This window comes from Embleya hyalina, from assembly GCF_003967355.1.
Lineage (GTDB): Bacteria > Actinomycetota > Actinomycetes > Streptomycetales > Streptomycetaceae > Embleya > Embleya hyalina.
In genome coordinates this window covers 1249-163044 of sequence record NZ_BIFH01000038.1, presented here as the reverse complement: position 1 = coordinate 163044, position 161796 = coordinate 1249, and the positions used below count along the sequence as shown (strand labels likewise).

Here is a 161796-nt window from a genome sequence, read left to right as displayed (position 1 = left end):
CCTCCCCCACGGCCCCGGGAACCGCCTCCGTCTGAGCGGATCGCGCCCGTGGCGCGGGATCACGCCGGATCGACCCGATCCCGCGCCGGGTATGTCCCGGAAGATCACCGGCCGCGCGCCGGCGGATATCCTCTGACCCGGTTCGGCCGAGAAACGCCGGACACGTCACAGGGGACACGTACAGGGGGAGCAGGCATGACGCAGCCGCGCAACGGGGACGGCCTCTCGGGGCAATCCCTCGACGAGGGCGGGGCGCGCACCGCGCGGTGGGCGTTCATCCGCACCGAGAGCGGCAGCGCGACGGTTCTCCTGGCCGCCACGCTGGTCGCGCTGGCCTGGGCGAACATCGGCGCCGACTCCTACGAGTCGTTGTGGCACACGCACCTGTCGATCCGGCTCGGCGACTCCGGTGTCGCGCTCGACCTGCGCGAGTGGGTCAACAGCGGCCTGATGACGCTGTTCTTCTTCGTGGTCGGCCTCGAGGCCCGGCGCGAGTTCGACCTGGGCGAGCTGCGCGAACGGCGCCGGCTGACCCTGCCGTTGCTGGCCGGACTCAGCGGCATGGCCGTACCGGTGCTGATCTACCTGGCGATCAACGCGGGCGACTCCTCCGTGCACGGCTGGGGCGCGGCGATGTCCACCGACACCGCCTTCGCGCTGGGCATGCTCGCCCTGCTCGGCAGCCGGTTCCCGCGCCGGCTGCACACGTTCATCCTGACCGTGGCCGTGGTCGACGACTTCGTCGCCCTCGTGGTGATCGCCGTCGCCTACAGCGACCACATCGACGTATCCGCGCTGCTGATCGCGCTGGCCCTGCTCGGGGTGGTCCTGCTGCTGCGCGGTGCGCGGATCCGACGTGGTGCCCCGTACGGGGTGCTGGGCGTGATCACCTGGGTGGCGGTGCTGAAGTCCGGCGTGGACCCGGTCGTGGTCGGTCTGGTGCTCGGTCTGCTGACCATCGCCCACCCGGCGTCGCGGGCCGAACTGGAACGGGCCACCGGCCTGTTCCGCTCCTTCCGCGAGCAGCCGACCCCGGAGCTGGAACGCACCGCCCGACGCGGCATGGCGGCGGCCCTGTCGCCCAACGAGCGGCTGCAACGGATGTACCACCCGTGGACGAGCTACGTGATCGTGCCGCTGTTCGCGCTCGCCAACGCCGGGATCACGCTCGACGGCGGGCTGCTCTCGCGGGCCTTCACCTCGCCGGTCACGCTCGGCATCCTGTTCGCGTACGTGCTCGGCAAGCCGATCGGCATCATCGGCGCCAGTGTGCTGACCACCAGGCTCAGCGGGGGCCGGCTGCGTCCGCCGGTCGGCTGGGGCGCGGTGGTCGGCGGCGGCGCGATCGCGGGTGTGGGCTTCACCGTGTCGCTGCTGATCGCGACCCTCGCCTTCGAGGGCGAGCGGTTGGACGAGGCCAAGGTCGGCGTGCTCAGCGCCGTGGTGTGCTCGTTCGTGGTCACCTGGTTGGTGTCCGTGGTGATCTCGGCGCTGCCGCGCCCCGCCCGGTCGCGGGCGCTGCTCGGCACCGGGCAGAGCCTGGTCGACCTGGCGGTGCCGGTGGATCCGGATCGCGACCACATCCGGGGCCCGATCGACGCGCCGGTGACGCTGGTCGAGTACGGCGACTTCGAATGCCCGTTCTGCGGTCGGGCCGAGCCGGTCGTGCGTGAACTGCTGGCCGACTTCGGCGACGTGCGCTACGTCTGGCGCCACCTGCCGCTGCCCGACGTACACCCCCGGGCCCGACTGGCCGCGATCGCCGCCGAGGCCGCCGCGGACCAGGGCGCGTTCTGGGAGATGATGGACCACCTCCTCGAACACCAGGACGCGCTCAAGCCGAGCGACCTGATCGAACACGCGCGCACCCTGGGCCTGGACGTCGACGAGTTCCGCCTCGCGCTGCGCACCCGGCTGGGCGCCGATCGGGTCGCCGAGGACGAGGAGTCGGCGGACCTGAGCGGGGTGACCGGTACACCGACCTTCTTCGTCAACGGCCGCCGCCACCACGGTCCCTACGACATCGCCGGTCTCACCGCGGCCGTACACGCGGCCAAGGAACGCGCGCTGATGGACCGCTGAGCGGGCGCGCGCGGACCCACCCGCCTCGGTGGGCGCACGCGCGCACCCACCGCCTCGGGTCGGCGGACGCCGCGCTCACCCGGCCGATTCCGGGAAGTCGTCGCGGGCCCGGACCACGTCCCGGGTCAGCCGTTCGAAGGCGCGGGCGGCGGCACTGCGGTAGGCGCTCTCCCGGCGGAGCAGCACGACGGTACGCACGGGCAGCGGCGGATCGACGGCCACGGGGCGCAGATGCGGATGGTCGCGGGCGATCGCGTCCGGCAACACGGTGGCCAGCGGGGTGCGTCGGACGATCTCGGTCAGCGCCTGGATCGAGTTCGCCTGGACCGCGATCCGGGGCCGTACGCCGTGCCGGGCGAAGTACTCGTCGATGTGTCCGCGGGTGGCGAAGTCGTCGCTGAGCAGTGCCAGATGCTCCGCGTCCAGGTCGCGCACCGGCAGCGGCGGGGCGTCCGGAGCGGGAGTCGATCGGGTCGCGCCGACCACCAGGCTGAGCCGTTCGGTGCCGAGCGCGGTCCCGACCAGGCCCGGCAGGTGCGTGCCGCGAAACGCGATGCCCAGGTCGAACTCGTCCGCGGCCAGGCCGGATTCGATCCGGTCCTGGGTGGTCTCCACGACGTCGAGGGCGATCCCGGGATGGCGGGCGTACAACTCCTCGGTCAGCGGCCCGACCAGGTACGTGGTGAACGTCGGCGTGACCGCGAGCCGCAGGCCGCCGCGGGTCAGGTCGACCACGTCGTGCACGGCGCGTTCGGCGGCGGCCAGGTCCTGGAGGGCCCGGCGGGCGTAGTGCAGGTAGCTCTCGCCGACGTCGGTGGGCCGCACCGTGCGTCCGCTGCGGTCGAGCAGGCGCACCCCGAGGATGCGTTCGAGCTGCTTGATCTGCTGGGACAGGGTCGGCTGCGAGACGCGCAGTTCCTCCGCCGCACGGGTGAAGTTGCCGTGCTCGGCGACGGCGAGCAGGTAGCGGAGGTGCCGTAGTTCCGGGGCCATGCGGACGACTATAGGTGACGACTATGGCTTCGATGGGTACTGCGTCTTGGACACTATAGGCACAGGTCATGCATGGTGGATCCAGTCGGGCAGGAGCGCCTTCGGCTTCACCGTCGCCCGCGCCTCCTCGCCTCCTCGTCTCCTCGCCTTCGCCTTCGCCTTCACCTTTCGCCTTTCGCCTTTCGCCTCGCCTTCGTAAGGGAGCAGTGCCGTGCATCACCTCACCGCCGGTGTCACCCGGTTCCAGCGCGATGTGTTCCCGGCCAAGGCGCCGCTGTTCGACCGTCTGGCCCACGCCCATCGACCCGCGACGCTCTTCATCGGCTGCTCCGACGCCCGCGTGGTCCCGGAGCTGATCACCCAGAGCGAGCCGGGCGAGCTGTTCGTGATCCGTACGGCCGGCAATCTGGTGCCGGCCCACACACCGGGTGCGGGCGGCGGTGACGGGGTGGCCGCGAGCATCGAGTACGCGGTCGCCGTCCTCGCGGTCACGGACGTGATCGTCTGCGGGCACTCGGCCTGCGGGGCGATGACCGCCCTCGCCGAGGGCCACGACCTGGCCGGCACACCGCAGGTCGCCGACTGGTTGCGGCACGCGAACCCCGACCGGGCCCGCCGGACCGCGGACGGCTCCGACCGGGTGGGCGCCCTGGTCCGGAGCAACGTCGCCGACCAGCTCGCCAACCTGGCCACGCACCCGAGCGTGGCCCGCGCACTGGCCCGGCACGCACTGACCCTGCACGGCTGGGTCTACGACATCGGCTCCGGCGCGGTCACCGCGCTGGACGCCGCCACGGGCCGGCCGATCGCCCTGCCGGCCTGACCCTCCCCTCCCTCGCACCCTCTCGTAAGGAGTCCCCCATGCCGCACGCCCTGTTCGACCCCACCGCCCGGCGGCAGCTCGCCGCCACCGCCGTCGAGGCCAAGATCCGCAAGGACCTGACCTGGGAGCAGATCGCCGAACCCACCGGCCTGTCCGTCGCGTTCGTCACCGCCGCCGTCCTCGGTCAGCACCCGCTGCCCGCCGACGCCGCGCACGCGGTCGCCGAACTCCTGGACCTGGGACCGGACGCCGCGGCGCTGCTCCAGGCCATCCCCACCCGAGGCCCGGACACCCCGGGCCTGCCGACCGACCCGACCATCTACCGCTTCCACGAAATGCTGATGGTCTACGGCACCACCCTCAAGGCGCTGATCCACGAGCAGTTCGGCGACGGCATCATCAGCGCGATCAACTTCCGCCTGGACGTGCGAAAGGTCGCCGACCCGGAGGGCGGCGAGCGCGCGGTGATCACGTTGGACGGCAAGTACCTGCCGACCAAGCCGTTCTGAACTTCGGCCTTCCCGCCTCCTTCCACCCACCCGCACCCGAACGGCCAAGGAATCCCATGGACTTCGCCCAACGCACCATCGATCTCGCCCTCCGCAACGTCGAGGAGGGCGGCCGGCCCTTCGCGACGGTGATCGTCCGCGACGGCGAGATCGTCGCCGAGAGCGCGAACAAGGTGGCCCAGACCGCCGATCCGACCGCGCACGCCGAGATCCTGGCGATCCGCGAGGCGTGCCGGAAGCTGGGTACCGAGCATCTGACCGGCGCGACCATCTACGTCCTCGCCCACCCGTGCCCGATGTGCCTGGGCTCGCTCTACTACTGCTCCCCCGACGAGGTCGTCTTCCTGACCACCCGCGACGACTACGCGCCGCACTACGTCGACGACCGCAGGTACTTCGAACTCGACACCTTCTACGCGGAATTCGCCAAGCCGTGGGAGGAGCGCCGGCTTCCGATGCGGTACGAGCCGCGCACCGCCGCCACCGACGTCTACCGCGAGTGGCAGCGCCGCAACGGCGGCGAACGCCGGGTCACGGGCGCCCCCACCGCCTGATCCACGCACCGCCGCCATTGGCCGATTCCGGTCTACAGCACGGCGGTTCGCAGGTGCATGCTGTGCTGCGCGCCACATCGTCCGCACGTCGAGTACGAACCTCGGAACGGTTCCGTCGATGGAAGGGAGTGGTCGTGCGCATCGCCACAAGAAGGGTGACCGGTGCCGGCCTCGTGGCCCTCGCACTGTTGCTCGGCATGTCGCTCGCGCCCGGTACGGCCTCGGCGCGCGGCGGCTACGACCGCTGTACGTCCGGCTATTCGTGCTACTTCTCGGACACCGAGGGAGGCGGTGACCTGTGGTACGCCCCCGGTCCCGGATGTTGGAACCTGGGCACCTGGAATCCCCCGTTCAACGACCGCATCAGCTCGGTGTGGAACCGGGGCGGTGGGGTGGTGCACATGTACAACTGGGTCGGTCATTGGCTCTGGATCGACGATGTGCAGGTCGGTCAGCAGTGGAACGTGTATGGCGGTGACCGCCGCAACGATGTGATCGACATGGTCTGCATCGGCAGCACGCCCTGACCGTCGTGGCTCGTCGGTGACCCGTCGGTGCCCGGTCGGTGCCCGATCGCCGGCCCTCGACGATTCCCGACGCCCGATCGCCGCAGCCGTACCCCCGACGGCCCACCGGTTCGCCCGGCGGGCCGTCACGCATCCGCGCGCGAGGCGGCACGCCCTGTCGCCCGTCCCGCCGAAGTCTCCAACTTCCGTACCCGCCTTGACGATTACGCTTCGAGGTTTCTAGGGTGCGGTGAGTAGTGACCCTCCGGAAAGGTTGGTTCGTGATGGCCGCTCGGTCCGTCGTTCGCGCTCGACGGTGCGTGTCATGACGGTGGGGCCCGACACGCTGGCGGCGCTGCTCAAGCGCAAGGACGTGCTCCCGGCCGGATGGGAGTCGGTGTTCGGCATGGTGGCGCGCGAGGATTTCGTGCCCGCCCGGATCTGGCCGGACGACACCGAAGCGCTCCTCGATCGCGACCGGGATCCGGAGGCGTGGCGCCGCGCGGTCTATTCGGACCGGGCGTTGGTGACCCAGTGGGACGACGGCCGGCACTCCGGAACCGAGGCGGGCCGGCTGGCCACCTCGTCGGCGTCCACGCCCTCGACCCTTGCGGAGATGTTGTACGACCTCGACGCGGCCCCGGGGATGCGGGTGCTGGAGGTCGGCACCGGGACCGGGTACAGCGCCGGCCTGCTGGCCGCGCGCGGCTGCCGGGTCACCTCGATCGAGGTCGACCCGCACCTGGCCCGGCGGGCCCGGGAGAATCTGGCGGCGGCCGGGTTCGGCGATCTGGTCGAGGTGATCACCGGCGACGGCACGCTGGGCCATCGGGCGGGTGGGCCGTACGACCGGATCCAGGTCACCGCCGGGGTGCGGCGGGTGCCGGCGGCGTGGATCGAACAGGCCGCGCCCGGCGCGGTGATCGTGCTGCCGTGGGGTACCGACTACGGCAGCGGCGACTGCGCGCTGCGCCTGGTGGTGGGCGCCGATCGGCGTGGTGCGAGCGGGCCGTTCACGCTCGCCACGGCGTTCATGAAGCTGCGTGCCCAGCGGCCGGATTGGCGGCGCTACGGCGGCGCGGCGCTGCCCGACGACTGGACCGCCTACGCCCGGGCGACGACCACGACGTTGGGCTACGACGACGTGGTGGGCGGCCCGTTCGACCCGGTGGGCTTCGTGCTCGGCCTGTGCGTACCCGACTGCCTGGCCCGGCCGGTGCTGCACGGCATATTCGGCGCGACGTTGTGGCTCTACGGCGCCGACACCGGCCGGGGCCACTCGATCGCCGCGGCCGACTTCGGCGCCGACGCGCCCACCATCCGGCAGTCCGGCCCGCGTCGGTTGTGGCACGAGGTCGAGGCGAGTTGGCACTGGTGGAACGCCCGGGGCCGGCCGACCATCCACGACTTCGGCCTCACCGTCACGGTCACCGGCGACGGCGTCGTCGACCAGCAACCGTGGTACGGCGCCACCACGTTTCCGCTCGTCCCGCCGGCACACGACTGGCCCGCGCGGGGACGCGGTTGACGCCCGGGGGTCAGGCCGGGGTCGGGGCCGCGGCGGCGGGGAAGCCGACGTCGGCGAGCCAGGTCAGCGTGCTCTCCGCGATTTCCGGCCATCCGCTGTCGATGACCAGCGAGTGGCCCCGGTCCTCGAAGCAGCGATAGTCCGTGGTGGCCCGGGAGTCGCGATAACGCTTGAGGGTCGCACGGGTCAGCACGTCCGGGACGGTGTGGTCCTGCTTTGCGGACAGCAGCAGGAGCGGTCCGCGCGACTGGTTGCGGGTGGCGACCTCGGCGGCGGAGTTGCGGGTGAGGTTGCCCAGGGCCAGTTGGAAGAGCGGACGGGCCGGGCCGGGGATCGTCCAGGCCGCGAACAGGTCCTCCGACTCCTTGCGGGACACGGTGTTGGCGAAGCCGTAGCGGAAGCGGGCCTGATTCAGCGACACCGCGCGTTTGGCGTTGGCGGGGTTGCGCAGGAACGCGAACGTCGACTTGGCCTGGGCCGGTCCGATCGCCTTGACGCCCTTGATCTGGCCGGGACAGATCGCCACGGCCGCGGCGGCCAGGCCCTCGCCGAGCAGCTGCTGGGCGATGAAGCCGCCGACGGAGTGGCCGATCAGCACCGGCGGTGTATCGAGGTCGCGGATCACGTCCGCGTGCGCCGCGGCGATCTCGGCGAGGCCGACGCCGGCCTGGCTCTGCGGGTCCCGGCGGGTCGCCAGTACGGTGCCCGGCACCCCTGGCCACTCGGGCGCGAGCGGCTCGTAGCCGGCCTCCCGGAATCGTTCGATCCACTTGCGCCAGCTGGTCGAATGCAGCCACAAACCATGAATGAACACCACGGGAGTACGTTTCACGGCCCTACCTCGCCTCGCTCGCCAAACCCCCCGTCGCGCAGTTCGAACAAGATCCTTTCCCGCCACTGTGACACCGCCCCCGGCACGCCGCCGGCGGGGTGGCGGAGCCCATTCCGGGGGTCCGAGCGCGACGCGACCGAGGCGGTGCAGCGGGCGTGTGGTTGTGTCCCGGGGTGGGGGTGTCGACGGAGGCAGATTTCGGAATGTGCGTCATGTAAGGTTTCTACAGATGTGTAGAAGCTTGGTTTCGGCGGGCTCGGTGCGAGCGAGGCCGCTTGGTCGCCTGCGATTCAGGGGGTGGAACTGTGCTGAATGATCATCGAGAGCGACGCATGGGAGTCGAGTGGGTGACGGCTCCTCCGGACGAGGAGATCCACCGGGTCTACGAGCCGGTGGAGATCCGCAACCGGGACGGCAGTTGGGCCCTGGGACGAATCAACGCGCGCTGGTACGGCGACCGCGGCGAGGACTGGTGCCGGCTGCGCATCGTGGGCAGCGACCGACCGGCGCGGTGGGTCCCGTTCGACCCGGACGTCTTCGTCGAACTGCAGATCGACGGAACCTGAAAAGCCGCGCCCACCTGCCCGCAGGGCGGGTGGGCGCGGGGTCGTGGCGGGCACCGGGTTGCGGCGGGCGCGGGTATTGGCGTGCGCAGGGCCGAGCGGGCACGGAGTCGCGGCGGGCGCGGGGCTGTGGCGGGCACGGAGTCGTGGCGGGCGCAGGTATTGGCGTGCGCGGGGCCGGGCGGGCACGGAGTCGCGGCAAGCACAGGGCCGAGGCGGGCGCGGAATCGCGGCGGGCGCAGGTATTGGCGTGCGCAGGGCCGAGCGGGCACGGAGTCGCGGCAAGCACAGGGCCGAGGCGGGCGCGGAATCGCGGCGAGCGCGGGTATTGGCGTGCGCAGGGCCGAGCGGGCACGGAGTCGCGGCGGGCACGGGGCGGTAACGGGCACGGAGTCGCGGCGAGCGCGGGTATTGGCGTGCGCAGGGCCGAGCGGGCACGGAGTCGCGGCGGGCACGGGGCCGTGGCCGTGGCCGTGGCCGCCACAGGGTTGCAGCGAGCGCAGGGCCAAGGCGAGCGCAGGGCTGGAACGAGCGCCGGGCCGGGGCGAGCGGAGGAGCGTAGCCGACTTTGGGTTGTGGCGAGCGCGCGGGGCCTCCGACCGGCGCCGCGTTGCCCGGCACTCCCCTCCTCTGGCTCGGGGCACAGCGCCGACCGCTCGGCCCGGGCGCGGGGCCGTGGGGTGTGGCGCCGCCTGTCGGTAGGCGCCAGGGGCCCGAGCATGGCGGCGCCCGGCGCGTCCCTTCCGGCTCGGGACGCACCGGCGCCGGGCCGCGCGGGGCCGAGACACACTGCTGCCGACCGGCGCGGGCCGACGTACGGCCGGACCGGCGGGTGCCCGTCGGGGGTGTGGGGTTGTGCGTCGTTGTTGGGCTCGTAGGCTCGGGCGTTCGACGCAGTATGAGGAGGTCGTCGTGTCCGATGAGACGTGGGGCTTTCCCGCCGTGGGGCGGCGGGTGTTGGTCAGTGGGGCCGCGCGGGGGCTGGGTCGGGCCGTCGCCCGGGCGTTCGCCGCGCACGGGGACCGGGTCGTGGTGCACTACGGGTCGCGGCGGGACGAGGCCGAGGAGACGCTGGGCGGCCTGGCCGGCCGGGGCCACGTACTGATCGGCGCGGACCTCGCCGAGCCGGACGCGGTCGAGCGGCTGGTGACCGAGGCGGAGGAGGCCCTCGGCGGCATCGACGTGCTGGTCAACAACGCCGCCGTCAACACCCCGCATCCGCCGGCCACGACCGACTACGCCGAGTGGGTGACCGCCTGGCAGCGCCACGTCGCGGTGAACCTCGTCGGCGCCGCCGGGCTGAGCCACCTCGTCGCCCGGGGCATGATCGCGCGCGGCACCGGCGGCCGCATCGTCAACGTCGGCTCGCGCGGCGCCTTCCGGGGCGAGCCGGACCACCCCGCCTACGGCGCCACGAAGGCCGGACTGCACGCGCTGGGTCAATCCCTGGCGGTGGCGCTCGCCCCGCACCGGATCGCGGTCGCCTCGGTCGCTCCGGGCTTCATCGACACCGACCGCGTGGCCCACCGCCTCTCCGGCGCGGAGGGTGCCGCGATCCGCGCCCAGAGCCCGTTCGGCCGGGTCGCCGATCCGGCCGAAATCGCCGCCGCCGTCCTGTGGTTGACCTCTCCGGAGGCCGAATGGGCGTCCGGCACGATCCTCGACCTCAACGGCGCCTCCCACCTGCGCACCTGAACCGACTCCGGATCGGGGCACGGAGCCCAGGGCCGGAGCCCAGGGGCCCGGAGCCCGGGCTCGGGGTCCGAGCCCGCCCCCGCCGATCGAGCATCCGTCATGCGCACCCTGGTGCAGCCGGTCACGAACGGCGCGGGCAGTCCCATCGCCCCCGGGTGGGGCCGACGGGACTGCCCGGCGGTGCGGTCAGCGGCCCTGGAGGGCCTTGACGTTGTTGCCGAAGGTCCAGTTGCGCGAGCCGTCCCAGTTCAGCGACCAGGTCATCAGACCCTTGAGTGCGCCGCCGTACTTGTTCCACGCCTGGGAGACCAGACCGGTCGACATGTAGCCGCCGCCGGCGCCCGGTTGCGCGGGCAGGCCGGGGACCTGCTTGTCGTAGGGAACCTTGATCGTGGTGCCCTGGACGACCAGGCCACGGTTCAGGCAGTCGGTCTGCGCGGTGAAGCCGGCGACGGTGCCGGCGGAGTAGGAGTCGCCGCTGCAGCCGTACATGTTGCCGTTGTAGTACTGCATGTTCAGCCACCACAGCCGGCCGTTGTCCGCGTACTTCTTCACGATCGGCAGGTAGGCGCCCCAGATCGAACCGTAGACCACGCTGCCACCGGTGACGTAGGCCGTCTCGGGGGCCATGGTCAACCCGAACTGCGGTGGCATCTGGGCCAGTACGCCGTCGATGATGTGGATCAGGTTGGCCTGCGAGGTGGACAGGGTGTTGATGTTGCCGCCGCCGACCAGTCCGGTCTCGATGTCGATGTCGATGCCGTCGAATTGGTACTTCTTCAGGATCGGCACCACGGTCGCGATGAACCGGTCCGCCACGGCACGGGAGTTGAGGTCGATGCCGGCGGCGGCGCCGCCGATGGACATCAGGATGGTGGCGCCGGCCGCCTTGGCCTGGCACATCTCGGCCGGGGTGGCCACCTTCACGGTCGCGTCCATCCCGTCCTCCCACAGGACGGTGCCGTCGCCGAGGATGACCGGGAACGCCGCGTTGAGCACGTTGTATCCGTGCGCGGCGATGCGCGCGTCGGTGATCGGGATCCAGCCGAGCGGCGGGTGTACGCCGTTGACCGCGCCGTCCCAGTTCTCCCAGTAGCCCTGGATCACCTTGCCGAAGGGCTTCGGTTTGCGCGGACAGAGCTCGTCGCCCGGGTCGGCGGCGGCGCTCGCCCGGTGCGGATGGCCGCTGCCCTGGATGCCGTCCGGGGCGGACGCGGCGACGGAGCCGCCCATCGCGAAGGCAACCGCCAGGGCGATCCCAAGCAGGCGTGAGGTCCTGCGTTTCATGCTCGATATCCTTCCGGCCGTTCGAGCGCGGCCGGGCACGGAAGGAACGTCCTGCGTGGCACGCCTACCTCCCGGGCGGGGACGGGCCCGGAAACTCACGTGGTGCAACACCAAAACGCTAAAGTGGTCCAGACCTCTAGGTCAACAGACCCAAACCACAGTCAAACTCCGTCAAACAAAACGCACCCCCAAGGCACCGCAACGCAACGCGGGACGCGGAGCGGAGCGGGACGCGGAGCCCGGGGCGGAGCGGGGAGCGGGGCGGAGCGGGGAGCGGGGCGGAGCGCGAAGCGAACGCCGAACGCCGGACTGAACGCGCAGCAGACGCGAAACGCGGAGCCGAACGCGAACGCGGGGCGAGGCGAAGGGCCGGGCGTAGAGCTCGAGGCCTGGCGCGGCGCCAAGGCGCGGAGTGAGGCGCAGGATGGCGTTGGACGTTGGGCGTAGGACGCGGGCAAGGCGCCCAACTCAGCGCGACACACGGCGTGAGACCACGCGAGGCTCCAGTCGGCACGAGACACAGTGCACCGCACGACGTAAGGCGACACGGAGCGGCGCACAACCCGAGCCCGCGCGAGACGCGAAGCGACGCGCAACCCGAACAGACCCGCGACGCGAAGCGGAGCCCAACCCCAACCGACCCACCACGCGAAGCGGAGCCCAACGCGAGGCGAGGCACAACCCGAGCCCGCGCGAGACGCGAGGCCGCGCGCAACCCGAACCAACCCACCACGCAAGGCGACGCACGACCCGAGGCGGCGCGGGACGCAAGGCCGCGCACAGGCCGAACCGGTCCATAGCGCGGAGCGAGGCACAACCCCAACCGACCCACCACGCGAGGCCACGCACGACCCGAACCAGCGCGGGATGCGAGGCCACGCACAAAGCCGAACCGACCCACCACGCGAAGCGACACACAACCCGAACCAGCGCGGGACGCGAAGCGGCGCGCAAGCCGAACCGGTCCATCGCGCGAAGCGACGCACAACCCCAACCGACCCACCACACGAGGCAACGCACGACCCGAGGCGATGCAGGACGCGAAGCGGCGCGCAAACCGAACCCGTCCATCGCGCGAAGCAACGCACAACCCCAACCAACCCACCACACGAAGCGACGCACAACCCGAACCCGCGCGGGACGCGAAGCAACGCGCAAGCCGAACCGGTCCATTACGCGAAGCGACGCACAACCCGAACCCGCGCGGGACGCAAGGCCACACGCAGGCCGAACCCGTCCACTACGCGAGGCGAGGCACCCCCAACCGACCCACCACACGAGGCAACACACGACCCGAACCAGCGCGGGACGCGAGGCCACGCACAAAGCCGAACCGACCCACCACGCGAAGCGACACACGACCCGAACCAGCGCGGGACGCGAAGCGGCGCGCAAGCCGAACCGGTCCATCGCGCGGAGCGAGGCACAACCCCAACCGACCCACCACACGAGGCGACGCACGACCCGAACCCGCGCGGGACGCAAGGCCACACGCAGGCCGAACCCGTCCACTACGCGAAGCGAGGCACAACCCCAACCGACCCACCACACGAGGCGACGCACGACCCGAGGCGGCGGCGGGACGCAAGGCCGCGCGCAGGCCGAACCGGTCCGTTACGCGAAGCGACGCACAACCCGAACCCGCGCGGGACGCGAGCGACGCGCAAGCCGAACCCGTCCATCGCGCGAAGCAACGCACGGCCTCAACCGACCCACCACGCGAGGCGACGCACGACCCGAACCGGCGCGGGACGCGGGGGCAGGGGCCGGGCTGTCGTGCGGAGCGAGGTGGGAGCGAATCGGGTCGGTCAGGGGTTAGTGGGGTGGGGTTGGGGGGTGGTAGATGGCGTTCAGCCAGATGTGGAGCAGGGTGTTTACCGCTTCGGGTTCGGCCAGGGATGGTTGATCGGCGGCGAACGTGGCCAGTAGGACTCGCTCGTTCATCGAGGTGAGTGCGATGGCCAGGTCTCGGGCCGGTGGGCCTTCGGGGGCGGCGCCTCGGGTGCGTTCGGCGGTGATCGCCGCGGTGGCTCGGCGGATCCAGTTCTCCATGACGCGGGCCCACAGCTCCTGTACCTCGCGGTTGGTGCCGTGGGCTCGGGCGGCGGCCAGGGTGACCGCGCGGTGCGCCCGGAAGGTCGCGAAGAAGGCGTCGATCGTCGATCGCCAGTGTGCCGTCGGATCCGCCGGCAGCTCTTCGAGCCTGCCCTCCGAGCCGGCGTCGGCCTCGGCGACCACCCGGTCGATCAGGCTGAGCAGGACCGCCTCCTTGGAGGCGAAGTAGAAGTAGAAGGTGGGTCGCGAGATGCCCGCCCCTCGGGCCAGGTCGTCGATGGAGATCTCGTCCAGGGCGCGCCCGCCCAGCAGTCGCTCTGCGGTGGCCAGGATGGCCCGCTCCCGATCGTCGCCCGAGGGACGCGAGTCGCGCCGGCCCCGACGCGGGCGGATGCTGTCCTTGGCGGGGGTCTCGGTCACCCCCGAACCCTATCGCCCGTCAAACGTCTCGACACTGTGTTGACCAGCTCGACGCCACGTCGATACCGTGTCTACGCTACCGCCCGGTAGCCGTGCGCCGCACCGGCGTTCGCTCGGGTATCGCATCCGTCGCCCGCTGTCGGGCGCCCCTCGCGGAATGGGGAACGGCATGGCCAGGGAACACGTCGACGTACTGATCGTCGGGGCGGGCCTGTCCGGCATCGGCGCCGCCTGCCACCTGCGCCGACACTCTCCGGGCAAGTCCGTACTGATCCTGGAGGGCCGCGACGCGATCGGCGGCACGTGGGACATCTTCCGCTACCCCGGGATCCGTTCCGACTCGGACATGCACACCCTCGGCTACTCCTTCCGGCCGTGGACCGCGAACGAGGCGATCGTCGAAGGCGCGGCGATCCGCGACTACATCCGCGACACGGCGCGCGAACACGGCGTGGATCGGCTGGTGCGCTTCGGCCATCGGGTGCTCGGCGCGGAGTGGTCGGGCGGCGAGGCCCGGTGGACGGTACGCGCCCGGCGACCGATCGCGTCCCCGCCGCAGGCACCCGCGGCGACGCCGATACCGACACCGATACCGACGCCGTCGCCCGACCGGGCCGACGGCACCGCATCCGATCCGGGCGACGAGACGGGCGCCACCGAAGTCGTCGAGTTGACCTGCTCGTTCCTGTTCGTGTGCACCGGCTACTACCGCTACGACCAGGGCTACACCCCCGATTTCCCCGGCATCGAGAACTTCGCCGGACCCGTCGTACACCCGCAGGCGTGGCCCGAGGATCTGGACTACACCGACAAGCGGGTGGTGGTCATCGGCAGCGGCGCCACCGCCGTCACCCTCGTCCCCTCGATGGCCGCCACCGCCGCGCACGTGACCATGCTCCAGCGCTCGCCCGCCTACGTGATGGCGCTGCCCGCGCGCGACGCGGTGGGCCGGCGGCTGCGTCGGGTATTGCCGGACCGTGCCGCGCTGCCGCTGATCCGGGCCAAGAACATCGGCCTCGCCATGCTCGCCTTCCGCCTCTCGCGCAGTACGCCGGGGCTGATGAAGTCCGTGCTGCGCAGGGGCGCCATCCGGCAACTGCCCGAAGGCTACGACGTGGACACCCACTTCGCGCCGCGCTACGACCCGTGGGACCAGCGCATGTGCTTCGTGCCCGACGGCGACCTGTTCGCCGCGCTGCGGGGCGACCGGGCCTCGATCGTCACCGACACCATCGCCGGCTTCACCGCGACGGGACTGCGTCTGGACTCGGGCGCCGAGTTGCCCGCCGACATCGTGGTCACCGCGACCGGCCTGAACCTGCTGGCCATCGGCGGCATGACACTGACCGTCGACGGGACGCCGATCGAACTGTCCGAGACAGTCGCCTACAAGGGCATGATGCTCTCCGGCGTGCCCAACTTCGCCGTGACCCTCGGCTACACCCACGCCACGTGGACGCTCAAGTGCGGCCTGGTCAGCCGCTACGTCTGCCGACTGCTCAACCACATGGACGCGCACGGCCATCAGGTGTGCACGCCACAGGCTCCGGCCGCCGACACGCCGCTCGAACCACTGTTCGACCTGAAGTCCGGCTACGTGCTGCGCGGCACCGCGATGTTTCCCAAGCAGGGCCCGACCGCGCCGTGGCGGCTGTACCAGAACTACCCCCGCGACGTGCTGCTGCTCGGGCACGGTTCGCTCCGGGACCGGGGGATGCGCTTCGGCCGCGCCACCGCCCGGCCGCGCCCGGCCGATACCACCGCACGCTGAACGACCCCCGAACGGCGGGGAGTTGCGGGGCGGGTACGGGAGAACCGGCCCCGGAAGCGGGTCGTCCGCTCAGCCGCGCGGCGCGGCGCGGCCCGCCCGCCGGAGGATCCAGGGGACGGTCAGATGGTGGATCGGCGCGATCGCGCCCCACACCACGCGGCCGAGACGCCGCTCGTGGCGCACCCGGGTGATCCACACGACACCGTCGTCCCGGACCAGCAGCGTGTTGTGCGCCGTGACCAGGCGCGAACTCGCCGTCACCGTGCACGAGTCCGCGTCGGACGTCGCGATCGACCAGCCCAGCACGTGCGTGGGCGACGGTCGCGGACCCAGTCGCAACCCCAGCACGAGCGTCCACCCGATCAGCAACAGGCCGCGGAACACGGCCGGCGACCCCTCGAACGCCGCCCGGGCCCACTGCTCGGGGGTACGTGCGCGAGCCGTCGCCGTCCCGAGCTCGAACGCCGAGGCGTATTCGGCACCCGGCAACTCCGCGCCCGACAACTCCGCCCCCGGCGCCGCCACGTCCGGCACCACGATCCGCCGCACCCGCGCGCCACCCACGAAACACCCTCCCGGCACCGACCCACCGATCCGTTCGATCCTAGGGCGTATCCGACCCGGCCCCGGCGCGGCCCGCCGATCATTCGCCCTCGGCACATCCTCTTCTCCCGGCGGGTGCTCGCTTATCGTGGGTTTCATGGACAGTTTGTCGGAGCCCATCGCCGAGCACGTCGATCCGCTGCGCGCGCTCACGTTGGAGACGCTGCGTCGGCGCACCAGCATGAAGTGGCACACCTACCCGGAGGATGTACTTCCGCTGTGGGTGGCCGAGTTGGACGTCCCGCTGGCCGAGCCGATCATCCAGGCCGTGACCGACGCCGTCCGGCTCGGTGACACGGGGTATGCCGCCGGTAGCGAATACGCCACCGCCCTGGCCGATTTCGCGGCCGAACGTTGGGGGTGGCACTCGTTGGCGGTCGAGCGTACGGCGATCGTGCCGGACGTGATGCAGGGCGTGGTCGAGATGCTCAAGCTGGTCACCGGGCCGGGCGATCGGGTCGTGGTCAACTCGCCGGTGTATCCGCCGTTCTACATGTTCCTGAAGCACATGGATCGACAGGTCGTGGAGGCCCCGCTCGGCGCGGACCACCGGATCGATCTCGACGTGCTGGCCGACACCTTCCGTACCGCGACGGCCGCCGGCGGGCGGGTCGCCCTCCTGCTGTGCAGCCCGCACAACCCGACCGGGACGGTGCACACCGAGGCGGAACTGGCCGCCGTGGCCGGGCTGGCCGCCGAGTACGGGGTGCGCGTCGTGGCGGACGAGATCCACGCGCCGCTGGCGCCGCCGGACCGGTTCGTGCCCTACCTGAGCGTCCCGGGCACCGCCGACGGCCTGTCCCTGATGTCCGCGTCCAAGGGTTGGAACCTGGCCGGGCTCAAGGCGGCGCTCGCCATCGCCGGCCCGGACGCCGCCGAGGAACTGGCCGCGCTGCCCGAGGAGGTGAGCCACGGTCCCAGCCACGTCGGCGTGATCGCGCACACCGCCGCGCTGCGCGACGGTGTCGGCTGGCTGGACGCCCTCCTGGCCGGACTCGCGGCGAACCGGCGGCTCCTGGCCGACCTGCTCGCCGAACACCTGCCGGCCGTGCGCTACACCCCTGCCGAAAGCACCTACCTGGCCTGGCTCGACTGCCGCGACCTCGGCCTCGGCGACCACCCGGCGGCGTACTTCCTCGACCGGGCCAAGGTCGCGCTGACCTGCGGCGCCGACTTCGGCACCGGCGGCGCGGGCCACGCCCGGCTCAACCTGGGCACCCACCCGGACATCGTCACCGACGCGATCCGCCGGATGGCCGCCGCGCTCTGACCGGCACACCCGCCGTCGGGACGGCCGATCCGCAGGGACCCGGCTGGCTGGCGGGTGCTCAGTCCGCCCGGTTCGGGCCGGCCAGGTACTCCAGCGCGTGCAGCAGGTACGCGGCGGAGGGGTCGGTTCGGTCGGTGCGCAGCGCCCACAGCGCGACCTCGGTCGGGAACTGTACGTCGGCGAACGCGATCACCACGCCGCTGCCGTCCAGGAACAGCCGACTGCGGGCGCTGCCCAGGTCGATCCACGTCTCGGCGACCGCGAGGGCGGCGGCCTCGTCCGCGCAGGGCAGGTAGGCGAAGCGGCCGTCCACCAGGCCGGGCGGCAGGATCCGGGCGGCTCGGCGCACCCGGGCGAGGTGGGTCTCGAAGGCGTCCGTATGCTCCCGCGCGGTCCAGGGCAGCCGCGAACGCCACAGCAGGCAGGTGCACCACGCGGTCACCAACGCCGCGTCCGGATCGACGGCGGAGACCGCGTCGGGCCGGCCGGCGGCGTCGGGGTGCGGCCCGGTACGCATCAGGTGTCCGGCCGCGACCCGCTCCACCACGGCGTCGGGCTGTTCCTCGCTCAACGATCCGATCCCGTTCTCGATGCCCGCGCCGAAGTCGCCGGCGCCCGTCATGTCACGCTGCACGGAACGGTAGTCCACCGGGTCGCCGGACCGCCCACGCCCCGCCGGGCCGGGCCGGGCCGGGCCGCGCGGGTGTCGATCCGGGCCCGGCCCGCCCGGGCCCGGAACATTCGTCGCGCGCGCCCTCCGGTTCGGCGAGGTTCCGGCGACGATCGGCGCGATCGTCGCCGGCGGGTTCCCGCCGAGGAGCGCCCGGGATTCGGGGCCGGTCCGTCCCGCCTCAGGCCGGTGCGCCCACCACTCGGTCGCCGGCCGGCCGGCCGTACCGGTGTTGTCGGGCGCGGTCGAAGTCGAGGGACGTACAGCGCGGTTCGTCCGGGTGGGGCCGGTCCCCGAGCGGGACACGCCAGAGGATCTCGACCATGATCCCGTCCGGGTCGTGACCGTGGACGGAAAGGCGCGTGCCCTGGTCGACGCTGCGGCCGAGGGCGTCGGCCGTGAGCAACCGGCCGCGTGCGCCGTGGAGTTGGGCGATCGTGTCGACCTCGAAGGCGACGTGGTACAGCCCCGGCCGGCGTCGGCCGACGACCGCTCCGGGGCCGGTGTCGGCGATCAGGCCCAGGTCGTGGCGGGTACTCGACTCCGGCGCGGAGCGGAGCAGGGTCATGGCCGGCCAGTGCGCGGCGGCGGGCAGGCGGCCGATCACCTCCAGGCCCACGACGTCACGGTAGAACCGGGTGGAGAGATCGAGGTCGCGGACGGACAGGACCATGTGGTTGGTCCGACGGATCGTCACCGTGCCTCCCTGGGTGACTTGTTCGAGGCGAGCCGCGCGCAACGAGGGATGCGACGCGGGTCGTTCGACGTGGACCGCGCGACGGGGGACGCGCGTTCGGCGCAGGGGATGTGCGTTCGACACAGGGGAGTCGAGCGAACTCCGCCCACAGCGTAGAGTAGTCGCAGCGTGACCGACGGGTCACGTGTCGGATTCGAAAGCCGGCAAACATCACTGATGCAACAACTGTCACATCGGCATCCCAACCGGACTTCGGGGCAGGGTGTTTGGCGGGATTCAATCTGCCGGCACCGCCTTCCGCTCTCCTAGGGTGACTCTCTGGATGGGCAGTACAACCATCTCCCCCGCCCATTCGTCGCCCGATCGGCGTCGACCTGCGCCGGGAGAACGCTCCACAAGAGCCCGCGGGCCTTCGGAACCCGGACGGGCCACCTCACCCGGGGTGCGTCCGGGCAGTGCCGACAGTTTCCACACAGGAAAGGTTCGGTCCCTTGCAGCAGGTGAACATGGACGATCACACCGTGTCGTTCGGCGCCGCCCTGCGCCATCATCGTCGACAACAGGGCCTGTCCCTGCGGCAGTTGGCCGGCCTCGTGGCCTACAGTCCGGGCTGGCTGAGCAAGATAGAGAACGGCATGTCGACGCCGACCATGCAGTTGGCCCGATTGTGCGACCGGGAACTTGCCGCCGAGGGTGTACTGGCCGCACTGGCCGGCTCCGCCGCCGACGACCTCCCGCCCCGCCTGCGTCCGGCCCAACTCCCGCCCTCGACCACCGGATTCATCGGCCGTGAACGCGAACTCCGCAATCTCGACGCGCTCCTGGCACACAGTACGGAGACCGGCCTGCCGCTCACGGTCGCCATCGACGGACCCGCCGGCGTGGGCAAGAGCGCGCTGATGATCCGCTGGGCCGGACAGGTCTCCGGGTCGTTTCCCGGCGGTGTGCTCTACCGCGACCTGCGCGGCTCCTCCCCCGATGCCGAACCGGTGCGTCCGACCGAGGCGTTGGCCGACTTCCTGATCGCGCTTCGGGTGTGTCCGCCCGCCGTCCCGGCCGACCTGGAACAGCGTGCCGCGATGTTCCGCAGCCTGCTGGCCGGCCTGCGCATGCTGGTGATCCTGGACAACGCGGCGGACTCCCGGCAGGTCGCGCCCCTGCTGCCGGGAACCGCCGGTTGTGCCGCCGTGGTGACCAGTCGCCGCCGACTGACCGGGATCGCGGTGCGCGCCGGCGCGTCCAAGATCCCGCTCGGACCGATGTCGCCGGCCGAGTCGGTGGCACTGCTGTGCGCGGTGGTCGGCCCCGATCGGGTGCTCGCCGAGGCGGACGCGGCCGGGAAGTTGGCTCGACACTGTGCCCATCTGCCGCTGGCGCTGCGGATCGCCGCCGAGCGCCTGGCCGCCCGACCGCACCGCTCGCTCGCCCTGCTCGCCGAGGAACTCGACGACGAGAAGAGCCGGTTGGATCTGCTGGCCGACGCCGACGACCCGCACCTCGCGCTGCGCTCCGCGTTCTTCGGGTCCTATCGCGACCTCGACCCGGAGGCCGCGCGGGCCTTTCGCCTGCTCGGCCTGCATCCGGACGGGCGCCTGGAGGCGGCCGTCGCCGCGGGGCTGATCGGCCGCCCGCTCGGACACACCCGCCGACTGCTGGAAAGCCTGGTCAGCGTGCACCTGTTGGAGGAGACCGGCCCCGACCGCTACCGCCTCGCCACCCTGCTGCGCGCGTACGCGGCCGAACGCGCCGGCGACGAGGAGGCCCGCGTCGGCGCCGACGACCCGGGGCCGACCGCTCGCTGACGTACCCGACGGCGCCGGGCCGACCCCGCTCACCCGGCGCCCTCGGTCAACAACGCCACCAGGCGCGGCACGGTGGCGTGCCGGTAGAACTGCCGCACCGTGATCCGGGGCAGACCGGCGGCCCGCAACTCGGCGAGCAGCCGTGTCGCCGACAGCGAGTTGCCGCCGACCTCGAAGAAGCCCTCGTCCGGCCTCGCGTCGGCCCCCAACACCCGCCGCCAGATCTCCCACACCGTCGCGGCCGTCGCGGACTCGGCGGCCGTACCGGGCCCGGCGGCCGTGTCGGCCGCCATCGGGCCCGGGCCGGTCGAGGCCGGTCCCGCGACGTCGTCCGGCGCGGACAGTGCGGCAAGCCGGTCGGTATCGACCTTCCCGTTCACCGTCAGCGGCAGCGCCGGCACCACGACGGCCCGGCCCGGCACCATGTATTCCGGCAACACCGCCCGCGCCGCGCGCAGCACCTGCGCCGGGTCGCCGCCGTCGACCAGCACGAGATACGCGTCGATCCGGGCTTCCGCTCCGTCGCCGGCGCTCGCCCCGCGGACCACCGCCGCCGCCTCGATCACACTCGTGTGCTCCAGCAACACCGCCTCGATCTCACCCAGTTCGATGCGGTAGCCGCGCACCTTCACCTGGCTGTCCAGGCGGCCCAGATGATCGATACGGCCGTCCGCGCGCAGCCGCCCCCGGTCGCCGCTGCGGTAGACCCGCTGCCCGGTGAGCGGATCCACCACGAATCGTTCGGCCGTCTGCTCCGGGCGGTCCAGGTAGCCGATGGCCACGCCGGCGCCGCCGACCCACAACTCGCCCGCCACCCCGGGCGGTAGCACCCGTCCCCTCGGGTCGCGCACCGACACCCACCAGCCCGGCAGCGGCGCGCCGACGGACCGCGCCTCGCCGGCCGCCCGGGTCGGGGTCAGCGGCTGGGCGGTGACGTGCACGGTCGTCTCGGTGATGCCGTACATGTTCACCAACCGGCACTCCGAGTACGAGTGCCGCTCGAACCAGGGGCGCACCATCGGCGGATGCAGCGGCTCGCCGCCGAAGACCACCAGGCGCAGCGCCAGATCCTCGGCCCGTCGGCGGTCCACCTCGACGAGTTGGGCGAAGGCGGACGGCGTCTGGTTGAGCACGGTCACGCGCCGCTCGACCAGCAGATCGTAGAAGTCCTCGACCGAGCGGGCCGTCCAGTAGGACACCACCACGAGGTGGCCGCCGCCGAGCAGGCAGCCCCAGATCTCCCAGACCGAGAAGTCGAAGGCGGTGGAGTGGAACAGGGTCCAGACGTCGTCGACTCCCGGGGCGAGCAGGTCGCGGGTCGCGTCGAGCAGCGCGAGGACGTTGCCGTGCGGCACCTCGACGCCCTTCGGGCGGCCGGTGGAGCCGGAGGTGTAGATCACGTAGGCCGGATGCTCTTCGCCGACGGCGGGTGCGGTGAACTCGGGCTGATCCGTGCCGCGTTGGCGGATCGTCGCCGGGTCGAGGACGGTGACGGTCGGGTCGGTCGGATCGGTCGGGAAGTTCTTCGGGTCGCCGATCACCAGGCGCAGGCCGGCGTCCGTCGCGGTGTGCCGCAGTCGCGCGTGTGGATGGCGTACGTCCAGCGGCACATAGGTGCAACCGGCGATGAGTACGGCCAGGAGGACCACCACGATCTCGGCGTCCGGCTCCAGGAACACGCCTATCCGGTCGCCGGGTTCGGCGCCCGCCGCTTGGAGGCCGCGAGCCGTCAGGTCGGCGCGGGCGGCCAACTCCCGGTACGTGTACGTGCCGTCGTCGTCCGAGAGGGCGATCGCGTCGGGTCGGGCGGCGGCCGTCGCTGCGAAGCGGGCGTGGATCGTGTTCGCCCGGTCGGAGGCCGGGTCGAGTCGCCGTTCCACGCCGCCCAGCCGCAGCGTGTCCCGGGCCTCGGCGGTGCTCAGCCAGGTGATCGTGGCCAGCGGCGCGGTGTCGGCGGCGGCGTGCAACTCGCGGACGACGCGCGCCACATGCCGGCAGATGCGCTCGGCGACCGAGGCGTCGACCAGTCCCGCGTCGTGGCGGCAGGTCAGCGTCGGGGTGCCGGCCGGGTCCTCCGCGGCGTAGAGCGTGAGCGGCGCGATCGGGGCCAGGGACGGGCGGTAGTCGGCCCACCCGTCCGCGCCGTCGGCGGCGGTGATCAGTACCGTCCGCGGCACCGGGCCCGGTTCCGTCGGCGCGACCGCGATCGGCCCGGCGCCGGGGCAACTCGCGGCGATCAGGTGCAGGTAGCGGCCGACCGTGTCGTCCTCGTCCACCCGCACGTCGTGTACATGCGGCCCCAGTCGGCGGCATCGCCCGTACGGCGTCGCGGCGGCCACGGTCTCGGCGGCGACGTCCAGAACGGCGAAGCGCTGCCACGGCTCGCCCGCGTGCCGGGCCGACACGAGCGCCACCGCCGCCGGGAGCAGCCGCTCGTACAGGCCGGGCAGCGCGGGCAGGGGCACCGACGCCCACCCGATCCGCCCGACCTCGCCGGGCTCCCCGAGCGCCCAGTCCGGCGCGGCCTCGGGACGGTTCGCCCGGAACTCCGGCAGTTCGGCGACGAGCGTCGGCACGGAGGGTGCGGTCACCGGGTCGGCCGGGATCGGGCCGCCGAACAACACATCGGCCAGTCGGTGCAGCCCGAGCGGCGACACCGCCGCCCGCTCCGCGACCAGGACCAGGTCGGCAACGCCGTCGGCGTACACCAGGACCAACACCCGCAGCGGCCCCGCGGCCGGATGCACCGGCCGCTCCGCCTCGCGCTCCCGCCGCCGCCTGGCGACGGGATGATCCGAGTCCACGGCCACCACCTGCCGCCACACGACCCCGACCCCCGCCCCGGGCCAGGCCTCGGCGACCCGCCACAGCCCAAGGCGCACGGTCTCGTCGTCCACCCCCACCGGCAACCGCCGCACGAGGCTGTGACAACCCCGCCCAAGCTGCAACTCCCGCACGGAACGCCCCCGGCCGCACCCCGCCGAGACCGAACCACCAGCCTCGCCGGCCACATCCGACGCACCGATCCCGCCGGGACCGGAACCCACGTCGACAACGGCGGGCGCGGTCGTCACGCCCACGGCGGTCGAACCGACAACCGCGCCGAAGTCGGCCGACACAGCGGCACCATCCGGGGCCATCGAACCGAAAGCCACACCCACGGCCCCCGCCCCGGAAACCGCGCCCGCCACCATCGACCCGGCACCCACAACCACAACAGCCGAACCCGAAGCCGCGTCCACAGCGGGCACCACATCACCAGGCCCTGACACAGGAACCGCGCCCGCCACCATCGACCCGGCAGCCGCAACCACGACAGCCGAACCCGAGGCCGCGTCCACAGCGGGCACCACATCACCAGGCCCTGACACAGGAACCGCGTCTGCCACCATCGACCCGGCAGCCGCAACCACGACAGCCGAACCGGAGACCGCGTCGACAGCGGGCACCACAGCGGCGACATCCACAGCCACCACACCGAAACCCGCATCATCAGGCCCAGCCACGGAAACCGCATCCGCCACCGTCGACCCGACGGCCGCAACCACAGCAGCCGAACCGGGGGCAACAGCGGAGACCGCCGCCGCAGCGGTCCGCCCGGGGCCGAGCCCCGCCGTGTCCGACGCGGTCGGCTCGGGGGGCGCGCCCGCCCCCGCCGGCCCAACTGCCGCATCCACCACGGTAGATATCACCGCGCCGCCCCTCGAACCGGCCCCCACACCCACCGACTCGGCCCCCGCACCCACCGGCACGGAACCCACACGGCCCGCACCCTCCCGACCAGGAACCACACCCACCGACTCGGCCCCGGCATCCACCGGCACACCCGCCACCGTCCCCACACCCGCAAAAGCAGGCCCCGCACCCACCCGACCAGGAACCACACCCACCGACTCGGCCCCAGCACCCACCGGCACGGAACCCACACAGCCCGCACCCTCCCGACCAGGAACCGCACCCACCGACTCGGCCCCGGCATCCACCGGCACACCCGCCACCGTCCCCGCACCCGCGAAAGCGGGCCCCGCACCCGCCCGACCAGGAACCGCACCCACCGGCACGGAACCCACACAGCCCGCACCCACCGACTCGGCCCCGGCATCCACCGGCACGCCCGCCACCGTCCCCACACCCGCGAAAGCAGGCCCCGCACCCACCGACTCGGCCCCAGCACCCACCGGCACGGAACCCACACAGCCCGCACCTTCCCGAACAGGAACCACACCCACCGACTCGGCCCCGGCATCCACCGGCACACCCGCCACCGTCCCCACACCCGCGAAAGCGGGCCCCGCACCCACCGGCACGCCCCCTACCGTCCCCGCACCCGCGAAAGCGGGCCCCGCATCGGCGGGAGCCGGGAGCGTGCCCGTTGGGGCCGGGCCCGCCACCGCCATTCTCGGCTTGGGGCGCGTGCCGTCGGTGCCGCCCGTGCGGCCGGGCGCGTTCGTGTTCGTGTTCTCGCTCTTGCGCATCCGGGCACCGTTCTTCATCGGACCGTGAACCCCCCGTCGACCGCGAGCAGGCTTCCCGTGACCTGGCGGGCCTCGTCGCCGGCCAGCCATAGGGCCGCGCCGGCCACGTCCGCCGGTTCGACGAGGGCGTTGGTGGGCTGGGCCTGGACGAAGGCCGCCTCGTGTTCGTCGGCGGGGACGTCCAGCGAGCGGGCGATCTCGCCGAGCATGCGGCCCTCCAGGAGCGGGTCGTCGCGTACCGACCCCGGGCACAGCGCGTTGACCCGCACCCCGTAGGGCGCGTAGTCGAGCGCCGCCGCGCGGGTGAGGCCGATCAGACCGTGCTTGGCCGCGACGTAGGCGGCGAAGTTGCGGTAGCCGACCATGCCGGCGGTCGAGGAGACGTTCACGATGCTGCCGCCGCGCTGTTCGACCATCACCGGCGCCACCGCCTTCATCAGCCGCCACGCGCCGCTCAGGTCGACGTCCAGCATCAACTGCCACTCGTCCTCGCGGATCTCGTGGATCGGTTTGCCCGAAGGCGCCGCGATGCCCGCGTTGTTGAGCAGCACGTCGATCCCGCCGAACCGGTCCAGGGCCAGGTCGATCGCCCGGTCCACCGTCGCCGCGTCGGTGATGTCCGCCACGGAGGTGACCACCTCGACGCCGAGGTCGGCGCATTGCCGCGCCGTTTCCGCCAGTTGGGCCGGGGAGGCCAGCGGATACGGGACGCCGGGGTGGTCCGAGGCGACGTCGAGCAGCAACAGGTCGGCGCCCGCTTCGGCGTAGCGCACCGCGCAGGCCCGGCCCAGTCCCCGACCCGCCCCGGTGATCACGGCGGTCCGGTCCGCGAGTCGCGGGGCGCCGTCGTCGTGCGCGCGGCCCCGCATCTGCGCCGCGCTCATCGGCTCGGACCCACGGGTTGGCCCACCGTGCCCGCGATCAACCGCAGCAGGGCGTCCGCGTGTTCCGTCGGATACATGTGTCCACCCGGGAGTTCGGCGGTGAGCAGCGGCGCGGTGGTGACCGCCTGCCACTGGCCGACCTCCCGCGCCGAGACCATGTCGTCCGCACTGCCGCGCACGGTGAGGATGGGTGCGGGCAGCGGCCGATCGACGCTCGGCCGGTAGCGCTCGTGCATCTCGGCGTCCGCGCGCAGCACGGGCAACAGCAGTTCGCGGAACTCCGGATCGTCCAGGGCGGCCGGTCGATATCCGACGAACTCCGCGATCCCATCCAGGAATTGCTCGTCGGACAGGCCGGTGACCTGCCGTCGGCGCGATTGGTGCGGGCCGTGCGAGCCGCTGACCACCAGGACCGCGACGCGGATGTCGGCGGTGTCGATCAGGCGATGCGCCAACTCGTAGCCCAGGAAGGCGCCCATGCTGTGTCCGAAGACGGCGATCTCGGTACGACCCCGCAGCGCGGCCAGCACGCGCGGGGCGAGTTCGTCGATCGCGGCCCCGATGTCCCGGTGCGGCTCGTCGTCGATCAGCTCCTCCCGGCCCGGCAGTTGCACCGGAACGATGCTCAGGCCGTGTCCCTCACGCCCCCACCAGGTACGGAAGATCGAGGCACCGACCCCGGCGAAGGGCAGGCACACCAGCGGCAGGGGTTTCATCTCGGCTCCGTTTCGCATTCGCGTGTTCTCCGTTCCCACCCGCACGGCGGGCGTCCTGCTCCCGGTCTCGGACCTCGCGCTCCCGAATCCGGACGGTTCACCCGCGTCTGCGGGCGGCGGCCAGGTCGGCCAGGCCCTCGCGCAGGGCCGGTTCGGACCCGGGCGGCGGCGGGCGGCGGCTCGCGTAGACGGTGTTCAGATACGCGGCGCCCAGGTCCGGACAGATCACGCCGATCTCGCGCAGTTCCGGGTCGCCTCGGGCGGCGACCACCGCGCCCAGGAGCGCGGCGCCGGAGGAGCCGCCCAGGGTCAGGCCGGTGGCCGCACGCACGACCCGGCAGGCCGGAGCGGCGTATTCGTCGTGGACCCGCACGCACATGTCCCAATCGCCCGGGCGCAGGAACGAGGAGCGACGTCCCGACCCGAAGCCGGGGATCTTGGCCGGACGCGCGCCGCGTTCGCCGCCGGTGGCCGCCGAACCGACCGCGTCCACCCCGACGATCGTGGTGTTCGGGTGGGCACGGCGGAAGTAGGCGGACAGGCCCGCCAGGGTGCCGCCGGTGGAGATCGCCGCGACCACCGCGTCCGGGCCGACGGCACCGACGCCCCGGGCGAGTTCGGGCCCGGTCCAGCGCTCGTGCACGCTCGGGTTGGCGGGGCTGCCGTACTGGTCGGTCCAGCGCATGCGTCGATCGGCGGCGAGGATCCGGCGCACCATGCGCAGCCGTTCGGCGACCGGGTTGCCGTCGGCCGTCGGCTCGACCAGGACCACGTCGGCGCCCGCGTCCGCCATCAGCGTGATGCTCCGGCGCGGGGTGTCGCGGTCCACCACGAGGGTGCACCGATAGCCCCGGGCGCGGCAGATGCCGGCGAGCGCGACGCCCAGGTTTCCCGAGGTGGACTCGACGATCGATCCGCCCGGTACCAGGCCGCCGTCGCGTTCCAGGTGCTCGATCAGGGCGTGCGCGGTACGGGCCTTGATCGATCCGTACGCGTTGGCTCCTTCGAGCTTGAGCCACAGTCGGCGGTCGACGCCGCACACGGGCAGTATCAGCGGCACGAGCGGGGTGCCGCCGATCCCGGGTTCGCCCGCGCCGGCCCTCGGCAGGGTGAACTCCGCGTCCAGGCCCGGTGGTCCGGTCGATCCGCGATTCATCCGCTCCGCTCCCCCGCCCGTCCCCGGTAGAAGCCGAACCGGAGTTCGGCGGTGTGTCGACCCGTGTGGTCGCGCAACCACAGGTCGGCCGGTCCCGGCAACATCTCCGAGACCACGATCGGACCGTGGGCCCGGTCGAAGTGGCGCGAGAACAGGTCGGCCAGCACCGGTACCTCGAAGTCCACGAAGATCGGCTTGGGTTCGCCGGCGAAGCGCACATAGACCTGGTCGGGGAACCCGTACCGGTCGCGCAACCGGCGCATCCGGGTGCGGTTGCCCGGGTGCAGACCGCTCCAGGATCGTGGCGCCGGCGCGGGAATCCGCCAGGTCTCCCGGTGTACGACGGTGCGGCCGACGGTCAGCCGGGGCAGGTGCGGGACGTCGTCGAGGGCACGGAACATGTCCTCGGCACCGATCAGTCGGGCGCCGGTGAACGGCGTGAAGATCGACTCGACCTCGTCACCCCAGGACGGCAGCGGCGGTCTGGTCAGCAGTACTCGACCCAACGTCGGGCATTCCAAGACGAGTTCACCGCCGTCGAGGCGCACGCGCAGATCGGCCGCGCGCCCGACCCGTCCCGGCGGGCGGGGGCTGGTACCCAGGAACTCCACCTCGGGCAACACCTCGGCGCGGGCCAGCGTCTTGCGCCCGTGTGCCAGGACGGGATCGCAGATCCGCGCGTCGGTCAGCCCCTCGATCAGGCCGCCGATCTCGGCCTCGAACCCGGCCTGGTCCGGATGCAGCGCCGGCCACAGGCCCTGCAGCAACTGATCGTGCAGGCCGTGTACTTCGCCGACCACGACGGTGAAGGCGTCGGCGTCGATCGCCGCCTCGTCCGGCGCGGCGACGAACAGGTCGGCGCCCGCCACGCACCACGTGTCGAAGTCCACCTCGGCCGCGGCCCGTTTCGCCCAGTCCATGCCGAGCCGCACCCGGGGCCGGTCCGCGTCGGCCCGCAGCCGGTCGGTGAGCGCGGAGGGCCCGTCCAGCCGGGCCCGATCGTCGATCTTGCGCAGCCGCTCACCGAGCCCGGCCACCTCGGCGGCGACCAACACCCGGTCCAGCGGCACGCTTCGCCCGCCGAACGTGTCGGCGAACCATTCGGTGATCTCGGCGACCAGCCGTCGCCGCCGGGCCAGCGACAGTTCGAACAGCAGGTCCAGGAGCACCGGCGCCTCGTCGGTGAGGTACCGGTGCAGCGGGCGGCCGAGGTCGAACCGCGGCCAGGGGAAGCTCCCGTCCTCGACCAGGATCGACCGGTCGGCGTAGTGCCGGCCCGCGTCCTTGTCCGGCGCGGCTCCGGTCACCTCGGTGAACGCGCGTCCGACGGCCGACAGTGCCTCGCGGCGCGCCGCCAGGGAGGGAGCCTCGTGGAACCGCCGTCGGCGCAGCTCCAATTCGTCCAGTACGCCCCGCCACCGCCGCCCCGTCGGGCCGGACAGGCGCGCGGCGAACTCGGTCAGCGGGCGCAGCGGATCGATCAGACCGACCGGGACGGTCGGCCCGAACCGCACCAGGCCGCGCCGGTCCAGCGCACGCAGCAGATCGAGTGTGTCGTCCAGGTCCAGGCCCTCGGCGGCGGCCAGTTCGGCGGCGGTGGTCCGCCCGTCGCAGCGCGCGAGCAACGCCCGTTCGGCCGGCGTCCCGGGCGGCTCGACGCGTTCGTCCAGGGTGATCGGCCGGCGGTCGTAGCGGACCGCGAACCGTCGCCCGTCCCGCTCGACCAGGTTCGGTGGCACGCGCGGCGCCACCTCGGCGAGCACGTCGGGATCGGCGCTCATCGCGTCGGCGATCGCCTGCGCGGCCCAGTGCGTCCACGCGGTCGCCAGGCGGACCGGGGCCGGCTCCCCGAGGTCGAGCCGGAACGGATCGTCGGGGTGCACCCGGGCCCAGGCGACCGGGCCGAAGAAGCTGGTGCTCTCGTTCTTGGCGCACATCCGCTGGAGGTACATCGCGGCCAGCAGCACCCGTCGCCGGTCGGCCGAGCGCAGCCGGCTCGGGTCCGGGTCGGTCCGCAACCAGTGGTGCAGGCGTTCGTAGGCACCCCGGCTGGAGAGCAGGACGGCCTCCAGGAAGCGCGGGTCCGCGCAGGTGCGCAGCAGGCGGCGCACACACTCGGCGATCGGGTCCGCGTCGGCCGGCCCGTCCGCGACGGCGGCCGCCGCGACCTCCCGGCCCGGATCCCCGTCGACCGGGTCGAGGACGCGCAGGTCCTCCAGCAACTCGTAGGGGAACCCGGTGGATTTGACCAGTGCCCACCCGGCCGAACGCCAGGGCCCCTCGGCGGCCCGCGCCAAGGCGCGCGCCGATTCCGGAGCCGACGCCGACCCGCCCGCCGACTCACCCGCCGTGTCGCCCGCCGACCCCTGTACCGGCTCCGCTCGCGACCTCCGCGCCCCCGGGATGTCCGCCTCGTCGCCCATCCCTAGTCGTCCTCGTACAGGAAGGTCTTCCAAACGGTCATCATGTACGCCAGCGCGCGTTTCTCGATCGTGGTCAGCTCCGGATGCCAGACGTCGAAGAGCAGTACCGCCCGGCCCGACTCGGCCTCGTTCCACACCTCGTGCTCGAACGAGTCGTCGAAGACGATCGCGCGGCCCTCGCTCCAGGTCCGGGTCTCGTCGGCGACCCGCATCCGCCCGCCGTCCGGCACGACCAGGCCCAGGTGACAGCGCACCCGGGCGTTGATGAAGCCGCAGTGCGGGGCGACATGGGTGCGCGAACCCATGATGGAGAAGTAGCACATGCCCGAATCGGCCACCCCGTCCGGCTCGGACAACACCTTCATGGTGCGCGGACAGCGGGCGATGTGCTCCGGGTAGGCGCGGCCGAGCAGGTGGAAGTAGTACGCGTTCCAGTCGCCCGCCTCGGCCAGGTTGCCGGAGTTGGGGTGCCGGACTGCGTCGGCGGGCACCAGCCCGCCGACCGCCTCGAACTCCTCGCGGATCGCGCCGTATCCGGCCTCCAGGTCGGCGATCCAGGGGAAGTGCCTGCGGTCCCACCACGGTTGCGCGGTGAGGCCGGGAAGCAGGACTTCCGGGCGCTGCACCGCGTCCTCGTCGGCGGGCTCGCGCCACGAACTGACCTCCAGACCGTCCAGGATCCGGGTCAACCGGGACCGGTCCACGTGCTGTTCGTCGATCCACCGGTCCAGGAACGGTCGACTGTCGTTGACCCACGCGGGCATGCCCGTGCTCCTTCCTTCCGTGCCCACCAGGGGCGTTCGGTGTGCTCAGGGCCGGCGCGACGGACGTTTGGGCCGGGGCGCGGCGGGGTCGGCCGCCCCCGGGTCGACGCCGGCGTCGCCCGTGCGCGGCAGCCTGGTCGGGACGTCGAACCGGGCGCCGACCGCGATCAGGTCGGCCACGGTCGAACGCGGCAGCGGGATCCCGGTCGCGCGGGCCTGTCGGCTGCGATGTTCCGGGGCGCCGGGGACGGTCGCGTGTGCCCCGCCCGCCTCGGCGTCCGCGATCAGCGCGGCGGTGTCCGCGATCATCGCCCGATACGGCTCCAGGCCGCCGAACGCCTCGGGGTCGATCGCGATCAGACAGACGCCGGCGATCTCGCCCCGTCCGGTGGAGTCGGGTGGGCGCTGCGAGCCGGCCAGGGTCGGCGTACCGTCGCCGATCGCGGCCAGGCCGCCGAGCAGGGCCGCGCCCAGGGCCAGGCCGAAGCCCTTGTGCGCGGCCACCGGACTGCCCAGCGGCAGCAGCGCGCCGCCCGCCAGGTAGTCGGCCGGGTCCCGGCTGGGACGCCGTCCCGCGTCCACCACACACCCCTCGGGCAGCGCCTCGCCGCGCGCCGCGGCGGCGGTGATCTTGCCCTCCGCGAGCAGCGCCATCGACACGTCCACCACCACCGGGTGGTCGGTGCCGGGCACGCCGAGCGCCCAGGGGTTGGCCGCGAGGAAGCGCCCGGAGCCGCCGGGGGGCGCCATCACGCCGACGCCGGGACCGGCCGCTCCCACGGTGAGCATCCCGACCAGACCGGCGTTCGCGAGCAGTTCGCAGTAGTGGCCGAGCCGGCCGATGTGGCCGCAGTGTCGGATGGCCACCACCCCGACGCCGTGTTCGATGGCCAGGGAGGCCACCAACTCGCAGGCCATTCGGGCCGAGTAGTGCCCGAACCCGCGGCGCGCGTCGAGCAGTACGCTCGCTCGGCGTCGGCGCAGCACGTGCGGCCGGGCGCCGGGCATCAGGTCGCCGCGCTCCGCCTCGGCGACGTATTGCGGCAGTCGCAACACGCCGTGCGAGTCGTGTCCGGCCAGGTTCGCGCCGACGAGGTGTTCCGCGACCTCGCCGGCCACCTGCCCGCCGGCGCCCATGCGGCGGCAGACCGAGTCGACGAACAGGGTCAATTCGGCGGGCGGTACCCGGATCGCGTCCGCGTCGCTCGACAGGGGCCCCAGCGGCGGCGGAGGCGCGGTCGACGGTGCGGGGCCGGCCGCCCTCGGGTCAGTCCACATCGGACGTCCACATGCGCATCACGAACTCCATCGCCCGGCGCTCGACTTCGGTCAGATCGGGGTGCCAGGTGTCCACGAGCAGCACCGCCCGGGGGTGGTCCGAGTCGTTGGCCACCTCGTGCTCGAACGAGTCGTCGAAGACCGAACACCGGCCCTCCCGCCAGGCCCGGGACTCGGTGCCCACCCGCATGCGACAGCCGGGCGGCACGGTCAGACCGAGATGGCAGCGGATCCGGGTGTTCACGAAGCCGCAGTGCGGCTTGACCCGGGTGCGCGGCGCGAGCACCGAGAAGTAGCAGATCCCGGCGTCGGCCACTCCCGGCACCGCCGCCAACGCCTCGGCCGTGGCCGGGCATTGCGCCAGGTGTTCCGGGAAGGTGGTACCCATGGTGTGGAAGTGGTACGCGTTCCAGCCGCCGGTCGCGGCGAGTTCGCGCTCCTCGGGGTGTCGGTCGATCCCCTCGCTCGCGTACTGCTTCTCGAACTCGTCGCGGATGAGCGGGTATCGGCTCTCCAGCGCGTCGATCCACGGATACCGGTCGGGGTCGTGCCAGGGCGTGGCGGCCAGTCCGGGCACCAGGATCGCGGGGGATTGCAGGTGCCCGGCCCGGGATCGCACCGGGTCGTCGGGATCGAGACCTCGGTGGATCCGTTCCAGGTCGCCCGGGTCGATGCCCTGTTCGGCGGCCCAGCCGGTCAGGGCTCGGGCGCTGTCCTGCGGCGTGGGCTCACGCATCGTGTTCGTCGCCTTCCGCTCAGCTCGCCGAAGGGCGCGCTGCGGACTGCCGCGCCTCGGCCTCGGCCCGCCGGGCGAGCCGATCACGCAGGCTCTTGGGACGCATGTCGGTCCACACCCGTTCGATGTGGGCGAGGCAGTCCTCCCGGGACCCCTCGACGTCGACGCCGTCCACCCGCACGATCCGCCAACCGACCGGCACATCGCGGCCGGCCGCCCAGATCGAGTACTGCTCCTCGTCGTTGATCACGACCGACCAACGGGTGTCCTCAACCGTCATGGTTGTTCTCCGCTCATTGCGTCTCGTTGCGTTTCCGATGGGGTGGCGGCCGCTCGCACCGGTCGCGAAGGGGCGTCTCCGGGGGCGAGGATCGCCCGTGCCAACACGTCGGTCACGTCCACGACCGGGACGCGGCTCGCCCGGGGCGGGGCGATCACCGACAGTTCGGTACAGGCCAGCACGACGCAGTCCGGATCACCCGTCCGGCGCGACGGCAGGCCCTCGATCCAGCGGGCGAATTCCCCGCGCAGCGCCTCGACCGGGTCGCCGCGCTTGACCCGCTCGATGAAGTCGTCGGTCCGCGCCTGCCGTTCCGCGTCCGGATAGCGCGCGATCGTGTCGGGCGCCAGGTGCGGCTCGTACAGGCGCAGTTCCGCCGTGGCCTCGGTGGCCAGCAGCAGCGGCCGGCGCAGCCGGCGGCGGCGCAGCGCGACACCGGTCTCGGCGAGCAGGTCGAAGACCGGTACGCCGACCGCGTCGCACAGTTCGGTCCGGTAGGCGTGGGTGGTCGCCGAGGGGATGGCGATCACGTCCGCTCCGGCGCGCTCCAGCTGCTCCACGGTGTTCAGCAGTTGCGGCAGCGGGCTCTCGCCGCGCCCGAGCAGGTGCTCGATCCGGCTGGGCATCGGTTCGGCGACCAGCACCGCCGCGGGGTAGTCGGCGTCGTCGCTCGCGCCGGACAGGCGCAGCAGACGTTCGTAGAAGTACACGGACGCGAGCGGGCCGACGCCGCCGACGATGCCGATGCGTTTCGTCACGGCCGAGCCTCCTCGTGGAACGACGCGGATCCGGCGGCGCCGTCGGGGCGCAGCGCGGTGTCCACGCCGTTGCGCAGCAGTCGGGCGAACTCGGGCACGTGCGGCGGGTTGGCCAGGTCGTGGTGGGTGCCGGGCACCGGCACCACGTGCAGCGAGGCGTGCGTGCGGCGTCCCCAACTCGCGGGCACGACAGCCGGGTTGGTCAGCGTCGGGTGCCGCTCGCTCGCCGTGAACAGGTGTAGCGGGGCGTGCACCCGGGTGGTCGAGCGATGACCGTCGGCGGCGCGCCCGTTCGCGGTGAACACGTCGATCATCCGGCGCAGCGTGCCGGTGTCGGCGTATCGGGACAGCCGGTCCCGCGCGGTGAGGTGTCCGGTCAGCAGGGTGAGCAGCGCGTCGTCGTCGGCCCGGCTCAGGCCGGAGCGGGTCAGGCCCTGGGTGATGCCGAATCGGGCGAGTTCGCCGGTGTTCGCGTACCACTCCTCGACCTCGTCCTCGCCGAACGCGCGGGCGTCGATCACCCCGACGAAGGCGACCTCCTCGCCGGCGGCCTCCAGGAGCGCGGCCATCTCCACCACGACGTTGCCGCCGAACGACCAACCGGCGAGCAGGTAGGGGCCGTCGGGGGCGACCTTGCGGACCTCCTCGACGTAGCGCCGGGCCATCGCGCCCAGGTCGGTCAGCGGGGCGGTGTCGCTGCTGTAGCCGATCGCCTCGATCCCGTACACCGGCCGCCAGTTCCCGAGTTCGCGGACCAGGTGCACGTAGCAGCACACGTCGCCGGACTGCGGGTGGACCAGGAACAGCGGCGGTCCGGGCAGGTGTTCGTCGCCGAGCGGGACGACCAGGTCCGGTCCGTCGGGGGAGGGGTCGGCCCGGGCGGTCGCGGCGGCGGCCAGCCGCTCCACGGTGGGGTTGCGGAAGAGGGTGTGCAGCGGCAGGTCCAGGCCGGTCCGGCGGCGGATCGTCTCGACCAGTTCCACCGCCTTGAGCGAATGGCCGCCGAGTTCGAAGAAGTCCTGGTGCACGCCGATCGGGGCCCGGCCGAGCACCTCCTCCCAGACGCCCAGGAGCCGCATCTCGACCCGGTTGCGCGGCGTCACCACCGGCTCGCCGGAATCCGGTTCGGGCGCCGGTGGGCGGGCGGCCAGGGCCCGGCGGTCGAGCTTGCCGTGCGCGGTGGTGGGCAGCGCGTCGAGCGCGACGTAGTGGCCGGGGCGCAGGTGCTCGGGCAGTACGTCGGCGAGCGCCCGGCGCAGCGCGCGCGGGTCGGGCGGGCCGGTGACGCCGACCACGTAGGCCACCAGTTCGGCGCCGTCCGGCCCCCGGTGCGCCACCACGGCCGCCGCGCGTACCTCCGGCCGGGCCAGCAGCGCGGCCTCCACCTCGCCGGGTTCCACCCGCACACCGCGCACCTTGACCTGGTCGTCGCGGCGGCCGTGGAAGATCAGTCGGCCGTGGAAGTCGACCCGGGCCAGGTCGCCGGTGCGGTACCACCGGCCGCCGGGCGGTCCGTACGGGTCCGGCAGGAAACGCTCGGCGGTGGCCGCGGGCGCGCCGGGGTAGCCGATCGAGACGCCGGGGCCGCCCAGGTACAGTTCGCCGATCGCGCCGGTGGGCAGCGGTCGACCGGCGGCGTCCAGGACCAGTGCCCGGGTTCCGGGCAGCGGCGCGCCGATCGGGATCGACTCGGCGTCGAGGTCGGCGTCGGTGATGCGCCGGAACGTGGACGTCATGGTGCATTCGGTGGGCCCGTACTGGTTGACCACGACGATCCCGGTGCCCAGTCGGCGCACCCGGCGCAACACCTGCGCGTTCGGCTCCTCGCCGCTGAGCAGGATCAGCCGGAGCCGGCTCGCGGCGGGCGCCGCGTCGGCGTCGGCGTCACCCGGGCCGTCGGCCACCGCGGTCAACACCCCCAGCAGCGACGGCACCACGGACAGCAGCGCGGTCACCCCGCGCCGGTCGATCGTGGCCAGGATCGCCCTCGGGTCGCGGGCGTGTTCGTCGGCCGAAAGCACCAGGCGGGCGCCGGCGGCGAGGGTGCCGAAGATGTCCCGGATCGCCGCGTCGAAGGAGACGGCGGCCACCTGGAGCACGGTGTCCTCGGCGCCGATGCCGAACTCGGCGGCGAGCAGGCGCAGATAGCGGGTCGCCGCCGCGTGGGTGGTGGGCACCGCCTTGGGCAGGCCGGTGGATCCGGAGGTGAAGGTCACGTAGGCGAGGTCCGCCGGGCCGGCTGGGGAATCCGGAGGGTTGTCGGCCTCGATGGTCGACGCGGACACCACCGCCGACCCGGCGAACCGGTCCGTCGTGTCGCCGGTCGGTGACGCGTCGTCGGTCAGCACCAGGGACGCGCCCGCGCTGGTGAGCAACAGGCGGTTGCGCCGGGCGGGTTGGCCCGGATCGAGCGGTACGGCGGCGGCTCCGGTGCGGAACACCGCGAGCAGGCCCACGACCAGCTCGATCGACCGGGGCAGCAGCACGCCGACGAACACGCCCGGCCGGGCCCCGGCCGCCCGCAGTCGCCGGGCCAGGTCGTTCGCGCGCCGGTCCAACCGGGCATAGGTGAGCACCTGTTCGCCGAACTCCAGGGCCGGGGCCGTCGGCCGCTCGGCCGCCCGGGCGGCGATCAGGGTGTGCAGGCACCCGTCCTCGGCCTCGCTCGGCCCGTCGATCGGCGACAGGCGTCGTGCGGCGGCCGGGTCGAGCAGTTCGGGTCCCGCCACCGGGCGGTGCGGGTGGGCGAGGGCCGCGGTGAGCACCCGCCGGAACGTGTCCGCGATGCCGTGGGCGGTGGTGGGGTGGTAGAGCGCCGTGGCGTAGGCCAGTGATCCGGTCAGCGTGCCGTCCCGACGCTCCGTGAGGGTCAGGCCAAGGTCGAACTTGGCGCTGTGGTGCGGGATCCGTACGGATTCGGTCCGCACCCCGGGCAGGTCGAGCGCACCGGCCTCGTCCCGGTCGAGCGCGAACATGATCCGGAACAGCGGGTGTCGGTTCAATTCGCGCTCCGGCCGCAGCTCCTCCACCAACCGCTCGAACGGCAGGTCCTGATGGGCGGTCGCGTCCAGGACGGTGGTCCGCACCTCCCGCACCAGGTCCGCGAAGACGCGCTCCTCCTCGGCGTGCGTCCGCAGTACGAGGGTGTTGACGAAGGGGCCGATCACATCCGCCAGTTCGGGATACTGACGGCCGCGACCGGCGGTCGGGGTCCCGAGCACGACGTCCGCACTCCCGGAGAGCCGGGCGGCGGTGACCGCGAACGCGGCGCACAGGACGACGAACGGCGTGGCCCCCAGCTCGCGCGCCACCTCGGCGGTACGCCGCGCCACCGTCTCGGGCAGTTCGAAGTCGACCGAGGCGCCTTCCTCGTCGAACATCGCCGGTCGGCGCCGGTCGGCGGGGATCTCGGTGGCGCTCGCTCCGGCCAACTTCGCGCGCCAGTAGTGCAGATCCGCCGCGCCTCGGGTGGTGTCGGCCCGCTCCCACGCGGCGAAGTCGGCGTACTGCACCGGCGGTCGAACGGGCTCGGGCGTCGCCGCCGCCGACCCGGACCCGGCGAGCGCGCGATACCCGGCGCCGACCTCCGCCCAGAACAGCGGCAACGACCAACCGTCGACGACCGCGTGGTGCACGACCACCACCAACAGGTGGTCCTCGGCGGCGATCCGGATCGGCGTGGCCCGGAACAGCGGGCCGCGCGCCAGGTCGAACGGCTCGGCGCAGCGCCGCCGCGCCTCGGCGAACGCCGCCGATTCCGCCTCACCCGGATCCGGCGCGCCCGGCTCGTACACCTCGTCCCACGGCGGCCGGACCGGGTCGCTCACCTGGACGGGGCCGTCGGGGCCGGACACGAACCGCCCGCGCAGCACGTCGTGCCGGGCCAGGACCCCCTCGACGGCCCGACGCAGCAGGGCCGGGTCCACCCGGCCGCGCAGTCGCAGGACGGACGCCACGTTGTAGTCGGCCCGATCCGGGCGCAGCCGGTCCAGGAACCACAGTCGCCGCTGGAGGAACGACAGCGGCGCCGGACCCGGTTCGGCGCGCCGCGGGATGCGCTCGACGGGCCGCTCCGGGTCGAGCGCGGCGGCGAACCCGCGCACCGTGGGCCGGTCGAACACGAGCCGCACGGGCGCCTCCACCGCCAGTTCCTCGCGCAGCGCGGCGACCAGCCGGGCCGCGCGCAGCGAGTGGCCGCCCAGGGCGAAGAAGTCGTCGTGCGCGCCGACCCGTTCCACGTCCAGGACGCGCGCCCACACCTCGGCGATGCGCCGCTCCCGCTCGCCGACGGGCGCGACATGGGCGGCGTTCGTCCGGGGCGAGGGCGGGTCCGGCAGCGCGCGGCGGTCGAGCTTCCCGTTCGGTGTCAGCGGCAGCGCGTCGAGTTCGACGATCAGCGGCGGCACCAGGTATTCCGGCAGGCTCCCCCGCAGCCACTCCCGGGCGAGCACGCCGGGGTCCCGGTCGTCGTGGCCGGCGCGGCGCACCAGGTAGCCGACGAGCACCCGGTCCAGCCCCTCGCCGTGCACCCGCACCGCGGCCCGGGCGATGTCGGGGTGGGCCAGCAGGCGGGCCTCGATCTCGCCGGGCTCGATGCGATGGCCCCGGATCTTGATCTGCTGGTCGGCTCGGCCGAGGAAGTCCAGCCGGCCGTCCGGGCGGTAGCGGACCAGGTCGCCGGTGCGGTACATCCGCGCCCCGGCGCGGCCGGCGCCCGCCGCGAACGGGTCGGGCAGCAGGCGTTCGGCGGTCCGGCCGGGGTCGGCGGCGTAGCCGCGCGCCAGGCCGAGCCCGCCGATGTACAGCTCGCCGACCACGCCGATGGGCACGGCGGCGAGGCGGTTGTCGAGGACGTACAGCGAGGTGTTCAGGAGCGGGCGGCCGAGCGGCGGGGCGGCGGGGTCGGGGGTATCCGGCCCGGGCGGGGCGGGGGTGTGCTCCACGAGGTGTGCGGCGGACCAGATGGTGGTTTCGGTCGGGCCGTACACGTTCCACAGGCGCGCCACCCGCGCACGGATGCGCTCGGCGAGCGGTCCCGGCAGTGCCTCGCCGCCGCACAGCGCCCGGATCTCGCCGCCCGGCCAGCCCGCGTCCAGCAGCATCGCCCAGCCGGCGGGGGTGGCCTGGACCACGGTGGCGCCGGCGTCGGTCAGCGCGGCGCCGAGCCGGCCGCCGTCCGCGAGCGCCGCCTGCGGGAGCACCTGGACCCGGGCGCCGGCCGCGAGCGGGACGAGCAGTTCCAGCACCGCGATGTCGAACGAGACGGTGGTCAGCGCGCCCACCACGGACGACCCGTCCAGGGCCAGACGTTCGATCATGTCCCGGGCGAGGTTGGCCACGCCCCCGTGGGTGACCATGACGCCTTTGGGCCGGCCGGTGGAACCGGAGGTGTGGATCAGGTAGGCCACCTGGTCCGGGTCGGGTGCGGCGGCGGGCGGTCGCGGGCCCGGCGCGTGGTCGGCGACGGTGTCGAGGTCGAGCACCGGCACACCGAGGTCGGCCCAGGGCATGGTCCGCGCGGTCGCGGCGTGGGTGAGTACCAGCCGGGTCTCGCTGTCCGCGAGGAGGGCGCCGATTCGGGCCGTGGCGTGGCTCGGGTCGATCGGCAGGTAGCCTCCGCCCGCGCGCAGCACTCCGAGCAGCGCGATCACCAGGTCCACGGAGCGGTCCAGACAGACCGCGACCACGCCCTCGGCCGGCAGGCCCAGGGCAGCGAGCCGGGCGGCCAGGCGGTCGGCTCGCTCGATCAGCTCGGCGTAGGTCACCGTGCGCTCGCCGCAGCCGAGCGCGATCGCCTCGGGGGTGCGTACGGCCTGCGCGGCGATCAGTTCGGGCAGCGTGGCGCCGTTCGGCGCGCGGAACTCGCCGCGTCCCCAGTCGTGTACGAGGGTGGCCGCTTCGGCCGGGTCGGCGAGCGGAAGCCGGTCGGGAGGCAGGTCCGGGTAGGCGGTGGCCGCGTGCAGGAGGCGGACGTATCCGGCGGCCAGGCGATGGATGGTCGCGGACTCGAAGAGGTCGGGGTCGAAGACGATCGATCCGGTGATCGGCGCTTCGGGGCCGGCTTCGGTCAGGGTGAGCGCGAGGTCGAACTTCGAGGTGGTGACGGGCAGCGGTACGGGACGAAGGCGCGGTTCGGACCGTGTCCCCGCCCCCGGCGCCGGCTCGTGCCGGTGTGCGAACAACACCTGGAACAGCGGGTTTCGACTCAGGTCGCGACGGGGGTGGAGGTGTTCGACCAGGTGCGCGAACGGCAGGCCCTGATGGGCGTACGCGCCGAGCGCGCTCTCGCGCACCCGGCCGATCAGGTCGACGAAGCTCGGCGAGTCGGCCAGTTCGGTACGCAGCACCACGGTGTTCACGAACGTACCGAGCATGGTTTCGAGTTCGGGGCGGTCCCGCCCGGCGACCGGGGTGCCGACCGCGATGTCGGTCTGCCCGCCGAGCAGGGCGAGTTGCGCCTTGAAACCGGCGAGCAGGGTCATGAACGGCGTCGCGCCGTACCGTACGGACAACGCGCGCACGCGGGCCGCGGTCGCGGCGGGCAGGGTGAAGCGCACCTCCGCGCCGGCGCGCTCACTCGCGGCGGGTCGGGGATGGTCGGTGGGCAGCGTGAGTTCGGGCAGTCCGGTCAGCCGGTCGGCCCAGTAGCGCAGGTCGGCGGCCTCGGTCTCGGCGGCGTGGGCGCGCTGCCAGGCGGCGAAGTCGGCGTATTGCCGGGCCGGCGGGTCCGCGGGCAGCGGCCGGCGGGCGCGGGCGGCGGCGTACCCGCTGGCGAGTTCGTCCCAGGTCCGGGCCATGGCCGTTCCGTCGGTGGCGATGTGGTGCACCGTCAGCAGCACCAGCGCGGAGCCGTCGACGCAGCGCACCGCCGCCGCACGCAGCGGGATTTCGCCGGCCAGGTCGAACGGGCGGTCGGCGAGGTCGGCGACCCTTCGGGCGAGGCGGCGCAGGGCGTCGGGGTCGGCCGGATCGCCGAGTTCGGTGCCGTCGACCGTCTCGATCGTCACCGGGCCCTCGGGACGGAGCACGGGCCGGGGCAGGCCGTCGACCTCGGTGAACACGGTCCGCAACACCTCGTGCCGGGCGACCAGCGCGGTGAGCGCCCGACCGAACGCGTCGGGGTCGAATTCGTCCCGGAACCACATGCATTGCGGCACGTTGTACTCCGGGGCCCGGCCCAGGATGCGATCGACCAACCAGACCCGTTCCTGCTCGAACGAGGCCACGATCGGGGCGTCGGCCGGGCGCCGGGGCAACGATCCCGCGTGCGCGTCCGGGGAGTCGGGACCCGGGTCGGCCAGCCGCGCCCGGGCCTCCCGCAGTCGTTCCGCCAGGCGCGGGTCACCCGCGCCGGTGCGCTCAGTCATCGCAGTCCCCGGCGCACGTGTCGTCGTCGGTCGCTTCGTCGAGCAGTTCGGCCTCGACGGCGGCGGCGAGCCCGGCGATCGTCGGATGCTCGAAGAGCAGCATCAGTGGCAGTTCCACGTCCAGGGCGCGGCGCAGTCGGGAGACGATCCGGGTGGCCAGGAGCGAATGTCCGCCCAGGGCGAAGAAGTCGGCGTCGGCGTCGTCGGCGGCCAGGAACTGCGCCCAGACCTGGGCGACCAGGACTTCCGCGTCGGTCTCGGGGGCGCGGATCGGGCCGGGCATCGGGGCCGGTTCGGCGTCTCGTTCCGGTGCGGGCAGTCTTCCGCGGTCCACCTTGCCGTTCGGACTCAGCGGCAGTGCGTCGAGCAGGGTCAGCCGGGTGGGCACCAGATACGGCGGCAGCCGCTCGCCCAGGTAGGCGCGCACGTGTTCGGGTTCGAGGCGGGTGCCGGCGGCGGCGACGAGGTGGGCGAGCAGACGGTGGTCGCCGGGGGTGGGCTCCCATTTGGTGACCACGGCGTCGGCGATGTCCGGGTGCGCCACCAACATGGCCTCGATCTCGCCGAGTTCGACCCGGATGCCGCGAATCTTCACCTGGTGGTCGACCCGGCCCAGGAAGAGCAGTTCGCCGTCCGGGCGACGGATCGCGCGGTCACCGGTCCGGTACAGCCGCTCCCCCGGGACGTCCGGATCGGGCACGAACGCCTCGGCGGTGCGCGACGGATCGTTCCAGTAGCCGCGTGCCAACCCGGGTCCACCGACGTGCAGTTCACCCTCGACGCCGACCGGGACCGGCCGCAGGTCGGCGTCCAGGACGTGCACCCGGTAGTTGTCCAGGGGCAGGCCGATCGGGACCGTGTCCGCCTCCGCGTCCTCGGGGCCGCAGACGTGGTGGGTGGCGTCGATGGACGCCTCGGTCGGCCCCCACTGGTTGTGCAACCGGGCGCCCCGCGCGTCCAGATGCGCGCGGAAGCGGGCCACCAGGTCCGGGCGCAGCGCCTCGCCGCTGGAGACCACCACCCGCAACCGGTCGAGTCCCGTGGGCCCGACGGCGTCGAGTTCGTCGAGGAACAGGCCGAGCATGCTGGGCACGAACTGGAGCACGGCGACCTCGTGTTCGACGGCCGCGCGCAGGATCGCCCGCGGGTCGCGGTGCAGGCCGGGTTCGAGCATCACGACGGTGCCGCCGACCAGCCACGGCCAGAACAGCTCCACCGCGGAGTCGTCGAAGCTGAGCACGGTCTTGTGCAACACCCGGTCACCCACGGCCAGACCGTGTCGGCGATGCATCCACCACATACGATTGACCCAGCCCCGGTGCGGGTTCGCCACACCCTTGGGCCGACCGGTCGAGCCCGAGGTGTAGTGGATCGAGACCAGGTCGTCGGGGTCGACCGGGACGTCGGGCGGGGTGTCCGACCGGGCGTCGGTTGGTGCGCCCGAGTCGACCGTGATGGTGCGGATCCCGGCGTCGGCCGGCGACGCGTCGCCCGCCGAGGCGTCGACGACGCAGATGTCCGTGCCCGCCTCGTCGAGGAGTTGTCGGACCCGGGCCGGGGGCAGGTCGGGGTCGAGCGGGAGGTAGGCGCCGCCGGCCTTGAGGATCCCGAGCAGCGCGACGGCCAGGTCCGGGCCCCGGTCCAGGCGCAGGCCGACCGGGAGGCCGGAGCGGACCCCGTGTGCCACGAGTCGGTGCGCGAAGCGGTTCGCGCGGCGGTCGAGTTCGGCGTAGTCGAGGGTCTCCCGTCCGGCGATCACGGCCGCGGTGTGCGGGGTGCGGCGGGCTTGCCGGGCGAACAGTTCGTGCAGGCCGTGGTCGAGGTCGTGGTCGACGGCGGTGTCGTTCCATCGGGCGTACGGCTCGGCGCCGGCCCCGGAGTCGTCCGCGGCCCCATGCCGGGCATCGCCGGTCGTGGGGGACGCGAGGGCCTCGGTCCGGTCGGGCGCGGACCCGAGGGCGTCGGGCGCCCCGAGGCGGGCTTCGTGGCCGAGTCCGCCCACCGGTGCGTCCGGTCGCTCGACCAGCGCCGCGAGGAGCTGGACATAGTCTCGGGCCAGCCGTTCGATCGTGGCGGGGGCGAACAGGTCGGTGGCGTAGTAGACGCTGCCCAGATACGTGTCCCCTCGCTCGGCGACGGCGATCTCCAGGTCGAGTTTGGCGGCGCGGAACGGCACCGGGTGCGGCGCGACCGCGGGTTCCCCCCAGTCGGCGGGGGCGGGGTTGACGTCCGCCATCGAGAACATCAGTTGGAACAGCGGGTTGCGGCCGAGGTCGCGCTCCGGCCGCAGTTCGTCGACGAGTTGCTCGAACGGCAGGTCCTGGTGCGAGTAGGCGGCGGCCGCGTGCGCGCGGGTGCGGGCGAGAAGGTCCGCGAAGCCCAGTGCGGGATCGAGATCGACGCGCAGGACCAGGGTGTTGACGAACAGGCCGATCAGTCCGTCGAGTTCGGGACGCCCGCGACCGGCGACGGGGGTGCCGACGGCGATGTCGCGGGCCCCGGTGCGCCGTGCGACGAGCACCTGGAAGGCGGTGAGCAGGGTGATGAAAGGCGTGCTCTCGTGTGTCCGACTCAGGTCGAGGAGTCGGCGGCGCAGGTCGGCGGGGATCTCGAAGTCGAACTGCTCGCCCCGACCGGACATGACCGGCGGGCGCGGGTGATCGCCCGGCAGTTCCACCGAGGTCGGTCCGGCCAGGTGGGTGCGCCAATAGTCGGCCTGTGCCCGCCGGACCCGGTCCGCCGCCGGACCGCTCTCCCAGGCCGCGTAGTCGGCGTAGCGCAGCGCGGGCGGATCCGGTGCGTACCGTGCGCCCAGTCGGTATCGCTCGGCCAATTCGCGGCACAACACCTCGCTGGACCAGCCGTCGGTGGCGATGTGGTGTACGACCAGGAGGAGGATGTGGTCGTCGTCGGCCAATCGAACCAGCAGTGTGCGCACCGGAGGTGCGGCGGCGAGATCGAACGGGCGGCCGAGGTCGTCGGCGATCGCCGCGTCGGCGGCGCGCGCCGCCTCGTCGATCGGCAACGCGCGCAGGTCGAGCTCGCGCGGCACGATCGGTACGGCCGGTTCGACGAGTTGACGTGCCTCGTCGTCGCGGAGCACATAGCGGGTACGGAGGATGTCGTGTCGGGCGATCAGCCCGGTGAGCGCGTTACGCACCCGATCCGGGTCCAACGGGCCGGTCAGACGCAGCGCGACGGGGAGGTTGTAGTCCGCTCGGTTCGGCCGCAGTTGGTCGAGGAACCACAATCGACGCTGGGCGAAGGACAGCGGCACGAGGTCGTCGGGCGTGGTGGTGCGCGGGATGGTGTGCTCGTCGGGGTCCCGGCCGCGGTCGTGATCGGACGCGGTGAGTCGAAGCCGCGCCTCGGTGGGCATGCCGGCCAGGAACGCGGCGGGCGTCGGGTGGCGGAAGACGTTCTTGACCGGCACCTCGATCGTGTGGTCCGCGCGCAGCCGGCCGACGAGGCGGATCGCCGCCAGCGAGTTCCCGCCGAGTTCGAAGAAGCCGTCGTCGAGGCGTACTTCGGGCAGATCGAGGATGCGGGCGTACAGCGCGCACAGTGCCCGTTCCTCGGCGGTGCGCGGCGGCCGGGAGGGGCCGGCGAGGTCGAGGGCGGGCAGCGCCGCCTCGTCGACGGTACCGGCCGGGGTACGCGGGAGCGCGGGCAGCGGGATCAGGGCGGTCGGCACCAGGTGCGCGGGCAGTCGTTCGGCCAGGAACGCGGGGAGTCGGTCGACGGGATCCGGGTGGCCGGGGGCCGGCACCGGGTAGCCCACCAGGATCTCGCCGAGGTGTTCGTCGTCGCGGAGCACCACCACGGCCTCGGCCACGTCCGGGTGTTCGGTGAGCGCCGCCTCGATCTCGGCCGGTTCGATCCGCCGTCCGCCCAGGCGCAGTTGCCGGTCGCGGCGGCCGACGTGGTTCGCGGCGCCGTCGGCTCGGCGGTGGAACAGGTCGCCGGTGCGGTACATCCGCGATCCGGGTGGGCCGTACGGGTCGGGCACGAAGCGCTCGGCGGTGAGCGCGGGTCGGCCCAGGTAGCCGGACGCGATCCCGGGCTCGGCCAGGCACAGTTCGCCGATCATGCCGATGCCGACGAGGGTGCCGGTCTCGTCCACGAGCCGGGCGCGGGCGCCGCCGGCCGTCGGTGGGGCCTGGGCATCCGGTTCACTCACGGCGTCCACGGCGACACCACCCACCAGCCGGGCCCACGGCGCGCGGGGCCCGGGCTCGTGGCCGGGTCCGGAGGAGCGCAGGATCGGCTCGCCCGGGTGGTCCGGGGCGGTGAGCAGGTCGCGGTGGCTCGTGCACACGCCGACGAGGGCGCCGGCGGGGTCGCTCGTATAGGTGACGCGGGCGATGCGGTCGGGGTCGCTCTCGACGGGCGCCGACGCGATGGGTGCCGCCGCCCCGGCGCGGATCGTGTCGGCCACCCGCAGGACGCGCGTCGCGGGGCCGACCAGGCCGCGGACCCGCTCCGCCCGCTCGGGGTGGTCGACCAGTACGGTGCCGGCACCGCTGTCGGCGAGGATCGTGGCCAGACGCCGGTCGGGCAGGGCCGGGTCGAGCGGTACATAGGTCCCGCCGGCCTCGATCACGCCGACGGTCGCGGTGACCGCGTCGACGCCGGGTTCCAGGAGCAGGGCGACGGGTGCGTCGACGTCGGTCAGCCCGTCCGCGAGCGCTCGGGCGCGCCGGGCCAGTTCCCGGTAGGTGAGCACGTTTTCGCCTTCGCCGACGGCCGGTGCCTCGGGGTGTGCGGCGACTCGGGCGTGGAAGGCGGCGTTCAGGGTGTCGTGTTCCGGGTGGGCGGCCGGCTCGATCGGGCGCAGGGTCGCGAGTTCGGCGTCGTCGAGGATGGTGAGCGCGCCGAGCGGGCGGTGCGGGTGGGCGACGGCCTCGCGCAGGAGGCGGACCAGTCGGTCGGCCATGCGCCGGACGGTGTCCCGGTCGAACAGGTCGGTGGCGTACTCCACGGTGGCGTCGATCCGGCCCGGGCGGCCCGTCTCGGTGCGGTGCGGGAAGAGGTGGAACGCGAGGTCGAACCTGGCGGATCGGGTGTTGGCCAGTGTCCACGGGTCGGCCAGTCCGGGCAGTCCGGTGATCGCGTCGGGGGTGTTCAGCAGGCCGAGCGAGATCTGGAAGATCGGGTGTCGGGACAGGCTGCGGACCGGGTTCAGTCTTTCCACGAGCAGGTCGAACGGGACGTCCTGGTTGGCGTAGGCGGGCAGCCAGGAGCGGTCCACCCTGGCGAGGAGTTCGGCGAAGGTGGGGTCGCCGGAGGTGTCCGTGCGCAGCACCACGGTGTTGACGAAGAACCCGATCAGGTCGTCGAGGACGGCGTCGGCGCGGCCCGCGATGGGGCTGCCCACCACGATGTCCTCGCCCGCGCCGAGTCGGGTGAGCAGGCCGGCCAGGCCGGCGTGCAGCGCGACGAACAGCGTGGTGTGCGCGGATCGGGCCAGGGCGTCCAGGGCCGTGCACAGGTCGGCGGGCAGTTCGAAGGCGTGTACGTCGCCCGCGTGGCCGGCCACGATCGGGCGCGGACGATCGGTGGGCAGCGTCAGTGCGGCGGGTGCATCGGCCAACCGCCGTGTCCAGTAGACCAATTGCCTGCCCAGCGGGCTGTTCGGGTCGTTCTCGTCGCCCAGTTGTTCGCGCTGCCACGCGGCGTAGTCGCGGTATTGCAGCGGCAGCGGCGCGACGTCGGGTCGGGTGCCGCGCATTCGGGCGGCGTAGGCCCGGCCGAGGTCGCCGGTGAGTGTGGTGAGCGACCAGCCGTCGGCGCTGATGTGGTGGACCACCACGAGCAGCAGGCTCTCGTGCGGGGTTCGGATCAGCTCGGCCCGGATCGGGAGCCGGGTGGTCAGGTCGAACGGGACCCGGGCGGCGCGGGTGATCTCCGCGTCCAGCGCGTCGGCCGCACACTCGGTGACGGGGATCCGTACCCCGAACTCGTCGATGTCCAGGATGTGTTGGCGCGGCATGTCGTCGTGCACGGGGAAGACCGTGCGCAGACTCTCGTGGCGTTCGATCACATCGCGCAGCGCGGCCCGCAGGGCTTCGAGGTCGGGCTCGGTGTGCAGGCGGAACAGCAGCGGGATGTGGTAGCCCGGGTCGGCGCCGCCCTCCAGGCGATTGACCAGCCACAATCGCCGCTGGGCGAAGGACGGCGGGATGACGTCGGGGCGTGGTCGGGGGGTCGGTGGCGGGCGTTCGTCGGTCCGGGCCCGGGCCGCCGCGTCCAGGCGGAGCGCGAGTGCGGCCGGGGTCGGCGCCTCGAACACGTCGACCACCCGCAGCAGTCCGGCTCCGGCGGCGGCGATCCGGGCGACCGCGCGAGTGGCGAGCAGCGAGTGGCCGCCGAGTTCGATGAAGTTGTCGTCGATGCCGACCCGGTCGAGGCCGAGCAGATCGGCGAACACCTCGCACAGCAGCTCCTCGACGGCCGAACGCGGCGCGCGGCCGTCGACGGCGTGCGTCGGTGCGGGCAGCGCGGCCGAGTCCACCTTCCCGTTGGGCGTCAGCGGCAGCGCGTCCAGAACCACGCAGTCGGTCGGCACCATGTAGGCGGGCAGCGTGCCGGCCAACTCGGCCAATACCCACCGACCCCAACCCATGTCGTCGGCCCGGGGGTTCGCGTCGCCGATCGGGGTGTCCCGGCGCGGGACGAGGTAGGCGACGATCGTCTTGTCGCCGTGTGCGTCCGGCACGGCCAGCACGGCGGCGCCCGCGACGTCGGGGCGCAGGACGAGGCGGCTCTCGATCTCGCCGAGTTCGACGCGGAAGCCGCGTACCTTGACCTGGCGGTCTCGGCGGCCGACGAATTCGAGCAGGCCGTCCGGCCGCCGGCGCACGATGTCGCCGGTGCGGTACATCCGCGCGCCGCCGCCGGCGAACGGGTCGGGGACGAATCGGTCGGCGGTGCTCCCGGGGCGGCCCCGGTAGCCCCGTGCGACACCCCGCCCGCCCAGGCACAGCTCGCCGTCGGCGCCGGTCTCGACCGGGTCCAGCCGCTCGTCCAGGACGTAGGTGCGCACCCCCGCCATCGCCGAGCCGATCGGCACGGGGGCGCCCACCGGCTCGGTCGGCACGTGGAACGCGGCGAAGATGGTGCCCTCGGTGGGCCCGTAGACGTTGACCACGGTGCCGGCGCCGCCCGCCCGCAACGCGCGCGAGACGGCGAGCGGGGAGGCCGCCTCGCCGCCCATCCATACCTGGCCGATGCCCGCGAAGACCGCCGGATCCTGCTCGACCATCACGTTGAACAGGGAGGTCGTGACGAACGCGCAGGTGACGCCCTCCTCCTTGATCAGGCGCGCGACCACGCCCGCGTCCACCTCGCCGGGCGGGGCCACCACCACCCGGCCGCCGCGCAGCAGCGGCATCCAGATCTCGAACACCGACGCGTCGAACGCCAGCGGCGAATACTGGAGCACCCGCCGATCCAGGCCGTCCGACCAGCACGGATCGGCGGCGAAGGCGACCAGGTCGCGGTGCTCGACCTCGACGCCCTTGGGCACGCCGGTGGAGCCGGAGGTGTGGATCACGTACGCGAGCCGACGCGGCGAACGAGGACGCGGGGGCGTCCCCGCCACGGGTCCGGGCGGCGCGACGGGTCCGCTCGCCACGAGCCCCGGCGACGCCACCGCGTCCGCGAAGCACACCACGTCGACCCATTCGGCGCAGAACTCGCGTACCCGAGCCGCCCGTTCGGCCGTGTCCACCAGAACCAGGCCGATGCCGCACTCGTCCAGGATCAACCGCGACCGGGCCGCGGGCGACCGGATGTCCAGCGGTACATAGGGGCGTCCCGCCTTGACCGCGCCGACCATCGCGACGACGACGTCGACGCCCCGGTCCATGAACACGCCGACCGGCGCCTCGTCGGCGAGTTCCGGCCCGCACACCTCGCAGTCGTCGACCAGATGGGTGTCCGCGCCGCGAGCCTCCAGGAACCGGCGTACCGCCTCCGAGGATTCGTCGAGTTCGCGGTAGTCGACCGCCCGCTCCGCGCAGGTGATCGCGGTCGCGTCCGGGTGTTCGGCGACGCGCGCCGCGAACACCCCCACCAGGTCGTCCGGTTCCCGCGACGCGTGATCGTCCGGTTCCCGCGAGGCGTGCGACAACGCAGTTCTCCCATCGCCGATCCGGGCCCGGGACGGGGTGCCCGGGGCCGACTTGCGAATGCGTGTGTGCTCGGTGGATTCAGGGGGTTGGATGGGTTCCGGGGGCTGGTCACCCGTCCGGCCCGCACCGGCGATGACGCATGCGGACCACCATCGACCGGCGGCCGGGAGGGCGAAAGTGTTGCCCTGTTGCCCGTTCCAGGAAACACCTCCCCACGTGCGACGGCACGCCGAATCACGGCTCTCACGAGGGCTTTCGACCTGCCACGGGCCCGCTCGACGCGCCTCCCGGGACGGCGCTGTTTCCTCGTTTGGGCAACAGGGCAACACTTTCGTCCCCCTGGGGCCTCGCCGATGGTGGACGCCATGCCCGTGCGACGGCACGTGCGGCGTCATGGGGGATCGTTCTGCGGCCCACGCGCGGGATTTCGGCCGTCGGCGGCCTGGTGGCACGTCGGGACCGACCTGGAGGGCCGATGACCAATTCCGTCGACGAAGAACCGACCTCGGCCGGCGCGGACATCAGATTTCACGACGCGGGCGGCGACGCCGCGCCGGCGATCTTCCAGGAACTCCTGAGTACGCGCAGGCGCCGCCTCGCGACGGACCTGGCCGCCGGCCGCACGGCGACCCGATACTTCCCGGTGCTCTCCGTCCTGGCGCCCGTGATGACCCAGGCCGAGGGTGAGATCACCTACCCCGGCGACCCGATGTGCCTGTACGCCGCGCTCAGCCTGGCCATGCACCGCGCCGTCGCCGACGCGGGGCAGCTCCGATGCGCCGAACATTACAACGACCTGGCGCCCGAGTGGACCCGTTTCCCCGACCACGCCTACCGGATGACGGCCGGCCACGACGGCTACCGCGACTACGGCACCGATCCGAACACCGACCAGACCGTCTTCGACCCCCGGATCTGGGACGAGACGGCCCGCGTGCGCTGGATCCGGCTGCTCCGCCGGGTGCGGCCCCGGGTCGTGTTGATCAGCGCGGTCTCCCCGGCGCACCGATACGCCCTGGAGATCGCCGGCCTGGTCCGCACCGAGGTCCCGGACGCCTTCGTGGTGCTCGGTGGACGCCACGCGGACGAGACGGTGATCCGGGTGCCGCATCAGGAGCGCCTGGTACTCGCCCCCAGCAGTCCGCCGACCGTGATCGCCGACGGGCGCGCGCCCCGGGTGTTCGACGCGGTGATCACCGGTGAGGCGTACCACTCGCTCGACCTGCTGATGCGTGCCCTGGCGCTGGCCACCGACCTGGACCGGCGCTGGGTCGACCGCGATCGGGTGTTGCCCTGCCTCCAGGGGCTGCTCGACAAAGAGGGTCCGTCGGTGGGCAGTTCGATGATCGTGCTGCTGTCCGCGGCCGGGTTCGACGTGCTGCCGCAGGACGGATCCACGCTCGATCTGGGCTCGTTGCCCTCTCCGTACGAGGCGTTCGCGATCCGCTCGCGCTTCCCGATCTTCACCCACGCCGACGGCGGCGTGCGACGCACGGCACACGTGATGGTCTCCAACGCCTGTCCCTACCACTGCAATTTCTGCTCGGAGTCGTCCGCGCTCGGCATCGGTCTCAAGCGGTTCCGGGAGGATCCGATCGGCCGGGCGCTGGAACGGGTCTGCGAATACGTCGGTTACGGCGCGGAGGCACTGTTCTTCGACGACTCGGTGTTCTGGAGCGGACGTTCGCACGACATCGCCGAGTTCTGCGGGCGGTTGCGCGACTTGCGTCGGAGCGAACCGGCGGCGCTACCCGGGCGCTTCGCCCGGCTGCTGCCGGAGCCGGAGGATCCGGCCCGGCTGCGGGACCTCGAATGGGGTGCCCAACTCACCGTGGACACCCTGATCGCGCTGCGGGATCGGCACGCGGCGGGCGAGATCCTGAACCGGATGCGTGAGGCCGGCTGCTCGTACGTGTACGTCGGCATCGAGAGCATGTCGACGCAGGTGATGGACCACATCCACAAGAATCTGCGGCGCGGTGCCGACCGGCCCTGGGCGCATCGGGTGCGCGAGGCGGTTTCGCTGGTCAAGCGGCACGGGATGCGGGTGGGCACCTCGGTGTTGTTCGGCCTCGACGGCGAGACGCGCGGCAGCATCGACGAGACGATCGAGGCGGTGGGCGGCCTGATCGACGCGCGCCTGATCGACCTGGCCAGCCCGAACATCCTCACCTACCACCCCGCCACGCCGATCACCCGTGTACACGGCATGCACGATCGGCTCGACTACCACTCGCCCCGGGTGGACAACCGGCGGCCCTACACCTACTTCGAGGAGGCGTTCCCGGGCGTGGTCTCGGTGGTGCTGGCCGAGGACGACATCTGGCACATCCACCGCGAGACGGAACGCCGCTGGGGGGCGGTACGCAACGACTCGTCGCCGCTGCCGGGGGAGGGGGACGGGATCGCGCCGGAGAAGGGCGACGGCGAGGCGGAGGATGCGGAGTCGGATGGCGGTGGGCCCGGCGGCGCGCGGGTCGTGGCCGGTTTCGTGCCGGGCGTGGCCGCCGCCGAGGAGTCCGGCCGATGAGCGCGGACACCACGCCGGCGGCCGACTTCGAGCCCTCGGACCCCGCCGGACACGAACCCGCCCGCCGGCACCCGGTCTTCGACGCGCTCGACCCGGACGCGCTGGCCCGTCGCGACGGCGAGAAGTGGGCCTACGCGCCCGAGGACACGCTGTCCGCGTGGATCGGCGACATGGACTTCCCGATCGCGCCCGGGATCCGCGCCGCGCTGATCCGGCGGATCGACGGCGACCTGGGCTACCCGGTGTGGTTCGACGGGACCGAAGGAGCGCCGCTGGGCGAGGTGTTCGCGGCCCGGATGAAGCGCCGGTTCGGCTTCGCCGCCGAGCCGACCCACCTGCGCCTGTTCACCGACGTCAACCAGGCGATGTCGGCGATCCTGCACCTGGCCACCCGCCCCGGCGACGCGGTCGTCCTGCACACGCCCGCCTGCCCGCCGTTCGTCGACGACCTGCGCCGGATCGACCGACCGCCGCTGACCGTGCCGATCGAGGAGGGCGCACACGGCTGGACGCTCGACCCGGACCGGGTGGCCGCGACGCTCGACCGGGCGGACCGCTGCCGGGTGTTGTTCCTGGTCAACCCGCACAACCCCACGGGCCGGGTACTGCGCCGGGACGAACTCGAAGGACTGGCCGAACTCGCGCTGCGGCACGATCTGTTGGTGATCTCCGACGAGGTGCACGCGGACCTGACCCACCCGCCGCACGTACACATCCCGTTCGCGTCCCTCGGGCCGGAGATCGCCGCGCGCACGGTCACCGTGACCTCGGGGAGCAAGGCGTTCAACCTGGCGGGCATCCGCTGCGCCGCCGCGCACATCGGCCCGCCGGAACTGCGGGACGCGGTGGACGCGCGGCGGGGGCTGCTCTTCGGCCAGGTCGGCGTGCTGGCCGTGGCCGCCTTGGCCGCGGCCTGGGCGGATGGCGACGCGTGGCTGGACGAGGTCCGCGGCCTCCTCGACCGCAACCGCCGCCGCCTCGCCGCGGGACTGCCCGAGGGCATCCGCCACCACTCCCCCGAGGCGGGCTTCCTGGCCTGGCTCGACTGCCGCCCGCTGGGCCTGGGCGACGACCCATATGTCTTCTTCCGCGACCACGCCAAGGTGCTGCTCTTCTCCGGCCCCTCCTTCGGCCCGGAAGGAAATGGGTTCGCCCGCCTGAACTTCGCCACCTCGGCGGGAGTACTGGACACGATCCTGAACCGCATGCACACGGCGCTACGCACCCGCGGCCATGTGTGAGGCGTGAGGAGCGGGACGCGCGAGCGGGGACATCCGTGTGTGCACCCCGGCATGATCCGCAAGTATCATTGCGCAAATCATCTTGCGCAATATTTCTTGCGGATATGGGCTCGAATCCACCGACCATCCGACTTCGGGAGACCGCCATGTCGGCCACCGACGAATCGGCGGCGGCGACCGCCGTCGCCGGGCCGCCCGCGCATCGTGATCGCAATGTGTTGCGCTGGCTGGTCGCGTATACGGCCTCCGTGGTCGGTGACAGCGGGTTCTTCCTCGCTCTCGGATGGGCCGCCAACCAGCACGGTGGGCCCGCGCGCGTCGGGTTGATCATGGCGATCGCGGCGATCCCCCGCGCGGTGCTGATGCTCGGCGGCGGCGTGGTCGCCGACCTGTTCGGCCCGCGTCGTGTGGTGATCGGCAGCGATACCGTGCGCTGCCTGGTCGTGCTCGGCGCCGCGGCGGCCCTGGCGCTGTCCTCCCCCGGGCTGTGGCTGCTGATCGCCGTCGCGCTGGTGTTCAGCGTCGTCGACGCGTTGTTCATGCCGGCCGTGGGCGCGCTCCCGCCGCTGCTGGCCGCACCCGGGGAACTGGTCCGGGTCCAGGGCATGCGCGCGCTGTGCATTCGGCTCGGCCAGACCGCCGGGCCGCCCCTGGCCGGCGTGGCACTGGCCCTCGGCGGCCCGGCCGCCGCATTCACCGTCGCGGGCGGGCTGTTCGCGCTCTCCCTCGTGCTGCTGCTCGCGGTACGGATACCCGGCGCCGGATCGACCGCCGCGGCGGCGACCCCCGCGGGCCGCCCTTCGCGGGCCGCCGCGTGGCGCGAACTCGTCGACGGCCTGCGCTACATCCGCCGCCGCCCGCTGATCCGTCGGCTGGTACTGGCGAGCGCGCTGATCGAACTCGGCGCCGGCGGACCGCTGAACGTCGGCATGGTCGTACTGGCCGACGCGCGCGGCTGGGGCGCCTCGGGCGCCGGCTGGCTCGCGGGCGCGTTCGGTGTCGGTGCGGGCGCGAGCGCACTGCTCCTCACCGTGACCGGCCGGCTGCCCCGAGCCGGCGCGGTCCTGATCGCCGCCCTGGCCGCCGGCTCCGCGGGCCTGGCCGGCCTCGGCTCGACCACCGTGCTGCCGATCGCCGTCGCCGTCGCGGCCTGCGCCGGCCTGCTGTTCGGCCTCAACGGCGGCCTGGCCTACGCACTCGTGCAGACCGCCACCGAACCCGCCTACCAGGGCCGGGTCGCCTCCGTCCTCGGCCTGACCGCCTTCGGCCTCGGCCCGATCGCCTTCCCGCTGTTCGGCACCACCGTCGCCGCCACCGGCCCGGGCCCCGCCTACGCGATCTTCGCCGGGATCAGTGCCCTCGGCGCCGCCGTCGGGCTGACCTCCCCGAGCATTCGCCGCGCCGAACTCCCGCGCTGAGCACCGGCGAACCGCTCGCACCGGTCGGCAAAACCGACTCCGGCGCCGCGTCCGGCGCATCCACTGTTGACCTTTTGGTCCAGACCACTTACCGTCCTAGAGGCGTTTTGGTCCAGACCAATTTCGCCGGCGACTGCTTCTCGGCCGCGACCGACGTCCCCGTCGCGCGGTCACTCCGGTGAGACGCGCGCGTGCACGGTTCCGCACAGCCCTGTTCCACGCACACAGGGAGAGAGCCATGTCCCCACACCCACGCAGATTCCGCGGCACACTCCGCGGCAGATTCCGCACCGGCCTGCGCAGCCGCGCGGCCGTCCTGATCGCCATCCTGGCCCTGCCCCTGGCCGTACTCACCGGTCTGAACGCCGGCGCCGCGCAGGCGGCCGGCAAACTCACCGCGACGTTCTCCGTCCAGGACAACGGCTCGTGGTGGAAGGGCACTTACGTCGTACACAACGGCGGCACCGCCGCCGTCACCGGCTGGCAACTGGAGTTCGACCTGCCGCCCGGGGTCACCGTCAACGGCAACTACTACGGCGACGCCACCGTCACCGGCAGCCACGTCTCGGTCAAGAACGCCTACTACAACGGCACCATCGCCGCCGGCGGCAGCACCGACCCGTTCAGCTACTGGTTCGTCGGCAACGGCCCCGCGGGCACGCCCACCCACTGCACCGTCAACGGCGACAAGTGCGACGGCACCCCCGACGTCCCGCCCTCCGCACCGGGCACACCGCACGCCACCACCGTCACCGCGCACTCCATCTCGCTCGGCTGGAGCGCGGCGACCGGCGGCGACTACGCGGTGACCGGCTACGAGGTGACCTCCGGCGGCACAACCGTCGCCACCACCACGGCCACCTCGGCCACGTTGACCGGCCTGACCCCCGCCACCGCGTACACCTACGCGGTCCGGGCCAAGGACAAACGCGGCAACCTCGGCCCGGCGAGCGCGCCGGTGACGGTGACCACCGTCGACCCGGCGAGCGACCCGACCCCGCCGACCGCGCCGGGCACGCTGCGCAGTACCGGAAAGACCTCCGCCACCGTCGCCCTGGCCTGGAACGCGTCGACGGACAACGTCGGCGTGGCCGCGTACGACGTCTATCGCAACGGCACCCTGGCCACCACCGTCGCCGGCACCGCCACCGCGGCCACCGTCGACGGCCTGTCCCCCGCCACCGCGTACACCTTCACGGTCAAGGCGCGAGACGCGGCGGACAACTCCTCGCCCGCCTCCAACGCGGTGGACGTGACCACCGACGACATCGCCGGCGCCGGCAAGAACCTGCGCGTCGGCTACTTCGTCCAGTGGGGCATCTACGGCCGCCAGTACTTCGTGAAGAACCTGGACACCTCCGGCTCGGCCGCCAAGCTGGACGTGATCAACTACGCCTTCGAGAACATCGATCCGGTCAACCTGACCTGCATGGCCGGCGTCACCAAGGGCACCACCGCCAACCCGCAGGATCCCGACCAGGGCACCGGCGCGGGCGACGCGGACGCCGACTACGCCAGGCCGATGTCGGCCTCGCAGTCGGTGAACGGGGTGGCCGACGACGGATGGGCCAAGCTGCGCGGCAACTTCAACCAGATCAAGCTGCTCAAGGCCAAGTACCCGCACCTGAAGGTGGTGGTCTCGCTCGGCGGCTGGACCTACTCGAAGTTCTTCTCCGACGCGGCGGCCACCGAGGCGTCCCGGCAGAAGTTCGTCAAGTCCTGCGTGGACACCTGGATCAAGGGTGACCTGCCGGTCTACAACGGCGCCGGCGGCCCGGGCACCGGCGCGGGCGTGTTCGACGGCATCGACGTCGACTGGGAGTGGCCCGGCTCGCCCGACGGGCACGCCGGCAACCACTACAACCCCAACGACAAGCAGAACCTGACCCTGCTGCTCGCCGAGTTCCGCAAGCAACTCGACGCCACCGGCGGCCAGCGCAAGCTGCTCACCGCGTTCACCCCGGCCGACCCGGTCAAGGTGAACCAGGGCTGGGACCTGTCGAAGATCTTCGACTCCCTGGACGTGGCCAACATCCAGGGCTACGACTTCCACGGCGCGGGCAGCGACAACTCGTGGGAGCCCAACCGCGCCGGCCACCAGGCCAACCTGTACACCGACACCCAGGACCCGTACCCGACCCACTTCAGCATCGACGACGCGGTGAAGATCTACACCGACGCCGGAGTCAATCCGCGCAAGTTGACCATCGGCTTCCCCTTCTACGGACGGGGCTGGCAGGCGGTGGCCGACGGCGGGGCGCACGGCGAGTGGCAGTCCGCGAACGGCGCCGCACCGGGCCAGTTCGCCGAGGAGGCCGGCACCCGCGGCTACCAGAACCTGCTGAGCAGCGTGCCGAATCTGACCGTCTATCACGACACGCAATCCGTCTCGACCTACGGCTACACCGGAGCCGGCGGACAGTGGTGGACCTTCGACGACGCCTGGTCGATCGGCCAGAAGACGGCCTACCTGAAATCGAAACACCTACTCGGCGCGATGATCTGGGAGATGTCCGGTGACACCCCCAACGGAGCGCTGATGACCGCGCTCGACAACGGCCTCAAGTAGCGAGTAGCGCCACAGGGAGCCGACTTCGGCACCACGCACCGACCGTACCGCCGTCCGGGACCACCGGGCGGCGGTACGGCCGCCTCCCGGGCCGCTTCTCAACGCTCCTGGACGCGGCCCAGGCCGCCGATCATGGTCAGGCCCGCGTAGGCGGATTCGTCCGTCACCGGGGTGTCGGGACGCCAGTGCGGCAGCAGCACCACGCCCGGCTCGACCGGTTCGGTGCCCGCGAAGAAGCCCTCTATGGTGGCCCGACTGCGGAAGCGGCCACTGCCGAGAGTGGACAGGAACAGGTGTTCCAACTCGCGCCCCTCCGGCGTGGAATCGCAGAAGTGGGTGATGAACAGGTAGCTGCCCGGGACCAGGGCCTCGCGGTAGGTGCGTACGAGCCCCGCGGGATCGTCCGCGTCCGCGAGGTGGTGCAGCACCGCGACCATGAGCAGCCCCAACGGCCGCTTCAGATCCAGGAGTTCGGTGATCTCCGGCCGGGTGAGCACGTCCCGGGCGTCCCGCACGTCGGCGTTCACCACCCGGGTGCGATCGTTTTCGGCCAACAACGCGCGGCCGTGCGCGAGTACGATCGGATCGTTGTCCACGTAGACGACCCGGGCGTGCGGATTCTCCTGCTGCGCCACCTCGTGGGTATTGCGCGCGGTGGGTAATCCCGACCCGAGATCGAGAAACTGATCGATGCCCTCCCGGGCCATGTAGCGCACACCGCGCTCCAGGATCGCCCGATTCACCCGAGCGCCCGTGCGGGCGTTGGGCATCACGGCCATCGCCTTTTCGGCGATCACCCGGTCGATCGCGAAATGATCCTTACCGCCCAGGATCGCGTCGTAGACCCGCGCGACACTGGGCACCCCCATGTCGACTCCGCCCGGCCCCCACTCCGACGAAGTCTCCACCTCCGTCTCGTCGTTCGACGGAACCCACCACTCCTCGGACACAGTTGCCCCCGACCGACTCGTCCGCGGCTCCCCGGCGGTCCCTGCCGTCCACACCGGTGACGTCCGTGGATCCCCGCCCATGTCCCGGAGGCTATCCGCCAACCGCCCGGATATTCCGTCACATCGCAACTCCGTTCCGCGACTGTTACCCCGCCGACCCGGCCGCGGCCGCCTCGTCGGCCAGTTGCGTTCGCGTCGGAGCCGGGTGCGGCAGGGGGTGGGCGGCCTGGGGGCGCAGCCCGTCGAAGATCAGCGCGAGGTAGCGACGCCACAACTCCGGTGCGGTGGCGGCCACCGGAGCGGCCGCCTGGCAGGCCGCGCCGAGCAGCAGTACCACGTCCTGCCCGGTGACGTCGGCGCGGATGCTCCCCGCGTCCCGCGCCCGCGCGGTCAGGGTCTCGGCCACCTCGGCGAGCCGGACCGAGGCGGCGCGCACGGCCGGATCGTTGCGGGTGTCGCCCGTCGCGGCCTGACAGAACGAACGATCACTCGCCTGCTGCTCGACCCCGACGGTCATGAACTCCGACAGCGCCGCCGCCGGATCCGGCGCGGTGGACAACTCCGCGCCCAGGTCCGCCAGTCGGTCGAGTCGGTCGCAGAAGATCGCGACCACCAGGTGCTGTTTGGTGGCGAAGTGTCGGAAGACCGTGCCCTTTCCGATCCCGGCGCGGGCCGCGATCCGGGCGATCGACGCGTCCATCCCCTCTTCCGCGAAGGTGGCCGATGCCGCGTCCAGGAGCGCGCGACGGTTGTGCGCCGCGTCCGCCCGCAGCCGGGCCGGGGCGTCGCCGACGACGCGCGGGTCGTGCGGACGCCGCCCCTCGACTCCCGGTCGGGATCCGTCGCCCGCCGCCGTGCTCGCCATTCGTCGCCCACTCTCCCGAGGTTCGCGCCAGTCTAGCCGAACCGGACCGCATGGTCAGGTTACGTGTTACCGTCATAACCTGACCGCGCGGTCCGCTTCTCTGGCGAGGCCGCGTTCGGCGACCTCCGGGAGGCATGGATGTCCACGCAGGCGACGATGCGGGCGATAGTCGCGCACGGGTACGGCCCGCCCACCGGGTTGACCCTGGCCGAGGTGCCGATCCCCGAGCCGGGACCGGGTCGGATCCGGGTCCGGATCGCGGCGACCGCGCTGAACCCGGCCGATCTGAACACGCTCGGCGGCGCGTTCGGCGATCTGGTCCCGCTCGCCTTCCCGCACGTACCGGGCAGCGACTTCGCGGGCACGGTCACCGACGTCGGGGCGGGGGTGACCCGATTCGCGCCGGGCGACGAGGTGTTCGGGGTCGCCCTGCCGCGCGCCGCGGTCGGCATGGCCGCGATGTTGGCCGACCCGCCGTCGCTGACCACCGGAACGGCCGCCGAATACGCGGTGTTCGAGGCGGACAGTCCGGCCCTGGCACCCCGCCCCGCCGGGCTGTCCGCCGAACGCGCGGCGGCCCTGCCGATCGTCGGCCTCACCGCCCTCGCGGTGCTGCGCGCGGGACGGTTCCGCGCCGGCGACCGGGTCCTGGTGATCGGCGCGACCGGCGGCGTCGGCAGCGCGGTGCTGCCACTGCTCGCCGAGGCGGGCGTACACGTGATCGCCACCGCCGGCGCCGTCGACGCGGGGTGGGTCCGGGGCCTGGGCGCCGGCGAGGTCGTCGACCACCACGCGGTGGACACCGTCGCCGACGTCGCCCGCCGATACCCCGCCAGCCTGCACGGGGTGGTCAACCTGGCCCTTCCCGGCGACGCGTTGACCGGCCACCCGGCGCTGATCCGCCCGGGCGGCCGACTGCTCAACATCGCCTTCCCGGCCCCCGACCCCGCCGACTTCGCGGATCGGGACATCACCGTCGAGACCGTCTACGGCGCGGCGCGCCCGGGCGATCTGGACGCACTGGCCGCCCACGCCCTGGCCGGCACCCTGCCCGATCCGATCGGCGCCCGATACACCCTGGCCGACGGGGTACGCGCATACGTCGCCCTCCGCGAGGAGCACACCCGGGGCAAGATCGTCGTCACGATCGACGACTGAGCCCGAGCCGGGCGGCGGGGCCGCCGGGCCGTCGTCGGACTACCGGTGCGGCCCGGGCCGGATCCGGACCCGGAATCCGAAGGCGACACAACCCGCGGTCCCCGCCATCAGCGCGCACAACAGCCATTCCCGACTGCACGCCGCGAGTACCGCGATCAGCACCGCGATCGCCCCCGGCGGCCCCCACAGGAACACCTCCCGGCGCGCGTCGCGACCGCGCTCCACCGCCATCCACGCCCTCTCCGCCCGGATCGACACCGACCCGGCAAACACGCCGAACCCGGCGGCGCCGCCCCGAACATCCGCCAAAGCAGCGGCTGGGCGCAGTGTACGCGCGCGCCGGCGACACCCCGGCGATCCCCGGGTCACCGGGCGGGTCGCCGACCGGGGATCAGGCGAATCCCGCCACCGGCCGCGGCGTGTACGGGCGTTCCAGCCGGTCCACCTCGGCCGCCGTGAGGGTCAGCGACAGGGCCGCGACGGCGTCGTCGACGTGTACCGGCTTCCCGGCGCCGACGATCGGCGCGGTCACCCCGGGTCGGCTCGCGATCCACGCCAGCGCCACCCGGGCCCGCGACACCCCGCGCTCCTCGGCGATCTCGGCGACCGCTTCGACGATCGGCCGATCCGCCTCGCCGTACAGCGTCCTGCCGAACTCGTCGGTCTCGCTGCGGGCGCTGTCCGCGCCCCAGTCGCGGGTCAGGCGCCCCCGGGCCAGCGGGCTCCACGGGATCACCCCGACGCCCTGGTCCGCGCACAGCGGCAGCATCTCCCGCTCCTCCTCGCGGTAGAGCAGGTTGAGGTGGTTCTGCATGGAGACGAACCTGGTCCAGCCGTGCCGCTCGGCGGTGTACTGGGCCTTGGCGAACTGCCACGCGTACATCGAGGACGCGCCGATGTACCGGGCCTTGCCCGCCTTGACCACGTCGTGCAGCGCCTCCATCGTCTCCTCGATCGGGGTCGCCGTGTCCCAGCGGTGGATCTGGTACAGGTCCACGTGGTCCGTGCCCAGTCGGCGCAGCGAGTTGTCGATCTCGGTCAGCACGGCCTTGCGGGAAAGCCCGGCCGCGTTCGGCCCCGGCCGCATCCGCCCGTTCAACTTCGTGGCGATCACGATCTCGTCCCGCCGCGCGAAGTCCGCCAACGCGCGTCCGACGATCTCCTCGCTGGTCCCGTCGGAGTAGATGTTCGCCGTGTCGAAGAAGTTGATTCCGGCCTCCACGGCCCGCCGAATCAACGGTCGAGCCGCGTCCTCGGGCAACGTCCACGGATGACTGCCACGCTCGGGCACGCCGTAGCTCATACACCCGAGACAGATCCGCGAGACGTCCAACCCGGTGCTGCCGAGCTTCACATACTCCATTACCGCGCCACCTCTTCCCGTAGGCCCCGGACCGCCCACGAACATATCCCGCGAGCGCGAACCGGCCGGCCCGGGCCCGCCGAAACCGGATCGAAGGGGTGATCGGTGTCGTGAGGTGGTGGGACGCCTCGGCCGACCGTCCCCCCGTGCGGTCGGCCGAGACGGCTCGGGGGTGGTCAGGCCGGGATGCCGTCGCGTCGGTTGCGGGCCAGGACGGACAGGAGTTCGTAGCCGACGTGGGCCGCGGCGATGCCGGTGAGTTCGGCGTGGTCGTAGGCCGGGGCCACCTCGACGATGTCCGCGCCGACGACGTTCAGGCCGACCAGTCCGCGCAGGGTGTTGAGGAGTTCGCGGCTGGTCAGGCCGCCCGCCTCCGGGGTGCCGGTGCCGGGGGCGTGCGCCGGGTCCAGGACGTCGATGTCGACCGAGACGTACACGGGGCCGGTGCCGAGTCGGCGCCGCATGCGCTCGACCACCGACGCGACGGTGGCGTCCTGGTAGTCGTCGCTGTGCACCACCTGGAAGCCGAGCACACCGTCCTCGCGCAGGTCGTCGGGCCCGTACAGCGGCCCGCGGATGCCCACGTGCAGGCACCGGGTGGGGTCGAGCAGGCCCTCCTCCGACGCGCGGCGGAACGGCGTGCCGTGGGTGTACGGCTCGCCGAAGTAGGTGTCCCACGTGTCCAGGTGCGCGTCGAAGTGCACCACCGCGACCGGCCCGTGCTCGGCGGCGACCGCGCGCAGCAGCGGCAGGGCGATGGTGTGGTCGCCGCCGATGGTGAGCAGCCGGGTGCCGCTCGCCGCGAACTCGCGGGCGGCGGCTTCGAGCGTGGCGATCGCGGCGCCGATGTCGAACGGGTTGACCGCGATGTCGCCCGCGTCGGCGACCTGCAACTCGGCGAACGGGGACACGTCGAGCGCCGGGTTGTACGGCCGCAGCAGCTTCGAGGAGGCGCGCACGTGCGCCGGACCGAAGCGGGCGCCGGGCCGGTAGCTGACGCCCGTGTCGAACGGCACGCCCACGACGGCGACGTCGACCCGTTCGACCTCGTCGGCGCGCGGCAGGCGCGCGAAGGTGGCGGGGCCCGCGAAGCGCGGAACGCGCGTGGCGTCGATGGGTCCCTGGGGGGCGCCGGTCATCGCTCGGTCCTTTCGGTGGTGTGCTCGTTCGAGTTCGATGCGGGAAACGGGGGCGGTTCGACCACCGGCCCGTACAACTCGGGCCGTCGGTCCGCGAATACGTCGTTGTGGGCGCCGATCCGCTTGTCCCGGGCCTCGGTGAGTCGGCAGCGGGCGAGCAGCAGGTGTTCGGCGTCCTCGGCCGGCGGGCCGGCGAGGGGGAAGCCGTCCGGGTCGACGATGATCGAGCCGCCGACCCAGGAGGTGCCGCGTTCGGGGCCGGCCCGGTCGCAGGCGGCGACGAACACCCGGTTCACCGCGGCGTTCGCCTGGACCCGGACGTCCTCCGCCGGCCGCTCGCCCGCCGGCCGGGGCGCGTACGGCCAGTTGACCGGCGCGCACAGCAGATCCGCGCCGCGCAGGGTGGCGGTCCGCACCCATTCGGGGAACTCGACGTCGTAGCAGACCAGTACCCCGATCCGGCCCACGTCGGTCGGCACCACCGGCGGCAACGCGTCGCCGGGAAGGAAGAGTTCGCCCTCGCGGCCCCACAGGTGCGCCTTGCGGTAGCACGCCCGCACGCCGCTCGCGTCGACCAGGACCGCCGAGTTGCGGATCGCGCCGTCGGCATCGCGTTCGGCGAAGCCGCCGACCACGATCACCCCGAGCCGCCGAGCCGCCTCGTGCCAGCCGGTCACGGTCGGCCCGTCCACCGGCTCGGCATAGGCGGCGGCCTCGGCCGCGTCGCGCATCACGTAGCCGCTGTTGGTCAGTTCGGGCAGGACGATCACGTCGGCCCCGGCCGCCGCGGCCCGTTCGATCGCGGCCAGCGCCGTGCGCCGATTGCCCTCGACGTCGCCGACCGACAGGGCGAGTTGCGCGCAGGCCACCACGGTCTCGGCCGCGTCGCCGGTACGGTCGCTCATGTCAGGCCCCCGACGCCGCGTCGGCGCCTTCGAGTTCGGCCTCGCTCGCCCGTTCGGCGGCGCGCTCCGCGGTCAGGTCCAGGCCGCGGCACAGCCGGGCGTACAGCGCGCCGCCGACCAGCAGGCCGACCACGAAGGACAGGTCCGCGCCGTTCAGCGCGTCGGCCGCCGGGCCGGTGAAGAACGAGGTCTTGAAGAACGGGATCATCGCCGCGAAGCCGACCGCGTAGGCGGTCAGTCCGCGCCAGGACCAGCGCCCGTAGATGCCGCGCGGGTCGAAGATCGCGGTGACCGCGTAGTGACCCCGGCGGACGAGGTAGAAGTCCACGAGGTTGACCGCGGTCCACGGGACGAGGCCGTAGAGCATCATCAGGATGAAGTCGTTGAAGCTGCCCAGGTAGTCCTCCGGCAGCACGATCGCCACCACGAAGACGATCGCCTCGATCGCCACGATGCCGATCACCCGCACCCGTACGGTCGGCCGCACCGGCCGGAACGCGTCGAGCGCGCTGGTCGTGGTGAGCATCGCGCCGTACGCGTTCACCGCCATGATGCTGATCAGCGCGAGTGCGGACACCAGCACGGCGAACGTGCCGAAGCCCGGCACGATGTCGTTGCCCACCTGCCGCACCGCCGTGATCGCGTCCGGGTCCGGCAGCGCCGACGCGAGCAGCGCGCCCAGCGACATCAGCCAGGCCGCGGAGCCCGCGGCGCCCGCGTACGTCCACCAGATCACCTTGCGCGCGGGCACGTCGGCGGGCAGGTAGCGGGAGTAGTCGGAGACGTAGACGGCGTAGCTGATCTGGTAGCCGGCCGCGCCGGAGAAGACCACCAGGAACGCGGTCCAGGACATGCCGCCACCGCCGCCGGGCGTGGACACGTCGAGGTTGACGATCGCGCCGATGCTGAGCACGCCGAAGACGGCGATCAGGACGTACGTCAGCCAGCGCTGGACCAGGTGCAGCAGGTCGTGGCCGACCACGGCGAGCACGATCGCGATGGCGATCAGTACCGCGTACCAGAGCGTCGAGCCGCCGGGCAGCACGGTCTGCAGGCCCTGGGTGGCCAGGACCACGTTGAAGACGTTGAACCCGACGTAGACGAACACGACCGCGACGAACGGCACGATCGCGCCGCGGATGCCGAACTGGGCGCGCGACTGGATCATCTGCGGCAGGCCCATTCGCGGGCCCTGGTTGGCGTGGAACGCCATGAAGAAGGTGCCGAAGCAGGCGCCGAGCACGACCGCCAGGATGGACCAGCCCAGGCCCAGGCCGAGGGCCGGGCCGATGAAGCCGGTGACCATCGTGGTCAGCACGAAGTTGCCGGTGAACCAGAACGGACCCTGGTGCCAGACCTTGCCGTGCCGCTCCCGGGCGGGGACGTAGTCGATCGAGCGGGTCTCGATCGCCACGCCGCCGGAGCGGGAGCCGGGGTCGGACGGGTGGTGCGAGCCGGGGCCGGCGTCGGCGGCGCGGTGCGCGCCGCGCCCGGAGGCGGACGCGGCGTCGGGGGCGCTCGCGGCCCGTACGGCCGCCGCGGGAGCACTGGCGGAGCGGGCGGCGGCCGGGGCTGCGCGCGATGGCCTGGTGGCGTCCATGGGCTCTCCTGCGGTCCTGCGTCCTGCGCGGTCGACGCGTCGGGGTCGACGGTCGGGGGGTGACGCCTGAAGGTACGCCCGGTTAACAACCGTAAACGATCGATATGATGTCGAATCTGATTGGCGAGGGTGGACACTGTGTCCATGCCCATATCGCACTCGGCCGATCTTCCCGGCATTCTCCGTATTTCCGACCTGGTGGCCCTTCCCGAGCTGCGCCTGGCCGTGGTGTCCGGCGCCGGGCACCTGGACCGCCGGGTCGAGGCCGCGCACGTGTCCGAGCTGCTCACCCCGGGTCAGTGGCTCCAGGGCGGCGAATTGCTGATGACGATCGGCCTGCTGCTGCCGATGACCGATCGGGACTGCGCCGCGTACGTGCGCGACGTCGCGGGTGCGGGCGCCTGCGCGCTGGTTCTGGGCCTGGGTCGCGAGCTGCCCCACCAGCGGGCGCCCGAGCCGCTGATCCGGGCCGCCGGGGAGGCCGGGCTGCCGCTGCTCACCGTGCCGGACGAGGTGCCGTTCATCGCGGTCACCAAGGCGGTCTTCGCGGCCCGGGCGGCGCAGCAGCGGTTGGCCCTGGAGCACGCCTTCGAGGCACAGCGCCGGCTGACCATCGCGGCGGCGTCGGGCAATGGCGTGCTGGCCACGCTCCGGGCGTGGCGGGCGGCGACCGGGGTGGACGCGATCGTCACCGACCCGGTGGGCCGGCTGGTCGCGGACAGCCTGGCGGGCCCGCCCGAGGCGCCGGGGGCCGACGGCTCGCCGGACGCGGTGGCGTTGCTGGCCGCCGGTTCCGACCTGATCCGCCGGGTGGCCGCGCGCGGCCTGCACGGCAGCGGGAGCAGCAGCGACGCCGAGGGGGTGCGGGTGGAGGTGCAGCCGCTGGGCGCCCGGCGGCTGCGCGGGCTGCTGGTGCTGGCGGGGCCGGTGGAGTCGGCGGCCCGGCTGCTGGTGTCCGGACTGGTGTCCCTGCTGTCCCTGGAACTGGAGCGGCGGCATCTGGCCGACGAGCCGGTACGCCGCCGGCGGGCCGCGTTGTTGGGCCGACTGCTCGCTCCGGGGACCACGCCCGAGCAGGCGCGGGACGTACTGGCCGCGGCGGGGCTGGCCGCGGGGTCGGTGCGCGGGGTGGTGGTGGGCCTCGACGGCGGGCCCGGGGAGGGCGCGGACGCGCCGGGTGACGCCGCGTGGGCCGATGCGGGCGAACTGGCCGCCGATCTGGCCCTGGCGTTGCCCGGCGGGCTGGTCCGGGTGGCGGGCGGGGCGGTGGAGGCGGTGTTCGGGACGGACCTGGACGTGTACGCCATCCTCGGCCGGTTCGCGCCCGGTCGGCCGGCGGGCATCGGGCCGGCGGTCGAGCCGGACGCGGCCGGGTCGTCGATCCGCCAGGCACGCGGTCTGCTCGCGGTCAGCCGGGCGGCGGGGCATCCGGTGGAGGCCCGGCACGGCACCGCGAGCCGGCTGCTGTTGGGTCTTGCCGACGCGCGCACGCTGGCGGGCTACGCGGACGCCGTGCTGGGGCCGATCGACGCCGCCGATCCGGGGGGCGAGTTGGCCGCGACGCTTGCCGTGTGGCTGGAGACGGGTGGCTCGTGGGACGAGACGAGTCGGCGCCTCGGCGTGCATCGGCACACCGTGCGCAATCGGGTGGACAAGGCGATGCGGGTGGCCGGGCGGCGGGTGGAGAGTGGGGACGATCGGTTCGATCTGTGGCTGGCGGCCCGCATCCGTCGCGACAGTCCGGGTTGATCGTCCCCACACTCGGGCCGTGCGGCGCTCTTGGCCTTGAGCGTCGACCGGGCTTTTTTGGCCTCAAACGCCGGCCGGGCTGAGTGGCCTCAAACGCCGGCCCGGCTGTTCGGCCTCAAGCGCCGGCCCGGCTGCTTGGCCTCAAGCGCCGGCCCGGCTGTTTGGGCTCATGCGCCGGCCGGGCTGTTGGGGCTCGGACGGCGTCGGGCCGAGGGGCCTCGGGGGTTGGTTGGGGGGTTGGTTCGGCCGGCGTTCTGGGGATTGGGGTCAGCCGACCACCGCCGGGGCGGATTCGTTGGGGCCGGTCGAGGCGTTGGGCTTGGTGGGCTGGAGCCTCCTGGTCGGCCTTCGGGTGTCGGTGGGGGTGTCCGAGTCGGGGCGTCCTCCGTCCGGAGCGGGGGTCGCGTTGCGGGTGAACAGGTTGTCGAGGGCGAAGCTGCCGGAGCCGAAGACGACGATCAGGAGCAGGGACCAGCAGAACAGCACGGAGAGCTCACCGCCGTTCTGCAGCGGCCACAGGTCCTCCTTCTGGTGTTCGGTGAAGTACGCGTAGGCCATCGAGCCGGAGGACAGGAACGCGGCGGCGCGGGTGCCCAACCCGAGCAACACCAGCCCTCCGCCGACGAGTTGAATGACCGCCGCGTACCAGCCGGGCCACTCGCCGGCGGGGACGGTGCCGCGCCCGCTGTCCGGGAAGCCGAACAACGACGCGGCACCGTGGCAGGTGAAGAGCAGACCGATGACGATTCGGAACAGGCCGAGGACATGGGGTTTCGCCGATTCGACGGCGGCGTGCGGAACTGGGGACATCGGACGCTCCTGGGGGACGGATGCGGGAGATTGGTCCAGACCAGATTCGAGCGGCCGGCAGGGCAGCGACAATGCCGTGCTCCGCAACTGTCACAAAATGGCACAGCGCCCGCGTGGACACCGAGGGCCCGACGGGCGACGCTTCCGGTGCCGCCGACTTCCGGGACGGCGGACACCGCTCCCGGGCCGACGCGCCCGGGAGCGGCGCACGAACCGGGTTGGGCCGGCGCCCGTTCCGTCATCCGACCCGGCCGGTGCCGAACTCCCGCACCGGCGCCCGCCGTCGATCCGAGCCGCCGTGCAATTGACCGGCAACCCCCTTTCACCGGGCTTTCGTTCGTTCTGCGGATCGGCTCGGACATCCCGGCCATCCGGTCGGTTCGATACCGCCGGAGGCCACCCCGCGCCCCGGACGTCGGCGACCTCGACGGGCGACGTGACGGTGACAACAGGGGCGCGGCGAGACCCAAGTTTCGTTTGACGTCCGGTGGATTCGCAGGGACAGTGTGTGTGCGCACCGATGCGAACAGTTGCCCCAGCCGCTATCGGGCGTTTCCTGGTCGACCCCGCACCCCCTTGCGAGGAGTGATCCGTTCATGGGCGTTTTTGCGGCGAAAGCTCACGACCGAATGATCCCGGAGCGGTGGGCCGACTGTCCGAGGGCGCCGCACCCGGCATCGAACTCCCGCACGCGGGCCGCCACTTGGTCTCGCGGGAGCCGGCCGCATCCCGTGCCCTGATGCCCCGGGCCCGCATCCGCCCCGAGCGGCCATGACCCGCTCGCGGACACCCGCCCTCCCCGCCACCGGTCCGAATCGTGTCGAGACCCGGCGCAGGGTGACCGGAATGTCCGCGAACCGGAAGCGGAGGCGCCGCTACCGGGCGATCGGGACCCGCTCGACCCGGACCGCGCGCAGACCACCGCCGGACCCACCGATCCCGGACCACCCCGTCCCGGACCGGTCCGTGATCCACCGGCCGCCGGAACCGACCGCGTCGACGCCGCCCCAACCCTCTCCCGGCGGCCCGCCCGTGGTCCACCGCTCGTCGCAAGTCCTCCCCCGCCGACCATCGTTCAGGGATCACTACCCGTGTTGCGATTACTTCGCCGTCCCGCTCACGTCGCCCACGCGGCCCGCGCCGGCCGGCCGAACCGGCCGTTCCCGACGTCCGCCGCCCGGCGTCCGGTCACGGCCGTGACCGCCGGCCCGCGGCACCCGTCGACGCCGAACCCGCCCGCGCACACCCGATCGGGCACGAGGGGCGAACACGGATGATGAGGATACGTCCCTCCCGCAAGGCGAGCGCGGCCGAGACGACCGCCGACGCGCCGCCCGATGCCTCGCCGCCCACCGGCACGCTCTTCGTGTCGCCGCCGACCATCGTCGACCCCGGCTCCCGTCCCGCGCTGCGGATTCGATTCGCCGCCCGGATCCGGCCCCGGGTCCGCGGCCTGATCACGCTCATGGTCGTCGTGCCCTCCGCGGGCATGGTCTTCTTCGCCGGGTCCGCGATCCTGGACATGGTCGAGCAGGCCCGGGCCGCCGACCACGCGCACGACCTGGTCCGCGTCTCCGCCGACGCGGGCGAGGTGGGCCGCCGACTCCAGGCCGAGAGCGCCGCCGCGGTCACCCTGCTCTCCCGCGGCCCCGGCCCGATCACCAGCGCCGACTACCGCACCGCGATCGACGCGAGCGAGACCGCGATCCGCCGCTACCAGGACCGCCGGCGCGGTCTGGAAACCGTCTCCACGGCCGAACGCGACGCGCTGACCGCCGTGGACACCGCACTGCGCGGCCTGCCGGGCCTGCGCCTGCAGGTCGACCAGCGCGGCGTGGCCACCTCGGCGGCGGCGGTGCGCTATTGGGCCTGGATCGGCACCACCGTGGACCTGCGCGCCCGGGTCGCCCTCGATCCCGGCGTGTCCGGCGAGACCGCCGGCCGACTGCGCGCGATCACCGCGCTCGCCCAGGCCCGGGCCGCGCTCGGCCAGCAACAGGTCACCGTGCTGCGCTCGTTGGGCGCCGACCCGCTGGGCGGCCCGGTCCTCAAGGCGTCCTCCACCGCGCGCGCCGCGCACGACCAGGCCCTGGAGGCCTTCGCGGTGACCGCGCCGTCGAGGTGGCGCGAGCGGCTGGCCCGATCGTTGTCCGGTCCGGAGATGATCCGGGTCGCGCAGACCGAGGACGCGCTGACGCGCGGCCCGCTGGAGCCCGAGGTGTGGCGCGCGGCGCTGGCCGAACGGGCCGACCGCGTATGGTCGGTGGAGCAGGAGGCCGACGCCGACGTGGCCCGCGAGGTGGCCGACGTGGCCGACCACCGGTGGTGGCTGGCCGGCATCCAGGGCGCGGTGCTGATCGGCGCGGTGCTCGCCGCCGCCGCGGCCGCCGCCTGGCTCGGCCGACTCCTGCACCGGCGCCTGCGGACCCTGGCCGAGCGGGTCACCGTGATGACCCAGGAGACGCTGCCCGCCGTCGAGGCCGACCTGCGCCGACGCGACGCGCTGGCCCCGCACGAGACGGGTCGGACGTACGCGCTCAAGATGCTCGGCGCCAAACCCGAACGCGAGCGCGGCGCCGACGAGATCGCCGACCTGGCCCGCGCGCTGACCACCCTCGCGTACAGCACGGTCGAGCACAGCGCCTCGCTGGTGCTGGCCCAGCGCGAGTACAACGACGCGCTCGGCGACGTCGCCCGGCGCATCCGGGTGCAGACCAGCCGGGTCAGCAGCGCGCTCGACCGGCTTCAGGAATCCAATCTGACGGTGGATCAGCTGGGTACCGTCTTCGAGGTCGACCACGGCAACGAGGGCACCAAGCGGCTCGCCGACTCGATCGCCGTGCTCAGTGGGCAACCGCCGAACCGGCTGTGGCCGGACACCCCGCTCTACGAGGTGGTCCGCGCCGGCGCCCAGCGGGTGACCAGCTACGAACGCCTGCCCGACATCGCGTTCAAGGGCATCCCGACCTCGGTCACCCTCGCCGGCGACACGGTCGGCGCGGTCACCCAGATCATCGGCGAGATCGTCGACAACGCGGCCCGCTTCTCCGGCCGGCACGAAGTGGAGATCACCGCCGCCCGCACCGAGGCGGGCGTCCTGGTGCGGATCCTGGACCAGGGCGTCGGCCACCACGACCCGGACCTGCTCAACCGGCGGCTCAAGGCCGACGTGGACGCGCTGCCGTCACTGCGCCAGACGGGTCTGACCGTGGTCGCGCTCCAGGCCCGGCCACTGGCCATCGACGTCGAACTGCGGCCCGGCACCGACGGCGGCACGGTCGTCGACATCGTGCTGCCGCACGCGATCATCGCCTCCGTCGGCCGGCATCGCCGCCGGGTGGACAACGGCGCCCGGCCGATCGCGCCGCGGCCCGCGTCCGCCGCCATCACCGCCGGCGCCAACGGCAACGGCAACGGCCCGAACGGCCGCAGCCCCTTCGCGAGCGGTCCCAACGGCCACAGCCCCTTCGCGGACGGCCCGTACCCGCTCACCGCCAACGGCGGCGGCCCCGCCGACGCGCTCGGCGACGGCGCGAACGGCGCCGACCCGCAGCCGCCCGGCCCGATCTTCGGCGGCCCGCTCCCCGCCAACCTCGCGCCCGAGTTGACCGCCCAGGGCCTGCCTCGGCGGGCGCGGCGCACGGGCCAACCGACCCAGTTCCGTCGTAGCGCCCCACCCACCCGTGACATCGCGCAGGCCAGCGCCGCCGCCGCCTCCTTCGGCCGCGGCGCCCGCGATCTGCCCTTCACCCGGACCCCCAAGGAATCCCCATGACCGAGCCCGCCGTCGACCAGAGCGTGCTCGACGACTTCATGCGCCAGTTCGTCCACGACCACGCCCCCGACGTGTTGCACGCGGTGGCCGCCAGCGGGGACTCGCTGCTGGTCGCCCAGGCCGCGCTGCCCGGTCGAATACGTGCCGACGACGCGTCGCGGGCGGCATGGCTCGCGAACGCCGAGAAGATCGCGTCGAGCGCGCCCGGGGCCCTGCTCATGCAGGACTACAGCGCCGACCTGATGGGCCTCGGGCCGGTCAGTGTGCTGATGTCGCAGGCCGAGCACGGCCTGCTGCTCACCATGGGCAACACCGCTCCGGGCCCGGACGGACAGGTCCACCCCTCCGCGCTGATCGTGGCGACCACCTGGAACGCCGACGTCGGCGAGTTGATCCGGGCGATGCACGCGTTGATGGAGCGGGTCGGCCCCTCGCTGACCCCGCTCGCGCGCGGCCGCGGCCTCCAGCCGCAACCGGCGCGCATGCCCGCCCCCAGCCGGGTCTTCTGATCCGAACGGCCCGGCTGCCCCACCGAGCGACCCGGCGATCCGCCCGAGTCGCCCGGCGTACTCACGCGCCCGGCCCACCGGCCGAAACGGCGCGTCGCGCCCCGCGTGGCTTCCGCACGTCCCGGGACGGACCCCGAGATCCGCGTCCCGCGCCGCCGCGGGCGAGCAGCCGGCCCGGCCGGCGTTCGACCCGCACCGCGCACCGCGGATCGCGCTTCCCGTCCGCGCCACGACGGTCGGCGCCCGGCCCGTCCGGCCGCACCCCCGTCCACTCTCCTTCCGCCCGTGCTCTTCCAGTCCGAGAGAGAGACCGACATGCGCAGCTCCATACGTAGACGGATCCGCTCCACTCGCACACCCGTGGCCCTCGCCACCGGGCTCCTCCTCGTCCTGTCCGCGTGCGCGGGCAGTGCGGCCGGGAACGACAAGGGCAAGGCCGCCGACGAGGTGGCGAAGATCGGCCTGCTCACCCCGGCCACCGGACCCTACGCCGCGGTCGGCGAGGACACCCGCGCCGGCCTCGAGCTGTACCGGGACACGCACGGCGGCAAACTCGGCGGCCTCAAAGCGGACATCGTGGTGCGCGACGAGGGCGCCGGGCCGCCGACCGCCGTCCCGGCCGCGACCGAACTGGTCAAGCAGCAGAACGTGTTGGCCATCACCGGCATCGTCAGCGGCGGCAGCGTGGCCGGCGTGTTGCCGATCGCCGCCGCCAACAACACCGCGCTGATGGGCGTGGCCGGTCGCCCCGAGTTCCCCGACCCCAAACTGACCGCGCACGTGTGGTCGTTCAACACCCAGTCCTACGAGGCCGGCGCCGCCGCCGGGCCCTGGGTCAAGGACCACGTCAACGGCCCGGTCTACGCGATCGGCCCGGACTACCAGGGTGGCTGGGACCAACTCAAGGGCTTCACCGACTCGTTCACCAAGGCCGGTGGCACGCTGGCCAACCCGGACGGCAAGACCACGTTCACCCCGTTCCCCGGCACGCAGAACTTCCTGCCCTACCTGAACAAGATCGCGCAGAGCGGCGCCAAGGCCGTCTACACCTTCTACGCGGGCACCGCGGCGGTCGACTTCGTGAAGCAGTACCGGGCGTCCGAGGCGGCCAAGCTCCCGCTGTACGGCAGCGGTCCGCTGACCGAGGGCCGCCAACTCGACGCCCAGTCCGACGCCGCCGCCGGCATCACCACGTTCGCCACCTACGGAGCGGACCTGGACAACCCGGCGAACCGCGCCTTCGTCGCCGCGTGGCAGCAGCGCCACCCCGACCGCAGCCCGACGATCTACGCGGTCGCCGCGTGGGACATCGCCCGCTCCCTGGACAGCGCCATCGGGGCGGTCCGCGCGCAGAAGAAGCCGCTCACTCCCGAGGCGGTGAACACCGCGCTGGGCAGTGTCGGCCAGATCGACAGCCCGCGCGGCGTGATGCAGTTGAACCCGGCCACCCATTCGCCGGTGCAGCAGTGGTACCGCTTCGAGGTGCGCAACGACGGCCCCAAGCGGGCCAACGTCGCGGTCGAGCAACTGGCCGTGCTGGGCGGCTGATCCGCCCAACCTCCCCACCCTCCACCCCATCCACGCGAGGAGCCGGCCTTGTACGCGTTCGCCGAAGCCGACGACATCACCTACCAGTTGGAGACCCTGCAACGCCTGCTCGACCCCACCACCCGAATGGTGCTGGACTCGCTCGACACCCCCACCGGCCAGGAGTGGCTGGAGATCGGGTACGGCCTGGGCAGCATCGCCCGCGAACTCTCCCGCCGGATCGGCCCGTCCGGCGCGGTGCACGCCACCGACCTGTCCACACGCTCGGTGTCGGCGCCGACGGGCGGCGCGCCCATCCACACCTTCCCGCTCGACCTGCGCACCGACTCCCTGCCGCCCCGTCCGTTCCTGGGCATCCACGGCCGGCTGGTGCTGCTGCACATCCCCGAGCGCCGGGAGATCCTGACCCGCCTGGTCGACGCGCTGGAGCCGGGCGGCGTACTGGTCCTGGAGGACTGGTTCTGCCCGACCGCGCCGCGTGTGCTGAACTGCGCCGATTCGACCGACGCCAAGATCTTCACCGAGGTGGTGGAGGGCATCCTGGCGGTGCTGCGCAACCGGGGCGCCGACCTCGAATGGGCGGCGTCCACGCACGAGGCGTTCGCCGAGGCGGGGCTGAGCGGCATCCGGGCCGTGCGTACCGAACCCGACTGCGCGGGTCCGGGCCCGGCCCACCGCCTGTACGCCTGCAACGCCCGGCAACTGCGACCCCAATTGCTGGCGTTGGGCGTGGCCGACGAACTCCTGGACCGCTTCCAGGAGATCGTGCTCCAGCCGGACCTGGTCACCACGGGTTGGCGGCTGATCTCCACCGTCGGCACCAAGCCGGGCAAGCACTGACCGTCGGGACCGGACCGGCCGAACATCGAGCGCCGGCACCGCGTCGGACCACCCGCCGGCCCGAAGCCACCAGGCTCCGGGCCGGCGGTGTGTGCCCCCGGCACCCGCACCCGCGGTGCCGCGTCGTCACAGGTGGTGGAACGTCGGGTGAGGGTGCATCAGGAAGTCGTGGTGGGAGATGTTCCACGCGTAGGCGCCGGCCATCGCGAACACGATCCGGTCGCCGACCGCCAGTCGGGCGACCGGTCGGCGGCGGGCGAACACGTCCTTGGGGGTGCACAGTTGGCCGACCAGGGTGACCTCGGTGGCGCTCACCCGCGGGCGCGGCCACGGATGCGGCCACGGGTGTGGACTCGGCAGCACGGCGAAGGGCTGGTCGTGGGCCTTGGCCGCGGGGGTGCGCAGGTGGTGCGTGCCGCCGCGGAGCACCGCGAAGGCCGCGCCGTGGCTGTGCTTGAGGTCCAGCACCTCGGTGGCGTACCAACCGCAGTACGCGGTCAGCGCCCGGCCCGGTTCGATCCGCAGGGACAAGTCCGCACGATCGGCCAGGATCTCGGCCAGTCCGGCACCCAGGCGGGACCAGTCGAAGCGGGCGGTCGGATCGGTGTAGTCGACCGCCATGCCGCCGCCGACGTTGACCTCGGGCAGGGCGATCCGGTGCCGTTCGGCGACCGTTCGGGTCCAGTCGACGATCCGCGCGGCGACGGCGACCTGGGTGTCCGCGTCCAGTCCGCTGGCCAGGTGTGCGTGGATCCCGCGCACCCGGACCCGGCCGGCCTCCGGGCCGCGCAGCAGGTGCAGGCATGCGTCGGCGTCGTCCGGGTCCAGGCCGAACGGGGACGGATCGCCGCCCATGGTCAGCGCGGCGCCGCGCAGCAGTTCGCCGCCCACGGGCGGATCGACCCGGAGCAGCACGTCGACGTCGCGGTCGGGCGTGTGCCGGGCGGCGAGCACGATCAGGCGGTGCAGTTCGGACCGGCTCTCGACGTGGATGCGCCCGACGCCCGCGTGCAGCGCGGCGATCAGCTCGTCGTCGGTCTTGCCCGGTCCGCCGAAGGCGATCCGGGCATCGGGCAAGTGAGCCCGCAGATGCGCGAGTTCGCCACCCGAGGAAACCTCGAAGCCGTGCACCGAACCGTGCAGCGCGGTCAGGATCTCCGGCGCGGGGTTGGCCTTTGCCGCGTAGTACACCTCGACCCGCTCGGGCAGTGCGGCGCGCACCGCCGCCGCGTGTGCGCGCAGCCCGGCCCGGTCGTACAGGTAGGCGGGCAGCGCCTCGGGCACGAGGTCGGTGACGTGGGCGCGGATGTGCGGGGGGATCATCGGGTGCCTCGGACGGGGGTGCGGGGTGTGCCGTCGGGGGTCGGCTCGACCGCCGGCGCGGGGATGCGGACGTACTCCGCCTCGCGGTCGGCGCGCCGCTCCCAGCGGGCAAGGAGGTTGGCCTTGGCGGGCAGCGGCGCGCCCGCGAGCAGCGCACGCAGCGGCTCGGGATCGCCGTGTTCGACGGCGCACTCGGCCAGGACCGCGCGGACCAGCTCCCAGCCGCGGGCCTCCAGACGTGGATGCACGTCGACCAGCGCGGCGAGCGTTTCGGCGATGTTGTTGACCAGCAGGCAGTAGACCACCCGGTCCCAGCCGCGCCGGGCGTCGTAGGTCATGGGCGCGGCCACCGACGGCGGCAGTGCGGCCAGCACGGCGGCGTGCGGCTCGGGGAGCAGCTTGGTCCCCTCCATGTCGCGCATCAGCACCTGCCGGGGTCGACCGCCGGCGTCGACCGCGACCAAGACGTTCTGGAGGTGCGGTTCCAGGACCACGCCGTGTGCGAAGTAGTGCGCCAGCACCGGCGGGACGAGCAGCCGCAGGTAGTCCTCCCACCAGCGCAGCGCCTCGTCGGGCCCGGCGCCGTCGAGCAGTCGGGACAGGTGCGCGGACCCGGTCGGGTACTCGGCGGCCACGGCGGCGGCGAGCAGCGGCGTGGTCCCGGGCCGCGACCGCGCGTCGAGCCCGTCGCGGACGATCACCCCGAAACCTTCGAGGAGTTCGGGGGCGACGTCCGCCGACAGGCTGCGGTAGGCGGGCTCGCCGAGGATGGCGAAGTCCGGGAAGCGGGCGGCGGTGCGGGCCGCGATCGTGGCCAGCACCCGGGTGAGCGCGACCGCGCCGGACAGTTCGTAGGCGGCGTTCTTGCGCACGCAGTTGGTGATCCGCACGTTCAGGCTGAACTTGAGGAACACCCCGGCGCCGGCCAGGGTGCGTACCGACGCGGTGGCGGCGAAGTGCGGGCCGGTCTCGCCCAGGTCGCGGATGTCGCCGCGGAGCAGTGCGGCGCGCAGGCGCGGGTGGCCGGCGAGGAGTTCGTACTGCCACGGGTGCGCGGGCAGCAGCGTGTACCCGGCCGGCACCGGGCCGAGCCGGTCCAGGACGGCGGTGTCGGCGGCGGATACGCGTTCCTGGGCCACGAGTTCGTCGCGCACGGCCAGGTGTCGCAGCCGGAACTCGGCGCGGGCCTCGGGGGCGTAGGCGGCCCAGGTGGTCGGGTCGGTGCCGCGTGCCTTGGGGGTGGGGTGGAAGCGGTGTCCGAACAGCAGCGCCTGTTCGGATTCGAGGTAGCGCGACGCGGGCGGTGCGGCGCGGCGGGCCAGCCCGGCACTCACGCCCGCGTGGCTGGAGGCGAGTTGGCCCAGGAACTCGTCGTTGGGCACGCCGGTACGCGTGCTCAGTTCGCGGTGCACCCGCCGGCCCAGCTGGGACCAGGTCAGCGGTTGCCAACCGGCCCCGCGCCGTTCGGTCACCGGCCCGGTGAAGCGGTGGTCGCCGAGAAGGGAGGTGCGGCGCAGCCGGACCCGCAGCTCGACACCGGATCGGGCCAGCCACAGCCGCAGGTGGCCGCCGTCGGGTTCGACCACGCTGTGCCGTTCCGGGCCGCAGACCTCCCGGAGCAGGCAGTTGAGCAGGGTGTGCGCGACGGCGTCGTCGGCCGAGGGCGGCGCGGGTGGGGCCTGGGCCGCGGGGGCCGAGGTGGTCGTGGGTCGGGCCGACTGCGGCGACATGGGCGACTCCGGCGGTTCTTGGCAGGTGCGAGGTGCGGGATGCGCGATGTGCGGTGCGAGGTGCGCGGCTCGGGGCCGTCGGGTGGGCGGGCTGCTCCGGTCGCTACGGGGTCTCGGCCGGCCGGCGCAGGTAGTTCGGTCCGGTCGTGTAGTGCTTGTTGATGTCGGCCGCGCCGGAGCGCTCCTTGCTGAGCAGGGTGCCGGCGGTGACCATCGCCTTGATTGGGAGCCGGTCCGCGTCGAGGATCCGGCGGCGCAACCACGGATCCGCCATCGCCTCCAGTCGGTCGCGCACCAGGTCCAGCAGGCGGGCGCGTTCGGGGTCCGACAGGGCGAACGCCAGGGCGCCGGCGCACAGATGCACGGTGATGGTGACGAACAGGTCGGCGAGCGGTCCGTCGTCGGGGCTGTAGGTGCGCGGGTCGTCGAAGCCGTCGTGGTCGACCGGGCAGCGGGCCCGGTTGATCCGTGGGCCGTCGTTGTCCTTGAGCAGCAGGCGGACGGGTCGGTCGTCGGCGAGTACGAGGGAGAGGTTCTGCGGATGCGATTCGAGCGCGACGCCGTACCGGAACAGCGTGGTCTGCCAGTCCAGGAGCAGCGTGAGGTAGGCGTCGAGCAGAGCGAACCGGTCGCCGCCGTACCAGCGTTCGGCGACCCGGTCCAGGACGGACGCGCCGTCGTGCGCCCGGGCGAGCAGGGCGGCGACCGGGAGTACGAGGGTGTCGTCGGGCAGGTTCGGGTAGCGGCGCACCATGACGGCGAGCAGTTCGTGGCCGGCGTGCAGATGGGTCTGTTCGTCGGCGAGCAGCACCCGGTCCCGTAACCGGGGTTCGTGGTCCAGGACGGCGGCGAGCAGGCGCTGTCCGGCGGCGCCGTCGACGAGCGTGCCGGGTTTGATGGTGCGTCGGTTGCGCATGCCGAGGGTGGCGATCGGCAGCGGGAGCTTGAGGTGTACGCCGGGGTGGTCGAGCACCGCGACGGTGCGCATCGACAGGGTCGGGCGCACGTCCAGGTGGGCCGGCGCGGTGGGCACGGCCGGGTCCGGGAGCCGGTCGAGGGTGAGCGGGTGGACGGGCAGCGCGAGCCGGCGGTGTTCCAGGTCGGGTCGGCCGAGTGTGGTGGGGGTGGGCCACCAGTCGGGCAGGGTGCCGGTGAGCGTGGCCGCGTCGTGCGGGAGCAGGGCCCAGCGCAGCCGGAAGGTCGGGTGGTGTTCGGGGGCGTAGCGGCGCAGCGCCGTCTCGTCCAGGCCGGAACGGGCGCGCGGGGTCGGGTGGATGGGGTGGTCGAGGTGTGCGGCGAGGGTGTCCAGGGCCGGGCCGGCGCGCGGTCCGGTCCAGGTGCTCGGGTCCGGGCCGTGGTCGGCGGCGAGCCGGGCACGGACTGCCGGGACCGCGTCGGCCATGGCGCGGCCGGCCCGGGCCGACTGGCGGCACTCCTCGGCGAAGTCGTCGAAGCCGGACCGGTCGCGGGGGTCGGCCAGGTCGCGCAGGGTGGCCAGCACGGCGTCGGTGGTGGTCAGTCGGGTGCCGTCGCGTTCGGCGAGCAGGACGGGTGCGCGGGTCGCGTACTCGCACTGGAAACCGTCGGGCCGCACCGGCAGCAACCAACCGGCCGTGCCGTGTGGTGCGTTCAGTCGCAGCCAAGTGCCGTCGGGTCGGTGCAGGGTCTCGGCGGTGGAGCGCAGTCCGAGGACGTCCTCGCGCAGTATGGCGTCGAGCACGCGCCGGAGTTGTTCGCCGTCGGGGGCGTTCGCCGACGGGCCGGGTGGGACCGGGTCGGATGGCGCCGGGTCGGCGACGGTGGGTCCGGTCACGGGGTGATGCCCCACGTGCGGCCGGCGAGGAACGCCTCGGCCGCGTGGTCGACGGCCGCCCGGTCGGCGCCGATGGTGCGCAGCACGCCGAGGTAGTCCCGGTTGGAGTGGTGCAGTTCGTGCCGTTCGCCGATCGCTCGCAGCGGGTGATAGTCCGTCCGCACACCCGCGTCGGATGTGGTGTCCTCGCGGCCCGGCGCGCTGGTGAGGACGCCGGCACGGTCGGCGCACGGCCAGTCGATGCGGGCGTGTCGATCGGTGCGCGCGCCCAGGTCGGCGGGGAGGTCGTCGCCGAGGTGCACGCGCAGGATGTACTCGAACAGCGGGATGCCCAGGACGTCGGCGAGCAGCAGGTCGCACTGGTCGCCGATGGCGCGGTAGTTGACCTCGATGATCCGGGGGCGATCGTCCTGGAGCACGAACTCGGTGTGGCAGGACCCGAATCCGACGCCGAGCGCGTCGAGCCGGGCGAGCACGCCGGCGGTGCTCGCGGCGGGCGGGTGGGGGACCAGATCCAGCCGCAGTTCGATGAAGTGCGGCGGCGGTGACAGGTGGGTGTGGAATCCGGCCACGACCCGTGTGCCGTTTCGGTCGCCGAGGGTTTCCAGGGTGTACGGCTCGCCGCTCAGGAACTCCTCGATCACCAGCGCCTCGCCGGGTCGACGGGATCGGATCTCGGCACAGCGCGCGAGGAGTTGCCCGTCGTCGGCGACCAGCACGACGTCCTCGCCCGCGACGCCCTCGCGGGGTTTGACCACGCACGGGAACGGCGGGTCGAGCGCGAGCAGTTCCTTCGCGTCCTGCTCCGGCGCCAGTTCGGCGGCCCAGACCGGGTCGACGCCGGTCGCGGCCAGTCGCCGGCGCGTGTGCGCCTTGTTCTTGGCGTGCAGCGCGGCCCGCCAGTCCTTGGCCGGGAGGTCGAACCAGGCGGCGGCCAGGGCGGTTTGCACCTGGAGGTGGTCGCTGTTGCTGAACACCGCGTCGGGGCGGGGGCCGCCGGCGATCCGGTCGATCACCGCGCGGAAGTCGCGGACGTCGCACTCCACCACCCGGACGAAGTCCCGGCCGGCGCACACCGCGCGGTGGGCCGGCGCGTACGCGGGGTCGGTGAGCAGGGTGACGTCCAGGCCCAGGCGATGAGCGGCGGGCAGGAAGCCGTCGGTCACCGAGTCGGTGGGGTTGAGCGCGAGCAGGTACAGCCGCATGCGTGATCGGTCCCCCTCGGACACGTCGACTCGTCGATCCGGACACCGGGCCCGGGCACGCCCCGCCCTCGGCGAACACACCCCGCCGCCGGGCGTCCCGACCCCGACCGGCCGGGGACCCGGACCAACTTAGGCTAGCCATACCTCCTGGCCAAATCCGGCCCTTGCCAAGCCCGTTCGGCCCAGTGTCGGCGCGTCGGGGGTGATCGTGAATCCGGCCCGGTTAGGCTAACCTAACTCCGACATCGTCCCGTGTCGTCCACCGGTCGACCCGTGTCCGAGAGGGCGAGTTCCCATCACCACCGAACGTGAACGTCGTGCGCAGCTGTACCGGCCCTTCCACCTCACCGTGGTCCGCAACATCCCGATCACCCGCAACGCGGTCCGGATCACTCTGACCGGCCCGCGCCTGGCGAGCTTCGTGCCCGGCGGACCGGATCAGCGGATCAAGCTGTTCGTCCCGCGCGAGGGTCGACCGGCACCCCGGATCACCCGGACGGACCTGACCTGGCGCGAGGCGTGGGCGCGGATCCCCGAGGCGGATCGGCCGTATCAGCGCACCTACACCGTGCGCGCGCACCGTTCGGATCCGGTCGAGATCGACATCGACTTCGCGCTGCACGCGCCCGGTGGGCCGGCGTCCCGCTGGGCGCGCGCGGCCCGGCCCGGGGACCCGATCGAGGTGCTGGGGCCGACCGCCGCCCGCAACGGGGGCTACAGCTTCGAGCCGCCGGCGGGCCGCCGCCTGCTTCTGGTCGGGGACCACGCGGCGCTGCCGGCGATCGGGTCCATCGTCGAATCGCTGCCGGCCGACGCCGAGGGGAACGTGTTCGTCGAGGTGACCACCGAGGCGGACCGCCAGCAGTTGGCCGCGCCGCCCGGCGTACGGGTGAACTGGCTGCACCGCGGTGGCGCGCCGGCCGGGGACCACCGCCTCCTGGACGCGGTCCGCGACGCCCGGCCGCCGACCGAACACGGCTACGCGTGGCTCGCGGGCGAGGCCGGCCGGGTGCGGGCGCTGCGCCGACACCTCAAGGACGAACGCGGCATGGACCCCCGCGCGATCGCCTTCATGGGCTACTGGCGGGTCGGCCACACCGAGGAAACCGCGCACACCGAACCGGGCGCCGCCGCTCCGAGGGTGCAGCTCACCCACTGAATCGGGCGACTTCGAGGCGGCGGGCGAGCCTGTACACGGGCCCGGGCCCAAGTGCCCCCGGATCGACCCGGACCGCGGCCGGCGCGGCCGGCCGCCGACCGCGGTGGGCACGGGCGAGCCCTCGGCGTCGGTCGCGGCACGGCGGCCGTGCGTCGAGGGCTGATCGCCTCACCCGGGTCGGCCGGACCGGGTCCGCTCCTCGCGCATCCGGCGGGCGATCACCCGCAGGTCGATCCAGGCGATCACGGCCGTGAGGGCGCAGACGATCGCCGCGATCAGCCAGAGGGTGCGCACGTTGTCGGCGACGTCCCCGGCGGCGGCCACGGCGCACGCCGCGCACGCGACCACGAAGAAGGGCAGCGCGATCCGGGACATCACCCGACGCGCGGGGAGGTCGCTGCGGGGGTGGGCCGCCTCGCTGCCGGGAGGGCGCCTGGCCGAAGCGCGATGTCGCGCGTTCATACCTTTCGCATACCCGACGGCACACCCGGTACGCGGTCGCGCGCCGGGCGTTTGCACGGGTGGGAGCACGGGAGGACGCTGGAAACGTACGTGATCGAGTCCTCCGCGACGCCCGAGGCGAGTGTCGAGCGCGATCCGTACCGAAACGCAGGTGAGATCGATGCGCGTGCTTCTCTCCGCTCGGATCGACACCGAGGCGGGCAACCAGGCGATCGCGGACGGGTCGCTGGGCAAGCGGATCCAGTCCATCGTCGAGCGGGTGCACCCCGAGGCGGCCTACTTCGCCGCGTTCGAGGGTGACCGTACGTGCCTGCTGGTGTTCGACATGCAGGACTCGTCCCAGTTGCCGCCCATCGCCGAACCGTTCTTCGAGTTGGGTGCCAAGGTCGCCGTCCGGCCGGTGATGAACCTGGACGACCTGCGCACGGGTCTGGCGTCCCTCTGACCCCGGCCGACGCCGGTGGACATCGGGCGGCGCGCGGCCGAGGCCGCCGGTAGGGTCGGACGCGGTCCGGCCGGGCGAGCCACGCGACGGGGGCCGCAGGCGAGGGGGCGCACGTGTTTCGGGTGGCCGTGATCGACGACTATCAGGGGCAGGCCGCGGCGCTCGACTGCTGGGGCAAGCTGCCGGACGACACCGAGGCGGTCTTCTTCCCGGACCACGTGCACGACCCGGACGCGTTGGTCGAGCGCCTGTCGGGGTTCGACGCGGTGGTGGCGATGCGCGAGCGCACCGCGTTCCCGGCGGAACTGCAGGCCCGGCTGTCCGCGTTGCGGCTGCTGATCACCACCGGGATGAACAACGCCGCGATCGACGTCGAGGCGGCGCGTGCCCGGGGCATCACCGTCTGCGGCACGAGTCTGCTCCCGCACCCGGCGGCGGAGTTGACGTGGGCGCTGATCCTCGAACTGGCCCGGCGCGCCGGCGCCGAGGAGGCGAGCCTGCGGGCCGGTACCTGGCAGCGCGGCGTGGGCGTCGACCTCGCCGGCGCCACGCTCGGCGTGATCGGTCTGGGCAAGCTGGGCACCCGGGTGGCCCGGGTCGGCGCCGCGTTCGGGATGCGGGTGCTGGCCTGGAGCGCCAACCTCACCGCCGAACGGGGCGCGGCGGTCGGCGTCGAGGTGGTGGCCAAGGAGGAGTTGTTCCGGCGCGCCGACTTCGTCACGGTGCACGTGCGCTACGGCGAGCGCACCAGGTCGCTGGTCGGCGCGGCCGAACTCGCGTTGATGCGCCCGACCGCGTATCTGGTCAACACCTCCCGCGCGCCGATCGTGGACCGGGCCGCGCTGCTGGCCGCGCTGCACGAGGGCCGGATCGCGGGGGCCGGGCTGGACGTGTACCCCGTGGAGCCGATCCCGGCGGACGATCCGATCCTGGCGGCGCCCAATACCGTCCTCACCCCGCACATCGGGTACGCGACGCGGGACAACTACGAACTGGCGTACGCCGAGGCGGTCGAGGACGTCGCCGCGTTCCTCGCGGGCGCGCCGGTGCGGGAGTTGTAGGTCGTCGGCGGATCGGGGACACGGGCATGCTCATCTGGATCAACGGTCCCTTCGGGGGCGGCAAGACGCAGACGGCGCACGAGATGCACCGGCGGCTGCCGGGCAGTGTGGTCTGCGACCCGGAGGAGGTCGGCTTCGGGCTGCACCGGATGACGCCGCGTGCGCTGCGCGGCGACTTCCAGGATCTGCCGGCGTGGCGGCAGGGGGTGTACGAGGTGCTGGATCTGACCCTGGCCAGGCATCCGGGGCCGGTGTTGGCGCCGATGACGGTGATCGAGCCGGACTACTTCCGGGAGATCGTCGGCCGGCTGCGCGAACGGGGCCACGACGTGCGGCACTTCGCGTTGTTGGCCGAGCGCGGGACGGTGTTGCGGCGGCTGGCCGAGCGTGGCTTCGGGCGTGCGGTGCGCGTGGTGGCGGGCCGGGAGGCGCCGCTGCGGCGGGAGAGCTTCGCGGTCGACCGGCTCGATCTGTGCCTGGAACGTCTGGCCGGCCCGGAGTTCGCCGACCAATCCACACCGATCACATCGACACGCCGAAGGTGGCCGACCTGATCGCCGACGCGACCGGGTTGACCCTGGCGCCCAACACCGACTCCCCCGCGCGGGCTCGGGTGCGCCGGGCCTGGACGGGGCTGCGGCACATCCGCTTCGTGTAGCCCCGGTCAGGTCCGGGCCGGCGGCTCGTCCGGCAGGAGGGTGTCGAGGGGGAACGTGGTGGTGTGGTCCTCGGGACGGGACAGGTGCAGCGCGGTGTGGAACCAGCCCGCGGTCTCGCGGCCTTCGGGGTCCTCGGCGGTGGCGATCACCGCCTCGACGGCGTAGCGCTGTTCCCGATCGCTGGTGAAGCGGCGTTGCGGGAAGGTATGCGGGCCGAACTTCTCGGTGACCAGGCCGTGTGCGGTGAGTCCGTCGGCGATGGCCCGGTAGGAGCCGGTGCGCAGGACGAACGCGGCCACCCACACGGGTGCCGGGGCGTCGGTCAGGAAGGGGCGGAAGCTGCGCGGGGACAGGAAGCTGGCGCCGCCGGTGACGGTGATCAGGCCGGCCGGGCGCGCGGCGGCGAGCAGTTCCGGCGAGGGCGGCGCGACCTCGAGGTTCTCGGCGAACCCGGCGTCGAGCAGGCCGACCGCCAGCGCGTAGGCGATGGCGTTGGCGGCCACGTCCAGGCCGATCACCGGCACCGCGTCGGCGCGGCGGCGGGCGGCGTACCACTCGCGGTCGGCCTCGATCAGCTCGGCGGTGTCCATCGCGACGACGGGCGCGGAGCCGTACCGGTCGTACAACTCGGCCAGGGTCACGTCGTGGTTGAGCAGCGCCGCGTTGATCCCGTACGAGCAGCACATGTCCAGGACCGCGACATCCGCGGCACCGTCGGCCCGGGTGGCGACGAGCCGCCGGAACACCTCCTGCGCGTGATGCGGCGTCTGGTAGTCCCACGCGCCGAGCGCCCGGAAGAACCCCCGGGGATCCGGCCGATCATAAATCTCGTCGAACGAGGTCATGGCCTCGGTCTCGACCCCACGCCCACCACTCACCACAAGAACCCCTCTCCTCCCCCCAACCCTGCCCACCCCCCAACCCCCCAAAGCCTCCCAACCCAACGAACCCGAGCCCCTCGAAGCACGAGCGCGCAGCGGAAACGGTCACGGGGGCGGCGCGGCGGCGGACGCGGGAGCGGGGACGAACGCGGAGCGGGGCGGCAGCGGACCCGGAAGCGGGGACGAACGCGGGGCAGGGCGGCAGCGGACCCGGAAGCGGGGACGGGGACGAACGCGGAGCGGGGCGGCAGCGGATCCGCAAGCGGGGACGAACGCGGAGCGGGGCGGCAGCGGACCCGGAAGCGGGGACGGGGACGAACGCGGAGCGGGGCGACGGCGGACGCGGGAGCAGGGACGGGGACGAACGCGGGGCAGGGCGACGGCGGACCCGGAAGCGGGGACGAACGCGGAGCGGGGCGGCAGCGGACCCGGAAGCGGGGACGGGGACGAACGCGGAGCGGGGCGACGGCGGACGCGGGAGCAGGGACGGGGATGGACGCGGGAGCGGGGACGGGGATGGACGCGGAGGTGGGCGCAGGCGAGCACAGAGCAGGCGCGGGCGGAGGCGACGCAGGCACAGGCAAACGCCGGGCGCAGGTGAGCGCGGGGCAGGCAGGGGCAGGCGCAGAGCAGGCACGAACGGCCATGGGACGGACACGGGCGAGCCCGGGCGGACGAGGGCGGGTGGGCGCGGGCAAGCACGAGCGGGCGCGGGGCAGACACGGGCGAGCACAGGCGCGGGTGCAGGTGGGCGCGGGTGCAGGTGGGCGCGGAGTGGGTGCCGGTGGGCGCGGAGTGGGTGCCGGTGGGCGCGGAGTGGGTGCCGGTGGGCGCGGGCGAGCGCGGAGCGGGCACGGGCGGAGATGAAGCAGGCACGGGCAAACCCGAGTGGGCACGGGCGGAGATGAAGTGGGCACGGGCAAACCCGGGTGGGCACGGGGTGGGCGTGGGGGTTGGGGTCGTTTCGGGGGCGGCTGTTCGGGTGACACTGGTCGGAGCGATCCCGCCGTCGAGGAGACCCGTGAGCACCGACGCACAGCCGCCCGAGTCCGACGAGTCCAGCACGTCGAGCGACCGTGGCCATCCCGCCCCTGCCGTGTACGACCTCGCGCCGCGGGCGGGGGACACCGTCCTCGCCGGGGTCGACGGGCTGCGCGTGGCCGCCCGGCGGATCGAGGGCGCGGCGCGGCCCGCCGACCCGCCCGACCGGTACCGGTTCGGCGAGATCCGCGAGACGCCCTTGGGCGCACGGGTGATCTTCGGCGACGTGGCCGGCGACCCGCTGTGCGCCCCCGACCTGGCGGCGGAGGTGCTCGCCGCGTTCGGCGCGGTCGCTCCCGAACTGCCCGCGCTGACCGAGGTCTCCTACCGGATCGCGCTGTCCCTGCGCGAGGACCATCTGCGCGGCCATCGCCCCCTGGTCCGCCTGCTGCTGGCCGAGCGCCCCGGCGGCCCGGCCGGGGACGGCTCGCTGACGCTGGTCAACCGCGGCTATCCGAACCCGCTCCTGGTCGTCGGCCGGCGGGTGCTCACCCTGGAACCGATCTACCCCACCCCGCCGATCGGCGCACTGACGCCGGGCACGTTCCGCCCGCCGGAGCTGACGGTCGCGGCGGGCCGGGGCGAGCGGGTGCTGCTGTACACGGACGAACTCGCCGAGGCCGCGGGCGCGGACGGCACGCGCTACCCGTTCGCCGAGCGCGCCCCGAGCCACCTGGGCGGCGACTTCGCCGACGCGTTGCGGCGCCTGGCGGTCGACGTCGAGGCGCACTTCGCCCCGACCTTCCCCGGCGACGCGGCGCTGTTCCTGATCGAACCGGAGCCGCTCGACACCTGACCGCGCCGCACCCACCCCCTCCGGGAGCGGCCCTACCCCACCGTCCCCCGCAGCGCCGTCGGCACCAGCCGCGCCGCGTCGAGCGACCGGTGCGCCGGGCCGCTCCCGTGCACCCCGTACAACCGGAGCTGGAACATCGCGTCGAAGCGCGCGTCGCCGTCGGCGAGGTCGATCGCGCCCACCTCGGACAACCGGCGCAGCCGATAGCGGAACGTGTTCGGGTGCACGTGTACGGCCGCCGCGGCGGCGGTGACGTCGCCGAACGTGTCCAGCCACGCGGCCAACGTCTCGGTGAGATGGGTGTCGTGTTCGGCGTCGTAGGCCCGCAGTCGGGCCACCGGTCCGGCCGGCGCGTCGTCCGTGGCGGCCACCCGGTCGGCCACCTCGACCAGCAGCGACGACACGTACACGTCGCACAACCTGGCCACCCGCAGCGGGGATCGGCCCGAGCGCAACACGCGCAGCGCACGATCCGCGTCCGCCCGGGACGAGGGCAGGTCGACGGCGCGGGCGGCCACCCGGCCGATGCCCACCACCGCCTCGATCCGCCCGCCGATCCGGGCCAGGAACTCCTCGGCCAGCCGTACCGCCCGCGCGTCCGACTCGGTCGGCAGGATCGCGTAGGTGAAGCCGCCGAGCCGGGCGGTCGCGGTCCGCGGGTGTACCGCCGCCAGGTGCAGCGCCAGCGCGTCGACGATCCGGTGCTCCTCGGCCGTGCGTTCGGCCGGTGCCGCGTCGCCCACCACCGCGAGCGCGAGCACACACGCCGGCTGGTGCGCCAGGCCGAGTCGGCCCGCCGCGTCCACCGCCGCCGGCCCGCCCTCCAACACCGTGGCCAGCAGGTCGGTGCGCAACCGGCGCTCCACGTCGGCGCCCGCGCGTCGGCGCAGCAGGTGCAGCGCGACCACCTTGGCCGCCTCGATCAGCGACCGCTGCAACTCGGCGGACAGCGGCCCGCGCACCACGACCCAGATCGAGCCCAGGATCTCGTCCCCGGCGCGCACCGCGATGGCCACCCGGGGCATGTCCGAGACGCCCGCCAGGTACACGGGCCCCTCACTGCGATACAGCGCCTGGAACGCGCCGCGCTCCTCCAGGATCCGCAACCACTCGGCGGGCACCTGGCGGTCCAGGATGGTGGCGATCCGCGGCTCGTCCGCCTCGTCCTGGCGGCTGGAGAAGGCCAGTACGCGCCCGCTGCGGTCCTCCACCGTCACCGGCCCGTCGAGCAGCGCGGCGATCGCGTTGACCAGCGCGAACAGGTCGCCGGAGGGCGCGCCGTCCAGGGTTTCGCCGGTCTGCGCGCTGCCGATCTCGTCCACCGCGAGCAGCGAGCGCAGCAGCGTGGCGACCTGGGACCAGGACGCCCCGGGGGTCAGCGCGAGCACCACCACGCCGGTCTCCGCCACCGCGTCCCGGATCTCCGCGTCCACCGCGAGCGGCCCGCGCACCACGACGGCCGAGGCGGCCAGTGCGGCCGCGCGGTGCACCAGGGTGGCGATGGCCGAGGACCCGTAGACCGCGACGCCGAGCACCACCGCGCCGGGCGGGTGCGCGGGTTCGTCGCCCGGGTCGTGGATGAGGACGCCGGTGACCTCGCGGTTCGGGTCCGGTTCGCCGGCGGCGACCTCGAACAGGGTCGAGCCGAGGTCGTCGATGATGCGCCCGAGCACGGCGCGCGAACGCGCGGTCATCGCGGGTCCGTCGAGGCGCCGGCGGGCACGTCGGCCCGGGCGGATATCCGCCGGTTGTCGGTCAGGTCCGTCACGAGGGGATCCATTCGGTCGACACGAGCCCCCGTCGAACGCACCGAAGCGGCCGTGTCGCCGGTGGCCGATCCGTGTGCGGGAGTCTAAACGATCTTGGGCCGAAAAGGGGAGGACTCCGGCCCGCGCCCGGTTCGATCCGACGGCCGCGGGTGCCGCCGAACCGAACCGGGCAGGGTGCGTCACAGCTCTTCGGGTCGGGCCGAGCCGCGCTCAGCCCCCGTCCCGTCGCCGGTCCACGACATACCCCCCGAGCCGCCCGAAGCCGCGCACCACCCGGCCCTCCCCCATCAGCCCGCCGAGCACCTCGCGCACCGCCAGGCGCCACGGGGGCACCGCGTCCGGATCGGTGCGCCGCAGTCCCTCGATGTCACGCGGCACCCGGACCACCACCACGTCGGCGTCGGTCCGCCCGAGCACGGGTCGACCGTCGGCCCCCACCTCCAGAGCGATCGCGACCCCCTCCTCCCCCGGAGCCACCGCGTCGTCCGCGGGCTGCGGAATGCCCTCGCAGGCGAGGGCCACCCGAGGGGTGGTCAGATCCCAGCGGGCCAGCAGCCGGTCGGTGTGGTCGCCGGCGTTGATCGCGTCGGTACGGCGCCCGTAGAAGTCGACCAGGTACTCGGCGGGCACCGCGCCGAGCTTGGCCAGATTGAAGAACGCGTTGCGCCCCACCAGAGGGTCGAACGTCCAGCTGATCCGGGTGAGGCCCCGTTCCAGGCACCACGCCCGCTGGTGCACCTTGAGCGCGTGGCCCACCTCGCGTCCTCGCGAGCGCACGTCGACGCCCGCGATGTGCGAGTGCAGGCCGTCGGTGGCGAGCAGCCCCACACAGGCGCCGGTCAACCGGTCATCCTCGTAGCTGCCCGCCACATAGCCGCCCGCGTGCACCAGCGCCATCATCAACTCGGGCACCATCATCGGGCTGGTCGGATCCGGCCGCCAGATGCGCCCGAACAGCTCGCACACGTCGGACATCTCGGTCGGCGTGTGCAGTTCGCGGATCTCGACGTGCGCCGCGCGAGCCGCGCGGACGGCCGCCGCGGTCGCGCGGTCGCGGAACGCACCGGAATCGGGTGCGGGCTCGGGTTCGGCACGGTACAGGTCGCCGCCGATCCGCGCGCCCGCCGGTGTCGGGGTCATCGGTTCCCGGTCTCCGTTCCCTCGTCCGTACCGGAGGCGGCCCCCGCCGCTCCCGCGGTCTTCGCGCCCTCGGCACCCGCGCTCTCCGGCAGCGGCTCACCGATCCGCGGTACGCCCGACAACAGCGCCCGCGTGTACTCGTGTTCGGGGTCCTCCAGGACCTGTCCGGCCGGTCCCTCCTCGACCAGGACACCCCGGTCCATCACCGCGATCCGGTCCGCCAGGTAGCGCACCACGGCCAGGTTGTGCGTGATGAACAACATCGCGAAGCCCAGCTCGCGCTGCAGGTCGCGGATCAGGTTGAGCACCGCGCCCTGGACCGAGACGTCGAGCGCCGAGGTGACCTCGTCCGCCACCAGGACCGCCGGTCGCGCGGCCAACGCGCGGGCCAGCGCCACCCGTTGCCGCTGGCCGCCGGAGAGCGCGTGCGGAAGTCGGGTGCTCATCCCGGGGTCGATCCCGACCAGGTCGAGATACCGGGCCACCTCCTCGGCGCGCCGCGCGCGGTCCTCGCGCGGCACCGCCTCGGCCACCGAGGCGCCCACGCTCAGCCGGGGGTTCAGCGACGCGAACGGGTCCTGGAAGACCAGTTGCACCGGCCTGCGCCCGGGCCGCCGGCCCTGGTCGACGCCGTCCACCAGGACGTTGCCCGCGGTGATCGGCACCAGCCCGACCGCGGCCCGGCCGAGGGTGGACTTGCCCGACCCGGAGCCGCCGACCAGGCCGACCACACGGCCCGCCGGCACCTCCAGGGACACGTCGTCGACGGCGGTCACCGCCGAGCGGCCACGGCCGTAGCGCACCGTGATGTGGCGCAGTTCGAGCGAACCGGACGTGCCGGCCCCGACGGGCGCTGCGCCGGCCTCGGCCGCGACCGGGGTAACCGTACCTGCGGCTTTCATCGAACCTCCTCCAGTTCGTGCACAGCGGTGGTGATCGGGTCCCAGCACGCCACACGGCGTCCGGGGCCGATGCGTTCCAGGACCGGCTCCTCGGTCCGACAGCGGTCGCTCGCCCGGGCGCAGCGCGGCGCGAACGGGCAGCCCACGCTCTCCTCGCCGGGCTCCGGCGGGCGGCCGGGGATGGTCGCCAGCGGCACGTCCCGGTCGGTGGTCATGGTCGGTACCGCGCCGATCAGCGCGGCCGAGTACGGGTGCGCGACGCCGTCGGCCAGGTCGCCGACCGGCAGTTCCTCGACGATCCGGCCCGCGTACATCACCACGACCCGGTCGCACACCTGCGACACGACGGCGATGTCGTGCGAGATCAGCAACAGCGCGGCGCCGGATTCGTCCCGCACGTCCCGCAGCAGGGCCAACACCTGGGCCTGGACGGTGACATCCAGTGCCGTGGTGGGCTCGTCGGCGATGATCAGCCGGGGCTCGCCCATCAGGCCCATCGCGATCATCACCCGCTGGCGCATGCCGCCGGAGAACTCGTGCGGGCGCTTCGAGACGCGCTGTTCGGGGTTGATGATGCCCACCGCGCCCAGTCGGGCGACGGCTCGGGCCAGTGCCGCCGCGCGGCCGGCACCGTGGTGCACCTCGGCGACCTCGGCGAGTTGCCGGCCCACGGTGAGCGCGGGGTTGAGCGAGGCCATCGGGTCCTGGAACACCATGGCCAGCGAAGTGCCCTTGGGCGCCTGGCGGTTCAGGTCCCGGTCGGCGAAGCGCAGGGTACGGGCGCTGACCCGGCCGGGGTGCGGGACCAGTCCGGCCGCGGCCAGCGCGGTCAGGCTCTTGCCCGAACCGGACTCGCCGACGATGCCGACCGCCTCGCCCTCGGTGACGCTCAGGCAGACGTCGTGCACGGCGGTGTGTCCGGGGAAGCGCACGCGCAGGTGGTCGACGTGCAGCAGGGCCGACTCCGCCTCGGCGGTGGGTTGTTCGTCGATCGAGGCGACCGGCTCGGCCTCGGGCCGGTTGGCGCCGCGGCCGCCGCTGGCGCCCGCGACCACCTCGCCGATCAGGCCGAAGGTGATGCCGGTCAGCACGATCGCGGCACCGGGGCCGACCGCCGACATCGGGTCGACCATGACCCGGTCGAGTTGTTCGTTGAGCAGGCGCCCCCAGTCGTAGTCGGGCGCCTGCACGCCCAGGCCGAGGAAGGACAGGCCGGAGAAGGCGACCAGGATGCCAGCGGCGACCTGGGCGACGAACAGCGCGACCGGTTCGGCGATGTTGGGCAGGATGTGCCGCACGATGATCCGGAACCGCCCGACGCCCAGGATCCGCGCCGCGGCCACGTAGTCGGTGCCGGCGACGGCGGCGGTCAGGTTCTGCACGAGCCGGGCGGTGGCGGGGGCCGCGCCCAGGCCGATGGCGAAGGCGGCGGAGAAGGTGCCGACGCCGAAGATGACCGCGAGGAACAGCACGAACAGCAGGCCGGGGAAGGCCACGAGCAGGTTGACCGTCGCGGTGATCAGCCGGCCGGCGCGCCGGCCGAGGACCGCCGGGAGCACACCCAGGATCAGCCCGCCGAGCACCGCGATCAACGTGGCGAACAGGGTCAGTTCGAGGGTGAGTCGGGTGGCCACCACCACCCGGGCGGCGATGTCGCGACCGAGCGCGTCGGTACCGAACAGGTGCTCGGTGCCGCTGTGTCGGCCGATCGCGTCGGTGTCGATCCGGTCGGCGGTGTCGCCGGCCAGCATCGGGCCGAAGATCGCCACGAGCAGGATCAGGGCGCTGAGGATCGCCGTGGCGATCCCCATCGGGGTGCGCAGCGCCTGGCGCAGTCTAGGGGCCTTGGACATCGTCAGCTCCCGCGAATCGTGGACTTGGGGTCGGCGACGGCGACGGCGAGGTCGACCGCGAAGTGGATCGCGAGCGCGGCGGCTCCGTAGACGAGCACGATGCCCTGGACGAGCGGATAGTCCTTCTGCAGGATCGCCTGGACGATGGTCATGCCCAGGCCGGGCCAGGCGAAGACGTTCTCGATCAGCACGGTGCCCGCGAGCAGGCTGCTGAGGATCAGGCCGCCGAGGGTGAGCGAGGAGGTGAGCAGGTTCGGCAGCGCGTGCCGCAGGTAGACCAGTCGGGTCGGCAGCCGTTTGGCCCGGGCGGTGCGCATGTAGTCGGTCTCGAACACGCGCAGCGCCTCGACCCGGACGATCCGCGACAGGGCGGCGATCGGGGTGATGGCCAGGGCGAGCACGGGCAGTACGTAGGAGTCGGGCCCCTCGCGCAGTGCCACGGGGAACCAGCCGAGGCTGACGCCGAACACCGAGGCCAGGCCGACGGCGAGGAGGAATTCCGGGATGGCCACGATCGCCCCGGTCGAGGAGGCGAAGGCCAGTTCGCTGCGTCGGCGGCGGCCGTTGAGGGTGAACACGGCCATCGCCATGCCGAGCGGGATGGACACCACCATCACCAGGACGAACGCGTAGATCGCGATCTCCAGGGTGGCGGGGAGCCGGTCGCCGATCATGCTCGACACCGAGACCCGGGCGGTGATCGATTCGCCGAGGTCGCCGTGGAAGAGGCCGCTCACGAAGTGCTTGTACTGGGTGATCAGCGAGTCGTTCAGGCCCAGCTGTTCCTTGCGGGCGGCCACCGCCTCGGGGGTGGCGTTCATGCCCAGGGCGCCGCGGACGGGGTCGCCGGGGACGAAGTGGATCATCGCGAACGCGGCGGTCACCAGGGCGGCGAGCGAGACCACCAGGCGGCCGGTGCGACGCAGGAAGAAGGAGGTCCAGGGTCCGAGACGGAAATCCGTCATCCGGCCGGACAGGGTTGCGGTGCTCATCGGCCACCGACCTTGTGCAGGGAGGACGGCACCACGCCGCCACCGTCGAGTTCGAAGCTGTAGCCCCGAACGAAGTAGGGAGTCATCGAGTCCACGAATGTCACCGCGTCGGCACGCTTGATCAACTCGGATTCGGCGGCGGTCCATTCGGGACAGCCGGCCGTGTCGGGTCTGGCCATCGCCGCACCGACCAGACGCTGGTATTCGGGGTTGTCGAGCGATCCGAAGTTGAGCCCTTCGGGGGGCTTGGGTCCGGAGAAGAACGGGAGGATCTGATCGGGCGTGGACACCGAGATCGGCGCCCACGCGAGTTCCCACTGACCGCCCATCAGGATCGACGCGTTCGTCGACGCCGTGGTCGGCTGGATGCTCACCTTCGCCCCGAACGACTCCCACTGCTTGACCGCCAGTTCGACGGCCGAGACGAGCTGGGTGCCGAACACGCCCGGATACGGCATCGAGATGGACAGCTGTTTGCCGTCCTTGCTCCAGCGCCCGCCGGACTTCTTCCAGCCGGCCTCGCGCATCAGCGCCGCGGCCTGCGCCGGGTCGTGCGGCGGGAGGTGGCCGGTGACCGAGTCCTCGGTGCACGGTGGGCCCATCGTGATACCGAGCCGCAGCGGGGCCATGCCCTTGCCGCCGGTGGCCACCGCACCGATCTGCTTGAGGTCGATCGCGGACAGCAGCGCCCGGCGCACCCGGACATCGGCCGTGACGCGATTCGGTGCCTCGTTGAACAGCAGCATCCCCAACGGGTCCCGCTCGATCACCGCCTTGATTCCGGCCGCGGTCAATCGGGCCCGGTCGGCGCCCATCACCGACGCGATGTCGAGTTGCCCGCTGAGCAGCAGATTGGTCCGGGTGGACTCGTTGCCGACGACCTTGAAGACCACCCGATCCGGCGACGCGGAGTTGTCGGCGCCGTCCGGCCCCCAGGTGTAGCCGGGGCGCTTGACGAAGGTGAAGTGGTCGCCCGCGACCACCTCGGCGAGCCGGTAGGGACCGGTGCCGTCGGAGGTGTGCGCGAGCTTGTCCGAGTCCTTCAGCGACGAGGGACACACCAGCCGCAACATCGAGGTGCCGCGCAGCAGGAACGGGGTCGGCTGCGAGGAGGCGAGGGTCACCGTGCCGGCCTCGTTGTCGGCGGTGGCGGTGACCCCGGGAGGCACCATCAGGCCGTACAGCGGCGACTTGTTGGCCGGGTCGACGATGTGCTTGTACTGGGCGGCGACATCGGCCGCGGTCAGCGGCGCGCCGTTCTCGCACCTCACGTCGCGCCTGAGCGTGAACGTCACCGAGTTCGCGTCGGAGGTCCACTTCTCCGCGACGCCGGACACGATCCGCCCGTCGGTCCGGACGTTGACCAGCGAGTCGTAGGAGAAGCGGTTCATCATGGTCGCGTACGAAACCAGCGTGGTCATCGGGTTCAGGTTGCTGGGGTCGCTGGGGATCGCGATGGTGACGGTGTCGCCGTCCCCCGAGCTCCCGCCCACGCCCGTCCCGCCGCATCCTGCGGCGAACAGGCCCAGCGCGACGGCCGCGGCGGCCCCGCGCGAGGCCCGTCTCATCGCGCGCCTCCGCTACCGGAGTCGGCGTCGGCCCGCTCGGCACCGGTCGTCGCGACCGGCTCGCCGGCCACCACGCGGGGCAGCGCGCGGGTCATGTGCAGGAAGCGCGCGCGGTCGCCGTCGCCGACGAAGGCGTACTGCTCGTGCTGCCCGCCCTTCGCCTCGACGGCGATCAGCGTGCGGGCGTCGCGGGCCACCAGTGCGGTCGTGTGCACGGTCTCGCCCATCACGTCGGCCGCGGCGCCCAGGGTGCGCGTGGTCAGCTCGAATCCGCGCTCGGACTCGACCACGTCCATGGCCAGCACCTGCGACGCGTAGCGGCCGACGAAGAAGCGCGCGTCCACCAGCGGCGGGTCCACGGGCGGCACGACGGGTTCGGGCATGCCGACGCCCGCGGTGCTCGCCAACACCTCGCGGACCAGCTCGTACATCACGCCCAGCTCGCCGCCGTTGGTCAGGATCGCGATCGAGACGCCGCTCTCGGGGGCCACCCGCAGGATCGCGGCCTGGCCGAGGGTGCCGCCGTCGTGGCCGATCACCGGGCCGCCCGCCCAGTCGAACAGGTTCCATCCCAGGCCCCACGCGGTGCCGACCGCGCCGATGTCGGGCACGTCCACCTGCGACTCGCGCATGGCCAGGGCCGACGCCTCGGACAGCAGACGGGTGCCGTCGGGCAACAGGCCGCGCGCGACGTGCGCGGCGGCGAACGCGACCAGGTCGGTCGCGGTGGTGGCCAGCGTCGAGCCGGCCGGCGCGTTGGAGCGGGGCAGCTGCCACACCGGCGCCTTCACGGTGGTCCCGTCGGGGCCCGCCACGTGCCCGATCGCCACCCGGTGCAGGATCGCCTCGGCGGCACCGCTCGCCACCCGGGTCAGCCCGAGCGGGACGGTGATCCGCTCGCGCAGCGTGGCCTCCCACGTCTGCCCGGTCAGCACCTCGACGATCCGACCGAGGGCGACGTATCCGCTGTTGCAGTAGGAGAACATCTCGCCGGGCGCGAAGAGTCGGCCGCCGTGGTCGGCCAGATGCCCGACCAGCCCGGCCACCGCGTCGTCGCCGGGACCGAAGTCCTCGAACAGGTCGCCCTCGAACCCCGCGGTGTGGCACAGCAGTTGACGGACCGTCACGCTAGCCGCGGCGGCCTCGTCGGGCAGCTTGAAGTCGGGGAGGAAGGTCCGCACCGGCGCGTCGAGGTCGAGTACGCCCTCGTCGACCAGCTGCATGATCAGCGTCGCCGTCCAGACCTTGGTGATCGAACCGATCTGGAAGATCGACCCGGTCGTGGCCGGGTACCCGGTCTCCGCGTCGAGCACGCCCGTGGCGGCCGCGACCGTCTCGTCGCCCATCCGCACCGCGACGCTCGCGCCGGGGATATTGCCACGCTTGGCCAGCTCGCCGAGACGGGTCGCTAGGTACTCGGGAGTCGGCAGTGTCCGGGCAGCGGCCCCGGACACATCGGATCGTCCCATCGTGGGATACCTCCTCGGAAGGCGGCGGCGAGTGCCGCAGAGGACGATCACGGTAGGCAGCGCCCGAAAACCCCGAATCGTCGTCCCGGACGAAGAACGGTCGGCGAACCTGTCCGAATCACCGACGCCGAGCCATGCCGCGGGGCACGATGCTCGGCAGGGGCCGCCGGGGGGCGTGAACCGGGCCGGCTCGGGGCGCACGACGCGCGCGCACCACCTTCTCGCGGGCGACCCGACCGACGACGGACCGGCCCGCCGCGCCTCCCCCACCACCCCTCGCGTCGGCGCCGACCCCGGCGACCACCGCCGGCGACCGGCCCTTCGGGGCATCCGACCACCCACACGGAGCGGACATGAGCACCGATCGAGAGCCGGTAGAACCCGCACAGCGCATCCGGGCGATCTTCGACGCGGCCCGGGTCGACGGTTTCCTGCACGTACGCGACCTCGACACCGCCGACGAGGTCGCCTACCAGGCCGACGACCCGGTCGTGCTCGCCTCGGTCCTGAAGGTGCCGATCGTCCTGGAGTACGCCCGCCAGGCCGCCGACGGCCGGCTCGACCGGGCCGGCCGGCACCTGGTCACCGCCGCCGACCGGGAGGGCGACGGCATCGGCACCGACGGCTGTATGTACGACGTGGAGATGAGCGCGCGCGACCTCGCCTTCATGATGATCACCCAGAGTGACAACGCCGCGACCGACATCGTGCTGCGCCTGGTCGGCCGGGACAACGTGCGGGCCACGCTCGACGCGCTGGACTGCCGCGACACCTCCGTCACCGGTTGCAAGGACCTGTTCGAATCGGTCCTGAACGACCTGGGCGTCGACCCCGGCGGCAATGTCGACGAGCAGGTCGCCCGGGCCACGCCCGAGCAGATCCGCGCGCTGACCGTGCGCGACCCGAAGCGCACCGCCGCGACCACCCCGCGCGAGATCACCAAGCTGCTCGCCGCGATCTGGCGGGACGAGGCGGGCTCCACCGAGGCCTGCGCCGAGGTGCGCGACATCATGGGCCGGCAGATCTGGCCGCACCGGCTCGCGTCGGGATTCGCGGACGAGATCCGGGTCTCCGGCAAGACCGGCACCCTGTGGGGCGTGCGCAACGAGGTCGGCGTGGTCGAGTACCCCGACGGCAAGCGCTACGCGGTGGGCGTGTTCCTGCGCCTGGAGTCGCTGGGCTTTCGCGCGCCCGCGGCCGACGCCTCGATCGGCCTGGCGGCCCGCGCGGCGATCGACCACCTGCGCGCCTCCTGACCGGGGTCGGGTCCGGCGGCGCGTGCCCTGTCGCCGGACCCGATACCCCGACCCGCGTCCCGACCCGTCGGCCGGCCCTCACGGCGGGTCAGGACGCGGGCTCCTCCGGTGTCCGGGCCACGTACACGGTGTTGGTGGCCGTACCGCCCTGGAGCGGATTGTCGAAGTCGACGACGTGCGCGGCCGAGGCGGCGAAGACCTCGCCGAGCACCGCGCCGAACTCCAGGTCCGGCGGGTCGTTGGACCACAGCGCGAACACCCCGCCCGGACGCAGCCGATCGGCCAACGCGCGCAGCCCGGCGGGCCGGTACAGCGCGGCATGGCTCGGGTGCAGCACGTGGCGCGGGGAATGGTCGACGTCCAGCAGGATCGCGTGGAAGCGCCGACCCGGCTCCCGCGGATCGAACCCGCGCGCCTCGCCCGCCAGGGCGAAGAAGTCGCCCTGGACCAGCCGGCAGCGGGGATCGCCCGCGAGGCCGGCGCCGAGCGGGACCAGGCCGCGTCGGTGCCAGTCGATCACCTCGCCGAGCGCGTCGACCACGATCAGGTCACGTACGCGCGGATCGTCCAGCGCCGCGCGGGCGGTGTAGCCCAGGCCCAGACCGCCCACCACGACGTCGAGTTCGACGTCGGGCAACTCGGCCAGGCCCAGCCGGGTCAGCGCGATCTCGCCCGCCGTGAACAGACTGGACATCAGGAACTCGTCGCCGAGCTTGACCTCGTGCACGTCCTCGCCGGAGACCGGGTCGCGCCTGCGGCGCAGGCTGATCTCGCCCATCGGCGTCGTCCGCCAGTCGAGTTCCTCGAAACGCGCGCTCATTCGTGCACCCTCAACCGTGTCGATACCGTCCACCGGCCGCGCCGGTGGGCGGTCAGCCTATGGTCCCGGGCGCGCTGTCGCCGCCGGGCCCGCCGTCGGGCGGGCGGGCGGCAGGCCCTCGCGCCGGCCGATCAGGCCATGTGGAACCGATCGGCCGGTGCCGACGGGGTGTCCCCGACGACGACCCTGTGTGTCCTTGCCGTCCGTGACCTCCCGACGCCCGACCGACTGTGATCGTGCGATCGCACCAGGTTACCCCCGTCGGGGCGCGTTCCGGGGGAGGCCGCCGGGCCCGGTCGTCCGGCTCCCGGCCGGGCCGTCGATCAGCCCCAGGCGGCGCGTTCGGCCTCGCGCGGGGCGAGCACGGTGGTCGTGGTCGGTGCGTCGAACACCCGTACCGGCCGCCGCGCGTCCCACGGTTCCCAGCCGGGATCGCCGGTCTTGGCGAACCGCACCCAGGCGGCGTGCATCTCGTCGGCGAGCGACTGCGGCGGCGTGTCCCCGGTGAGCGAGGTCCACGCGCCGGAGTCGAGGCCGTCGAAGACGAACGGCAACTCCATCGCGTGCGCGGCGCCGAGGTCGCGCACCGGACTGCGCCAGGCGAACTCGTAGACGTGGGTGGGGGCTCCACCACCGTCCAGGCGGGCGTCCGCGAGGCGGTTGATCGGTAGTCGGACCAGCAGGTCGGTGGCCAGCGCGCCGAGCAGTTCGCCGCGCCCGGCGCCGGGTCGGGCCGCCCGGTAGGCGGCCAGGATCCGCCGGCCGATCCGGAACTTCAGCCGCGCGCCCGCGAACAGCACCGGCCCGACCCGGTCGAGCAGGCCGGTGGGCACGAACCACAGCCGGTATTCCTCGGTATTGGAGCCGAGCAGCAGCCCGATGCCGGAACCCGCGCCGGCCACCAGGGCCTCGAGCGGGTGCACGGGCACGAGGTCGTCGCCGATCGCCATGGCGAACCCCGGGCCACCGGTCATCGGTGTGCCGCCGGTGGTGACCGCCTGTTCGGCGGCGACCAGTTCGTCCGGCGCCACCTCCGCGAACGCCGCCCGGGACGCGGTCCGGCCCAGCCGCTCGGCCACCAGCGCGGTGATCCGCCCGGCCTTCGCGGACGGCAGCGCGTCGGGCATCCCGCTCTGCAGGATCGCGCGCGCGAACAGCGTCCCGGCGTCCGGGTGTGCGACCAGCGCACCGAGCAGGATCGATCCGGCGGACTCGCCGAACACCGTCACCCGCGCCGGATCGCCGCCGAAGGCCGCGATCTCCGCCTGTACCCAGCGCAGCGCGGCGACCACGTCGGCGAGGCCGACATTGCCCGGCGCACCGTCCAGGACGGAGAAACCCTCCGACGCGAGCCGATAGTTCACCGCGACGTACACCACGCCGTCGCGCGCGAACGCGGCACCGTCGTAGCCGGGCAGCGCGTTCGCCCCGTGCGCGAGCGAGCCGCCGTGCACCCACACCATCACCGGCAGCCCGCTCGCGTCGGCCGGCGCCCAGACGTTGAGGTTCAGGTATTCGTCGCCCTCGATCACCACCGTCGGCAGCAGTTCCCCCAGGGCTCCCCGGTACGGCGCCTGCGGCGCGGTCGGGCCCATCGTGTCCGCGTCGCGCACGCCGGCCCAGCCCCGGTGCGCGGTGGGCCGCTCGAAGCGCGACTCCCCCACCGGCGCGGCGGCGTACGGAATGCCCAGCCAGCGGCGGATGCCGTCGGCCGCGACCACGCCCCGGAGCGATCCGGCGGAGATCGTCACCGTGGCCCGCCCCTGCCCGGCTTCCGGGGGAACGCTCATGACTGGCCATCCGATCCGCGGGTCGGCCCGCTCGACGATTCCGGCAGATCGGCCGAGGGTAGCGAAGCGGGCCGCCGCGAGGCCGCGGGCGTCCGGCCCTCGGGCGGTCACCGGAACGGGCTCTACCACTTCGGATTTTCCACGCATTCCGGCCGCACGCGTCGGCATCCGGTGACACCGTGTTCCCGGGCGGACACCGACCGCCATGACCGGTCGACCACGCCCTCGTCCGAACCGTTCGCGAAGTGGGAAGGGACCGACGTGAGTTCACACGAAACGCACACGACCAGCCTGTATCCGGAAGTGGACGAGGCGACCTTGGCACAGTTGGTCGAGGCGTTGGAGACCGGGGACACCACGCGGCTCGCGCCCGCGCGGGCCGCCGAGATCGAGGAGACCCGGGCACTGGCCCGATTCAGCCGGGTACGGGTGCCCGGTGCGGGCGGCGTCGAACTGGACGGCGCGCTCTGGCTCCACCCGGGAGACCGGGCTCGGCCGGTGGTCGTGATGCCCTCCCCGTGGACGCATTTCGGCTGGCTGCTCTACGTGGCCCAGGCAACCCGGTTCGCGCTCAAGGGCTATCACGTACTGGCGTACACCGCCCGGGGGTTCGGCCTGTCCAAGGGCAACGTCGAGGTGGCCGGCCCGCTCGACGTCCAGGACGGTGTCGCGGCCCTCACGTTCGTGTTGTCCCGGATCGACGGCGAGCCGGCCGGGGTCGGCTTCCTCGGCGACTCGTACGGCTCGGGCATCAGTCAGTTGGTCGCCGCGCACGATCCACGGGTGACGGCGGTGGTGGCCCTGAGCACCTGGGGCGACCTGGGCGAGGCGTTCTACGAGAACGAGACCCGGCACACCGCCGCGGTGGAGGTCCTGCGGGGAGCCGCGGACGAGAAGCGGCTCAGCGAGGACACCCGCACACGGTTCGACAACGTGCGCAACAACGAGGACATCGAGGGCACCCTGGACTGGGCCAGGGAACGCTCGCCCATCCACCACATCGAGGCGATCAACAATCGCGAGCGACCGCTGCCCGTCCTGTTCGCGAACGCGTGGCACGAGACGCTGTTCCCGACCAATCAACTGCTGACCACGTTCAACGCGTTGACCGGCCCCAAACGCCTCCTGTTGTCCATCGGCGACCACTCCGGACCGGAGATGTCGGGCATCATCGGCCTGCCGAACCGGATCTGGGAGGACGCCCACCGGTGGTTCGACCACTACCTCCTGGGTGTCGACACCGGCATCGACGTCGAGGACGAGGTGGTCACCGAGATCATGTGGAACAAGACCCTGGAGGGGCGGCCCACCTGGGGCGCGGTCACCGGACGCACCGAGCGGCTGTACCTGTCCGCGCCGCAGAACGGCGGCGACGGCACCCTGTCGGACAAACCCGGCGCCGACGGGCAGGTCGCCTTCGCCGCGGGTACGGACACCCCGGCCACCGTCGCGGACAAGATCATCGCGACCGGGAACGCGGAACTGGCCGGCAACCCGAAGGTCTACCCGACCGCCGAGATCGACCGGGCGCACGCGGGCGTGTGGGCCACCGCGCCGCTGCCGGTGACGGCCGAGTTGCGCGGCGTCCCCCGGCTGCACCTGACCTACACGGTCGACGCGGCCGAATCGACGCTGATCGCCTACCTGTTCGACGTCGACGCCGAGGACAACGCGCACATCATCACGCACGCGCCGTTCACCGAACCGCGCGGCGAGAGCGGCCGACCGGTCTCGCTCGACATCGCGCTCCAGGCCACCGGCTACGACGTGCGGGCCGGCCACCGATTGATGTTGGTCATCGACACGATCGATCCGTTCTACGGCGACGCCACCGTCGCGGACAGCACGATCTCGCTCGCCCTCTCCGACGAGGATCCGTCCCATCTGGAGCTTCCGCTGAGCTGATTCGGGCACGCCGGCTGCCCGGCCCGCCCGGGTCGGGCAGTCCGCGCGCGAACTTCGTGCAGACATTCTCCGTTGGGCACAACTTCCCTGTCCGATAAGGAGTTTGACAGATTTTGCCGACCCCGCGAAGCCGCATTGTTCGGGACGCCGCGAACGTGTGAGCGTTTGCCGATCGGGCACGAACCCGGCGGTCACGCTCGTCGGCGGTTCGCTCACGTCGCGAATACGCGTACGACGAAGGCCGGTTCGTGGTCGAGGTCTACCTTCCACTCGAGGAGCCTCGATGAATCGAAAAACGGTGACGGCCGGGACTGTCCTGGCCGTTCTCGCCGGATTGGCGGTCTCCACCACCGCACAGTCGGCGTCCGCCGACCCGTCTCCCCCTCCCGGCTCGCAGGCGTTGGCGGTAGCCGCCGCCGACCAGGCCGTCTCCAGCGGTCTGGACACCCTTGCCAAGGGTCCCGACGAGCAGTACCAGCGCCAGACGGTGACCCCCTGGGTCAACGGTCTCTACTCGGTCGCGTACGAACGCACCTACCGCGGCCTGCCGGTCGTCGGCGGGGACGCGGTCGTGCTGGCCGACAACCAGGGCCGGGTCCGCGCGACCCAGTCCGCCACCGGTGCCCGCATAGCCGCGAAGACCACGGCCACCATCGACGCGAGCGCCGCCGAGGCGACGTCGAAGGCCCGGCTCGCCGCCGTGGACAAGGTGGAATCGCACCGCCTGGTCGTCCGGGTCAAGGACGGCGTCGGCAATCTCGCGTGGGAAACCGTGGTCGTCGGTCGTACCGCGACCGCGCCCAGCCGCCTGCATGTCTTCGTCGACGCGAGCACGGGCACGGTGCTCGACCAGATCGACGACGTGAAGGCTGGCAGCGCGAACAGCCAGTGGAACGGCCCGAGTCCGCTGACCATCGACACCACCAACTCGGGCGGCACCTACTCCCTGCGCGACCCGAACCGGCCGGGCCTGACCTGCGCCGACTACAGCACCGGCACGGTCTTCTCCAAGTCCACCGACTCCTGGGGCAACGGCCAGGCGTCGAGCAAGGAAACCGGCTGCGCCGACGTCTTCTGGGCGGCGCAGAAGGAATGGAACATGCTCCGCGACTGGCTGGGTCGCAACGGTCACAACGGCACCGGCGGCAGTTGGCCGGTCAAGGTCGGCCTGAACGACGTCAACGCCTATTGGGACGGCTCGTCCGTCTCCATCGGCCACAACCAGGCCAACCAGTGGATCGGCTCGATGGACGTGGTCGGCCACGAATTCGGGCACGGCATCGACCAGTTCACCCCCGGCGGCGCCGGTACCGAACCGGGTCTGGGCGAGGCCACCGGCGACATCATGGGCGCGCTGACCGAGGCCTACACCAATGAGCCCTCGCCGTACGACGTCCCCGACTACACCGTCGGCGAAGCCGTGAACCTGGTGGGCCAGGGCCCGATCCGCTACATGTACAAGCCGTCCACCAACGGCGACCCCGACTGCTACAGCTCCTCGATTCCCAACACGGAGGAGCACGCGGCGGCCGGACCGCTCAACCACTGGTTCTACCTGCTCGCCGAAGGCACCAGCCCGGGCGGTGGCAAGCCCGACAGCCCGACCTGCAACCAGACCACGATGACCGGGGTCGGCATCCAGCAGGCCGGCAAGGTCTTCTACGGCGGCATGCTGCTCAAGACCAGCGGCATGACGTACAAGAAGTACCGCACGGCCACGCTCAACTCGGCCAAGACGCTCGACCCGACCTGTGCGCTGTTCACCAAGACCAAGGCCGCCTGGGACGCGATCAGCGTGCCCGCGCAGACCGGTGACCCGACCTGCACCGGCGGTCCCGCGCAGAACGACTTCTCCATGAGCTTCACCCCGAACTCGGGTACCGTACAGCCCGGTTCGCAGATCACCGCGACCCTGGGCACGACCATCACCTCGGGTAACGCGCAGTCCGTCTCGCTCGTCGCGACCGGTCAGCCGGGCGACGTCACCGTCGGCCTGAGCCCGAACCCGATCCAGTCCGGCACCTCCTCGACGCTGACCGCGACCGCCGCGGCGGGCGCCGCGAACGGCACCTACGTGATCACCGTCACCGGTACCGGGCCCAACGCCACGCACACCGCCCAGTACACCCTGACCGTCGGTACCGGCGGCCCGGGCGGCGACGCGATCAAGAACGGCGGCTTCGAGGACGGCACCGCCAACTGGACGCAGAGCGCGAACGACATCACCAACAGTTCGCAGAACGCGGCACACGGCGGCACCTGGTACGCGTGGATGATGGGTTACGGCTCCACCGCCACCGAGACCCTGTCGCAGTCCGGCGTCACGATTCCCAACACCGGCTCGCCCAAGCTGTCGGCGTGGATCAAGACGACCACCAGCGAGCGCGGGAACACGGTCTACGACACCCTCAAGGTGCAGATCAACGGGACCACCCTCGCCACCTACTCCAACGTCGGCGCCACCGGTGCCTACGTGCAGCGCACGGTGGACCTGAGCGCCTACAAGGGCCAGACCGTGACCGTGCAGTTCGCGGGCGCCGAGGACTCGTCGCTGACCACCACGTTCCTCGTGGACGACGTGGCGATCTCCTGACCGCGCGCGACCGATGACGGCCCTGCTTCCGGCGCCCCACGCCGGGAGCAGGGCTTTCGGACGTACCGGGCGCGCACGCGGGTTCGGCCGTCCGCCGATCCGGCCGGGCCGTCCACGGCGCCTCGTTGCGACTCGGCGCGACGCCGAGCGCGACCCCGCCGACCGGGCCGGACACCGCCACCCGCCGGCTGCCGCTCGCCGATCCGATCGCCACCGCGGGGCCGGGTCGGCTCAGGCCGCCCGGTGCAACTCCTCGAGCATCGCGGAGATGTCCGCGTGCCGACCCTCCACGCTGCGCAGGCCCGCGATCAGCGTGTCGACGGCCAGTTGCACGATGTCGTCGACGGGGACGTCGCCGTGGGCCAGCCAGTCCAGGCTGATCTCGTCCAGGTAGCCCACCCAGCCGCGCAGCGCCGCGCGCAGGACCGGCGGCGGCGGTGTCTCGGATTCGAGGTCGAACAGTTCCAGCACCAGGTCCACGCCCGCCTGCCGGGCGGACTCGAAGATCCGGCGCACGTCCGCGTCGCCCAGGCCGGGGCGCATGAAGCCGATGAACGTCTGGGAGTGGCTGCCGATGTAGTCGAAGTGGCGCCGGACCATGCCGTACAGGCGTGCCTCGGCGGTGACCTCGTCGGGGCGGGCGCGCTGGTACGCCTGGATGTCCCGGGCCACCTGGTCGAGCGCCTCCAGGTAGATCCCGCGCTTGTCCTTGAAGTAGTAGAAGAGCAGGCCGTGCGCGACGCCCGCGGCGTCGGCGATGTCGGCGATGAAGATGTCCTCGTAGGGCCGCTCCGAGAAGAGCGCGACCGCCGCCTCCAGGAGTTGCCGGCGGCGCTCGCCGCGCCGACCGGTGCCGGGGCCCGTGCCCGTGCCCAGCCGGTTCGACGTGCGCTTCTTCGCCGGCGCGACCGCCGCCGCGGCACGTTTGCCGGCTCGCGGTCGAGCCGCCTTCTCCTCTGCTCCCTCAGCCATTCGTCGAGCATATCGAGCCGCGCGGAGTCGTCCGCGTCAACTCTTTGACTTGAAATCAAAGTCTGGTTAACGTTGCGGCCACATCGACGGACGGCGTCCGGCCGAGGCGGCTCGACGACGCGCTCGATGCCGCTCGACCGACGCCGCTCGACGACGCCGCAGGACGACGCCGCGTGACCAAGACGATGGGGAGTGCCGATGACCGTGGCAGAGGTGGACGTGCTGGTGGTGGGCGCCGGTCCGGCGGGTCTGAGTACCGCCGTACTGCTCGGCCGACTGGGGATCCCGACCCGGGTCGTCGAGCGCCGGGCCGCCGGCTCCGCCCACCCCAAGGCGCACGTGGTCAACGCCCGCACGATGGAGCTGTTCCGTCAGTGGGGCGTCGCCGACGAGGTACGGGACGCCGCGCTGCCGCTCGACCGGGGCATCGGCGTCGGGTGGGTGACCAGAGTGACGGGCATCGAGATCGGTCGGATCACCGCGGCCGACGCGCCCGACGAGTGGGACCGGATGTGCGCCGATTCGAGCGAGGCGCTGGTGTCCTGTCCACAGGACCGGATCGAGCCGATCCTGCTCGCGGCGGCCCGACGGCTGGGCGTACGGGTGGACTTCGGCGTCGAGGCGACCGGGCTCGACCGGACCCCGGACGGCGTCGACGTGCGGGTGCGGCGCGCGGCGGACGGCGGTACGGAGACGGTGCGGGCCCGCTACGTGGTGGCCGCCGACGGGGCCCGCAGCCCGGTCCGCGAGATGCTGGGCATCGGCAACGACGCGGTCGCACCGGTCGGACACCTGCTCAACGCCTACGTCGACGCCGACCTCGGCCCGTACACCGGCGGCCGGCCGTACGCGCTGTGGTGGATCCTCAACTCCCGGACCCAGGGCGCGATGATCGCCCTCGACGGCAAACGGCGCTGGACCTACAACTTCGCGTTCGACCCGGAGCGGGAGAGCGTCGCCGACTACCCGCCCGAGCGCTGCGCGGAACTGTTCCGGGAGGCGGTCGGCGTGCCCGACCTCGCGGTCACGGTGCGCAGCGTGCTGCCGTGGAAGCTGGAGATCGCCATCGCCGAGCGGTTCCGGGCCGGCCGGGTCTTCCTCGTCGGCGACGCGGCGCACCGATTCCCGCCGACCGGCGGCTTCGGGATGAACACCGGCATCCAGGACGCGCACAACCTGGCCTGGAAACTGGCCGCCGTACTGCGGGGGTGGGCGGGCGAGGAACTGCTCGCCGGCTACGAGGACGAGCGTATGCCGGTGGCCCGGGTCAACGCCGCGCAGAGCATGCGCAACGCGGAGCGTATGGCGGGCACCGGCGCGCTGTTCACCGATCCCTCGGTGCTGGCCTCGATCGAGGACACCGCCGGGGCGGACCTGCGCGCCGCGCTGGCCGCGGGGATCCCGGCGCAGCGGGACCACTTCCTGTTCCAGGGGCAGACGTTCGGGCACGTCTACCGGTCGGCGGCGGTGGTTCCCGACGGCACGCTCGCGCCGCGCTCGACGGTCGCGGAGTACCGGATGGACGCGCACCCCGGCGCGCTCGCCCCGCACACGTGGTTTCGCACGCCCGGGGGTGCGCGGCGGGCCACGGTCGACCTGTCGGCCGACACGTTCGTACTGCTCGCGGGTGCCGAGGGGCGGGCCTGGGTCGAGGCGGCCGACGTCGCCTCGCGACGGCTCGGCGTACCGATCGCGGCGTTTCGCGTCGGCGCGGACGGCGACCTGGACGCGGAGACGGACGGGTGGCGACAGGTGTGGGGGATCACCCCGCACGGGTGCGTCCTGGTCCGCCCGGACGGCCACGTCGCCCTGCGCGTGCCCGGCGCGGGACCGGGCGGCGTGGCGGACCTGATCCCGGCACTGCGCGCCGTGCTCGGCCGCGCCGAGGCGGGAGCCCGGGCCGACGCGCTCGATCCGGCCGATCCCGCCTTCCCCTGAACCGCTTTCCACCATCGAGAGGGATACCACGATGACCCCCGAACTGCGCCTGGCGCACACCGTGTTGCAGACCAACCGCAAGGCCGTGATGCGCGACTGGTACGTGCGCGCGCTCGCCGCCCGCGTGGTGTACGAGACCGAACTGATCGCCTTCCTGACCTTCGACGAGGAGCACCACCGGCTCGGCCTGATCTCGGCCCCGGTCCCGTTCGCGGAGCGCACGCCGACCACCGTCGGACTCGCGCACACCGCCTACACGTTCGCGAGCCTCGCCGACCTGCTCGACCGGTTCGCCGTGCTGCGCGCGGCCGGTGTCCGCCCGCACGTGTGCGTCGCGCACGGCCCGACCACCTCGCTCTACTACCGCGACCCCGACGGCAACACGGTCGAGTTGCAGATCGACAACTTCGCCGACGCCGAGGAGACCACCGCGTACCTCACCGGGCCCGAGTTCACCGCCGATCCGGTCGGTCCGGCGTTCGACCCCGATCGACTGCTCGCCGACTACGAGCGCGGTGTCCCGATCGCCGAACTCACCACCCGGACCTGGGCGGCGGCCGGAGCCGTACACAGCCACCCGCTGCTCGCGCTCACCGGCGACGAACCCGCCCGACCGGTATCCGCCGAATGACCGCCGTCTCCGTCGACCCGCCGCGTCGACTCGGCGCACCGACCGCCCCGGCGGCACCGACCGGCAGCGGTGCCGGCGGTGACCGCACCGCGTCGGACGACCGTTTCGGCACGCCGGACGGACGTGTCCTGCTGTCCGGCGTGCAGGCCCTGGTCCGGCTGATCCTGGACCAGCGCCGGGCCGACGCCGCCGCGGGAGCGAACACCCGGGCCTACGTATCCGGCTACCAGGGCTCGCCGTTGGGCACCGTCGACATGGAGTTCGCCGGGCAGTCCCGGCTCCTCGACGAGCTGGGGATCGTCTTTCGGCCCGGCGTCAACGAGGAGTTGGCGGCGACCGCCGTCGCGGGCAGCCAGCTCGCCGCCGGCCACGACGACGGCACGGTCGACGGCGTCCTGGGCGTCTGGTACGGCAAGTCGCCGGGTGTCGACCGCGCCGCCGACGCGATCCGGCACGGCAACCTGGTCGGCACCGGAACTGCCGGCGGCGTACTGATGCTGGTCGGCGACGATCCGGCGGCCAAGTCCTCCACCGTGCCCGGCGCCTCGGAGGCACTGCTCGCCGCGCTCGGCGTACCGGTGTTCTCGGCCGGGGACATCCAGGAACTGCTCGACCTGGGCCGGCACGCCATCGCCTGTTCGCGCGAGTCGGGCCTGTGGACCGCGCTCAAGGTGGTCACCCGGGTCGCCGACGCCACCGCGACCGTCGACGTGGGCGGCGAACACGCGCCCGACGGGCCGCCGGCCGGGCCCGGGCACACGCCCGACGCGATGATGATCGGCCCACGACTGCTCGGCATGGAACGCGATCTGGTCGAGACCAGGCTCGCCCGGGCCCGCGCCTACGGCCGACGGCACGCGCTGACCCGGCTCGCCTCACCGGCGCCCGACGCGCGCCTCGGCGTGGTCACCGCCGGTACCGCGTACCACGATCTGCGCCAGGCGATGGATCATCTCGGCGTCGAGGACGAGCTGGTGCGGGTGCTCAAGGTGGGCATGATCCACCCGATCGACGCCGAGGCGGTGCGCGGGTTCGCGGTCGGCCTCGACGAGGTGCTGGTCCTGGAGGAGAAGGGCCCGTTCCTGGAGCCGCTGGTCAAGGAGGCGTTGTACGGCACGCCGAGCGCCCCGCCGGTGACCGGGAAGCTCGACCCGGCCGGCGCGGCGCTGGTCCCACTCGCCGGCGTGTTGGACGCGGGCGTGGTCTCCCGGGTGCTCACCGCCCGGCTGCTCGCCCACCACGATCTGCCCGACCTGCGCGCCGGCGGCGAGCCGGTCCCCGCCGCCCGGCGCGCGCTGCTGCCCCTGGCGAGCACGCGCACCCCGTTCTTCTGTTCGGGCTGCCCGCACAACATATCCACGAAGGTGCCGGCCGGCACCCTGGTCGGCGCGGGCATCGGCTGCCACGGCATGGTCACGGTCAATCCGCGGGACCACGGCGAGATCACCGGCCTGAGCCAGATGGGCGGCGAGGGGGCGCACTGGATCGGCATGGCACCGTTCCTGGCCCGGCCGCACCTGGTGCAGAACATCGGCGACGGCACCTTCGCGCACTCCGGCTCGCTGGCCGTGCGCGCCGCGGTGTCGGCGGGCGTGAACATCACCTACAAACTGCTGTACAACGACGCCGTCGCGATGACGGGCGGCCAGACCGCCCAGGGCCGGCTGTCGGTACCGGCGATCACCCGCCTCCTCGAGGCCGAGGGGGTGCGCCGGATCGTGATCACCACCGAGGACGTGAAGCGCTATCGGCGGGTCCGTCTCGCACGTATCGCCTCGGTCCGACCCCGCGAGGAACTGGACGCGGTGCAGCGCGAATTGGCCGCGCTGCAAGGGGTGACCGTGCTGATCCACGACCAGTTGTGCGCGATCGAGAAGCGCCGCAAGCGCAAGCGTGGCGAACTCGCCGATCCGGCCGAGCGGGTGCTGATCAACGAGGCGATCTGCGAAGGCTGCGGCGACTGCGGCGCCACGTCGGGCTGCCTGTCGGTCGAGCCGGTGCCGACCGAGTTCGGCCGCAAGACCCGGATCCACCAGTCCTCCTGCACCAAGGACTTCTCCTGTCTGCGCGGCGACTGCCCGGCGTTCCTGACCGTACGGCCCGGGCGCGGACGCTCCCGGTCGGCCGGGCCGGCCGGGCCGGCCGCCGCACCCGCCGGCGGGCCGCCCCAGCCGCCCGAACTGCCGCTCCCCCGGCCGCGCGTGGGCACCGACGACCTCCGGATCCGCCTGGTCGGCATCGGCGGCACCGGGGTCGTCACCGTCGCCCGGGTCCTCGGCGCCGCGGCGGCGCTGGCCGGTCTGCACACCGCCGGGCTGGACCAGACCGGGTTGAGCCAAAAGGCCGGTCCGGTGGTGTCCGACCTGCGGATCTCGGCCACGCCGGTGACCGGCTCGGCGACGATATCGACCGGCGGTGTCGACCTGCTGCTCGGCCTCGACGTGCTCGGCGCCGCGGCGGCGGCCAACCTGGCCAACGCAACTCCGGAACGCACGGTGGCCGTGGTCGACACCGGCCTGGCCCCGACCGGCCGAATGGCCACCGACGTCGACACACCCGCGCCCGATCCCGCCGCCGCTCTCGCGGTGATCGACGCGCACACCCGGGCCGCGGACAACGTCCGAATCGACGCGCGTGATCTCGCCGAGCGGGTCTTCGGCGACCACCTGCCCGCGAACGTGATCATGCTCGGCGCGGCCTGGCAACACGGCCTGCTGCCCATCCCGTTGGCGACGATCGAGGAGGCGTTCCGGCGCAACGGCACCGCCGCCGAGCGCAATCTGCTCGCGTTCGGCTGGGGTCGCGCGGCGGTCGCCGCCCCGGAGGCGGTGGGCGAACTGCGCCGGTCGCACGACGGCGAACTGCGGCTCACGCCGGTCGCCGCCGCCCTGGTCGACCGGGTCGCCGACGCCTCGGGCGAGTTGCGCAGGCTGCTGACCATCCGGGTGCCCGAGTTGATCGCCTATCAGGACGCCGACTACGCCCGACGCTACGTCGACGTGGTCGCCCGGGCGCACGCGGTGGCGGTCCGGCGGCTCGCGGGCGACCCCGCGCCGGCCGAGGCGGTGGCCCGGGGGCTGTTCAAGTTGATGGCCTACAAGGACGAGTACGAGGTGGCCCGCCTGCACCTGGCCTGGCTGGCCGAGTCGCCCGCCGACCGGACGTTCGCGATCCACCTGCACCCGCCGGTGTTGCGGGCCATGGGCATGAACCGCAAGATCCGCCTGGGTCCGTGGAGCACCCCGCTGTTTCGCGCGCTGTACGCCGGTCGCCGGCTGCGCGGCACCCGCCTCGACCCGTTCGGGCCCGCCGCGGTGCGCCGCACCGAGCGGGAGTTGGTCACGGAGTACGTCGAGCATGTGCGCCACGCACTCGACCGGCTCACTCCCGAAACCCGGGACGTGGTCCTCGAACTGTGCGAACTCCCGGACACGGTACGCGGATACGAGCAGATCAAGCTGGCCGGCGTGGCCCGCTTCCGAGAGCGGGCCGAGGTACTGCGCGCCCGGCTCGCCGACCCCACCCCATCGACCGCCGGAGCCGAACATGCTGCTGCACCTGGTACTCGCCACGTGGAAGCCTGACGTCCGCGCCGAGGACGTCGCGGAACTCGCCGCTTCGGTCCGCCGGTTCGCCGACGACATCCCGGAAGTGCTGCTCGTCCGAGCCGGCGCCGACCTGGAACTCCAGGAGCACAACGCCGATTTCGGGATGGCCGCGGTCTTCGCGGACGGCGCGGCGCTGGGCGCCTTCGCCGCGCACCCCGCGCATCTCGCGGTGTCGCGACGGCTGGCCACGATGGTCGCCTCGGTCACCCGCCTGCAGTTCCCGCTCGCCGACGACGACCCGATCGTCGGCCGGCCCGACCCCGTGAAGGCGTGAGGAGCCCCATGCGTACCGCCACGATCGACGACCGCCTGCACATCCTGGTCGACGCCGGCGCGATCGACGTACACACCACGAGCGGCGGCCGGTTCGCGCCGGACCCCGACGCCGCGTTCGAACACTGGGACCGGCTGCGGGACTGGGCGGACACCCTGGACCCGGCCCGGGCCGTGCCGGTGGACCGGGCCCGGGTGGGGGCGCCGGTGCGGCGGCCTCGACAGGTGTTCGCGGTGGGTGCCAACTATCGCGACCACGCCGCCGAGGCCGGGTTCGAGGTCCCGGAGTCACCCGTGGTGTTCGGGAAGTTCCCGAGTTGTCTGACCGGGCCGTACGACCCGGTGACCCTGACCGGCACGACGGTGGATTGGGAAGTCGAACTGGTGGTGGTCGTCGGCCGGTTCGCGCGGAGCGTCGCCGCCGAGGACGGTTGGGCGTATGTGGCCGGACTGACCGTGGGCCAGGACCTGTCCGAGCGGACGGTGCAGTTCGACGGGCCGATCCCGCAGTTGTCCCTGGCCAAGTCCTGCCCCGGGTTCGGCCCGCTCGGCCCGGCGCTGGTCACCCCGGACGAGTTCGCCGACCCCGACGACCTGCGGCTCGGCTGCTCGATCGAGGACACCACGCTCCAGGACGGCCGTACCCGCGACATGGTCTTCCCCGTACCGGAGTTGATCGCGCGGTTGTCGGCCCACTGCACGTTGCTGCCCGGCGACCTGATCTTCACCGGCACCCCCGCCGGCGTCGGTGCGGTCCGCCGGCCGCCGCGCTTCCTGCGTCCCGGCGAGACGCTGGTCAGCCACGTCGAGGGCATCGGCGAACTCCGCAACCCGATGGTGGCGCCGCCGATCCGACCGTGACCGCCCCGACCGGCGGCCCGCTCCGGCGGTGTCCGCCGGTCGGGTACGTACCGGTCGGGTATGTACCGGTCGATCAGGGGCCCACCGCGGCCAACCCGGCGGTGTCGCGGCGAGCGGCCCGCGGGTCGCCGCCCGTTCCGGTCGGGGTCGCCCGTCGGTGCAGGGTCGCGGCCTCGCGGGCGTAGCGGTGCACCGGGAACTCGTCGGCCGCCGCGCCCAGGATCCGTACCGCCGCCGTGCTCGCCTCCATCGCGGCCTCCACGGCGACCAGTTCGGCCACCGACGCCTGGCGGGTGTACGACAGGCCGGCGTCGCGACGGCGGGCGGCGTCGAGGTACATCGCCCGGGCCGAGTCGATCGCGCCCGCGCGTTCGGCCAGGACCGCGTGGTCGGGTCGGGCGGCGAAGTCGGTCGCGATCTCCAGCGCCGCCTGGGCCAGCCCGGTCGCACACGCCGCCGCGCCGAGCCGGCCGGCGTCCAGGATCTCGAACGCGATCCGCAGACCCCGGTCCCGGACCCCGATCAGCCGTTCGGGTTCCAGGTACACGCCGTCCCAGTAGGCGGTGGTGGTCGGGAAGGCGCGCAGCCCGAGCGACGGCTCGGGCGGGCCGAAGTAGAGGTATTCGTCGGCGCCGGGGGCCAGGAAGCACGAGACGTCGGGCCGCGCCGGGCCGGTCCGGGCGAACACGGTGTGGAAGTGCGCGCGGCCGCCGTGCGCCAGCTCGACCTGGGTGCCGACCAGCAGGTGACCGCCCCGGGTGCGCTCGGCCCGGCAGGCCACCGCCGACGGGTCGGCGCCCACATGCGGCTCGGCACGGCCGTGGCCGCCGATCAGCACGCCGTCGAACATCCCCGGCAACCACTGCTCACGCTGCGCGTCGGTGCCGTGCACGGCCGCCGGCAGGCACGCCAGGGTGTGCACGTGCACCGCGTCGGCGAGGCCCACCCAGCGCGCGGCCAACTCCTCCAGGACCTGGAGGTAGACCTCGTACGGCTGGCCACCGCCCCCGTAGCGCACGGGGTAGGGCAGTCCGGAGAGCCCGGCCCGGCCGAGCGTGCGGAACAGCCCCGTGGGGTAACGCGCCTCGGCCTCACAGGCGCCGGCCCGAGGCGTGAGCTCCCGATCCGCGAACGCCCGCGTGCGGGCGATCAGGTCGTGGGCGGCAGCAGAGGGGAGCAAACGGTCGACAGGCACGGGCGCCTCCCAGGGCCGACGGACGGCCCGGCCAGAAATCCGGGTCGGACGCCGAACCCGCACGACACCCCCCGCACCGGAGCCGCCCGAACCAACCCCGGGAAGCCCGGGACACCTGCGCACGGTAGAGCGCCGACCCCCACCCACGGATCGTCCACGACAACAAACCCGACCCCCCTCCTTTGTCGCGCCCACCCACCTCCGGCCCCGCTTCCCACCCCCGACCCCGCTCGCCGACCCCACTCCGCGCTCCCGCACGCCCTCCACCGCACGCCCGGCGCGCCTCCGGCCGCCCCCGCCGCGGTTCCCGTGGGCTCTTGTCGCTCCCCGGGGTGTACGCGAGCGTTCGGAGGGGGCGTGTCGTCGTGGCTTTGTGCCCGGTTACGGAAACCTTCGACAGCATTGGTCATTCGGACGAAGCACTCGGTGCGCGCCGCCGCCTAGCGTCGCTGACACACCGACCGGAAGGATTCGATATGGGCTCCGACCTGCACACCCGCGCCGTCGTCGCGGATACGCACAACGACCTGTTGATGGCGGTGGTCGAGCGACCACCCGGACGATGGGCGAGCTTCTTCCGTGAGCAGTGGTTGCCGCAACTCCGCGAGGGCGGGGTGGACGTACAGGTGCTGCCGGTCTTCGTGGACGACCAGTTCCGACCCGAGGGAGCGCTGCGCCGCACACTGCGCATGGTCGAGTGCGCGCACACGATCGCCGAGGGCAACCCGGACGACGTGCGCCTCTGCCTGAACGGGGACGACATCGACGCGGCACTGGCCGAGGGCCGGATCGCCCTCGTCCTGGCCCTGGAGAGCGCCCCCGGCGTGGACGCCGACCTGGAGCTGTTCCGCACCCTGTACCGCCTCGGCGTCCGGGTCGCCTCGATCGCGCACTGGGGCCGCTCCCCGCTCGGCGACGGCAGCGGCGAGGACGCCACCGGCAGCCGGCTCACCCACGCCGGCGTCGAGGCGCTGCGCGAGATGGAACGCCTGGGCATCGTCTTCGACATCTCCCACCTGGGCGCCTCCGGTGTCGCACACGTGTTGCAGGAGGCCACCCGCCCGCTGCTGGCCAGCCACTCGGCGGCCCGGGCGCTGTGCGACCACCACCGGAACCTGACCGACGAGCAGATCCGGGGCGTGGCCGCCACGGGCGGTGTCGTCTGCGTCAACTTCGTGCCGGACTTCCTGAGCACCGAGCGCGCCGAGCAGACCATCGACCGCATCGTCGACCACATCGAGCACGTGATCGGCGTGGCCGGCATCGACCACGTCGGGATCGGCCCCGATTTCCTGCGCGAGGTGCTGGCCGACATCACCCCCCCGTGCTGCGAGGGCGTCGACTACACCGGCGTGGACACCTCGACCACCCTGCCGGGCCTGGACGGTCCGGCCGAACTCCCCGCACTGACCGAGGCGTTGGTCCGGCGCGGCTTCGGCGAGAAGGAGATCATGGCGATTCTCGGCGGCAACGTGCAGCGGCTGTTCCGCGCCGAGCTGGGGCGGGCCCGATGACCGGCCCCACGACCGACCGCACGCCCGGCCCCATCAGCGCCGTCTCCGCCTTCGACACCGACGCCATGCTGGCCGATCTGGCCGAGCTGGTCACGTGTGAGTCCTTCTCCGCCGACCTGGCCGCGGTCGCCCGCAGCGCCGAGGTGGTCGCCGCCCAGGGTGCGCGCCTGCTCGGCGCCCAACCGCGCCGGATCGTGCTCGAAGGCGTGACCCACCTCCAGTGGACCTTCGGCACCCCGCGCGTATTGCTGGTCGGCCACCACGACACGGTGTGGCCGATGGGCTCGCTGACCACCCATCCGTGGTCGGTGCGCGACGGGATCGCCCGGGGGCCGGGGTGCTTCGACATGAAGGCCGGCCTGGTCCAGATCTTCCACGCGCTCGCCTCGCTGGACTCGCTCGACGGGATCGGCGTACTGATCACCGGCGACGAGGAGGTCGGTTCGACCAGCTCGCGGGGGCTGATCGAGGACGCCGCCCGTGGCTGCGCGGCCACGTTCGTCCTGGAGGCGTCCGCCGACGGCGGCGCGCTCAAGACCGCGCGCAAGGGCGGCTCGCAGTACGAACTGGTCGTGCACGGCAAGGCCGCGCACGCCGGTCTGGAGCCGGAGAAGGGGATCAACGCCGCGATCGAGGCCGCACACCTGGTGCTCGCCCTCGACGGCCTGGCCGACGTGGTCGACGAGGGAGCGACGGGCGACTGGCGCACCACGGTGACCCCCACCGTGGTCCGGGCGGGCGCGGTGTCCAACACGGTGCCGCCGCACGCGGCGGTGACGGTCGATGTACGGGTGCCCACGCGCAAGGCGCAGGACCGGGTCGACGAGCTGATCCGCGCGCTGCCCACGACCGTGCCGGGTGCCCGGGTCGAGGTGTCGGGCGGCGCCAACCGCCCGCCGCTGGAGGACGCTTCCTCCCGTGCGCTGTTCGACCTCGCCGGCCTCACCGCGGCCCACCTGGGCCTGCCCCCGCTGCGCTCCGCGGCGGTCGGCGGCGCCTCCGACGGCAACTTCACCGCCGGGGTCGGCTGCCCCACGCTCGACGGCCTCGGCGCCGTCGGCGGCGGCGCGCACGCGGACCACGAACACGTGATCGTGGCCGAGCTGGCCCCGCGTACCGCGCTGCTCGCGGGCCTGATCGACGCGGTGCGGCGATGAGCGCCCCGGTGCTCAGCGCCCCGGCCATCCGGGAACTGCACGAGCTCGAGGAACTGGAATCCGTCTGCGCGCTGTTCTGCGAGATCTGGGGCACGCCGGCGAACAACCCGCCGATCAACGTGGAGCAGATGCGCGCGCTGTCGCACGCGGGCAACTACGTCGCCGGCGCCTACGCCGACGGCCGGCTCGTCGGCGCGACGGTCGCCTTCTTCGGCGCGCCGATCGCCCGCACGATGCATTCGCACATCACCGGCGCGCTCCCGGGCCACGCGGCGGGCCTGGCGCTGAAGCTGCACCAGCGCGACTGGGCGCTCGATCGCGGCCTGCACCGGATCACCTGGACGTACGACCCGCTGATCGCCCGCAACGCGCACTTCAACCTGGCCAAGCTCGGCGGTGTGATCGACGCCTACCTGCCCAACTTCTACGGCACCGTGGACGACGCGATCAACGCCGGCACCGACACCGACCGCGCCATGGTCGGCTGGGACCTGGCCGAACCGCGCGTGGTCGCCGCGGCCCGCCGCGAATCGATCCCGGTGGTCGTACCGCCGGGCGCGGTGGCCGCGCTGACCGATCGCGACGGCCGGCCCGCACTCGGCCGCACCGACGCCGAGGACCTGCTCGTCGGCGTCCCGGCGGACATCGAGAAGTTGCGGCACACCGACCCGGCCGCGGCCCGGGACTGGCGACTCGCGCTGCGCGAGGTGCTGGCCGGGCTGCTCGCCGACGGCGCCCGGGTGACCGGCTTCCACGGCCGGTCCCGTTACGTCCTCACCCGCGGGCCGGCCGCATGACCTGCCACCGAACCACCTCGAACCGATCAGGAGTCCAGGCACCATGAAGATCAACGCAATCGAACTGCGCCGGATCGCGATGCCGCTGCGCGCGCCGTTCCGCACCTCCTTCGGCGTCGAGACCGCCCGTGACATCGTGTTGGTGCGCGTGGTCACCCCCGAGGGGGAGGGCTGGGGCGAGTGTGTGGCGATGTCCGAGCCGCTGTACAGCTCGGAGTACGTGGACGCCGCGCTCGACGTGCTCAAGCGTTTCCTGATCCCGGCGCTGCCGGAGAAGGTGGACGCGCGGGCGGCGAAGCGGGCGATGAAGCCGTTCAAGGGCCACCGGATGGCGAAGGCGGCGCTGGAGACGGCCGTGCTCGACGCGCAACTGCGGATCTCCGGCGAGTCGTTCGGCTCCTTCCTCGGCGCGTCGCGCGAGCGGGTGCCGTGCGGGGTGTCCGTCGGCATCATGGACTCCATCCCCGAACTCCTGGACGCGGTGGGCGGGTTCGTCGAGGAGGGCTATGTCCGGATCAAGCTGAAGATCGAGCCGGGCTGGGACCTGGCGCCGGTGCGCGCGGTGCGCGAGCGGTTCGGCGACGACCTGCTGCTCCAGGTGGACGCGAACGCCGCCTACACCCTGGCCGACGCCCGGCAACTGGCCAAGCTGGACGACTTCGACCTGCTGCTGATCGAACAGCCGCTGGCCGACGACGACCTGGTGCAACACGCGGCGCTGTCCCGGCAGTTGAAGACCCCGGTGTGCCTGGACGAGTCGATCGAGTCGGTCGAGCACGCCGCCGCAGCGATCACCCTGGGCGCGGCCTCGATCATCAACATCAAGCCGGGCCGGGTCGGCGGCTACCTGGAGGCCAAGGCCATCCACGACCTGTGTGTGGCGCACGGCGTGCCGGTCTGGTGCGGCGGCATGTTGGAAACGGGCCTGGGTCGCGCCGCCAACGTCGCCCTCGCCGCGCTGCCCGGCTTCGTGCTCCCCGGCGACACCTCCGCCTCGCGCCGCTACTTCGCCACCGACATCACCACGCCCTTCGAACTCGCCGACGGACACCTCGACGTGCCCACCGGTCCGGGCCTGGGCATCGACCCGATCCAGGACATCCTGGATTCGGTGACCACGTCCAGCGAATGGATCAAGTTCTGAGACGACGGGAGCTCTCGCCGAGCTCGCGCTGAACGACCCGCGGCACCCGGGCGATCGACCGGTCGTCGGATCACCACCCGATCCGACGACCCGATCGTCCGGGTGCCTTCGGCACGCGCATCGGGCGCCGGGCGCGTGCGCCGGCCCCGGCACGGGCCGCCATCCGCATCATGAGACGCGTTGGACGGCGCGTGGCGGGTGTGCGAACTTCGATGTCATGCGGCGTCGGACGATTATTACCGACAGCGTGCCGACACCGGGCTGAGCAGGACGACCATTCCCTGCGGCCCACCGTCCGCACGCAGACCTCTCGCGCTTCGCGAGGGGTCTTTCTGTTTTCTCCGACGGTTCGCATCGAAACCGCGCACCCACCCCCACGACAGGAGCACAGCGACCCATGGTTGACGACGGCGCCCAGGTCCTCGATGTCGCTCGGTACGTACCACCCGCCCGACCGCTCGGCCCACCCGACCGGTCCCGAACCGCGGACCCGGAGATCGCCCATCTCGTGGCGCGCATGCGCCATCACCGGGGCTCGCTGGCCCGGGTGGCCACCGTGCTCAACAACCACGGCGTCCACCGGCTGACCTACACCTCGACCGACCTCGGCGCGGCCACGGTGGAGGTGAGCGTGCATCCGCGCGACGCCGCCCGGGTCGAGGCGAGACTGCGCCGCCTGGTGGAGGTCACCGAGGTGACCCGCCTGTCGGCCGACTGACGCGCGCCGCCCGCCGGCCCGCACCCCCGCCCGCGTCCGGGCGGGGGCACCGGTTCCGGGGCGGCTACCGGATCGGGGCACTCTCGGGACCGCGTTGGTGGTCGACCGGTGGGTCACCTGATCCGATCCCACCGACCGACTCGCGGCGACCCGACGGTCACCGCCCACGACCGGCTACACCGGTGCGCCGTCGTGCCGTTGCTCACCCCGTCACCGGCGGCCCGTCGCCGGGCGGGGTCGTGGCGATTCCCCGGTTTGTCACCCGACTGGGCCTTGCGCCGGGGATACGCGGTTGGCGAGCGTGTAGGAGCGCGCGCGACGGGGACAGGCGTCGCGCGTCGTGGCGAGCGGCCGACCCCCGTGGGCGGGTTCGTCCCGGCGACGAGGACGCACGACGGCGACGGGAGTGTTGTGAGCGACCGCAACGGCAGCGGCAGGTCGGGAGATGCGATCGTCCGGCTGCGGATCCACCCGGCCATCGGCATCGCGCGCGTGGGCAACAGCACGCGCCCCGACGGCTGGTTCCACGGGCCCGAGACCCCGAACCCGCCGGTGTCCCCGGCGGGTTCGTACAAGGACCCCGACGGCGCGATCAAGCGGCAGGCGGCCCGGTTCCGCCTGTACGGCCTCACCGCCGACGGCCGGGTGGTGCGCGAGGTGACCACCGCCGACCCGGGCACCGGGATCACCTGGGGCGTGCACGTGGCCAATCGCAAGGCCGGCTGGTACCGGTTCCATCTGCCGCTGGACATCCCCGACTCCCGCGACCCGGCGGCCAAGCCGTCGGTGCGGCGCAACCCCGCTGTCGCCGACCGGGGTTCGTTGGTGATCGACCCCGGCCGCAAGACCCTCGACGCGGCGAGCGGCGCGACCGTGCCGTTCACCGGCGGCCGATTCCTCGGCCGGGTCGACGTGCCCTTGGGCGAGATGCGCGCCGACGAGGCGGGCCGGTTGGTGGTGCTCGGCGGGCACGGCACCTCCGGCTCCCCCGACCACACGCCACTGGACTCGGTGACCAACAACGACGGTTGGTACGACGACATCTGCGACGGGCCGGTCACCGCCACGGTCACCCTCGACGGCGTGCCGATCCCGGTGGATCCGGCGTGGGTGGTGGTCGCGCCGCCGAACTTCGCGCCCGAGGTACGCACCCTGCGGACCCTGTACGACCTGCTCTTCGACGTGTTCGTCTCGACGGGGCAACTGCCGTTCCCGACCCGGGTCTCCTTCGGTGAGCACATCGAGCCGATCCTGCGCCGGTTCTGCGAACTCCAGTGGGTCAACGCGGGGTTCGCCGCGCGGTTCGGCTGGGCCGGTCCGGACCACTTCCTCGATCCGGACAACCTGGCCCGGCTCGGGAGTCCGGCGACCAGGCATCGTGAGCTGCGCCGGCAGGTGTACACGGCGCTGCGCGACCACGGCCGCGACGACAAGTCGCCGATGCCGTGGCCGTGGTTGTACGGGGACGGCATGGCGAGTGTGCCGCGCACGGTGCGGCAGCACATGACGTTGTCCCCGACCCAGGACCGGCTGCTGCTCGCGTGGTCGCGGGGCGAGTTCGATCCGGCGCCGTTCCCGGGGTACCCCGCGAAGGTGGAGGACGCGCCGCCGGCCGCGCAGCCCGGGTTGTTGGATCGGGCCGCACTGGACTTCTGCGTGGCCGACGCGTTCCATCCCGGGATCGAGGTGACCTGGCCGATCCGGCACGCGTCGATGTTCGCCGAGCCGTTCCGGATCCTGCCGCGTGCCGAGGGTGCGCCCGATCCCGACTACGGCGACACCCTGACCCCGGACAAGGCACTGGCCGCCGACGGGCCGTTGCACGCGCAGGGCCCGGGCGACCTGAGCCGGTGGATGGCGGTGCCGTGGCAGACGGACACCGCCGGGTGTCGGGCCGGGTACGAGTCGCAGGCCGGGCTCGGGCCGCGCTACGACCCGTACGTGCCCTCGTTCTGGCCGGCGCGCGTGCCGAACCATGTGCTGAAGCACAGCGACTACGAGACGGTCAACCGCCCGGACGGCGACGGCTCGGCGGACCGCGAGGCCGCCTTCGCGCACCGCGCGGTGTGGCTGCGCGGCCTGACCGGGAGCACCCCGCAGGAGCAGCGCCGGCAGATGGTGGACGGCTGGTACAAGCTCGGCATCGTCGAGACCCGCCCCTACACCGTCGGCGACGGCCGTTTCCCGAAGGTGATGGGGGTCGAATCGAGGCCGGAGCCGCCCTTCGATCAGGCCGCCGACACCAACAACCTGGTGAACGTGCACGTCCCGGCGCGGACGGCGGTCGAGACGGCGACCGCGGTCGCGGTCGAGGCGACCGGGCACGACGCGGCGGAGGTAACGGTGGGCTACGTCGACAACATCGACCCCTACCTGGACACCCCGTGACCGGGGCCGGGGCGCCGCCCGTCCGTCGGCGCCACGAGGTGATCGTGGCGGGCGGCGGTCCCGCCGGCGCCTCGGCCGCGATCACCCTGGCTCGGGCCGGTCGTTCGGTCCTGCTCGCCGACGCGGGTTCCGGGCCGCCGGCGATCGGCGAGGCGCTGCCGGCGGCCGCGGGGCGGTTGTTGGCCGACCTGGGCGTGGCCGAGCACGTACCGGGGCCGGGCCACCTGCCGTGCCACGCCACGGTGTCCGCGTGGGGTTCGGCGCACCCGGCCACGGTGTCGAGCATCGTCGACCCGTACGGATCCGGCCGGCATCTGGATCGCGCCCTGTTCGACGCACGGCTGCGCGAGGGCGCCCGGGCGGCGGGCGCGGAGGTCGCCGAACACACCCGGGTCGGCGTGCCGACGCGGCGTCCCGACGGCAGATGGGCGGTACCACTGCGCCGCGGCGATCGGCACGAAGTCGCGGTCTGCGACCGGCTCGTGGACGCGACGGGCCGTCGCGCGAGCATCGCGACCGGCGTCGGCGGCGCCCACCGCCGGACCCGGGACGCGCTGATCGCGCTGCACCTGACCCTGCCGGACGTCCCCGCCTCGTATACCGACGCGAGCACCCTGGTCGAATCGGCCCCCGACGGCTGGTGGTACACCGCCCTCGTGCCCGGCGACCGACTCCTCCTCGCCTACTTCACCGACGCGGACGCGCCGACTCTCGGTCCCGGCCGGGACGTCGCCTTCCGCGCCCACCTCGCCGAAACCACCCACACCGCCGCCCGGGTGGCCGCCGTCCCCTTCCCCCGCGACCCGGCCCCGCGCCGCGCCCCCGCCCACAGCGCGCACCTGGACCGGGTCTTCGGCGACGGCTGGATCGCGGTCGGCGACGCCGCCGCGGCCTTCGACCCACTCTCCTCCCAGGGCATCCTCACCGCCCTGTACACCGGCCTGACCGCCGCCGAGGCACTCGACGCGAGCCTGTCCGGCCACCCGAACGCCCTCGCCGTGTACCGGGATCGCATCACCTCCGTGCTCTCCGCCTACCACCGCAACCACCACGACGCCTACACCGCCGAACGACGCTGGCCCGACCACCCCTTCTGGCGCCGCCGCCACGCACGAACCACCCCGCCGGCCGTTGTTGACTGATGTGTACAGAACTGGTTGGCTTCCGCTCATGAGCAGGCCGCGCGAGTTCGACGACCAAGCCGTGATCGACGCCGCCATGGCGGTGTTCTGGGAGAAGGGCTACGAGGCGACCACCACCCAGGATCTGTGCACCCGCACGGGACTCGGCCGGGGCAGCCTCTACAACGCGTTCGGCAGCAAACACCGGCTGTACGAGGAGGCCGTGCGCCGCTACGGGAGCACCCTGGCCCAGGCGCAGGTGGCGATGTTGGCCGACCCGGGCGGCTCGGTCCGGGAACGACTGCGGGACCTGCTGCTGGGGATGATCGACCTCGACCTCGCCGACCCCGGCCGGCGCGGGTGCCTGGCCCTCAACGCCGCGACCGAACCGAGCGGGCGCGGCGGAATGGTCGCGGACCTGGTGCACCGACAATTCGTCGACCTGGAGCAGGCCCTCTGCCACCTGATCACGATCGGCCGGGCCACGGGCGAGTTGACCGGCGACCGGCCCGCGCTCCAGGTGGCCCGGACGTTCCAGAGCACGTACTACGGCCTGCGCACGCTCGCGAAGGTCACCGACGACCGTGACGCACTCCTCGATGTCGTGGAGGGGGCGCTGGCGGCACTGTAGGCGGGAGCGAGGGGGCGTCGGGCGATCCGGAGCCCGGAGGACCCGGCGTCGCCTCGGCATGCCCATTTTCTGTACTGCTCAGTAAAAAATAATCACCGCATACTCACCCCGGGGAAGCAAGATGCGCTCGATACGACCCGACGTCCCACCCGCCGTAGCGGCCCTCATGGTGTGCGTCTTCGGCGTCACCACCGGCGAGTTCGTGATCGCCGGCATCCTGCCCGATGTCGCCGACGACATGCACGTGTCGATCTCGGCCGCCGGGCTGCTGGTGACCGCGTACGCCATCGGCATGATCGTCGGCGGTCCGATACTGACCGCGCTCACCGCTCGGGCGCGGCGCAAGCCGCTGATCACCGTCCTGCTCGCGATCGTGGTGGTCGGGAACCTGGCCTCGGCGCTCGCCCCGACCTATCCCGTCCTGTTCGCGGCGCGCATCGTCACCTCGCTGGTCACCGCCACGTTCTTCGCCAACGCGATCGTGATCGCCGCGTCCACGGCCGCACCGGGCAGGCAGGCGTCCACGGTGTCCACGCTGGTCTTCGGGATGAACCTGTCGATGATCCTGGGCGCGCCGCTGGGCACGCTGATCGGCAACGCGTTCGGCTGGCGGGCCACGTTCGTCGCCATCGCGGCCTGCTGCGCGCTGGGCCTGGCCCTGGTGTGGCGCCTGGTTCCGGACGTACGCGGTGCCGCGTCGGCCGGCTCGGCGGTCGCCGAACTGCGCGTGTTCCGCGACCGGGACGTACGGTGGGCGATCGCCGTCACCGCCGTCGCCAACGCCGGCCTGCTCGCCGTCTTCACCTACTTCGCCCCGCTGCTCACCGACGTCGCGCACTTCGCGGAGGGATCCGTACCGTTCCTGCTGCTGACGTACGGCGTCGGCGCGGCGGTGGGCAACGTCGTCGGCGGGCGGCTCGCCGACCGCGCGCCGATGCGCACCCAGATCGGCCTGTTGACCGCGCTCGCCGCGACCCTGGTCCTCATGTGGGCGACCGCCGGCAGCCGCGTGCCCACCGCGATCCTGGTCTTCGTCATCGGCGCCCTCGGCTTCGCGGTGATCCCCGGCATGCAGACCCGCGTCCTGACCACCGCCGCCTCCGCCCCCACCCTCGCCATGGCCGTCAACGCCTCCGCCTACCAACTGGCCGCCGCCCTGGGCGCCTGGCTCGGCGGCCACACCGCCGACAACGGCCCGGGCCTACGCGCCGTCTACCTCTTGGCCGCGATCATCACGGCCCTCGGCATAGCCGTCAGCACATACGCCCACCACCAGGCCGCCACCCCGGAACCGGCGGCGACACCCTGAGCCGATCACCCGTTCGGGGGAACCACCCGAGTTCTCGCCCCGACTCCGAGATCCCTGCGTACGGTTCGACCCGACGACAGCACATCGGCCCGGTTGACGGCCTCATGGACCGTCGGCGGTGAATCATGGGCGGATGACGCGACGCGAGCCACAGGAACGGAGGCCACCGATGTCCGCGGTGACCGAACGTGCAGCCATGTCGGTCGAACAGTTCGAGCGCATGGTCGAGCACACCCGTGAGAACCCCGACGATCTCTGGCTGGAACTGATCGGCGGCAAAGTGGGGGTAAAGGCGATGCCCGATGGTGATCACGGCGAGATCATCGTGTGGCTGGTGAAATTGTTCGCGCGTCTTCGGTCGGAACTCTCGCTCTACATCGAGCAAGGTCTCCGGGTCGAGCAATACCGAAACGGCCGGGCCCGACCCGATGCCACGCTCGCCCCGGAGGGCACCTTCCTCGGCCAAGGCGAGTGGAGCGACCCGACCGCGGTACTCATGGTCGTGGAAGTGACCTCGTTCGATGGGGACACGGACAAGTGGGATCGGGAGGAGAAGCCTCGCGCCTACGCCGAGACCGGAATTCCGCTGTATCTCCTGATCGACCGCGACCGTTGCGAGGCGATCGTGCACAGCGAGCCGGAAGACGGCCGATACACCGCTGTCATCGCGCGATCCTTCGGCAAGCGTGTGCACCTCCCCGCACCGGTCGACCTCACCCTCGACACCGATCCGCTTGTGGACACGGTCCGCTGACCGCCCGCCGGTGGTGGGCCCGACCGGGCCCACCACCGTGTCGGGTCAGGCGTCCGTGAGGTTGCGGATGCTGCGGGGGCGCATGTCGGTCCAGACCTTGTCGATGTGGGCCAGGCAGTCCGCGCGGGGGCCGGTGAAGCCTTCGGCTCGCCAGCCGGCCGGGATGTCGCGGTCGGCGGCCCAGACCGAGTATTGGTCCTCGTCGTTGATCACTACACGGCACACACGCGTGGGTTCGTCGTCGATGGTCATACCTTCTCCGGTTCGAGGTGGGTCGGGTCGGTCTTGGTGGATGGTGTCCCGGTGCGCTTGCGGCGTTCCTCGATGCCGATCAGGTCGTCCGGCATCGCGTCGGGGACCTCGTCGTCGAAGCGCGAGAGGACCCGGTGCCGGAACGAGGCGAGGGCCAGCAGGATCATCGCCGACGCGCAGATCAGGTACAGGAATCCGGTGCCGCGCCCCTCCCCCACGCCGATCACCCGGCCGACGCTGGAGGCGAGCGCGCCGTCCGGACGCAACAGCGGTTCGAGCAGATGCACGGACAGCGGCGCGATCACCCCGAAGCCCAGCGGGAGGGTGGACCACGCCACCATCGTGTTCAGCGCGATCACCCGGCCGTGGAACCGCTGCGGCACCTTGACCTGGATGATCGTCGCGTAGATGCCGTTGAGCAGCGACAGGCCGAAGAACACCCCGAAGAAGGAGACCCCGACCAGCACCGGCGAGGGCCGCACCCCGGCCAGGAAGGCGAACACCGCGATCAGCGCCGTGGCGACCAGGATGCCGTGCATCCGCCGATGCCGGGGGCCGCCCCACACGCCCATGGCCAGCCCGCCGAGCAGCGCACCCGCCCCGGCCGCCATGCCGACCGCGCCGGCGGTGTGTACCGAGCCGAACGACAGCACCAGCGGCGTCATCAGCACCAGCATCGGCGCCAGGAAGACGTTCAGCAGGGCGAAGTAGAGCAACATCGTGCGAAATCCCGCGTGCCCCATCGAGTAGCGCACCCCGTTGGCGATCTCCTTGACCATCGTCTCGCGCCGGGTCTGCGCCATCGTGTCGGGGAACGGCACGAACGCCACCACGGTCACCGCGATCACGAAGGTGGCGATGTCGATCAGCAGGATCCCGCCGAGCCCGATCCCCGCGAGCAGCGCCACCGCGATCAGCGGCACCACCAACTGGGCCAGCCCGGTGCTCATTTGCACGATCCCGTTGGCGTGGCCGAGATAGCGCTTGGGCACCAGTTGCGGCACCGCCGAGTTGTAGGCCAGCCGTTGGAAGGTCGCGGTCAGCGACAACACCACGAGCAGGCCGTACACCGCGCCCACCCCCAAATGGCCCGCCCACAGCAGCAGTGCCATCGTCACCTGCACCAGACCCGCCACGCAGTCCGCGGCCAACATCACCGACCGGCGGCTGTTGCGGTCCACCACCGCCCCCGCGAGCGGCGCCACCACGATGCCCGGCACCAGGGCCAGCACCGAGAACAGCGCGAACTGGGTGAGCGAATCGGTACGCAGATAGATCCAGATCGGGATGGCGAACTCGGTCAGCGCGGACCCGGTGATCGAGGCGAGTTGCCCGAGCGCCACCGCCATGAAGCGGCCCATGCTCGGCCGCACCGCCGACCGATCCGCGGACCTCACATCCACGACCGAGCCCGACCCGGAACCCGGCACCGACTCGGCCACCGAGCCCGATTCGGCCCCGGAGACCCCGTGCAACCACCAGCCCGCGTCCTCGCCGCGCACCGCCCGGGTCAGCGGTTCGGTACGGTCCCGCGCCACCGCGTCGTGGGTCGCGGTGACGATCTCGGCCAATTCCTCGGCCCGGTAACGCAGGAAGTAGTGGCCCGCCTCGTCGATCACCACCAGCGCCGTGGCCGAGGCCATGAAGTGCCACTCGCGGTAGCGCTCCTGGTAGAACTCGGTACTCGGGTCGCGCTCGCCGATCACCGAGATCACCGGTGCGGACAGCGGCGGCAGGTCCTCGGCCATGCGCTTGGTGAAGTAGGCCTCCGAAGTCAGCCCGTCCTTGCGCATGTTGCGGATGATGAAGCTCACCTGCTCCTCGTCCAGGTCGCCCAGGTCGGCGCCCATCGAGGTCAGCCAGTTCAGATGCACCCGGTCCCCGCGCAGCCGCTCCAGGCCGGCGAATCGGGTCAACGCGCCGAGCACACCGCCCTCGGGCCGGGCGAACGGGAAGATCGCGCCGAGGTACACCGCCTCCAGGCGGCGCCCGGCCTGCTCCAGGAGATACGCGATCTGCGCGGTGAGCGCGCTGCCCACCCCGCAGTGCCCGTACAGCGCCAACGGCCCCTCGACCCCGGCCAGGATCTCGTCCGCGCACTCCCGGGCGACCTCCTCGATCGGCCTGGGCGCCTCCGGCATGGACAGGTCGTGGCCGGGAATCGCCACCGAGTACAGCGCGTGCCCCGCCGGCAGCGCGTCCGCCAACGGCTGGTAGACCACCGCGCTGCCGCCGCCGTACGGCACGCACACCAGCGACAACACCCGCTGTCCGACCGGGATCGGTCGGGTCAACTCGTGCAGCAGCGACCGTGGTTCGTCCGCGCCGACCGGGCGTTCGAGCAGTTGCGCCAGTTCGCGGATGGTTCGGTGCTTGAACAGTTCGAGCAGTGACACCTGCCGACCGCCGGGCGGCGACACCTTGCGCAGCCGGGCCAGAACCTGCATGGCGAGCAGCGAGTGGCCGCCGAGTTCGAAGAAGTCGTCGGTCACGCCCACCGCGGCGAGTTCGAGGACCTCGGTCCAGATCCCGACGAGCGTTTCCTCGAGTTCGCCCGCAGGCGGTACCCGCTCACCCCCGCCCGCGCCCTCGGCCGCGTCGGGTTCCGGCAGCAGCGCCCGATCCACCTTGCCGTGCGCCTTCAGCGGCAGGCGATCCAGCCACACGAAGCGCGACGGCACCATGTACTCGGGCAGTCGCAACAACAACGCGCGCCGCAACTCCGCGCCGGCGGGACGTTCACCCGGGAGCGACGGATCCTTCCCGTCCTCCTCCGGCGGCACCAGATACGCGATCAACCGCTGCGCGCCCGCCGGGCCGCGAGCGTCCACCACGGCCTGCGCGACGCCCTCCTGCGCCCGCAACGCCTCCTCGATCTCGGCGGGTTCGACCCGGTAGCCGCGAACCTTGATCTGCTGGTCGCCGCGCCCCAGGAACTCGATGTCGCCGCCGGGCAGATACCGGCCGAGGTCACCGGTGCGGTACAGCCGCCCGCCGGGCGGGCCGAACGGGTCGGGGACGAACCGGTCCGCGGTGGCCCCCGGTTGGCCCAGATAGCCCCGGGCCAGCCGCTCGCCGCCGATGTGGATCTCCCCCGTGACCCCGATCGGCACCGGCTCCGAGTGGGCGTCCAGCAGGTACACCCGCGCGTTCGGCAGCGGCCGGCCGATCGGCGTCACGGTCGAGGTCACCACGTCGTCGGGCCGGACCCGGTAGGTGGTCACCCCCACCGTGGTCTCGGTCGGCCCGTAGTGGTTGACCACCGCACAACCCCCGAGCGCGGCCAGATCCCGGGTCCACTCCCAGGACGAGCCCTCGCCGCCGAGGATCAACAACCGCCGGGGCAACAGCGGTTCGGTGCCGACCTCCGCGGCCAGCCCGGCCAGGTGCGAGGGCGTCATCTTGAGGTAGTCGACCGGATGCCGGGCCAGATAGTCGGCGAACTCCGCGCCGGAGAGCCGCTTGGGCATCAGGTGCAGTTCGCCGCCGGTGGTCCAGGCCAGGTACAGCGTGGTGATCGCGAAGTCGAAGGACAACGACTGGGCCAGCCCGTACACCGACCCGGGCACCACCTCGAACCGCTCGCGCACCCCCTCCAGATAGGCCAGCGCCTCCCGGTGCTGGACCGCGACTCCCTTGGGACGCCCGGTCGAACCGGAGGTGTAGATCACATAGGCCAGATTCCCCGGCTGCGCCGTGCCCGGCACCGGATCCGCGCTCTCCGCCTCGATCGCGGCCCGCTCGCGGTCGACCAGGACCACCGTTCCGGTGTGGCCCACCGTACGCTCGCGCAGCGCGGTGTCGGTGACCACCACCCGCACCGCCGAGTCGGTGAGCATGAACGTCAGTCGCTCCACCGGCTGTTCCGGATCAAGCGGCAGATACGCCGCACCCGCCTTGAGCACGGCGAGCACCGCCACCGCCAGGTCCGGGGACTGCTCCAGGCACAACGCGACCGGCGTCTCCGGCCCCGCCCCGGCCGCCCGCAACCGACGGGCCAGCCGATTCGCGCGGGCGTCGAGTTCGCCGTAGTCGAGCGTTTCGCCCTGGTGGGTCACCGCCGGCGCTCGCGGATCGCGGGCCACCTGTGCCTCGATCGCCCGCGCCAACGTGGCGTGTTCGGACAGCGGACGAGCCGTGTCGTTCCACTCGGTGAGCAACCGCGTCCGCTCGGCCGCACCGAGCAGGTCGATCCGGGACAGCGGCACGTGCGGATCGGCGACCACCGACCGCAACAGCGTGGCCAGATGCCCGGCCAGCCGCTCGACCGTGGCCGCGTCGAACAGGTCGGTGTTGTAGGTCATCAGCCCGTGCATCCCGGTGCCGACCTCGAACACGAACAGGCTCAGATCGAAGCGGGTCACCCGGGAATCGGCGGTGAACCACTCGTGCGCCAGGCCGGTGAAGCCGCGCTCTCCGCGCCCGTAGTTCTGGAGCGCGAAGGTGACCTGGAACAGCGGCGTACGGGAGACGTCGCGCACCACGTTCTGCCCGCGCACCACCTGATCGAACGGCAGATCCTGGTGGGCGTAGGCATCCAGGCTGCTCTCCCGTACCCGGCCGAGGAGTTCGGCGAAGGTCGGATCACCCGCCAGCGGCGCCCGCATGGCCAGCATGTTGACGAACATGCCGATCATCGGTTCCAGATCCGGATGCGGACGCCCCGCGATCGGCGAGCCGACCGCGAAGTCGCTCTGCCCGCCGTGCCGGGACAACACCGCCTGCCACGCCGCGAGCAGCGTCATGTACTGCGTGGCGCCGTGGGCCCGCCCCAACGCGGTGACCGCGTCGCACAGTTCCTTGTCGAGCTCGAACGAGTGCCCGTCCCCGGGGAACGTCTGCTGCGGCGGGCGCGGCCGGTCGGTGGGCAGCGCCAGGGTGCCCACGCCCGCCAGCCGCTCGCGCCAATAGGCGGCGGCACGTTCGCCCTCGGCGCCGCCGAGCCGCTGCCGCTGCCAGGCCGCGTAGTCGCCGTACCGCACCGTCGGTGTCGACAGGGGCGATTCGAGCCCGGCGACGAACGCGTTGTAGTCGGCCATGAGCTCGTTCACCATCAGGTGCACCGACCAGCCGTCGCCGACCAGGTGGTGCAGCACCACGACCAGGACCGTGTCGTCCCGGTCCAGCCGCACCAGTGCGGCCCGGAACAGCGGGGCCACCTCCAGATCGAACGGCCGGACGAACTCCTCGCCCACGAGCGCCGCGGCCCACCGCTCGCGCGCCCCGAGATCCGGGTCGAGGGGCGCGTCGCGCCGGATCACGGGGACCGGCGCCGGCGGGTGCACGGTCGCGGTCGGGTGGCCGTCGGCGCTGGTCCCGAATGTGGTGCGCAGGCTGTCGTGCCGGGCGAGCAGCCCGGTCAACGCCCGCTCCACCGCCGCCTCGTCCAGCGGCCCGCGCAGCCGCAGCGCGAACGGGATGGTGTACGCGGCGGTGCCCGGCGTCAGGTTCTCCATGAACCACAGCGGGATCTGCGCCGAGGACAGCGGAATCTCGGCCTCGTCCGGCAGCCGGGGAATCGACGGCGGGGCGGCGGCCGTCGACCGGCGCAACCGCTGTTCCAGCAGAGTCCGCTTCGCGGCGGACAGGCCGCCCGCTCGGGTCGGGGGTGAGGTGAGTGTCATCGCAGGTCCCCCGTCTCGGTTCCGTCGAGCACCAGTCGTTCGGCGTCCGCCTCGGTCAGTTCGTCCAGTTCGGCCATCAGCAGTTCCTCGATCGCCGCGGCCAGACCGGCCACGGTGGGATCGGCGAACAGCGTCCGGATCGGCACCGCGAGTTCGATCGCCGCGCCGAGTCTGGCCACCGCCCGGGTGGCCAGCAACGAATGGCCGCCGAGGGCGAAGAAGTCGTCCAGCGCGCCGACCCGGGACACCCCGAGCACGTCACCGAACGTTTCCGCGACCAACTCCTCGGCACTGCCGCGCGGTGCCACGAACGAGGAGTCGGGCGTGCTCTGTCGCTCGGGCGCGGGCAGCGCGGCCCGGTCCAGCTTGCCGTTCGGGGTGAGCGGCAACCGGTCCAGGGTCACGAACGCCGCGGGCACCACGTGGGCCGGCAGGGTGCGCCCCAGCGCGGCCCGCAACTCCGCCCCGTCGGGCACGGGCATCGACCCGCCCGCCTCCGGCACCACATAGGCGACCAGCCGTCGATCTCCTCGTTCGTCCCGGACCACCACCACCGCCTGCCCGACGTCGGGCCGGGCCACCAGGGCCGCCTCGATCTCGCCGAGTTCGATCCGGTAGCCGCGCAGCTTGACCTGGTGGTCGTTGCGACCCAGGAACTCCAGGGCCCCGTCCGCGCGTAGCCGGGCCCGGTCACCGGTGCGGTAGAGCCGGGCTCCGGGCGGCCCGTACGGGTCGGGCACGAAGTGGCGCGCGGTCAGGGCCGGTCGACCGAGATAGCCGCGCGCCAACCCGGCCCCACCGATGCACAGTTCGCCCGGGACCCCGATCGGTACCGGTTCCAGGTGCCGATCCAGCACATGTACGCGGGTATCCGCGAGCGGGCGGCCGATCGGCGGGCGGGAACCGTCCCAGGCTCCGGCCGCGCCGCCGGCCAGGTCCGCCGCGGTGGCGATCACCGTGGCCTCGGTCGGGCCGTACGTGTTGACCACCTCGACCCGCTCGCCGAACACCTCGTGCCAGCGCCGCATCGAGGCCGCGTCGGCCTGATCCCCGCCCAGGATCAGCAGCCGCAGGGTCTTTGGCCAGGGCAAGCCCGGTGTCTGGGCGACCAGTTCGTGCCAATACGACGTGGGCAGGTCGAGCACCGTGAGCGTGCGCCCGGCCGCGGTGCCGAAGAAGTCCGGCAGCAGCCCGTCGGCGGGGGCGAGCACGAGCGTGGCGCCGCCGAGCAGACTCGGATACAGCTCCTCGACGTGCGTATCGAAGCCGAACGAGGCGAACTGCAACACCCGATCACCGGGCCCGCTCCGATACCGCTCGCGCATCCACGCCACCCGAGCGGCCAGCGCCTCCCGGGTGATCGGGGTGCCCTTGGGGCGGCCGGTGGAACCGGAGGTGTAGATGATGTAGGCCAGATGGTCGGGACCGGCGATCCGGGCGGGCGGCTCCGCCTCGGTGTCGCCACTCGGATCCGGATCGACCTCGTCCAGGAGCAGCACCGGCAGTGCGCCCCCGGCGAACCGGTCGGCGAATCGTGCCCGGCACAACACCCGTTCCGCCCCGGCGTCGGCCAGCATCCACTCGATCCGGTCGGTCGGCGAGGTCGGGTCGATCGGCAGATACGCGCCACCCGCCTTGAGCACGGCCAGCAGCGCGACGACCGTCTCGATCGAACGTTCGGCGCATACCGCGACCACCGTGTCCGGTCCGGTGCCGGCCCGGCGCAACCCCCGGGCGAGCCGGTTCGCCCGGGCGTCGAGGTCGGCGTAGTCGACCCGGGTGTCACCCGACTCGACGGCGACCGCGTGCGGGGTGCGCAGCGCCTGCACCTCGAAGGCCACGACCGGATCCGGGCATTCGCCGCCGGTCGGTCCCATCGCGCCGGCCAGCATGCGGACGCGCTCCGCCGCCGACAACAGCGGCAGCCGGGACAGCGGGGTTTCCGGACGCGCGACCGCGCCCGCGAGCAGGGTCTCGAAGCAGCGGGCCAGTCGGGCGATGCTCTCGGGGGCGAAGCGGTCGGTGTTGTAGACGAATTCGGTGATCAGTTCGTCCCCTTCCGGCCAGACCTCCAGGGCCAGATCGAACTTCGCCTGCCGAAAGCCCGACGCGAACCCTTCGGCCGCGACCCCCGCGAGGCGCAGTCCGGCTCCGGCCGGTGGGCGCAGGGTCAGCATGGTCTGGAACACCGGCGGGCTGTCCGGATCGCGGTCCACGTCCAACGCGCCCAGCAGCCGCTCGAACGGCACGTCCTGATGCGCGTACGCCTGGAGGGCCACCGTGCGGGTGCGGGTCAGGAAGTCGCGGAAGGACGGATCGCCGGCGGTACTGCCGCGCAGGACGAGGGTGTTGAGGAAGTAGCCGACCAGCGGCTCGTAGTCCTCCTCGTCCCGACCCGCCAGCGGCGAGCCGACGCAGACGTCCTCCTGGTCGCAGTAGCGGGCGAGCAGGGTCTGGTATCCGGCGAGCAGGGTCATGTAGAGGGTGACCCGTTCGCGCCGGGCGAGTTGTTCGATTCCGGTGCGCAGCGAGGCGGGCAGGTGGTGGGTGACCGTGCCGCCGTGTCCGGACTCGGTGTCGGCGCCGCCGCCGCGGGGTCGGTCGACCGGCAGGTCCAGGGTCGGCGCACCGGCGAGTTGTCGGGTCCAGTAGGTCAGCCGCTCCTCGAAGCCGGGCTCGTCGAGGAGTTCGTGTTGCCGCCGTACGTAGTCGCCGTAGTCCAGCGGCAGCGGGGCCAGCGGCGAGGGGCGGCCCTCAACGAACGCCGCGTACAGCGCGGCCAGTTCCTCGTCGACCACGTTCATCGACCAACCGTCGGCGACGATGTGGTGCAGGGCCAGGCACAACACGTGGTCCAGGCCGGCGGAGTCCAGGTGCAGCAGGCTCGCCGCGAACAGCGGGCCCCGCGCCAGATCGAACGCGCGGTTGGTGCGTTCGGCCACCAGGTCGCGGGCGCGCTGTTCGCGTTCGGCCGGGGCGCCGTCGACCCGCACCCGCTCCAGGGCGAACGTCCCGGGCGCGCCGATCACCTGGATCGGTACGCCGTCCTCGTCGGGGAAGGTCGCGCGCAGGCTGTCGTGCCGGTCGACCAGTTCGGACAGGGCGCGGTCGAGTGCGGCGACGTCGAGCGGGCCGCGCAGGCGGTGGACCTGGAACATGTTGAACGCCGCGTCGCCGGGGTTGATCCGGTCGAGCAGCCACAGCCGCTCCTGGCCGGCGGAGAGCGGGATGCGCCGCGCTGGGCGGGACGCGGACGGGTCGGCGGGCCGGGCCGGGGCCGACAACGGGTGCGGGTCGTGGCTTCGGGTCGGGTTCATGGCCGCCGTTCGCTTCGCATCGCGGATACCGCGCTGGTGAGTCCGGAGATGGTCGGGGTTTCGAAGAACACGTGCAGCGGTACGTCGACGCCGAGGCGCTTGCGGATCCGCGCGCCGATCCGGGTGACGGTCAACGAGTGGCCGCCCAGGTCGAACAGGTCCTCATCGGGACGGATGTCGTCCAGTCCGAGCACTTCGCGCCAGATCGCGGTGATCTCGGCGGCGGGCCCGGTGTCGGCGGGAGTGTCCACCTCGTGGTCCGGGTCCGGTTCGGCCGCCCGCAGGCGCGGCGGCGCGGGCAGCGCGGCCCGGTCCAGCTTGCCGTTGGGGGTCAGCGGCAGGCGTTCCAGCGGCACATAGACGCCGGGCACCAGGGCCCGGGGCAGCGTCGCGGTCAGATGTACGCGCAGTTCGGCCGCGCTCGGCGTGGCGGCGCCGCGCGGGACCAGGTAGGCGACCAGGGCCGCCCCGTCGGAGCCGTCCCCACGCACCGTCACGGCCGCCGCGGCGATGCCCGCGTGGTCGAGCAACGCGCCCTCGATCTCGCCGAGTTCGACCCGATGGCCGAGGATCTTGACCTGGTGGTCGTCCCGGCCCAGGAAGTCGATCCGGCCGTCGTCGCGATACCGGGCCAGGTCGCCGGTGCGGTAGAGGCGGGCGCCGGGCGGGCCGTACGGGTCGGGCCCGAAACGGTCGGCGGTGACCGCGGGCAACCGGCGGTAGCCCCGGGCCAGTCCGTCGCCGCCGATGTACAGGTCACCCGCCACCCCGACCGGGGTGGGGGTCAGGTGTCGGTCCAGGACGTACATCCGGGTGTTGGCGATCGGGCGGCCGATGGTCACCTCGTCGTCCGGGTCGATCTCGGCGGTGCTGGACCACACCGTGGTCTCGGTCGGCCCGTACGCGTTCACCAGTCGGCGGGCCCGGCGGCGCAGCTCCCGGGCGAGCGGCACCGGCAGCGGCTCGCCGCCGGTCACGGCGCACACCGCCGGCTCCTCGAAGCCCGCGTCGAGCAGCATGCGCCAGCCGGACGGGGTGGCCTGGACATGGGTTACCCGTCGGCCCCGGATCAACCGGAGCAGCGCCCGGCCGTCCCGGGTCTCCGCGTCCTCGGCGAGCACGAGTCGCCCGCCGGTGATCAGCGGCAGGTACAGCTCGACCGCCGAGATGTCGAAGGACGCCGAGGTCAGCCCGAGCCACACCGAGTCGGCGGCGCAGGCCAGGACGTCCCGCATCGACGCGAGCAGGTTGCCCAGCGCCCGGTGTTCGATCTCCACGCCCTTCGGGCGCCCGGTGGAGCCGGACGTGGCCAACGCGTAAGCGAGTTCGCCGGGGGTCGGTGGGGGTGCCGCCACCGGATCGGGGCCGGCCGGGTCGATCTCCGCCGTGCCGGCGAGGTCGTCGGTCCCGTCGAGCCCCTCGATCCCGTCGATCAGCAGCGCTTCCTCGGCGTGTCCGGGGAAGCGGCCGAGGAGGTCGCGTTCGGTCAACAGGGCATCCGCGGCGCAGTCTTCGAGCACCATCGCCAGGCGGGCCGACGGGTATTCCGGGTCCAGCGGCAGATACGCGGCGCCCGCCCGCAACACCCCGAGGAGTGCCGCGGGCAACGCGGCGGTGCGGCGCGCGCAGACCGCGACCAGGTCGCCTCGACCGATCCCGGCGCTCCGCAACCGCCGGGCCACCGCGTCGACGGCCGCGTCGAGTCGGGCGTAGGTGAGCCGGGTCGCGCCGCACTCCACCGCGATCGACTCGGGGGTCCGGGCGGCCTGTGCCGTGAACTGCGCCGGCAGGGTGTCCGGTTCGGTCTCTCGGGCGGTGTCGTTCCAATCGCGCACCATGCGTTCGCGCGCGTCGGCGCTCTGCAGGGCGAGGCGGGACAGGCGGGCGTCCGGGTCCGCGACGATCGCCCGCAACAGGGTCCGGTAGTGGCCCGCGATCGCCGTCGCGGCGCCCTCGCCGAAGGCGTCGGAGGCGTAGTGCAGGTGCAGTGCGAGCCGGTTCGGGTCGTCCAGGCACTGCACGTGCAGGTCACCGCGCGCGGCGTGGTTGAACACGGTCCAGTCGATCGACACGGGCAGGCCGGCGAAGTCGGGCACCGAGGTACGGCGGCGATAGCTCATCGACACCGGCGCCAGCGCCAGGCGCGGGGTCAGGCCGGTGACGACCCGGCCCAGCGGCACGTCGCGGACCGGGTACAGGTCGCGCAGGTCCGCCCGCAGGGCCTGGACGAAGGCACGGAAGGTGGGGTCGGCGGAGGGCGTGGTGTGGATGGGGAGTTCGTTGACGTAGGGGCCCACCCGGTCGCGGCTGTGCGGGGTGCGGGTGCCCAGGTCGATGGCGACCGTGGTCCGTTCGTTGCCGTAGCGCCACAGCTGGACGTGCAGCGCGCCCAGGAGCAGCGCGAAGGTACTGACCCCGAGGAGTTCGGCGGTGGCGGCGAGGGCCACGCGCAGTTCGTCGTCGACGGCGATCGGGACTGACCCGCCGGTGTCGCCGTCGGTCGTGGTGTGGCGGCGTCCGGGCAGGATGACGGCGGGTGGTTCGCGTTCCTCGGTGGCGAAGCGGATCTCGGCCAGGCCGACCCGGCGCTCGGCCTCGGCCGCCTCGCGGGCGATGCGCTCGGCGTCCTCCGACTCCGCCAGGTCCGGCAGATCCGGTTCGACGCCGGTGCCGAACGCGGCATAGTGCGCGGCCAGATCGCGGACGAGAATGTCCTTGGAGCCGCCGTCGAAGGCGAGGTGGTGGGCGACCACGAGCAGGGTCCGGTGTCCGGGGCCCGCGTCGACCAGGGTGAAGCGCACCAGCGGCCCGGTCTCCGGGTCGAACGGGCGCAGTGTCTCGCGGCGCAGCGACTCGGCGGCCAGATCCGCGCGTCGGTTGTCGGGCGCCTCGGTCAGGTCCTCGATCACCAGGCGCGGCACGGTGTCGGCGGGGACCAGCCACGGCTCTCCGTCGATTTCGCGCAGCGCGCTGCCCAGGACCGGGTGTCGCACCACGACCGTGTCGCAGGCGTGCGCGAGCGCGGCCCGGTCGAGATCGCCGGTGAACCGGATGCTCAGGGGCATGTGGTGCGCGGTGCCCGTAGGTACCGCGAGTTCGGTGAACCGGATGCCGTGTTGCGCCGGGGACACCGGGGCTCGGCACGGGGATTCCGGCGGCAGGGATACCGGTCGGGTGGTGCGCATCAGCGGCCCTTCTGGGAGGCGGTGGGTGCGTACGCAGGCGCGGCGGTGTCCCCGAACACCGGCGCCTGGGGGTGGTCGAGCGCGAACTCGCAGGCCTCGACGAAGGCCCGGGCCAGGTCCTCGACGACGGGCCGGGCGAACGCGCGGTCGTTGTACAGCAGCCAGCCGGCGATGGTGCCGTCGGGCTGTTCGGTCAGGGCCAGTTCGGGCACGCCCAGGTCCGGGCGGCCGTCCGGCGTGGGCCATTCGGCGTCCAACTGCCTGGGCAGCTCAAAGGGTTCGGAGAGCAGGCCCAGGAAGTGCGCCTGGTTGCTCCAGCTCTCGTAGCGCACCCAGGCCGCGTCCGGAAAGCGCGGGTAGAACTCGGCGAACGGGTAGCACTGGTGCTCGGTCGCGGCCAGCGAGGCGGTGCGGACCCGGTCGAGCAGGCCGTCGTACGACGGGTCGCCGCCGAGGTCGACCCGGATCAACAGGGACTGGACGAGGCAGCCGATCAGGTTCTCGCTGCCCGGTCGGGTCCGGCCGGGCACCGGCGACATCACCACGATGTCGCGGATGCCGGACGCCCGTGCCAGGACGCCCGTCCAGCACGCGGTGGCCAGCATGAACGGCGTCGCGCCCCGCTCGCGGCCGGCCGTGCGCAATCGCTCGACCAGGTCGACGGGAAGGCCGAAACGCACCGAACCGCTGTGCAGCAGGCCGGTGACCGCGCGCCCCGGGAAGGGGTCGAGCGCGGCGGGCGCCCCGGCCAGGGTCGCCTCCCAGAACGGGCGGGTGCGCGGCCATTGCGCGCGGGCCCAGCCCAGGTGTTCCGAGCAGGTCGGCGCGGACGAAGCCGGCGGAGCGGGCCGACCGGTGTGCAACGCCGAGTACACGAGGGCCAGTTCCCGGAGCAGCACGCCCATCGACCAGCCGTCGAAAACCATGTGGTGCACCGCGAGGATCAGCACGTGCTCCTCGGGGTCGAGTTCGATCAGCAGGGCGCGCACGAGGGGCCCGTGTGCGAGATCCCAGTGGTGTTCGCGTTCGGTGCCGGCGTGCTCGCGGGCGAACCGTTCGCGGTCGGCGTGCGTGGCGCCTTCGGCGCGGATCCGCCGCATCTCGGGCGGCAGTTCGGCGAGTACGACGGCGTCGACGCTGCCGTCGGCGTAGTGGAAGACGGTGCGCAGCGCCTCGTGCCGGCGCACCACCTCGCCCAGGGCGGCCTCCAGGATGTCCGGGTCGAGGGTGTCGGTGATCCGGATGCCCACGCTGACCGGGCCGACGTCGCGCGGCTGCTCGGTGGCGTACATCCAGACGAAGAAGTTCTCCTGCTGGGAGCTGAGCGGCATGCGGACGACCGGGTTCTCCGCCGACTCGGGCCCTACGGGCCCGGGCCGCTCGCACGCGGGCTCCCGCGCGCCCGCGCGATGCGATTCCGTGCGGGTGGGTTCCGGTCGCGCCCGGGCGGTGTCGATCCAGGCCGCCTGGCCGCCGAGTTCGGGTCGGTCGAAGGCGAGCGAGACGGGCACGTCGAGGGCGAACAGCCGGGTCGCGGCGGCGGCCAGCCGGGTCGCCTTGAACGAATCCCCGCCCAGGGCGAAGAAGTTGTCGTCGGGCCCGGCGCCGGGCGTGCCCAGCACCTCCTCCCAGAGGCCGCCGACGGCGGACTCGGTCGCGGTCCGGGGCAGGCTCGGCCGCGCGGCGTCGTCCGCCGCCATCCGGGCTCGAAGCTCCCCCTTGACCACCTTGCCCGCGGGGTTGCGGGGCAGGGCGTCCAGGCGCAGGAATCGGGTCGGGATCTCGTGCCGGGCCAGGCGTTCGCGCAGGAACGCCCGCAGGTCGTCGCCCGAGACCTCGTCCCGCAGGACCAGGGCGGCGGAGACCGTCGTGCCCATCACGGCGTGTGGAACACCGAACACGGCGGCCTCGGCGACGTCCGGGTGTTCGTACAGCGCGGCCTCCACCGCGAGCGTGGCGATCTTGTTCGCGCCGGACTTGATCAGGTCGCTTTCCCGGTCGATCAGGTACAGGTAGCCGTCGGCGTCGAGTCGGCCGATGTCGCCCATCCGGATCCAGCCGGCGGTGAACACCCCGGCGTCCGCGCTCGGGTCGCGGTAGTAGGTGCGCGAGGTGGTGGGCGAGTGGAGCCAGATCTCGCCGGCCTCGCCGGTCGGTACGGGTTCGCCGTCCGGGCCGACGATGCGCAGGTCGTCCGCGCCGGTGCCGCGCCCGACCGAGGTCGGCCGGTCGGGGTCGAAGACCATGGTGGTCTGCGCCGGGGCCGCCTCGGTCGAGGTGTAGGAGTTGACGATCACGGCGTCGGGGAAAATTTCGGCCAGGGCCAGTGCGGTGGCCGGCGGCAGTGCGGCGGCGGTCGAGCCGAAGAGTTGCACCGAGTCGAGGTCGTGTCGGGTCCAGGCGCGCGAGTTGACCAGGTCGGTCGCCATCGCGGGCACGGTGAACACGGTGCCGACCCGGTGGGCGGCGATCAGCGCGCAGAACTCCTCGGCGTCGAACGTCGGGGCGCACAGCGCGGTCGGCTGGGCGGTCAGCGCGTTGAGCAACATCGTCTGCCCGGCGTTGGTGCCGATCGGGAAGGCGTGCAGGAAGTGCTTCGAGTGCGCCAACTGCCGTCGTCGGGGCGCCGGTTCGAAGCCGTGGGTGAGGTTGGCGTGGGTGGCGGCGACACCCTTGGGGGTGCCGGTGGTGCCGGAGGTGTAGAGGATCTGCGCGAGGTCGTCGGGATGCGGCCCGGCGGGGGCCGGGGGTTCGGCGGACTCCGGGGATTCGTGCGGATCGACGGGGTCCGGTGCCGGGAGGCGGTCCGGATTCGAAGGGGCCTTCGCGGGTGCGGCGGCTTCGACGCCGGTCGAAATCGCGGTCCACGCCTCGGTGTTCGGTGGCTCGACGTCGACACCGTGCAGGACGCCGGTCGCCGCGCAGTGCGTGAGCAGGACCTGGACGGCGGCGGCCGGCAGGCGTTCGGGCAGCGGTACCGCGACCGCGCCGGCCCACTGGACCGCGCAGTAGGCGACCGCGTAGTCGGCCCATTCGCGACCGGCGAAGATCAGCGCGACCCGATCCCCCGCGCGTACCCCCCGATCGTGCAACTCGCGGGCCAGGGCGACGGATCGGTGCCACCAGTCGGTGAAGGTCAGTCCGGTCCCGGTATCGCCCGGAACCAGGATCGCGACACGATGCGGGTCGAGGTGCGCGCGGGCTACCAACAGGCCCGGGACGGTGAATCGGTCCTCGGGACGCCTCGAACCGGATAACCCGGGCCGGACGTCGGGGGCGGTCACGGCGCGCCCCGCTTCGACGTCGCCGGGCACGGACGTGGTTGAGCTCTGCGCATGGTTCTTCTCCGGGGTAGGAGTGCAAAGTTCGGTACGCCGACGGAGCAGTGTCGGCTCACGCTCGAAATAGGCGGAATTTGCCGTACGGGAACCACCGACGAGCCATGGAGCGATGACCGTCGGCGACGCGCCCAAGACTGTCAATGGACTAGACCAATGACAAGAGCCGTTCCGAATCCCGGACCACGTTCGAGGTGGAAAACCGGCCGGTCGCAGCGTCGGAAGGGCACATCGACCACCCCGCCGGCTCGTCGCGCCGCGTGCGAACTACTCGATTCCGGCCTGGGAGCGGAGAATTCGCCTCGTCGCGCGGAAGTCTGTCGCGGACGACATTCGGGCGCTAACGTGTGCCTGCCGCACTTCCCTCACCCAGGGTCGATGATCGTTGAACCCGGTGTACCCGCCGGTAGTCATCGACATCGGCGGAAAGGTATCGTCATGCGCACCGCATCGAATGCCACGCGGAACCCCGTCGTCGACGCCTGGCGCTCCGGCGCCGAAACGGCCGACGGCGTCGAAAACCCCGCCGGTTCGCTCTACATCGGCGGATCCGCCACGGAACAGGGCCTCACCGAGATCGACGTCGCGGCGATCAGCTGCGGCACCGCCTGTTCGTGGTCGCGCACCCGCGCCTGTTGCTGACCGAAGCTCACCGGCCCGCCGTTCGGCACCGAGCGCCCCCGCGATCGGCGCCGGACGGCGGGTCCGTCTCGATGGGGTGGCGATCCGCAGATGGCGATTCCGGTCCGGCCCCGTCCCGTGGTCGGCTACGACGACGCGGGCGAGTTCGACACCACGTTCGAGCCGCTGATCGGCCCCGCCCTGAACCGCTTCCGGCGCCGATTGCGCGCCGTGCCGGACCCGCTGTCGACCACCGAGCGGGAGATCCTGCTGCGCGCCGCCCGACGCGGCCTGTTGGACACCGTGCGCCCCAAGGCCAACCGGCTGCTCCTGCTGGAACTGCACGCCGCCCGGATGTCCGGCCGGCTCACCCGCGCGACCAGCGAGCAACGCTGGCACGAATTCCTCGAACGCGCCGCCGAGCCCGGGTTCTGGAGCGAACTCCAGGACGACTACCCCGCGTTCGCCCCACGCCTGGACCGGGTGATCCGCAATCGTTGCACGGCGCTGCTCACCCTGGCCCGGCACATCGCCGGCGACCGTGACCGGCTGACCGACCTGCTCGGCACGCGCCCCGGCGAACTCGTCGAGATCGGCACGGACGCGGGCGACTCGCACCGCGGCGGCCGGACCGTGGCCCTGCTCCGCTTCGAGGCCGGCCGGGTGGTGTACAAACCCCGCGCGCTCGCCGTGGACGTCGCCCTCGCCACCACCGTGGACACCCTTCTGGCCCACATCCCGCGCGAGGAACGCATCGCGGTGCCCCGGGTGTTGCTCGGCGGCGACCACGGCTGGGCCGAACACGTCGAACACCGCTACTGCGCCGACGCCGCCGAACGATCCCGCTTCTACCGCGGACTGGGCGAGTGGATGTGCGTCGTGCAACTCCTCGGCGGCACCGACCTGCACTCGGAGAACGTGATCGCCCGCGGCCCCGTCCCGTGGGTGGTGGACTGCGAGACCCTGTTCAGCCCCGAACCCCGGGTCGGCGCGAGCGGACTCGGCGACGCCTTCGACACCGCCGCCGCCTCGGTCCGGCGCACCGTGCTGCGCACCGGCCTGCTGCCGATGCGCCTGGGCCAACTCGCCCTGCAGGGCGTGGACATGTCCGCCGTCGGCGCCCTCCCGGACCAGCAGCCGCGCGTCCCGGTCCCGGTGATCACCGGCGCCGGCACCGATCTGGCCCGGCTGACGATGCAGCCGGCCGACGTGGCCGGATCGGCCAACCTGCCCGCCCCCGACGCCGATCCGCTCGCCCACCAGGACGACATCGTGCACGGCTACCGCGACCTGCGCGCCCGCCTGGACGGACTCGACGCGGCCGGGCGACTGCGTCCCATACTCGACGTGTTCGCCGGCTGCGAGTTGCGGGTGGTGTTGCGCCCCACCCAGGTCTACGTCGAGATCGCCCGGATGTTGTGGCATCCCGCGTCGCTGCACGACGAGGGCCCGGCCGTCGAACGCGCCCGGGACGTACTGATCCGCCAGGCGAAGGCGCTGCACGGCGCCCCCGACACGCCGGAGGTGGTCGGCGCGGAGGTCGCCGATCTCCTCGACGGCGACATCCCGTTCTTCGGCGTCCGGCCCGAGCGGGGGCGGATGAGCGGACCGCGCGGCACCGAATGGGGCGATCCCGCACACCTGATCGACGAGAGCGTCGCCCGCTGGCGGGCCGGGGATCCGGAGTTCGAGGAGGTGATGATCCGCTCCTCGCTGCTCGGCGTCTACCGCGACCGCAGCGCGATGCCGGAGGGGGAACGACACCACGAGGTCGCCGTACGACACGACGAGCGGGAGGAACGCCGGCGGGCCCTCGCCGCCGAATCCGCGCGCGACCTGTGTGCCCGGGCCGTGGTGGGCGCGGACGGGACGGCCACCTGGATCGGGCCGGTGTACACCGACAGCGGCTTCAACGTACGCCCGTTCGCCGCCGACCTGTACAGCGGACAGGCCGGCGTCGTGCTGGCCCTGCGGGCGTATCTGACCGAGTCCCGCGCGGGCCGGGTGCCGGCCGTGGAAGGGCTGTCGGCGCTCACCGAGGGGGCGATCCGGGCACTGGCGGCGATGGAGGACGCGGTACCCACCACCCGGGTCGGCGCGTTCGACGGGATCGGCGCGGCGGTCCGCACCTGGCTGGCCCTGCACACCGCGTCGGGCCGGCCGGCCGACCTGGAACGGGCGATCCGACACGCCGAGCGTGCACCGGGCCTGCTGGCCGAGGACACCATCCTCGACCTGGCCGGCGGCGCCGCCGGGCTGATCGTACCGATGCTCGCCCTGGCCGACCGTACCGGCGACCGCCGTTGGCGCGACGTCGCCGAATCCGCCGCCGAACTGCTCGGGCGACGCGCCGTCGTCGAGGAGGACACCCTCGGCCGACGCACCGCCCGCTGGCCGACCGTACTCTTCCCCGACGGCATCGGGGGCTTCGCGCACGGCGCCGCGGGCATCGCCTGGGCCCTGACCCGGCTCGGCCTGGCCGTCGACCAGCCCGAGTGGTTCGAACTCGCGGACCTGGCCTGGGCGTTCCAGGAGGCCCTGTACGACCCGAAGGCGCGCGGCTGGCTGGACGGCCGGCAGCGGGGCGAGGTCTTGTTCCTCGACTCCTGGTGCCACGGCAGCACCGGCATCGGCCTGGCCGGCTGGGACCTGTACCGGCGCACCGGCGCACCCGGGCAGTTGGACCGGGCCCTGCGCGCGGCGGCGGCGACCTGGCGTACCGGCTTCGGCTGGGACTACACACTGTGCCACGGCGACCTGGGCTCGTGGGAACTCCTGGACACCCTCCTGCGCGGCGCCCCCGAGCAGCTTCGGTCCCACCTGCCCGAGGCCCCGACCCGCGCCCACCTCGACGCGCTCCTGCTGACCGGGCTCGAAACCTACGGCCCACACACCCCGTCCACCCGGCACACCACCACGGCGTCCCTGCTGCCGGGCAGCGCGGGCGCCCTGCACCAACTCCTGCGCATGCACCCGACCGGCGAGGAACGCCCGCCGTCACTGCTGCTCCTCGACGAACTCTGAGCCATGGCACGGGAGTCGCTATGGCACGGGAGTCGCGCCGCCCGATCCGTCCGCGTAGGCCGATGCCTGGATCCGGTACAGGTCGGCGTATTCGCCGTTCTCGCACATCAGTTGTTCGTGGGTGCCGTGCTCGACCACCTCGCCGGCGCGCAGCACCACGATCCGGTCGCACTCGCGGACCGAGGCCAACCGGTGGCTGATCAGCACCACCGTGCGGCCGGCCGCGAGCCGCCGGATGTTGGCGTAGACCGCGTGCTCCGCGCGGGCATCCAGAGCCGCCGTGGGTTCGTCGGCGATCAGCAGGCGGGCGTCCCGGTAGAAGCCGCGCGCGATCCCGATCCGCTGCCACTGGCCGCCGGACAGGTCCACCCCGGCGCGGAACTTCTTCGACAACAACGTGTCGTAGCCGTACGGGAGTCGCGAGATCAGGCCGTCGGCGCCCGCGTCCCGGGCCGCCCGGGTCAGCGCCGTACCGTCCGCGTCCGGCCGACCGGCGCGGCCGAGCACGATGTTGCCGCGCGCCGTCAGCGGCCACCGCGTGGGCTGCTGCATCACGAGCGCCACCTGCTCGCGGACCCCCACCGGGTCGACCGTGGCCAGGTCCGTGCCGTCCCAGTGCACGGTGCCCTTGTCCGGCCGGTGCAGCGCGGCCAACAGCAGGGCGAGGGTGGTCTTGCCGGACCCGTTCTCCCCGACCAGGGCCACCGTCTCACCCCGCCGAATCACCAGATCCACCCCGCGCAACGCCGGTCCCGCGCTGCCGGGGTACGCGAAGTAGACGTCCCGTAACCGGATTTCCGCGAAACCGTCCGGAACCTCGCCCACCGCCGGCGGACGGGCCCGGCCGACCGCCTCGGCCAGGAAGGCGTGATAGTCGGTGATGTACAGGGACTTCTCGTAGAGCCGGTCCACCGCCACCATCAGCGTGGCCAGCGAACCGCTCGCGGTTCGCACCGCCAACACCGCGGTGCCGGCCACCGCGAGCGGCACGATCTCGGCGCGGACCAGCAGTCCCAGCGCCACGTAGGTGGCCCCCAACGCCAGGCCCGACAGCGTGCGCCCGACCACGCCCACCCGCACCTGGGCGTAGCCCACCCGCACCTCGGCCCGCTCGACCAGCCGGGCCAGGCGCCGGTATTCGGTCAACAGCGGCCGCTCGGCGGTCCCGGCCCGCACCTCCGCCGCCGCCTCCCGGGCGGTGAGCAGGTCGGCGAACAACCACAGGCGCCGATACAGCGTCATGCGCTGGACCATGCCCTCGAACCCGATCCGGGCCGAGCGCAGCGCGGCCCACCCCTGCGGCGCGATCGACAGCACCAACAGCGGCAGCAGTACCGGGTGCAGCCCGGTCACCACCCCGATGCCGACCAGCAAACCCACCAGGGCGCCGAGCAGTTCGACCGCGTGCGCGAGGGCCAGTTGGGCGTGGTCGATGCCGCGGTCGCGTGCCCGGGCGAGCGCGTCGTGCCAGTCGGCGTCGTCGAACGCGGCCAACTCGGCGCCGACCGCCGCCGCGTGCAGCCGCTCCTCGGCGACCCGACGGATCCCCGGCGACAGTCGGGCCTGGGTCGCCGCCACCACCGTCTCCAACCCGGCGCGGGCCGAGGTCGCGACCACCACCGCGATCACCGCCGGCACCGCGTCGCCGACCCGGTCCGCCGCCGGCCCCGGGGCGAACAGCGCCGACAACGCCCGCGACGTGGCCAGCAGCGCCAGGGCGGTGGCCACCCCGGCCGCGGCCTGGGCGCATACCGACACCACCGCCGCACGCCCACCGGCCGCCCACGCCAGGCGCCACACCTGCGCCAGCGCGACCGGCAACCGGGTCACCATGCGACCCAGTCCCGCGTTCGCCGCCTCGCCGTCGAAGGGTGTGTCGTAGCCCTCGCCCAACTCGTCGAACTCGCCCAACTCCGGTGGCACATGCCCCGCCATCCCGAACCCCTCCCGGCCGACAAGTGGGGTATGCCCGAGCCCGAGGCACGCTACGGGTACCAATGGGGCGGACGGGTGGCCGCACGGACACCAAGCACGCCCCGCGAAGCCCCGCACCGGACACCAAGCACGCCGCCCCGCGAAGCCCCGCGCCGGGCCTCCACCACGACCCGCCGCCGGACCCGGTCCTAGTCCGGGATCAACCCGCCGCGCCGCGCCAGGGCGACCGCCTCCGTGCGGCGCGAGGCGCCGACCTTGGCCATGATGTTGGACACGTGCACACTCGCGGTCTTGGCGCTGATGTACAGCTCCTCGCCGATCTGCCGATTGCTCAACCCGCGCGCCAGCAGCTCCAACACCTCACGCTCGCGCGCCGTCAGCGTCACCTCGTCGGCCGGCGCCGCCGAACCGGCCAGTCGCGCGCGCCGCACCATGGCGTCCACCGCGTCGCGCAGCGGTACCGCCCCCAGCCGCTCCGCGGTCTCCCGCACCCGCTGCGCCAGGGCGGTCGCCTCCTCCCGCCGGTCCGCGGCCACCAGTGCCTGGGCCAGCCGGAGTTCGCTGCGCGCCCGCTCGAACACGTTGCCGTAGCCGTACGCCTCGGCGGTCTTCTCCCACAGCGCGACGTCGACCTCGCCGCGCACCCGCGCCCACTCGGCCTCGGCGCGCGACAACCAGGCGACGCTCTCGGGTCCGGTGCGCGGGAAGCGCCGATTGGGCCAGGACATCGTGGTACGGGCCCGCTCGATGAACTGCTCCGCCCGCGCCACCTCCCGGGCCGCCGCCTCGGTGTCCCCGGCCGCCCGCGACTCGGTCGCGGCGTCGCCGATCGCGGACAGGGCCAGGGCCGAGATCCGGATGCCCGCGTCGGGAAAGGGGTTGCGGTCCTCGGACAACGCGTCGAGCGCGCGCCGCGCCCACTCGGCCGCCGCCGTGGAATCCCCGCGCCAGGCCGCCTCGTCGATGAGCACCAGGCTGCCGATCAGGGTGCCCATCCAGTTGAACGGCCGCTCCTCGAACAGGGCGCGGGCCCGCTCCGCGACACCCGGCTCGCCCCGGCCCAGCGGGACGTACAGCGCCGCCTCCGCGACGTGCCGGAACGCGGACGGCACCGCCTCGGGCACCACTTCGAGCGCCTCGTCCCAGCGGCCGAGGGTGTACAGGAGTTGGGCGCGGAGGTACCGCATGTCCAGCGGGTAGGGCGAGGTGGATCTGGTGGTGCGGCGGGCCAGTTCCAGGCCCTCGTCCAGCCAGCCCAGGCTCTCCGCGAGTCGACCGGACTCGAAGCTGCCCATGGCCAGGTTGAACAGCGCCCGCAACTCGATCGCGGTGTTCCCCGACTTGTGCGCCAAGTGGCGTGCCTGGCTCAGCCGTTCGCGTCCCTCCGGGTCCTGGCGGCTGCCCCATTCCAGGCCGGTCAGCGAGATGATCGCGTCGGCGAGCGCGTCGTCGGTGCCCAACTCCTCGGCGGCGGCCAATAGTTGATGACCGAGTCGGCGCGCGGTCTCGTCGTCGTTGAGGTAGTAGGCGGCCTGGATGTGGGTGGCCGCCGCCCACAACCACGTGCGCGAGGGCGGGTCGGCGGGGATCATCGCGAGCGCCTGGCTGCTGTACTCGAACGCGGCGTGGAGGTTGTCCACGTTCATCAGGCTGGAGGCGAGCGTGTAGCGCACGGTGACGGCGAGGTCGACGTCGGCGTGTTCGCCGACCCGGTCCAGCGCGCTGCGTGCGAAGGCGACGGCCCGATGCGCCTCGCCGGCCCGCACGGCGGCGGCCGAGGCACGCATCATCAGCGTCACGTCGTCGCTGTCCACCAGTTCGCGGGCGTCCGGCACCGCGTCCCACACCTCGAGGGCCGCTTCGAGGCGGCGCATCTCCTCGGCGGGCGCGCCCATCCGGGCTGCGGCGTCGGCGGCCTCGACCGAGGCGCTGAGCGCACCGGGCAGGTCGTGACCGGCGCGGTGGTGGTGGGCGCGCTCGGCCGAACTGCCCGCCCGCCGGCCCGGCTCGCCGAGCAGCCGGGCGAACACGCCGTGGATCCGGACCCGCTCGCCCGGGAGCAGGTCCGCGTACGCCGCCTCCCGGGTCAGCGCGTGCCGAAAGGCGTACGTGTCGCCCTCGCCGGCGACCAGCAGGTGCCGCCCGACGGCCTCGCGCAGCGCGGTCTCCAACTCGTCGTCGGGCAGCTCGACGGCGTCCCGGAGCAGTCCGTGCTCGACCCGGCGCCCCGCCACGGCCGCGGTCCGGAGCACCCGCTGGGCCACACCGGACATCTGCTCGATCCGGGTGAGCAGCACCTCGGCCAGGCCGCTGGGCACGCCGCCGTCGATGTCGTCGGTGGCGGCCCGCAGTTCCTGGGCGTAGAAGGCGTTGCCCTCGGCACGCTCGACGATGGCCCGGACGGTGTGCTCGGGCAGCGGGTCGGCGGCCAGGCCGCGGACGAGGCGGGCCACGTCGTCGTCGTCCATCGGCCGCAGGTCGAGCCGCCCGACGGACGGCAGGCGCACCAGTTCGGCGAGCAGCGGGCGCAGCGGGTGGCGGCGGTGCAGGTCGTCGGAGCGATAGGACACCAGTACGGTCAGCCGCTGGTAGCCGGCCGCCCCCGGGCGTTGCGGCAGGAGTCGGCTGAGCAGGAAGCGCAGCAGGTCGCGCGTGGACTGGTCGGCCCAGTGCAGGTCCTCGACGACCAACAACACCGGCGCCTGCTCGGCCAGGTCCCCGAGCAGCCCGGCGACGTCCTCCAGGAGCCGCAGTCGCACTCCGGAGTCCGGCATGTCGCCGGCGTGCTCCTTGCCCCCGCCGGCCCGCAGCAGTCGCTCCACGGCCGGATGCGCGGCCAACACGTCGGCATGCCGCTCGTCGGCCTCCAACCGCCGCAGCACCTCGACGAAGGGCAGATAGGGCAGTCCGACATCGCCGAGGTCCACGCAGTGCCCGGTCAACACGGTCATCCCGGCCCCGGCCGCCCGGGCCGCCGCCTCCGCCAACAACCGCGTCTTCCCCACACCGGCGTCCCCGGCCACGAGCACGGCGCAGGGATCGCCGGACCGCCCACGCCCCAGCGCCTCCTCGAGCCGGGCAACCTCCTCGCCCCGCCCCACCAAAGCCGCATCCCAACCCACATCCGTCACCGGGCCATCTTCACACGCCCCACCCACAGCAAGCCTCGGCCCGGCCCGATCACGGCGTCACGGCGTCACCACATCACCGCGTGATCACATCAAAAGGTCCCGCGACGCTTCTTCCGTTCGGCGGTGACCACCGACCGAAAGTGCTCGAAGCGCGAGGAATCCGAATCCGCGAACTCCAAAATATCCAGAGCCGTCTCCCGGTCCCCGGACGCCGCCTCTCGATAGATCAGCCAGATCCCTTCACCGACGGCCGCCCGGCACTCCACCTCGAGATCCGGCAGGCCCGCCTCCACCTCGGTCATATGCGACTCCCCCGTGACCAGGTGACACAACAGGCCGAGAAAATGCGACCTGACGAACGACGGCAGCTCCTCGGTCAGCGCGGCCAGAATGACGGGTACCGCGTACGGCGCCACCTCGAAGAGCATCGACTCCCGCTCCACGTGGCCGTCGAGCGTGTGCCCGATGGTCTCCTGGACGGTGCGCGCCTGGAGCAGGGCGGTGAACGAGGACGGAACATGCGCGCCCGACCTCCCGCATCCACATCGAAGCGAGGCCCAGTCGTGCCGCCCCAACTCGACCACAGCGGCCTTCATCGCGCTCCCCTCACCAGGGTCCGTCGGGATCGTGGAGAACCCCGGGGACGAAATCGTCCATTCCCGGTCCCCTTGGCAAACCACGCGTATTTGATTCTCCCGGAGCACCTTTCCCGCACCGCCCCCGACATCTTCCCCGCGCAGCGCGCGCGTAAGGATCACGTCGCTCGCCGCCCATCCGGGGCGGCCGGTTCAAACCCGACCGCGCTCGGACCGGCGAGGGTCGTCCGGGCGGAGCGGGCATGCGGAAGGCCGCCGCGGGAGGGCGGCGGCCTTGCGGTGCATGGGAGGGGTCGGGTCCCGGGTCGGGGGGATCCGGGGCCGTCGCGGGTCAGCTCTTGATCGAGTAGCTGTCCCCGTAGACCTTCCAGTTCAGCGGCGGGTCCAGGTCGAGGTTGCCGGCCTTGAGGAAGACGCGTTGTTCGGTGTCGACCCGGCTGGTGTCGCTGTGCGCGTCCTCGTGCTTCATGGCGACCTTGCGGGCGTCGAGGAAGGCGTTGAGGTAGGTGGTCTCGTTGCCGCCCTGGGCCGGCGGCTTGGCCTTCTTCAGGGCGTTGGCGCGGATCGAGCTGAAGCTGTCCCGGTCGCCACCGTCGCCGTGCATGACGATGGCGTCGTAGTACATGAACTGGCCCAGCGCGCCGAGGCCGTCCGACTTGCCGCGGTTGACCGCCGGGTTGAAGTACACCCGGTCCCGTTCGTCGTCCTGCGCCTTGCGGAAGTCGGCGTCGCCGGCCGCGGTCGCCCACGCCTTCTCGAACGCACTGCCCAGCCCGGAATGCGAGTCGGAGCCGTTGACCTTGCGCAGCGCGGGCAGGAACTTGGCCAGCACGTTGCCGGGCTTGCGCGCGGTGTACAGCTCGACCAGGTCGAGCATGTCGCCCGTGCCGGAACAGAAGCCGATGATCCCGGCCGTGTAGCCGCGGCCGTCGTCGATGTCCTCGATGTACTTGTACTGCGCCTTCCAATCCAGGGAGGAGTTCTCCGCGCTGGACACCAGTTGCATCGCGATGTCCTTCTTGTGCGGGTCGTCCAGGTCGATGCGCGCGGCGGCCGTGGCCGAGGCGGTCGAACCCGACGATGCCGCGCCGGTGGTCGCCGCGTGGGCCAACGGCCCCGGTACGGCGATCAGCAGGCCGGTGGCCACAAGCAGGGTCAGGCGCTTGCGGGTGCGTCCGAGATGAGCGTGCACGTGCGTCTCCGTTCCGGCCGATGACGGCCATGTTCGGGGGGCTTGGCGTGCCGGCTGGAATCCTTTGTTAGGAAAGTTTCCTAACTAGGACGAGTCACATTGAAGCACTGCGGAGTTCCGCCGCCAAGAGGCACAGGCCATCTCGGCCAAACTCGCCCACCACGATTCACCGTCCCGTCACCAGGATTTGATGATCCATCAGGTGTACGGAACGGCCGACCCGCCGGCGGCGGCGAAACCGGGGAAGTCGAGGCGCGCCAGAAGGGTTTCGGACGGATCCGGGGCCACCCTCCACCGCCCTCCCCCACCCACCCCGCCCCACGCGCGATCACGACCACGGCCCACGGGTCGAATTCGCCGACGAAATCCGGGAACCGATCGGCGCCGGCGCGCGTGAATGTAGTGGACGTCACCAGGCCGCCCCACCCCCTGCACGAGCCGGTGAATCAGGCCGAACCGGCCCATTCCGACCAGGGCTTGGTCGTCTTGCCCTGAATGGGTTGGGATGCCGTTTGCCAATCGATTGGGCTTCTGTGGCAGCCAACCACACCGTCACGTGACAGCATCGGGGGATGGACGAGCATCAGCGACAGCCCGAGGCCGAGCCCGAGTGGCTCGACAACGACGACTTCGAGCGACTCCTGGCCGAGGTTCTGCCGGAGCTGGAGCCCGCGTTGCCGCCGGGCCCAGGCAAGCGGATCTACGAGCGCGCCGCCCACGGGGACTCCGCGGCCGGGTGAACCGACCCGCGTGACCCCACTCGAATCGATATACGTCGCACAGCGCGACCGTACGTCGGTACAGACCACCGCGACGCCCCGGCCGCCGATCGGCCGGGGCGTCGCTCCGTTGTCGGTCGTGCGTTGATCAACCGCCGACCGTGACCGGGAGTTCGCCGTATCCGCGCAGCAGCAGGCGATCGTCGCGGACCGCTCCCGGCGCCTGGGCCAGCGCCGGGAAGCGGGCCAGCAGGCGCGGGAAGGCCACCGTCGCCTCCAGGCGGGCCAGCATCGCGCCGACGCAGTAGTGCATCCCGGCGCCGAAGCTCAGCGGCGCGATCTCGGCCCGCCACGGATCGAACCGCCGCGCCTCGGGAAAGCGCACCGGGTCACGATTGGCCGCGCCGATCAGCAGCAGCACCTCGCCGAACCTGGGCACCGCGACGCCCTCGATCCCGAGGCCGTCGCGGAGCGCGATCCGCGAGGTGAGCTGGACCGGCGAGTCGTACCGCAACACCTCCTCGACGAAGTCGCCCGGCGGCAACTTCCCCTCGGCCAGCGCGGTACGCGCGCCGTCGTGCCCGAACAGCAGTGCCAGGCCGTTGCCGAGCAGGTTCGTGGTGGTCTCGAAGCCGGCCACCAGGAGCAGCACGAGGTTGGCGATCAGCTCGGCGTCGGTGATCCCGCCGTCCGGGTCCGCGTCGCGCCGCGCGACCAGCGCACCGACCAGGTCCTCGCTCGGGTGGGCTCGCCGCCGGGCGACCAACTCTGCGAAATAGCCCTGTAGTTCCACGGCGGCCCGGTCCGCGGCGGTCAGGTCGCGCTCGACGGTCATGAACTCGAGGGCCGTCATGAGGTCGTGCGCCGACCCCCGGAACCGGCGTCGATCCGCCTCGGGCACACCGAGCAGTTCGCAGATCACCCCGACCGGCAGCGGGAAGGCGAACCGGTCCATGAAGTCGACCGGTTCGCCACCGCGTCCGGCCTCGGCCAGGTCGTCCAGGAGCCGGTCCACCGCCCGCTCGACGGCCGGGCGCATGGCGGCGATCCGGCGGGGTGTGAACACGGCCGCGATCGGGGCGCGCATCCGGGTGTGGGCGGGCTGGTTGGTCTGCAGGATCGAACGGCCGAACAGTTCCAGCGACGGCGGTTCGAAGTGGTCGCCGAAGATCGTGGCGGTCAGCTCGCGGTCGATCACGCCGAAGTCCCGGTCGCGCAGCACGCGGTCGACGGCGGCGTAGCCGGTGACCAGGACGAGCATGTCGCTCACCCGCACCACCGGGCCCAGCCGATGGGCCTGTTCGTACAGCGGATAGGGGTCCGCCCGGGTCTCGGGCGTGCCGAGCAGTTCGACGATCGCGGTCGCGTCCACGTGGTTGCCTCTCGTCCCCGTCCGACGGCCGGCACCGGACGATCGGCGCCGGCCACCTGTCACACCGTCAACCTCCGCGACGGGCTGTGGAGTTCCCCGTTCCGGACCTTCGGCACGAAACGCCGCGAGCTACCGCCCGGCCGGGTCGCGGCGCCACCCTCACGACGGGCTCCGGTCGATCACGGACCGGGCCTCGTCGGCCGTGCCGGGGCGGGCGGCCCCACGAGGTTCCGGCGTCCCGTGATCGTCCGGCGCCCACCGCCGTACCGCCACCGCCGCCGCGAGGGTGGCCGCCGCCAGCGAAGCCCACAACAATCCCGGTCCCACCGCGAACAGCGCCATCAGTACCGCCGGCGACGCCGCGGCGCCGAGTCCGGAGGACAACTGGAAGCGGGACAGCGCGCGCCCGAGGCAATGGGCGGGTGTGGTGGCCACGATCAGGGCGATGGCGCTGCCGGTGTACATGATCTCGCCGGCCGTGTAGAGCACCGACACCAGCGCGATGGCCGCCGCCCCGCCGTTGCCGCCCAGGCCGCCCGCCGCCCAGAAGCCCAGGTAGGACACGCCGAGCACGAGCCCCGCGCCGGCCAGGGTCGAGCGCCTGGGGTATCGGGACAGCCAAACCACGACGGCGATCTGGGTGGCGACCACGATGACGGTGTTGCCCACGAAGATGCCGGCCGACCAGGCCGGCGACGCGTGCAGGTGGGTGACCAGCACCGCGGGCAGCGCCACCTCCAGGACGTTGAAGCAGAACGCGTACGGGAGGTTGGCCACGTCGAGCGCGGTGATCCGCGACCCGCCGGCGGCACGCGCCCGCGGCTCGTTCGGCCCGGAGGGTTCCCCATCCCCGGACCGGCCCGTCGCGGTCACCCGCAGCGAGCGGACCAGGAACGCGGCGACGGCGTAGCCGAGGCCGGTCACCGCGGCGAGTACCCGCAGCGCCCCCGTCCCCCCGGCCATCGCCATCGTGGCGACCAGCGCGCCGGCCCCCAGGCCCGCGTTGCGCAACGACCGTCCCGCGGCCAGCGCGGCGTCCCGATACCGCTCGTCGGCGACCGTACCGACCAGCGCCGCGTGCGCCGGCGCCCAGCACTGGTCGCCGATGCCCAGGAACAGCGCGGCGACGGTGAACCCCCACACGGCGGAGCCACCCCACACGGCGCTGCCGAGCAGTACCACGATGCCGACGACCCGGACGGACATCGCCGCGGCCACCGCCGCGCTGCGCGCGCCGCGATCGAGCCACCGGCCCAGGAACGGCACGGCGGTGAGGCCGAACAGCATGCCGATCGACATCGCGGTGCCGGTGCGGGCCACGCCGAGGCCGAGCACCTGGATCCCGTACAGCAGCAGGAACGGGCGCAACATCCCGGTTCCGAGCGCGTCCACGCCGAGCGCGATCGTGTAGCGGGGGCCGCCGGAGGCCCGCATCAGGGTGGCGAGGCGCGGGCGTGGGGGTCGCTCGCGTACCGGCGTCGGCCCGAGCCGCCCCGCGCCGGGCCCGGCGCGGCCGCCGCCCGTGGTCGGGGCGGTCGGGGTGGACGCGGCGTCGTCGGGGGTCGCGGGGGCCGGGGTCGTGGTCATGGCGACACCGTGGCCGGCGTGCCCGTCGATGGTCACGTCGATTGACGATGGTCGTCAATCGAGCTCGGCCGTACCGCCGCCACCTGCGATGATCCCGCTGTGAGCCTGACCATCGACATTGCCGGCGTGCCGGCCGAGCGGCTGTTGTTCGCCGTGTCCCCGCTGGCCGAGCTGACCGCGATGCTGCATGTCCTGGCCGAGCCCGCGCACCACCCCGCGCACCGGGACTGGGCGGTCGAGACCCGGTCGGCGCTGCGGCCGGAGTTGGCCGAGCAGTTGCTGGAGGCGGAGTTCCTGTGGCGCTCCTCGCAGGCGGACTTCCTGTTGCCCGGGCGACCCGGGCCGACGCTGGCGGACGAGTTGGACCGGGTCGATCTGCTCGACGACGACACGTACGTGACCGCCGCGCTGGTCGCCACCTGCGGTACGGACCGACTGCCGCCGGACAGCGGGTCGCCGCTGCGGCACGCGCCCACCCGGGAACGGACCCTGGACCTGGCGTACGCCCGGGGCTCGCGGCAGGCGTCCTTCGCGGAGCGGCTGATCGCGGATCCGCCAATGGTGCGGGCCCGGGTGCGGCGGATGTTGGAGGAGTGCGAAGCCGTGTTCTTCGCCGCGGCCTGGGCGCGGGTCCTGCCCCGGCTGGTGGCGGATCTGCGGCTGAAGAACGATCTGCTGGCCCGGCGCGGCGTCGCCGAGGCGCTGGCGGCGGTGTCCGGGGCGATCGAGGTGGACGAGGACCGGCGGCGGATCGTGGTGGACAAGCTCCAGGACAGTACGACCAGCGCGATGGGCGACGGGGTGACCTTCCTGCCGACCGTGTTCGGCGCGCCGCATCTGATCGTGGTGCACGCGCGCGGGTGGCGGCCGGTGGTGCAATACCCGGTCGCGGTCCCCGATCGGAAGCCGGCCGAGGCGGTGCCGATGGAGTCGGTGCGGCTGCGGTTGGAGGCACTGTCGCACCCGGTACGGCTGCGCCTGGTTCGCACCCTCGCGCGCGGCGCGCACACCACCGGCGAGTTGGCCTCGACGTGGTCGCTGAGCGCGCCGGAGGTCTCCCGACACCTGGCGGTACTGCGTCGGGCCGGCCTGCTGACCGCGCGGCGGCGCGGCCGGTACGTGATCCACGAACTCGACGCCGCGGCGACCGCGACGCTCGGTACCGATCTGCTGACGGCCGTGCTGCGGTGACAGTGGCGGGTCAGCTCGCCGTGCGGACCCGGTGTACCGCCGGCGCGGTGGCCGGGGCCACGTATTCGGTGAAGAGTTTGGCGACCAGTTCGCCTCGGCTGGCGACGCCGACCTTGCCCAGCACGGACTTGACGTGGTCGCGCACGGTGTGGGTGGAGATGTGCAGCCGGCGCGCGATCTCGTCGGTGGCCAGGCCGCTCGTGACCAGCCGGGTGATCTCCGTCTCGCGCGCGGTGAGTTCGAACGTCTCGACGATGATCGTGGCCACCTCGGACGCCGGCGCCGCCTCGATCATCACGACGGTGAACGCGTCGTCGCCGCTCAGCCGGGACGCGTGGCACACCAGCCAGCGCCCGGTCCGGGTGCGCACCCGCACCCGGCCGGTCCCGGCGGCGGCCAGGGTGGCGACCCAGATCGGCGTCGAGGGGTCGCCCGGTTCGCCGGTCACGCTCGCGATCCGGGCGCGGGCCTGTTCGTTGGCCGAGACCAGGCGTCCGGCGCGGTCGAAGAGCAGTACGCCGGTGGCCTCCGTCGCCTCGGCGACCGCGTCGGCGGTGACCTCGACCGGCCGCAGGAACCCGCGCAGCCGGCCGGCGAGCGGCGCGGACAGGCCGGCGACCAGTTCGGTGTCGGCGGCGGTGAAGGCGGGCCGGTCCCGGTCGCGGAACAGGCTCACGCTGCCCCACGGCCGCCCACCCACCCGCAACACCGCGCGCAGTTCGTCGCCGAAACGACGCGGGCGCAGGTACGCGTCGTAGAGCGGACCGAGTTCGGGCCGATCGCCGGTGCTCTCGCGCAGCGCCGCCGCCGGGACACGCGCGTCGACCAGGTCCCGGAACGCGTTGACCGTGTCCGGGTCCGACTCGCTGGTCCAGAACGCGGCGCAGCCCTCCTCGTCCAGGTTCTCCACCCGGATCGGCGCGGCGATCAGCCCGGTGAGCGGATCGGTGGCCCGCCACACGGCGGCGTCGAAGGGCACCAGGCGGCGCAGTCGGGTGGACGCGCCGGCGAACAACGCGAGCGCGTCCGGCGCGTCGGCGGCGCGGGCAAGCAGCTCGTCACGCTTCCAGGCGTCGGTGTCGGGTCGGCGGGTCATGGCGGGTCCGTCCTGGTCGGGGGCTGGTCGGGGCCTGGTGTCGGGGGCTTGCGCTTGCGCTGGGGGCTTACCGCTCGAGGGCTTCCGGAAGGGCTTTCGGTTCCGGATTCGGTTTCGGAAGGGCTTTCGGTTTCGGATGCGGTTTTCGGATTCAATCAACCTCCGGGATCAGCAGAAGCTTCCCCGTCGTGCGGCGGCTCTCCAGGTCCTCGTGTGCACGGCGGGCCTCGGCCAGTGCGTAGCGGCCGCCCAGGTGCGGGCGCAGCGTGCCGTTCTCGGTGCGGGCGAACACGTCGCGGGCGCGAAGCAGGAGTTCGTCCCGGTCGCGGATGTAGTCGGCGATCCCCGGTCGGGTCAGGTGCAGCGACCCGCCGGCGAGCAGTCGGCCGGTGTCGAAGTCACGCACCGGGCCGCTGATGCCGCCGAGCAGCACCATCGTGCCGCGCGGGCGCAGGCTCGCCAGGCCGGCGTCGAAGGTGGCCGCGCCGACGCCGTCGTACACCGCGTCCACACCCTGTCCGGCGGTCGCCTCGCGGACCCGGTCGGCGAATCCGGCGTAGTCGAGCACGAGGGCGGCGCCGGCGGCGCGGGCCCGGTCGTGTTTGCCGGGCCCGGAGACGGTGGCGATCACCCGGGCGCCGCGGGCGACGGCGTATTGGGTGAGCAGGCCGCCCAGACCGCCGGCGGCGGCGTGTACCACGACGGTGTCGCCGGGGTGGATCCGGTAGGCGTCGTGGGTGAGGTAGTGCGCGGTCATCCCGTGCATCAGGACCGAGGCGGCGGATTCCGCGTCGAGGCGGGGCGGGATCGGTACCAGGCGGTCGGCGCGGACCACGGCGCGCTGCGCGTAGGCGCCGTACGCGGTGCTCACCGAGCCGTCCATGGCCCAGGCGACCCGGTCGCCGACGGCGACGCCGACCACGTCCGGGCCGGTTTCCAGGACGGTGCCGGCGCCCTCGACGCCGGGAACGAACGGGGTGGGTACGGCGAACACGCCGCGACGCTGGCTGATGTCGATGTAGTTGATCCCGCTCGCGGCGACGGCCACCAGGACCCGGCCTCGGGTGGGCCGCGGTTCGGGGTGGGTGTCGACGGTGCTCAGCACCTCGGGTCCGCCGTGGCGGGTGGCGATGACGGCCTGCATGCTGCGCGCTCCTCGGGTGGCGGATTCCGACCCGATCGATCGTGCGCGGCGGGTGGGCGGGGGCCCATCCCTCGGGTGGGGGATGGACGGCGCGCCCGTGCTCACCCTTCGGTCAGGATCTCGACGTCGCGGACCACGGGGTCGGCCGGGTCGGCGACGGCGAACGTGCACAGCCGGGTCGCCTCGGCCATGACCGCGTCGGTCGTGTCGGCGGACAGCGCGGCGAAGGGGGTCAGCCGCAGCCCGGTGGGGTGTACGGACCAGGTACCGGCAACGAACCCGTCGACGAGAAAGGTGGGCAATACGAGCGAGTTGCCCGGCAGGACCCGGCGGCGGTACTCGTCGGGCAGGATCCGGGTCCGGTCGGCGTGGCCGAGTACGGCGTTGTCGAAGGCGGGCAGGAACCGCACCGGCGCGGGCGCGTCCTCGGCGGCGAGTTCCGCGTCGGGGAGGTCGTACAGGTCGCGCCCGTCCGCGTCGCGCAACACCCGCAGCGGCATGGCCTCGATCACCGCGCGCAGCCGCTTGAGCCCGGACCAGGCCTGTACGTCCGCCACACTAGCCGGGCCGAACGCGGCCAGGTAGCGCTCGACCAGGTCGCGGACGTCACGGGTGGGGTCCATCGCCCGGCCGGTCCAGACCGGGGCCAGGGCCATCGGCACCGACGGCCGATTGCCCCAGCCGCCCCACACGCCGTTGGGCGTCGGGTGCACGATCGGCAACATGCGCTGCACCGCCGCCGCGAGCACGTACCCGGAACGACCGGGATACCGCTCGGCGAGCAGCCGGCCGAGTTCGCGCCGGGGGAGTTGCCCACCGGCAAGCAACTCCCTTCCCGTGGACGCGAGTTCGTCGGGTTCGAGGCCGCGCGTCTCGGCGGCGTAGTAGCTCGCGCGCAGCTCCGTCCCGGGCGCGGGTTGGAAGTGCGGGCGGATCCAGGCGTAGTCCTCGGCCGCCGCGAGGTGTTGGGTGCCGCGCAGAAGCGGGCCGCGGACCACGTTCTTGTCCGCGTACAGGTCGGTCAACTCCGCCTGCCGAAACTCCGCGATGCGCGACCACAGGCCCACATACGGCCAGTTCGGCTCCTGCGCCTGCATGGCGACGAGGCGCCGAACCACCTGCGCGGCGGGCAGGGGAGCACGCTCGGCGAGCAACTGACGGGCGATCAACGTCCGGTTGAGCACGCGGCGGGACACCGAGGGGCGGGACGGGCGGGAAGAGAACTCCATGACCACAAGTATGTGCGTGAATGCGGCAGACCCCTTTCCGCATTCACGCATTCACGCATTGGCGCATTCGCGCTGCCCGCTTCCCGGGCCTTCCGGGCAGGTGGGGCCGGCGACGGGGTCAGCGAGCCGGGAACACGTTGTCGCGAAAGACGCCCATCATGTTCCCCGGTGCCTGCCAGTTCACCACGATGCAGGTCTCGTACCACCGCGAACCGCGCCCGGCGGACCGGGCGGCGCCGATCCGGGTGCTGCCCTTCCAGACCAGTTGGGTGAAGTTCCCGGTGTCCGGGCCGAATTCGCCCCGCCCGAAGTCGTATTCGGCTATCTCGTCGTACCAGGCCTTGGCCGCCTCCGTAGCCGACACCGGGCTCGACGCACTGCTGCCGGCCCAGAACAAGGTCTCGCCGGTACCGACGCGCAGTCCGGCATGCCGCTCGTCGAGCCCGTCATCGGACGAGACCTGTGCCGCGCGTTGTCGGGCGTAGGCATTCAGTCCCGGATCCAACCGCACCGCTGGCACGCCGTGTCGGCTCCGATAGGCGTTGATCGCGGCCAACATCTCGTTCAGGAAGGCATTGTCGGTGGCGTCCGGCAACGCGCGCCGCGCCGTCGCCGGCACCGCCGCAGCCACCACCAACACCGCCGCCGCAGCAGCCGGAACTCCGAAGCGTTTACGCACACTTGCCCCTCTCCACCCAGGCCACCCACTGCGACCGCAGGCCCAGCATGGGGCCACTCCCCACCAACCCCATCGACTCCCACCCGGTTCACCCATCCGGCGCACGAAAGGTTTGAACCACCCCAAAACCGGGACGGACGACACCGCCCCGAACACACCCCGCCTCCACCGAAATCCTTCCCGAGCGGGTGGGGCGTTTCCGGCATGCGTTGCGTTCGTGGTCACGGGCCGGCCGGTGCGGGGCCGGTCCGGGTCGCGGGGCGGGCCGCCGCCGGCGTACGGGTTCCGAGACTGGGGAAGTTCGGCGAGACGGGTGTGGT

Annotated in this window: 105 protein-coding genes and 2 pseudogenes; 48 read left to right on the top strand and 59 right to left on the bottom strand. The window is 72.9% G+C overall.

The window, feature by feature from the left end; all coding sequences use genetic code 11:
* Nucleotides 1-195: 195 nt before the first annotated feature.
* Nucleotides 196-2082 (top strand): Na+/H+ antiporter NhaA, encoded by a 1887-nt coding sequence (gene nhaA, locus EMA17_RS39590; RefSeq protein WP_126642062.1) that lies wholly within the window; start codon nt 196-198, stop codon nt 2080-2082.
* A 75-nt stretch (nt 2083-2157) separates the two neighbouring features.
* On the opposite strand, the gene cynR is transcribed toward nhaA, so the two are convergent.
* Nucleotides 2158-3075, bottom strand: coding sequence for a transcriptional regulator CynR (gene cynR / locus EMA17_RS39585; protein ID WP_126642061.1), 918 nt, complete (start codon nt 3073-3075; stop codon nt 2158-2160).
* 211 nt (nt 3076-3286) lie between these two features.
* Between cynR and EMA17_RS39580 the strand changes: the two genes are divergently transcribed.
* The 5 genes from EMA17_RS39580 (at nt 3287) to EMA17_RS39560 (ending at nt 6995) form a co-directional block, all read left to right on the top strand.
* On the top strand, nt 3287-3898 hold the full coding sequence (locus EMA17_RS39580; protein WP_126642060.1) for a carbonic anhydrase: 612 nt from the start codon (nt 3287-3289) through the stop codon (nt 3896-3898).
* Nucleotides 3899-3936: 38 nt separating this feature from the next.
* On the top strand, nt 3937-4407 hold the full coding sequence (gene cynS / locus EMA17_RS39575; RefSeq protein WP_126642059.1) for a cyanase: 471 nt from the start codon (nt 3937-3939) through the stop codon (nt 4405-4407).
* A gap of 56 nt (nt 4408-4463) precedes the next feature.
* Nucleotides 4464-4961: a nucleoside deaminase gene (locus EMA17_RS39570; RefSeq protein WP_126642058.1), complete on the top strand. Its 498-nt coding sequence runs from the start codon at nt 4464-4466 to the stop codon at nt 4959-4961.
* A gap of 134 nt (nt 4962-5095) precedes the next feature.
* The gene (locus EMA17_RS39565) at nt 5096-5488 is read left to right on the top strand and encodes a peptidase inhibitor family I36 protein (RefSeq protein WP_126642057.1); all 393 of its coding nucleotides are present in this window, start codon (nt 5096-5098) and stop codon (nt 5486-5488) included.
* 304 nt (nt 5489-5792) lie between these two features.
* Nucleotides 5793-6995 (top strand): methyltransferase domain-containing protein, encoded by a 1203-nt coding sequence (locus tag EMA17_RS39560; protein ID WP_126642056.1) that lies wholly within the window; start codon nt 5793-5795, stop codon nt 6993-6995.
* A gap of 10 nt (nt 6996-7005) precedes the next feature.
* Here EMA17_RS39560 and EMA17_RS39555 read toward each other — a convergent pair whose 3' ends face one another.
* Nucleotides 7006-7827: an alpha/beta hydrolase gene (locus tag EMA17_RS39555; protein WP_126642055.1), complete on the bottom strand. Its 822-nt coding sequence runs from the start codon at nt 7825-7827 to the stop codon at nt 7006-7008.
* Nucleotides 7828-8174: 347 nt separating this feature from the next.
* Here EMA17_RS39555 and EMA17_RS39550 point away from each other — a divergent pair, with 347 nt between their 5' ends.
* The gene (locus EMA17_RS39550) at nt 8175-8393 is read left to right on the top strand and encodes a hypothetical protein (RefSeq protein ID WP_126642054.1); all 219 of its coding nucleotides are present in this window, start codon (nt 8175-8177) and stop codon (nt 8391-8393) included.
* A 909-nt stretch (nt 8394-9302) separates the two neighbouring features.
* The gene (locus EMA17_RS39545; RefSeq protein WP_218043222.1) at nt 9303-10085 is read left to right on the top strand and encodes an SDR family NAD(P)-dependent oxidoreductase; all 783 of its coding nucleotides are present in this window, start codon (nt 9303-9305) and stop codon (nt 10083-10085) included.
* A gap of 186 nt (nt 10086-10271) precedes the next feature.
* Here the strand turns inward: EMA17_RS39545 and EMA17_RS39540 are convergent, their stop codons facing one another.
* Complete coding sequence (locus tag EMA17_RS39540) at nt 10272-11372, bottom strand: chitinase (RefSeq protein WP_126642053.1); 1101 nt, start codon at nt 11370-11372, stop codon at nt 10272-10274.
* 1815 nt (nt 11373-13187) lie between these two features.
* Nucleotides 13188-13847 carry a TetR/AcrR family transcriptional regulator gene (locus tag EMA17_RS39535; protein WP_126642052.1) on the bottom strand — a complete coding sequence of 220 codons (660 nt, stop codon included), beginning with the start codon at nt 13845-13847 and terminating at the stop codon, nt 13188-13190.
* Between the two features lie 169 nt (nt 13848-14016).
* Here EMA17_RS39535 and EMA17_RS39530 point away from each other — a divergent pair, with 169 nt between their 5' ends.
* Nucleotides 14017-15618 (top strand): flavin-containing monooxygenase, encoded by a 1602-nt coding sequence (locus EMA17_RS39530; RefSeq protein ID WP_126642051.1) that lies wholly within the window; start codon nt 14017-14019, stop codon nt 15616-15618.
* Between the two features lie 69 nt (nt 15619-15687).
* Here EMA17_RS39530 and EMA17_RS39525 read toward each other — a convergent pair whose 3' ends face one another.
* On the bottom strand, nt 15688-16182 hold the full coding sequence (locus EMA17_RS39525; protein ID WP_246127197.1) for a DUF2867 domain-containing protein: 495 nt from the start codon (nt 16180-16182) through the stop codon (nt 15688-15690).
* A gap of 136 nt (nt 16183-16318) precedes the next feature.
* On the opposite strand from EMA17_RS39525, the gene EMA17_RS39520 reads away from it, so the two are divergent.
* The gene (locus EMA17_RS39520; protein ID WP_126642049.1) at nt 16319-17491 is read left to right on the top strand and encodes a MalY/PatB family protein; all 1173 of its coding nucleotides are present in this window, start codon (nt 16319-16321) and stop codon (nt 17489-17491) included.
* 58 nt (nt 17492-17549) lie between these two features.
* Here EMA17_RS39520 and EMA17_RS39515 read toward each other — a convergent pair whose 3' ends face one another.
* A complete protein-coding gene (locus tag EMA17_RS39515) occupies nt 17550-18125 on the bottom strand; it encodes a hypothetical protein (RefSeq protein ID WP_148112341.1) in 576 nt (191 codons plus the stop codon).
* A gap of 217 nt (nt 18126-18342) precedes the next feature.
* Complete coding sequence (locus EMA17_RS39510; protein ID WP_126642047.1) at nt 18343-18858, bottom strand: VOC family protein; 516 nt, start codon at nt 18856-18858, stop codon at nt 18343-18345.
* 500 nt (nt 18859-19358) lie between these two features.
* Here EMA17_RS39510 and EMA17_RS39505 point away from each other — a divergent pair, with 500 nt between their 5' ends.
* On the top strand, nt 19359-20660 hold the full coding sequence (locus EMA17_RS39505) for a helix-turn-helix domain-containing protein (RefSeq protein ID WP_246127200.1): 1302 nt from the start codon (nt 19359-19361) through the stop codon (nt 20658-20660).
* 29 nt (nt 20661-20689) lie between these two features.
* Here EMA17_RS39505 and EMA17_RS39500 read toward each other — a convergent pair whose 3' ends face one another.
* The 12 genes from EMA17_RS39500 to EMA17_RS39440 all read right to left on the bottom strand — a co-directional run bounded on the left by EMA17_RS39500 (nt 20690) and on the right by EMA17_RS39440 (nt 49631).
* Entirely contained in the window at nt 20690-23557 is a 2868-nt protein-coding gene (locus tag EMA17_RS39500) for a non-ribosomal peptide synthetase (protein WP_246127196.1), read from the bottom strand.
* 1592 nt (nt 23558-25149) lie between these two features.
* Nucleotides 25150-26019, bottom strand: coding sequence for an SDR family oxidoreductase (locus tag EMA17_RS39490; RefSeq protein ID WP_126642044.1), 870 nt, complete (start codon nt 26017-26019; stop codon nt 25150-25152).
* A complete protein-coding gene (locus EMA17_RS39485) occupies nt 26016-26735 on the bottom strand; it encodes a thioesterase II family protein (RefSeq protein WP_126642043.1) in 720 nt (239 codons plus the stop codon). Before EMA17_RS39485 ends, EMA17_RS39490 begins: the two co-directional genes overlap by 4 nt.
* Nucleotides 26736-26832: 97 nt before the next feature.
* Nucleotides 26833-27891, bottom strand: a complete 1059-nt coding sequence (locus EMA17_RS39480; protein ID WP_126642042.1) for a pyridoxal-phosphate dependent enzyme — start codon at nt 27889-27891, stop codon at nt 26833-26835.
* Entirely contained in the window at nt 27888-30314 is a 2427-nt protein-coding gene (locus EMA17_RS39475) for a lantibiotic dehydratase (RefSeq protein WP_126642041.1), read from the bottom strand. The genes EMA17_RS39480 and EMA17_RS39475 overlap by 4 nt, the downstream gene beginning before the upstream one ends.
* A gap of 2 nt (nt 30315-30316) precedes the next feature.
* The gene (locus tag EMA17_RS39470; protein WP_126642040.1) at nt 30317-31078 is read right to left on the bottom strand and encodes an aspartyl/asparaginyl beta-hydroxylase domain-containing protein; all 762 of its coding nucleotides are present in this window, start codon (nt 31076-31078) and stop codon (nt 30317-30319) included.
* Between the two features lie 45 nt (nt 31079-31123).
* Complete coding sequence (locus tag EMA17_RS39465; protein ID WP_126642039.1) at nt 31124-32356, bottom strand: Ldh family oxidoreductase; 1233 nt, start codon at nt 32354-32356, stop codon at nt 31124-31126.
* A complete protein-coding gene (locus EMA17_RS39460) occupies nt 32346-33092 on the bottom strand; it encodes an aspartyl/asparaginyl beta-hydroxylase domain-containing protein (protein ID WP_126642038.1) in 747 nt (248 codons plus the stop codon). The genes EMA17_RS39465 and EMA17_RS39460 overlap by 11 nt, the downstream gene beginning before the upstream one ends.
* A 19-nt stretch (nt 33093-33111) precedes the next feature.
* Nucleotides 33112-33372 carry an MbtH family protein gene (locus EMA17_RS39455; RefSeq protein WP_126642037.1) on the bottom strand — a complete coding sequence of 87 codons (261 nt, stop codon included), beginning with the start codon at nt 33370-33372 and terminating at the stop codon, nt 33112-33114.
* The gene (locus tag EMA17_RS39450; RefSeq protein WP_126642036.1) at nt 33369-34130 is read right to left on the bottom strand and encodes an aspartate/glutamate racemase family protein; all 762 of its coding nucleotides are present in this window, start codon (nt 34128-34130) and stop codon (nt 33369-33371) included. Before EMA17_RS39450 ends, EMA17_RS39455 begins: the two co-directional genes overlap by 4 nt.
* Nucleotides 34127-41497 carry a non-ribosomal peptide synthetase gene (locus EMA17_RS39445; RefSeq protein WP_126642035.1) on the bottom strand — a complete coding sequence of 2457 codons (7371 nt, stop codon included), beginning with the start codon at nt 41495-41497 and terminating at the stop codon, nt 34127-34129. The genes EMA17_RS39450 and EMA17_RS39445 overlap by 4 nt, the downstream gene beginning before the upstream one ends.
* Nucleotides 41490-49631, bottom strand: a complete 8142-nt coding sequence (locus EMA17_RS39440) for a non-ribosomal peptide synthetase (RefSeq protein ID WP_160161727.1) — start codon at nt 49629-49631, stop codon at nt 41490-41492. The genes EMA17_RS39445 and EMA17_RS39440 overlap by 8 nt, the downstream gene beginning before the upstream one ends.
* A gap of 476 nt (nt 49632-50107) precedes the next feature.
* Here EMA17_RS39440 and EMA17_RS39435 point away from each other — a divergent pair, with 476 nt between their 5' ends.
* The 4 genes from EMA17_RS39435 (at nt 50108) to EMA17_RS39420 (ending at nt 57390) form a co-directional block, all read left to right on the top strand.
* A complete protein-coding gene (locus tag EMA17_RS39435) occupies nt 50108-52162 on the top strand; it encodes a B12-binding domain-containing radical SAM protein (RefSeq protein ID WP_218043221.1) in 2055 nt (684 codons plus the stop codon).
* Complete coding sequence (locus EMA17_RS39430) at nt 52159-53403, top strand: MalY/PatB family protein (RefSeq protein WP_126642033.1); 1245 nt, start codon at nt 52159-52161, stop codon at nt 53401-53403. Before EMA17_RS39435 ends, EMA17_RS39430 begins: the two co-directional genes overlap by 4 nt.
* A 146-nt stretch (nt 53404-53549) precedes the next feature.
* A complete protein-coding gene (locus tag EMA17_RS39425) occupies nt 53550-54821 on the top strand; it encodes an MFS transporter (RefSeq protein WP_126642032.1) in 1272 nt (423 codons plus the stop codon).
* 238 nt (nt 54822-55059) lie between these two features.
* Nucleotides 55060-57390 carry a glycosyl hydrolase family 18 protein gene (locus EMA17_RS39420; RefSeq protein ID WP_126642031.1) on the top strand — a complete coding sequence of 777 codons (2331 nt, stop codon included), beginning with the start codon at nt 55060-55062 and terminating at the stop codon, nt 57388-57390.
* 98 nt (nt 57391-57488) lie between these two features.
* On the opposite strand, the gene EMA17_RS39415 is transcribed toward EMA17_RS39420, so the two are convergent.
* Together EMA17_RS39415 and EMA17_RS39410 are read right to left on the bottom strand one after the other, a co-directional pair.
* On the bottom strand, nt 57489-58298 hold the full coding sequence (locus tag EMA17_RS39415) for an SAM-dependent methyltransferase (protein ID WP_371863114.1): 810 nt from the start codon (nt 58296-58298) through the stop codon (nt 57489-57491).
* Nucleotides 58299-58485: 187 nt separating this feature from the next.
* The gene (locus tag EMA17_RS39410; RefSeq protein WP_126642029.1) at nt 58486-59205 is read right to left on the bottom strand and encodes a TetR/AcrR family transcriptional regulator; all 720 of its coding nucleotides are present in this window, start codon (nt 59203-59205) and stop codon (nt 58486-58488) included.
* A 138-nt stretch (nt 59206-59343) separates the two neighbouring features.
* On the opposite strand from EMA17_RS39410, the gene EMA17_RS39405 reads away from it, so the two are divergent.
* Entirely contained in the window at nt 59344-60363 is a 1020-nt protein-coding gene (locus tag EMA17_RS39405; RefSeq protein WP_246127194.1) for an NADP-dependent oxidoreductase, read from the top strand.
* Nucleotides 60364-60402: 39 nt separating this feature from the next.
* Here the strand turns inward: EMA17_RS39405 and EMA17_RS39400 are convergent, their stop codons facing one another.
* The 5 genes from EMA17_RS39400 to EMA17_RS39380 all read right to left on the bottom strand — a co-directional run bounded on the left by EMA17_RS39400 (nt 60403) and on the right by EMA17_RS39380 (nt 65370).
* On the bottom strand, nt 60403-60594 hold the full coding sequence (locus EMA17_RS39400; RefSeq protein WP_126642028.1) for a hypothetical protein: 192 nt from the start codon (nt 60592-60594) through the stop codon (nt 60403-60405).
* Nucleotides 60595-60754: 160 nt separating this feature from the next.
* Nucleotides 60755-61726, bottom strand: a complete 972-nt coding sequence (locus EMA17_RS39395; protein WP_126642027.1) for an aldo/keto reductase — start codon at nt 61724-61726, stop codon at nt 60755-60757.
* A 176-nt stretch (nt 61727-61902) separates the two neighbouring features.
* Entirely contained in the window at nt 61903-62865 is a 963-nt protein-coding gene (gene speB, locus EMA17_RS39390) for an agmatinase (RefSeq protein ID WP_126642026.1), read from the bottom strand.
* Nucleotides 62862-63770, bottom strand: a complete 909-nt coding sequence (locus EMA17_RS39385) for a nitrilase-related carbon-nitrogen hydrolase (RefSeq protein WP_126642025.1) — start codon at nt 63768-63770, stop codon at nt 62862-62864. Before EMA17_RS39385 ends, speB begins: the two co-directional genes overlap by 4 nt.
* 1 nt (nt 63771) lies before the next feature.
* Nucleotides 63772-65370 (bottom strand): purine-cytosine permease family protein, encoded by a 1599-nt coding sequence (locus EMA17_RS39380; RefSeq protein WP_246127193.1) that lies wholly within the window; start codon nt 65368-65370, stop codon nt 63772-63774.
* A 144-nt stretch (nt 65371-65514) separates the two neighbouring features.
* On the opposite strand from EMA17_RS39380, the gene EMA17_RS39375 reads away from it, so the two are divergent.
* Nucleotides 65515-67119 carry a PucR family transcriptional regulator gene (locus EMA17_RS39375; protein ID WP_126642024.1) on the top strand — a complete coding sequence of 535 codons (1605 nt, stop codon included), beginning with the start codon at nt 65515-65517 and terminating at the stop codon, nt 67117-67119.
* Between the two features lie 267 nt (nt 67120-67386).
* Here the strand turns inward: EMA17_RS39375 and EMA17_RS39370 are convergent, their stop codons facing one another.
* Nucleotides 67387-67929: a DoxX family protein gene (locus EMA17_RS39370; RefSeq protein ID WP_126642023.1), complete on the bottom strand. Its 543-nt coding sequence runs from the start codon at nt 67927-67929 to the stop codon at nt 67387-67389.
* 1273 nt (nt 67930-69202) lie between these two features.
* Here EMA17_RS39370 and EMA17_RS39365 point away from each other — a divergent pair.
* From EMA17_RS39365 to EMA17_RS39350, 4 genes are all read left to right on the top strand, one after another.
* On the top strand, nt 69203-71704 hold the full coding sequence (locus tag EMA17_RS39365) for a nitrate- and nitrite sensing domain-containing protein (RefSeq protein WP_126642022.1): 2502 nt from the start codon (nt 69203-69205) through the stop codon (nt 71702-71704).
* Nucleotides 71701-72213 (top strand): roadblock/LC7 domain-containing protein, encoded by a 513-nt coding sequence (locus EMA17_RS39360; RefSeq protein ID WP_126642021.1) that lies wholly within the window; start codon nt 71701-71703, stop codon nt 72211-72213. The genes EMA17_RS39365 and EMA17_RS39360 overlap by 4 nt, the downstream gene beginning before the upstream one ends.
* Before the next feature lie 315 nt (nt 72214-72528).
* Nucleotides 72529-73761, top strand: coding sequence for an ABC transporter substrate-binding protein (locus tag EMA17_RS39355; RefSeq protein WP_126642020.1), 1233 nt, complete (start codon nt 72529-72531; stop codon nt 73759-73761).
* A 48-nt stretch (nt 73762-73809) separates the two neighbouring features.
* Entirely contained in the window at nt 73810-74601 is a 792-nt protein-coding gene (locus EMA17_RS39350; protein WP_126642019.1) for a class I SAM-dependent methyltransferase, read from the top strand.
* 126 nt (nt 74602-74727) lie between these two features.
* On the opposite strand, the gene EMA17_RS39345 is transcribed toward EMA17_RS39350, so the two are convergent.
* The 4 genes from EMA17_RS39345 to EMA17_RS39330 form a co-directional block, all read right to left on the bottom strand.
* Nucleotides 74728-75924 carry a type III PLP-dependent enzyme gene (locus tag EMA17_RS39345; protein WP_126642018.1) on the bottom strand — a complete coding sequence of 399 codons (1197 nt, stop codon included), beginning with the start codon at nt 75922-75924 and terminating at the stop codon, nt 74728-74730.
* Nucleotides 75921-77654 (bottom strand): IucA/IucC family protein, encoded by a 1734-nt coding sequence (locus EMA17_RS39340; RefSeq protein WP_126642017.1) that lies wholly within the window; start codon nt 77652-77654, stop codon nt 75921-75923. The genes EMA17_RS39345 and EMA17_RS39340 overlap by 4 nt, the downstream gene beginning before the upstream one ends.
* Nucleotides 77655-77757: 103 nt before the next feature.
* Nucleotides 77758-79467, bottom strand: a complete 1710-nt coding sequence (locus EMA17_RS39335) for an IucA/IucC family protein (protein ID WP_126642016.1) — start codon at nt 79465-79467, stop codon at nt 77758-77760.
* Entirely contained in the window at nt 79464-80672 is a 1209-nt protein-coding gene (locus EMA17_RS39330; protein WP_126642069.1) for an ATP-grasp domain-containing protein, read from the bottom strand. Before EMA17_RS39330 ends, EMA17_RS39335 begins: the two co-directional genes overlap by 4 nt.
* Before the next feature lie 349 nt (nt 80673-81021).
* Here EMA17_RS39330 and EMA17_RS39325 point away from each other — a divergent pair, with 349 nt between their 5' ends.
* Nucleotides 81022-81831, top strand: a complete 810-nt coding sequence (locus EMA17_RS39325; RefSeq protein ID WP_126642015.1) for a siderophore-interacting protein — start codon at nt 81022-81024, stop codon at nt 81829-81831.
* A gap of 168 nt (nt 81832-81999) precedes the next feature.
* On the opposite strand, the gene EMA17_RS39320 is transcribed toward EMA17_RS39325, so the two are convergent.
* Nucleotides 82000-82293 (bottom strand): hypothetical protein, encoded by a 294-nt coding sequence (locus tag EMA17_RS39320; RefSeq protein WP_126642014.1) that lies wholly within the window; start codon nt 82291-82293, stop codon nt 82000-82002.
* Between the two features lie 160 nt (nt 82294-82453).
* Here EMA17_RS39320 and EMA17_RS39315 point away from each other — a divergent pair, with 160 nt between their 5' ends.
* The 3 genes and pseudogenes from EMA17_RS39315 to EMA17_RS39305 all read left to right on the top strand — a co-directional run bounded on the left by EMA17_RS39315 (nt 82454) and on the right by EMA17_RS39305 (nt 84457).
* On the top strand, nt 82454-82738 hold the full coding sequence (locus EMA17_RS39315; RefSeq protein WP_126642013.1) for a hypothetical protein: 285 nt from the start codon (nt 82454-82456) through the stop codon (nt 82736-82738).
* 113 nt (nt 82739-82851) lie between these two features.
* Nucleotides 82852-83799 (top strand): D-2-hydroxyacid dehydrogenase family protein, encoded by a 948-nt coding sequence (locus EMA17_RS39310; RefSeq protein WP_126642012.1) that lies wholly within the window; start codon nt 82852-82854, stop codon nt 83797-83799.
* 26 nt (nt 83800-83825) lie between these two features.
* A pseudogene (locus EMA17_RS39305) lies at nt 83826-84457 on the top strand (AAA family ATPase).
* Between the two features lie 6 nt (nt 84458-84463).
* On the opposite strand, the gene EMA17_RS39300 reads toward EMA17_RS39305, so the two are convergent.
* On the bottom strand, nt 84464-85303 hold the full coding sequence (locus tag EMA17_RS39300; RefSeq protein WP_126642011.1) for a hypothetical protein: 840 nt from the start codon (nt 85301-85303) through the stop codon (nt 84464-84466).
* A gap of 1057 nt (nt 85304-86360) precedes the next feature.
* Here EMA17_RS39300 and EMA17_RS39295 point away from each other — a divergent pair.
* On the top strand, nt 86361-87176 hold the full coding sequence (locus EMA17_RS39295; protein ID WP_126642010.1) for a SpoIIE family protein phosphatase: 816 nt from the start codon (nt 86361-86363) through the stop codon (nt 87174-87176).
* A gap of 32 nt (nt 87177-87208) precedes the next feature.
* Here EMA17_RS39295 and EMA17_RS39290 read toward each other — a convergent pair whose 3' ends face one another.
* From EMA17_RS39290 to EMA17_RS39260, 7 genes are all read right to left on the bottom strand, one after another.
* Nucleotides 87209-88870, bottom strand: coding sequence for a PucR family transcriptional regulator (locus tag EMA17_RS39290; RefSeq protein ID WP_126642009.1), 1662 nt, complete (start codon nt 88868-88870; stop codon nt 87209-87211).
* 285 nt (nt 88871-89155) lie between these two features.
* The gene (locus EMA17_RS39285; RefSeq protein WP_126642008.1) at nt 89156-90085 is read right to left on the bottom strand and encodes a GNAT family N-acetyltransferase; all 930 of its coding nucleotides are present in this window, start codon (nt 90083-90085) and stop codon (nt 89156-89158) included.
* Nucleotides 90082-90987, bottom strand: coding sequence for an ATP-binding cassette domain-containing protein (locus EMA17_RS39280; protein WP_126642007.1), 906 nt, complete (start codon nt 90985-90987; stop codon nt 90082-90084). The genes EMA17_RS39285 and EMA17_RS39280 overlap by 4 nt, the downstream gene beginning before the upstream one ends.
* Nucleotides 90984-92840 (bottom strand): dipeptide/oligopeptide/nickel ABC transporter permease/ATP-binding protein, encoded by a 1857-nt coding sequence (locus EMA17_RS39275; protein WP_246127192.1) that lies wholly within the window; start codon nt 92838-92840, stop codon nt 90984-90986. Before EMA17_RS39275 ends, EMA17_RS39280 begins: the two co-directional genes overlap by 4 nt.
* Nucleotides 92841-92842: 2 nt before the next feature.
* Nucleotides 92843-93832, bottom strand: a complete 990-nt coding sequence (locus EMA17_RS39270; RefSeq protein WP_126642006.1) for an ABC transporter permease — start codon at nt 93830-93832, stop codon at nt 92843-92845.
* Nucleotides 93829-95400 (bottom strand): ABC transporter substrate-binding protein, encoded by a 1572-nt coding sequence (locus EMA17_RS39265; RefSeq protein WP_126642005.1) that lies wholly within the window; start codon nt 95398-95400, stop codon nt 93829-93831. Before EMA17_RS39265 ends, EMA17_RS39270 begins: the two co-directional genes overlap by 4 nt.
* The gene (locus tag EMA17_RS39260) at nt 95397-96869 is read right to left on the bottom strand and encodes a serine hydrolase domain-containing protein (RefSeq protein WP_126642004.1); all 1473 of its coding nucleotides are present in this window, start codon (nt 96867-96869) and stop codon (nt 95397-95399) included. Before EMA17_RS39260 ends, EMA17_RS39265 begins: the two co-directional genes overlap by 4 nt.
* A gap of 353 nt (nt 96870-97222) precedes the next feature.
* Here EMA17_RS39260 and EMA17_RS39255 point away from each other — a divergent pair, with 353 nt between their 5' ends.
* The gene (locus tag EMA17_RS39255; protein WP_126642003.1) at nt 97223-98125 is read left to right on the top strand and encodes a serine hydrolase; all 903 of its coding nucleotides are present in this window, start codon (nt 97223-97225) and stop codon (nt 98123-98125) included.
* Between the two features lie 88 nt (nt 98126-98213).
* Here the strand turns inward: EMA17_RS39255 and EMA17_RS39250 are convergent, their stop codons facing one another.
* Nucleotides 98214-98945, bottom strand: a complete 732-nt coding sequence (locus tag EMA17_RS39250) for a polyamine aminopropyltransferase (RefSeq protein ID WP_126642002.1) — start codon at nt 98943-98945, stop codon at nt 98214-98216.
* A 323-nt stretch (nt 98946-99268) separates the two neighbouring features.
* Nucleotides 99269-100735 carry a carboxylesterase/lipase family protein gene (locus tag EMA17_RS39245; protein WP_126642001.1) on the bottom strand — a complete coding sequence of 489 codons (1467 nt, stop codon included), beginning with the start codon at nt 100733-100735 and terminating at the stop codon, nt 99269-99271.
* Nucleotides 100736-100996: 261 nt separating this feature from the next.
* On the opposite strand from EMA17_RS39245, the gene EMA17_RS39240 reads away from it, so the two are divergent.
* Complete coding sequence (locus EMA17_RS39240; RefSeq protein WP_126642000.1) at nt 100997-102640, top strand: CocE/NonD family hydrolase; 1644 nt, start codon at nt 100997-100999, stop codon at nt 102638-102640.
* Between the two features lie 283 nt (nt 102641-102923).
* Nucleotides 102924-104804: pseudogene (locus tag EMA17_RS39235) on the top strand (M4 family metallopeptidase); the annotation flags it as partial.
* A gap of 660 nt (nt 104805-105464) precedes the next feature.
* Here EMA17_RS39235 and EMA17_RS39230 read toward each other — a convergent pair.
* The gene (locus EMA17_RS39230) at nt 105465-106205 is read right to left on the bottom strand and encodes a TetR/AcrR family transcriptional regulator (RefSeq protein WP_126641998.1); all 741 of its coding nucleotides are present in this window, start codon (nt 106203-106205) and stop codon (nt 105465-105467) included.
* A 198-nt stretch (nt 106206-106403) separates the two neighbouring features.
* On the opposite strand from EMA17_RS39230, the gene EMA17_RS39225 reads away from it, so the two are divergent.
* Genes EMA17_RS39225 through EMA17_RS39205 form a run of 5 tightly spaced genes read left to right on the top strand, consistent with a single transcriptional unit; the run spans nt 106404 to nt 113516 of the window.
* Nucleotides 106404-108143, top strand: a complete 1740-nt coding sequence (locus EMA17_RS39225) for an FAD-dependent monooxygenase (protein WP_126641997.1) — start codon at nt 106404-106406, stop codon at nt 108141-108143.
* 31 nt (nt 108144-108174) lie between these two features.
* Nucleotides 108175-108774 carry a VOC family protein gene (locus tag EMA17_RS39220; RefSeq protein WP_126641996.1) on the top strand — a complete coding sequence of 200 codons (600 nt, stop codon included), beginning with the start codon at nt 108175-108177 and terminating at the stop codon, nt 108772-108774.
* The gene (locus tag EMA17_RS39215; protein WP_126641995.1) at nt 108771-112358 is read left to right on the top strand and encodes an indolepyruvate ferredoxin oxidoreductase family protein; all 3588 of its coding nucleotides are present in this window, start codon (nt 108771-108773) and stop codon (nt 112356-112358) included. Before EMA17_RS39220 ends, EMA17_RS39215 begins: the two co-directional genes overlap by 4 nt.
* Nucleotides 112321-112656: a Dabb family protein gene (locus EMA17_RS39210; RefSeq protein ID WP_126641994.1), complete on the top strand. Its 336-nt coding sequence runs from the start codon at nt 112321-112323 to the stop codon at nt 112654-112656. Before EMA17_RS39215 ends, EMA17_RS39210 begins: the two co-directional genes overlap by 38 nt.
* Before the next feature lie 8 nt (nt 112657-112664).
* The gene (locus EMA17_RS39205; protein ID WP_126641993.1) at nt 112665-113516 is read left to right on the top strand and encodes a fumarylacetoacetate hydrolase family protein; all 852 of its coding nucleotides are present in this window, start codon (nt 112665-112667) and stop codon (nt 113514-113516) included.
* A 73-nt stretch (nt 113517-113589) separates the two neighbouring features.
* Here EMA17_RS39205 and EMA17_RS39200 read toward each other — a convergent pair whose 3' ends face one another.
* A complete protein-coding gene (locus EMA17_RS39200; RefSeq protein WP_126641992.1) occupies nt 113590-114711 on the bottom strand; it encodes an acyl-CoA dehydrogenase family protein in 1122 nt (373 codons plus the stop codon).
* 476 nt (nt 114712-115187) lie between these two features.
* On the opposite strand from EMA17_RS39200, the gene EMA17_RS39195 reads away from it, so the two are divergent.
* The 10 genes from EMA17_RS39195 to EMA17_RS39150 all read left to right on the top strand — a co-directional run bounded on the left by EMA17_RS39195 (nt 115188) and on the right by EMA17_RS39150 (nt 126244).
* The gene (locus EMA17_RS39195) at nt 115188-116225 is read left to right on the top strand and encodes a dipeptidase (RefSeq protein WP_126641991.1); all 1038 of its coding nucleotides are present in this window, start codon (nt 115188-115190) and stop codon (nt 116223-116225) included.
* Between the two features lie 65 nt (nt 116226-116290).
* Nucleotides 116291-117382, top strand: a complete 1092-nt coding sequence (locus EMA17_RS39190) for a M20 family metallopeptidase (RefSeq protein WP_126642067.1) — start codon at nt 116291-116293, stop codon at nt 117380-117382.
* A complete protein-coding gene (locus EMA17_RS39185) occupies nt 117379-118179 on the top strand; it encodes a GNAT family N-acetyltransferase (RefSeq protein ID WP_126641990.1) in 801 nt (266 codons plus the stop codon). Before EMA17_RS39190 ends, EMA17_RS39185 begins: the two co-directional genes overlap by 4 nt.
* Nucleotides 118180-118222: 43 nt before the next feature.
* Nucleotides 118223-119323: an o-succinylbenzoate synthase gene (gene menC, locus EMA17_RS39180; protein ID WP_126641989.1), complete on the top strand. Its 1101-nt coding sequence runs from the start codon at nt 118223-118225 to the stop codon at nt 119321-119323.
* Nucleotides 119324-119720: 397 nt separating this feature from the next.
* A complete protein-coding gene (locus EMA17_RS39175; RefSeq protein ID WP_126641988.1) occupies nt 119721-120041 on the top strand; it encodes an ACT domain-containing protein in 321 nt (106 codons plus the stop codon).
* Between the two features lie 411 nt (nt 120042-120452).
* Nucleotides 120453-122429, top strand: coding sequence for a LodA/GoxA family CTQ-dependent oxidase (locus EMA17_RS39170; RefSeq protein WP_246127191.1), 1977 nt, complete (start codon nt 120453-120455; stop codon nt 122427-122429).
* Complete coding sequence (locus EMA17_RS39165; protein WP_126641987.1) at nt 122426-123571, top strand: tryptophan 7-halogenase; 1146 nt, start codon at nt 122426-122428, stop codon at nt 123569-123571. The genes EMA17_RS39170 and EMA17_RS39165 overlap by 4 nt, the downstream gene beginning before the upstream one ends.
* A 28-nt stretch (nt 123572-123599) precedes the next feature.
* Entirely contained in the window at nt 123600-124181 is a 582-nt protein-coding gene (locus tag EMA17_RS39160; RefSeq protein ID WP_126641986.1) for a TetR/AcrR family transcriptional regulator, read from the top strand.
* Nucleotides 124182-124302: 121 nt separating this feature from the next.
* Nucleotides 124303-125490, top strand: coding sequence for an MFS transporter (locus EMA17_RS39155; protein WP_126641985.1), 1188 nt, complete (start codon nt 124303-124305; stop codon nt 125488-125490).
* A gap of 169 nt (nt 125491-125659) precedes the next feature.
* The gene (locus tag EMA17_RS39150) at nt 125660-126244 is read left to right on the top strand and encodes a Uma2 family endonuclease (protein ID WP_246127190.1); all 585 of its coding nucleotides are present in this window, start codon (nt 125660-125662) and stop codon (nt 126242-126244) included.
* A gap of 45 nt (nt 126245-126289) precedes the next feature.
* Here EMA17_RS39150 and EMA17_RS39145 read toward each other — a convergent pair whose 3' ends face one another.
* The 5 genes from EMA17_RS39145 to EMA17_RS39125 are packed head-to-tail and all read right to left on the bottom strand — an operon-like array spanning nt 126290 to nt 141831.
* Nucleotides 126290-126496 (bottom strand): MbtH family protein, encoded by a 207-nt coding sequence (locus EMA17_RS39145; RefSeq protein ID WP_126641984.1) that lies wholly within the window; start codon nt 126494-126496, stop codon nt 126290-126292.
* Complete coding sequence (locus tag EMA17_RS39140) at nt 126493-132120, bottom strand: non-ribosomal peptide synthetase/MFS transporter (RefSeq protein WP_126641983.1); 5628 nt, start codon at nt 132118-132120, stop codon at nt 126493-126495. Before EMA17_RS39140 ends, EMA17_RS39145 begins: the two co-directional genes overlap by 4 nt.
* Complete coding sequence (locus EMA17_RS39135; protein ID WP_126641982.1) at nt 132117-135437, bottom strand: non-ribosomal peptide synthetase; 3321 nt, start codon at nt 135435-135437, stop codon at nt 132117-132119. The genes EMA17_RS39140 and EMA17_RS39135 overlap by 4 nt, the downstream gene beginning before the upstream one ends.
* Nucleotides 135434-138622: a non-ribosomal peptide synthetase gene (locus tag EMA17_RS39130; RefSeq protein ID WP_126641981.1), complete on the bottom strand. Its 3189-nt coding sequence runs from the start codon at nt 138620-138622 to the stop codon at nt 135434-135436. Before EMA17_RS39130 ends, EMA17_RS39135 begins: the two co-directional genes overlap by 4 nt.
* Entirely contained in the window at nt 138622-141831 is a 3210-nt protein-coding gene (locus tag EMA17_RS39125) for a class I adenylate-forming enzyme family protein (RefSeq protein ID WP_246127189.1), read from the bottom strand. The genes EMA17_RS39130 and EMA17_RS39125 overlap by 1 nt, the downstream gene beginning before the upstream one ends.
* A gap of 567 nt (nt 141832-142398) precedes the next feature.
* Here EMA17_RS39125 and EMA17_RS39120 point away from each other — a divergent pair.
* Together EMA17_RS39120 and EMA17_RS39115 are read left to right on the top strand one after the other, a co-directional pair.
* A complete protein-coding gene (locus tag EMA17_RS39120) occupies nt 142399-142602 on the top strand; it encodes a DUF6229 family protein (RefSeq protein ID WP_126641979.1) in 204 nt (67 codons plus the stop codon).
* Nucleotides 142603-142692: 90 nt separating this feature from the next.
* Entirely contained in the window at nt 142693-145605 is a 2913-nt protein-coding gene (locus tag EMA17_RS39115) for a type 2 lanthipeptide synthetase LanM family protein (RefSeq protein WP_126641978.1), read from the top strand.
* Between the two features lie 18 nt (nt 145606-145623).
* On the opposite strand, the gene EMA17_RS39110 is transcribed toward EMA17_RS39115, so the two are convergent.
* The 4 genes from EMA17_RS39110 to EMA17_RS39095 form a co-directional block, all read right to left on the bottom strand.
* Nucleotides 145624-147540, bottom strand: a complete 1917-nt coding sequence (locus EMA17_RS39110) for an ABC transporter ATP-binding protein (protein ID WP_126641977.1) — start codon at nt 147538-147540, stop codon at nt 145624-145626.
* Nucleotides 147541-147728: 188 nt separating this feature from the next.
* Nucleotides 147729-150662: a helix-turn-helix transcriptional regulator gene (locus EMA17_RS39105; RefSeq protein WP_126642064.1), complete on the bottom strand. Its 2934-nt coding sequence runs from the start codon at nt 150660-150662 to the stop codon at nt 147729-147731.
* Nucleotides 150663-150760: 98 nt separating this feature from the next.
* Nucleotides 150761-151267, bottom strand: coding sequence for a hypothetical protein (locus tag EMA17_RS39100; protein WP_126641976.1), 507 nt, complete (start codon nt 151265-151267; stop codon nt 150761-150763).
* Nucleotides 151268-151598: 331 nt separating this feature from the next.
* The gene (locus EMA17_RS39095; protein WP_246127198.1) at nt 151599-152378 is read right to left on the bottom strand and encodes a chitosanase; all 780 of its coding nucleotides are present in this window, start codon (nt 152376-152378) and stop codon (nt 151599-151601) included.
* Between the two features lie 653 nt (nt 152379-153031).
* Here EMA17_RS39095 and EMA17_RS52200 point away from each other — a divergent pair.
* Nucleotides 153032-153199, top strand: coding sequence for a hypothetical protein (locus EMA17_RS52200; RefSeq protein WP_160161726.1), 168 nt, complete (start codon nt 153032-153034; stop codon nt 153197-153199).
* A gap of 127 nt (nt 153200-153326) precedes the next feature.
* On the opposite strand, the gene EMA17_RS39090 is transcribed toward EMA17_RS52200, so the two are convergent.
* Together EMA17_RS39090 and EMA17_RS39085 are read right to left on the bottom strand one after the other, a co-directional pair.
* Complete coding sequence (locus EMA17_RS39090; RefSeq protein WP_126641974.1) at nt 153327-154550, bottom strand: cytochrome P450; 1224 nt, start codon at nt 154548-154550, stop codon at nt 153327-153329.
* A 159-nt stretch (nt 154551-154709) separates the two neighbouring features.
* Nucleotides 154710-156137, bottom strand: a complete 1428-nt coding sequence (locus tag EMA17_RS39085; protein ID WP_371863112.1) for an MFS transporter — start codon at nt 156135-156137, stop codon at nt 154710-154712.
* 99 nt (nt 156138-156236) lie between these two features.
* Between EMA17_RS39085 and EMA17_RS39080 the strand changes: the two genes are divergently transcribed.
* The gene (locus tag EMA17_RS39080) at nt 156237-157328 is read left to right on the top strand and encodes a DUF5937 family protein (RefSeq protein WP_126641973.1); all 1092 of its coding nucleotides are present in this window, start codon (nt 156237-156239) and stop codon (nt 157326-157328) included.
* Nucleotides 157329-157338: 10 nt separating this feature from the next.
* Here the strand turns inward: EMA17_RS39080 and EMA17_RS39075 are convergent, their stop codons facing one another.
* The 4 genes from EMA17_RS39075 to EMA17_RS39060 form a co-directional block, all read right to left on the bottom strand.
* On the bottom strand, nt 157339-158424 hold the full coding sequence (locus tag EMA17_RS39075; protein WP_126641972.1) for a helix-turn-helix domain-containing protein: 1086 nt from the start codon (nt 158422-158424) through the stop codon (nt 157339-157341).
* A 151-nt stretch (nt 158425-158575) separates the two neighbouring features.
* Nucleotides 158576-159568, bottom strand: a complete 993-nt coding sequence (locus EMA17_RS39070) for a quinone oxidoreductase family protein (protein ID WP_126641971.1) — start codon at nt 159566-159568, stop codon at nt 158576-158578.
* A gap of 101 nt (nt 159569-159669) precedes the next feature.
* Nucleotides 159670-160797 (bottom strand): winged helix DNA-binding domain-containing protein, encoded by a 1128-nt coding sequence (locus EMA17_RS39065; RefSeq protein ID WP_126641970.1) that lies wholly within the window; start codon nt 160795-160797, stop codon nt 159670-159672.
* Nucleotides 160798-160915: 118 nt separating this feature from the next.
* Entirely contained in the window at nt 160916-161476 is a 561-nt protein-coding gene (locus tag EMA17_RS39060) for a CAP family protein (protein WP_160161725.1), read from the bottom strand.
* Nucleotides 161477-161796 lie beyond the last annotated feature (320 nt).

Excerpts from the sequence above, each read along its gene's own strand:
- nhaA (WP_126642062.1), top strand. The coding sequence starts at position 196 with ATGACGCAGCCGCGCAACGGGGACGGCCTCTCGGGGCAATCCCTCGAC.
- cynR (WP_126642061.1), bottom strand. The coding sequence starts at position 3,075 with ATGGCCCCGGAACTACGGCACCTCCGCTACCTGCTCGCCGTCGCCGAG.
- cynS (WP_126642059.1), top strand. The coding sequence starts at position 3,937 with ATGCCGCACGCCCTGTTCGACCCCACCGCCCGGCGGCAGCTCGCCGCC.
- EMA17_RS39570 (WP_126642058.1), top strand. The coding sequence starts at position 4,464 with ATGGACTTCGCCCAACGCACCATCGATCTCGCCCTCCGCAACGTCGAG.
- EMA17_RS39560 (WP_126642056.1), top strand. The coding sequence starts at position 5,793 with ATGACGGTGGGGCCCGACACGCTGGCGGCGCTGCTCAAGCGCAAGGAC.
- EMA17_RS39540 (WP_126642053.1), bottom strand. The coding sequence starts at position 11,372 with ATGAAACGCAGGACCTCACGCCTGCTTGGGATCGCCCTGGCGGTTGCC.
- EMA17_RS39530 (WP_126642051.1), top strand. The coding sequence starts at position 14,017 with ATGGCCAGGGAACACGTCGACGTACTGATCGTCGGGGCGGGCCTGTCC.
- EMA17_RS39520 (WP_126642049.1), top strand. The coding sequence starts at position 16,319 with ATGGACAGTTTGTCGGAGCCCATCGCCGAGCACGTCGATCCGCTGCGC.
- EMA17_RS39490 (WP_126642044.1), bottom strand. The coding sequence starts at position 26,019 with ATGAGCGCGGCGCAGATGCGGGGCCGCGCGCACGACGACGGCGCCCCG.
- EMA17_RS39485 (WP_126642043.1), bottom strand. The coding sequence starts at position 26,735 with ATGAAACCCCTGCCGCTGGTGTGCCTGCCCTTCGCCGGGGTCGGTGCC.
- EMA17_RS39480 (WP_126642042.1), bottom strand. The coding sequence starts at position 27,891 with ATGAATCGCGGATCGACCGGACCACCGGGCCTGGACGCGGAGTTCACC.
- EMA17_RS39475 (WP_126642041.1), bottom strand. The coding sequence starts at position 30,314 with ATGGGCGACGAGGCGGACATCCCGGGGGCGCGGAGGTCGCGAGCGGAG.
- EMA17_RS39470 (WP_126642040.1), bottom strand. The coding sequence starts at position 31,078 with ATGCCCGCGTGGGTCAACGACAGTCGACCGTTCCTGGACCGGTGGATC.
- EMA17_RS39465 (WP_126642039.1), bottom strand. The coding sequence starts at position 32,356 with ATGTGGACTGACCCGAGGGCGGCCGGCCCCGCACCGTCGACCGCGCCT.
- EMA17_RS39460 (WP_126642038.1), bottom strand. The coding sequence starts at position 33,092 with ATGCGTGAGCCCACGCCGCAGGACAGCGCCCGAGCCCTGACCGGCTGG.
- EMA17_RS39455 (WP_126642037.1), bottom strand. The coding sequence starts at position 33,372 with ATGACGGTTGAGGACACCCGTTGGTCGGTCGTGATCAACGACGAGGAG.
- EMA17_RS39445 (WP_126642035.1), bottom strand. The coding sequence starts at position 41,497 with ATGACTGAGCGCACCGGCGCGGGTGACCCGCGCCTGGCGGAACGACTG.
- EMA17_RS39435 (WP_218043221.1), top strand. The coding sequence starts at position 50,108 with ATGACCAATTCCGTCGACGAAGAACCGACCTCGGCCGGCGCGGACATC.
- EMA17_RS39430 (WP_126642033.1), top strand. The coding sequence starts at position 52,159 with ATGAGCGCGGACACCACGCCGGCGGCCGACTTCGAGCCCTCGGACCCC.
- EMA17_RS39425 (WP_126642032.1), top strand. The coding sequence starts at position 53,550 with ATGTCGGCCACCGACGAATCGGCGGCGGCGACCGCCGTCGCCGGGCCG.
- EMA17_RS39420 (WP_126642031.1), top strand. The coding sequence starts at position 55,060 with ATGTCCCCACACCCACGCAGATTCCGCGGCACACTCCGCGGCAGATTC.
- EMA17_RS39410 (WP_126642029.1), bottom strand. The coding sequence starts at position 59,205 with ATGGCGAGCACGGCGGCGGGCGACGGATCCCGACCGGGAGTCGAGGGG.
- EMA17_RS39405 (WP_246127194.1), top strand. The coding sequence starts at position 59,344 with ATGTCCACGCAGGCGACGATGCGGGCGATAGTCGCGCACGGGTACGGC.
- EMA17_RS39400 (WP_126642028.1), bottom strand. The coding sequence starts at position 60,594 with ATGGCGGTGGAGCGCGGTCGCGACGCGCGCCGGGAGGTGTTCCTGTGG.
- EMA17_RS39395 (WP_126642027.1), bottom strand. The coding sequence starts at position 61,726 with ATGGAGTATGTGAAGCTCGGCAGCACCGGGTTGGACGTCTCGCGGATC.
- speB (WP_126642026.1), bottom strand. The coding sequence starts at position 62,865 with ATGACCGGCGCCCCCCAGGGACCCATCGACGCCACGCGCGTTCCGCGC.
- EMA17_RS39385 (WP_126642025.1), bottom strand. The coding sequence starts at position 63,770 with ATGAGCGACCGTACCGGCGACGCGGCCGAGACCGTGGTGGCCTGCGCG.
- EMA17_RS39380 (WP_246127193.1), bottom strand. The coding sequence starts at position 65,370 with ATGGACGCCACCAGGCCATCGCGCGCAGCCCCGGCCGCCGCCCGCTCC.
- EMA17_RS39375 (WP_126642024.1), top strand. The coding sequence starts at position 65,515 with ATGCCCATATCGCACTCGGCCGATCTTCCCGGCATTCTCCGTATTTCC.
- EMA17_RS39370 (WP_126642023.1), bottom strand. The coding sequence starts at position 67,929 with ATGTCCCCAGTTCCGCACGCCGCCGTCGAATCGGCGAAACCCCATGTC.
- EMA17_RS39365 (WP_126642022.1), top strand. The coding sequence starts at position 69,203 with ATGATGAGGATACGTCCCTCCCGCAAGGCGAGCGCGGCCGAGACGACC.
- EMA17_RS39360 (WP_126642021.1), top strand. The coding sequence starts at position 71,701 with ATGACCGAGCCCGCCGTCGACCAGAGCGTGCTCGACGACTTCATGCGC.
- EMA17_RS39355 (WP_126642020.1), top strand. The coding sequence starts at position 72,529 with ATGCGCAGCTCCATACGTAGACGGATCCGCTCCACTCGCACACCCGTG.
- EMA17_RS39345 (WP_126642018.1), bottom strand. The coding sequence starts at position 75,924 with ATGATCCCCCCGCACATCCGCGCCCACGTCACCGACCTCGTGCCCGAG.
- EMA17_RS39340 (WP_126642017.1), bottom strand. The coding sequence starts at position 77,654 with ATGTCGCCGCAGTCGGCCCGACCCACGACCACCTCGGCCCCCGCGGCC.
- EMA17_RS39330 (WP_126642069.1), bottom strand. The coding sequence starts at position 80,672 with ATGCGGCTGTACCTGCTCGCGCTCAACCCCACCGACTCGGTGACCGAC.
- EMA17_RS39320 (WP_126642014.1), bottom strand. The coding sequence starts at position 82,293 with ATGAACGCGCGACATCGCGCTTCGGCCAGGCGCCCTCCCGGCAGCGAG.
- EMA17_RS39315 (WP_126642013.1), top strand. The coding sequence starts at position 82,454 with ATGCGCGTGCTTCTCTCCGCTCGGATCGACACCGAGGCGGGCAACCAG.
- EMA17_RS39300 (WP_126642011.1), bottom strand. The coding sequence starts at position 85,303 with ATGACCTCGTTCGACGAGATTTATGATCGGCCGGATCCCCGGGGGTTC.
- EMA17_RS39290 (WP_126642009.1), bottom strand. The coding sequence starts at position 88,870 with ATGACCGCGCGTTCGCGCGCCGTGCTCGGGCGCATCATCGACGACCTC.
- EMA17_RS39285 (WP_126642008.1), bottom strand. The coding sequence starts at position 90,085 with ATGACCCCGACACCGGCGGGCGCGCGGATCGGCGGCGACCTGTACCGT.
- EMA17_RS39280 (WP_126642007.1), bottom strand. The coding sequence starts at position 90,987 with ATGAAAGCCGCAGGTACGGTTACCCCGGTCGCGGCCGAGGCCGGCGCA.
- EMA17_RS39275 (WP_246127192.1), bottom strand. The coding sequence starts at position 92,840 with ATGTCCAAGGCCCCTAGACTGCGCCAGGCGCTGCGCACCCCGATGGGG.
- EMA17_RS39270 (WP_126642006.1), bottom strand. The coding sequence starts at position 93,832 with ATGAGCACCGCAACCCTGTCCGGCCGGATGACGGATTTCCGTCTCGGA.
- EMA17_RS39265 (WP_126642005.1), bottom strand. The coding sequence starts at position 95,400 with ATGAGACGGGCCTCGCGCGGGGCCGCCGCGGCCGTCGCGCTGGGCCTG.
- EMA17_RS39260 (WP_126642004.1), bottom strand. The coding sequence starts at position 96,869 with ATGGGACGATCCGATGTGTCCGGGGCCGCTGCCCGGACACTGCCGACT.
- EMA17_RS39255 (WP_126642003.1), top strand. The coding sequence starts at position 97,223 with ATGAGCACCGATCGAGAGCCGGTAGAACCCGCACAGCGCATCCGGGCG.
- EMA17_RS39250 (WP_126642002.1), bottom strand. The coding sequence starts at position 98,945 with ATGAGCGCGCGTTTCGAGGAACTCGACTGGCGGACGACGCCGATGGGC.
- EMA17_RS39245 (WP_126642001.1), bottom strand. The coding sequence starts at position 100,735 with ATGAGCGTTCCCCCGGAAGCCGGGCAGGGGCGGGCCACGGTGACGATC.
- EMA17_RS39230 (WP_126641998.1), bottom strand. The coding sequence starts at position 106,205 with ATGGCTGAGGGAGCAGAGGAGAAGGCGGCTCGACCGCGAGCCGGCAAA.
- EMA17_RS39225 (WP_126641997.1), top strand. The coding sequence starts at position 106,404 with ATGACCGTGGCAGAGGTGGACGTGCTGGTGGTGGGCGCCGGTCCGGCG.
- EMA17_RS39220 (WP_126641996.1), top strand. The coding sequence starts at position 108,175 with ATGACCCCCGAACTGCGCCTGGCGCACACCGTGTTGCAGACCAACCGC.
- EMA17_RS39215 (WP_126641995.1), top strand. The coding sequence starts at position 108,771 with ATGACCGCCGTCTCCGTCGACCCGCCGCGTCGACTCGGCGCACCGACC.
- EMA17_RS39210 (WP_126641994.1), top strand. The coding sequence starts at position 112,321 with ATGCTGCTGCACCTGGTACTCGCCACGTGGAAGCCTGACGTCCGCGCC.
- EMA17_RS39205 (WP_126641993.1), top strand. The coding sequence starts at position 112,665 with ATGCGTACCGCCACGATCGACGACCGCCTGCACATCCTGGTCGACGCC.
- EMA17_RS39195 (WP_126641991.1), top strand. The coding sequence starts at position 115,188 with ATGGGCTCCGACCTGCACACCCGCGCCGTCGTCGCGGATACGCACAAC.
- EMA17_RS39190 (WP_126642067.1), top strand. The coding sequence starts at position 116,291 with ATGCTGGCCGATCTGGCCGAGCTGGTCACGTGTGAGTCCTTCTCCGCC.
- EMA17_RS39185 (WP_126641990.1), top strand. The coding sequence starts at position 117,379 with ATGAGCGCCCCGGTGCTCAGCGCCCCGGCCATCCGGGAACTGCACGAG.
- menC (WP_126641989.1), top strand. The coding sequence starts at position 118,223 with ATGAAGATCAACGCAATCGAACTGCGCCGGATCGCGATGCCGCTGCGC.
- EMA17_RS39175 (WP_126641988.1), top strand. The coding sequence starts at position 119,721 with ATGGTTGACGACGGCGCCCAGGTCCTCGATGTCGCTCGGTACGTACCA.
- EMA17_RS39160 (WP_126641986.1), top strand. The coding sequence starts at position 123,600 with ATGAGCAGGCCGCGCGAGTTCGACGACCAAGCCGTGATCGACGCCGCC.
- EMA17_RS39155 (WP_126641985.1), top strand. The coding sequence starts at position 124,303 with ATGCGCTCGATACGACCCGACGTCCCACCCGCCGTAGCGGCCCTCATG.
- EMA17_RS39150 (WP_246127190.1), top strand. The coding sequence starts at position 125,660 with ATGTCCGCGGTGACCGAACGTGCAGCCATGTCGGTCGAACAGTTCGAG.
- EMA17_RS39145 (WP_126641984.1), bottom strand. The coding sequence starts at position 126,496 with ATGACCATCGACGACGAACCCACGCGTGTGTGCCGTGTAGTGATCAAC.
- EMA17_RS39140 (WP_126641983.1), bottom strand. The coding sequence starts at position 132,120 with ATGACACTCACCTCACCCCCGACCCGAGCGGGCGGCCTGTCCGCCGCG.
- EMA17_RS39135 (WP_126641982.1), bottom strand. The coding sequence starts at position 135,437 with ATGAACCCGACCCGAAGCCACGACCCGCACCCGTTGTCGGCCCCGGCC.
- EMA17_RS39130 (WP_126641981.1), bottom strand. The coding sequence starts at position 138,622 with ATGCGCACCACCCGACCGGTATCCCTGCCGCCGGAATCCCCGTGCCGA.
- EMA17_RS39120 (WP_126641979.1), top strand. The coding sequence starts at position 142,399 with ATGCGCACCGCATCGAATGCCACGCGGAACCCCGTCGTCGACGCCTGG.
- EMA17_RS39115 (WP_126641978.1), top strand. The coding sequence starts at position 142,693 with ATGGCGATTCCGGTCCGGCCCCGTCCCGTGGTCGGCTACGACGACGCG.
- EMA17_RS39110 (WP_126641977.1), bottom strand. The coding sequence starts at position 147,540 with ATGGCGGGGCATGTGCCACCGGAGTTGGGCGAGTTCGACGAGTTGGGC.
- EMA17_RS39100 (WP_126641976.1), bottom strand. The coding sequence starts at position 151,267 with ATGAAGGCCGCTGTGGTCGAGTTGGGGCGGCACGACTGGGCCTCGCTT.
- EMA17_RS52200 (WP_160161726.1), top strand. The coding sequence starts at position 153,032 with ATGGACGAGCATCAGCGACAGCCCGAGGCCGAGCCCGAGTGGCTCGAC.
- EMA17_RS39085 (WP_371863112.1), bottom strand. The coding sequence starts at position 156,137 with ATGACCACGACCCCGGCCCCCGCGACCCCCGACGACGCCGCGTCCACC.
- EMA17_RS39075 (WP_126641972.1), bottom strand. The coding sequence starts at position 158,424 with ATGACCCGCCGACCCGACACCGACGCCTGGAAGCGTGACGAGCTGCTT.
- EMA17_RS39070 (WP_126641971.1), bottom strand. The coding sequence starts at position 159,568 with ATGCAGGCCGTCATCGCCACCCGCCACGGCGGACCCGAGGTGCTGAGC.
- EMA17_RS39065 (WP_126641970.1), bottom strand. The coding sequence starts at position 160,797 with ATGGAGTTCTCTTCCCGCCCGTCCCGCCCCTCGGTGTCCCGCCGCGTG.